We start from the raw sequence: 227375 nt of genomic DNA, 5'->3' as shown, positions 1-227375 counted from the left end.
CGCCGAAGGCGGCCTTGGCGATCGGGCTGTTCTCCCAGAGCTCGGCGGCCTCGCGCAGGGTCGTGGGGACGTGCTCGAAGCCGGCGGTGTAGGCGTTGCCGGGGCAGGGCTCGGGCAGCTCCAGCTTCTGCTCGATGCCGTACAGCCCTGCGGCGACCAGTCCGGCGACGGCGAGGTGCGGGTTGACGTCGCCGCCCGGGAGCCGGTTCTCGAAGCGCATGGAGCGGCCGTGGCCGACGACGCGCAGCGCGCAGGTGCGGTTGTCGTGACCCCAGGCGACGGCGGTCGGGGCGAAGGAGCCCGGCTGGAACCGCTTGTAGGAGTTGATGTGCGGGGCGTACAGCAGCGAGAAGTCCCGCAGCGCGGCCAGTTGCCCGGCGAGGAAGTGGCGCATGACGTCCGACATGCCGCCCTCGCCGTCCCCGGCCATGGCGTTGTCGCCCGCCGCGTCCGCGAGCGAGAGGTGGATGTGGCAGGAGTTGCCCTCCCGCTCGTTGTACTTGGCCATGAAGGTGATCGAGACGCCCTCCTGGGCGGCGATCTCCTTGGCGCCGGTCTTGTAGATGGCGTGCTGGTCGCAGGTGACCAGGGCCTCGTCGTACTTGAAGGCGATCTCGTGCTGTCCCGGGTTGCACTCGCCCTTGGCGGACTCGACGGTGAGCCCGGCGCCCGCCATCTCGTTGCGGATACGGCGCAGCAGGGGCTCGATCCGCCCGGTCCCGAGCACCGAGTAGTCGATGTTGTACTGGTTCGCCGGTGTGAGCCCTCGGTAGCCCGCGTCCCAGGCCTGCTCGTAGGTGTCCTTGAAGACGATGAACTCCAGCTCGGTGCCGACGTTCGCCGTGTACCCGAGCTCGGCCAGGCGCTCGAGCTGGCGGCGCAGGATCTGGCGGGGTGCGGCCACCACGGGCGAGCCGTCGCTCCAGGCGAGGTCGGCGACGAGCATGGCCGTGCCCGCGTTCCAGGGCACGCGGCGCAGCGTGGCGAGGTCGGGGTGCATGGCGAAGTCGCCGTAGCCGCGGTCCCAGGAGGACATGGCGTAGCCGTCGACGGTGTTCATCTCGGTGTCGACGGCGAGCAGGTAGTTGCAGCCCTCGGTGCCGTGGTGGAGGACCTCGTCGAGGAAGAAACGGGCGGCGAACCGCTTGCCCTGGAGCCGCCCTTGCATATCGGGGAAAGCCAGGACGACAGTGTCGATCTCACCGCCGGCGACGAGGGCGTGCAGCTCCTCGACGCTCAGCGGGGGTGTGCGGTCTGCCACGGGAGAGCCTCCTTCGGCTACTTCGGTCAGCCGGAAGCCATAAGGTATTGCTCAGGACCATTGATTGGGAAGGGGGTCCGACCACATGTCGCAGGCGGGTACGGAGCACGGGGCGCCCGAGGCCGATGACCGGCTGACCCCGGTGCTGCGGCCGGTGCGGGCCGGCAATGGTTTCGAGGAGGCCCTGGAGCAGATCCTCCAGGTCGTACGGCTCGGCCTGGTGCCGGGCGGCGAGCGGCTGCCCGCCGAGCGCGAGCTGGCGGACCGGCTGGGGATCAGCCGGGTGACGCTGCGCGAGGTGCTGAAGGTGCTCCAGGACCAGGGGCTGGTGGAGTCCCGGCGCGGCCGCTACGGCGGCACGTTCGTGCTGCCGCGCTCCGTGACGCCCGGCGAGGAGGAGCTGCGCCGCCGGCTGAAGGGCATCGACGTGGAGGACGCGCTGCGCTTCCGCGAGGTGCTGGAGGTGGGCGCGGCCGGGCTGTGCGCCGCGCACGGGATGGACGAGGAGCAGGCGGGCCGGCTGCGCGAGGCGCTGGCCCGCACCCACGACGCCCCGCTCTCGGAGTACCGCCGCCTGGACACGCTGCTGCACCTGACGCTGGCCGAGCTCTCCGGCTCCCCCACCCTCACCGCGCAGTACGCGGCCGTACGCGCGACGGTGAACGACCTGCTCGACTGCATCCCACTGCTCGTGCGCAACCTGGAGCACTCCCAGCGCCAGCACACCGCGCTGGTGGAGGCCGTGATCGAGGGCAACGCCGAGTGCGCGCGGGAGATCATGCGCGAGCACTGTGGAGGTACGGCGGCGCTCTTGCGGGGATTCCTGGGCTGAAGGCGGCCCGCGCACCGCGTGAGCGTGGATTTACGCCCGATTAACGCAAGGGTATTGCCTTGAGCGACCAACCCCGCAAAGGTATGGATCCATTCCATTGAGCCGGAGCTCGGTCGACCCCACCGTGCCCGGAAATGCCCGGAGTCCGCCGCCCGTGGGAGTTGGCCCATGTCCCTGGAATCCACAAGCTCATCCACCGCCGCGCAGGCGGACGACTATCTGGAGCGCAGAGCCCTGCGCCGCGGCAGCGCCGGCTGGGTGCTGCTGACCGGTCTCGGTGTCGCCTACGTCGTCTCCGGCGACTTCTCCGGCTGGAACTTCGGTCTGGCCGAGGGCGGCTTCGGCGGCCTGGCGATCGCCATGGTGCTGATGGGCGCGATGTACGCCTGCATGGTCTTCGCCCTCGCCGAGCTGTCCGCGATCCTGCCCACTGCGGGCGGCGGCTACGGCTTCGCACGCCGGGCGCTCGGCCCGTGGGGCGGCTTCCTCACCGGTACGGCGATCCTCATCGAGTACGTCCTCGCGCCCGCCGCGATCGTCATCTTCATCGGGGACTACGTCGAGTCCCTGGGCCTGTTCGGCCTGGAGTCCGGCTGGCCGATGTACCTGGTCTGCTTCGCGATCTTCCTCGGCATCCACCTCTGGGGCGTGGGCGAGGCGCTGCGCTTCAGCTTCGTGGTCACCGGCATCGCGGTGGCGGCCCTGATCGTGTTCGCGCTGACGGCGCTGCCGGACTTCTCCTTCGGATCGCTGGACGACATCCCGGTCGACACATCGGCGGCGGGATCGAGCTCCTGGCTGCCCTTCGGCCTGCTCGGCATCTGGGCGGCGTTCCCCTTCGGGATGTGGTTCTTCCTGGGAGTCGAAGGGGTGCCGCTGGCCGCCGAGGAGACCAAGGAACCGGCTCGTACCCTGCCGAAGGCGATCCGCTGGTCGATGGCCATCCTCGTGGTGCTGGCCGTGGTGACCTTCTTCGCGGCGGCGGGCGCACGCGGCTCGGCGGCGATCCAGGAGGCGGGCAACCCGCTGGTGGAGGCGCTGCAGCCGGACGGCGAGGCGACGACGCTGAGCCGCATCGTGAACTACGCGGGCCTGGCGGGCCTCGTGGCCTCCTTCTTCTCCCTGATCTACGCGGGCTCACGCCAGCTCTTCGCGCTCTCCCGGGCCGGCTACCTGCCCCGCTTCCTCTCCCTCACCAGCCGCCGCAAGGCGCCGTACCTGGGCCTGCTGGTGCCCGGCACGATCGGCTTCCTGCTGGCGGCGGTGACGGGCGACGGCGCGCGCATGCTGAACATCGCGGTCTTCGGCGCCACCATCTCCTACGCCCTGATGTCCCTCTCCCACATCGTGCTGCGCCGCCGCGAGCCGGAGCTGGCGCGGCCGTACCGCACGCCGGGCGGGGTGCTGACGTCGTCGGTCGCGCTGGTGCTTGCCTGTGCGGCGCTGGTGGCGACGTTCCTGGTGGACGTGACGGCGGCGTTCATCGCGCTGGTGGTGTACGTCGTGGCGATCGGGTACTTCGGCCTGTACAGCCGTAAGCGTCTGGTGGCGAAGGCTCCGGAGGAGGAGTTCGCGGCGCTGGCGGCGGCCGAGGCAGAGTTGGCACGGGACTGAGCCGTAGAGAGTGAGGGAGTCGCTGTGACCAGGCCGCTGATCGGGGTCAGCACCTATCTGGAGTCCGGTGCGCGCTGGGGCGTGTGGGAGCTGGACGCGGCGCTGCTGCCGGTCGGCTATCCGCGGCTGGTGCAGCGGGCCGGCGGCCTGGTGGCGATGCTCCCACCGGACGCCCCGCAGTACGCGGCGGCGGCCGTGGCCCGGTTGGACGGGCTGGTCATCGCGGGTGGGCCGGACGTGGAGCCGGTGCGCTACGGCGCTCAGCGCGAGCCTCGCACCGGGCCGCCGGCCCGGGAGCGGGACGCGTGGGAGCTGGCCCTGATCGACGCGGCGCTGGCGGCGGGGCTGCCGCTGCTGGGCATCTGCCGGGGCATGCAGCTTCTGAACGTCGCCCTCGGCGGCACGCTCACGCAGCACATCGACGGGCACGCGGAGGTGGTGGGCGTCTTCGGCAGCCATGCCGTGAAGCCGGTGCCGGGGAGTCTGTACGACGGGCTGGTGCCGGAGGAGACGTCCGTGCCGACGTACCACCACCAGGCCGTGGACCGGCTGGGCGAGGGTCTTGTGGCATCGGCGTATGCGGCGGACGGCACGGTGGAGGCGCTGGAACTGCCGTCCGGGGGGTGGGTGTTGGGCGTGCAGTGGCATCCGGAGATGGGGGACGATGTGCGGGTGATGCGGGAGTTGGTACGGGTCGCCGCCGGCGGCTGAACCAGAGTCTCGAGGTTTTCAGCCCGTCCGGCGTTTGAGGACGAGGCCCGTTCAGGGCCGACGCGGGGGTCCGGGGGCGGCAGCCCCCGGGGGCCGGGAATGGGTAGGGGCGGCGGGGGCGAGGAAACTACCCCCGCGTCAGCGACAGCAGGTCTCGTGCCGGGCCCACCGGGCGGTGCCCCGTCGGCCACACCGCCCGCAGGTCCCGCGCCAGCGACACGCCCGCCACCGGCACGCTCACCAGCCGCCGCATCGCCAGTTCCTCACCGACGGCCAGTTCGCTCAGCACCGCAGGACCCGCCCCGCTCACCGCCGCCGCCTTCACCGCGGTCGTCGACGACAGTTCGATCAGCGGGCGAGCCAGGCCGCCCAGCGCCGCGTCCAGGACCTGCCGCGTCCCCGAACCCGTCTCCCGCAGGATCAGCGGAGTCGCCGACAGCTCCGACGCCTCCAGCGGACGACGGCGACGCGACCACAGATGCCCCGGCGCGGTCACCACGATCAGGTTGTCGTGGGCGATGACGACCGAGTCCAGCCCCGTCGGCACGGTCAGCCCCTCCACGAACCCCAGGTCCGCCTCGTCCGCGAGCAGCCGCTCGGCGACCGCCGCCGAGTTCCCCGCCAGCAGCGACACCGCCGTGTCCGGCCGCTGTGCCCGCAGCGCGAGCAGCCACCCCGGCAGCAGATACTCCGCGATCGTCATGCTCGCCGCCACTCGCAACCGCGAGTCCCGCCGGTCCCTGAGCGCCTGCGCCCCCGCGTCGAACGCCTCCGCCGCCTCCACGACCCGCCGCGCCCAGTCCGTCACCAGCGCCCCGGCGTCCGTCAGCCGCGAGCCCCGCGGTGACCGGTCCACCAGCGCCACCCCGAGCTGGCGTTCCATCGACCGGATCCGGCTGCTCGCCGCAGGCTGAGTGATCCCCAGCTCACGCGCCGCCCCACCCAGACTCCCGAGCCGCGCCACCGCCAGCAGCAGTTCCAGCGCGCCGAGATCCGGGACGCGATGCGCCAAGGACCCCGCGCGAAACTGCCCCTCCGCCACCTCTGCCATAAGTGCAGTTTATGTCCTCATAGAGGCAAACTCCCTGGTGGGAGGCGAGCCCCGAAGATGACCCTCGGCACATGGTCACCGCCACCCGCCGCCTCGGCGTCCGTCACCTCGGACCCAACTGGTACGCCGCCGTCATGGGCACCGCCGCCGTCGCCACCGCCGGAGCCGGACTGCCGCTCCACGTACCCGGCCTGCGCACCGCCTGCACCACCGTGTGGGCCCTCTCCCTCGCCCTGCTCGTCACCCTGCTCGGCGCCCGCGCCCTGCACTGGGCCCACCATCGCGACCAGGCCCGCGCCCACCTCCTCGACCCGGCCATGGCGCCCTTCTACGGCTGTCTGTCCATGGCCCTGCTGGCCGTCGGCGGCGGCGCCGTCATCGTCGGCGAGGACTGGATCGGGGCCGGTACGGCGGTCGCCCTCGACGCCGTGCTGTTCACCGCCGGTACGGCCATCGGCCTTGCGGCCGCCCTCGCCGTGCCGTACCTCATGGCCGTACGCCATCGCATCGAGCCGTCGCAGGCCACGCCGGTATGGCTGCTGCCGCTCGTGGCGCCCATGGTGTCCGCCGCGCTCGGGCCGCCGCTGGTGCCGCATCTGCCGCCCGGGCAGGCCCGGGAGACGCTGCTGCTCGCCTGTGTCGCGATGTTCGGGCTCAGTCTGCTCGCCACGCTGCTGATGCTGCCGCTGGTCTTCGCCCGGCTGATCACCGGCGGGCCGCTGCCCCTCGCCCTCACCCCGTCGCTGTTTCTGGTGCTGGGGCCGCTCGGGCAGTCCACCACCGCCGTCGGCGCGTTCGCGGACATCGCCCCGGGCGTGGTCCCGGCGCCGTACAGCGAGGGCTTCGGGATGCTCGCGGTGCTGTACGGGGTGCCCGTCATGGGCTTCGCTCTGCTGTGGTTCGGGCTCGCCACCGCCCACGTCCTGCGGGCCCGCCGGCACGGCATGCGGTTCGCGATGACCTGGTGGGCGTTCACCTTCCCGGTCGGCACCTGTGTCACCGGCGCCGCGGCGCTGGCCCGGCACACCGGGCTCGTCGTGTACGACGCCCTCGCCGTCGGGCTGTATGCCGTGCTCGTCGGCGCCTGGGCTGTCGCGGCCGTCCACACCGCACTCGGGCTGTTCAGCGGCGCGCTGCTCGCAGGGCCCGTGTCAGCACCCGTGGCGCCTCGGCCAGTGACGGGCCGTACCACGTCAGGTGCCGTCCGCTGACGAGCGCGCAGGCCAGGCCGGGAAACGCCTCCGGGCCGTCGTCGGCGGCGAAGCGGTACGGCTCGTCGGGGAGGACCACGACGTCTGGGGACGCGGCTCGCAGCTCGTCCAGGGGGATGCGGGGGTAGCGGTCCTCGTGCGTGGCGTACAGGTGGTGCACGCCGAGGCGGGCCAGGACGTCGCCGGCGAAGGTGTCGCGGCCCAGCACCATCCAGGGGCGCCGCCAGATCGGGACCACGGCCGTCGTACGGCTCTGCGGGGACGGCAGCGACGACCAGGTCTCCTCCGCCTCGTCCAGCCACCGCGGGCGTGCCCTCACCCCGCAGGCGTCCAGCACCCGGGCCAGCTCGACGAAGGCCTGCGGTACGTCCCGTACCTCCGTCACCAGGACCTCGACGCCGGCCGCGCGCAGGGCGGCGAGGTCGGGCTCGCGGTTCTCCTCCTCGTTGGCGATGACGAGGTCGGGGGTCAGGGCGAGGATCTTCTCGACCTTCGGGTTCTTGGTGCCGCCGACGCGGGGGACGGCCAGCTCCGCCGGGTGGCCGCACCAGTCCGTGGCGCCGGCCAGGACGCCGGGGGCCGAGACGGCCACTGCCTCCGTCAGGGACGGCACCAGACAGACGACGCGCATCAGCGCCCCGGCCGGTCCCGGACCGCCTCGATGTGCTCCGCCACCGCGACGACGACCACGCGCGTGTCCGGCACGGTCGCCCGCCAGCGGTGGCGCACCCCGCCGGTGAGGTACAGGGTGTCGCCGCGGCCCAGGCGGTAGGCGCGGCCCTCCGCCTCGATCTCCACGGCGCCGTCGGCGACGTACATCAACTGGTCGTTGCGGTACTGGAATTCGCGGCGCGCGTCATGGTCGCCGGTGAACTCGGAGGCGTGCATCTGATGGTGACCGCGCACCAGGGACCGGGCCCGCGGCTCCGGCGCCAGTTCGGTGGTGTCGGCCCGTACCACGTCGACGCTGCACGCCGGGTCGGCGGCGGCGAGGAGTTCGACGGCGGTCGTGCGCAGCGCGTCGGCGACCTTCTCCAGGGAGCTTCGGCTCGGGCGTGCCCGGTCGTTCTCGACCTGGCTCAGGAAGGGCACCGACAGGCCGCTGCGTTCGGCCACGACGGCGAGGGTGAGGTCCAGCGCCCGGCGTCGCCGCCGCACGGCCGCGCCCACCCGAAGGGGCTGTTCTTTGTGGTCGCCCATCGCTCCGGCTCCCTCCTTCGCTCGTCGGTCCACTGTCCTCGCGCCCACCGTTCGGCGCACACCTTCTGTTGAGTTCTCTGCACCCTACGCATGTTCGGCAAACCGTTTCATGCGCCCGTCACATCGACGACACACAGGAGGGACCGCGACCCATCGGTTCGCGCCAGCGGATCGGCTCCCGTGACCCGCCCGGCGCCCTCGTGACGCCCCTGACCCCCGCTCAGCCCGCGAACGCCCCTGTTCTGTTCAATGCTCCGGCACTCCCCCGTGTTCCCGCCTCCGCCGCGACCGGCGGGCCTGGTCGGAGGGCGAGCGAGGACCGAGTACCCCGCCTGGAAGTCGGAGCCGGCCGTGGGGAGTTCGCGCGGCCCGGCTCGGGTGGTGGGATAGCGCTGTGTGGTTGGCCGGATCCTTTTCGTAGGCATGCCGGGTGACTATGCGGGCACGCAGGGAGGGTGGGCCACGCACCGCGACGGAACGCTTACCCGGGGGCCGCTGTCAGTGCGGTACGGCATGATGCGTGGCGTGACCGGACGACTGATGCTCCTCGACACCGCCTCGCTGTACTTCCGCGCCTATTTCGGCGTCCCGGACTCCGTGAAGGCCCCGGACGGCACGCCGGTGAACGCCGTGCGCGGGCTTCTCGACTTCATCGACCGCCTGGTCAAGGACCACCGGCCGGACGCGCTGGTGGCCTGCATGGACGCCGACTGGCGGCCGCACTGGCGGGTCGAGCTGATCCCCTCCTACAAGGCGCACCGGGTCGCCGAGGAGCACGCGGCGGGCCCGGACGAGGAGGAGGTGCCCGACACGCTGTCACCGCAGGTGCCGGTCATCGAGGCCGTCCTGGACGCGCTCGGCATCGCGCGCGTGGGCGTCGAGGGATACGAGGCGGACGACGTGATCGGCACGTTCACGGCGCGCGCGAAGGGCCCGGTCGACATCGTCACCGGGGACCGCGACCTGTACCAGCTCGTGGACGACGAGCGCGGGGTGCGGGTGCTGTACCCGCTCAAGGGCGTCGGCACCCTCCAGCTCACCGACGAGGCGTGGCTGCGGGAGAAGTACGGCGTCGACGGCCGGGGGTACGCGGATCTGGCGCTGCTGCGGGGCGACCCGAGCGACGGCCTGCCGGGCGTGCCCGGGATCGGGGAGAAGACGGCCGCGAAGCTGCTGGCCGAGTTCGGCGACCTGGCCGGGATCATGGCGGCGGTCGACGACCCGAAGGCGAAGCTCACGCCCTCGCAGCGCAAGCGACTGGACGAGTCGCGGCCGTATGTCGCCGTCGCGCCGAGGGTCGTGCGGGTCGCGCACGACGTTCCGCTGCCCGACGTGGACACCACGCTGCCGCGCGCGCCCCGGGATGCGGCGGGTCTGGATGAGCTGGCGGTGCGCTGGGGGCTGGGCAGGTCGCTGCATCGACTGCTCGTGACGCTGGGGGCGTGAGATCAACCGGGGCGTGAGCCGCGTCACGATCGCGTGCATGGGACTCGTGACGTGGGGGAATTCGTTCCGTGCGTGCGCGACATGCGCCTTTTCATGAACGTTCATAGCGGCATTCGCCGGACGGAGGTGCTAACTTAGGTAAACCTAAGCTTGGAACGAGGGAGGCCAGTGATGGCGCTACGCCCTGCCCGCAAGCCGCGCAGGCCCCACTCCGCGCAGGTCATCCGTACCGAACGGCTGACCCCGCACATGCAGCGTGTGGTGCTGGGCGGTGAGGGGCTCGCCGAGTTCGTGGCGGACACCTGCACGGATCATTACGTGAAGATGCTGTTCTCCCCCGCCGGTGTGAGCTACCCCGAGCCCTTCGACCTGGAGCGCATCCGCGAGGAGCTGCCGCGCGAGCAGTGGCCGGTGGTGCGGACGTACACCGTGCGGGCCTGGGATCCGGAGCATCGCGAGCTGACCCTGGACTTCGTGCTGCACGGCGACGAGGGGCTGGCCGGGCCGTGGGCGATGCGCGTCCGGCCGGGCGAGACCGTGCGCTTCATGGGCCCCGGCGGTGCCTACGCCCCCGACCCGGAGGCCGACTGGCATCTGCTGGTCGGTGACGAGAGCGCGCTGCCCGCCATCGCCCGCGCCCTGGAGTCGCTGCCGGACGGTGCCGTGGCGTACGCGTTCGTGGAGATCGCCGGCCCCGAGGAGGAGCAGAAGATCGACTCCGATGTGGAGGTGATCTGGCTGCACCGCGGCTCCCGTCCCGTCGGCGAGATGCTGGTCGAGGCCGTGCGTGCGCTGGACTTCCCCGAGGGCCGGGTGCATGCGTTCGTGCACGGTGAGGCGCATTTCGTGAAGGAGCTGCGCCATCTGCTGCGGGTCGAGCGGGCTGTGCCCCGCGAGGACCTGTCGATCTCCGGTTACTGGCGGCTCGGTCACGACGAGGACGGCTGGCAGGCCTCCAAGCGGGATTGGAACGCGCGCATCGAAGCGGAGCAGGAGGGGTCGGCGCCGGCGGCGTAGCCCGGTGTCGATGCCCGCAGGGGCGGCGCCTTCGATGTGCCGCCCCTTTGCCGTGCCCGGACGCTCAGACCGACCGCTGGTAGGACCGGAAGGTCCGGATGGACAGCCACACCGCGGCCACCGCCAGCGCCAGCAGCCCGCCGCCCCGGGTGAGCACGTCACCCCAGTCGGGCCGGTCGGACATCGCCGAACGGCCCGCGACCATCGCCCAGTCGAGCGGGTTGAAGTCGGCGATGTGCCGCATCCAGCCCGGCATCTGCGAGGGCGCCATGAAGGCGGAGGACAGGAAGGTCAGCGGCAGCAGCAGGAAGGTGTTGATGCCGATGATGGACTCGCGTTCCCGCACGAGCATCCCCAGCGCGTTGGACAGCGCCCCGAAGATCGTCCCGAGCAGGACCGAGGCGAGGACCAGGACGGCCGTGCCGGTGATGCCACCCGGGTAGTCGGCGCCGCCCAGCAGGCCGAGCAGCACGATGACGACCGACTGCAGGGCGGTGACCAGGCCGTTGTTGACGACGTTGCCGTTCATCAGCGCGGCCCGGCTGACCGGGGTGATCAGGAACCGGTCCAGGGTGCCCCGCTGGATCTCGTCGAGGGTGCCCATCCCGGCCCACATGTTGGAGCTGAGGGCGCTCATCACGACGACGCCCGGCACCAGGTAGTCGAGGTAGGAGGTGGTGCCGAAGCCGCCGAGCTCGACGACCTTCTTGAACAGGCTGCCGAACAGGAACAGCCAGATCACCGGCTGGATCAGGGTGATGATCGCGTACGCGGGCTGCCGTACGAACGCCATGAGTTGACGCTGCGTCATGTACCAGGTCTGGGCGATCGCGGTGCTCATCGCGCACCCCCGGCCCCGGCGACGACAAGGTCCTCGGCATCGCAGGCGGCGGCTTCGGCCTCCGAGTAACGGCGGCCGACATAGCGGAGGTAGACGTCGTCGAGGGAGGGGCGGGCGACGGTCGCGGTGGCGACGCCGACCCCGGCGCGTTCGAGCGCGGCGAGGAGTGCGGGCATCGCGGCGGCGCCCTCGTCGGCGCGGACGCTGATACGGCGCCCGTCGACCAGGACCTCGTGTACGCCCTGCAGTCCGCGCAGGGCGCCCCTGAGCAGCGTACGGCCGGCTTCCCCGACCCGTTCGCGCAGTTCCACATGGACGGCGTCGCCGCGGAGTTCGCCCTTGAGGGCGCTCGGGGTGCCGGTGACGACGACCCGGCCGCGGTCCACGATCGCGATGCGCTCGGCGAGCCGGTCGGCCTCCTCCAGATAGTGCGTGGTGAGCAGGACCGTCATGCCGTCCTCGCCGGCCAGCCGCCCGATCTCGTCCCACATCGCGGCGCGGGTCTCGGGGTCGAGTCCGGTGGTGGGCTCGTCGAGGAAGAGCACCTCGGGCCGGTGCACGAGCCCGAGGGCGACGTCGAGTCGGCGGCGCATCCCGCCGGAGTAGCCCTTGACCGGGCGGTCCGCGGCGTCGGTGAGCCGGAAGCGGTCGAGCAGCGCGGCGACCCGACGGGTGAGGTCGGCGCGGTTCAAGCCGTGGAGCCGGCCCTGGAGCCCTAGGTTCTCGCGGCCGGTGGCGACCGGGTCGGCGCCGGAGTTCTGGGCGACCACGCCGATCGCGCGGCGCACCCGGTCCGGGTGGCGCAGCACGTCGTGGCCGGCGACGGTGGCCGCGCCCGAGTCGGGGCGGGCCAGGGTGGTGAGGATCTTGACGGTGGTGGACTTGCCGGCGCCGTTGGGGCCGAGGAGGCCGAAGACGGTGCCGGGTTCGACGGTGATGTCCATGCCGTTGAGGGCGGTGACATCGCCGTAGGTCTTGATCAGCCCGCGCGCCTCGACTGCGGGCGCACGGGTGACCGGGCTGGGACTGCTCATGACGACTGCTCTCCTGATGAGCGGTTGCGTGATCGTTCCGCGTGAGCAGCGCCGGGCTATCCTGGGTGTGCCGCACCTCGATGACCCGGCTGCGCCGCACGGCGGATCCGTTTCGGGGTTCGAAACCCCGGCGGAGCTGCTGCAACAGCCCCGCCGGGGTCTTTCTCAAGTCGTGAACTCGGCCGGCAGCTCCCCCGTTTCATGGAAGCGCCGCCACTCGTCGACGCCGGGCAGCGAGCCCTTCCTGACCTCGTCGAGGAAACCGCGGACCCACTGCGCCTGCGCCTCGACCATGTGGAGCTGGTACTCGACCTCGACGAGGAACAGCCTCGGCAGGGTCTCGTAGAGCTTCTCCAGCGCGCCCCGGCCGCTCGCCACCTGTACCTCCAGCGAGCTCAGCCGCATCTCCAGCAGCCGCTCCACCTCCTCGGGAGGCAGGGCCGCCATGAGGGAGAGGGCCGTCTCGAAGATCGGGTACTCCTTGGCCGGGATGGCGAGCAGGTCGGACAGCCACTCGGCCATCTCCTGACGTCCGGCCTCGGTGAGCCCGTAGACCGTGCGCTCGGGGCGGTTGCCCTGGCGTTCCACACCGGTCACCTCGACGAAGCCGTGCTTCTCGAGGTTCTGCACGACCGTGTACAGCGAGCCGTAGTTGGTCTTCGTGCTGGCGTCCTTGCCCTGGCTGCGCAGGGTCTGGGCGATCTCGTACGGATGCATCGGCTTCTGCCAGAGGGTCGTCATGACGGCGAGCGCCAACGGGTTGGTGAGCTTGCGGCGCTTTCTCGCCATGCCGATCACCTCGCTTCCGAATATCCGCGACCGAACATATCGCGACTCAGGGCGGATAGTCAATAGACACGATGTATCGCGTCTGAGCGAGCAGCGCAAGGGGGCGAGTTCAAGCCGACCCCCCTGGCGCCTCACCGACGCACAGCACCGAACACCCCGCCTCGACAGCGAACCGCCGCCCCAGCCGCCGCAAACCGGCCTGGTACGCGGGGAGCGCCGTCCAGAGGGGGCGTGAGACCGCGCGACGGACGGCCCCGGCGTCCGCTCCCTGCGCCGGGGTGCACACCCTTTCCGACGACCGGAAACCATCGCATGGTGCGAAGAGGTGGGCTGTCAGGGAGAGTTGACGACATGAGAGGGTGTCGCACCCGGGGCCCGTGGGGGTGGTGACCCGATGTCCGCGATGGTCGGCAATGGGATATCCGCCGATGCGGTCGGTTCGGTCGTTCGGCGACGCGAATCCCTCCAGGAACGGTCGCCTGCGAACAGCCGTAACCAGCCTCGAACAGTTGACTAAACCCGCGGGCGCACTGGAAGGTGGACGCGATCCACGACCGCGTCGCCGACGCCGCGGTCGTGGCGGTGGTGACCACCGCTCATCTGCGCCGACCGGCGGTCGCCTCGAAGGCCGCGACCGACGACACGTCCCGGCATGCGGTTGACGAGGCCCCGCTCGACCGGTTCAGTCGGCGGCCCCCATTCCCGCAGAAGTCAGCCACGCCGCAGTCGCAGCGTATGGAGCACAGCGCGTAGTTCATGGATTCGGTCGACTCCATCACCCGGAGGGCATCATGAAGGGCTCTGCTCCTGGCCGGTGCGTTTCACCCTGGCCGTCACACGCGCCCGCTCAGAGGACCCCGCCGACTGATCCACATCATTCCAGCAACGGAGTTGATCAGGAGGAGGTGCCCCGATGACTGTTGTGGACACTGCGCCCGCGCCGCCGGAGGGATTCCAGGTTCCTGCCCTCCACGGTCCGGTCGAGGTGCGGATGCATCCCGACGCCGACCGAGTACAGGAGAGTCTCCTGCACTGGGCGTCCTTCCATGGGCTGTTCCGGGACTTGCGACAGCGAGAGCGGTTCGCGCAGAGCGGGTTCGCCCGCTTCACCGCCTACGCCTATCCCCGGATGGCCGCTCTGGAGACGGTGGCGTGGTGGCAGGGTCACAATTGGCTGGCCGATGACGTCCTGGACGATCCACGCACCGACGACGCACAGGCAGAGGCACTGGCGGCCGATCTGCTGGCGCAGCTGCCGGTGGATCTCACCGACCGGAAGGAGCCCGTAGGGCCGCTCGCCACCGCTGCCGCGGACCTGTGGCGACGTACGGCACCGGCGCGCTCGCCGGCCTGGCGGAGCCGGTACCGTGCCCACTACCGCGACTGGCTGGCCCTTTCCCTGCGAACCCGACCGTACCGGCAGGGCCGCATCCCGCTGGTGAGCGTGCCTACTTACCTCCGCCGCCGGCGGCTGCAGTCGGGGGTTGAGATGTCCTTCGACCTCCTGGAAGTCGGTCACGACCGGGAGTTGCCCGAGACCGTGGCCGGAAGCGACCTGTACCGCATGGTGCGTTTTGCCGCGAACGACGCGATCAGCTGGACGAACGACCTGTACTCCCTGCACAAGGACCTCGCGGCAGGGGACACCGACAACCTTGCCGCCGTAGTCCGGCAGTCACGTGGCGGCAACTGGACCCAAGCCGCTCGCAAGGCCGCTCGCATGGTTCACGAGGCCACCGCCGACTTTCTGGCGGCGTGCGGCGACCTGCGTGCCATGCGGGGGCTCTACGAGGTCACCGACGCCCAGTGGGAAGTCGTCGAGGACTCGCTGGAGGACCTGGCCCTGTGGATCAGTGGCAGTCTTCACTGGCACCACCAAACCCCTCGCTATCGGCTCAGGCCTGAGGCCGCGCCGTTCGGTAGACACCTCGCGGGGCACGACGAGCACGCCCACCGACGTCAGCCCAGCTAGTGGGTGTGGGAGGTGCCCCCGCTCGCCGCGCCGGGCCATGGGCGCCGAAGAAGGCTGTCACCGCTGGGGAGTCATGAGCGTGACCCCCGCCCCGACGCACCCGCGTCGGCCCAGCACAGGTTCCGGCGCCGTACGCTTGATCACGATGCGACGTCGTACCCCGCCCCCGCCCTCTCCCCTGCCGCAGCGCGACGGGGTGGATCCGGTGCGGGTGCGCCTGCCGGCCGGGGACGCGTGGGCGACCGTGCGGGATCACCTCGTGGCGCGGCTCGCGGCCGGGCCCGGAGTGATCGACACCATGCTCGACGAGGGCCGGATCGTGGACGTCACCGGGCGTCCGGTGCCGCGGGACATGGCGTACGTGCCGGGCATGTTCGTGTGGTTCCACCGGGAGCTGCCCGATGAGGAACGGGTGCCGTTCGAGGTCGACGTGCTGTACCGGGACGAGCACCTCGTCGTGGCCGACAAGCCGCACTTCCTGGCCACCACCCCGCGCGGCAGCCATGTGGCCGAGACGGCCCTGGCGCGGCTGCGGCGACAGCTCGGCATCCCGGCACTGGGCGCGGCACACCGCCTGGACCGGTTGACGGCCGGGTTGGTGCTGTTCACCGTTCGGCCGGAGGAACGCGGGGCGTACCAGTCGCTGTTCCGCGACCGGCGGGTGGCGAAGGAGTACGAGGCGGTGGCCCCCTACGACCCGGCACTGCCCCTGCCGCGCACCGTGCGCAGCCGGATCGTCAAGGAGCGCGGTGTGATGGCGGCCCGTGAGGTCCCGGGCGAGCCCAATGCCGTCACCCTGGTCGAGTTGCTGGAGCACCGAGCCGGGCGTGCCAGGTACCGGCTGACACCGAGGACCGGGCAGACGCACCAGCTGAGGGTGCACATGAACGCCTTGGGGGTGCCGATCCTCGGCGACCCCCTCTACCCGGTGGTGACCGGCCCCGTGCCGACCGGCGACTTCCGGCGTCCGCTCCAACTGCTGGCGCAGGTACTGGAGTTCACCGATCCGGTCACGGGGCGCGAGCACCGGTTCGTCAGCCCGCGCGTGCTGCGGGCCTGGTCGTCGTACGGCGAGTGGGCCGGGTGACCCTGGCGCCGGGTCGGCTCATTCGCCGCGCCACCAGCGCAGGAAGCGCCGGAACAGCCCCGGCCGGCCGGCCGGTTCGGGCATCGGCGTCGGGGCCGCGCCGGTGGGCTCCGGGGCCGGTGTCTGCGGCTGAGGCGCGCCGAACTGCCGGTCGCCCATGCGCTGTTCCGGCACCGAATGCCAGGGGGCCATCCCGTCGTCCTGCTGGGGCTTGGGCGCGAAGTGCACCGGCAGGTCCACCAGATGGCGGTTCGAGATGGATGCCCGCCAGCGCAGCTCATCCTCCTCGCAGGCGAGTTCGACGTCGGGAAGGCGGGTCAGCAACGCGTCGACGCCGACGTCGGCGATGGCACGGCCGATGTCCTGGCCCGGGCACTCGTGGGGACCGCCGCTGAAGGCGAGATGAGAGCGGTTGCCCTGCATGTTGGCCTTGGCGTCGGGGCGGACCCGCGGGTCGACATTGCCCGGCGCGATACCCATGAGGAGTCCGTCGCCCTGGCGGATGCGCTGGCCCCCCAGTTCCGTCTCCCGCTTGGCGAAGTAGCCCAGGACGGTGCTGAACGGCGGCTCGTCCCACAGGGACTGCTCGACCGCCTGGGGCACCGTCATCTGGCCGCCGCTGAGCTGGGCGCGGAACCGCGGGTCGGTGAGCACCACGCGCAGTACGTTGGCGAGGAGGTTGGCGGTGCTTTCGTACGCGACGATCAGAATGAGGCGCAGGTGCTGGCTGACCTCCTCGTCGGTGAGCCGCGCCGGGTGGTCGATGAGACGGCTGGTGAAGTCTTCCTTGGGTTCGGCCCGGCGGCGGGCGGTGAGCCGCGTGAGGACGCCCATGATGTACTCGTTGCTCGCGATGGCGGTCTCGGTGCCCTTGGGCAGGTCGCGGGCCGCCTGCACGATCCGGTCGTTGTACTCCTCGGGCATGCCCAGGATCTCGCACATCACCGCCATCGGCAGGCGCTCGGCGAACTGGCTGACCAACTCGGCCCTGCCCTGTTCGCAGAACTGGTTGACGAGGTGCTGGGTCGCCCGGTTGATGTAGCGGCGGATCCCTCGGTGGTCGATGGTCGACATGGCGCCGATGACCGCGCCGCGCAGCCTGAGGTGTTCGTCGCCCTCGGCGTGGCTGCAGAAGGGCTGCCAGGCAAGATGCGGCATGAGCGGATGATCCGGCTTGACCGTGCCGTCCTGCAGGGGCACCCACAGCCGGGTGTCACGGCTGTACTGCGAGGGTGTGCGCACCATGTGCATGTTCTCCGTGTGGCCGAGCACCACCCAGATCGGCACGTCGTCGTGCAGCAGCGCAGGCGCCACGGGGCCGTGCTCGGCGCGGAGTTTTTCGTACACGGCTCCCAGGTCCTCCGCGTCGGGGCCGTACAGCCGGCGCAGCCCGCCGGGGCCGATGCCGTGCGCGGGGCAGCCGGGTGGCGGTGCGGCCGTGGGGTCGTCCGTACCGGTCGGGGAGAAGGATTCAGGCGTCACGATGGTCGCTCCGAAGCTGAGGTGAATCCGGTGTACAGAGGGTGAGATGTGGGGGTGCGTGGCCGGGTCAGGCGGGGGCTTTCGCCATCGCCAGCGCGTGCAGGAAGTGCATCAGCGTCATCAGTACGTCCCGGCTGGAGGCCCGGCGACGTACGTCGCACTCGACGATGGGGATCTCCTCGGGCAGGTCGAGCGCCGTACGGAGTTCCGCGATGGGGTAACGGGGCGCGTCCGGGAAGGTGTTGACGGCCACCACGAAGGGCACGCCGCGCTCCTCCAGCCGCCCCATGACGTCGAAGCTGACCTCCAGGCGGCGGGTGTCGATCAGCACCACCGCGCCCAGCGCACCGTCGAACAGCCCGTTCCACAGAAACCAGAAGCGCTCCTGGCCGGGTGTGCCGAACAGATACAGCACGAGCTGCTCGGTGATGCTGATGCGGCCGAAGTCCATGGCGACGGTGGTGGCCGTCTTGGAGTCCGAGCCGAAGTTGTCGTCGACGCCGATGCCCGCCTGCGTCATGGTCTCTTCGGTGGTCAGCGGCCTGATCTCGCTGACCGAGCCGACCATGGTCGTCTTTCCGACGCCGAAGCCGCCCACGATCACGATCTTGACCGCGGCTTCGGCCGTGTGCGGCAACTGGTCCTCGGTTCGCGGACCGGGGACGGTGTCAGAGCCTTTGAAGTCCATGCATCACCGCTTCGAGGATTGAACGGTCGGCGACGGTCTGACGCACGATCGGGTTGCGTGCCGTCACCAGTCCGGCCGTCAGCATGTCGGTGAGCAGCACCGTCATCACGCTGAACGGCAGGTTCAGATAGGCCGACAACTCGGCCACGGACAAGGGTGTGGAACACAGCCGGAGCAGCGCCGACTGCTCGGGCGTGGCGGAGGGCGGGGGGTCGGCGCGCGCCACGATTAACGTGACGAGGTCGAGGTCGCCGTCGCGCTCGCCACCGTCCGGTCCGGCGACCACGAAGAGCCGCTCCGGGTTCTTCTGCTTCCCGGACCCGGGGGGTGACCCCGGGGGCGGTGCGGGCGGTTGTTCCTTGGGGAGTCGCCGCTGGCGTTGCGGAGGAGTCATACGGTCTGCCCGTTGCGCCGGGGCGGACTGGTGAGATGGGGACCGATGCGGGCGACGAGGTCGGACATGCGGTTGCTCATCCGGCCGGGTTCGGCGAACGTGTCGGAGAGCACGGCGAGATAGGCGTTGGCGCCGGCGGCCATCAGATAGAAGTAGCCGCCGTTGATCTCGATGAGGACCATCTTCATCTTGCCGTCGCTGTTCGGGATCTCCGTGGCGACGGCGCTCGCCAGGCTCTGCAGCCCCGCGCACGCCGCGGCGACGCGGTCGGCGGTGTCCGGGTCGCCGCCGTAGCGGGCGATGCGCAGACCGTCGGCGGAGAGCACCACGATCATCTCGATGCCCGGTACGCCGTCGTGCAGCTCCTTGAGCATCCAGTCGAAGTTGGCGCGCTGCTGGATCACTTGGTGTCCCCCTCGTGGTCGGCCTCGGGGCGGGCCGGTTGGGTTCGCGGCTGGAGGGTGTAGGGGTCGGGCTTGTCCTTGAGGCCGTTCCAGAAGGCCTCGACCCACGCTCCGGGGGCGGGCTCGTCGTCCTTCTCCGGCTCGGGCTCGGGCTCGGGTTTGCGCGTCGACCAGATGGTCGGCCGGCCTTCCCGCTCGGCCTGCTCGATGGCCGCCTGCTCGGCGATGCGCTTGCTGAGCGGGGTCTTGACCCGGCTGCGGCGCTGGGGCAGCCCGCCCGCGGTCCATTCGGTGACCACGGGGACGTCGTCCTCCATGGAGACCGTGGCGGGGATCTTCGGGCTGGTGGGGCGCCGCTTCTTGGGGGCGCGCTTGGGGCCTTCGACCGCGTCGGGGGCGGCCTTGGGCGCCGATGCGGCGCCGATGCCGTGGGCGAGCCCCGGGGCGGGATCGTTGGTCATCATCTCGCGCGGCACGACGAGGATGGCGCGCACGCCGCCGTATGCGGAGGAGCGCAGCGAGACCTGCATGTTGAAGGCCGTGCACAGACGGCCGACGACGGCCAGGCCCAGGCGCGGGGCCTCGCCGATGTCCTGGAGGTCGGTGCCCTGCTTGGCGCGCTCGAGCATGCCCTCGACCCTGGCGCGGGCCTCCTCGCTGAGGCTGACGCCGGAGTCCTCGATCTCGATCGCGATCCCGGTCTGCACCTCGGTGGCGGTGACGTGCACCTTGGTCTGCGGCGGCGAGTAGCGCGTGGCGTTGTCGAGGAGTTCGGCCGCGGCGTGGATGATCGGCTCGACGGAGATGCCGGCGATGTTGACCTGGGTGATGGAGTCCAGGCTGATGCGGCGGTACTCCAGGATCCGGGACATGGCGCCGCGCAGCACGCTGTACAGCGGAACGGGTTCGGGCCACTGCCTGCCGGGCCGGCCGCCGCCGAGCACGGAGATGGAGTCGGCGAGGCGGCCGATCAGCATGGTGCCGTGGTCGATGCGCAGCAGGTCGTCGAAGACCTCGGGGTTACGGCCGTGGTCCTCCTCCATCTCCCTCAGTTCCACGGCCTGTTGGTGGACGATCGACTGGACGCGGCGGGCGATGTTGACGAAGGAGCGCTGGGCGGAGTCGCGGAGTGCTTCCTGGTGGTCGACGATGTCGAGCATCGACTCGACCAGCGACAGTTCCGCCCGGGAGAGTTGCCCGTAGGACGAGTTGCCCGTGCTGAGGTCGCGCATCACCTCATAGATGGAACTGCCGCGCTGCAGCCGGTGGATCGCGGCAGGCGTGATCTCGGTGGCGAGGCGGACCATCGCCTCGTCATGGGCGGCGATGCGCCCTTCCAGATACGCGGTGTGACGGGCGTGCTCGGCCCGCTGGGCCCGCAGGGCGCGGCCGCGGCGCACCGCTTCGGCCGCGGACGCCAGTACCAGCAGCATGGCCACGGCACCGCACACGCCGACGGCCGTCCGGGCCGGTTCCGCCACCACGGCGACGGCGGCTCCGGTCGCCGCGGCCATCACTATGGCCGGAAGCAACAGCACGCGCGCGTACGGAAGTTCACGGCGACTGGGTGGGGATTGAACGCTCACCATGTGGGCCCTCTGAAACGAATCGGCTGGGTGTAGGGGGAGCTTGCAGCTGGGTACGTCATGGGTATGTCGGAATCTTCTGCACGTTTGGGAACAAGCGCACGAATACGCCTCAACTCGGTGCGCCGCGGGCGAGCTTAGTCCGACCGGATCATCGCCGTGTCATATTCAGCAAGCACCTGAAATGGGGCGTGTGACAGGAGTACGCTCGACCCCATTTGCACGCACGGTATCTGTTCGAACACTGTTCGTTACCAGGTATAGATGTGCGAAAACTACTCACCGTGACGGGTGAAGATCTGCTTCCGGGCCCGTTCAGGGAGAAACCCCGAGGGAGAAGTCCAGCGGGAGAAGTCCGACCACCGCGGACGAGAAACGCGAGAAGCGCGCGACAAAAACAAATGGCAAGGAGTCACCTACTCCTTGCCACTCTCAACTTATAGCGCACCGGGGGGCTTGCGGCAAGGCCCCCGGTGTACCGCAGAATCTCCGGCCTAGGCCGAGGACCTGCGGAAACGGGAGTCGTAGAGGTGCATGTCCATCAGGAGCCACGCGGCCGTCTCCGCCACTCGACCAACCTCGGGAGCCACGCCGTGAATTCCCTCACCACCACTGTGTTCGACCTCCCCGAGCGCCTCTCCCCCAAGGCCGAGCCATCCCTGATCGCCGCCGACGAGCGGCACTTCGCGGCCGTCGCTCAATGCCTGGAGCAGACCGTCGCCGAACTGTCCGCCCGCCTCGCCGCCGCCCGCAGGGCGCCCGGCGGCCTGGGCCGGGAGGCGATGGACCGGGACAACGAGATCCATCGGCTCACCGCCCGGCTGCGCACCCTGCGCCGCTTCGGCCTGGACCTGTGTCTGGGCCGCATGGTCGGCGCGAACAGCTCCGAGCCGGTGTACGTCGGACGGCTCGGCCTGACCGACAGCACCGGCCGCCGGCTGCTGATCGACTGGCGCTCCCCCGCCGCCGAGCCGTTCTTCGGCGCCACCCACGCCAACCCGATGGGCCTGGCCAGCCGCCGCAGGTACCGCTGGACCGACGGCCGGATCAGCGACTACTGGGACGAGGTGTTCACCCCGGACGCGCTCACCGGGCACGCCGCGCTCGACGACCAGTCCGCGTTCATCGCCGGACTGGGCGGCACCCGCTCGCGCCGGATGCGCGACGTGCTCGCCACCATCCAGGCCGACCAGGACACCGTCATCCGCGCGGGATCGCGGGGCGCGCTCGTCGTCGACGGCGGACCCGGCACCGGCAAGACCGTCGTCGCCCTGCACCGCTCCGCCTATCTGCTCCACTCCGACCCGCGCGTCGACCACCGCCGGGGCGGCGTACTGTTCGTCGGCCCGCACCGGCCGTATCTGGCGTATGTCTCCGACGTCCTGCCCAGCCTCGGCGAGGAGGGCGTGCAGACCTGCGTCCTGCGGGACCTCGTCCCCGAGGGGGCCGGGGCCGAGGCCGACCCGGAGGTGGCCCGGCTGAAGTCGTCCGCGGACCTGGTCGAGGCGATCGAGAAGGCCGTCGCGTTCTACGAGGAACCGCCCGCCGAGGGCATGACGGTGACGACCCCTTGGTCCGACGTCTGGCTGAGCGCCGACGACTGGGCCGTGGCCTTCGAGGCGGCCGAGCCCGGCACCCCGCACAACGAGGCCCGCGACCAGGTCTGGGAGGAGCTGCTCACGATCCTGGTCGACAAGCACAAGGAGGACGCCTCGGGGGACGACGGCGAGATCCCCGCCGGGCCGCTGCGCAGGTCGCTGGCGCGCAACGGGGAGCTGCTGACGGCCTTCAACCGTGCGTGGCCGCTGCTCGAGGCGGCCGACCTCGTCTCGGACCTGTGGTCGGTCCCCGCGTATCTGCGGATGTGCGCGCCCTGGCTCGGCCGCGACGAGGTACGGCGGCTCCAGCGCGCGGACGCCCAGGCCTGGACGGTGTCCGACCTGCCGTTCCTGGACGCGGCACGGCAGCGGCTGGGCGATCCGGAGGCGGCCCGGCGCAGGCGCCGGCACCAGGGCATCCTCGCCGCCCAGCGTGAGCGCATGACGCAGGTCGTGGACAACCTGATCGAGGCCGCGTCGAACTCGGGCGCCGACACCGACGAAGGCGAGGGCCTGGTGACGATGTTGCGGGGCCAGGACGCCCAGGTCAGCCTGGTCGACGAATCCGAACTGACCGGCACCGCCCCGGACCGGCTGGCCGGGCCGTTCGCGCACATCGTCGTCGACGAGGCCCAGGAACTGACCGACGCCGAGTGGCAGATGCTGCTGCTGCGCTGTCCGTCCCGGAGCTTCACCATCGTCGGGGACCGCGCCCAGGCCCGGCACGGCTTCACGGAGTCGTGGCGCGAACGCCTCGAGCGGGTCGGCTTCGACCGGATCGACCTGGCCTCCCTGAACATCAACTACCGCACGCCGGAGGAGATCATGACGGAGGCCGAGCCGGTCATCCGCGCGGCGCTCCCGGACGCGAACGTGCCGACGTCGATCCGCAGCGGCGGGGTGCCCGTCGTGCACGGCTCCGTCTCGGACCTCGACTCGGTCCTCGCCACCTGGCTCGCCGCGCACGCCGAGGGCACCGCATGTGTCATCGGCGCCCCCATGTTCCGCGCGACGGACCGCGTCCGGTCACTGACCCCGCAGCTGTCGAAGGGCCTGGAGTTCGACCTGGTCGTCCTCGTGCACCCGGAGAGGTTCGGCGAGGGCGTCGAGGGGGCGGTGGACCGCTATGTGGCGATGACGCGGGCGACCCGGCAACTGATCACCCTGCGGTGATTGCACGCCCCCAGGGGCGCGGGGCTGTATCGATATGCGGCTCCGCCGCGCGGGCGCAACCAGCCACAGCGAACCCGGCACCCGCCCCGAAAGCCTCACCCCACCGACGAGTAGGCCACAACCCCCCGCAACAGCCCATCCACGGCCTTACGCGCACTCTTCGCCACGGTCGAGCCCTCCGCAGGAGAAGCCGCGGAGATCTGCCCCAGCACATCGATGACCTGCTTGCACCACCGCACGAAGTCCCCGGCCGGCATCTCCGCCTCCCGAAGCACCTCGTCCAGCCCCTTGCCACTGGCCCACATGTACGCGGCCCAGGCAAAGCCAAGATCGGGCTCACGCTGACCGACGCCCTCGGTCTGCGTGATCCGGAACTCCTCCTCCAGCGCATCCAGCCGACCCCAGATCCGCACCATCTCCCCCAGCGCGGCCTTGGCCTTCCCCGAGGGCAGCTTCGGCGCCATCGCGTCGTCCCCGACGCGTGCCTCGTACACCAACGCCGAGACACACGCGGCCAGTTCGGCGGGGCCGAGGCCCTCCCACACCCGCTCGCGCAGGCACTCGCTGGCCAGCAGGTCGAGTTCGCCGTACAGCCGCGCGAGCCGCTTGCCGTGCTCGGTGACCTCGTCGCCACGCAGATAGTCCAGCTCGGTGAGCAGCGCGACGATGCGGTCGAAGGTGCGCGCGATGGTGTTCGTGCGGCCTTCGATACGGCGCTCGAGCTGCGAGGTGTCGCGCAGCAGCCGATGGTAGCGCTCGGCCCAGCGGGCGTGGTCCTCACGGTCGTTGCAGCCATGGCAGGGGTGCGCGCGCAGCGCCTTGCGCAGCCGGTCGATCTCCCGGTCGTCCGCCGCCTGGGAGCGCCGCCCCCGGTGCCGCTCCGGCGCGATGTGCCCGGCCTTGCTGCGCAGCGCGGAGGCGAGGTCCCTACGGGACTGCGGGGAGCGCGGGTTGAAGGACTTGGGGATCCGCATCCGCTCCAGCGCCTCGACGGGCACCGGGAAGTCCATGGCCGCCAGCCGCTTGACCTGCCGCTCGGCGGTCAGGACCAGCGGGCGCGGCCCGTCGTGGTACTCGAAGCCGCGGTGGCCGTTGGACCGGCCGGCGGGCAGCCCCGGGTCCAGCACCAGCGCGAGACCGGCGTACTTGCCCGTCGGCACATGGATGACATCGCCCGGCTTGAGCTTCTCCAGCGCGACCGCGGCCTCCGCACGCCGCTGCGCCGCCCCCTGCCGGGCCAACTCGTTCTCGCGGTCCTTGAGTTCGCGGCGCAGTCGCGCGTACTCCTCGAAGTCCCCGAGATGACAGGTCATGGACTCCTTGTAGCCGGCGAGCCCTTCCTCGTTGCGCTGCACCTGCCGTGAGATCCCGACGACCGACTTGTCGGCCTGGAACTGCGCGAAGGACGTCTCGAGGAGTTCGCGCGAGCGGTGCCGGCCGAACTGCTCGACGAGGTTGACCGCCATGTTGTACGACGGCTTGAAGCTGGAGCGCAGCGGGTACGTACGCGTGCCCGCGAGCCCGGCCAGGTGCTCGGGGCTCATCCCGCGCTGCCACAGCACCACCGCATGGCCCTCGACGTCGATGCCGCGCCGCCCCGCACGCCCCGTCAGCTGCGTGTACTCACCCGGCGTGATGTCGGCGTGCTGCTCGCCGTTCCACTTGACGAGCTTCTCCAACACCACCGACCGGGCGGGCATGTTGATGCCCAGCGCCAGCGTCTCGGTGGCGAACACGGCCTTCACCAGGCCGCGCACGAACAACTCCTCGACGACCTCCTTGAAGGTCGGCAGCATGCCCGCGTGGTGGGCGGCTATGCCTCGCTCCAGGCCTTCCAGCCACTCGTAGTAGCCCAGGACGTGCAGGTCCTCGGTCGGGATGGACGCGGTGCGCTCCTCGACGAGGGCGCGGACCAGTTCCCGTGCCTCGTCGTCGTTGAGCCTGAGGCCCGCGTACAGGCACTGCTGGACGGCGGCCTCGCAGGCGGCGCGGCTGAAGATGAAGGTGATGGCGGGCAGCAGGCCCTCGGCGTCGAGGCGTTCGATGACCTCGGGCCGTCCGGGGGTCCACACCCGGGACCGCTGTCTGCGCTCCCGCTCGCGATCGGCCTCCCGCATCGCTCGGCCGCGTCTGCGGTCCTGGTACGACGGCCGGGTCGCCTCCATGCGGGCCAGCCGGGTGAGGTCGGGGTTGACGGCCTTCTTGTGGCCCTCGCCCTCCTCGAACAGGTCGTACATCCGCCGCCCGGCGAGCACATGCTGGAACAGCGGCACGGGGCGGTGCTCGGAGACGATCACCTCGGTGTCACCGCGGACGGTGTCGAGCCAGTCGCCGAACTCCTCGGCGTTGGAGACAGTCGCCGACAGGGAGACGAGGGTGACGGACTCGGGGAGGTGGATGATCACTTCCTCCCATACGGCGCCGCGGAAGCGGTCGGAGAGGTAGTGCACCTCGTCCATGACCACGTAGCCCAGGCCGAGGAGGGTCTGCGAACCGGCGTACAGCATGTTCCGCAGCACCTCGGTGGTCATCACGACCACGGCGGCGTCCGGGTTGATGCTGTTGTCGCCGGTGAGCAGACCGACCATGCCGTCGCCGTAACGGCGGCACAGGTCGGCGTACTTCTGGTTGGACAGCGCCTTGATGGGCGTGGTGTAGAAGCACTTCCTGCCCTGCATCAGGGCGAGGTGGACGGCGAATTCGCCGACGATCGTCTTGCCGGAGCCGGTGGGCGCGGCCACCAGCACGCCCTTCCCCGCCTCGAGCGCCTGGCAGGCCTCGATCTGGAAGGGGTCGAGGCCGAAGTCGTACATCTCGCGGAAGGAGGCGAGCGCGGTGGCCTGCTCGACAGCGCGCCTGCGTGCTGCCGCGTACCGCTCGGCCGGTGAGAGGTCCTCTGTCATCGTGCTTTCGAGCGTACCGGGCCCCACTGACAACAGGACGATCATTATCCGGATCGGGCCCGCGCGGGCCCGGAATCCGCGCAGCTCACGACCGCGAAGCGGAAGCGGCCGGGTGCGCCCCGTAGGCGCCCCGGCCGCTGTCTGCCAAGAGGTGTCTCTCAGGTGACGTCGTCGTAGCCGTTGACCCGCTCGGCGCTCGCCTGCTCCGGCAGGGCCCGGGGCGCGGGGACGGCCTCGACCTCGCCGATGTCCTCGGGAGTCAGGTCCAGGTCGGAGGCCTCGTCGTCGCTCAGCTCGGGCCCTTGGGCGCGGCCTCGACGACGGTCGTTGATCAGGGAGAAGATCACGGCGCCGAAATAGAGCGCTGTCATCGGCACCGCGAGAGCGATCATGGACATCGGATCGGTGGGCGTCACCACCGCCGAGAACACCGCGATGATCATCACCATGGGGCGCCACCAGCCCAGCATCCGCTGCCCGCTGAGGACACCGCCGATGTTGAGCAGGGCCAGCACGATCGGCAACTGGAAGGCCAGGCCGAAGGCGAGGGTCATCTTCACCGAGATGTCGATCATGTCGTCGACAGTGATGTAGTTGACCGAGCCGCTGATGCTGAAGCCCAGCAGGGTCTTCACGGCGAAGGGCAGGATCCAGTGCGCGAGATAGGCACCGAGGAGAAAGAGAGGCGTGCCGATGCCCACCACGCTCAGCGCGTACTTCTTCTCGTGCCTGTGCAGCCCCGGCGCCACGAACGCCCAGAGCTGGTACAGCCACACCGGCGCCGCCGCGACCAGTGCGGCCATGAGCGACACTTTCATGTACGTGCTGAACGGCGAGGTGAGCCCCACCTGGGACAGCACGGCGCAGCGGCCCGCCTGCGCGGCCGCTTCCGACTCACTCGCGCAGGTCGGCACCGGCGCGCTGATGAACTCCGCGATGTCCTTGGCAAAGAACAGTGCCAGGATCGTCAGCGGCACGATGGCGAGCAACGCCTTGACCAGCCTGTTGCGCAGCTCGCGCAGGTGCTCCACCAGGGGCATCCGCCCCTCTGGGTCCCTGGGCTTTTTGCGGGCGGACTTGAGCACCCCACGTCCTCGTCTCGGGGGGTGGCCGCCCTACGGCCCGGCCACCCATGTTTCTGCGATGGTTCTGTGGGGCTCAGCCCTGCGTGGTGTGCTTGGGCTCCTCGACGGGGCGGGCGGTGGTGACATCACCGGGAGCCGCCTGAATGGTCTTGGGCGCCGGAGCCTGCTCCGTCGTACCCGATTCGGTGTTGCTCTGGGCGGTGCCCTCGCTCTTCATCGCCGCGGCCTCGCTCTTGAGGATGCGGGCGGACTTGCCCAGGGAGCGAGCCATGTCCGGAAGCCGCTTCGCGCCGAACAGCAGCAGAAGCAGCCCGGCGATGATAGCGATCTGCCAGATACCGACCTGACCCATGATTTCCCACTCTCCCACCGAGGCCATGCGACTTGTGTGGTAGTGCGCTCGTCGGGCCCCAGTTCGAGACCCGCGTGAGCGGCAATCGTAACTCCGAGGAGTGAACACGAAGCAATGCCCGTGCGTCCTCGCCGTGCGATCCCAGGCCTCGTTCTCCGGGCCGCGATCAGCAGCGTACCTGCCGATGGTGTGACCGTGACAGGGAGAAATCGCGCAAATCACACACTGTGTGGGACTCATACCGAATCCCTAACGAGGCCGAGCAGCGCACACGGCCGGTATTGGGAACAGTCCGCGCCCTAAAGAGAATCCACGGCACGCGCCGTACTCACGGCCGCCCGCTCCAGGTCCTCGGCCGCTCTGCTGATCCGCCGCGCCGAGTCCGTGACCTGCCGGCCCAGGCGCTGTGCCTCCAGGAACACCCGCACGGCGAGCACGCCGAGGACGGCGAGACCCACGAAACCCACGGCTACCGCGAACATCGGCCAGAACATGCCGCCGAGCCTAGACCGTCCTACGGCGTGTGCAGCCGCAGGGTGCTGACCCCGCCTCCGGTCAGCAGCTCGACGATCCGCTCGCCGGCCGGCTTGCGCACGGACGCGCCGCACTCGGGGCAGGTGAACGAGTAGAACGTCGTACGGCTGCTCGCGCCGATGGCCAGCCGCAGGGCGCCGGCGGCGAGTTCGAAGCGGCCCCGGCAGTCCGGGCAGCCCGCCTTGAACACCACCGGCGCCACGCTTCTCATCCCGGCGAACGCCGACGCCACCGTCATCTCCCGCACCCCGGACCCAGCCCACTCGCTCAAAGCCCTCGCTCCTGCCTGTCGTCCTGCCGCTCCTGAACCACACCGGTCCCGTGGGACTCCTGCACCTCGACCCCGTCGTACGCCGCCAGGGCCTCGCGGGCCGCCTGCCGGGCGCTGTCGGCCAGCTCGGGCGGCGACACGATCCGCCCGTCCCGGCCCAGCCGCAGCGCCAGGCGCCGCAGCGACGCCGGGTCGGGGGTGCGCAAGGTGATACGCAGCCCGCCGTCCGCAAGCTCATCCGCGCTGTCGTGCGGGTAGTACTCGGCGACCCAGCGCCCGCCCGGGCCGACCTCGACGACGACCTCCGGGTCCTCCGCCGCGGGCTGCACCAGCCCCTCGGACAGGTCTCTGAGCTCGACCTCGGGCGGCGCGGACGGCTCGTCGAGGATCCTGATCTCGGCGACCCGGTCGAGCCGGAAGGTGCGGCGCGCCTCGGAGCGCCGGCACCAGGCCTCGACATAGGTGTGGCCGACGCTGACCAGGCGGATCGGGTCGATCTCGCGCTCGGTGACCTCGTCGCGGGCCGGCGAGTAGTAGCGGATCCACAGCCGGCGCCGCTCGGAGATCGCCCGGTCGACGTCGGCGAAGACACCGCCCTCGGACTCGAAGGTGACCGAGAGGCGGGAACTGGCCCCGGCCGCCTCCCCGGACGCGGCCTCCACCTTGGCGGTGGCCCGCAGCAGCGCCTGCCGGTCGCTCTCGCGCAGCCCGGGCAGCGTCGCCACGGCACGGGCGGCCACCAGCAGCGCGGTCGCCTCGTCGGCGGCGATCCGCAGCGGCTCGGCGACATCGTCGGGGTTGTGCCACCAGATGCGCTCGCCGTCGGTGTCGATGTCGAGCAGATCGCCGCCGCGGAAGCTGGTGCCGCACATGGGCAGCACGTCGAGGTCGGAGACCAGTTCGTCCTCGGAGATCCCGAAGGCGCGCGCCACGTCCTCGACGCGGGCACCGGGGCGCTCCTTCAGATACGTCACCAGGGACAGCATCCGCCGGGTCTGGTCGATGGCGCTCGCGGGCCTGACCGGTTTGCCTGCCACTGTCTTGCTCCGTTCCCCCTCAGCCCTTGGCCACGGCACGCAGCCGGTCCACCACGTCGGCCCGCAGCTCGGCGGGCTCCAGGACCACCACATCCGGCCCGAACTCCACCAGCCAGGCATCCAGCCCGTGGCCGTACGGAATCTCCAACTCGTCCCAGCCGTCCCCGAGTTCCCGCACCGCCGTGGCCTTCGCCCGAAGGGGGTACCCGGCGTCCGCGCGCAGCCGGATCAGCGCGGAGCGGTCGGCGGTCTCCCCCGCCCAACTCGCCACCGTCTCCCGCACCGTGACCACGTCGGGGACCTCGGCGGTGAAGCGGCCACCGCGGCTGCGCACCCTGCCGGTGATCCGCGACAGCCGGAACACCCGCTCGGCGCCGCGGTCGCGGTCCCAGCCCGCCAGATACCAGTGGCCGCGCCAGCACTCCAGCGCCCACGGCTCCACATGCCGCGGCTCGGGGCGGGCGGCGGTGGCCTTGCGGTAGTCGAAGACGACCGGTCGACGGTCCCGGCAGGCCAGCATCAGCGGCTCGAACGCGGCCTCGTGCACCGGGATACGGGGCTCGAGGGCGCCATGCGCCTCGTACGGGTCGACGTCCTCCGGCAGCCCGGCCGCGCGCAGCTTCTGCAGGGCGCCGCTGGCCGCGCCCGCGAGCCGCGCCTGCTGCCACACCTTGGCGGCCAGGCCAAGGGCGGCGGCCTCCTCGGCGTCGAGGGTGATGGGCGGCAGCCGGTTGCTGTCGCGGCGGGCCAGATAGCCGACCTCGCCGTCGAGGTTCTCGACGGTCTCGATGACCAGCCCGAGCTCGCGCAGATCGTCCTTGTCGCGCTCGAACATCCGGTTGAAGGAGTCGTCGGAGCCGGCTTCCAGATAGGCCTCGATGGACTCACGCAGCTCGCGCTTGCTCAGCGGCCGCCGCGTCCCGAGCAGACACAGCGCCAGGTTCATGAGCCGCTCGGCCTTGGCAATGGCCATCGACGCCCTTCGCCTTCCCTATGGTGCTTACGGACGATGACCGTACCGCCCCGCAGCGGCGTGGCAAAAGCCGAGGGCCCATGCCCGCACAGGCATGGGCCCCAGGTAGTCGGGTCCGGTCGCACGCCGATCAGTCGTTCGCCGATCGGGCGCGAGGATCAGACACCGAGCAGGTCGACCACGAAGATCAGGGTCTCACCGGGCTTGATCGCCGGGGTCGGGCTCTGGTTGCCGTAGGCGAGGTGCGCGGGGATGGTCAACTGGCGGCGGCCACCGACCTTCATCCCCTGCACGCCCAGGTCCCAGCCCTTGATGACCCGGCCGCCGCCCAGCGGGAAGCGGAACGGCGTACCGCGGTTCCAACTGGCGTCGAACTCCTCACCGGTGCTGAAGGCCACGCCCACGTAGTGCACGGTGACGGTCTGGCCCGCCTGCGCAACCTCGCCGTCGCCCTCCCAGATGTCCTTGATCTCGAGGTCCGCCGGGGGCTCGCCGCCGGGGAAGTCGATCTCGGGCTTCTCCATGCTCACTGCAGTGACTCCTCTGTGGTGCGTACGTCATGCGCGATGACTATGGGCAACCTGCCCAGTCTTACATCACGGCGAGGATGTCGACGGCGAAGACCAGCGTGGAGTTCTTCGGGATGCCCTGCTGCTCCTGGTCACCGAGAGCCTGGTCGGGCGGCAGGACCAGCAGCACCCGGCTGCCGGCCTTCTTGCCCACGAGACCGTTCTTCAGGCCCTTGATCGCCATCTGGTCCAGCGGGAACGTCGCCGTCTTGCCCGTGTCGTACGTGCTGTCGAACTTCTTGCCGCCCTCCCAGAGCAGCGCGACATAGTTCACGACCACGGTGTCGGTGTCCTTGACTGCGGCGCCGTCGCTCTCCAGGACGTAGTTGGAGACCAGCTTCTTCGGCGGGTCGGTGTCCTTCGGCACGGTCACCTCGGGCGCCCTGCCGTCCGTGTTCGTACCGACCTTCGGCAGATCGATGTTGTCCTGGGCGACCTCGGTGCCCTTCGCCGAGGCGGGGATGGACGTGCCCTTCACGATGTCCACGACGAACACCAGCGTCGCGTTGCCCTTGATGTCGCCCTGGCCCTGCGCGCCGTAGCCCTGGTCCGGCGGGATGACCAGCTCGACGCGGCTGCCGACCTTCTGCCCCTGAAGGCCGTTGTCCCAGCCCTTGATGACACCGCCCGCGCCGAGGGTGAGCGAGAACGGCTGGCCGCGGTCGAAGCTGTTGTCGAACGGCTTCGACTCGTCGTACTCCTGGCCGAGGTAGTTCACCTCGGCCGCATCGCCCTTCTTGAGCTTCGCGCCGTCCCCCTCCTTGATGACCTCGACCTTCAGCTCCTTCGGCGGATCCCCCTCCCCCTTGGCCAGGGTCGGCTTCTGCCCGAACTCGGCGCCCTTGGTGATCGCGGGCACTCCGTTCCGGGTCGCGGTGGAGTCGGAGCCCTTGTCGTCGTCGCTGCCGCACGCCGACGCGGAGAGCAGCAGCAGCGGCACGACAAGAAGGCCTGCAATTCGGCGCACGTGTTCCTCAGATCTCAGACAGCACTGTGGTCGCCCGCCACTCTAGGGTGCGCGACAGGCCCCGTACGAGAACGTACGGGGCCTGTGGCATGTTTCCTCAATCCCCAGGTCACATTCCGGCGATCAGTTTCTCCACGCGGTCGTCCACCGAACGGAACGGGTCCTTGCACAGCACGGTGCGCTGCGCCTGGTCATTGAGCTTGAGATGGACCCAGTCCACGGTGAAGTCGCGGCGCTGTTCCTGGGCCCTGCGGATGAAATCGCCGCGCAGCCGGGCCCGAGTGGTCTGCGGCGGAACGGACTTGCCTTCGAAGATCTTCAAGTCGTTGCAGATACGAGCTGCCTGCCCCTTCTTCTCCAGCAGGTAGTACAGGCCACGACGCCGGTGGATGTCGTGGTAGGCGAGGTCTATCTGCGCGACCCGCGGATGCGACATGGTCATGTTGTGCTTGGCCCGGTACCGCTCGATGAGCTTGTACTTCATCACCCAGTCGATCTCGGTGCCGATACGGTCGAGGTCCTCGGTCTCGATCGCGTCCAGGGTGCGGCCCCACAGCTCCAGGACCTGCTCCACCGTGCCCGTACGAATACCGCGGCGCTCGCAGAAGTCCACGGCCTTCTCGTAGTACTCGCGCTGCACCTCCAGCGCCGAGGCCTCCCGGCCACTGGCCAGCCGCACCTTGCGCCGGCCCGTGATGTCGTGGCTGACCTCGCGGATCGCCCGGATCGGGTTCTCCAGGGTCAGGTCCCGCATCACCGTGCCGGCCTCGATCATGCGCAGCACCAGGTCGGTGGCGCCGACCTTGAGCAGCATGGTCGTCTCGGACATGTTCGAGTCGCCCACGATGACGTGCAGCCGCCGGTAGCGCTCGGCGTCGGCGTGCGGCTCGTCGCGGGTGTTGATGATCGGCCGGGAACGCGTCGTCGCCGAGGAGACGCCCTCCCAGATGTGCTCGGCCCGCTGGCTGACGCAGTACACGGCACCACGCGGGGTCTGCAGCACCTTGCCGGCGCCGCACAGGAGCTGGCGCGTGACAAGGAACGGAATGAGGATGTCCGCGAGCCGGGAGAACTCCCCGTGCCGCGCCACGAGGTAGTTCTCGTGGCAACCGTAGGAGTTGCCCGCCGAGTCGGTGTTGTTCTTGAAGAGGTAGACGTCGCCCGCGATTCCCTCCTCGTGCAGGCGTCGTTCCGCGTCTACCAGGAGTCCTTCCAGAATGCGTTCGCCGGCCTTGTCGTGGGTGACCAGCTCGGTCACGTTGTCACACTCGGGTGTCGCGTATTCCGGATGCGAGCCCACGTCGAGATAGAGGCGGGCGCCGTTCCGCAGAAAGACATTGCTGCTGCGGCCCCATGACACGACACGGCGGAAGAGGTACCGCGCCACCTCGTCAGGCGACAGGCGGCGCTGTCCCCTGAACGTGCACGTGACGCCGTACTCGTTCTCCAGCCCGAAAATGCGGCGGTCCATGACTGAACATTACGCCCGATCCCCTGAGCTGAAACGGGGTTCGGCAGCATGGTTTGGATCATTTTCCGATGAAGCCGCAACCACCGCACCCCTGGCGGGAGCTGCGAGGACCCGCCCCGTCGCCAGCAGGACCAGCAACGACACCGCCCCCGCCGCACCCGGTACGGCGAACCCCCAGAAGGCCCCACCCGCCTCGACCACCGGCCCCGCAAGGCCCGTACCGACCGACGCGCCCACGGTGAACGTCGTCACCAGCCAGGAGAACGCCTCGGTGACCGTCCCCCGCGGCGCATGCCGGTCCACCAGCACGAACGCACACGCGATGCACGGCGCCAGGAACACCCCCGCGAGCACCGCCAACAGGGTCATGGCGACCGCACCCGGCATCAGCATCAGCGGCAGGTAACACACCGCCAGAAGCGCCACCAGCACCCGCAGTCGCCGCGCCGGCTCCCCGCCCCACTGCCGCGCCCCGTACACCGTGCCACCGACCAGCGCGCCAAGGCCCAGGCCCGCCATCAGCCAGCCGTACACCACGTCGCCGCCGTTGTCGTCCGCATACGACACCGCCGCCACCGCGATCGACCCCATCGCCACGCCGACGAACAGGAACGAGGCCAGCAGCACCAGCAGCCCCGCCGAGCGCAGCGCCCCGAGCCAGTGCGCCTCACGCGGCGCCGAACGCCACGCGCGCGAAGGCGGCGACACCACCACCGACAGCGCCCCCAGCACCCCGATCACGTTCAGCACCAGCAGCGCCGCCTGCGCCGACCACAGGGACGCGCACAGCGTCAGCAGCAACGGACCCACCGTGAACATGACTTCCTGCGCCACCGCGTCCATCGCGTACGCCGTGTGCACCTGGCCCTCCTTGTGCAGGACCGACGACCACAGCGCCCGCAGACCGCCCTCCAGCGGCGGCGTGAACAGCCCGGCGGCCACCACCGCCACGTAGGCCACCGGCAGCGCGCCGATGCCCACGAAGGCGAACACGGCCATCGCGAGCGCCGAGGCGGCCGCCGCCGGCAACTGCACCCGCGGCTGCCCGTACAGGTCCACCAGCCGCCCGAGCAGCGGCTGCCCCACCGCGTTGGCGACCCCGTACACCGCCGCCAGCGCCCCGGCCAGGCTGTACGAGCCGCCCTCCGCCCGCACGAACAGCACGATCGCGAGCGGGGCCACCGCGTTCGGCAACCGCCCTATGAGCGTGCCGACGAGCAGCCGGGCGGCATGCCTCGCCCTGAGGATCTCCACGTATGCGCCGGTCATCAGCCGCGCCGCCCTCCACCAAGTTTTACGTATAACGTCGTGCGTCATACGTACCATGAGCGCAGTTCACGAGTCCAGACGAAGGAGCAGGCGGACGGTGGCATCCGGCAGCACCCGCCCCACCAGCCGAGACGTCGCCCAGGCCGCGGGCGTCTCCCAGGCCGCGGTCTCCCTCGTCCTCGGCGACAAATGGCGCGGCCGCGTCTCCGAGACCACAGCCGAACGCGTACGCCAGGCGGCCCGCGAACTCGGCTACCGGCCCAACCTCGCCGCCCGCAACCTGCGCCTCGGCCGCACCCGCACCGTGCTCCTCGTGGTCCCCGCTCTCACCACCGAGTTCTTCGCCGGCGTCTACACCGGCGCCGCCCGCATCGCCGCCCAGCACGGCTTCGGCGTCGTCCTCTACCCCTCCCCCGAAGGCATCGGCCCCTCCCGCCCGTCGCCCACCACCACCCTCAAAGGAAGGCCCTTGCGGGCCGCCCCTATTCCTGACCCCTTCGCCTCCGCACAAGCCGCCCTCGACGGCGTCATCGCCTCCTCCATGGCCGCCGACGCCCTCACCGCCATCCGCGGCGACCAGCTCCCCCTCGTCATGCTCGACAGCGACCCCGAGGGCAGCCTCGGCGCCGCGACCGTGAACCTCGACATCGCCGACGGCGTCCGACAGGTCGCCGAACACCTGCTCGGCCTCGGCCACCGCCGCTTCCTGCACCTCGCGGCCGACGTGGCCTCCTGGACCTTCGACGTACGCGCGCGCGAGCTCGCCACACGCATCGGCCACGTACCCGGCACCTCACTGCTCACCGTCCAGGCACCCATCGCCATCGAAGGCGCCCTGGCCGCCGCCGGCACCGCCCTCTCCGCCAAAGGCCCCCGCCCCACGGCGATCATCTGCGACGACGACAAACTCGCCGCCGGCGCCTACAAGGCCGTACGACGCCTCGGCCTGCGCATCCCCGACGACATCTCCGTCACCGGCCTCGACGACCTCGCCCTCGCCACCGCCATCGACCCCGAACTGACCACCGTCCGACTCGACGCCGAACTGTTCGGAGAACGCGGCATGCAAGCCCTCCTGGCGGTCCTGGAAGGCCGCGAACCCGAGGAGGGCGACATTCCCGTCCAACTCGTCGTACGAGGCTCCACAGCACCCCCCAGCGTCCCCTGACAGCCCCCTGAACGCCCTGCGCCCCAGCCGAGCGGGCGGCCGGGGCACAATACGGGCGAAGCGAAGACCTGGCGAAGGTCGAAGGAACTACTCCTCGGAGGCGCCGGACTCCTCCGAGTCCTCACCATTCTCGGAACTCTCGGCCTCGGTAGCGGCACCCCCGGCCTCCAGCAACCGAGCCAACTGGCGGCCCACGATCCGCTTGAACTTCCGCGACTGCGGACGCGTACGGTCCAGCACCGCGACCTCGAGACGCTCGGCCGGGATCTCCCGCTGAGTACCGTTCGACTCACGGGACAACGCCTGCACCGCCAGCTTCAGCGCCTCGGCCAGACTCATACCGTCCTGATGACGCTGATCCAGATAATTACTGATCAACTCGGCATTGCCACCGACCGCGACCGAACCGTGCTCATCCACGATCGACCCGTCATGAGGCAGCCGATAGATCTGATCGCCCTCAGGGGTCTCCCCCACTTCGGCGACGACCAGCTCCACCTCATACGGCTTCTCGGCCGCGGACGAGAAGATCGTGCCCAGCGTCTGGGCGTAGACATTCGCGAGACCACGGGCGGTCACGTCATCACGGTCATATGTATAGCCACGAAGATCGGCATAGCGGACGCCACCGATCCGCAGATTCTCGTACTCGTTGTACTTGCCGGCGGCCGCGAAACCGATCCGGTCATAGATCTCGCTGAACTTGTGCAGCGCACGGGACGGGTTCTCGCCGACGAACACGATGCCGTCGGCATACTGCAGCACGACCAGGCTGCGACCACGGGCGATGCCCTTGCGGGCGTACTCCGCCCGGTCGGCCATGGCCTGCTGGGGTGAGACATAGAACGGCGTCGACACCGGTTATCCGTCCCTTTCTGTCGAAGTCACAGGATCACCTTGATAAGACCGAACCCGCCGCCTACAGCAGCGCGGCCCGCGGGCCGTCGGGCTGCTCCAGACGCCGCTCCAGAATGGAACGCGCGATCTCGGAGGACTCGTCGTCGCTGAGCCGACGGAAACCGTCCTCGGTGATCACGGTGACGATCGGGTAGATCCGGCGGGCGACATCGGGACCACCGGTCGCCGAGTCGTCGTCAGCCGCGTCGTACAGGGCCTGCACGACGAGTGTCGTGGCCTCGGCCTCGCTCAGATCATCACGGAAGAGCTTCTTCATCGCACCGCGCGCGAAGATCGACCCCGAGCCGGTGGCGGCGAACCCCTGCTCCTCCGAACGACCACCGGTCACGTCGTACGAGAAGATCCGCCCCTTCTCCCGGTCGACGTCGAACCCGGCGAAGAGCGGCACGACAGCCAGCCCCTGCATCGCCATGCCCAGATTGGACCGGATCATGGTCGACAGCCGGTTCGCCTTGCCCTCGAGCGACAGCTGAGCGCCCTCGACCTTCTCGAAGTGCTCCAGCTCCAGCTGGAAGAGCTTGACCATCTCGACGGCCAGACCGGCGGTGCCGGCGATACCGACGGCGGAGTACTCATCCGCCGGGAACACCTTCTCGATATCACGCTGGGCGATGACGTTACCCATGGTGGCGCGGCGGTCACCGGCGAGGACGACGCCTCCGGGGAAGGTCGCGGCCACGATCGTCGTGCCATGCGGCGCCTCGATCACGCCCTGCGTGGGCGGCAGTTGACGCTTACCGGGCAACATCTCCGGCTGGTGCTCGGAGAGAAAGTCCATGAACGAGGACGACCCAGGCGTCAGGAAGGCAGCTGGTAGACGCCCGGTGCTACGAGTGTTGGCTTCCACACGTTTCCTTCCAGGTAGTCGGCAGCTCGGTTGATCACGTCGGGGTCATCCCTCAACAGGCCGAGGCCGGAATTGCAGTTGAAGCACAGTACGCCACGGACCCTACCCGTCTTGTGGCAGTGATCCACATGAACGGCCGGGGCCTTCAGGCAGATCGCGCAGAGCCCCATCTGAGAGGCGATCAACTCGTCACGTTCAGCTTCAGTGAGGCCGAACTTGCGCTTGAAGTGGCTCGCCCGGTCGCGCTCCGCACGGCATGCGCGGCAATAGCTCGCCCAGCCGTCCGACGTGGACTTGCTCCGCCCCCAGTCGGAGTGCGGCTTCACTTGGCTGCATTGCGGGCACAGCTTGTGCCCTGGCGGGACGGGAACCTTCTCTCGCACCTTCTTCCCCTTGGCCTCCTGGCGCTGCCGGTAGTACTCAGCAGAGCACTCCCGGCAGTACGCCTGGAGACCGTCGGGCATCGACTTGTTGCTTGCGAACGCCGCCCTCGGCAAGTGTTGCTTGCACCGCGAGCAGCGCCTCAACTCCGGCTCTTCGACCACTCCAAGAGTCTCCGTTTCACCTTTGAAGCGAAGGTGAAATCACTCCCCGCCCTTCTGAACGAAGGATCGCACGAAGTCCTCGGCGTTCTCCTCAAGGACATCATCAATCTCGTCCAGAACCGAGTCGACGTCATCGCTCAGCTTCTCCTGGCGCTCCTTGAGGTCCTCAGAAGCCTGCGCTTCCGCAGCCTGCTCCTCGACCTCCTCAGTGGAACGCGTGGCCTTCTGCTGTCCGCCGCCGGTGTCCTTGGTTGCCATATCCCTCACCCCGCTCAGTTCGCCCGACATGGTCGACAGGTCGGCTTTCCTGCCGATCGGTGATGATCAGACCCTACAAGCCGGGTCTGACATCGGCCCCGCAGTTTCTCCAACGTACGGGGACCACCTCGATGATTCCCGTGCGCCGGGCTTTCCACCCCGCTCAGCCGATGTCCGGCCAGCATGACCCATGGGCCGCTCAGCCGCCCGACAGGACCCTGACCAGGTCTTCCGCGGTGCGGCAGCGGTCCAGGAGCTCCTTGACGTGATTTCGCGTTCCGCGAAGCGGTTCGAGGGTTGGGACGCGCTGGAGGGAGTCGCGGCCGGGCAGGTCGAAGATCACGGAGTCCCAGGAGGCGGCGGCGACGTCGTCGGCGTACTGCTCCAGGCAGCGGCCTCGGAAGTAGGCGCGGGTGTCCTCCGGCGGCTTCGCCTTCGCCCGTTCGACGGTGTCCTCGTCCATGAGGCGCTTCATGCGGCCACGGGCCGCCAGACGGTTGTAGAGGCCCTTCTCGGGGCGTACGTCGGCGTACTGGAGGTCGAGGAGGTGGAGCTTGGCGGCGTCCCAGTCGAGGTTGTCGCGGCGGCGGTAGCCCTCCATGAGCTCTCGTTTGGCGACCCAGTCCAGTTCGCCGGCGAGGCTCATGGGGTCGCGCTCGAGGCGGTTGAGGGTGTCCTCCCACCGGGACAGGATGTCCTTGGTCTGGTCGTCGGCGTCCGCGCCGAAGCGCTCCTCCACGTATTTGCGCGAGAGTTCGTAGTACTCCATCTGGAGCTGGACAGCGGTGAGTGTCCGGCCGCTGCGGAGTGTGATCAGGCGCTTGAGGGACGGGTCGTGCGAGACCTGGTGCAGCGTGCGAACCGGCTGGTCGACGGCCAGGTCCACCGCGATGAAGCCGTCCTCGATCATGGACAGGACCAGGGCGGTCGTGCCGAGCTTGAGGTAGGTCGAGATCTCCGAGAGGTTCGCGTCGCCGATGATCACGTGGAGGCGGCGGTATTTTTCGGCGTCGGCGTGGGGCTCGTCTCGTGTGTTGATGATCGGGCGCTTCAGGGTGGTTTCCAGGCCTACCTCGACTTCGAAGTAGTCGGCGCGCTGGCTGAGCTGGAAGCCGTGTTCGTGGCCGTCCTGGCCGATGCCGACGCGGCCGGCTCCGGCGAAGACCTGGCGGGAGACGAAGAAGGGGGTGAGGTGGCGCACGATGTCGGAGAAGGGGGTTTCCCGCTTCATCAGGTAGTTCTCGTGCGTGCCGTAGGAGGCGCCTTTGTTGTCGGTGTTGTTCTTGTAGAGGTGGATGGGCTGGGCGCCGGGCAACTGGGCGGCGCGTTCGGCGGCCTCCGCCATGATCCGCTCGCCGGCCTTGTCCCACAGCACGGCATCCCGCGGATTGGTGACCTCGGGGGCGCTGTATTCGGGGTGTGCGTGGTCGACGTAGAGCCGTGCGCCGTTGGTGAGGATCACGTTGGCGAGGCCGATGTCCTCGTCGGTGAGCTGGCTGGCGTCGGCGGCCTCGCGGGCGAGGTCGAAGCCTCGCGCGTCCCGCAGCGGGTTCTCCTCCTCGAAGTCCCAGCGGGCCCGGCGGGCCCGGTGCATCGCCGCCGCGTAGGCGTTGACGACCTGGGATGAGGTGAGCATGGCATTGGCGTTGGGGTGGCCGGGGACGGAGATCCCGTACTCCGTCTCGATGCCCATTACTCGCCGTACGGTCATGCGGCCCTCCTTGCCCGGCGGCACCCTCGGTCGTGGGCGCCGCACAAGTACCGCTGGCGCTCGGTTGCGTGTGCGGTGCCCGTCCCCGCACTGCGCGACTCGGCGGTACGGAAGAGCCTAGAGCGCCTTTGCCCTGGTGGGGAGATCATTTGCGTCATTGCCTCGCCTGCGAGCGTCCGCCTGAAAAGCAGTGGGCTGCGGGTACCCGGTTTGGGCACCCGCAGCCGCCCTGTCTTTTACAGGTACTGACCGGTGTTGGCCACCGTGTCGATGGAGCGTCCGGTGTCCGCGCCCTGCTTTCCGGTGATGAGGGTGCGGATGTAGACGATCCGTTCGCCCTTCTTTCCGGAGATTCGGGCCCAGTCGTCCGGGTTGGTGGTGTTGGGCAGGTCTTCGTTCTCCTTGAACTCGTCCACGCAGGCCTGGAGGAGGTGGGAGACGCGCAGGCCCTTCTGGTTGTGCTCGAGGAAGTCCTTGATCGCCATCTTCTTGGCGCGGCCCACGATGTTCTCGATCATGGCGCCGGAGTTGAAGTCCTTGAAGTAGAGGACTTCCTTGTCGCCGTTGGCGTAGGTGACCTCCAGGAAGCGGTTCTCCTCGGATTCGGCGTACATCTGCTCGACGGCGGTCTGGATCATGCTCTGGACCGTGGACGCCTTGCTGCCGCTGTGTTCGCCGAGGTCCTCGGAGTGCAGCGGGAGCCGTTCGGTGAGGTACTTGCCGAAGATGTCCTTGGCGGCCTCGGCGTCCGGACGCTCGATCTTGATCTTCACGTCCAGGCGGCCGGGGCGCAGGATGGCGGGGTCGATCATGTCCTCGCGGTTGGAGGCGCCGATCACGACCACGTTCTGCAGGCCTTCGACACCGTCGATCTCGGCGAGCAGCTGGGGGACGATGGTGTTCTCCACGTCCGAGCTGACGCCGGAGCCGCGGGTGCGGAAGAGGGATTCCATCTCGTCGAAGAAGACGATGACGGGGGTGCCCTCGCTGGCCTTCTCACGAGCACGCTGGAAGACGAGGCGGATCTGCCGCTCGGTCTCGCCGACGTACTTGTTCAGGAGCTCGGGGCCCTTGATGTTGAGGAAGAAGCTCTTGCCGGCGGCCTGGCCGGTGACCTCGGCGACCTTCTTGGCCAGCGAGTTGGCGACGGCCTTGGCGATGAGTGTCTTGCCGCATCCGGGGGGCCCGTACAGGAGGACGCCCTTGGGCGGCCGCAGTTCGTGCTCCTTGAACAGGTCGGGGTAGAGATAGGGCAGCTCGACGGCGTCGCGGATCATTTCGATCTGGTTGCCGAGGCCGCCGATGGATTCGTAGCCGATGTCCGGTACTTCTTCGAGGACGAGCTCCTCGACCTCGCTCTTGGGGACGATCTCGTAGACGTAGCCGGAGCGGGGTTCGAGCAGCAGGGCGTCGCCGGGTCGGATGGTGACGTCCAGCAGCGGCTCGGCGAGCCGTACCACCCGTTCCTCGTCGGTGTGCCCGAGCACCAGGGCGCGTTCGCCGTCCTCGAGGATCTCCTTGAGGGTGACGATGTCCCCGACGCGCTCGAATTCCATGGCTTCGACCACGTTGAGCGCTTCGTTGAGCATCAGTTCCTGGCCGCGCCGGAGGTCGTCGAGTTCGACGCTCGGGCTGACGTTCACGCGGAGTTTGCGGCCTCCGGTGAAGATGTCGGCGGTGCCGTCCTCGTTCGCGGCGAGGAAGACACCGAAGCCGGCCGGTGGCTGTGCGAGCCGGTCGACCTCTTCCTTGAGGGCCACGATCTGGTCGCGGGCCTCACGGAGCGTGTTGGCGAGTCGCTCGTTCTGTGCGGACACGCCGGCCAGGTTGGTCTGCAGCTCGACGATCCGCTCTTCGAGAATCCTCGTGTGCCGCGGAGAGTCGGCGAGCTTGCGTCGCAGGACGGCGATCTCCTGCTCAAGGTAGGCGATCTGCCCGGCCGGGTCCTCGGACCCTCGTCCCGGGCGGATGCCGCGGTTCATGTCGTCGTCGTGGGCTGCCACGGTCCTCACCTCCTCCAAGGGGAGCTGGACGCTTCCAGACCCTACCTGGGTGGGTGTCGATTGAAACCCCTAGATCACAAAGACGGTAGGGGTGTGTCCGATCTTCACCCTTGCGCTCTCCCTCACGCCAGGGGAATACCCACCGCACATGATTGGAACCCAGTCGAAGGTAGGGTCGAAGCGTTCAACACCCGTCAGAGCTGGCCGGATTCCCGTTCGGCTCGGCGCAGGAAGCGGTAGGAGAGATGAGCGTGGAGCAGGCGACCGGGGTCGAGGGTGAGGCGCTGGAGGTCTGGATCGATCAGGATCTCTGTACCGGGGACGGGATCTGCGCCCAGTACGCGCCCGAGGTGTTCGAGCTGGACATCGACGGTCTGGCTTACGTGAAGGGCGCCGGGGACGAGCTTTTGCAGGCCAGGGGGGCTACAACGCCCGTGCCGCTGCCGCTTCTCACCGATGTGGTGGACTCGGCGCGGGAGTGCCCGGGCGAGTGCATCCATGTGCGTCGGGTTTCGGACAGGGTGGAGGTGTTCGGTCCGGACGCCGAGTGACCAGTCCTGTACGAGGTGTTACGACTGTCTGATTTCTCACAGCGTTCGGTGGCGGGGGTCAGACGCTGCGGGCGGCGGAGGGTGCCGAGCGGGCGAACGCGCCGTTCTTCCACTGCCACTTCGCGTTGTCCTTCACGTCGGGGCAGCAGCGCGGAACGTCGTCGGACGAGTAGCCGAGCAGGTCGGCCTCGACGGCTCCGTCACGGACGGCGATGTCACTGACGGTGATGCTGTCCTTCGGGTCGACGAGGGTCGCCACGAGGCGGGGGGTGGCGGTGTCCTTGGCGCGGGTGAGGACGTAGACGCCGTCGGGCGGTGTGCCCATGGGCGAGTCGCAGTGCACGACGGCCACGGTTTCGGGGCTGCCGTCGCCGTCGAGGTCTCCGGCGGCCTTCTTCACCACGATCGCCTTCACCGGGCCGCATTCGAGGGGGAAGTCGACGTGCGCGGGGTCGGGGGGCGCGGCGGCCGCGGGGGCGTGCTGCGGCTCCGGTCCTGCTGTCTGGGCCGCTGTCGCCGGGTTGGGCTGGAGGACCGAGGAGAGCGCCACGACACCGGCGACCGCTGTGGCGGTGGCGAGCCAGTGGACGGGCCGGGTGTGGGTGTGTGCCAGTTCCGGGACGGCGGATTGCTGCACTAGGAGTGTCTCCTGTGAGGGCTGTGCCGGTGGGGGTGGGTGGCCAGCATCGTGCCACACGTCACAGTGCGGGGGAACGGCAGGGGTGTGGAGTTCCGGTGCCGGATGTCGGATGGCCGGTGGTGTGGGCGGGGTGTGCGGCTCGCGGAGTTGTCGGTTGTTGGCGGCGTGTCAACAAAGAGGCGCTGTGGTCGAGTTCCGGTGTCGTGCCGGGAACTCGACCACAGCGCTTGTACGTTGAATGCGGTGCGGGGTGCTTCAGCGGCCGCTGCCGCCGGCGGCGTTGGGGCCTTCGTAGTCCTCGCCGTAGGCGCCCTTGGCGGGGCGGCGTCGGCGCATGGGCGGCTCGACTCCGTCGGCGAGGCGGCGGGCGGTGAGCAGGAAGCCGGTGTGGCCGATCATCCGGTGGTCGGGGCGGACGGCGAGGCCCTCGATGTGCCAGTTGCGGATCATCGTCTCCCAGGCGGTCGGCTCGTTGAAGCAGCCGATCTCGCGGATGGACTCGACGGTCCGGGCGAGCTGGGTGGTGGTGGCGACGTAGCAGCAGAGGATGCCGCCGGGCACGAGTGCCTTGGAGACGGCTTCCAGGCATTCCCAGGGGGCGAGCATGTCGAGGATGACGCGGTCGACGTCGGTGTCGCTCAGGTTGTCCTGGAGGTCGCCGACGGTGAGCTGCCAGGCGGGGTGGGGGCCGCCGAAGTAGCGCTCCACGTTCTGCCTGGCGATGTCGGCGAAGTCCTCGCGGCGCTCGTAGCTGTGCAGCATGCCCTGGTCGCCGATGGCGCGCAGCAGGAAGCTGCTGAGCGAGCCCGAGCCGACGCCGGCCTCGACGACGCGGGCGCCGGGGAAGATGTCGGCGAAGGCGAGGATCTGCCCCGCGTCCTTGGGGTAGACCACGGCGGCGCCGCGGGGCATGGACAGGACGTAGTCGGGGAGCAGGGGGCGCAGCGCGAGGTAGGCGACGTTCCCGGTGGTGCGGACAACGCTGCCCTCGGGTGCGCCGATCAGTTCGTCGTGCGGGAAGGAACCCTTGTGGGTGTGGAAGTTCTTCCCGGCTTCGAGCGTGAACGTGTAGTGGCGGCCCTTGGGGTCGGTCAGCTGTACCTGGTCCCCGACCTTGAAGGGCCCGCGCCTGCGGGCGGCACCGGTCGGTTCGGACATGTGACCAGCCTACCGGGGTTTGCGGGGGCCGCCGACCACTGAGCCCGGCGCTAGGAGGGGCGGGCCATGGCCTTCACGAAGGCGCGCTCGACGTCGGCCGCGGACAGGACGCCGTAGATCTCGCCGGTCTCCTCGACGACGAGGTATTCGGTGGCGGGGGTGGCGCGCAGGGTGTCGAGGAGTTCCTCTCCGGCCAGCTCGGCGGAGACGCGCATGCCGTCGGTGAGGTCCTGGGCGAGGCCGCTGACGGCGACCCAGGGGCGGCGGTGTTCGGGTACGCCGACGATGGCGGCCTCGCGGACGAGGGAGACGGGGTTGCCGTCGGCGTCGACGACGACGAGGGCGCGGGCGCCGGCGGAGTTGGCGCGGCGCAGGGCCTCGGACAGGGGGGTGTCGGTCTCGACGGGGACGGCTCGGCGGGTGAGGGTGCGGGCGCGCAGTTCCGGGAGGTGTTCGCGCAGCCGTGCCATGCGCAGGCTGTTGCCGGCGCCGGTCCAGATGATCGCGGCGAGGATGGCGGCGAGCAGGGCGTCCATGACGGTGTCCATGCCGACGTTGTCGACGGCGTCGGCGCCGAGGGCGCCGGACTGGGTGAGCAGCGGGAGCCCGACGAGGACGGAGACGGCGAGGGCGCGGCCGACCCAGGCGGCGGCGATGGTGCCGGTCATGGGCTTGCCGGTGATCTTCCAGACGACGGCGCGGAGCATGCGGCCGCCGTCGAGGGGCAGGCCGGGGAGCAGGTTGAAGGCGGCGACGATGAGGTTGGAGAACATCAGGCCGGCGAGCAGGACGCCGGGGACGGTGCCGGGCTCGACGGTCTGCATGGCGCCGTAGAAGACGGCGGCGAGGACGAGGGAGAGCAGGGGGCCGACGAAGGCGAGCACGAATTCGCGGCCGGGTGTCTCGGCCTCCTTCTCGATCTCGGAGACGCCGCCGAAGAACTGGAGCTGGATGCGGCGCACGGGGAGCTTGAAGCGGAGGGCGGCGATGGTGTGGGCGAGTTCGTGGACGAGGACGGAGGCGTAGAAGGCGACCGCGAAGAAGAGGGAGACGAGGTAGCGGGCGGCGCCGAGCTCGGGCAGTACGCGGTCGAGCTGGCCGCCGAACACCCAGGTGATCAGCGCGGCGACGAGGAACCAGCTCGGGGCGACGTAGACGGGCACGCCGAAGGGCCGCCCCATCAGCAGTCCGCCTCGGGGGTCCCGGGGGCGCTGTGGCGGCGGGCCTTTGGTGCCGGAGTGGGCGAAGGCTCGGTCGTCGGCGGGGGCGTGCGGGGTGGGGTGGGCCTCGGTGCCGGGGGACGGTTGTGCGGGGGTGGGGGTGCTGTCGTCGGTGGGAGCGTGCAGGGTCGGGCGGGCCTCGGTGCCGTAGGGCGGTTGTGCGGGGGTGCTGTCGGCGGGGTGGTGTTCGGTGCCGGCTTCGGCGCGCGTGGCGTCCGTGGGTCCCTCCCCGGGCGTCCGGCTCGCGGTGGAGTCGTCCGGGGCCTGTGTACGGTGCTCGGGGGTCTCGGGCACGGCGTCGTCCCCGGTGCCGTCGAACCGCCGGTGGTCCATGGGCTGTTCGTCGGACGGGGTGGGGTCGGGGCGTGTGGGGTCGGTGGCCGGGGTCTTACGGTCCGGCCGGCGCTCGGTCGACTCGTCGGTGCCGGACCGCGGCTGCCCGCTCCCGCCGCTCTCGTCCACGGTGTCCCCTCGTTCGAAGCGTCTTCCGCGCCTGACGGGCGGAAGGGTCTCTGGTCGATGGTATGCGGCCGTCGTGGCGCGTTTCGCCCCGGCACCCCCCTGAGATTTCGCCGGTGTCCCGGCGGTGCCGGTCGGGGTGGGTCACTGTCAGTGGTGGGCCGTAAGGTCTGTGGTCATGGAGACGAGCACGGAGGGCGCCGCGGCGGGCTGCGGCAGTGACGTCGCGCCGGTGACAGGGCCGGTGCGGGACGAGGACCCCGCGGGGGCGGACAGTACGGCGGCGACGGCCGGGGCGGGTGAGGCCGCGGCGCCGGCCGCCGGCACCGCCGCGGCCCCGGAGGCGGCAGCGCCGGCCGGCACTCCCGTCCTCCCCGTGATACCGCCCACCTCTCTGTCCCCCTCCCGCGCCGGCGACTTCATGCAGTGCCCTCTGCTCTACCGGTTCCGGGTGATCGACCGGCTGCCCGAGAAGCCGAGTGCGGCGGCGACCAAGGGCACGCTCGTGCACGCGGTGCTGGAGCGGCTCTTCGACGCGCCCGCCGCCGAGCGGACCGCTCCGCGGGCCAAGTCGCTCATTCCCGGGCAGTGGGACCGGCTGCGGGAGAGCAGGCCGGAGGTCGGGGAGCTGTTCGCGGACGATCCCGAGGGCGAGCGGCTCGCGGCCTGGCTGAGTGAGGCGGAGCAGCTCGTCGAGCGGTGGTTCGGGCTGGAGGATCCGACGCGGCTGGAGCCCGCCGAGCGCGAGCTGTTCGTGGAGGCCGAGCTGGACTCGGGGCTGAGGCTGCGCGGGATCATCGACCGTGTCGACGTGGCGCCCACGGGTGAGGTGCGGATCGTCGACTACAAGACGGGCAAGGCGCCCCGGCCGGAGTACGCCGAGGGCGCGCTGTTCCAGATGAAGTTCTACGCCCTGGTCGTGTGGCGGCTGAAGAAGGTCGTCCCGCGTCGGCTTCAGCTCGTCTATCTGGGCAGTGGTGATGTGCTGACGTACGACCCGGTCCTGGCCGATCTGGAGCGGGTCGAGCGCAAGCTGCTCGCGCTGTGGGACGCGATCCGGGCGGCGACGGAGTCGGGTGACTGGCGGCCCCGGCCGACGAAGCTGTGCGGCTGGTGCGACCACCAGGCCCATTGCCCGGAATTCGGCGGCACTCCCCCGCCGTATCCGTTGCCCGTCAGGGCGGGCGAGTCCGAGGGTGGCGCGCAGGGCAGAATGGGGCCGGACTAGCGAAGGAGACTCACGTGGCCATCCGCGTCCTACTGGTCGACGACCAGCCCCTGCTGCGTACCGGCTTCCGGATGATCCTGGAGGCGGAGCAGGACATCGCGGTCGTGGGCGAGGCCGGTGACGGTCTGCAGGCCCTCGATCAGGTGCGGGCCCTGCAGCCCGACGTGGTCCTGATGGACATCCGTATGCCCCGCATGGACGGGGTGGAGGCGACGCGGCAGATCACCGGGCCCGGGCGGGACGGCCCGGCGAAGGTGCTGGTGCTGACCACCTTCGATCTCGACGAGTATGTGGTGGAGGCGCTGCGGGCGGGCGCCAGCGGCTTCCTGCTGAAGGACGCCCCGGCCAATGAGCTGGTGCAGGCGATCCGTGTGGTCGCCGCCGGTGAGGCGATGCTGGCGCCGAGCATCACGCGCCGACTGCTGGACAAGTACTCCGCGCATCTGCCGTCGGGCGACGAGCCGGTTCCGGACACGCTGCACACGCTCACCGAGCGTGAGGTGGAGGTGCTGAAGCTGGTGGCGCGGGGCCTGTCCAACGCTGAGATCGCCGCCGATCTGTTCGTCAGTGAGACCACGGTGAAGACCCATGTGGGCCATGTGCTCACGAAGCTGGGGCTGCGCGACCGGGTGCAGGCCGCGGTGTACGCGTACGAGAGCGGTCTGGTGCGCCCCGGCGCGCAGTAGGGATCCGGGTCGCTACGGCGAAGAGGGCGCCCCCTCCTCGGAAGGGGCGCCCTCTTCGTGTGTGCGGCCGCCGGGGCGGGCGCCTGTCAGCCCTTGCTCAGTTCCCAGAAGCGGAACACGGTGGAGGCGTCGAGGCAGTACTCCAGGCCGTAGACGTTGTCGCGGACGACCGCGTACTGCTTGGCCTGCCAGACCGGCAGGACGGGGAGTTCCTTGGCCACGATGTCCTGGAGCTGGCCGAAGTCGTCGTCCGTCGCGGCGCGGTCGCTCTCGGCCGCGGTGCGCGGGATGAGCGTGCCGGTGATCGCGTTGTTGCTGTAGTTGTTGCCGAGCACGTTGCCCTTGCCGAAGAAGGGGGCCGTGAAGTTGTCGGCGTCCGGGTAGTCCGGGATCCAGCCCTTGACGTAGACGCCGTACTTGCCGGCCTCGATGTCCTTCTCGTACTGGTCGAAGGCGACGGACTGCACGTCGGCGTCGAACAGGCCGCTGTCGTTGAGCTGCTTGGCGATGGCCTTCAACTCGTCGTCGGTGGCGGGGCCGTAGCGCGACGGGGTGGACCACAGGGTCAGCTTGACCTTGCCGTCGATGCCCTCGTCCCGCAGGGCGTCGGCGGCCTTGGACTTGGAGGGGCGGGCGCCGTAGGTGTCGAAGAAGGCCGTGTTGTGGCCGCTGATACCGGCCGGGATGATCGAGTACAGCGGGGTGGCCGTGCCCTGGTAGACGTCCTTGATGAGGGCGTCCCGGTCGATGAGGTAGGCGATGGCCTTGCGCACGCCGAGCTTTCCGGCGACGGGGTCGTCCATGTTGAAGACCAGGTGCTGGACTTCGGCGCTGCTGCCCTCGACGACCTCGGCGCCCGAGTCGCCGCCGGACTTCTCGACGTCGGCTATGTCGCCCGCGGTGAGGCCTCGGTAGGCAATGTCGATCTCGTTGTCGAGCAGTGACTTCTTCAGGGCGTCCTGGTCGCCGTGGAAGAACTTCAGGGTGACGCCGGAGTTCCGTACGTCGGCGGTGCCCTTGTAGTTCTCGTTGACCGAGAAGACGGCTTCCTTGTCGTCGAACCTGTCCAGCTTGTAGGGGCCGGAGCCGATCGCCTGGCCGTCCTTGCGCAGTGCGTCGGCTTCGTACTCGTTCGCGTTGACGATGGAGCCGGCGCCGGAGGCGATCTTGCTGGGGAAGGTGGCGTCGGGGGTGTTGAGCCGGAAGACGACCGTCTCGTCGTTCGGCGTCTCGACCTTGTCGAGGGTCGGGAACATGACGGCGGGGCCGTCGGGGTCGTTGATCTTCAGCATGCGGTCGAAGGAGAACTTGACGTCCTTCGAGGTGAGCGCGTCACCGTTGCTGAACTTCAGGCCGTCCTTGAGCGTGCACTGGTAGACCGTCGCCTTGGTGTCGGAGAAGGCGCACTCCCGGGCGGCCTCGGGCTGCGGTTCCACGGCGCCCTTGGGGAAGCTGAGCAGTGACTGGAAGACGTTGTTGAACAACAGCCATGAGCCGGGGTCGTAGCCGGAGGCGGGGTCGGTGGCCAGGACGTCGTCCGACATCCCCATGACCACCGAGGAGCCGGTCTCCCCGGAGTCCCCCGTCTCCGTGCCGCAGCCGGTCAGCAGGCCGGAGGCCAGTCCTGCCACGACGGGCAGGACCGGCCACTGGTTACGCATGTTCACGTACGAGTGCCTTGTCGTCGAATGTGAGGAACCCGGGTCGCGTCCCGGATCCCGGGCCGTGCCCGGCGCCTTGTCGTGCGCGCCGGGCATGGAGAGACGTCAGCCGCTCACGCCACGGCCGAGCTCCCACAACTGAAGGGTCGAGGAGGAGTTGAGCGCATACGCCGTCCCCGTGACGTCGTCGCCGGCGGCGACGAACTGGTTGCCCTGCCACAGCGGCAGCACCGGCACGTCGTTGGCGACGATGTCCTGAATGTCCGTCAGGCTGTCGGAGGCGGACAGCCGGTCGGCGACGCGGCGGGACTCCGGGATGAGGTTGGTGCGGATGGCGCTGTTGGCGTACGGCGAGCCGAGGAAGTTGTCCTTGTCGAGGAACGGGGCGAGGAAGTTGTCGGCGTCGGGGAAGTCGGGGAACCAGCCCATGCCGTAGACCTCGTACTCGCCCTTCTGCTCGGCGGGGCGGAAGGTCGCCCAGGGGGCGCCCTTGATGTCGACGTCGAACAGGCCGCTGCCGTTGAGCTGCTTCTGCAGCAGCTCGAACTCCTTCTTGGTGGCCGAGCCGTAGTGGTCGGTGGTGTAGTGCAGCGTCAGCTTCACCGGGGTGGTGACGCCGGCCTTCTCCAGGATCGACTTGGCCTTGCCGACGCTCGGGTCGCCGTACTTGTTGAAGAACGAGTTGGAGTGGCCGGTGACGCTGGCGGGAACCAGCGAGTACAGCGGCTCGGCCTGGGCGCCGTAGACCTTGGAGACCAGCTCGCCGCGGTCGATGAGCTGGGCCATCGCCTGACGGACGGCCTTGCTCTTGACGGTGGGGTCGTCGGTGTTGAAGGCCAGGTAGCGGATCTCCAGGCCGGGCATGTCGACGAGGTCGACCTTGTCGTCGGTGTCGGCGGACAGCTTCTGGATCTGCTCGGGCGACATGGTGCGGGTCATCAGGTCGATGTCGCCCTTGTCGAGGGCGGTGCCCATGTCGTCGGCGCCTTCGAAGTTGCGCAGCTCGACCTTGTCGTTGTTCACCTTCAGGCTCCCCTTGTAGTGGGAGTTCCTGGTGAACACGGCCGAGACCAGCTTGTCGTCGTCGACCTCGGCCTTGAGGGTGTACGGGCCGGAGCCGTCGACTTCGAAGCCGTCGCGCAGCTTGTCCTTGTCGTAGGTGTCCGGGTCGACGATGCCGGCGACCGGGGTGGACAGCTTGAACGGGAAGGTGGCGTCGGCGGTCTTGAGGTGGAAGATGACCTCGCGGTCGCCCTGGGTCTCGACGGTGTCGATGGTGGACAGCAGCGCGAAGACGCCGCTGTCGGCCTTCAGGGAGCGGGCGCGGTCGATGGAGTACTTGACGTCCTCGGCGGTGACGGCGTCGCCGTTCGCGAACTTCAGGTCCTTGCGCAGGGTGCAGGCGTAGCGCTCGTTGCCGCTGTCGGTGAAGGTGCAGTTCTCGGCGGCCTCGGGCACCGGCTCGCCCTCGCCACGGGGCTGGATCATCAGGGTCTGCACGGTCTGGCGCAGGATGTTCCAGGTGCCGACGTCGTATGCGTAGGCCGGGTCGAGCGGGGCGGGAGCGTCCTTCGAGGCAGTGAACGCGTCCGTGGTGCCGACGACGATCGCGTCGCCGCTGTCGCTGCCGCTGTCGGTTCCGCCGCAGGCGGCGAGAACCGGCGCGAGCAGGCCGATGACGGCCGGCAGCACCAAAGTCTTGCGGTTCATGCTCGGGTTTCTCCAGCGGTCGACTCCGTGTACCCGGCATGCAGGGGTGTCGCAGCGGATCACGGGGTAAGTGCGATGTTCTCGCGACGAGGTTAGTCCGCGCCCGCAGCAGGGTTCGATGCGACCGGAGTTGAGGCCCCATCACGGAGCGGAACCGGGCGCGGACACAAAGAAAGGCTGACGCCGGAAGGATTCGTGCACCCTCCCATCAATCGGGACACAAGGGTGCGCTCGAAGCTCTCTTCAGGGGGCGTGGGGCACTCGAGAGGGCTTCTGTCGACCCCCGATCGAGTGGCGAACATCACAAACTGAACAGTCTTCGAGGGCGCCGGAATTCAGCCATCCGGTGCCCTCGAATTTCCCTTCGGAATTCCCGCGTTATCGATGTTGCACGCTGGGTGAACAAGGGGTCGCATTTGTGTTGTCAGGCGGCCATCAGCCCACGCAGAAATGCCAGATCGACCTCTTCGAGAGAGTTCACCACGGTGCGCCGGGCGGCCGGGGTGATGGGCGCGATGGACGGTACGGCCACCACCTGGCAGCTGGCGGCCTCGGCGGCGGCGACGCCGGTCGCGGTGTCCTCGACGACCGCGCATCTGGCGGGTTCGGCGCCCAGGCCGGACGCGGCGAGCAGATACGGGTCCGGGTGCGGCTTGGTGCGCGGCACCTCGTCACCGGCAACGGTCAGCGCGAAGTGCTGGGGGCCGAGCGAGGTGAGCACACGGTCGATGATGCGCCGGTGCGAGGCGGAGACCAGGGCCGTGGGGACCTCGTACGCGGCGAGCTCGGCCAGCAGCCGGGCCGCGCCCGGCATCAGCGGCAGGGCCCGGTCGATGCGGTCCTCGAAGCCCTGGTTGAGCAGCGCCGTGAGCTCGGCGAGCGCGATGTCGGCGCCGGTGGCCTCGATCAGGAAGCCGGCGCTGCGGCTCATGGGGCCGCCGACCACCACATGGCGCCAGGAGTCGTCGAGGGTGTGACCGAGGCCGGCGAAGATCTCGACCTCGACATCCCACCAGAAGCCCTCCGTGTCCACCAGGGTGCCGTCCATGTCGAGGAGTACGGCCTGAAGGGCCGACCCGTCGGCCGTGCGGGTTACTGGCGCGGGGACCGTGCTGGTCATCCTGGCGCACCTCCTTGAGGGGCGGACAGGCCGGCTCCCACGAGGGGAACCGGCCTGCGGTGGACCGTCCAGTGTACGACGTGCGGTGGCGAAGCGCCTGGTTTGAAAGATGTGCGTCGGGGCACACCTTTAGGACCCCGGGGACCGCTGCGACCTGCGCCGACGCCTATCGGGCGTTGAAGTACTTCGCCTCCGGGTGGTGGATGACGATGGCGTCCGTGGACTGCTCGGGGTGCAGTTGGAACTCCTCGGACAGGTGGACGCCGATGCGCTCGGGCTGGAGCAGGTCGGCGATCTTGGACCGGTCCTCCAGGTTGGGGCAGGCGCCGTAGCCCAGCGAGAAGCGGGCGCCCCGGTAGCGCAGCGCGAACATGTCCTCGATGTCGGCCGGGTCCTCACCGGCGAAGCCCAGCTCGGAGCGCACGCGCGCGTGCCAGTACTCGGCGAGCGCCTCGGCCAACTGCACCGACAGGCCGTGCAGTTCGAGGTAGTCGCGGTAGGAGTTCGACTCGAAGAGCCGGGCGGTCTCCTCGCCGATGCGCGAGCCCACGGTGACGACCTGGAGGCCCACGACGTCGGTCTCGCCGGACTCCTGCGGGCGGAAGAAGTCCGCCAGGCACAGCCGGCGGCCGCGGCGCTGGCGCGGGAAGGTGAAACGGGTGCGTTCGTTGCCGTGCTCGTCCAGCAGGATCAGGTCGTCGTCCTTGGAGACACACGGGAAGTAGCCGTAGACCACGGCCGCTTCGAGGAGGTTCTCCGTCTGGAGCTTCTCGAGCAGTCCGCGCAGCCGCGGGCGGCCCTCGGTCTCGACGAGGTCCTGGTACGACGGTCCGTCGCCGCTGCGGGCCTCCTTCAGGCCCCACTGGCCCTTGAAGAGGGCGCCCTCGTCGAGCCAGGAGGCGTACTCCTTGAGCTGGATGCCCTTGATGACGCGGGTGCCCCAGAACGGCGGGGTGGGGACGGGGTTGTCGGTGGCGACGTCGGAGCGGACGTGGCCCTCTTCGGGGCGCTCGTCCTCGATGGTCACGGCACTGGCGCGCACCCGGCGCTGCTTGAGCTCGGGCAGCTTGGCGCCGGGCACGCCGCGCTTGACGCCGATGAGGGCGTCCATCAGGCGCAGGCCCTCGAACGCGTCGCGGGCGTAGCGGACTTCGCCCTCGTACAGCTCGTGCAGGTCCTGCTCGACGTAGGCGCGGGTGAGGGCGGCGCCGCCGAGGATGACGGGGAAGTTCGCCGCCAGGCCGCGCTGGTTGAGCTCCTCCAGGTTCTCCTTCATGATCACCGTGGACTTCACCAGCAGCCCGGACATGCCGATGACGTCGGCCCGGTGCTCCTCGGCGGCCTCCAGGATCGCGGAGACGGGCTGCTTGATGCCCAGGTTGACCACGTTGTAGCCGTTGTTGGACAGGATGATGTCCACGAGGTTCTTGCCGATGTCGTGCACGTCGCCGCGCACCGTGGCCAGCACGATGGTGCCCTTGCCCTCGGCGTCGGACTTCTCCATGTGCGGTTCGAGATAGGCGACGGCGGCCTTCATCACCTCGGCGGACTGCAGGACGAACGGCAACTGCATCTGGCCGGAGCCGAACAGCTCGCCGACGACCTTCATGCCGTCCAGCAGGGTGTTGTTGACGATGTCGAGAGCGGGCGTGTCCTTCAGCGCCTCGTCGAGGTCGGCCTCCAGGCCGTTGCGCTCGCCGTCGATGATGCGCCGCTTCAGGCGCTCCTCCAGCGGCAGGGCGGCCAGCTCCTCGGCCTTGCCTGCCTTCAGCGACTTGGCGGTGGCGCCCTCGAACAGGGCCATCAGCTTCTGCAGCGGGTCGTAGCCCTCGCGGCGGCGGTCGTAGATGAGGTCCAGGGCCGTGGTGACCTGCTCCTCGTCGAAGCGGGCGATCGGCAGGATCTTCGAGGCGTGCACGATCGCCGAGTCCAGGCCCGCCTTGACGCACTCGTCGAGGAAGACGGAGTTCAGCAGGATGCGGGCGGCCGGGTTGAGGCCGAAGGAGATGTTGGACAGGCCCAGGGTGGTCTGCACGTCGGGGTGGCGGCGCTTGAGCTCGCGGATCGCCTCGATGGTGGCGATGCCGTCCCTGCGGGACTCCTCCTGGCCGGTGCAGATGGTGAAGGTCAGGGCGTCGATGAGGATGTCGGACTCGAGGATGCCCCAGTTCGTCGTCAGGTCCTCGATCAGCCGTTCGGCGATCTCGACCTTCTTCTCGGGGGTGCGGGCCTGGCCCTCCTCGTCGATGGTCAGCGCGATGAGCGCGGCGCCGTGCTCGCGGGCGAGCCTGGTGACCTTCGCGAAGCGGGAGTCGGGGCCGTCGCCGTCCTCGTAGTTGACGGAGTTGATGACCGCGCGTCCGCCGAGCTTTTCCAGGCCGGCCTGGATGACGTCGACCTCGGTGGAGTCCAGCACGATCGGCAGCGTGGAGGCGGTGGCGAAGCGGCCGGCCAGTTCCTCCATGTCGGCGACGCCGTCGCGGCCGACGTAGTCCACGCACAGGTCGAGCATGTGCGCGCCCTCGCGGATCTGCTCGCGCGCCATCTCCACGCAGTCGTCCCAGCGGGCGTGCAGCATGGCCTCGCGGAACTTCTTGGAGCCGTTGGCGTTGGTGCGCTCGCCGATGGCCAGGTAGGAGGTGTCCTGGCGGAACGGGACCGTCTGGTAGAGGGAGGCGGCGCCCGGTTCGGGCTGCGGGCTGCGCTCGGTGGGCGCGGTGCCCCGGACCCGCTCCACGAGCTGCCTCAGATGCTCGGGGGTCGTGCCGCAGCAGCCGCCGATGAGGTTCAGCCCGTAGTCCCGTACGAAGGTGTCCTGGGCGTCGGCCAGGCCCTCGGGGTCGAGCGGGAAGTGGGCGCCGTCCTTGGTGAGGATCGGCAGACCGGCGTTCGGCATGCACAGCAGCGGGGTGCGCGAATGCCGGGCCAGGTAGCGCAGGTGCTCGCTCATCTCGGCGGGGCCGGTCGAGCAGTTCAGGCCGATCATGTCGATGCCGAGGGGCTCCAGCGCGGTCAGCGCGGCGCCGATCTCGGAGCCGAGCAGCATGGTGCCGGTGGTCTCGAAGGCCATGGAGACCAGCAGCGGCACCTCGGTGCCGGTCGCCTCCATGGCGCGGCGGGCGCCCAGGACGGAGGCCTTGGTCTGCAGCAGGTCCTGGGTGGTCTCGACGATCAGGGCGTCGGCGCCGCCGGCGAGCAGGCCCTCGGCGTTGGCCTGGTAGCCGTCGCGGATCGTGGTGTAGCCGACGTGGCCGAGGGTGGGCAGCTTGGTGCCGGGGCCGACCGATCCCAGGACCCAGCGCGGGCGGCCGTCGCCGGCGGCGTGCTCGTCGGCGACCTCGCGGGCGAGGCGCGCGCCGGCCTCGGACAGTTCGTGCACGCGGTCGGCGATCTCGTACTCGGCCGCGGCGGTGTGGTTGGCCCCGAAGGTGTTGGTCTCGACGCAGTCGACGCCCACCGCGAAGTACGCGTCGTGGACGGAGCGGACGATGTCGGGGCGGGTCAGGTTCAGGATCTCGTTGCAGCCCTCCAGATTCTCGAAGTCCTCGAGAGTGGGGTCCTGGGCCTGCAACATGGTGCCCATCGCTCCGTCGGCGACCACCACTCGGGTGGCGAGCGCCTCGCGGAGGGCGGACACGCGGGTCCGGCTGTCGGCGGAAGGGGTCGGTGGCAACGAGGCCATGAAAGGGCTCCCTGGAGTGCGACGGCTGTCGGCTTTGCGCCCCCCACGGGTCCGTCCGCAGCGGGCGCACGCCGCCAGCGTAGCCGGGACCGCGCCGAAGTGGTCAGGCAGTCCACGACGCGGGACGGAGATGACGTCCGGGGCGATCTCCGGCTAGGGGTGAGGCAACACGCGCGGGTGGATAGCGGCCGACCATTAGCGGGAGGTCGGCAACGACCGGTAGTGTTCGACATTGCCGAACGGCGGCAGCGACGTCGCGGGGTCGACGGTCGAACGGGACGGAGGCAGTACGGCGATGGCACGGAACATCCAGTCGCTCGAACGGGCGGCCGCGATGCTGCGGCTCCTCGCGGGCGGCGAGCGGCGCCTCGGCCTGTCGGACATCGCCTCCTCGCTGGGCCTCGCCAAGGGCACCGCCCACGGGATCCTGCGCACCCTGCAGCAGGAGGGCTTCGTCGAGCAGGACGACGCCTCCGGGCGCTATCAGCTCGGCGCCGAGCTGCTGCGCCTGGGCACGACCTACCTGGACGTGCACGAGCTGCGGGCGCGGGCCCTGGTGTGGACGGACGACCTGGCCCGCTCCAGCGGGGAGAGCGTGTATCTGGGTGTCCTGCACCAGCAGGGTGTGCTGATCGTCCACCACGTCTTCCGCCCGGACGACAGCCGGCAGGTGCTGGAGATCGGGGCCATGCAGCCGCTGCACTCCACGGCCCTGGGCAAGGTCCTGTCGGCGTACGACCCGGTCGCGCACAGCGAGGCGATCGACGCCGACCGCAAGGCGTTCACCGACCGGACCGTGTGTGATCTCGACGGTTTCGAGCACATCCTCGACATGACACGCGCGCGTGGCTATGCCGCCGACGTCGAGGAGACCTGGGAGGGCGTCGCCTCCGTGGCCGCCCCCATTCACGACCGGCGCCGTATGCCGGTGGGCTCGGTCGGCATCACCGGTGCCGTGGAGCGGCTGTGCCGGGACGGCGAACTGCGGCCCGAGCTGATCGCGGCGGTGCGGGACTGCGCCCGCGCGGTGTCGCGGGATCTGGGCGCCGGGCGGTTCTGAGCGCCCGTACGGGACGAAAGCGGTTGCCGGGACGTCGCGGGCGTTCCGGCCTTCACCATGCGTCGACCCGTTCATCGGCAAGTCGATAAATCAACACAACCGACAACGATCGCGCATTCAACGACAGAGCTCTTGACGCACGCCCGACGCCGGGGCAAGACTCCCGTCCATCGGTCGGCATTGTCGAACACCTACCGGCAATACGCGCTAGAGTGTGACAGTGCCAAGGGCCGGCATCGCTCTCACCCCCGAGGGCAACGCGAACCACCGGAGGGACCCGGGGTTCGGCTTCCCCTGGACGAAGGACAAAGGAGTCGCGGGTGTCCAGCTCCGACATCTTCATCGGCGAGACCATCGGTACCGCCCTACTCATCCTGCTCGGCGGCGGCGTCTGTGCCGCCGTGACGCTCAAGGCCTCCAAGGCCCGCAACGCCGGCTGGCTCGCCATCGCCTTCGGGTGGGGCTTCGCAGTGCTCACGGCGGTCTACACCTCGGCGCCGCTGTCCGGCGCCCACCTCAACCCGGCCGTGACCGTCGCGCTCGCGATCAAGGACAGCGACTGGAGCAACGTTCCGACGTACTTCGCCGGACAGCTCCTCGGTGCCATGATCGGCGCGGCCCTGGTCTGGGTCGCCTACTACGGCCAGTTCAACGCCCACCTCACCGACAGGGAGATCGTCGGCGGTCCGGGCGCGCAGGCCACGGCGGCCAAGGCCGTCGAGGCCCAGGAGAAGGGCGCCGGCCCGGTCCTGGGCATCTTCTCCACCGGTCCCGAGATCCGGCACACGGTGCAGAACCTGCTCACGGAGATCATCGGCACCGTCGTGCTGGTGCTCGCGGTCCTCACCCAGGGCCTGAACAACGACGGCAACGGCCTGGGCCCGCTGGGCGCCCTGATCACCGCGCTCGTCGTCGTCTCCATCGGTCTGTCCCTCGGCGGCCCGACCGGCTACGCGATCAACCCGGCCCGTGACCTCGGTCCGCGCATCGTGCACGCCCTTCTGCCCCTGCCCAACAAGGGCGGCTCCGACTGGGGCTACGCCTGGATCCCGGTGGTCGGTCCGCTCGTCGGCGGCGCCGTCGCGGCAGGCATCTACAACGTCGCGTTCGCCTAGAAACAGTTGGGAACAGTGAGGTTCACCCGTCCGGGTGAGAAAAGCCGAAACTCTCGGCGCGCGCCGTACGTAAAGCCCCATAACCACGGAACTTCCAGGAGCTAACAGTGACCGACGCCCACACCGCCGGCCCCTTCATCGCAGCCATCGACCAGGGCACGACCTCTTCCCGCTGCATCGTCTTCGACCGCGACGGCCGTATCGTCTCCGTCGACCAGAAGGAGCACGAGCAGATCTTCCCGAAGCCGGGCTGGGTCGAGCACAACGCCACCGAGATCTGGACCAACGTCCAGGAGGTCGTCGCCGGAGCCATCGACAAGGCCGGCATCACCCGCGACGACATCAAGGCCATCGGCATCACCAACCAGCGCGAGACCACCGTGCTGTGGGACAAGAACACCGGTGAGCCCGTCCACAACGCCATCGTCTGGCAGGACACCCGCACCGACGCCCTCTGCAAGGAGCTCGGCCGCAATGTCGGCCAGGACCGCTTCCGCCGTGAGACCGGCCTTCCGCTCGCCTCCTACTTCGCCGGTCCCAAGGCCCGCTGGCTGCTGGACAACGTCGAGGGCCTCAAGGAGCGCGCCGAGGCCGGCGACATCCTCTTCGGCACCATGGACACCTGGGTCATCTGGAACCTGACCGGCGGTGCCGACGGCGGCAAGCACGTCACCGACGTCACCAACGCCTCCCGCACCATGCTGATGAACCTGCACACCATGGAGTGGGACGAGAAGATCGCCGAGTCGATCGGCGTGCCGCTGCAGATCCTGCCCGATATCCGCTCCTCGGCCGAGGTCTACGGCGAGATCAAGGGCGGCAAGCTGGGCGACCTGCTCGGCGGCATCCCGGTCGCCTCCGCGCTCGGTGACCAGCAGGCGGCCCTGTTCGGCCAGACCTGCTTCGCCGAGGGCGAGACCAAGTCGACGTACGGCACCGGCACCTTCATGGTGATGAACACCGGTGACAAGATCATCAACTCCTACGCGGGCCTGCTGACCACCGTCGGCTACAAGATCGGCGACCAGAAGACGGTCTACGCGCTCGAGGGCTCGATCGCCGTCACCGGCTCGCTGGTGCAGTGGATGCGCGACCAGATGGGCCTGATCTCCACCGCCGCCGAGATCGAGACGCTGGCGCTCTCGGTCGAGGACAACGGCGGCGCCTACTTCGTGCCGGCCTTCTCCGGCCTGTTCGCCCCGCACTGGCGCTCCGACGCCCGCGGTGTGATAGCCGGCCTGACCCGGTACGTCACCAAGGCGCACCTCGCGCGCGCCGTCCTGGAGGCCACCGCCTGGCAGACCCGGGAGATCGCCGACGCCATGGTCAAGGACTCCGGCGACGAGCTGGTGGCCCTCAAGGTCGACGGCGGCATGACCTCCAACAACCTGCTGATGCAGACCCTCGCCGACGTCCTGGACGCCCCCGTGGTGCGCCCGATGGTCGCCGAGACCACCTGCCTCGGCGCCGCCTACGCCGCCGGTCTCGCCGTCGGCTTCTGGTCCAGCACCGACGAGCTGCGCGCCAACTGGCGCCGGGCCGCCGAGTGGACCCCCCAGATGGACGCGGAGACCCGCGACCGCGAGTACAAGAACTGGCTCAAGGCCGTCGACCGGACCATGGGCTGGATCGAGGACGACGAGAGCTGACAAGGGCCCACGAAAGCTCTGCCGCGAGCTCTGATGAGGAGTAAGAACCCGAAATGACCAGTCAGTCCACCCTGCAGTCCGTGCCTGCCCTGGGCACGCGCCCGGCCTCCGGCGTAGGCCCGAGCCGCGCCGAGACCCGGGAGCAGCTCGCCAAGGCGTCGTACGACCTTCTCGTGATCGGCGGCGGCATCCTGGGCATCTCCACCGCCTGGCACGCCGCGCAGTCCGGCCTCAGGGTGGCTCTGGTCGACGCCGGCGACTTCGCCGGCGCCACCTCGTCCGCCTCCTCCAAGCTGCTCCACGGCGGTCTGCGCTATCTGCAGACCGGCGCGGTGAAGCTGGTGGCGGAGAACCACTTCGAGCGCCGTGCGGTCTCCCGTCAGGTGGCTCCCCACCTGGCGAACCCGCTCACGTTCTACCTCCCCGTGTACAAGGGCGGGCCGCACGGCGCTGCGAAGCTCGGGGCGGGCGTCTTCGCCTACTCCGCGCTGTCCGCGTTCGGTGACGGCGTCGGTCACCTCCTGTCCCCCGCCAAGGCGGCGCAGGACGTGCCCGAGCTGCGCACCGACAACCTCAAGGCCGTGGCCGTGTACGGCGACGACCAGATGAACGACGCGCGCATGGCGCTGATGACGGTCCGCGCGGCCGTCGAGGCGGGCGCGGTCGTGCTCAACCACGCCGAGGTCACCGGCCTGCGCTTCACCAAGGGCCGGGTGACCGGAGCGGAGCTGAAGGACCGCCTGTCCGGTGACGAGTTCGGGGTGAGCGCCCGTCTGGTGCTGAACGCGACCGGGCCCTGGGTCGACCACCTGCGCAGGTTGGAGGACCCGAACGCCGCCCCGTCGATCCGGCTGTCCAAGGGCGCGCACCTGGTCCTGAAGCGGACCTCGCCGTGGAAGGCGGCGCTCGCCACCCCGATCGACAAGTACCGCATCACCTTCGCCCTGCCCTGGGAGGACATGCTCCTGCTGGGCACCACGGACGAGGAGTTCGAGGGCGACCCGGCGGACGTCGGGGTCAACGACAAGGACATAGCCCAGATCCTGGACGAGGCCGCGTTCTCCATCCGGGACCAGCAGCTCGACCGGGATCTGATCACGTACGCGTTCGCGGGTCTGCGGGTGCTGCCGGGCGGTCCCGGTGACACCGCGAAGGCCAAGCGCGAGACGGTCGTGACCGAGGGCCGGGGCGGGATGCTGTCCGTCGCGGGCGGCAAGTGGACGACCTTCCGGCACATCGGGCGCACGATCATGAAGAAGCTGGAGTCCCTGCCGGGCGCCCCGCTGGGCGACGACTTCGAGCCCATCGCCTCGCTGCCGAAGAAGCTGCCGCTGCCGGGCATCGCCAACCCGCGTGCGGTCGCCCACCGGCTGTTGACCGACCGCCCGGCGCCGGGTCCGCGCATGGCGGCCGACACGGCGAAGCACCTGGCGACCCACTACGGCTCCCTGGCCTTCGACATCGCCCGGATCGCCAACGAGAACCCGGAACTGGGCGAGCGCGTTCACCCGGACGCCCCGGAGATCTGGGCCCAGGTCGTCTACGCCCGGGACAACGAGTGGGCCGAGACGCAGGACGACGTGCTGCGCCGCCGTACGACGCTGACGATCCGGGGCCTGGCCACGGACGACGTGCGGGCGAAGGTGCAGGACCTGCTCGACAAGAAGTGACCTCGTAGCGCCGGATGAGGTTTTCGCCGGATGAGCCTCTGCCGGCGCCGGGTCCGGCCACCTCCCTGACCAGGCCGGACCGCACGAGGGCGGCCCCTTCCGCACCGGGGCCGGCCACGCCGGACGGGGCGGCTCCGCGCCGATGGAGCCGCCCCGTCCGCATGCCCGTTCTGCATGCCCCTTCCGCATGCCCTTTCACAGGCCTCGCTCCACAACGAGGTCACTCGCACATAATGGGTCCGAGTGATCGGATGTCTCGCCCGACATCCTGAACGACAGGGAGGCCGGCCATGGCAGTGACCGACGAGGCGATCGAGAAGATCAAGGGCATGATCGTCTCCGGCGCGCTGCGCCCCGGGGACCGACTCCCCAAGGAGAGCGAGCTGGCCGCCGAGCTCGGGCTGTCCCGCAACTCCCTGCGGGAGGCCGTGCGCGCCCTGTCGCTGATCCGGATCCTGGACGTACGGCAGGGCGACGGCACCTACGTCACGAGCCTGGATCCGCAACTGCTGCTGGAGGCGCTGAGCTTCGTCGTCGACTTCCACCGCGACGACACGGTGCTGGAGTTCCTCGCCGTGCGCCGCATCCTGGAGCCGGCGGCCACGGCGATGGCCGCGTCGCGGATCAGCGAGCAGCAACTGGACGCGCTGGCGAACCAGTTGGACAAGCTCGGCGACGACCCGTCGGTGGAGGAGCTCGTCGCCTGCGACCTGGAGTTCCACCGGGGCATCGTGCAGAGCTCCGGGAACTCCGTGCTGTGCTCGCTCCTGGACGGCCTGTCCGGGCCGACCACGCGGGCGCGCGTCTGGCGGGGGCTGACCCAGGAGGACGCGGTCAGCCGGACCCTGCACGAACACCGCGCGATCCTGGCGGCCCTGCGGGACCGGGACGCGGAGGCGGCGCGCTCGTGGGCGACGGTGCACATCGCGAGCGTGGAGCAATGGCTGCGCTCGACGCTGTGAGCGCAACCTTGCGGGGTGTTCCGGGGTGGCGAACGGGGCAGTGATCCGTTCACTCCCCCGTGCAAGGGGGCTGCGGGCGCCCCCGCCGCACGCCGTAAGGTTGGTTCGTCAGGCGAGGGCACGTCGGAAGGAGGCGCTGGGTGATCGAGCTCGAGGGGGTTCCCGAGCTGATCGACCCGGTCATGGTGGCCGCGTTCGAGGGCTGGAACGATGCCGGCGACGCCGCCTCCACCGCGGTCGCGCATCTGGACAAGGAGTGGAAGGGCGAGGTGTTCGCGGCGCTGGACGCCGAGGACTACTACGACTTCCAGGTAAACCGCCCCACGGTGTGGATGGACGCGGGCGTCCGCAAGATCACGTGGCCGACGACCCGCCTGTCGGTGGTCCGGGTCGGCGGTGAGAAGCCGCGCGATCTCGTACTCGTCCGAGGTATCGAGCCTTCCATGCGCTGGCGCTCGTTCTGCAACGAGCTCCTCGGCTTCGCGCACGAACTGGGTGTGGAGCTGGTGGTCATCCTGGGCGCCCTGCTCGGCGACACCCCGCACACGCGTCCGGTCCCGATCAGCGGCACCACGTCCGATGCGGACCTGGCCCGCCGCATGGATCTGGAGGAGACCAAGTACGAGGGCCCCACCGGCATCGTCGGCATCCTCCAGGAGGCCTGCACGCACGCGGGCGTGCCGGCGGTCAGCCTCTGGGCGGCCGTACCGCACTACGTGTCGCAGCCGCCCAACCCGAAGGCGACGCTGGCCCTGCTCAACCGGCTCGAGGACCTGATCGACGTACGCATCCCGCTGGGCGAGCTGCCCGAGGACGCGCGCGCCTGGCAGGTGGGCGTGGATCAGCTGGCCGCCGAGGACAGCGAGGTCGCCGAGTACGTGCAGTCGCTGGAGGAGGCCCGGGACACCGCGGAGCTTCCGGAGGCGTCCGGCGAGGCCATCGCCCGCGAGTTCGAGCGGTATCTGCGGCGCCGGGACGGCGGCCCCTCGGCCGGCGACCGCACCCGCCCGCCGATGCCGCCGAAGCCGGGCGCCAGGGACGACGACGAGGACTCGTCGGAGGACTGAGGCCGGAGAGCCGAAATGGGAGGGCGGTGCGCGGCGAGCGCACCGCCCTTCGCCGTCATGCGGGCACGGAGATCACGTCGTACGTCGTCTGAGGCGTCGGCGGCGTCGTGAAGCGCGCGTTGGGCAGGTAGAGCCGGCCCCTGTACGCGGCCACCGTGGTCGGCACGTCGAACAGCGGGTCGGTGATACGGCGCCGGAAGACGCCGCTGCGGCCGTCGGCGGCGAGCTTGAACACGTCGATCGCGTTCTGCCGGTTCTGCACGACGTACAGCGTCCGGCCGATCCGCAGCAGGCCGTCACCGTTGGTGAGCGGCGCCGCGTCGCCGAGGGCGACGAGCCGGGTGGCGCCGGTGCGCGGGTTCACCCGGTGCAGGCCGCCGACGCCGGACTGCACGACGAGCAGGGCCGATCCGTCGGGGGTGCTGGTGATGCCGTTGGCGTTGACGACCTCGCCGGCGACCTGGCTCCAGTCGCCGCTCAGGGGGATCGTCACCACCTCGTCCGCGTCCGGCAGCGCACCGTGCCGGCCGAGCGGCAGGGCGTACAGCGCGGGCTGGAAGGAGTCGGTGAACCAGGCCGTGTGCGGGGTCAGGAACACGTCGTTGGCGAAGGTCGGGGTCGCCGTCGTGAGCCGGTAGGAGGCGAGGACCTTTCCGCTGCGGGCGTCCACGACGCGGGCGCCCTCACCGCGTCCGGCGACGAACAGGCGTCCCCGGTGGTCGAGTTTGAGGCCGACCGAGGGTGTGCCGGGCCCGGTCGAGACGACGGTGCCCTCGCCGGTGCGCAGGTCGGCGCGGTAGATCGAGCCGTCGCCGAGGGAGCCGAGGTAGGCGTACGGTCCGCCGCCGATGGTGATGCCCTCCGGGCGGAAGCCGTTCGGGAGGTGGATCACGGCAGGCTGGGTCTTTCCCGTCGCCTGCCCCGTCTTTTCGGCCGCCGCGGCCGAGGTGCCGGCGGATCCGACGAGGAGGGCGCCGGTGGTGGCGGCGCCGGCCGTGAGGAGGCTGCGGCGGGTGAGCCGAGGTGCGAAGGAGCGGTGTTCGGGGGCCACGGTGCGTCCTTCCGCGGACAGGACCGGCCGAGAGCTGGTCCAACGGTGAACTGACTCGTCCACCCCATCACACGCCGGTCGCCTCCGCAGCACGAGACAGTCCCTCGACAGCGTCCGGACAGCATCTGGCCCGATTGTGTTGTGACATCTCTTTCAGGCCGGAATGCACACGTTGCCCAGTTCAACTTGTTTTCAAACCGAGTTGGCGAAATAAGTCTGGACGGACCGGTCCGGTCGTGCTTGGTTGTCCTGCGAAGGCGCGCCGCACCACCCGTACTTGGCAACCCCAGGACCGAAGGGAGCGGCAGACGATGACCGACCAGGCAGAGCCGGCGCAGGGCCCGGGAGCGTCCGGGCCGGGGCCCGACGGAGCGGGATTCACCTATCGAGGAGCCGAGCGGGAACTGATCGTCGTCGCCCGTCCCGAGGCCCGGCTGCGGGCCCAGGCCGAGGGCGTGCGGTCGGTGGCGGGCGCCGATGTGTCGGCCCTCAACATGTTCCTCAGCGACGAACAGCTCGTGCTGGAGCCGCTGTTCGGCAGCGAGGAGCGACTTCAGCAGGCCACGGACCTGGCCCAGGCACCCGACCTGGCGCTGTTCTACCGGGCACGCGGCGGCGAGCGCCGGGCCGAGGAACTGCGGGCCCGTATCGCCGCGCTGCCCGGGATCGACACGGCGTATGTGAAGCCCGGCGCGGTACCGGCCGCCCTCGGGCAGGTCGGCGAGGGCAGCGGGCGCCTGAAGGAGGGCGCGCCCGTCACGCCCGACTACAGCGGCCGGCAGGGCTATCTGCGGGCGGCGCCCGAGGGCGTCGACGCGCACTGGGCCTGGCAGCGGCCCGGCGGCGCGGGTCAGGGCGTGACCGTGATCGACGTCGAGGGCTCCTGGCAACTGGGGCACGAGGACCTGGCGCAGAAGCTGGCCGGGGTCGTCGTCGGCACCCCGCTGACCGATCTGGCCTGGCGCAACCACGGCACCGCCGTGCTCGGCGTGATCGGCGGCGACCGGGGCGAGTTCGGCGTCACCGGCGTCGTGCCGGAGACGGTGACCGCGGCCGCGTCGTTCCAGGGCATCGGCACGGCGGCCGCGATCCACGCGGCGGCCGAGCGGCTGGGCCCCGGCGACATCGTGCTGATCGAACTGCACCGCCCGGGGCCCCGGTTCGAGTACGCCGAGCGCGACGACCAGCGCGGCTACGTCCCGCTCGAATGGTGGCCGGACGACTACGCCGCCGTCCGCCATGCCACCGCCAAGGGCGTCCTCGTGGTGGCCGCCGCGGGCAACGGCGCCGAGTCGCTGGACGACGCCGTCTACGAGCGCCGGCCGGACGAATTCCCCGAGTCGTGGCGCAACCCGTTCAACCCGTCCAACCCGTCCTCCGGTGCGGTCCTGGTCGGCGCGGGCGCCCCGCCGCCCGGCACCCACGGCCGCGATCACGGCCCGGACCGCTCACGGCTGGCGTTCTCCAACTACGGCGCCCGGGTCGACGCGCAGGGCTGGGGGCGCGAGGTGACGACCACCGGCGGCTTCTGGGACCGGCCCGGCGATCTTCAGGGCGGGCCCGAGGAGATCGCCTGGTACACCGACACGTTCTCGGGGACGTCGTCCGCCTCGCCACTCGTGGTCGGCGCGCTGGCCGCGCTGCAGGGCATGCTCAAGGCGGCCGGCGCGCTGCCGATGTCCCCGGAGCGGGCGCGTACGGTCCTCAGGGCGACGGGTTCCCCGCAGCAGGACGCGCCGGGCCGGCCGGCCTCGCAGCGGATCGGCAACCGGCCCGACATCAAGGCGGCGGTGACCCATCTGGTGCCGCAGGCGGTCGGCTCCGGACCGGCCGAGCGGTACTGGGACGAGCTGCTGCCGTATCCACGCGAACTTCCGCCCAGGCTCCGGCTGTTCGTGGCCGGCGACTGGCGGAATCTGAACCATCCGTCCCCCGAAGTCCGCCAGGCGGTCCACACCGCCTTCGCGGGGGGACGGCCCGATGTCCGAGTGTGGTTCTCGGACGACGAGATCGTCGGCCTGGTGATCGCCGGCTGACGCAGCCCATCCCATCAAGGCAAGCCATCCCATCCAAGGCAAGCCCATCACATCAAGGGAAGGTGACACCCGCATGAGCACCACCCCGCAGATGAGTCACATGGGACAACAGCAGGGCCAGCAGTTCCCGAGCACGTCGCCGTACCAGCAACAGCAGCCGTACGGCATGAGCGGGTCGCTGGAGCAGCTCCAGCAGCTCGGTCAGCAGCAGCCGTACCAGCAGTTGCTGCAGCAGCTCGGCCAGCCTTACGGGGCGCAGCAGCAGGAGCAGCAGGTCGAGCAGCAGATGCAGCAGCAGCTCCAGCAGGTCGCGCTGTCGGCGGTTCAGCAGGTCGTCCAGCAGGTGCAGGCCCAGGCCCTCGCCTCCGGTGTGGCGAACGGCTTCATCGACATCGTCCACCCGCTCCAGGGCCAGCCGCACCAGGTCTTCCTGCGCATCAACAACCAGTTCCGGGTGCTCAACAACCCGAACCCGCAGATCCACCAGCAGATCCAGCAGGCGTTCGCGTTCGGCCACCAGGTGATCGGCATCTGGGACACCCAGTCGCCGAGCGTGCTGCGCAGCGTCCGGATCCAGCAGCTCTGACCGGCACCTGAACCGATCCGACCGGCACCTGAACCAAAGGGGCGCTTCCACCCGTGGGGTGGAAGCGCCCTTCCGTGTCGGAGGAGAGCGTTACAGGGCGACGCCCAGCAACGCGTCCACGGCCCGGGACACGACGCCGGGGGCGCCGGTGTCCGTGCCGCCCTCGGCGCTTTGGCGTGCGACCCAGCGGTCGACGGCGGCGAGCGCGGCCGGGGCGTCCAGGTCGTGGGAGAGGGCATCGCGGATCTCCTCGACGAGCGCCTCGGCCGGCGGCCCGTCGGGGCGGGAGACCGCGGCGCGCCAGCGGTCGAGGCGGGCCAGGGCGTCCTGGAGCACCTGGTCCGTCCACTCCCAGTCGGCCCGGTAGTGGTGGGCGAGGAGGGCGAGCCGGATGGCGGCGGGGTCGACGCCGTCGCGGCGCAGTCGGGACACGAAGACGAGGTTGCCCTTGGACTTCGACATCTTCTCGCCGTGCAGGGCGACCATGCCTGCGTGCACGTAGGCCTTGGCCATGGGGAACTCGCCGGTCAGCACCTGGGCGTGCGAGGCGCCCATCTCGTGGTGCGGGAAGGCGAGGTCGGAGCCGCCGCCCTGGACGTCGAAGGTCATGCCGAGGTGGTCGAGGGCGATGGCGACGCACTCGATGTGCCAGCCGGGCCGGCCGCGCCCGAGCGAGCCGCCGTCCCAGCTCGGCTCGCCGGGCCGGGCCGCCATCCACAGCATCGGGTCGAGGGGGTTCTTCTTGCCCGGGCGGTCCGGGTCGCCGCCGCGCTCGGCGGACAGCAGTCGCATGGCGGCGGCGTCGAGCCCGGAGACCTCGCCGAAGTTGGGGTCGGACTCGACGGAGAAGTAGATGTCGCCGTCGAGTTCGTAGGCGGCGCCGGCGTCGCGCAGTCGCTCGACGAGCGGGACGATGCCGGGTATCGCCTCGACCGCGCCGATGTAGTGCTGCGGGGGCAGCATGCGCAGGGCGGTCATGTCCTCGCGGAAGAGGGCGGTCTCCTTCTCCGCGAGGGCGGCCCAGTCGATGTCGTCGCGCTCGGCCCGCTCCAGCAGCGGATCGTCGATGTCGGTGACGTTCTGGACGTAGTGAACCTGCCGCTTGGTGTCGAGCCACACGCGCTGAACGAGGTCGAACGCGTTGTAGGTCGCCGCGTGCCCCAGGTGGGTGGCGTCGTACGGCGTGATGCCGCAGACGTAGATACGGGCGACGGGACCGGGGTTCAGGGTGACCAGACCGCCGGTCGCGGTGTCGTGGATCCTCAGGTCGCGGCCCTGACCGGGCAGGGCGGGGACCTCAGAAGCGGGCCAGGCATGCATGCCTTGAGCCTAACCGGACGGATGTTCCGTACACGAACCGGACCGGTCCGGATGGCCGGGAAGGCCTACTTGCCCGATAGCGGCCGTTGTGCTGCTAGACGGGGGGCCACGGAATGGCGGGCCACTCCCCGCCCGGCTCCGGATGCCTGCCCGAGGCGAGCAACGCGTCGACACGCGCGCGCGTGGCCGCCACTTCGGCGGCGGTGATCAGCTCCGCGAGCCGCACGGCCAGCGTGCCGCCCTCCTTCAGCGCCTCCCGCAGGCCGCCGAGCACCTCGACGGCCTCGCCGGTCAGCGCCTCGCCGGCCCAGCCCCACAGCAGCGTGCGCAGCTTGTTCTCGGCGTTGAAGGTCACGCCGTGGTCGATGCCGTACAGCCTGCCGTCCTCGGTGGGCAGCAGGTGGCCGCCCTTGCGGTCGGCGTTGTTGATCACAGCGTCCAGGACGGCCATGCGCCGCAGCCGCTCGTCGTCGGCGTGCACGAGCAGCGCGGTCTTCCCCTCGCCGACCTCGGCGAGGCCGATCGCCTTCCATCCGGGCCCGGGCTCCTCGCCGTCCACCAGGGCGAGCAGCTCGGCCTCGCCGGCCACGTCGATCCACAACTGGACCATGCCCTCGCCGTACGGCCCGTCGCGCAGCACGGTGGGCGGCACCAGCCCCCAGCCGGTCGCCTCGGAGACCTCGTACGCGGCGACCTCGCGCTCGGCGAGCGTCCCGTCGGGGAAGTCCCACAGCGGCCGCTCACCGGCGACCGGCTTGTAGACGCAGGACGCCTGCTGCCCGTCGTGCGCGACCGTGCAGAACAGTGCCGCGTTGGACGCGTCCCGGATGCGTCCGCGCACGGTCAGCTCGCCCTCGGTGAGCAGGTGCACCGAGGTCACGCTCCGCGGCGGTATCCGTTCTGGCGCGGACATACGTGTCCTTCCGGGTCGAGCGGGAGGCTGCACAGCGGACACGGCGGCCGCCCGGCGTTGACGACGTCCAGGGCGCGCTTGGCGAAGGCCCTCGCCTGGGCGCCGGTGAGCCGGACCCGCAGCATCGGGGGCCCGTTCTCCTCGTCCTGGAGCAGCCGCTCCTCGGCCTCGGCGAGGTCCTCCTCGGAGTCGGCGTCCAGCTCCACCAGGGCCTGGGCCTCGACGATCATGCGCTGTTCCTCGCCGTCCCAGGCCAGGGCCATGGTGCCGACGCGGAACTCCTCCTCGATGGGGGTGTCCAGCGGGCCGGAGTCGGCGATCTCGGTGGGCGCCACGGCGGGGACGGCGGCGCTGCCGCCACTACGCCGTACGACCTCGTCGAGCAGTTCGTCCATGCGCTCGGCGAGGGCGGCGACCTGGGTCTTCTCCAGGGCCACGCTGGTCACCCGGGAGCCTGCGGTGGCCTGGAGGAAGAACGTACGGCGCCCGGGCAGTCCGACCGTACCGGCCACGAAGCGGTCCGGAGGGTCGTAGAGGAACACCTGACGGGACACGTCCTGTCTCCTGGAGTCGTGGATGGGTGCGGCGCACTTGCGACCGCTTCACCCTACTGCGCCCGACGATCACGGTGCGCCCGCGCCGCCCCCGACCGTCGCGTCGCCGGCCGGCGGTTCCTCGCGCGGGGCGAGGGACGCGAAGTCACCGGTGTCCCCGAGGCGTACGAGGAACGGCCTCAGGCGTGTGTAGCGGATCGCGGTGATGGAACACGGTTCGACGGAAATCCTCTGGAAGAGGTCGAGATGAAGACCGAGTGCGTCCGCCACGAGCGACTTGATGACGTCGCCGTGCGAGCACATCAGGTACACGGCGTCGGCACCGTGATCGCGCTCCACGCGCGCGTTCCACTCGCGTACGGCCTCCGCGGCCCGGGTCTGCATCGCCCGCATCGACTCACCGCCGGGGAACGCGGCCGCCGACGGGTGGGCCTGGACGACCTCCATCAGCGGCTCGTCGCCCAGCTCGGCGAGCTTGCGGCCGGACCAGTCGCCGTAGTGGCACTCCCCGATCCGCTCGTCGGTGTGCGCGGTCAGTCCCCGCTCCTCGAGAAGCGGCCGGATCGTCTCCTGGCAGCGTTGGAGGGGGCTGGTGACGATCTCGGAGAGGGGCAGTTCGGCGAGCCGGGCGGGCAGTGCGGCGGCCTGCCGGGCCCCGCGCTCGTCGAGGGCGACGCCGGGCGTCCAGCCGGCGAGCAGGCCCTCGGTGTTGGCGGTGGAACGTCCGTGCCGGACCAGGATCAGCGTGGGCATGCCGCCCAGGGTAGGCGTACGACCGGGTGCGTCCGGGCGCTCGGGGCGGGAGAATACGCTCCGTGATCGTCGACTGCGCCATCTATCGGGACGGGCGCCGGACACAGGGGCCGCCGGACTTCTCCGACGCCCTGGATCAGTGCCGTCTGCAGGACGACGCGTTCGTGTGGATCGGCCTGTACGAGCCCACGGAGAAGGAGTTCGACCAGGTCGCGGAGGAGTTCGGGCTGCACCCGCTGGCCGTGGAGGACGCCCTGAACGCGCACCAGCGGCCGAAGCTGGAGGTGTACGACGACTCGCTGTTCATGGTCCTCAAGCCGGTCGGCTACGAGGCGAAGAGCGACATCGTCACCTCCGGGGAGGTCATGGTCTTCGTCGGCGACTCGTTCGTGGTGACCGTGCGGCACGGTGAACAGGCCCCGCTGGGGGTCGTGCGGCACCGTCTGGAGGACGAGCCGGAGATGCTGCGGCACGGTCCCACGGCGGTGCTGTACACGATCGCCGACGCGGTGGTGGACCACTATCTGGAGGTGGCGGGCGAGTTGGGCCGGGATCTGGAGGAGCTGGAGGCGGAGGTGTTCTCGCCGACCGGCGGCGGCTCCCGGCACACCGCGTCGCGCATCTACGCCTTCAAGCGGCAGATCCTGGAGTTCCGCAGGGCCACCGGCCCGCTCGCCCAGCCGTTGACCAAGCTCGCGGGCACGGGTCTGATCGGCGCGCGGGTGCCGTTCGTGCACGACAAGGCGCAGCCCTTCTTCCGCGATGTGAGCGACCACCTCACGCGCGTGAACGAGTCCGTCGAGGGCCTGGACCGGCTGGTCTCCGACGTCCTGTCTGCGCATCTGGCGCAGATGAGCGTCCGGCAGAACGACGACATGCGGAAGATCTCCGCGTGGGCGGCCATGGCCGCGGTCCCCACGATGATCGCGGGGATCTAAGGCATGAACTTCGAGCACATGCCGGAGCTGCACTGGCTCGCTTCGTATCCGGTGCTGATCCTGGGCATGGCCGCCCTGGAGGTACTGCTGTTCCGGCTGTTCAAGCGCCGGGGCTGGCTGTAGCCGTCGCCTCGGTCGTCGTTACCTCGGTCGTCGTCACGCGAACTCGGGTGCGGAGGTGGCGGGTCCGCCGAGGGCGTCGCGCCGCTGCGGCATCTTCAGGGACACCATGCGCCGCCAGCCCGCGACCCGCTCCCAGGCGTACACGGCGTGGATGCCCGCGGCGAGCACGGCCGCCTTCGCCCGCGGCCAGCCGAGGATGCGCCCCATGTGGTCCATGACGGCGAGGCTGACGTCCCGGTAGATGCGGATCTCGGCGAGGGCGCACTCACGCAGCGTGGCCTGGATCAGCCGGCCGTGCCCGGCGGCCGCGAAGCGCAGCAGTTCCTCGTGCGTGTAGGCGAGGTGGTTGTCCTCGTCGTTGGAGATCATCCGCACGCCCTTGCCGATCACGGGGTGGTCCGCGAAGTGCTTGCGGAGCATGATCATCTGTTCGGCGGCGCGCTGCTCGGTGACCCGGCTGTGCGCGAGGTAGGTGATGATGTCCTCGACCGTGAGCGGCTTGTCCGCCTTGAGCTTCTCGTGGGCGAGACCGATGCCGTGCTTCTCCAGGAGCATCGTGTAGTCGGTCTCGTGCGGGACGGGGACGGGTTGCAGGCCGCGCTTCTTCAGCAGGGCGTTGAAGATCCGCCCGTGCTTGTCCTCGTCCGCGCCGTGCCGGGTGATCTTGGGGGCCATGGCGCGCTCGCTGTCGGGTACGAGCGCGGCGATACGCGCGTTCTCCCAGCCGCCCTGGGACTCGCCGCTGGCCGCGATGGAGCAGAACAGGCGGAAGGACTCGTCGTTGTCGAGGATCTCCTGGAAAAGGCTCTTCGCCGAAAGCATCGTGGGGCACCTCTCTTAAGGACGCCGCAGGATTCCGCAAAGAACGAGTCAAATGCGACGCGAGGGGTGCCGCAACAGTTGCGACGGACAACTCCGCCAAAAGAATGACCATCGGGGTCACGACGGGGCGTAACCGCGTGGGCAGGCGCGCGTTGTATCGCGTGACGGCCGTGGCGGGGAAGACCCCCGAGCCCCCACCACGGCCGCTGAAATCCCCCGCCGTACGGCCCCCTCGCGTCACGCCAGCCCGGCGCGCTCCAGGGCCTCGCTGCCGGCGCGGAGCGAGGCGATCCGCTCCTCGAGCGTGAAGCCCGCGGGCGCCAGGGACAGGGTGGTGACCCCGGCCGCGGCATAGGCCTTCATGCGGTCGGCGATGCGGTCGACGGAGCCGAGCAGCGTGGTCTTGTCGATCAGGTCCTGCGGTACGGCGGCCGCGGCGCCCTGCTTGTCGCCGGAGAGGTACTTGGACTGGATCTCGGCGGCTTCCTTCTCGTAACCCATGCGCTGGGCCAGCTGGTTGTAGAAGTTCTGCTTGGGGCTGCCCATGCCGCCGACGTACAGCGCGGTGTAGGGGCGGAAGGTGTCGGCGAGCGTGGCCACGTCCTTGTCGTCACCGACCGCGAGCGGCAGCGTCGGGCACACGTCGAACCCGTCGAGGGTCTGGCCGGCCTTCTCCCGCCCGGCGCGCAGGTACTTGACGGTCGTGTCCTCCAGGTGGTCGGCGGAAGGGAAGATCAGCAGCGCGCCGTCGGCGATCTCCCCGGTCTGCTCGAGGTTCTTGGGGCCGATGGCGGCGATGTACAGCGGGATGTGCTCGCGCTGCGGGTGCACGGTCAGCTTGATCGGCTTGCCGGGGCCGCCGGGCAGCGGCAGCGTCCAGTGCTGCCCCTCGTAGGTCAGGCGCTCGCGCGTCATGGCCCTGCGGACGATCTCGACGTACTCACGCGTGCGTGCCAGCGGCTTGTCGAACTTGACGCCGTACCAGCCCTCGGAGACCTGCGGCCCGGAGACGCCGAGGCCGAGCCGGAAGCGGCCGCCGGAGAGCGAGTCCAGGGTCGCGGCGGTCATCGCGGTCATGGCCGGCTGCCGGGCCGGGATCTGGAAGATGGCGGAGCCGACGTCGATGCGCTCGGTCTGGGCGGCGACCCAACTGAGCACGGTGGCCGCGTCCGACCCATAGGCCTCGGCGGCCCAGCACACGGCGTAGCCCAGCCTGTCGGCCTCCTGTGCGACGGCGAGGTTGTCCGCGTCCATTCCGGCACCCCAGTAGCCGAGGTTGATCCCGAGCTGCATGGCCGATCCCCTTACCGATCAGTAACGTCCCTTGTGGACCAGACCTTAGCGCGGGCCGCGGCCGGCGGGGAGGCGGATGTGGCGGGCGTCGCGCGAGCGGCCTTCCGCATCCTCGGTGACGGTCCTGAAAACTGCTCATCCACAGGCCCCCACATGGCAGGTTCTGGCCAGTAATCTCGGCGTTCATGGAGCAGAGGCATCTCGGCCGCACCGGCCTGCGCGTGTCCAGGATCGGGCTCGGCACCCTCACCTGGGGCAGGGACACCGACGAGCACGACGCCGCGGACCTCTTGAAGACGTTCTGGGAGGCGGGCGGCACCCTCGTCGACACGGCGGACGTGTACGGCGACGGGGAGGCCGAGTACCTGCTGGGCCGGCTCATGGACGGGCTGGTCCCGCGCCGGGACCTGATCATCTCGACGAAGGCGGGCAGCGTCCCCGACCCGGACCGCCGCTTCGACGGCTCGCGCGGCCATCTGCTCTCCGCGCTGGACGCCTCGCTCACCCGGCTTGGCACCGAGTACGTCGACGTCTGGCACATCCACGCCTTCGACCCGTACACCCCGCTGGAGGAGACCCTCCAAGCCCTCGACCTGGCGGTCAGCAGCGGCCGTGCGCGCTACGCGGGCGTCTCCAACTTCTGTGGCTGGCAGCTCGCCAAGGCGGCGACCTGGCAGCTCGCGGCGCCCGGCATACGCACCCGGCTGGCCAGCACCCAGCTCGAGTACTCGCTGCTCCAGCGCGGTGTGGAACGCGAGGTGCTGCCGGCCGCGCTGGACCTGGGCATCGGCCTGCTGCCCTCCTCGCCGCTCGGCCGGGGCGTGCTGACGGGCAAGTACCGCGACGCGACACCGGCCGACTCGCGTGGCGCCTCGGAGCATCTGGCGCCGTTCGTCGCGCCGTACCTCGACGACACGGCGCGCCGCATCGTGGACGCCGTGCAGACGGCGGCCGACGGGCTGGCCGTCTCCCCGCTCCAGGTCGCCCTCGCCTGGGTCCGCGACCGGCCCGGAGTGACCGCGCCGGTCATAGGCGCGCGCAACGCACAGCAGCTCACGGCAGCGTTGTCAGTGGAGGCCCTTAGTCTTCCTGACGAGATCTGCCGGGCGCTCGACGACGTGTCGGCGCCCGTGCACCGCTATCCCGATCACGACTGGAGCATGCTGTGAGCACGGAGCCACCCGAGACCACGGAGGACACCGAGCCGGGGACGCCGGGGGCCGCGCCGCAGGGCGAGACCGCCACTTCGGTCCCGGAAGGTGAGAGCGCGGATCTTGCCGAGGACGCCGAGGGAGCGGCGCAGGAGTCGGAGGCCGAGGACGGCGACGGCGCGGCGCAACAGTCGGAACCCGACGACGGCAAGGGCGCGGCGCAGCCGTCGGAAGCCGACGACGGCGACGGCGCGGCGCAGCCGTCGGAGGCCGAGACCGAGCTTGCCGCGCAGCGGGTCGAGCGGGAGCGGATCGAGCGGCGCAAGGCCGAGCGGCGGGGGCCCATCGACAGCGGGGCCAAGCTCAGCGGGAAGGCGGCCGATCTGCTCGCGGCCGTACGGGCCGTGGAGAGCGGCGCGAAGCCCGCGGCCGCCGTCTTCAGCGAGCCGGAGCCACCGCGCCGCCCCGCCCCGGAGCCGGTACGCCGGCCGCAGCCGACGCCGGCGTCCGCCGCGCCGTCGGCCCCCGCGCCGGAGACCGTCGAGTCCGTACGGCGTGTGCTGGCCGACGGCGGTGCCCCCGAGGCGCTCGCCGCGCAGGCCGCCGCGGCGCTCGGCGAGGCGGCGGCCGACCGGCTCCGGGCGGACCCCTGGCAGTTGCTGCGGGTCGGCGGCGTACGGCCCGAGCAGGCCGACGGGTTCGCGCGGGCGCTGCTCGGCGCTCAGTGCGGGCCGGACGACGAGCGGCGCGGGCGGGCGGTCACCGGCTGGCTCCTGGAGCAGGCGGCGCTGGCCGGGCACACGGCCCTGGAGCTGCCGGCGCTCACCGCCGCGCTGGCGCAGCGGGGCGTGCCCGACGCCGATGGGGCCGTGCAGCACACCCTGGCCGAGGGCGAGGCCCTGGCCTTCCAGGACGCCCTGGACGAGCCCGGCGCCCCGGCGCAGGACGAGGAAGGCGACGAGGAGCGGCCCGTCAGGGTCCTCGTCGGTCTGGAGCGGTACGCGCTCGCGGAGGAGAGCCTCGCCGACGGACTGGCCCGTCTGATCAACTCGGTGCCGAAGCAGGACGGTTCGGCCGAGGAGTGGGAGCGGGCGGCGGCCGGCGCGGGCTCCGGCGCCGACCTGGTCCGCGCGGTCGCGGCGGGCGGCCTGGTCCTGCACACCGGCGGGGAGGCCTCCCGCGCCGAACCGGCGGCGCTGCTGGGCGCGGCGCGGGCCCTGGGGCTGCGGGCCTGGGCGGCGACGCACAGCCCGCTGGGCCGGGAGCGGTTCTCGGCGCTGCTCGCCCCGGAGTCGGCCCAGGCGCCCGGCGTCACCACCGTGGCCGGCCTGCTCTCCGGTGCCGAAGGGCCCGGGCGGGACGCGGAAGGGGCGTTCGACCTCGATCTGCTCGTGGTGCTGGACGCGCCGCAGTTGGACGTCGAGACGGCCGCGCTGCTCACCGAGTCGCTGCCGGACGGGGCCCGGCTAGTGCTGTCCGGGGATCCGGGGGTGCTGTGGTCGGCGGGGCCCGGGCGGGTGTTCGCCGATCTGCTGGCGGCGCGGGTCTGCCCGCAGATCGCCTCGCGGCGACCCGACCCCGGCCCGCTGGGCGAGCTGGTGTCCGGTATCGGCGTCGGTGAGCTGAACCAGGTCGAGGCGCCCGGCAAGGAGGTCGTGATCGTGCCCGTGCGGGACGCGGGCGAGGCCGTGCACCGCACCGTGCAGCTCGTCGCGGACTCGGTGCCGCGGGCGATCGGGGTGCCGGCCGAGGAGACGCAGGTGATCACGCCGGGCCACGGCGGCGCGGCGGGCACGCGTGCGCTCAACGCCGCGCTCAAGGAGCGGCTCAACCCCGGTCCCGGCCGCTTCGGGGGCTTCGACCCCGGTGACCGCGTCGCGTACTCCCCCGCGCCGGGCCGTACGGTCTGCGGCCAGGTGGTGAAGGCCGACGCCGAGGGACTGCACCTGTCCTGTGCGGGTGCGCGGGTGGTCGTGCCGAGGGAGCGGGTGGAGCAGTCCGTGCGGCACGGCTGGGCCCTGACCGCACACCAGGCGGCGGGCGGCCGGTGGGCGGCGGTGGTCGTGGTCCTGCCGGGCGACGCCGCGCAGGCGTTGAGCAGACCGTGGGTGTACACGGCGTTCGGGCGGGCGGAGCGGCACCTGTCCGTGGTGCACGGCGTGGAGCAGGCGCTGCCCCGGGCGGTCGCCGAGGTCCCGCCGAAGCCGCGCACGACCCGCCTGCCCGTCCTGCTCGGAACGCAGGTGCCGTCGACGGGTTGACCGGGCCGCACCGCATCACGCCCGCGCACGACAACGACGGCGGCCGTCACGCGACTCATCGTGACCGCCGCCGTCGTCGAACCGGCCGCGCCGTGTGTCAGCGATCCGCGTCCAGCGGTTCGAGATCGTCGTCCAGGTCCGTGCCGAGCTGGTCCTCGAGGTCGTCGGTGTCGTCGTCGGTGTCGTCTTCGATGTCCTCGTCGTCCAGGTCGTCGTCGAACACCGTGCTGACGTCGAAGCGGCACACCACCCGCTGCGGGTCGACCCCCTCGAAGGGCGTCTCCAGCCATTCACCGGGGTCGGCCTGGTCGTCCGCCGCGATCACCCAGAGCGTGGAGTCGCCCTCCTCCAGGCCGAACTCCTTGTGCCGGGAGGCGATCTCGTCCGGCTCGAACTCGCCGAACAGAAGGCCGAGCGCCCCGTGCACCGTGCCGGAGGCGTTCACGTCCGCGCCGTCGTCGTAGTCCGCCGCCTCGACCCGCTGGGCCTGCGCCAGCAGCCGCTGCGGCTCCGCCACCGCGTAGTCGCGGCGGATCAGCACGCTCAGCGCGTTCGGTTCCTCGGGGCCCGTGTACGGCGGCAGCGCGTCCTCCGTACCGGGGATCTCGAAGGGTGTGACCTCGTCGTAACGGTCGTAGAGCAGCTCGTCATAGGCCTCGGCGGCTGCGGCCAGCTCGTTGAACGCCTCGTAGACGGCCGGGTCGTCCTCACCCGACCGGCCTTCGACCGCGGCCAGGTGGCGGTCGAGTGCGGTCTTGACCGCCTCGGCGGCGGCGCGTACCTCGGCAGCGGTGGGCTGCACAGCATCAGACATAGTGCAGACGCTATCCGTACCGGGCCCCAGCCCGCACAATAGATGCGATGCCGGAATACGAATTTGTCGACGTGTACGTACCGCGCGGGGTCTCCCGCAAGGACGCCACACGCCTGCTGACGGACCATGCCGAGTACGGACACTGGGAATTGGACCGCCTGAGTCTGCTGCGCGACGGCAGCCGCAGGGTGCGGCTGCGCCGCAGGATCATCCGCCAGGTGCGGGCGACGTGGTGAGCTGAGGCGACGGACAGGAAGATGAAGATGCGGAGCGGGCCCCCGCCACGGCGGGGGCCCGCTCCGTTCGTACCGGAAGCCGGACCCGCGTCCCCTGCTCTACTGCGAGGGCCGTGCCTTGCGGTACAGCACGGCACCCGCCAGCAGCGCCCCCGCGCCGACCGGCAGCACGAGGCCCATCGGCAGGTCACTGCCGGTCCGGGCGAGCTGGGCCGCGCCCTCGGGCTGGGTGACGAAGTGGGTGCCCGGGTGGTTCGCGTGCGAGGCGCCGCCGCCCGGTGTCACGCCGCCCGTGCCGGGCGGCGTGCTCGGGGATCCGGGGTTGGCCGGCTCGACGGGGTTCTCCGGGCTGTCGGGGCCGCCGGGGTTACCGGGGTTACCGGGGTTTCCAGGGTCACCGGGGTGGCCCGGATTCCCCGGCTCCCCCGGGTTGCCGGGGTTCCCGGGGTTGCCCGGCTCCCCCGGCGGGGTCTGCTGGCCACCGCCCGGCGGAGTGTGCCCCCCGCCGTCGCCGCCGTTGGCGCAGTCGTTGCCCCTGCTGGAGTTCCCGATGCCGATGACGTCGACGCTGTTGCCGCAGACGTTGACCGGCACATGCACCGGCGCCTCGACGTGGTTGCCGGAGCCGATGCCGGGCGAGTCACTGGCGTGACCGTCGGACGACGCGCCGCCCCCGCCGTGGGAGCCGCCGCCCTGGTTGGCGCAGCTGTTGCCGATCGCCGGATTGAGCACCCCGACGACGTTGACGGTGTTGCCGCAGACGTTCGCGGAGACATCAACCGGCGCCTGCACCGTGTTGCCCGACAGCACGCCGGGCGAGTTCGAGCTGGAGCCGTGCGCCCCCGCGCCGGTCGCGTGGGCCGTGCCGCCCGCGGCGGCGATGACTCCGGTCGCGGCCGCCACGGTCATCAGGCCCTTGCGGGTGACCTGTCGCATTGCTGATTACCTGCCTTCGACCTTGTTCCGAAAGGACGACGTCGGACATTCGACCGACGTTCCGAAAAGGCCGGTCGGCCCCGGAGCGCATGGCACGCGCGCCGGGGCCGACGGGCTCAGCCCCTCTTCACGGGGCGAGGCACAACGTCACTTGTTGATGCAGGTGTTGCCGAAGGCGGGGTTCAGCAGACCGACCACGGAGACCGTGTTGCCGCAGACGTTCGCGGAGACATCAACCGGCGCCTGAACGACGTTGCCGGACAGGATGCCCGGGGAGTGCACCGCGGCACCCTGGGCACCGGAGTCGGCAACGGCCAGGCCCGCGCCCGCGAGAACCAGCCCACCGGTGGCAGCCGCAGCAGCGACGACCTTCTTGATCATTGTTCCTCCTTGTTGGCAATGCGATCACAAGTAGCTGATCGCATCACCTGTAACGAGGAGGAACTAATAGGGCTACGACCTGATGAGCGCGTTCACCCTCCCCGGCCACACCCCGTACAACTGGACGATTACAGGAGGGTCGTTTGAGCTATCCGTTCAGGACGCGTCGATGAAACGGTCGAGCACCCGCACGCCGAATTGCAGCCCGTCCACCGGCACCCGCTCGTCGACGCCGTGGAACATTCCGGCGAAGTCCAGCTCCGGCGGCAGCTTCAGCGGGGCGAAGCCGAACCCCCGGATGCCCAGGTCGTCGAAGGACTTGGCGTCCGTGCCGCCGGAGAGCATGTAGGGGACGGCCTTCGCGGCCGGGTCCTCGGCGACCAGCGCGGACTGCATGGCGTCCACCAGCGCCCCGTCGAAGCTGGTCTCGACGGCCTTGTCGGCGTGCACGTCCTCGCGCCTGACCTTGGGCCCGAGGATCTTGTCGAGGTCGGCGAGGAACTCCTCCTCGAACCCGGGCAGGAACCGGCCGTCGACATGGGCGGTGGCCTCGCCCGGGATGACGTTGACCTTGTAGCCGGCGCCGAGCTGGGTGGGGTTGGCGGTGTTGCTGAGGGTCGCGCCGATCAGCTTGGCGATGCCGCCGAGCCTGGCGAGGGTGCCCTCCATGTTCTCCGGGTCCAGCTCGGTGCCGAGGGCGTCGCCGAGCTCGTCCAGGAAGGCCCGGGTGGTCTTGGTGACCCGTACCGGGAACTTGTGCCGGCCGAGCCGCGCGACCGCCTCCGACAGCTCGGTGATCGCGTTGTCCCGGTGGATCATCGACCCGTGGCCCGCCGTGCCGGCCACGGTCAGCTTCATCCAGTGCATGCCCTTCTCGGCCGTCTGGATCAGATACAGCCGCCGCTGCTCGCTCACGGTGAACGAGAACCCGCCCACCTCGCTGATCGCCTCGGTGACGCCCTCGAAGAGGTCCGGGTGCTTGTCGACGAGGAACCGTGCGCCGAACTTGCCGCCGGCCTCCTCGTCGGCGAGGAACGCGAGCACGATGTCGCGCGGGGGCCTGCGGCCGCTGCGCAGCCGGTCGCGTACGACCGCCAGGGTCATCGCGTCCATGTCCTTCATGTCGACGGCCCCGCGCCCCCACACGCACCCGTCCGCGACCTCGCCGGAGAAGGGGTGGTGGGTCCAGTCGTCGGCGTTGGCCGGTACGACGTCGGTGTGGCCGTGGATGAGCAGCGCGGGCCTGGAGGGGTCCTCGCCCTCGATGCGCGCCACCGTGGAGGCGCGCCCGGGGTGCGACTCGAAGATCCGCGGTTCGAGGCCCACCTCGGCGAGCTTCTCGGCGACGTACTCGGCCGCCCCCCGTTCACCGGGCCCCGAGTGGTCGCCGTAGTTGCTGGTGTCGATCCGGATCAGCTCGCGGCAGAGGTCCACGACCTCGTCCTCGCCGGTGACGCCCCTGGTCGTGTCCGTCTCGCTCACGCTGCTTCCCTCCGCGCGGTCGATGCTGGTGTGCCCCCTCATCCTCCCCCCGACCACGGTCCGGCCCAAGAGCGGCCACGAGCCGTCACACGCCGTTCACGTCGCGACGGGGGGTGATCGGGGCCCCTCGAAAGCCTGGTAATGTTTCCTCTGTCGCCGCGGGGAAACCCCGCACGACAGACACCTTGTCCGGGTGGCGGAATGGCAGACGCGCTAGCTTGAGGTGCTAGTGCCCTTTATCGGGCGTGGGGGTTCAAGTCCCCCCTCGGACACTTAGTGAAACCCCTGTCAACCAGGGGTTTCTTGCTTTTCCGGGGCCGCCGGGGGCCTTCTGCGGCCGTCGGCCGCGAGCAGGGCGATCACCGCCAGTGCCGCGAGCAGGATGATCACCAGGGCCAGGACCGTCGCGGGTGTGGGGTTGTTCCACAGCGCGAACAGCAGGGTGATCAGCAGCAGGACGCCGATCGTGAGCGCGCCGCGGTGGGCCGCCGTCCAGGTCCCGACCGCTCCGGTGGTGATGCCGCGGGAGTCGGCCCACCGGGCGGTGCCGTCGGCGCCCTGTTCGACCCGGCCGCGCACCGCGCGCGGGAGGCGTCCGGGGCCGACGAGGTAGGCGCCGAGGGCGACGACCACGCCGAGCACGATCACGGTGCGCAGGGTGACCCGCAGGAAGCGCAGGAGGGTGTCGAAGACCGCGGCCGCCGCTGGCTCGGACAGGACGGTCCGCGACAGGTGGTGGAGGCAGGAGCGGCGGGCTACGAGGGGGCCGACGGCGACGATGAGACGGCCCAGGGCCGCCTTCGCCAAGGCGCGACGGCGACGGTGGGTCACCAAGACCCCCGCCGCCGACTCGGACAGAACGGTCTGCGGCAGGTGGTCGAGGTATTGACGTCCTCGTCCGCCTCAAGGCGGACGATTCCGGTCCGCACCGCTCTGCGGTACCACCACGGGTTCCTGCTTCACGGGCCCTTGCCGGTCTCCGGGGAGATCGGTCTTACATGGGCTTCCACAGGCGTCACTTTCCGCCCGTCCGGCGGTAGGTCCGTCAACTCCGTTGTCGGACAAGGCGACTTTAGCACCGCCGCTGCGACCCTTCGGGCCGTCTGGGCGAGGATGCCCTACACATCCACCCTGAAGGGGGGAGCACCGGGCATCAGTTCGGGAAGCGGGTCACCACCCGCTCCGCCGCGGCGTTCACGGTCGCCGTTCACCTGGGGGCCAGTGCCTTGACCGCCCCCGAGGCGCGGGGGCGGCAGTCCCTGCGACTGAAGCCAGGCCGCGATGTCGGCGGTCACCTGCTCGCCGTTGACACGTACGTCCACCGCGTCGACGAGCCGGTCGTGCACGGCGTCCTCGATGGCGGGGTCGGAGGCGAGCGGCTCCATGGTCCTGACGTAGCGGTCGGCGTCGAGGGCGATGTCGTGCACCCACACCGTGATCACGGTGACCGGGACCAGGACGCAGGCGAGGACGATCAGAACCGCCGACGCGGTGCGGCGCAGGACCCTGCCCGTACGGCCGCGCTGTGGTGGGTTCGACATCCGTCCTCCGGCATCGGGGCACCGCCGCGGCCACCCGCGGTCCGAGTCCATTCCCGCCGAACCCGAGGGCTCCGGCACCCCGGAGTGGGCCATCCGGACGCTGTGTCCACCGCCCCGTCACGCACTGTGTGGGGGATGTCTCGTCCATCGAAGATCACCAGGTCAGCGCCCGTGGGGCGGGCTCCACAGGGCCCCGGACAGCCGTCCCGGGTGGCCGGACCACGGCCCCGAACCTAGCGTCGTACTAAAATTTCCGGCTTGTTACGGAGCTGGAGCCGGACAACCCCAGGCAGACCTGCGGGCCCGCCAGCGCCCCGGAGGCATCCGGGATCGAGACGCGAGGACCGGATGGCAGCGATTCACGAGAGCGATGCTCTCGGCCTGCTCGACGAAGAGATCCGCGAGAAGTTCGGCGACAGGGCACGTTTCTCCGGAGGTCCGGCGGCCTCCCCCCGCACGCTGGTCGACATCTTCGACGCGTCCGTGCGGTCGTACCCGGGCGAGCCGGCGCTGGACGACGGCACGAGCACCCTGACCTACCGGGCGCTGGCCGTCGAGGTGGAGCGACTGCGGCGTGCGCTCGCCGCGGCCGGGGTCGGGCGCGGCGACCGGGTGGGCGTGCGGGTGCCGTCCGGCACCAATGACCTGTACGTCGCGATCCTGGCCGTGCTCGCGGCCGGTGCCGCCTATGTCCCCGTGGACGCCGAGGACCCGGACGAGCGGGCCGAGCTGGTGTTCGGGGAGGCGGACGTACGGGCCGTCGTCGGGGCCGGGCACGAGCTGACCGTGCACTCGCGCGGCGACGTTCCCGCCGCGCGTCCCGGCGTCGAGGACGACGCGTGGATCATCTTCACCTCCGGTTCGACGGGCAGACCGAAGGGCGTCGCCGTCTCGCACCGCAGTGCCGCCGCGTTCGTGGACGCCGAGGCCGCGCTGTTCCTCACCGAGGAGCCGATCGGGCCCGGGGACCGGGTGATGGCGGGTCTTTCGGTGGCGTTCGACGCGTCCTGCGAGGAGATGTGGCTGGCCTGGCGGTACGGCGCCTGTCTGGTGCCGGTGCCGCGCTCGCAGGTCAGGAGCGGTGCCGATCTCGGACCGTGGCTGGTGGAGCAGGAGATCACGGTCGTGTCGACCGTGCCCACGCTGGCCGCGCTCTGGGAGCCGGAGGCCCTGGGCGACGTACGGCTGCTGATCTTCGGCGGTGAGGCGTGCCCGCCCGAGCTGACGCAGCGGCTGGTGACCGAGGGGCGCGAGGTCTGGAACACGTACGGGCCGACCGAGGCGACCGTCGTGGCGTGTGCGTCGCTGATGGGCGGTGCGGAGCCGATCCGGATCGGGCTGCCGCTGAACGGCTGGGAGCTGGCCGTCGTCGACGAGGCCGGGGAGCCGGTGCCGATGGGCGGCAGTGGTCAGCTCGTCATCGGCGGGGTGGGGCTCGCGCGGTATCTCGACGCCGAGAAGGACGCGGAGAAGTACGCGCCGCTTCAGTCGCTGGGCTGGGAGCGGGCGTACCGCAGTGGTGACCTCGTCAGGGCGGAGCCGGAGGGGCTGGTCTTCCTCGGGCGGGCCGACGAGCAGATCAAGCTCGGCGGGCGGCGGATCGAGCTGGGTGAGGTGGATGCCGCGTTGCAGGCGCTGCCCGGGGTGGCCGGTGCGGCTGCTGCCGTGCGGACCGCGCGCAGTGGCAACCAGCTCCTCGTCGGGTACGTCGTCACGCAGGACGGCTGGGACCAGGCGGTGGCGGTGGAGAAGCTGCGGGCGGAGCTGCCCGCCGCGCTGGTGCCGCTGCTGGCGCCGGTCGAGGATCTGCCGACCCGCACGAGCGGCAAGGTGGACCGCGGCGCCCTGCCCTGGCCCCTGGAGGGCCTCGAGACGGGCGGTCGCGCCGAGCAGTTGTACGGCACCGAGGCCTGGCTCGCCGAGCAGTGGACCGCGGTGCTCGGCATCCCGGTCACCGGCGCCGGCGACGACTTCTTCGCGATCGGCGGCGGCAGCCTGGCCGCGGCGCAGCTCACGACGCGGCTGCGGACCCGGTATCCGAGCGCGGCGGTGCTGGACATCTATCAGCAGCCGGTGCTGCGCAAGCTGGCCCGGCGCCTTGAGGAGTCCGCGCAGGACGACGGGGCGCAGCGGATCGTCACGCCGGTGCCCCGGCGTGCGCAACTGGTCCAACTGCTGCTGCTCGCTCCGCTGTTCACGCTGCTCGGCCTGCGCTGGACGGTCGCGCTGGCCGCACTCGGCAATCTGCTGCCCGGCTACGGGTGGCTGCCGACGGCGCCCTGGTGGCTGCTCGCGGTCGGGGCCGTGGTGCTGTTCAGCCCGCCGGGACGGCTGGCGCTGGCCGCCGGGGGTGCGCGGCTGCTGCTCAGGGGCGTGAAGCCCGGCCGGTATCCACGCGGTGGCAGCGTCCATCTGCGGCTGTGGAGCGCCGAGCGGCTGTCCGAGTTCACCGGGGCGACCTCGCTGACCGGGGCCTGGCTGGAGCGGTACGCGCGGGCGCTGGGCGCCAGGGTCGGGCCCGAGGTCGACCTGCACTCGCTGCCGCCGGTCACCGGGCTGCTCAAGCTGGGGCGCGGGGCGGCGGTCGAGTCCGAGGTGGATCTGTCCGGGTACTGGCTGGACGGGGACCGGCTGGAGATCGGCGCCGTGAAGGTGGGCGCGCATGCCGTGGTCGGCACGCGCAGCATGCTCTTCCCGGGCGCCCGGGTGGGCAAGCGGGCCGAGGTGGCGCCGGGTTCGGCGGTCACCGGGCAGATTCCCACCGGTCAGCGGTGGGCGGGCGCGCCCGCCGTCAAGCTGGGCAAGGCCAAGCGCAACTGGCCCAAGGAGCGGCCGCGGCGGGGCACGTACTGGCGGGCGATGTACGGCCTGACGGGCTTCGCGCTCAGCGCGCTGCCGGTGCTGGCGGGGGCTGCCGCGTTCCTCGTGGCCCGGGTGTTCTTCACGCCGGACGCGCCGCTGACGGGCGCCGCGCTGGCCCTCGTACCGGCGACGCTCGCCTTCGGGGCGGCGTACGCGCTGCTGATCCTGATCGGCGTACGGCTGCTGAGCCTCGGCCTGCGGGAGGGCACGCATCCCACGCACAGCCGGGTCGGCTGGCAGGCCTGGACCGTCACCCAGTTGATGGACCGCTCGCGCGAGACCCTGTTCCCGCTGTACGCCGGGCTGGTCACGCCGGTGTGGCTGCGGCTGCTCGGGATGCGTATCGGGCGCGGTGCCGAGGTGTCGACGGTGCTGGCGCTGCCGAGCCTGACGACGGTCGGCGAGGGCGCGTTCCTGGCCGACGACACGCTGACCGCGCCGTACGAACTCGGCGGCGGCTGGATGCGGATCGGGCGGGCTCAGATCGGGCGGCGGGCCTTCCTCGGGAACTCGGGGATGACCGCGCCGGGCCGGAGCGTGCCGGACGGCGGGCTGGTCGGGGTGCTGTCGGCGACGCCGAAGAAGGCCAAGAAGGGCACGTCGTATCTGGGGCTGCCGCCGGTGAAGCTGCCGCGCAGCGCCGCCGACGGCGACCAGAGCCGGACGTACGACCCGCCGGCCCGGCTGCTGTGGGCGCGCGGGCTGGTGGAGCTGTGCCGGATCGTGCCGGTGTTCTGCTCGGCGGGGCTGGCGGTGCTGACCATCGCCGCGCTGTGTGCGCTGGGGGTCTGGGCGCCGCTGCTGTCGGGGCTCGTGCTGCTCGCGGCGGGTGCCGCGGCCGGGCTGGTGTCGATCGTGGCGAAGTGGCTGCTGGTGGGGCGGCATCACAGCGGCGAGCATCCGCTGTGGTCCTCCTTCGTGTGGCGCAACGAGCTGGCGGACACCTTCGTCGAGGTGCTCGCGGTGCCGTGGCTGGCGGGTTCGGTGCCGGGTACGCCGGTGATGACGGCGTGGCTTCGAGGGCTCGGCGCGCGTATCGGCAAGGGGGTGTGGGTCGAGAGCTACTGGCTGCCGGAGACGGATCTGGTGGCCCTTGAGGACGCGGCCACCGTCAATCGGGGCTGTGTGCTCCAGACCCACCTCTTCCACGACCGGATCTTGCGGACGGATACTGTGGTCCTCCGTGAGGGCGCGACGCTGGGTCCTGGCGGGATCGTCCTGCCCGGCAGCGCGATCGGGGCCCGTACGACGCTGGGTCCCGCGTCGCTGGTGATGGCGGCGGAGTCGGTCCCCGACGACACCCGTTGGCTCGGCAATCCGATCGAGGCATGGCGTCCCTGAGCGCGGCCCACGACGGGCCGGACAGCGGTGGGCCGGCACGGAGTGGCAGCAGCAACGCGCAGGGAGCACAGACAGCGGTGGCAGTTCAGCAGGCGGCGGGCGCGGACCCGTACTTCCCGGAGCACGGCGACCCGCGGTACCGGGTGCACCGGTACGAGCTGGCGCTGGACTACCGCCCCGGCCCGAACCGGCTGTCGGGGACGGCCCGCATCAACGCCATCGCGGGACGGGCGCCGCTGCCCGAGTTCGTGCTGAACCTGGCGGGCTTCCGGATCGGGCGGGTCCGGGTGGACGGACGGCAGCCGCACTACACCCACCGCGGCGGCAGGCTGCGCGTGCGCCCCGCCAAGCCGGTCCGCGCCGGGGCGGCCTTCACGGTCGAGGTGCACTGGTCGGGCAATCCCAAGCCGGTGAACAGCCCCTGGGGCGGGCTCGGCTGGGAGGAGCTGGAGGACGGGGCGCTGGTGGCGAGCCAGCCGATCGGGGCGCCGTCGTGGTACCCGTGCAACGACCGGCCCGCCGACAAGGCGTCGTACCAGATCTCGGTCACCACGCCGTCGGCGTACGCGGTGGTGGCGGGCGGGCGCCTGCTGACCCGGACGACGAAGGCCTCGACCACGACGTGGGTGTACGAGCAGTCGGCGCCGACGTCCAGCTATCTGGTCGGCCTGTCGATCGGCAAGTACCAGACGGTGCTGCTGGGCGACCCGGGCCTGGGCGGGGTGCCGCAGCACGGGCACATCCCGGCGCATCTGCTGGGTGACTTCTCGCGGGACTTCGCGCGTCAGCCGCAGATGATGGAGGTCTTCCAGGAGCTGTTCGGGCCCTACCCGTTCGACGAGTACGCGGTCGTGGTGACCGAGGAGGAGCTCGATGTGCCCGTCGAGGCACAGGGGTTGTCGCTGTTCGGCGCCAACCACGTGGACGGGGCGCGGGGTTCGGAGCGGCTGGTCGCGCACGAGCTGGCGCACCAGTGGTTCGGCAACAGCGTGTCCATCGCGGACTGGCGGCACATCTGGCTGAACGAGGGGTTCGCGAAGTACGCGGAGTGGCTGTGGTCGGAGCGCTCGGGCGGGCGTACCGCGCAGCAACTCGCCGCCGCCGCACACCGGTTGCTGGCGTCGCAGCCACAGGATCTGCGACTGCGGGATCCGGGCCGCAAGTCGATGTTCGACGACCGCCTCTACGAACGCGGCGGCCTCGTCCTGCACGCGGTGCGCTGCGCCCTGGGCGACATCGCCTTCTTCCGCATGCTGCGTGGCTGGGCCCAGCTGCACCGGGGCGGGTCGGTGACGACGGCCGCCCTGGTCGCGCATGTGGCCCGGTTCACGCCGGAGCCGGTGGAGGAGCTGTTCAAGCAGTGGGTGTACGGCACGGCGCTACCACCGCTGCCAGAGGCCCGGACACGGGCGGCGGGCTAGCAGCGGCCCCAAAGGGGCGCGGGGCGGTATCGACAAGCGGCTCCGCCGCGGGGCGCGACCAGCCACAACCGCGCCGCAGACGACCGACTACCATCGCGGCCGCTCCAGCGGAGCGCTTGGCACAATGGCGGCCATGACCACGCGTCCCTGCCCGTGCGGGCTGTCCAAGGCCTACGGCGAGTGCTGCGGCCGTTTCCACGCCGGTCAGGCCGCCGCGCCCACCGCCGAGGCGCTGATGCGGTCGCGGTACAGCGCGTTCGTCAAGGGCGATGCGGCGTACCTGCTGCGCACCTGGCATCCGCGGACGCGGCCCGCGCGGCTGGAGCTCGATCCGGGGATGCGGTGGACCGGGCTGGAGATCCTGGGGACGACGGACGGCTCGGCGTTCCACACCACGGGGACCGTGACCTTCCGGGCCTCGTACCGGGGTGGGTCACTGCATGAGCGCAGCCGGTTCGAGCGGGTCGACGGGGCGTGGGTGTACGTCGACGGGGAGTTCCTGAGCTAGGGCGCCAGGATGTCCAGTTCCTGAAGCGCCCCGACCGTGATCTCGCGGACCAGGTGCTCCGCTCGCACCGCGTCGCCGGCGCGGATCGCCTCCGCGACCTGGACGTGCAGGGTGACCGCCGCCGGGTCGGGGTCCTCGAACATGACCTCGTGGTGGGTGCGGCCCGCGAGGACCTCGGCGACCACGTCGCCCAGGCGCGCGAACATCTCGTTGCCGGAGGCGGTGAGGATGACGCGGTGGAAGGCGATGTCGTGGACGAGGTAGCCCTCCAGTTGGTGGCCGCGTGAGTGGGCGACCATCCCCAGGGCGCACTCGGTGAGTTCGGCGCACTGCTCGGCGGTGGCGTGCTTCGCCGCCAGGCCGGCGGCCACCGGTTCGATCGCCGAGCGCAGGACCGTGAGCGAGCGCAGTTGCCCGGGACGGTCGGCGCCGGCCAGACGCCAGCGGATGACCTGGGGATCGTAGACGTTCCACTCGGCCTTCGGGCGGACCGTCACGCCCACCCGGCGGCGGGACTCCACCAGGTGCATGGACTCCAGGACGCGGACCGCCTCGCGCATCACCGAGCGGGACACGTCGAAGCGCTGCGCCAGTTCGTCGGTGCGCAGCACGCTGCCGGGCGGGTACTCGCCGGCGGTGATCGCGGGGCCGAGTGTTTCCAGTACATGGCCGTGCAGACCCCGGCCCGTGGTGGTCATGTACTCAGCGTACGTGGTGGATCACGGATCCAAAAAGTCAGACTTATAAGTCACAGCCTCTTGAATTCGTCGTACCTAATGGGTTTCAGTGTCCGTCGACATCACGTGTCGACGGACACCTGCGCAGACAGTGAGGCAGCGATGAGTACCCCCCATGTCGTCGTGGTCATGGGCGTAGCGGGCACCGGAAAGACCACCATCGGTCCCCTGCTCGCGGCCCGGCTCGGCGTCCCCTACGCCGAGGGCGACGACTTCCACCCGCCGGCCAACATCGCCAAGATGTCGGCCGGCACCCCGCTCGACGACGACGACAGGTGGCCCTGGCTGGATGGCATCGGCACCTGGGCGCACGGGCGGGCCGGGCTCGGCGGGGTGGTCAGTTGCTCGGCGCTGAAGCGGTCGTACCGTGACCGGCTGCGGGCCGCCGCGCCGGGCCTGGTGTTCGTGCACCTCGCGGGGGACCGCGCGGTCATCGAGGACCGGATGTCGCACCGGCAGGGGCATTTCATGCCGACCGCGCTGCTCGACTCCCAGTTCGCCACGCTCCAGCCGCTCCAGGCGGACGAGGCCGGAGTCGTCGTGGATGTGTCGGGCAGCCCCGAGGAGATCGCCGAACGGGCCATGTCGGCCCTGACGACGCTCCCCGAGGCGAGCGCTTAGCCCCTCCCCCTCTCTCCGTCCTCCCCGTACTGCAAGGGAACCCCCGTGACCAGACTCAGCGTCGAGATGCTGGCAGCGGACACCGTCGAGCCCATCACCTCGGCCGGCCACGCCCAACTGGGCATCGCCGTGCTGGCGGGCATCGCCGTCATCGTGCTGCTCATCACCCAGTTCAAGCTCCACGCCTTCCTGTCGCTGACCCTCGGCTCGCTGGCGCTCGGCGCCATCGCCGGGGCGCCGCTCGACAAGGTCATCACCAGCTTCACCGCCGGGCTCGGCTCCACGGTCGCCGGCGTGGGCGTGCTGATCGCGCTCGGCGCGATGCTCGGCAAGATGCTCGCCGACTCCGGCGGCGCCGACCAGATCGTCGACACCATCCTCGCCAAGGCGGGCGGCCGTTCGATGCCGTGGGCGATGGTGCTCATCGCCTCGGTGATCGGGCTGCCGCTGTTCTTCGAGGTCGGCGTCGTGCTGCTGATCCCGGTCGTGCTGATGGTCGCCAAGCGCGGCAACTACTCGCTGATGCGCATCGGCATCCCGGCGCTCGCCGGTCTGTCCGTGATGCACGGCCTGGTGCCGCCGCACCCCGGCCCGCTGGTCGCCATCGACGCGGTGGACGCCAACCTCGGGGTCACGCTGGCGCTCGGCGTCCTGGTCGCCATACCGACGGTGATCATCGCCGGCCCGGTGTTCTCCCGGTACGCGGCCCGCTGGGTGGACGTCCCGGCCCCCGAGCGCATGCTGAGCTCAACTGGGGGTTCCCCCCAGACCCCCGCGCAGCGCGCCTCCGAGGACCTGGACCGGCGTCCCGGCTTCGGCGCGACGCTGGCCACCATCCTGCTCCCCGTCGTCCTGATGCTGTCCAAGGCACTGGTCGACATCGTCGTCGACGACCCCGAGAACACCGTCCAGCGGGTCTTCGACGTCATCGGCTCCCCGCTGATCGCCCTGCTGGCCTCCGTGCTCGTCGGCATCTTCACCCTGCTCAGGCCCGCCGGGTTCGGCAAGCGGCGCATCTCGCCGCTGGTCGAGAAGAGCCTCGCGCCCATCGCGGGCATCCTGCTGATCGTCGGCGCGGGCGGCGGCTTCAAGCAGACGCTGATCGACACCGGCGTGGGCCAGATGGTCCTCGACATCTCCGAGGACTGGTCGATCCCGGCGCTGCTGCTGGCCTGGCTGATCGCGGTGGCGATCCGGCTGGCGACGGGTTCGGCGACGGTGGCCACGGTCTCCGCGGCCGGTCTGGTCGCCCCGCTCGCGGCCGACATGTCGACGACCCACGCGGCCCTGCTCGTCCTGGCCATCGGAGCCGGCTCGCTGTTCTTCAGCCATGTCAACGACGCGGGCTTCTGGATGGTGAAGGAGTACTTCGGCCTCAGCGTCGGCCAGACCATCAAGACCTGGTCCGTCATGGAGACGATCATCTCGGTGGTCGCCGGTGGTGTGGTCCTGCTGCTCTCGCTGATCATTTAGCGCTACGACTCCTTCAGGGATACGACGATGACGGCTCACCCCCTCTTCGACATCAGCGGCCGCACCGCCCTGGTCACCGGCTCCAGCCGGGGCATCGGCCTCGCACTCGCCCGCGGCCTGGCGGAGGCCGGCTGCACGGTGGTCCTCAACGGGCGGGACGGCGAACGCCTCGCCAAGGCCGCCGCCGAGTTGCCCGGCGACCGGGTCCACACGGCCGTGTTCGACGTCACCGACGGCCCTTCGGTGGCGGCCGGGATCGCGGACGTCGAGGAGCGGGTGGGTCCGCTCGACATCCTGGTCAACAACGCGGGGATGCAACTGCGCGCGCCCTTGCTGGAGTTCACCGACGCGGACTGGCACCGCATCCTGGACACCAACCTCACCAGCGCGTTCCTGGTGGGCCGGGAGGCCGCCCGGCGGATGACGGAACGCGGCCACGGAAAGATCGTCAACATCTGCTCGCTGCAGAGCGAGGTGGTCCGCCCGGGCATCGCGCCCTACGCCGCCACCAAGGGCGCGCTGAAGATGCTCACCAAGGGCATGTGCGCCGACTGGGGTCCGTACGGCGTCCAGGTCAACGGCCTGGGCCCCGGCTACATCGAGACCGAGCTGACCGGGCCCCTGGTCCGGGACGAGGAGTTCAGCGCGTGGGTGCGCCGCCGCACCCCGGCCGGCCGCTGGGGCCGTACCGAGGACCTGGTGGGCGGGGTGCTGTTCCTCGCCTCGCCGGCCGCGGACTTCGTCAGCGGACAGGTGCTGTATGTCGACGGCGGCATGACCAGCGTGCTGTGAAGGAGCCTTCGGGAATGCTCGGTTGTGTGATCCACGGTCAGGGCGACCTGCGGGTCGAGGAACTGCCGGTGCCGGAGCCCGGCCCCGGACAGGCGCTGGTGGCCGTGCGCTACGGCGGGGTCTGCGGTTCCGATCTGCACTACTGGCGGCACGGCGGGGTCGGCGACTTCCGGCTGCGGGAGCCGATGCTGCTCGGGCACGAGGTGGTCGGGACGGTCGTGGCGTACGGCGACGGGGCCTCGGGTCCCCGCGTCGGTACGGCCGTCGCCGTGCACCCCGCCACTCCCTGCGACACCTGCCCGGAGTGCGCGGACGGGCGGCGCCAGGTGTGCCGGGACACCCGCTACCTCGGCAGTGCGGCGCGCTTTCCGCATGTGCAGGGCGCCTTCGCGGACCGAGTGACGGTCCCGGCGGGCCAGTTGCGGCCGCTCCCGGCCGGCCTGGCTCTGCGGCGGGCGGCGCTCGCCGAGCCGCTGTCGGTGGCGCTGCACGCGGTGCGCCGGGCCGGGGAGGTGGCGGGGAGGCATGTCCTGGTCACCGGTGCCGGGCCCATCGGGTGCCTGGTCGTCGCGGCGGTGAGGGCGGCGGGCGCCGCGCGGGTGACGGTGACGGACCTGCTGCCGACGGCCCTCGAGTACGCGCGGATCGCCGGCGCCGACACCGTCGTACGGGCGGACGATCCGGGCGACACCGGGTGGCCCTCCGAGGTGGACGCGGCGGTCGAGGCGTCGGGGGTGGCGGCCGGTCTTGACACTTGTCTGCGGCTGGTGCGGCGCGGTGGCGTCGTGGTGCAGCTCGGGATGCTGCCGCCGGGGCGGAGCCCGTTCGCGGGCAACCTCGTGGTGAGCCGGGAGATCGAGCTGCGCGGGGCGTTCCGCTTCGACGCCGAGTTCGACGCGGCGCTGGAACTGCTCGCCGCCGAGCCGTCGTTCGACGGGCTGGTCAGCGCGGTGCTGCCGGTGCGGGAGGCCGAGTCGGCATTCGCGCTGGCGGCCGACCGCGGCCGGTCGTGCAAGGTGCTGCTGGACTTCGGAGGCTGAGCGTCCGCGGTGCCGAGTGCCGGAACTCGCACCGACGTTCACCTGGAGTGGCTTCCCCGGGGGGCGTCTTCGGCCCGATGATGAGGTGACCCCCGAGGCCGTCGCCGCCCGGGGGCACGAACATCGGGGGGCGTCATGGCGATTTCTCTCGGGAGGCGTATCTCGGGGCTGTTCGTCGTAGGGGCGGTGGCGGTGGCCGCCGCGGCCTTCACCAGCGACGGGGGTGGTCCGGCGGACGGCAGGGGCCGCGGGGACACGACCGTGACCGCCGGCCCCACCTCCGGCCCTCCCGGCCTCCCCTCCGGCCTGCCGGGCGACGTCACCCCTCCGCTACGGCCACAGCCCGAGGGGCACATCGGTGCGCCCGCCGCCACGGGCACGCCGAGCGCGTCCGAGGACGGCGGCACGACGAGCGCGCCCGCGAGCCCCTCCCCCAGCCCGTCCGTCACCCGCAAGCTCCTCGAAGTCCCCGAATGGCTCCCGCCCGGCCCCGACTCACCCGACGCCGACGGCACCCCCGACCCGGCGAGCGTGTACGACCTGCTGCGCGACCCCGCCGAGTGCCGGAGCGCGCTGGACCTCGTCCCGCGGACGCCGGCCGACGGCGACTGGGCGCTGCTGCGCGGCCTGGCCACCGCCTGTCTGGCCGTACAGGGCGAGGGCGGCGGCTGGGAGGAGGCGGCTCGGGAGCATGCCGCGGCGGCGGGCCGGGCCGGCTCATGCAAGGGGCGTGCCGCCTACGACGTGCTGGGCGGGCTGCTCGACTTCCACCGGCGGCATCCGGGGGCCACCGTGCGGCTGGAGCCCTCGTCGAGCGGTGCCCCGGCGTGCGGCTACCGGATCGCCGGGGTGGACACCGGCGGCGACGGTGCGGCGAAACCCGGTGAGGTGATCGGGATCGAGCTGGCGGACGCCTACTTCGACCCTGCCGAGCTGCTGCGGGACGCGGCCGTGAGCATCGGTGGGCGGCAGGTGGCCGGGGTGCCCGTGCTGCGGCCGGAGCCGGGCGAGAGGGTGGTGCTGTCCGTGGCCGTACCGGAGCTGGAGCCGGGCCCCGTCGATGTGGCCGTACGGTACGGCGGCGCCGAGGTGCGGCTGCCCGGTGCCTTCACGGTCGCGGCCGCCGACGTGGTCCCGGATCCGAGCGCGGGCACTCAGACGCCCGGCGCCTCGGAGTCACCCGAGTCGGAGCCCGTCCCTCTCGCCGTGTCAGTGTCGCCACAACTGGTGCTCACGCTCGGCCCACTCACGGCTGACCACCCCGGTGCGCATGCCCCGGCGGACCTCCCGGTCGCCCAGGGCCATGCCGATGCCGCCCGCTAGAACCATGCCGACGATCAAGGCCGGCCACCAGGCCCGCTCACCCTCGCCGTGTCAGTGTCGCCACAACCGATGCTCACGCTCGGCCCACTCACGGCTGACCACCCCGGTGCGCATGCCCCGGCGGGCCTCCGGATCGCCCAGGGCCATGCCGATGCCGCCCGCTAGAACCATGCCGACGATCAAGGCCGGCCACCAGGCCCGCTCACCCTCGCCGTGTCAGTGTCGCCACAACCGATGCTCACGCTCGGCCCACTCACGGCTGACCACCCCGGTGCGCATGCCCCGGCGGGCCTCCGGGTCCCCCAGGGCCATGCCGATGTGGCCGGCGAGGACGATGCCGATGGTGAGGGCCAGCCAGTCGTGGACGAAGGTCGCGCTGGTGCGCCACTGAAGGGGCGTGAGGTGGGTGAACCACATGATGAGGCCGGTGCCGAGCATCACCAGCGTGGCGCCGGCGATCCAGGCCGCGTAGATCTTCTGCCCGGCGTTGAACTTGCCCGCGGGCCGGGATGAGCGCCGCTTGTCGCGATGCAGGGCGGCGCGCAGCCAGACGCGGTCGTGCGGCCCGAAGCGGTTGAGGAGGCCGAGGTCGGCGCGGAACAGCCGGGAGGCCAGGCCGGCCAGGACGGGCACGGGCAGGGCCAGTCCGGCCCATTCGTGGACGCGGACCACCAGCTCGCGGCGGCCGACCAGTTCGGCGAGCTGCGGGACGTAGAGGCAGGCCGCCGTCACCACGCACACGCCCATCAGCGCGGCCGTCGTGCGGTGCACCCAGCGGGTGGCCGGGCCGAAGCGGCGCACGCCGGTGGTGTCGCCGGGGGCGGCGTCCGGGGTGTCGACTCGTAGGCTCGTCATCAGCTCGTGGGCTTGTCGTCGCGGCCGTTGGAGCGGCCGACCCAGGCATCGACGTCGTAGCCCCGCTCCTCCCAGTAGCCCGGCTTCACGTCCTCGGTGACGGTGATGCCGGAGAGCCACTTGGCCGACTTGTAGAAGTACATGGGGGCCACGTAGAGGCGGACCGGGCCGCCGTGGGAGTGGCCCAGGTCCTTGTCCTGCATGCGCAGGGCGACCAGGACGTCCGCGCGGCGGGCCTGGTCGAGGGTCAGGCTCTCGCTGTACGCGCCGTCGAAGCAGGTGAAGCGCACCGCGCCGGCGCCCTTGCGCACCCCCGCGGCGTCGAGCAGCTCGGACAGGCGGACCCCCTCGAAGGGCGTGCTGGGCACCCGCCAGCCGGTGACGCACTGGACGTCGCGCACGATCCGGGTCTGCGGCAGGGCGCGCAGGTCGGCGAGCGTGTAGGTCCGGGGGCTGTCCACCAGGCCGTCGATCTTGAGGCGGTAGGTGGTGGCGTTCTTGCGGGGGACGGAGGAGGTCACCGAGTAGTAGCGGAAGCCACCGCCGTTGGGCAGCAGCTCGGTCAGGCCGGTGGGGTCCTTGTCGGAGGCGCTCGCGAGGAAGGCCTCCAGGCCGCGCTGGAGGGTGGGCGCGGCGGCCACGCCGAGGGCGCCCAGGCCGAGGGTGCCGAGCAGGACTCGGCGGCCGATCGGCCTGCCCTTCTCCTCGCCCTGTGCTGTGCCCTCGTTCTCGGGTTCTTCGGGGTTCACCCACTCATTCGAACACCCGCGACCCCGGGCGGACCAGGGATCGCGGGAGCTCGTCAGGGTTCCGTAATCACTTCTTACGCTGCCCTCATGGGCGGTCCGCCGCTACGACTCATCGGTCGCCGCCTTCTCCAACTGGAACGCCTCGTTGCCGAGCCCGATGCGGGCGTGCCGCTCGGGGGCGCGGGAGCGCAGCAGCAGGCCCTGGACCAGGCCGACGGCCAGGGCGAGGGCGATGACGGCGGGCAGCGCCCAGCTCAGGGTCGAGCCGGGGCCCGCGCCGATCAGCACGTCGAAGTCCTTGACGGTGTAGACGACGATGAAGGCCAGCGCGAGGACCGAGAGCCCGGAGGCGGCCAGCCGCCAGAACTGGGCGGCCGCGGCCCCGCGGCGGACGAAGAAGGCGATGACCGAGATCGACGCGGCGGCCATCAGCGTGGCGACGCCCAGCGCGCCGAGGCTGCCCATCCAGGTGAACAGGTGCAGGACCGGTGCGGTCGGGTCGCCGGTCGGCTTGTCGTCGGCGAGCGCGAAGGCGGCGACGACCACGAGGGCGACCACGGTCTGCAGCAGCGATCCGGTGCCGGGGGCGCCGCTCGCGCCGCTGGTGCGGCCGAAGGCGGACGGCAGCAGTCCCTCGCGGCCCATGGCGAAGGCGTAGCGCGCGACGACGTTGTGGAAGCTGAGCATCGCCGCGAACATGCCGGTCACGAACAGCACGTGCAGGACGTCGGTGAAGGTCTCGCCGAGCAGGTCGGTGGTGAGGAAGAACAGCAGGCCCGCGCTCTGCTTCTCGGCGGTGCCCACGATGGCCGAGGGCCCGGCGGCGACGGTGTACGCCCAGCAGGTGATCGTGTAGAACACCGCGATGCCGCCGATGGCCAGGAACATCACGCGGGGCACCAGGACGTGCGGGCGGCTGGTCTCCTCGGCGTAGACGGGGGCCTGCTCGAAGCCGAGGAAGGCGGCGACGGAGAAGCACAGCGCGGTGCCGAAGCCGGCGCCGGTGAGTGTGTCCGGGTTGAAGGCGTGCAGGGACAGGCCCTCCGTGCCGGGGTTGCCGATGGCCGCGACGTCGAAGATGACGACGAGGATCACCTCGATGAGCAGCAGCACGCCGAGCACGCGCGCGTTGAGGTCGATCTTCAGCCAGCCGAGCGCGCCGACCACGAGGGCGGCGAGCATGGCCGGTATCCACCAGGCGACGTCCATCTCGAGGTAGGTGGCGAACAGCCCGGAGACCTCGAAGCCGAAGATGCCGTAGATGCCGACCTGGAGGGAGTTGTAGGCGACGAGCGCGACCATCGCGGCGCCGGCGCCGGCCGTGCCGCCGAGGCCGCGGGAGATGTAGGCGTAGAAGGCGCCGGCGTTGTGCACGTGCCGGCTCATCTCGGCGTACCCGACGCTGAAGAGGGCGAGGACGAGGCCGAGGATCACGAAGAGCAGCGGCTGGCCGAGGATGCCCATCACCCCGAAGGTCGTGGGCATGACACCCGCGACGACCATGAGGGGTGCGGTGGCGGCGAGCACGGACAGCAGCAGGCCCGTGGTGCCCAGCCGGTCGGCGCGCAGGGCCCGGTCCTGCCCCTTGAAGGTGCTGATGCCGCCGCCGTCCGCGGTGGCTCTGCTGGTACTGGAACTGCCCGTGGTCATCGGGGACCGTCCTTGGGTCGACTGCGGTTGGGGGCGTTACGCCGTGCCGAGCGCGGTGTCGCGTGCGGCACGGAAGGCGGGGTACGGGTCGCGGTCCGGGTACGACCACGGGGACGGGGTGGCGTGTTCGCCGATGCGGTGGAACAGCGCGGCGGCCTCGGCGCCCCGGCCTTCGCAGACCTTGGCGTGGGCGAGGAAGTTCAGGTCGATCAGGCGGCGCGGGTGGCCCTCCTGCTCCCACTCCAGCCACCAGTCGAAGGCGGCCCGCATCACCTGCCGGGCCCGGCGGCCGGTCCAGTGCCCGGAGGCGGTGGCGTCCCGGGGTTCGTGTCCCGCCGCCGCGAGCACGCGGTAGCGCTCGGCGTGGGCGACGACCGGGAGGATGGCGAGCGGGGAGTCGGCCGGGGCCCGCTCGGCGGCCGCGTTGGCGAAGTCGTACACCTCGTGCAGCGGGTCGACACCGGTGCCGGAGCGATGCTCGGCGAGCCGGGCGGCCATCAGGTGGTGGGCGTGGTGGTGGTCGGGGTACCGGGCGCGGACCTCGGCGAAGAGGCGGCGCACCTCGGGCTCGGCGCCGAGGGAGCACTCCAGCATGAGCAGGCCGAGCCAGGGGGTGGGGTCGGCGGGCGCGAGCTCGGCGGCGGCGTGGCAGGACTCGCGGGCGCGGACCGGTTTCTCCTTGCCGCGTAAGGCGCGCCGGACCTGGGCGAGGGCGAGCAGGACGGCGGCGTCGGCGGAGTCGGGCTCGGCGAGCAGCCAGTCGCGGGTCCAGGGGGCGCAGTGCGGCTCCTGGGCGAGGACGGTGACGCGGTGCCCCCGGCGGTCCCAGTCGTCGCCGGTGCGGGCCAGCAGCGAGCGGGCGGTCTGCCAGCGGCCCTGGGTCAGGGCGGCGCGGGCGTCGGCCAGCTCGGCGTCGTCCAGGGCCTCGTCGAAGGCGTGGGCGGCGCGTTTTCGGCCACGGCCGAGGGGTGGCGGAGGTGGGGACACCGTTTTGGGACCTGTTGTGAGCAAATTGTGGACAGTCATCGAACGATCACTCGCAGCAAACCCCCAGCCAAGGGTTCACGTCAAGGGCCGACGAGCCGTTACACGCGTCAAGTCCCGTTACTGACGGGGCAGTTGTGACATTCAGGCCGTCCGCAATGCCCGATTTATTCGGTCTGTGTGGCGTACGTCATGGCATCCTCGTCCCGCTCACCGCACGATTGCAGGACGCGCACGCCGGGCTCGGGGCCGTTACAGTCGGCCCTTACGCATCCCGTCCGCCCGGCAGGATTCGAGGTACGCAGCGTGTCGCTCCAGATTCTGATACTCGCCGTGACCGCTGCGTGCTGCCTGGGCTTCGGCTTCGTGCTCCAGCAGAACGCGGCCCAGAAGGCGCCACTGAGCGACTTCCTCTCGCCGCGGATCCTGCTCGACCTGATGAAGGTGCCGCGCTGGCTCGGCGGCATCGGACTGATGGTGGTCGGCATGGCGCTGGGGGCGATGGCGCTGGGCCAGGGCGAGATCTCGCTGGTGGAACCCCTGCTCGCGACGAACCTGCTGTTCGCGCTGATGCTCTCCCGACGCCAGACCAAGCAGCCGCTGGGCCGCCAGGGCTGGATCGGCCTCGCACTGCTCGCGGGCGGCGTGACGGCGTTCATCGTCGCCGGCCAGCCGACCGGCGGCGCAGCCACCAGCGATCCACTCCGCCACTGGCTGATCATCGGCGTCATGATCGGAGCGGCCCTGCTGCTCACGGCATACGCCAAGCGCTCCCGGCTCAGCTCGGGCCCGGCGCTGCTGGCGACCGCCGCCGGCCTCCTCTACGGCGTGCAGGACGCCCTGACGCGGGTGACCGGACAGCGGTTCGCCGAGGGCGGCATCATGGAGGTCCTGACCGGCTGGCAGCCGTACGCCGTGGTGGCGCTCGGCCTGACCGGGCTGATCCTGGTCCAGAGCGCCTTCGAGACGGCGTCCCTGCGCATGTCCCTGCCCGCCCTGACCGCCGCCCAGCCGCTGGCCGGCATCCTCTGCGGGGTCGGCTTCCTCGGCGACCGCCTGCGCACCGACGCGGGCGCCCTGGCCTGGGAGTCGGCCGGCCTCGCCGGCATCGTGGTCGGCATCATCCTCCTCGGCACCCACTCGGCGATGCCGTGCGGCGCGCCCCAGCCCCGCCGGGCGGCGGCCGCCGTCCAGACGGCCTGACCGAGGCTTGGGCCGCCCTGCTTGGATGGCCCCATGAGTTCTGCTGACGAGATCCTCGACATCGTCGACGAGAACGACCGGGTCGTCGGACGGTCCCCGCGGGGCGAGGCCTACGCCAAGGGGCTGCGTCACCGCTGTGTCTTCATCGAGGCACGGGACGCACAGGGACGGCTCTTCGTGCATCGCCGTACGCCCACCAAGCTGGTGTTCCCTTCGCGGTACGACATGTTCGTCGGCGGGGTGGTCGGCGCGGGCGAGTCGTACGACGACGCCGCCCTGCGCGAGGCCGAGGAGGAACTCGGGGTGAGCGGGCTGCCGCGGCCGACGTATCTGTTCAAGTTCCTGTACGACGACGGCGCCGGGCAGAGCTGGTGGTCGGCGGTGTACGAGGTGCGCTGCGAGCTGCCGGTGAGCCCTCAGGTGGAGGAGGTCGCCTGGTACGACTTCCTGAGCGGGGCCGAGGTGGAGCGGCGACTGGCCGAGTGGGCGTGGGTGCCGGACGGGCTGGCGGCGTTCGAGCGGCTCCGGGCCCATCGGTCGGGTGGATCCGGCGCCGGATAGGGTCGGGCAGGTGAGCGAGTTCGTGCGAAACGTCCGGCTGTGGTTCGCGCCGCAGCAGATCCGGCGGGAGGGCGGCACCCCCGACTACCGGTTCTCGCTGGCCAACGAGCGCACCTTCCTGGCCTGGCTGCGCACCGCCCTCGCCCTGATCGGCGGCGGCTTCGCGGTCGACCAGTTCCTGCCGGACCTGCGCTGGGGCTGGCGGGTCGGGCTCGCGCTGGCGCTGCTCGCGGCGGGCGTGCTGTGCTCACTGCGGGCGGTCAATCACTGGGTGCGCTGCGAGCGGGCGATGCGGCGGGGCGAGGACCTGCCGGTGTCGCGGTTCCCGGCGGTGCTGAGCCTCGTGGTCGCGGTGGTGGCCCTCGCGATGGTCGTCGTCGTGCTCGTCGGGTGGGAGGGGTGAGCGCCGGGGCGGCCGCGGAGCCGGTGCGGGACCCGGGGCTCCAGCCCGAACGGACGCGGCTGGCATGGCGCCGTACGACGCTGTCCGGCACCGTGGTCGCCGTGCTCGCCGTGAAGACCGCGCTGCAGGGCGGCCTCTCGGCGACCGGGGTCATGGCCGGCGCCCTGGCCTGCCTCCTGTGGCTGGCCTTCCTCACCCTCGCCCACCACCGGATCCGCACCCTCACCGCATCACCCGAACCCCCGGCACTGGCCCCGCGACAGGCGACGGCCACGATCCTGATCACGGCGGCGTTGGCGGTGTGCGGCGCGGCGTTGCTCTTCTGAGGGCGGGGGTTTCCGGGGGGGGCCAAGCGGATGCCAGGGGCCAAGCGGCTGCCGGTGGGCCGAAGCGGATTCGGGGGGCCGGTAGGCTGCCGGAGCGGCTGCCCGGGGGCGGAAGCGACTGCTGCAGGGCCAAGTGGCTGCCGGGGGTCCAAAGCCACCGCCGCGGAGGGTCGAAGCGGATTCGGAGGGCCAAGAGGCTGCCGGAGCGGCTGCCGGGAGCGGAAGCGGCTGCCGGAGGGCAAAGTGGCTGCCGAGGGTCCCAAGCCACCGCCGGAGAGCCGAAGCAGATTCGGGGGGCCAAGAGGCTGCCGGAGTGGAATGACAGGGCGTACCAGGGAGTGGGCGCCAGCGCGGCCAACCGCCGCCGCTCGCCCGGCAGCCGGCGGCCGCCGCGACCGGTGACGTCCAGCCAGGCCCCGAAGTGCACCAGCCGTGCCTCCCGGCCCGCGTGCGGGGCGGGCCAGGGCCGCATGTGCTCACGGACCGCCCGGGTCGGCGCCGCGCACCGCGCCTCGGCCACGCCGTGCCCGGCGAGGAAGCGGTCGAGCGACGCGGCCGAACGGCCGGGGAATCCGCCCCGCACCCGGGCGCACCCCGACGTCGGCCCGGTGTCGTGGAACGCCGCCGCGACGAACAGCCCCGGCTGCCGGAGCGCCGAAGCGACTGCCGGAGGACCAAGCCGCGGCCGGGGATCGCCAGCCGCTGCCGGAGGCCGAAGCGACTCCCGGAGGCCCAAGCCACGGCCGGAGGCCGAAGCAACCCCCGGACACCCAAGCCACGACCGGACACCCAAGCAACCCCCAGACACCCAAGCCACGACCGGACACCCAAGCAACCCCCCGACGCCGAAGCCACGGCCGGACGCCCAGCGACCCCCCGACGCCCAAGCGGCTGCCAACAGTCGCCGTCCGCTACTCCGCCCCCTGCCACAGCCCTTCCAGCGCCACCGTCTCCTCCGTCTCCCAGTCCACGGTCACCACGATCTTGCCGCGCGTGCGGCCCTCCTGGTTCAGTCGGTGGGCGTCGGCCGTGCGGTCCAGTGGGAACGTTTCGCAGACATGCACCGTCACCACGCCCTGCTCCGCCAGCTCGGACAGCCGCAGCAGGTCCTCCGGGTCGGGGCGGACGAAGTAGTAGCGGCCGCCGTAGTCGAAGACGTCCGGGTCGGCGATCGACACCAGACGGCCTTCGGGGGCCAGGAGGTTGGCCGAGACCTTCAGCGCCTCCCCGCCGACCGTGTCGAACGCCGCGTCCACGCCTTCGGGCACCAGCCCGCGCACCCGTTCCGTCAGACCGTCGCCGTACTCCACGGGCTCGCCGCCCAGGTCGCGTACGAAGTCGTGGTTGTGCTCGCTCGCCGTGCCGATCACCCGGGCGCCCAGATGGCGGGCGAGCTGGACGGCGATCGAGCCGACCCCGCCCGCCGCGGCATGCACCAGGACGGTCTCGCCGTGCCCGATCCGCAGCACCTTGGTCAGCACCTGATACGCCGTCAGCCCCACCAGCGGCAGTCCGGCCGCCTGCTCCCAGGTGAGGTTGCGCGGCTTGCGCGCGAGGGTGCGCACGGGGGCGGCGACGTACTCCGCGAAGGTGCCGTGGGACAGGACGTCCTCGCGCACGTACCCGATGACCTCGTCGCCGACCGCGAACTCCGTGACGGACACGCCCGGCTGGACGACCACACCGGCGACGTCCCAGCCCGGGACCACCGGGAAGACCGGCTCCAGCAGCCGGTCCATATGACCCTCGCGGCACTTCCAGTCGACCGGGTTGACCGCCGCCGCCCGCACCTTGACCAGGACCGAGTCCGGGCCCACCCGCGGGTCGCGCACATCGCCGTATGCGAGCACCTCGGGCCCGCCGTAGCGTGAGTAGCTGATGCCCTTCATGGGTTCGACCCTCCGGGCCGACGCGGCGCCACGCAAGCCGAATGACCCGATATGCGGCGTTCGCGTGGCAGCCTGTGCTACGTCACAACCCACCCCCGAAGGTGAGCAGCATGACCACCCTTCATATGGAACACCCCTCCCACACGCACGCCCACGGCCCCGGCTGCGGCCACACCGCGGTGCCGCACGGCGACCACACCGACTACGCGCACGACGGCCATCTGCACCGCGAGCACGCCGGCCACTGGGACGAGTGCGAGGCGGAAGGGCACGTCGCACACGAAGGCCACACCCATCAGCACGGCGCCGACTGCGGACACGAGAGCGTTCTGCACGGCGACCACGTCGACTACCTCCACGACGGCCACCGGCACGCCCCGCACGAGGGCCACTGGGACGACCACTGAGCCCGGCCCACTGGCCGAGAAGGCACCACCGACAGCTCCCCGGCGCTTCGCCCGGGGAGCTGTCGGCCTATCGTGGCCCTGATCACGTTCGGCTCCTCCACTGGACGACATACCGACTGGTCGGCATCATGAGTCAGGTCGCGTTCACCCGACCCTCCGGTCCACCTGTCCTTAGGAGCGATGTATGAGCCCCGACCATCCGCCCGGACTCGATCTCGAACGGCTGCACGGCCTGCTCGAGCGCGAGCGGCCCGGTCTGGCGCACGGTCCGCTGACCGGCCGGCTGATCGAGGGCGGACGGTCGAACCTCACCTACGCGGTCTCCGACGGCACCTCGAAGTGGGTCGTACGCCGGCCCCCGCTCGGCCACGTGCTCGCCACGGCACACGACATGAAGCGCGAGCACCGGGTGATCAGCGCGCTGCACCCGACGGACGTACCGGTGCCGCGGCCGGTGCTGCTGTGCGAGGACGAAGACGTGCTCGGGGCCCCGTTCTACGTCATGGAGTTCGTCGAGGGCACCCCGTACCGCACCGCCGACCAGCTCGCCCCGCTCGGCCCGGCGCGCACCCGGGACGCGGTGCTGTCGCTGGTGGACACCCTCGTCGAACTGCACGCGGTGGACCCGGCGTCGGTGGGCCTGGCGGACTTCGGCCGCCCCGAGGGCTTCCTGGACCGGCAGTTGCGCCGCTGGGGCAAGCAGTTGGACGCCTCCCGCAACCGCGAGCTGACCGGCATCGACGAACTGCACGCGACGCTCGGCCGGCAGCTCCCCACCTCCCCCGCGCCCGCCGTGGTGCACGGCGACTACCGGCTCGACAACGTCCTGATCGGTGACGACGACCGGATCAAGGCGATCCTCGACTGGGAGATGTCCACGCTCGGCGACCCGCTCACCGACCTGGGCCTGCTGGTGATGTACAGCATGCCGCTGGGCATGGCGGACTCCCCGGTCTCCACGACCGCCGAGGCACCCGGGCATCCCGCGCCCGCCGAGCTGATCCGGCGCTACGCCGAACGCTCCGGGCGCGACGTCTCCGCGGTCTCCTGGTACACCGCGTTCGCCTGGTTCAAGCTCGCCGTGATCCTGGAGGGCATCCACTACCGCTACACGCTGGGCCAGACGGTCGGCCGCGGCTTCGACCGCATCGGCGACCTGGTCCCCGTCTTCATCGAGCACGGTCTGACCACTCTGCAAGAAGGCATCCAGGAAGGCTGACGGGACATGGACTTCGCGTTCGACGCACGCACCGAGGAGCTGCGCGCCAGGCTGCTGGCCTTCATGGACGAGTACGTCTATCCGGCCGAGGCGGTCGCGGAGGAGCAGCGGGCCGCGCTGGCGTCCCCGTGGGACACCCCGGCCGTGGTCGAGGAGCTCAAGGCCGAGGCGCGCAGGCAGGGCCTGTGGAACCTCTTCCTGCCCGACGCCGAGCACGGCGCGGGGCTCACCAACCTCCAGTACGCCCCGTTGGCCGAGATCACCGGCCGCTCCCCGCAGTTGGCGCCGACCGCGCTGAACTGCGCGGCCCCGGACACCGGGAACATGGAGGTGCTGGCGCAGTTCGGCGACGAGCGGCAGCAGAAGCAGTGGCTGGAGCCACTGCTGGCCGGTGAGATCCGCTCGGCGTTCGCGATGACCGAGCCGGAGGTGGCCTCCTCGGACGCCACCAACATCACCACGCACATCGAGCGGGACGGCGACGAGTACGTCATCACGGGCCGCAAGTGGTACATCTCCGGGGCGATGAACCCGGACTGCAAGATCTTCATCGTGATGGGCAAGACGGACCCGGACGGCGCGGACATCCGCCGTCAGCAGTCCATGGTTCTCGTCCCGCGCGACACCCCGGGCGTGACCGTCAAGCGCGCCATGCAGGTGTTCGGCTACGAGGACCACTACCACGGCGGCCACGCCGAGGTGATCTTCGACCACGCGCGCGTGCCGGTGTCCAGCCTGATCGGCGAGGAGGGCGGCGGCTTCGCCATCGCCCAGGCCCGGCTCGGACCCGGCCGGATCCACCACTGCATGCGGCTGATCGGCATGGCGGAGCGTGCGATCGAGCTGATGTGCCGCAGGGCCGTGTCCCGTACCGCGTTCGGCAAGGAACTGGCCCGGCAGGGCGTGGTGCACAACTGGATCGCCGACGCGCGCGTGACCGTCGAGCAACTGCGGCTGCTGGTCCTGAAGACCGCCTGGCTGATGGACACCGTCGGCAACAAGGGCGCCCACACCGAGATCCAGTCCATCAAGATCGCCACGCCGCGTGCCGTCGTCGACATCATCGACCGGGCGATCCAGTTGCACGGCGCGGGCGGCGTCAGCCAGGACTTCCCGCTGGCCGAGCTGTACGCCGGGGCGCGGACCCTGATGATCGCCGACGGGCCGGACGAGGTGCACCAACGGTCGCTGGCGCGGCGGGAGTTGAAGAAGTACCTGTAGGACGGCGCGCGAGGGCCGGTGCGGGCGTACGTGCCCGCACCGGCCCCGCTCCCCCGAGTGGTGTCGGTCAGTTACGGGTGGTCGCCGTCAGCGTCCAGCCCAGCGGGCACCTCAGGCCCTGCGCGGACTTGTAGCAGCCCTTGACACGGAACGTGTAGTCGCCGGTCGTGCGCTTCTTGACCCACATCCCGCCGGACGTCCCCCTGCCGACCTGGCGCTCCCGGCCCTGTGTCTCGGCGGGGCTGGTGTAGCGGACGACGAAGGTGTCGTAGTAGCGCGGGCTCGTCGTGCCCCAGTTGAAGAAGGCGTGGCCGTCGCGCTCCCACGCCGCGATGACCATCCTGCGTCCCTGGTAGTACGACCGGGTTATGTTGCCGTTCTCGAAGTACTGCCGCTGTCCCCTCCACACGCCGTTGACGGTGACGTTCTTCGTGCCGGTGCGCGGGCAGCCCAGGAAGCCGTCGCTGCCGCCGAGTTCGCTCCAGCGCTTGTAGATGTAGGCGTTGTCGACCGAGTACCGGCAGTGCCGCGCCTGAGCCTCGGCCGCCCCACCCTCCGCCGCCGCGGGCACGGCCGCCGCGCCGCCGAGCACGACTGCGGACGCCATGGCGAGGCCCACCAGACGCCGATTCACTGAAAGCATGTTCCACCCCCGAGTTCCAGACCGACGGCTCCTTCACCCGCCGGCTGCCATGAGCATCGCGTCGGCGGGGACCGGGAGTTGAGAGGGATCCGCCGGGCGGGCCCCGGAACCTCTCCCGGATGAACCGGGAACCGTTCCCATGACGCCCGGGTCATCGCACCGGGACGATGGGGCGCATGGAGGACCGGCACGGGCGGACCCGGCGGCGCACGATGGCGGCGTACGCCCTGCTGGGGCTGGCGCTGGCCCAGGTGACCGCGGGGAGCTGGGCGTTGGCGACGGCCGGGGTCCCGGCGCGGGACCTGCTGCGCTACGACATGCTCATCGACCTGGCGGTCGGCTTCGCCTACCCCGTGTGCGGCACGGTGATCGCGCTGCACCGGCCGCGCAACCCCACCGGGTGGCTGCTGGTCGCCTACGGCCTGGGCCACGCGTTCACCGGACTGTCGATCGGACTGGCGGCCGAGGGGCTGCGGGTGGGCTGGTCCCCGGAGTTGCTGAGCACGCTGACCACCGTCGGACGGCACACGTGGATCGCCGGCGCCGCGACGGCGTTCGTGCTGGTGTTCTTCCTGTTTCCCGACGGACGGCTGCCCGACCGCCGCCTGCGCTGGGCGCTGCTGGCCCAGGTGGTGTCCATGCCCCTCGACCTGGCCATCTGGGGGCGGGACGACTGGGGGCTGTTCCACGGCACCGCGGCCCAGCCGGCGTATCTGCCGGTGCCCGGCGGCTGGATGCCCTTCCTGCGGGACGTCGAGACCGCCAAGGCCTGCCTGGTGCTGACGGCCGTGTTCACGGTGCTGTGCCTGCGCTATCGGCGCGGTGGCGAGCAGGACCGGCGCCGGCTGCTGTGGCTGATCGCCGGCATGATGCCGCTGGGGCTGAGCGTGCTGCTGCAGCTCTTCGGGTTCCCGCCGGTCTACACGTCGTACTGCACGCTGTTCCTGCCGGTCGCCATCGTGATCGCCGTGGTTCGCCACGAACTGCTGGACATCCGTGTCGTCGTCTCCCGCAGCCTGCTGTACGGGGCGCTGACGGTCGGCCTGGTCGCCGCGTACGCCGGCCTCGTCACGTTCCTGCAGTGGCTGCTCGACCCGCGACCCGAACTCCTCGGCCCCGCCCTGGTCACCGTCGCCCTCGCCCTGGGCTTCGAGCCGGCCCGTCGGCTGCTGCAGCGCATGGTGGACCGGACCTTGTACGGCGACCGGCACGACCCGGTGCGCGCGGTCTCGCGGATCGGCGAGCGGCTGGCCGGGACCGGGATCGGCGCGGTGCCGGAGGCGGTGGGCGAGGCGCTGCGGCTGCCGTATGTGCGCGTGGCGTCGAAGTCGGGGGCGGGCGGCGCGAGTTGGGGCGCCCTGGCGGGGCCCACGCACACCGTGCCGCTGGGCTACGACAGCCGGACCGTCGGTGAGCTGGTGGTCGGGCTGCGCCCCGGCGAGCAGCAGCCGGCGCCGGCCGACCTGGCCGTCCTGGAACTGCTCGCCGTACCGCTGGCGGCCGCGCTGCACGCCACCGACCTGTCCCGCCAGTTGCAGCACTCCCGGGAGCGGATCGTCGCCGCGCGGGAGGAGGAGCGGCGGCGGATCCGCCGGGATCTGCACGACGGGCTCGGGCCGACGCTGGCCGGGGCCGCGTTCCAGGCGGACGCGGTGCGCAATCTGCTCGCCTTCGACCAGGAGCGGGCGGCCGGGCTGCTCACCGAGGTGCGGGCGGAGATCGGGGGCGCGGTCACGGAGGTACGGCGGCTGGTCGACGGACTGCGGCCGCCGGACCTGGACCAGCTCGGTCTGCTCGGCGCCCTGCGGGCGCGTGCCGCCCGGCTGTCCTGGCGTGCGGACGGTGCCCCGCTCCGGGTCCGGGTGCGGGCGCCGGACCGACTGCCGGCGCTGCCCGCCGCCGTGGAGGTCGCCGCGTACCGGATCGCGACCGAGGCCCTGACCAACGCGGCCCGGCACGCCCGCGCCTCGCAGGTGGACCTGAGCATCGAGATCGGCGACGGGCTGTGCCTGGAGGTGTGCGACGACGGGGCGCCGGTGGACGAGGAGACGCCGTGGCGGCCCGGTGTGGGCATCACGTCCATGCAGGAGCGGGCCGCCGAACTCGGCGGAAGCTGTGTGGCGGGGCGGGGACGGGTGGTGGCGCGGCTGCCCCTGGGAGGGACGGCATGAAGCGGGACGGTGCGCAGGGCCACGGCATCGCCGGGCGGGCGGGCGCCGGCTCCGCGGCGGCCGATGCGGACGGCGCGCTGCGCGTCGTACTCGCCGACGATCACCCGGTGGTGCGTACGGGGCTGGCCGCGCTGCTGGAGTCGGTGCGGGACGGGTCGCCGCCGGTCCGGGTCGTGGGCGTGGCGGCGAGCGGGCGGGAGGCGGTGCGGGAGGCGGTGACGCTGCGCCCGCAGGTGGTGGTGATGGACATCCGGATGCCCGATCTGAACGGGATCGAGGCCACCCGGGAGATCGGCCGGGTGGCGCCCTCGGTGGCCGTGCTGATGCTCACCATGGTCGAGGAGGACGACTCGGTGTTCGCGGCGATGCGCGCGGGGGCTCGCGGATACGTCCTCAAGGGCGCCGGACAGGAGGAGATCGTCCGGGCGATCAGGGCGGTCGCCGCCGGGGAGGCGATCTTCGGCCCCGGGGTGGCCCGCCGGGTGCTCGGGCAACTGAGCCGTCCGCTGCCCGAGCCCGATCCGTGTCCGGAGCTGACTCCACGGGAGCGGGACGTCCTCGCGCTGATCGCCGAGGGCCACCCCAACTCGGCGGTCGCCGCCCGTCTCGGCCTGTCCGCGAAGACGGTCAGCAACCACATGTCCGCGGTGCTGGCCAAACTCGGCGTGGCGGACCGCTCGGAGGCCGCCGCCTGGGCCCGGGAGGCGGGACTGGGCCCGGCACCGCCCGAGGCCTAGGCCCTGTCGTCAAATTCCCGTCGTCCGCCCGAAGGGCGGGCCGCGCGGCGTCAGGTGCGTGCTCTCGGCGTGCCGCGTGGAAGCCTACGTAGCGGAGCTACGTAGGCTTCCACGCGGTGCGGCGAGTGGGGGCACCTCCCACGCCCTTAAGGCAGTGGGGGAGCGTGCATGGCGCCGCGCGGCAGGCGGGAATTTGACGACAGGGCCTAGGGCCGCAGCGCCCTCAGCAGCAGGTCCGCCAGGTGGTCGGCGACCTGCTGCGGGCTGAGGGGGCCGTCGGGCCGGTACCAGGTCGACAGGTGGTGGACCGAGCCGAAGTGGTAGTCGACCACCAGGTCGGCCGGGGTCGCCTTGGAGAAGACGCCCGCCTCCTGGCCCTCCTCGATGAGCGCGCGGAAACGTTCGTGGTAGCGCCGGCGCTCGGCGCGCACCTGTTTGTTCTTCTCCGGGCTCAGGTGGTGCATGGACCGCCAGAAGATCATCGCGTCGTCGAGGTTGTCGATGGTCGTCACCACGACATCCGCCGCCGCGGCCCGCAGCCGCTTCTCGACCGGCTCGTCGGCCTGCGCGAGGGCGTCCAGGCGCTCCTGCTGGAGGCGCAGCACGCGCGCGTACACCTCGTGCAGGAGGTCGTCCTTGGAGCCGAAGTAGTGGTACAGCGCTCCCTTGGTGACGCCGGCCGCCTCGACGATCTCCTGCACCGAGGTGCGGTCGTAGCCCTGCTCGGCGAAGAGCCGGGTGGCGGCGGCGAGCAGCCGCTGCGGGACGGGCGTACCGTCTCCGTCCGTCGTCCTGGCCACTGTCCCGCCACCTGCCCTTCCGAGGTCTCTGCCTGCTGTCTAGCCGTCGTGCTCGCGGGAACGCAGTTCCCGACGGAGGATCTTCCCACTCGCCGTCTTGGGCAAGTCGGGCAGGATCTCCACCTGCCGCGGATATTTGTAGGCGGCCAGTCTCTCCTTGCAGTACGCGGCCAGTGCGCCGGGGTCGGCTTCGGCACCCGGACGGAGGCTGATGTACGCCTTGACGGTCTCCCCGCGGTACCCGTCGGGCACCCCGACGACGGCGGCCTCGCGCACCGCCGGGTGCGTGTAGAGCACGTCCTCGACCTCGCGCGGCCACACCTTGAAGCCGGACGCGTTGATCATGTCCTTCTTGCGGTCGACGACGTACAGCCAGCCGTCGGCGTCCATGAACCCGATGTCGCCGGTGCGCAGCTCGCCGCCGGGGAAGGTCTCGGCCGTGGCGTCGGGCCGCCGCCAATAACCGGGGACGACCTGCGGCCCCCGCACGACGATCTCGCCCTGCTCGCCGAACGGCACCTCCTCGCCCCGGTCGTCGACGATCCGTACGACCGTCTCGGGCCCCGGCACCCCCACGGCGAGCGTCCCGGAGACGGGGTCGACGGGGGCCTCCAGGGCGGGCGGGACGGAGGCGCAGGGGGCTGTGCACTCGGTCAGTCCGTAGCCGTTGCGGATGTAGGGCCCGAAACCGGCCCGGAACTTCTCCACCAGGGCAGGGGGCAGCGGGGCCCCGCCCGAGGAGATGTTGGCGAAGGACGCGAAGTGCTCCCGGCGGACGTCCGGGTGGGCGGCCAGCGCCATGAAGGCCGTCGAGGGGCCGACGGTGTAGTGCGGCCCGTGCTCGGCGAACGCGTCGAGCACGACACCCGCCTCGAAGCGGTACGCCAGCACGAGCAGGCCGGCGCTGTTGAGGCAGGCGCCGAGCTGGCACACCATCCCGGTGATGTGGAACAGCGGCGCCATCGCGAAGTAGACGGGCGCCTCGGGCAGCTCCAGGCCCGTGCGCTGCCGCTCGGCGTTGTACATGATGTTGCCGTGCGTGTTGGTGGCGCCCTTAGGGGCGCCGCTGGTGCCCGAGGTGTAGCTGATCAGCGCGATGTCGGACGGGCCGGGCTCGCGGCCGTCGGGCGCCTTGTGTCCGGCGCGGGCGACGGCGACCAGGTCGTCGGCGTCCTCGGCCGGCGCCAGTCGCTCGAAGGTCAGCACGCGCGCGTCGCCGCGGGTCTGGAAGTCCAGCTCGCACCCGGTGAGCACGATCCGCACCGGCGTATCGGCGGCCGTCTCGCGCAGATACGACTCCCAGCCCCGGTCGGAGCAGATCAGCGCGGCCACCTCGGCGTCCCGCAGGACGTGGGTGACCTCCCCCGACTTGTACATCGGGTTGACGGGCACGACGACCGCCCCCGCCTTCCACGCGCCGAGCACGGCGAGCACGAAGTGGGGCGAGTTCTGGAGCAGGACCGCCACCCGCTCGCCCCGCTCCAGGCCGCGCGCGGCGAGGTGTCCGGCGACGGAGTCGCTGAGCTCGTCGACCTCGCGGTAGGTCAGACGGCCGTCGAAGTAGGCGAGGAAGTCGCGCTCCGGGGTCTCGGCGGCGGCCCGGCGCAGGGCGTGCACGAGGGAGTCGGCGGGGTCTATGGGTGCGCGCTGGGCGTCCGTGAGCCGGGCCAGCCAGGGCTTGGCCGCATACCGGGAGCCGGTCACCGGCCCGCCTCCCACTTCTGCTGGAGGTGGTTCATATTCGCCAGCCAGCGATCGGGCTCACCGGCCCGCGCCTGGTAGTAGGCGGCGACCTCGGGATGCGGCAGGATCAGGAAGCGATCCTCCTCCATCCCCTTGAACAGCGCGTCGGCCACGTCCTCCGGCGCGATGGCGGTGGGCTTGAGCACCAGGTCGCCCGCGCTGCCGGTGGCGTCGAGCATGTCGGTGCGCACGCCCTGCGGGCAGATGGCGTGCACCTTGATCCCACGGTGGCGGTACGTCAGCGACAGATACTCGGCGAAGGCGTACGCCCCGTGCTTGGTGACGGCGTAGGGCGCGGCACCGATCATGGTGAGCAGCCCCGCGGCGGAGACGGTCGAGACGAACCGACCGCTGCCGCGCTCGAGCCAGCCGGGAAGCAGGGCGTGCGCCGCCCGGACGTGGGCCATGACGTTGACGTCCCAGGACAGCGACCAGGCCTTGTCGTCGCCGAGATCGTCGAGGTCCGGGCCACCGAAGGCGACACCGGCGTTGGCGCAGTAGACGTCGACGGTCCCGCCGAGCGCGTCCCGGGCGTCGCCGACGATGGCGGAGGCGTCACCGGGGACAGCGATACCACCGATCTCGCCGGCGACGGCTTCGGCTTTGTCTGAGTCGAGGTCATTGACGACGACGCGGGCTCCTGCGGCTGCGAACCGACGGGCCAGGGCGGCGCCGATACCGCCTCCCGCTCCGGTGACGACCACTCCGGCATCCTGCACGGCTTCCACCATGGGTCTCCTTCGACTGCGGCTCCCTTACGACGACCAGACTAACCGGTCGGTATGTATCAAGGAAGGGGTGCGGTGATGCCCTCAGGGGCGCGGGGAACTGCGCGACAAGCCACGAATCACCGGCACCTTCCCCACAACCTGCGGGAGCAATACCGTGCCCCCATGCGCCCATCCAGACGAGCACTCCTCGCAGCGACCACGGCAGCAGCAGCGTCCCTACCTTCCACAGCGGCAGCGTCCACCCGCCGCCGAAAACTGCGAACCGGCTTCGAGCGCCTCGCAGCCGACGGCTACTCGGTCCTCGAAGGCCAGAAGGTCGGAATCGTCACCAACCCCACCGGCGTCACCAGGAACGTCCGCCACATCGTAGACGTCATGCACGCCGACAAAAGGGCGAACCTGGGGGCCGTCTTCGGCCCCGAACACGGCTTCCGCGGCACCGCCCAGGCCGGCGGCTCCGAGGGCCGCTACGACGACCCGGCGACCGGCCTGCCCGTCTACGACACGTACCTCAAGAGCGGCCGGCCCCTGGCCGACATCTTCACCGCCTCCGGCGTCGACACGATCGTCTTCGACATCCAGGACGTCGGCGCCCGCTTCTACACCTACATCTGGACCCTCTACGACTGCATGGAGGCGGCCCAGCTCGCCGGCAAGCGCTTCGTCGTCCTGGACCGGCCGAACCCCGTGACCGGACGAGCGGCCCAAGGCCCGGTCCTGCACAAGGAGTTCGCCTCCTTCGTCGGCCGGCAGCCCATCTCCCAGGCCCACGGCATGACGGTCGCCGAGCTGGCGCGGCTGTTCAACGGGGAGTTCCTCACCACACCGGTCCCGCTGGAGACCGTACGGATGACGGGCTGGCGGCGGTCCGACTTCTACGACGCCTCGGGCCTGCCCTGGGTGCCGCCGAGCCCGAACATGCCCACTCCGGACACGGCCCTCGTCTACTCGGGCACCTGTCTCTTCGAGGGCACCAACCTCTCCGAGGGCCGCGGCACCACCCGCCCCTTCGAACTGCTCGGCGCCGAAGGCATCGACCGGCGCTGGGCCGAGGCCGCGGGCGAACTCGCCCTTCCCGGCGTGCACTTCAGGGAGGCGTACTTCACGCCCACGTTCTCGAAGTTCCAGGGCAAGACCGTCGGCGGGGTACAGATCCATGTGCACGACCGGGCCGCGTACGACCCCGTCCGCACCGGAATCGCCCTGCTCGTGACCGCCAAGAAGGTCTGGAGCGGCTTCGCCTGGCGCCCCGACCACTGGATCGACAAGCTCACCGGCTCCACCCGGGTCCGCACGATGATCGACGCGGGTGCGAGCGCCGACGAGGTCGTGGCGGGCTGGCGGCGCGAGCTGGCGGCGTTCCGGCGGATGCGCGAGGAGTACCTGCTGTACACATGAACGCCCCACGGATGGGTGACGACGTATGGCCTTTCCCGCCCGGTAGCAGGACGATGCGCCCGTATCGCATCACTTCGGGGGACGAGAGGGCCTGCGATGGCGGATCCGGCAGTGCGTGTGACTCCCTACTGGGAGCTGACCTTCGACGCGGACGGGGACGCGGACGCCGGGAGGCGGGACCGGCTGCTGGCTGGGGTGGTGCGACACCACGTCCGTGATCTGATCGTCTTTGCGCACGGCTGGAACAACGACCGCTCGGGAGCGACCAAGCTCTACGACGGCTTCTTCGAACCGATCCCGCGGCTCGTCCCGGCGGCGAAGATCGGGTACGTGGGCGTGGTCTGGCCGTCGATGCGGTTCTCCGACGAGCCGATCCCCGACTTCCCGGCCCTTCCGCGCGCCGTGGCGGCCGAGCTGCCGCGGCGGCCGGTGCTCGACAAGGACACGCGGCACGCGCTGCTGGAGACGTTCCCGGGGCGGGCGACCGTGATCGACCAGATCGCGCGGCTGCTGGACCAGCAGCCGCGCGAGGAGGCCGAGCTGGAGGAGTTCGGGCGGCTGGTGCGGATGCTGGTGGAGGTGGTGCCGCCCGGGCCGCAGGCGCTGTTCGCGGCGGACACGCTGTGCGAGGGGGTGCCGCAGGACTCGCCGGACATCTTCTCCGGCTCGACCGCGGCGGTGTGCGAGGAATTCGCGCGGGCGCTGGCCCATCTGGAGGCGCCGGACGGCACGGCGGCGTCGCTGTCGTTGCCGAACCCGTGGGAGGGCGCGCACGAGTTGCTGCGGCAGGCGACGTACTACGCGATGAAACGGCGCGCGGGGACGGTCGGTGAGCGCGGACTGGGGCGGGTGGTCGGGCAACTGGCCGCGCGGGCGCCCGAGGTGCGGGTGCATCTGGTCGGGCACAGCTTCGGCGCGCGGCTGGTGTCGTTCGCGTTGCGCGGGCTGCCGAAGGGGGTGCGGGCGGTGAAGTCCGTGACGCTGCTCCAAGGGGCCTTCTCGCACTACGCGTTCGCGTCCCGGCTGCCGCACGACACGCGGGCGGGCGGTGTGCTGGAGGGCCAGCACAACCGTGTCGACGGGCCGCTGGTGTGCTGCTACTCACGGCACGACTCGGCCCTGTCCACGATGTACCCGCTGGCCTCCCGCATGGCGGGGGACGCGCGCGGGATCGCGGCGCCGGTCATCGGGCGGATGCTGGGTGCCAAGTGGGGTGCGATGGGGCACGACGGGGTGCAGGCGGTGCCGGGGACGAAGTCCTACAAGCTGGCCGACGCGCTGAAGGCGAAGCTGCCGGCGTCGGGGTGCGTGAACGTCGACGCGGCCGCCGTCGTCAGGCGGGGCGGGCCGCCGGCCGGGGCGCACAGCGACATCGTGCACCGGGAGCTGGCGCAGGTGGTGCTGGCGGCGGGGCGTATCCACTGACCCGCCCCGCCGCCGGCCGTCCCCCCGTCACCTGTGTGAGGTGAACTCCACGACCTGCTGATACGTCGGACGGTTCTGCCAGCTGATCTTGCCGTGCTTGATGCCGCCCAGCGTGCGCTGGACGATCGAGTCGGCGCACCACTGGTCGCCCGCCGAGCACTGGTCGTCGCCGGGGTAGACCTGGGCCGCGGTCTTGCCGGCCGCCTCCTTCAGGGTGCTGATCAGGATGTCCCGGCAGGCGCTGAGGCTGCCGTCGCCGCAGTACTTCTGCGCCAGCGGGCCCTGCACCGGCTCACCCAGCACGGCCCGGATGTCCTTGTCGACGTAAGACCACCAGCCGTACTGGAAGGAGCTTCCGGCGTGCGATCCGGTCGGGCCGTGGTCGGCCGACGGGGACTCGTCGATGGGCAGGTTGTTCGTCATGGCGGCGTACAGCTCGCTGCCGAGGCCCGGCTCGAACTCGGCCTTCACCAGCAGCGGCCACCACGCGTCCAGGATGCGGATCGCGTCGGCGTCGGCGTACTTCTTCGAACCGGCCGATGTCTCGGTGCGCTTGCCGCCCGCCGACAGCCACGTCTGGAGCTTGCTCACCGCGGCCGCGGCCGTGGCGTCGGTCACGGGCGAGCTGTTGACGACCTTCAGCAGGTCCGGCAGGACGTCCTCCGCCCGCAGGTCGGCGAGGCCCGCGTCGGCCATCGCCTTCACCAGCGAGGCCCGGGTCACACCGCCCGCGGCGACCAGCTTCTTCACCCGGTTCTCCAGCAGATTGCCGCGGTGGACCGAGCCGTCGCCCCAGGGCGCGGTCGTGTAGTCCTTGGCCTGCTTGTTGTTCCAGGAGATGTAGTAGTCCTGGTCGATGGAGTTGGGGTGGGCCGACGGCGGGGTGTAGTCCGCCGTGTTGGTCGCCGGTTCCCAGCCCCGCCACTCGTACGCCGGCCGCGCCCAGACCGGGAACTCCGCGTCGACGCCGTTCGCGCGCACCGGGTTGTCGCCGCTGTTGTAGTACGCGGTGTGCTCGGAGTCGGCGTAGAACCAGTTGAAGGTGTAGTTGATGTGCTGCACCGCCTTCTGGAAGCTCTCCGGGCCCTTGACGTAGTCGGGGTCGTTCAGCATCTGGAAGCCGATGATCGAGTCGGCCTCGTGCATGAAGGAGGAGCGCAGGGTGGTGTAGGCGACCTTCTTGCCGCCGACGGTGGCGCGGTGCGTGACCGGACCGTACTTGGTGCGCCAGACCCGCATCGTGTACGAGCCCGCGGGGGTGCCGTCGGCGGTCGTCGGCTTCCAGGCGTTCTTCTGCTCGACCTTCTCCATCGCCGTGCAGGTGCCGCGGTACAGGTAGTGGTGGTCGTCCTGGCACAGCTCGACGGCGTAGGTGTCGATGATGTCCTGGCCGGAGGTCGTGGCGCTCCACGAGTAGTCCTGGCCGCGGCCCAGCTCGACGTACATGCTCAGGCCGGCGAAGGAGGCGCCGCGGGCGCTGATGCCCGGGCCCTGGATCTCCTGGAGCAGCAGGAGCTGAGGCGCGAAGTAGCCGGTCTGCGGGCCGAAGACGGCGACCGGATGGCCGCTGGCGGTGTGCTTGCCGCCGACCACGAGGGCGTTGGACATGCCCCGCTTGGCCGAGCTCATGGCGGTCCGGGCGGCAGTGGTGGAGGCGCCGGTCGCGGCGGAGCCTGCCGCGCTGCCCCTACGGTCGTGGACGAGCTGCTCCTCGGTCACCGAGCCGGTGTCGGGCAGGGCCTCGCCCTGCGGGTCGTCGGGGCGGGTGGCGTACGGGAAGCTCTTGTCGTGGACGGTGACGACCGCCTCGGGGTCGTTGCGCTCGCGGAACGACTCCCAGACCTCGGTGCCCTTGGCCACCCCGTACTTCTCCTGCGCGGCCAGCAGGGAGATCGCGTTGTTGACCTCGCCGCCGCCTCCGGAGCCGAACAGGGCGCCGATGACGGAGCCGAGTGCGACCAGGTCGGTCAGCTTGAAGTGCTCGATCTTGCCGGCGTTGGTGATGGAGTCCTTGTGGCCGGTCAGGACGTACTCGCCGGGGAAGTAGCGGCCCTTGTCAGAGGCGTCGATGTAGGCGTTGATGCCGTCGAGATAGGCCTTGGCGTCGTCGAGGGCGAGCTTCCCGCGTTCGCCGTTGGTGGCGACGGCGTTGTCGATCTGGGCCTGGAGATCGGCCTCGGTGTACGGGGCGTGGCGCCAGAACTGCTGCTCGAGGCCCTGGTTGGAGGGGTCGCCGCCCGCGAAGGAGGTGAGCTGACCGCGCCCCACGTGCCGGAAGACGTCCATCAGCCACAGCCGGTCCTGGGCGGCGGCATAGCCCGCGCCGAACTCCGTGCCGTATCGGGTGGTACCGGTGATGTGCGGCACACCCGTCTTCTTGTCACGGACGATCGTCACATCGCTGCGCCCGGCGGGCTTGACGGTGGAGGCGACCTGATCGGAGGGGACACCGAACGAGGCGTCGTTGAAGAATTTGTTGATCGTCGCGTTGGTGAGGCCGGAGTAGCCGGTGGCCAGGTCGGCATAGGGGCCGAGCTGGTCGGAGGCGTGCTCCGGCATGGCGCCGAAGGCCTGGTTGAGCAGGATCTGGGCGAGGGTGGCGTTGCCGTTCTGGCCCGGCGGCAGGATGTCGGAACACTGCCTGCCGCAGTGATCGTTCGAGGCCGTGACCTCGGCTGCCGCAGCCTGGGGCGCGGTGACCGCTGGGGAAAGAGGCGACAAAAGACCGGCCATCAGAGCGCATATCGATGCGGTCTTCAGGAACCCGGGGATTCTGCCGGGAGTTCTCAGTCTGACGAGGGCGTTGCGTGGGGTACGCCGTGGCATGGCCGCTCCTACCGACGAGGCTGAGCCGGGATGTTACCGGCGGTATCCCCGGGATTGAAGATGAACATGCGTCACTTTTTGAAGACGTCGGAACCGACTGTCGGAGGTCGTCGGAAATCGGATGGAGCCGAATCGCATATCGATACGTCTATTCGTCAACGCCGCGCGAAGTCCGTGCGGCGACGCCGAAGTGACCGAAGTACAGGTGCAGGTGTGACGGAGGTGCAGGGCGATGGCCGGTTTCCGGAGTCTGGCGAGACAGGTGCGCGACCCGAGGTGCGATCTGGCACTGCGGCGGTACTCGCTGCGCAAGTGCCTTGAGCGATTCGCCCCGTACGGGCACAGGGCGACCTGGGACCACTTGTGCTCCCGGGCAGGGTTCGGTCCGGAGGACCGGTCCCCCGATCCGGCGCGGCTCGTGGCCGCGTTGGACGAGCTGGAAGAGGCGCGTTCGGTCTGGCTGGCCTACGAGGTCGAGTTCGCCGAGCGACGCAAGAGGGAGAAGCACGACGGACTGCGCAGGCCGGGCAGCGTGGACGACTGGCACCGGCTGACCTGGGGCGGTTTCGGAGTCGCCTGGTGCGACAACCCCCGGGTCCACCCGCATGAACCCCTGGCCGAGGTGCTGCGCCGACTGATCGCCGCGCTGGAGCGCGAACCGGGCTCGCAGTGCCCGGTGTGTGGCGGGGAGCGGCTGATCTGGAAGTACGACCTGGCCCATGAACCGTCGTCGGGCCCGGTCTGCACGGAGTGCGGAATCGTGGTCCCGCGTCCGGTTCTCACGCCGGAGGCCCTGGCGACGGCCAGGCGCGGACAGCGGCTGCTCATGTCCGCCTAGTACGACGGGGGTGCGCCGGGGATGCCGCACCCCCCTTGCCGGTCCTCCCTTGCCGGTCCCCCCTTGCCGGCCCTTCCGTCTGCCGGCCTTTCCGGCGCGGGCCGTTGTCAGTGGTGACTGGCACCATCGAGACATGATCCAGGTGTGTCTGAACGGGCCCCGGGGAGCGGGCGACGGCGCGGTGGTGCCGCTCTCGCCCGAAGCGCTGGCCGATTCCGCGGCCGAAGCCGTCGCGGCCGGAGCCACGGACATCCATGTCCACCCCAAGTCCCCCTGCGGACAGGACAGTCTCTCGCCGCGCGTGCTCGCGCCGACACTGGAGGCGATACGGGCCAGGGTGCCGGTGCCGGTCGGCGTGACGACGGGCGCGTGGGCGGAGCCGGATCCCGCGGCGCGACTGGCGCGCGTCCGCGCCTGGACCGTGCTGCCGGACCACGCCTCGGTCAACTGGCACGAACCGGGCGCCGAGGAACTGGCGGCGGCCCTGCTGGAGCGGGGCGTGGGCGTGGAGGCGGGCATCTGGTCCGGCACCGACGGGGCGACGCGTTTCGCCGCCTCGCCGCTGGGGCCGAAGGTGCTGCGCGTGCTGGCGGAGGTGACGGACACCGCCCCGGAGACGGCCGAGGAGAGCGCGCGTGCGCTGCTCGCCGACCTGGGCCCGGCGTTCGGCCGCCCGGTGCTGCTGCACGGCGAGGACGGGGGTGCGTGGCCGGTGCTGCGGCTGGCCGGGTGGCTGGGGCTCGCGACGCGGATCGGGCTGGAGGACACGCTGGTCCTGCCGGACGGTGAACGGGCCGTGTCCAACGCGCAGTTGGTGGCGGAGGGGCTGGTCCAGTACGAGGCGGTCCAGCGACGGTCGTAAACAGGGCACCTGAGCGAAGATCGCGACGATAGCAGGCCCTAAATGGGTCGCTCCATCCCTTTCCCGTACGGACAGTTGGGGGCGATGAAACACACCTGGAACCACACCTGAGGAAGACCGAGGAGCCCCGATGTCGACGCTGCGCGTCACCGCCGAAGTGCTGACCGTCCATGAACACCCCAACGCCGACGCGCTGGAGCTGGCCCAAGTGGGCCTGTACCGGGCCGTCGTCGCCAAGGGCGCGTACCGCACCGGTGAGGCCGCCGTGTACATCCCCGAGCAGGCCGTGCTGCCGGGTGAGTTGATCGAGGAGCTGGGGCTGACCGGGCGGCTGGCGGGCAGCAGGTCCGACCGGGTCAGGGCGGTGCGGCTGCGCGGGGAACTGTCGCAGGGGATCGTCTGCCGGCCGAAGGCGCTGGCCGAAGTGGACCTGACGCGGGCAGCCGCAGAGGGGACGGACTTCGCCGAGCTGCTGGGGATCACCAAGTGGGTGCCGCCCGTCCCGCCGACGATGTCCGGCGAGGTGGAGTCGGCGCCGGATCTGCTGCCGTGGGTCGACATCGAGAACATCCAGCGGTATCCGGAGATCTTCACACCGGGCGAGCCGGTGGTGCTGACCGAGAAGCTGCACGGGTCGGCGTGCCTGCTGACGTATGTCGCCGGTGAGGACCGGGTGTACGTCTCCTCCAAGGGCTTCGGGGCGAAGTCGCTGGCGCTGCGGGAGGAGTCGCGGAACCTGTACTGGCGGGCGGTGCGGGGGCACGGTGTCGCCGAGGCCGCGGCCCGACTGGCCGAGCGGCTGGGGGCGCGGCGGGTCGGGATCTTCGGGGAGGTGTTCGGCGCGGGGGTGCAGGACCTGACGTACGGGGCCGACGGCCGGCGCGAGACGCTGGGGTACGCGGCGTTCGACGTGTCCGCCGAGATCGACGGCCGGGTGCGGTGGCTGGACGCGGCGCAGGCGCTGCAGGGGGAACTGCCTGTGGTGCCACGGCTGTTCGAGGGGCCGTACGACATCGAGCGGGTGCTGGAGGTCGCGAGCGGGCGGGAGACCGTGTCCGGGCGGGAGCTGCATCTGCGGGAGGGCGTGGTGATCCGGCCTGCCGTGGAGCGCTACAGCGCCGTGGTCGGCGGGCGGGCGATCGCGAAGGCGGTGAGCCCGGCGTATCTGACCCGGAAGGGCGGGACCGAGTACGAGTAGCGGCTCACCCGGCCGTCAGCACCGGCGGCCGGGCTCCCGTTTCGTCCGCTCGACCATCAGCCTCGAACCCGTGCCGCGCTCACCGAACGCGTCGTCCGGGTTCGAGAGCACACAACTGCTCAAGGACAGGCATCCGCACCCGATGCAGTCGGTCAGATGGTCCCGCAGCCGGTTGAGCTGGGTGATGCGCTCGTCCAGCTCCGAGCGCCACCGCTCGGAGAGGCGGGCCCAGTCCTCGCGCGTCGGCGTCCGCTCCTCGGGAAGCTCGGCCAGCGCCTCGCGGATCGTGGCGAGGGGGATGCCGACGCGCTGGGCGGCCCGTACGAAGGCCACCCGGCGCAGCATCTCGCGGGAGTAGCGCCGCTGGTTGCCCGTCGTGCGGCGGCTGCTTATCAGGCCCTTGGACTCGTAGAAGTGCAGGGCGGACACGGCGGCGCCGCTACGGGCGGAGAGCTGGCCGACCGTGAGCTCGTGGATCTTCTCGGGGATCTGGGGCACCCCTCCAACCCTACCTACCGCGGCACGGCCGCGGTCCGTTGACACAGGCTTCGCTCCCTAGCACGCTAAGCAGTTGCTTAGAGATGATGGCCCAGAGACAGCTTCTCCGGGATACGCGACATGGGAGGCCGGGACATGGCAGAGCCGAGGATCTTCACCTCCGCCGAGGACCTGAAGTCGGCGGTGGGCGAGCAGTTGGGGTACACCGACTGGCTGGAGGTCGACCAGAAGCGGATCGATCTGTTCGCGGAGGCCACCGGCGACCACCAGTGGATCCATGTCGACCCGGAGAAGGCCGCCGCCGGGCCGTTCGGGACCACCATCGCCCACGGCTATCTCACGCTCTCCCTGCTGCCGCTCTTCGGCCCTCAGCTCATCAAGGTCGAGGGCGTGAAGATGGGCGTCAACTACGGGACGAACAAGGTGCGCTTCCCCGCCCCGGTGCCCGTCGGCTCGCGGCTGCGCGCCACCGCCGCCATCACCGGCGTCGAGGATGTGACGGGCGGCGTCCAGGTCTCCGTCGCCTTCACCGTGGAGCGCGAGGGCGGGGACAAGCCCGTCTGCGTCGCCGAGTCCGTCTCGCGGTACTACCTGTAGCCGCCCGCGGCCGGGAAGCCGGCCGACGCTACTTCGCCCCCACCATCCGCAGCACGAGGTCGGCGTACAGCGCGCCGACCTCGTCGGGTGTCCAGGGGCCGTCGACGTTGAACCAGCGGGCCACGTCGATACAGAGCGAGAGGACGGCGAGGGTGGTCCCCTTCACGTCCAGCACATCGAACTCACCGGCCGCCACGCCGTCCTCGATGACCCCGCGCACCTCGGCGTCGACCTGCCGCCGCAGTTCGAGGATCTCGGCACGGGCGTCCGGTCCGAGCGAGTCCAGCTCGTACTGCACGACCCGCGCGGTGGTGCGCCCCCCGGCGTGCCACCGGACGAAGGAGCTCACGGCGTCCGCGAGCCGCTCGGCGGCCGTGCCCTCGCGCCGGGCCGCCGTCTGCAGGATCTCCAGCGCCTTCGCGTGGCCGATCCGGCTGATGCGGTGGAGCAGCTCTTCCTTGGTCTTGTAGTGGATGTAGAGCGCGGCCGGGCTCATGCCGGCGCGGCCCGCGATGTCACGGGTCGTGGTGGCGTGGTAGCCGCGCTCGGCGAAGGCCTCGACGGCGGCGATCAGCAGCCGCCGGGCCGCCTCGGGCGTGACCTCACCCCACCCCGACGTCTCGCCGCCGGCCGTCTCCTCCGCCGCACTCATCGCTCACTCGCCCCTCTCACTGGCAGAGGAACCACCATACCGCTGAAGCTGAGCGAGCGCTTAGCGCGGGCCCTCGGGGCCTCTCGGAAGGTCAGACCTTTTCGAAGGGGTCGTGCTCCGCGAGCAGCTTCTCCAGCCGCGCCTGGTCCACCCGGCTCACGATCTGCCCGGCCTCCTGGCGGTCACGGATCACCTTGGCGAGGGTGAACGCCGAGGTCACCAGGTACAGGACCGCGATGGCGAGGAAGCCGCGCACCCAGGCGTCGGCGTTGAGCCGGTAGATACCGATACCGGTGGCGGCCATGGCCACCGCGAAGGAGGCCACGGCCTGCCCGTAGAACGCCGCCGTACTCTGCTGCTTGACCGGTGTGTCACTCATGGGGAACAGGGTCGGCCGTTGTGGTCGCGGACACATCCGCTGAAGTACTCAGACGGCTGCTCAGAACGCCGAAACCCCCGTCAGCGCCCGCCCGATGAGCAGCTTCTGGATCTGGCTCGTGCCCTCGTAGAGGGTCATCACCCGGGCGTCGCGCAGCAGCTTGCCCGCCGGGTACTCGTCGATGTAGCCGTAGCCGCCGAAGACCTGGAGGGCGTTGTTGGCGGCGCGCACGGCGGCCTCCGAGGCGAACAGCTTGGCCTTGGAGGACTCGACGGCGAAGGGCCGCCCGCGGTCGATCAGGTCGGCGACCCGCCAGGTCAGCAGCCGGGCCGCGTCCACGTCGACGGCGATGTCGCTGATCAGCTCCTGGACGAGCTGGTGCCCCGCGATCGGCTTGCCGAACTGCTCGCGCTCACCGGCGTGGCGGACGGCGGCGTCCAGCGCGGCCTGGGCTATGCCGACGCACCCCGCGGCGACCGACATCCGCCCCTTGGCCAGGGCCGACATGGCGACCGAGAAGCCCTTGCCCTCCTCCCCCAGCATGGCCGTCGCGGGCACCCGTACGTCCTGAAGGACCAGCTCGGCGGTGGCCTGGCCGCGCAGGCCGAGCTTGCCGTGGACGGTGCGCCGGATCAGGCCGGGGGTGTCGGTGGGGACGAGGAAGGCGGAGACGCCCTTGTGGCCGGGCGCGTCGGTGGAGCGGGCGAAGAGCAGGACGACGTCGGCCCAGGTGCCGTTCGTGATGAACATCTTGGTGCCGTTGATGACGTACTCGTCCCCGTCGCGCACCGCCCGGGTGGTGAGGTTGCCGGCGTCGGAGCCGGTGCCGGGCTCGGTGAGGCCGAAGCAGCCGACCAGCTCACCGGCGGTGAGCCCCGGCAGCCAGCGGCGCCTGTGCTCCTCGCTCCCCCATCCGGCGATGGTCTTGGCGACCAGGCCGAGGGAGACCGACACGATCCCGCGCACCGAGGAGTCGCCCCGCCCCAGCTCCTCCGTGACCAGGCAGTACGCGAGGTGGTCGCCGCCCGAGCCGCCGTACTCCTCGTCGATGGTCAGCCCCAGGAAGCCGACCTCGCCGAGCTTCTTGACGATGGCACGGTCCACCTCCTCGGCGCGATCCCAGGCGACGACGTTGGGGGCGATCTCGCGCTCCACGAAGTCCCGGGCGAGCCGGCGGACGGCGGTCTGCTCCTCACTGAGCTCCAGGTTCACGCAAAGTCACCCCATTGAAAGCCGTACATTTAAATTAGCACTGCTAGTTTCCGCTCGGCAGCCCTACTATGTGCGCCATGGCCCGACCGCGCAAGCCCCTTCTCAGCTACGACCGGATCGTCGAGACGGCTCGCCAACTCGTGGACGCGGAGGGCCTGTCGGCCGTCTCCACGCGCCGGCTCGCCGCCGAGCTGGGGGTGAGCGGGCCGTCCCTGTACAACCACTTCCGCACCAAGGACGAGATCCTGGAGGCGGTCGCCGACTCGGTGAGCGCGCAGGTCGATCTGTCGATGTTCGAGGACGTCCGGGACTGGCGGACCGCGCTGCACGACTGGGCCGTGTCGTACCGGGCGGCCCTGCGCGACCACCCCAACATCGTCCCCGTGCTCGCCCGCGGCCCCGGCCGCCGCCCGGCCGCGCTGCGGCTCGCCGACGCCGTCTACGGCGCGATGGTCGAGGCCGGCTGGCTGGCGGCCCAGGCCACCTCCATCGGCGCCCTGATGCGGTACTTCATCATGGGCTCGGCGCTCGGCTCCTTCGCCGGCGGCTTCGTGGACGACGCGAGCGCGTACGACCCCGCCGACTACCCGCACCTCGGCCAGGCCCACCTCCTCGCCGACCAGCAGGAGAAGATCGACGAGCGGGCCTTCGAGACGGGGCTCACGGCACTGCTGGACGGGCTGGCCCGGCAGTACGAGCAGGTCGGGCGGGCCGGCTAGCCACACTTCGGCGTCCACCGAAGTGTCCGTGCCGCATGCTGGGACGCATGACCACCAGGGATCCACAGGCACCTCGGCTGGCCCGGCTCGCCGGACTGATCGCCGACGAGACCCGGGCCGCCTGTCTGCTGGCGCTGCTCGACGGACGGGCCTGGACCGCCGGCGAGCTGGCGCGGCATGCCGGGGTCGCGGCGTCGACGCTCAGCGAGCATCTGGGCAAGCTCGTCGCGGGCGGACTGCTCACCGAGGAGCGGCAGGGGCGGCACCGGTATGTGCGACTGGCCGACGCGCGCGTCGCACAGCTCGTGGAGGACCTGGTCGCACAGGTGGCACCGGGGACGGCCCAACGGCCCCGGAACCTACGGGAGTCCAGCGCGGGGTCCGCCATGGCACGGGGGCGCACCTGCTACGACCACCTGGCCGGGCGGCTCGGCATCGCGGTCACCGATGCACTGACCGCGCGTGGACTGCTGCGGCAGGACACGGGGTTCGCCCTGACGGATGCGGGGCTCGGCTGGTTCGACAGCGCCGGCATCTCCCTCGACCGGGCGAGTCGCCGCCCCTTGGCCCGGGCCTGCCTCGACTGGACCGAACGGCGACCTCACTTGGCGGGGGTCGCGGGGGCGGCGCTGTGCCGGCATGCGCTGGATGCGGGGTGGTGCGTACGGATCGGGTCGGAACGGGCGGTGAAAGTGAGTCCGTCGGGGCAGCGGGCCCTGCACGAGCTACTGGGCATTGATCAGGCAACGCTGCGCTGAGCGCCCCTTCAGGGGCGCGGGGCTGTATCGATATGCGGCTCCGCCGCGTGGGCGCGACCAGCCCCCACAAGCCCGCAGACGGCCATCCACGCGTCCAAAATCCGCGAGCTTCCGAACCCCATACATCCCTAGCCTCTGGAGCATGATGCACACCCCGTCCACCCGCCGCACCGAGCTACTCGCCGCCACAGCCGCCACCGTCACCGTCATCCTCTGGGCCTCCGCCTTCGTCTCGATCCGCAGCGCGGGTGCGGAGTACTCGCCGGGCGCACTCGCGCTGGGACGCCTGCTCGTCGGCTCCCTGGTGCTCGGCGGCATCTGCCTGGTCCGTCGGCAGGGACTGCCGCCCCGCGCGGCCTGGCCCGGGATCGCGATATCGGGCCTGCTTTGGTTCGGCTTCTACAGCGTCGTGCTGAACTGGGGCGAGCAGCAGGTGGACGCCGGTACCGCGGCGCTCGTCGTGAACATCGGGCCCATCCTGATCGCTCTGCTGGGCGCCCGGCTGCTCGGCGACCCGATGCCGCCGCGGCTGCTTGCGGGGATGGCGGTGTCGTTCGCCGGTGCGGTGACCGTGGGCCTGTCGATGTCGGGCGAGGGCGGGTCCTCGGTGCTCGGGGTGGTGCTGTGCCTGCTCGCCGCCGTGGGATACGCGGGCGGTGTCGTGGCGCAGAAGCCGGCGCTCGGCCATGCGAGCGCGCTCCAGGTGACGACGTACGGGTGTCTGGTCGGCGCGCTGCTGTGCCTGCCCTTCGCCGGGCAGCTGATCGGCGAGGTGGCCGACGCGCCCCTCTCCGCCACCCTCAACATGGTCTACCTGGGCGTCTTCTCGCTGGCGCTCGCCTTCACGACATGGGCGTACGCCCTGGCCCGTACGACCGCCAGCCGGATGGGCGCGACGACGTACGCGGTGCCCGCGCTGGTGGTGCTGATGTCGTGGCTGGCGCTGGGCGAGGTGCCGGGGCTGCTCACGCTGGCGGGCGGGGCGCTGTGTCTGGCCGGGGTCGCCGTGTCGCGGTCCCGGACGGGGTCCGCCCGGGTCGTGGCGGGCTCGCCGCGACCCGAGCAGACCCGGGAGTCAGCGTGAGCGCGCCCGGTCCGCCAGGACCTTGATGGACAGCAGGGCGACCACCGCGAGGGCGATGATGTAGCCCGAGACCGCCATCGAGGTGCCGGAGGCCTCCAGCAGCAGCACCATGATGAACGGCGCGAGGCCGCCGCCGAGCACGGCCGCGATCTGGTAGCCGAGGGAGGCTCCCGTGTAGCGCATCTCCGGCGTGAACAGCTCGGCGAACAGGGCCGCCTGAGGGCCGTACATGATGCTGAGGAAGCAGCTCGCGACGAAGGTGCCGACCGCCAGCCACAGCAGCGAGCCGGTGTCGATCAGCAGGAACAGCGGTACGGCCCACAGGCCGATGCCGGTCGCGCCGAGGGCGTAGATGCGGATGCGGCCGATCTTGTCGGACAGTGCCGCGGCGGCCGGGATCAGCACGAGCTGGGTGAGGCTGATGCACAGCGAGACCGTGAGGACGGCGCTCTTCTTCATGCCGAGTTCGCGGGTCGTGTAGTCGAGGACGCCGGTGATGATGATGTAGAAGGTGGCGGTGTTCACGGCGAAGGAGCCGCCGGCGAGGAGCACCGTGCCGAGGTGGCCCTTGAGGATCGTGCGCAGCGGCGAGGACTGCTCGGCCTTCTCCTTCTCGGCCAGCTTCCGCTCCGCCTCGCGGAATTCGGGGGTCTCCTCGACGCGCGTGTGGATGTACCAGGCGAGCCCGAGGACGAACAGGCCGACGAGGAACGGCACCCGCCAGCCCCAGGCCGCGAACTGGGGGTCGGTCGTGAAGGCTCCGGCCAGCAGGAACACCGTGTTGGCGGTCACCACGCCGATGGGGACGCCGAGTTGGACGAAGCTGCCGTAGACGCCGCGCTTGCCCTCGGGGGCGTACTCGGTGGCCATCAGCATCGCGCCGCCCCACTGGGCGCCGACGGCGACGCCCTGCAGTACCCGGAAGGTGACCAGCAGGATCGGGGCGGCGACGCCGATCGTCTCGTACGTCGGGAGCAGGCCGATGCCGGTGGTGGCCAGGCCCATGAGGGTGAGGGCGAGGACGAGCATCGGCTTGCGGCCCCGCTTGTCGCCGAGTTGACCGGCGACGATGCCGCCGAGGGGGCGGGCGAGGAAGCCGACGGCGAAGGTGGCGAAGGAGGCCAGCACTCCGGCGGTGGGGCTGCCCGCCGGGAAGTACAGGTCGCCGAGCACGAGGGCGGCGGCGATGCCGAAGACGAAGTAGTCGTACCACTCGACGGCCGAGGCGAGGGCTGCCGCGGTGGCTACGCGACGCCGGTTGACCGCGGGGACGGCGGTCGTGGCGACGGGGTGAGCGGAGGGGGCCATGTCCATGCGTGCACACTCCGATGGGTGCGGGTGGGGACGTTGGCGGCGAACGTACTGACCGGACGGTATGTCGTCAACGGTTGTGCGGGAAGATTGCCCGGGGCACCCGAGCACCCCGGGCGACTTCAGAACCTCAGAACACCGCCAGGCCTCAGAACACCTTCAGGCCTCAGAACACCACCAGCGCCCTGCCGCCCTTCCCCGCCAGCATGTTCTCGAACGCCGCCGGAATCCCCTCCAGCGCGATCCGTTCCGTCACCAGTGCGCCCAGGTCCAGGCGGCCCGCCCGGACGTGCTCGGCCAGGACCGGCACATCGCGCGCCGGGTCGGTGTTGCCGTAGACGCAGCCGGCCAGGGTGCGGCCCCAGTGGAAGATCTCCAGGGCGTTGAAGGTGACCTGCTGGTCCTTGCCGCCGATGCCGACGACCGTGGTGCGTCCGCCGCGGCGGGTGGCGTCCCAGGCCGTACGGATCGTCGTCGCGCGGCCCACGCACTCGACGGCCACGTCGACGCCCTGCCTGCCGGTCAGGCCGCGGATCTCGCGGGCGGTGTTCTCGGAGGCGATCACATAGTCGGTGGCCCCGGCCGCCCGTGCCAGCTCCTCCTTCTGCGGGGAGACGTCGACGGCGACGATCTTCGCCGCGCCCGCGATCCGGGCCGACTGCAGGGCGGCCAGGCCCACGCCGCCGACGCCGAACACCGCGACCGTCTCCCCCTCGCGGACCCGCGCCGAGTGGTGCACGGCGCCGTAGCCGGTGAGGACGGCGCAGCCCAGCAGGGCGGCGTCGGTGAGCGGGATGCCGTCCGGGAGCGGCAGCACGCAGGACGCGGGGACGACCGTCTCCTCGGCGAACGCGGCGACGTTCAGGCCGGGGTGCAGGTCGGTGCCCGCCGCGGTGCGGGCGTAGACGTCGGCGGCGCCGTTCAGGGCGTTGGCGCACAGCCAGACCTCGCCGAGCCCGCAGGCGTGGCAACCGCCGCACGACGGGGCCCAGTTGAGGACGACGCCGTCGCCCGGCGCGACCTGCGTGACCCCCTCCCCCACGGCCACCACCGTGCCCGCGCCCTCGTGCCCCAGGACCGCGGGGACGGGGACGCGCATGGTGCCGTTGGACAGGGACAGGTCGGAATGGCAGACGCCAGCGGCGGCGAGGCGGACGCGGACCCGGCCAGGGCCGGGGTCGGGGAGTTCGACGTCCGTGACCTCCAGCGGGGCGCCCACGGCGGTCAGGACAGCAGCGCGAACCACGTGCGGGCTCCTCAGAACTGGAGGGACTTGGTCTGGAGGTACTCGGTCAGGCCGTGCGAGCCCAGCTCGCGGCCCACACCCGACTGCTTGTAGCCGCCGAAGGGGGCCAGCGGGTTGAAGCGGCCGCCGTTGATGTCGACCTGTCCGGTGTCCATACGGCGCGCGAAGGCCACCGCCTCCGCGTCGTCGCCCGCCCAGACCGCGCCCGCGAGGCCGTAGACGGTGCCGTTGGCGATGCGCAGGGCGTCCTCCTCGTCCTCGTACTTCAGGATCGACAGGACCGGGCCGAAGATCTCCTCCTGGGCGATGGTCATCTCGGGGGTGACGTCGGCGAAGACGGTCGGGCTGACGAAGTAGCCCTGCTCGCGGGGCGGTTCGGTGCCGCCCGCGACCAGCCGGGCCCCTTCGGCGACGCCCTTCTCGATGTAGCCGAGCACCCGCGCCTGCTGCTTGGCGCTGACCACCGGTCCGATGCGCTCGCCGTACTTCGCGGCGGCGCCGGCGGCCAGCTCCACGGCCTCGTCGTACTGGTCGCGGTGGACCAGCATCCGCGTCCAGGCGCTACAGGTCTGGCCCGAGTTGGACATCACATTGGCGACGCCGACGTTGACCGCCTTGGCCAGGTCGGCGCTCGGCAGGATGACGTTGGCGGACTTGCCGCCCAGCTCCAGGGCGACCTTCTTGACCGCAGCGCCGGCCACCGCGCCGATCTGCCGGCCGACGGCCGTGGAGCCGGTGAAGGAGACCAGGTCGACGCCCGGGTGCTCGGCGATCGCCTGGCCCGCGACCGGGCCGCGGCCGGTGACCAGGTTGAAGACGCCGGCGGGGAGGCCCGCCTCGTGGACCGCCTCGGCGAAGAGCTGGGCGACCAGCGGGGTGTCCTCGGCGGGCTTCAGTACGACCGTGCAGCCCGCCGCGAGCGCCGGGGCGACCTTGGCCACGATCTGGTGGAGCGGGTAGTTCCAGGGCGTGATCGCGCCGACCACGCCGATGGGCTCGAGGTACACGGTCGAGTTGCCGGCCTTCTCCTCGAAGGAGTACGTCGCCGCCAGTTCGGCGTACGAGCCGCAGACCGCGATCGGCACACCCGCGTGCACCCCCTCGGAGAACTTCGGCGGCGAGCCCAGCTCGGCGGTGACCGTCTCGGCGATCTCGCCCTTGCGGGCCACCAGCACGTCCCGGAGGGCGGCCAGCCGCGCGGCCCGGTCGGCGGGCGGGGTCGCGGCCCAGCCCGGGAGGGCGGCGCGGGCGGCGCGTACGGCGGTGTCGACGTCCGCCGTGGTGCCGGCCGGGACGCGGCCGATGACCTGCTCGTCGGCCGGGTTCACCACCTCGATCACGTCCGGGCCCGCGGCGGGGCGCCAGGCGCCGTCGATGTACATGCCGTCGTGTGCCTTCATCACGCTTCCTCCGGGGCGGGGCCGTCTCGTCGTCCGACACACAAACTAGCGGCGATAGTTTTTGCGCACCAGACGCCCCCCATGAGATCAGACGTCGACCCGCGCCCGGCCGTCCACCCGAACTGCCGGTGGGTGACGGTACAGACTCGGCGTACGGTTCGGCGGCGGCGCCGCACCCGAAGGACAACCCGTCGCGGCACTCCCGGCGAAGCGTCCGTCACTCCTCCAGATCCGGCAGCCGCTCCGGCGCCGGGCAGATGCGTTCCCCGTGCTGGTCGAAGACGAACAGGTGGGCGATGTCGACGAGGAGGGGGATCTGCATACCGTGCCGGAGTTCGAAGTCGGGCGTGGTGCGGACGATGAGGTCGCCGGGGAGGCTGCCCTCGGGCGGCGCCGGGTCGGGGGTGGTGTCGGCCGGGTGCTCCAGCGTCACCACCGGCCCGGCGCGCAGCGCGCCCGCGCGGGTGCGCAGCCGGTCGAGGACGGTGCCGGGGTCACGGCGGCGGCGCCGTACCGGCGGGACGGGGCGCGGCGCCTCCAGGTCGGGCACGACGGCGGGCCGGGAGCCGGTGTTGAAGTGGACGAGGATCTCGTGGCCCTGGAACTCCACGTGCTCGACCAGGCCGGTGATGTGCACCTCGCCGGGGCGGGCGGCGGCGGGCTCGGCGATGCGGACCGCCTCCGAGCGCAGGCCCACGATGACCTCGCGCCCCTGCTGCACCCGCAGCAACTGGTGGTCCAGGCACAGCGGTTCGGGCAGCCGGAGGTACTGCTTGCCGAGGCTGATGGTCATCGCGCCGTCGAGCGGGGCGCGGACGAGGCCGCGCAGCAGGTTGATGCGCGGGGTGCCGATGAAGGCGGCGACGAAGACGTTGCTGGGCAGCGCGTAGACCGTGCGGGGCGCGCCGACCTGCTGGAGGACGCCGCCGCGCAGGACGGCCACCCGGTCGCCGAGGGACATCGCCTCGGCCTGGTCATGGGTGACGTAGACCGTGGTGACGCCCAGCTTGCGGGTGAGGGCGGAGATCTCGGCGCGCAGATGGCCCCGGAGCTTGGCGTCGAGGTTGGACAGCGGCTCGTCCATCAGGAACGCGGTGGGGTGGCGGGCGATGGCCCGGCCCATGGCGACTCGCTGGCGTTCGCCGCCGGAGAGTTGGGCGGGGAAGCGGTCGAGGAGGTCCTCGATGCCCAGCATGCGGGCGGTGGTGTCCACCCGCGGGCGCGGGTCCTCGCCGGGTGCCTCGATGCGCAGCGGGAAGCCGATGTTGTCGCGGCCGGTCATGTTCGGATAGAGGGCGAAGTTCTGGAAGACCATCGCGATGCGCCGGTCGGCTGGCTGCAGGTCGTTGGCGTACTCGCCGTCCAGCAGCAGTTCGCCCTCGTCGATCTCCTCCAGGCCGGCGATCATTCTGAGCACGGTGGACTTGCCGCAGCCGGAGGGCCCGAGGAGGACGAGGAACTCGCCGGGCTCGATGTCCAGCGAGAGCCGGTCCACGACACGGGTTCCTCGGGTGTATGTCTTGCTCACGTCGTGCAGGGAGATGGCGCGTGTCATGACGGATGCCCCCGGAGGGTCATTCAGGCGCCGTGGCCCGTCCGGCATGCCGGGTACGCAGGGTCCGGCACGCGCGTGAGCCGGACGGATCCCGGTGCTCCGCGGTCGAACGCCTCGCGCGGGTCGCACGGGGCGTGTGAGTCACGGAAGTTAACGGAATGTGTGCGGCCTGCGGAAGGGATCGGGCCGAATCGGGCGTCGCTGTCCATGAGGCGGACAAGCGGACGGTCGGATTCAGCGTCGGCCGGCGCCCTTCGGCTCCCGGGTCGCGGTGAGATGGGCGTAGACGACGACGTTGCCGGTGTAGCCGGTCTTGCGGTTGTAGTTGCCACCGCAGGTGATCAGCCGCAGCTCCGGACGGGACCGGGCGCCGTACACCTCGCGGTTGGGGAACTTGTCCTTCTCGTACGTCTTGATGCGGTCGACCGAGTAGACGGCGGTCCAGCCGTCGGCGCGCCGGACCTCGATGCGTTTGCCGCGCTTGAGTTCGCCGAGGCCGCCGAAGACGGCGGGGCCGGTGTCGGTGTCGAGGTGGCCCACGGCGATGGCGGTGCCCTGCTCACCGGGAGAGGGCCCGTCGGCGAACCAGCCGACCAGGTTGGGCTCGTCCTCCGGGGGCGCGGGCAGGCGGCGCTCGCTGTCGAGGCGCAGGTCCATCATCGGGGCGTCGATGCTGACGTAGGGGATGACGAGGCGGGTCGCCCGGGAGCGGGGCAGCGGACTGGGGCCGCCGGGGCGCTTGGCGGCCTTGCCGGTGGGGGCGGGCTTCGGCGAGGGGGAGGGAGAGGGCGGGGCGGGGGTGCTCGCGGGGACGGTGGTCACGGCCGTGCCGTCGGGTGTCGCGGGGGGTTCGGGCGTCGCCTCGGGCGGGTCGGCGGGCGGTGCGCCCGTGCCGGGGCGGGAGTCGGCGCCCGCCCCGCCGGCACCGGAGTCGGTGCCGGCGGCTCGGACCTCGGAGGCCTCCGCGGGGCCCGGAGCGGCCGTACCGGCTCCGGGCGCCGCGTGGTTGCACCGGACGCCGACCGCCACCAGCGAGACGGTCAGTACGGCCGTCCTCGCCAGGCGGTAGGCGCGCCTGCGGTACCAGGGCCTGCGCCTTCTACGCGCCATGCGAGCGACGACGGAGCCGGAACCACAGCACCCCGCCCACCGCGGCCAGACCCACCACGCCCGCGCCGGCGACCGTGGTGAAGGCCTCGCCGCGGGCGATGCCGCCGCCACCCGCCGGCGGGCCGCCCTGCGGGGTGGGCGGGGGCGTCCTCATCGCGTGCCGGCAGTTGACCGTGAAGGTCTTCTGCCGCTCGGGGCCCGTGGCGCCCGGGTACGTCCAGGTGAGCCGGTACTGCCCATCGGGCAGCGTCAGGTCCGCGGAGTGCCCGGCGCCACCCGAGAGAGTGATGGTCCCGCTGAGCCCGGCGCCTCCCGCAACCGGGGGTTCGGTCGCGATGTTCCAGGTGGCGCTCGTGACCGTCTCGAAGTTGGTGGCGTCGAGGTAGAAGCGGCAGACCTCCGGCTCGTCGATCGCATCGCCGTAGGGTGTGCGGGGGACCCCGTCGAACGGCGCCGTGTGGATCTTGATGGTGGCGTTCTCCTGTGCGCCCGCCGTCGGCACCCCCGTGAGCGGAGTCAGCGCGGCGGTGAGCGCCGTGACGGCGGCGATGCGCGCGGCGCGGCGTGGAAGAGGTGTGGTGGGCATGCGAGTCCTCCGAGTCAGACGATTTTCGTACAAATCGCTCTTCGTCTGACTCTCTTTCACATGCGCACGGAGAATCGTGGAAGCGGGGCCTTACGGCCCATCAGATACCACTCTTTCGACGCAAGATCGGCTTGGATCGGCCCCGCCTGTCAGCATCCTCCCCCGCCGTCCGCTTCGGCGCCCGCAGCGCGATGCCCGCCGACAGCAGCAACAGCGCGCCCAGCATCACGAACGGCGCCGCCACCCCCGCGAGTCCCGCGACCAGGCCCGCCGACGCCGGCGCGGCGACCTGGCCGAGCCGGTTGCCGGTCAGCCGCAGGGCGAGGGCGGTGGAGCGGGCGCCGTCGGGGGCCGCCTGGACGACCGTCGTCATGGACAGCGGCTGGCCGACGCCGAGGCAGAACCCGAGCACCGCCAGCATCACGGCGAGCAACCACACCGGCACCGGCAGCGCGATGCCCGCGCACAGCAGGGCGGCCAGCACACAGGTCACCGTCAGCAGCAGGGTGCGGCCGAGCAGCCGCAGCAGCGGCGTCAGGACCAGCCGGCACGCGATGGTGGCCGCGGCGCGCAGGCTGAGCAGGAGGCCGATCACGGCCGGCGCGATGCCCCGGTGCTCGCCGACCACCGGGAGATAGGCGGTGAGGATGTCGGTCGCGGACAGCACCGCGAGGCTGATGAAGATGCCGGCGGGCACGCCCCGGGTGCGCAGTATGCGCTGGACGGGGACGCGGTCACCTCGCTTCTCGCGGGACTTGGCCGTCGTACGGCTCTCTATGCGCCACAGCGACGTCAGCGCGACCGCGCCGCCCGCGCCGGCCACCAGCAGGGCCAGTGCGCTGCTCCCCGCCATGTCCCGGCCGCCGATCAGGCCGCCGGCCGCGATCGGGCCGACCAGTTGGCCGAGGGAGGCGCCGATGGTGAAGTGGCCGAAGTTGCGGTCCTGTTCGTGCGGGGCGGACTGGCGGGCGACCAGCGACTGGGCGCCGATGACGAAGCAGAGGTGGCCGAGGCCCATCACCCCGCTCCAGATCGCCATCGCCCAGAGGGTGTTCGCGAGGCCGCTCAGCGCGCAGCCGCCGGAGATGAGGACGACTCCGACGGGCAGCAGCGGCGCACAGCGGCCGTGGTCGGTGCGGCGGCCCAGCGGGACGGCGACGAACAGCGGGAGCAGGGCGTACACACCCGCGATCACGCCGATCGCCCGCTCGTCCGCACCCAGCGCCAGCGCCCGGTAGGACACGGCGGGCCGGGCCATCGACACCGCCCCCTGCGCGAAGCTGAAGGCGATGACGAGGCGGAGCAGCCAGCCGCGGTTCCCACCGGGCGCCATGTGCGAATCCTCCGTTGAAAAGTCAGATGATTCCGAAGAGCATCCCTGCCCCGAGGATGATGAGGCATGTGAGCGCGGCCCACTTCACCACGAACTTCGTGTGGTCGCCGAACTCCACCTTGGCCATGCCGACCAGGACGTACACGGCCGGGACGAGCGGGCTCGACATGTGCAGCGGCTGGCCCACCAGGGAGGCGCGGGCCATCTCCAGCGGGGAGACGCCGTGCGCCGCGCCCGCCTCGGCGAGGACCGGCAGGACGCCGAAGTAGAAGCCGTCGTTGGACATGAAGTAGGTGAGCGGCAGGCTCAGCAGACCGGTGACCAGGGCCATGTGCGGGCCCATGCCCTCGGGGATGACGTCCACCATCCACCTGGCCATGTGGTCGACCATGCCGGTGCCCTGGAGGACCCCGGTGAAGACGGCGGCGGCGAAGACCATGCCGGAGACGTTCAGGACGTTGTCGGCGTGGGCGGCGAGGCGGGCCTTCTGATCCGGGATGTGGGGGAAGTTCACGGTGAGCGCGAGCGCGGCGCCGAGCAGGAACAGCACCGGGATCGGCAGCCACTCCATGATCATGGCGGTGAGCAGTGCGACCGTGAGCAGCGCGTTGAACCAGTAGAGCTTGGGGCGCAGGGTGGGCCGGTTCGGGTCGAGGGCCTGGAAGCGCTCGTCCTCCTCCTCGTCCTCGGCGTCGGTACCGGATCCGGCGCCGCCGGTGGCCTTGCGCTCACCGGAGTCGCCGTCACCGGATGCGGCGCCCACCAGGACCGTCTCGGTCTCCTTCTCCTCCACCAGGACCTCGTCCAGCGTGAGCACACCCAGGCGCCTGCGCTCGCGCAGGCCGAGGAAGTACGAGAGGACGAAGACGCCCAGCAGGCCGACGAGCAGGGCCGGGATCATCGGCACGAAGATGTCGCTGGCGTCGAGCTTGAGCGCGGTGGCGGCACGGGCGGTCGGGCCGCCCCACGGCAGGGTGTTCATCACGCCGTTGGCCATGGCGGCGACGCCGGTCATCACGACCAGGCTCATCTTCAGGCGCTTGTACAGCGGGTACATCGCCGAGACGGTGATCATGAAGGTGGTGGAGCCGTCGCCGTCGAGGGAGACGATCGCGGCGAGGATCGCCGTGCCGACGACGATCCGCATCGGGTCGGCCTTGCAGAACTTCAGGATGCCCCGGACGATCGGGTCGAAGAGGCCGACATCGATCATCACACCGAAGTAGACGATCGCGAACATGAGCATCGCCGCGGTGGGCGCGAGGCTCGTCACGCCGTCGATGACGTAGTCACCGAGCTTGGCGCCCTTCCCGACGAAGACGCAGAACAGTGCCGGGATCAGCACGAGCGCCGCGATCGGCGACATCTTCTTCATCATGATCAGGACCAGGAAGGTCGCGATCATGGCGAAGCCAAGGATGGTCAGCATGAGTGGATACCTAACGTTCGCCCTTGAACGACCCACCAGGGCCGGCGGTGGGATGACGTTAGGTCCGCTCAGACAGCGTTAACAAGACGTTGACATGCGAGCAATAAGCGCAAAACTGCTGGTCACAGCTTTGCACTGCTCACAGCGTCGATCCGGTGGCCATGGAGGTCCGGGGGCTATCCCCCGGGAAAAAGCAGTACCGGTACGCCGTTGAGGACCGCGTTGCCCGACAGCGGGTCGAGCAGGCTGCCGTCGAGGAGCTGGTTGACGTTGACGCCGGGCTCTTTCAGCGCATGGTTCAGCCGGGTGCCGGGCCGGTCGTGCCCCCAGCCGTGCGGCAGGCTGACGACGCCCGGACGCACACCGTCGGTGACCTCCGCGGGGGCGGTGACCTCTCCGCCCGCGCCCTTGACCCGTACGGGCGCCCCGTCGCCGATGCCGAGCCGCTCGGCGTCCTCCGGGTGGATGTGCAGGGTACAGCGGTTGGTGCCGCCGGTGAGGGCGGGCACGTTGTGCATCCAGCTGTTGTTGGAGCGCAGATGGCGGCGGCCGACGAGGACCAGACCGTCGGGGCGGTGCTCCAGGGCCTCCCGCAGCCGGGGCAGATCGTCGGCGATGGGCCGCGGCAGCAGCTCGACCTTGCCGCTGACGGTCTTCAGCGGCTGGGGCAGCCGGGACCTGAGCGGCCCGAGGTCGATGCCGTGCGGATGCGCCAGCAGCTTCTCGAGGGTCAGCCCGTCCGGTCGTACGCCGAAGCCGTCGCCGTAGGGGCCCAGGCGCAGCATCATGTCGAGCCGGCGCTCGGGGCCGCTGTCGCCGGTGAGCCGTGCCGCGAGTTCCTGGGGGTCACGGCCGTGGACGGGCGAGTGGGGCTCCTTGACGGCCTTGCCGAGTGTCTGGCCGATGACCAGGTCGTCGACCGCCGACGGGTCGGCGCCGTGCATGCCGGTGGCGGCCAGGATCAGCCGGGCCAGGATCTCGGACTCGGCCATGCGGCCCGGCTCCAGCGGGACGGCGGGGCGGGTGTAGCGGACCTGGTTGCGCACGGCGAGGGTGTTGAAGGCGAAGTCGTGGTGCGGGCTCTGCGAGGGCGGGGGCGGCGGCAGCACGACGTGGGCGTGGCGCGAGGTCTCGTTGAGGTACGGGTCGACGCTGACCATGAAGTCGAGGGAGCCGAGGGCCTTGTCGAGCCGGTCGCCGTCGGGCGCCGACAGCACGGGGTTGGCGGCGACCGCGATGAGCGCCCGGATCGGCTCGCCCTGCTCGGTGGCGGTGTCGATCTCCTCAGCGAGCGCGGAGAGCGGCAACTCGCCCTTGGCCTCGGGGTGTTCGCTCACCCGCGAGCGCCAGCGCCCGAGCGCGAAGCCGTGGCCGGGCCCGGCGGGGCGGGGCGTCTTGTCGGTGGCGGCCTGCGGGAAGAGGGCGCCGCCGGGGCGGTCGAGGTTGCCGGTGAGGATATTGAGGACGTCGACGAGCCAGCTCGCGAGCGTGCCGTGCGGGACGGTGCAGCTCCCGATGCGGCCGTAGACGGCGGCGGTGGGGGCGGCGGCGAGTTCGCGGGCGAGGGCGCGGATGGTGCCGGCGGCCACGTCGCAGGCGTCGGCTACGGCTTCGGGGGTGAAGTCCCGTACGGCGTCGGGCAGTTCGTCGAGCCCCTGCAGATGCGGGGTCAGCTCACCCGGATCCACGAGTCCCTCCTCGAAGAGGACGTACGCCATCGCCGCGAGGAGCAGGGCGTCCGTGCCGGGACGGATCGCGAGGTGGCGGTCGGCGAGCTTGGCGGTGCGGGTGCGGCGCGGGTCGATGACGGTGAGGGTGCCGCCGCGGGCCTTGAGCGCCTTGAGCTTGCCCGGGAAGTCGGGGGCGGTGCACAGGCTGCCGTTGGACTCCAGGGGGTTGGCACCGATCAGGAGGAGGTGGTCGGTGTTATCGAGGTCCGGCACGGGGATCGCGAGGGCGTCGCCGTAGAGCAGTCCGCTGGAGACGTGCTTGGGCATCTGGTCGACCGTGGAGGCGGTGAAGATGCTGCGGGTGCGCAGGCCGGCGATCAGGACCGGCGGGTACAGCGCGCCGGCCACGGTGTGCACATTGGGGTTGCCGAGCACGATGCCCACCGAGTTCGGCCCGTACCGCTCGACGACGGGGCGGATACCGGCGGCGATCGCGTCGAAGGCGTCCTCCCAGGTGGCCTCGCGCAGCTCGCCGTCCTTGCGCACGAGGGGGCTGCGCAGCCGGTCGGGGTCGCCGTCGACGGCACCGAAGGAGGCGCCCTTGGGGCAGATGAACCCCTGGCTGAACACGTCGTCGCGGTCCCCTCGGGCACCGGTGACCTTGGTCCCCTCGATGGTGAGCGTCAGGCCGCAGGTGGCCTCGCACAGGGGGCAGATGCGCAGTGCGGTGCGGGACACGGGTTCCTCCCGAGGTGGCGGCGGTGGTGACGCGCTGACTCGAGGCTGAGCATACCGACCGGTATGCACAACGGGGAGCCCCTTCCGGGGGTGAGGTCGGAAATTCGCGCGCCGTCGGCCGTGCGGCAACCGGGGCGCCGGCTTTGTGACCGCGTACGGCCGCGCCGCCCGCAGCCACCGTGACGCCCCGGCTCCGCTCACACGGACTGTCAGGCCCGCGCGCAACCGCCGTCACATGCCTGGCCTGCCCGCACCGAGCGCCCCGCCCGCCGGGCGCGCACAGCCCTCACGCCGGAGCACCGCGGCCCGCCCGTCCGGCGTCGGCAGTGCGGCGGTGTCAGTCCAGCACCCGCGCCAGATACGCCCGCAGCATCTCCCGCGCCTCCTGAAGGATCCGGTCGTCGCCCTCGGGGGACACCCGGAAGGCCAGGTGGACCAGAGTGTCGGCGGTCTCGACGGCGACCAGGAAGATGCGGCGCAGGTCGTCGTCCGGTTCGCGGTCGAGATAGCCGGAGAGCAGGTCGGTGAGGCGGTCGGCGACGCGGTGGTTGGGTTCGCCGCGGGTGCCGACGGGGATCTGGTTGCCGAAGTCGACGAGGGAGAAGCCGGGCGCGGTGCGCTTCATGGCGATGTACTCCTCGAGCACGGCGTCCATCGCCTCCCGCCAGCCGCCCTCGCCGGTCTCGTCGAGCCGCTCGGTGACACGGGCGGTGTAGCGCTCCAGATTGCGCTGGGCGAGGGCGTCGGCCATCTGCCGCTTGTTGCCGAAGAAGCGGTAGACGGAGCCGATGGGGACGCCTGCCCGCTGGGCGACGGCCCGCGTGCTCAGGTCGTCGTAGCCGACCTCGTCGAGGAGGTCGGCACAGGCGTCGAGGATCCTGGTGAGCCGTTCGGCGCTGCGGCGCTGCACGGGCGCCCGGCGTAGCGATGCTGGATGGGGCACGGTCTTCATGATGCCTTTCCGGCTCGGTCCGGTGAACATCGGCCCCCGGTACGGAGACAGGCACCCGGCGCGCTCAGCGCCGCGGGGGACGCCGTCGGCGTCGCGGTCGTCTCCGCCTCCGATGCCGTGATGTCGGCGGTGCTCTCGACGGGGTCGCCGTCCACCGCCCACACCGTGCCGTCGTCGGCGTACAGCCGGACGGTGACCTGGTGGGTGCCGCGCGGGACGAGGTCGGCCGTCAGGCGGTGGTCGGGGGTGCGCAGCTCGGCGACGAGGCGGCCGTCCACGAAGAGACGGGCGACCCCGCGCCCGGCCACGGCCTGCGGCTTCGCGCCGACGGGCGAGAAGCGGAAGTCGCGCACCGTCAGCCGTACGTCCCAGCCTCCCGGGGTGCCGCCGTCCGTGTCCGGCTGCACCTCTATGGCGACCTGGGGAGCCTCGTCCTCGGCCACCTCGCGATAGTGCCGCCCGTCGTCGTCGGTGTCGTCGAGGACCTTGCCCACCGGGGAGGGCGAGACGCTGCCCTCCCCCGGATCCCGGGCAGTACCGGAGCCGCAGCCCGCGGATCCGGTCAGCAGGACACAGACCGCGAGCGCGGCGAGCAGGGTCCGCGTCCACGACATGCCCGGAGAGTAGAACACCGGTCCGACAGCCGGATCCCCCTTGAGTCGGGTTGGGGTCCGGTTCCGGTCGTACCCCCAGAGGAGGACCGGCGGATCTCTTGCGCCCGGGAAATCGCAATCCTATGGTGAGACATAGGAATCAGGATCCCAAGGGAGTGATCATGAACGGGGACGCGCGGAAGACCGCGGAAGGGCTGACCTACCTCTCCGGTTTCGGCAACGAGCACAGTTCGGAGGCGGTGCCGGGCGCCCTTCCCCAGGGGCGCAACTCGCCCCAGCGCGCCCCGCTGGGCCTCTACGCCGAGCAGCTCAGCGGTACGGCGTTCACCGAGCCGAGGGCGCACAACCGCCGCTCGTGGCTCTACCGCATCCGCCCGTCGGCCGCCCACCCGGCGTTCACGCGCACCGACAACGGCGCGATCCGTACGGCGCCCTTCACGGACTCGGTGCCGGACCCGAACCGCCTGCGCTGGAACCCGCTGCCCGAGCCCGCGCCCGGCACCGACTTCCTCGCCGGCCTGTGGACCCTGGGCGGCAACGGCGACGCGACCCGGCGCACCGGCATGGCCGTGCACCTGTATCACGCCAACTCCTCGATGGACCGCGTCTTCAGCGACGCCGACGGCGAGCTGCTGATCGTGCCCGAGCGCGGCGGGCTGCTGCTGCGCACGGAGTTCGGGCTGCTGCATGTGGAGCCGGCACAGGTGGCGCTGATCCCTCGTGGGGTGCGCTTCCGTGTGGAGCTGCTGGACGAGTCGGCGCGTGGCTATGTGTGCGAGAACTATGGGGCGCCCTTCCACCTCCCCGACCTCGGTCCCATCGGCGCCAACGGCCTCGCGAACGCCCGGGACTTCTTGGCGCCGGTCGCCGCGTACGAGGACGTCGAGGGCCCGGTGGAGGTGGTGAACAAGTACTGCGGCAACCTCTGGACGGCCACCTACGACCACACACCCCTCGACGTGGTCGCCTGGCACGGCAACCATGTGCCGTACATCTATGATCTGCGCCGTTTCAATGTGATCGGCACCATCTCCTACGACCACCCGGACCCGTCGATCTTCACCGTCCTGACGTCCCCGTCGGACACCCCGGGCCTCGCGGGCGTCGACTTCGTGGTCTTCGCGCCGCGCTGGCTGGTGGGCGAGGACACCTTCCGGCCGCCGTACTTCCACCGGAACGTGATGAGCGAGTACATGGGCCTCATCGAGGGCGCCTACGACGCGAAGACTGCCGGTCCTGGGGGCTTTGTGCCGGGCGGCGGCTCGCTGCACAACATGATGTCGGCGCACGGCCCGGACCGGGAGACGTTCGACAGGGCGAGCGCCGCCGAGCTCAAGCCGCAGAAGATCGACGACGGTCTGGCGTTCATGTTCGAGACCCGCTGGCCGGTGACGCTGACCCCGCAGTCGGCCGGCGCCGACCATCTGCAGCAGCGCTACGACGACGTCTGGCGGGGCATGGAGCGCCACTTTCGCCCCTTGCCCTGAAGATCCCCAACCGGTACGGATGGCCCCGTGACCTCCTTCGCCCCGGACTCGATCGTCCTGAACCGCAAGCTGCCGCTCTGGTACCAGGTGTCGCAGTCGCTGCGCGCCTCCATACTGGGCCGCCGCCCGCAGGACCCGCTGCGGCTGCCCACCGAGGAGCAGTTGGCGGAGCACTACGGCGTGAGCGTGCTGACCATGCGGCAGGCGCTGAAGGAGCTGGAGGACGAGGGCCTGATCACGCGGCACCGCAGACGCGGCACGTTCATCGAGCCGGACGCCCGCCGGGGCGCCCCCGTGCGGCTGCTCGGCTCGGTGGACGCGATCGTGGCCCAGCAGTCCGGCATGACGACCGAGCTGCTGGACCACGGCCGGGGGCCGGTGCCGGCCGAACTCGCCGAGTACTTCCCGGACCTCGACGAGGTGGCGACGTACCACCGCCTGCGCAGCGACGAGAAGACGGGCGAGCCGACCAACCACGCCCGCAACTACGTCCGCCCCGAACTGGCCGCGCACATCGACCTGGGCGACCTGGTCCGCTGGCCGATGACCAAGGTCCTGCGGGACGTCGTCGGGGCGGACATCAGCCGCATCACGGACACGGTGGAGGCGCGGCTGGCCGACCCCGAGACGGCGAAGCTGCTCCAAGTCCCGCTGCTGAGCCCGATCCTGCACTACACGGGCGTGACGTACGACGCGGACGGGCGTGTGCTGGACGCGGCGGTCATCCACTACCGGGGCGACCGCTTCTCCTTCACGGTGACCTTGGAGGCGACCTGACCCCGCTGTCGCAGCCAAGTCGTACGATGCCCAGCGTGACGCACGACGACGCTCCGCCGCTGGCGGACCTCATGCCGTGGTCCGTCGCACCGCCGCGGCTCGGCCGGGGGTGGCCGACGGGCCCCGACGCGGCGTCCCTGAAGGCCCGCTGGGACGCCTTCGTGAAGGCCGAGGGACCGGACCGGGAGGCCCTGCTGGAGCCGACGCGCTCGCGCACGCTGCACTCGGCGGTCGGACAGCTGCCGGGCCGGTCCACCGGCACCGAGAAGCTGATCCGCGCCTCGGGCCCCTGCCCGGAGCCGGTACGCGTCCTGCACGGGCCCTTCGACGAGCAGTGGCTGATCCCCGACCACCGGCTGATCGACGCGGCCCGCCCCGAACTGTGGCGCGTGGCGGACGAGCAGCAGATCTTCGTCCTGGAGACCCCTCAGTCCCGCCTGCTGGCGACCTCGCTCCTCCCGCTGCTCCGCCCGGGCCGCGTCCGGCCGCTGTACCGCCGCCCGGGCGGCACGGAACCCAATCTGGCGCCGGGCCTCCTGGAGCACCTCAGCGACCGGCTCGGCGGACCGGTCGAGCCGGTGGACGTCCTGGCCTGGACGCTGGCCGCCGTACGCCCCGACCTCACCGTCCCCCTCACCGGCGACCCCGAACTGTGGGCCCACGGCGTGGAGTCGGGCCGGCGCGCCCTGTGGCTGATGCGCCGCGACGGTGACCGCCCGAAGCTGCCCGGCGGCCGCCGTCCGTACGTCCGCGCGCCGCTCCCGGCCCGTCCGCCGGCCCTCGAGTACGACCGCGAGGAGGAGGCCCTGCTGCTGGGCGAGGGCCGTATCTCACCGGTGCCGCCTCAGGCCTGGGACTTCGAGGTGTCCGGCGTGAAGGTGCTGGAGCAGTGGTTCACCGCCCGCGTCATGGAGCCCGAGCCGGGCACCCTGGCGGCGATCCGCCCGGCGACCTGGCCGCAGGCCTGGACATCGGAGCTGCTGGAGCTGATCACGGTCCTGGCCCTGCTGGCGGAACTCCAGCCGCTCGACCCCGAGTCGACGTCTCCCGTCACCGCGACCGACCTCCGCAAGGCGGGAGTCCTGCCGGTCCCGGAACCGGCCCGCAGGCCGGCGTCGGTGCTGGACGGGCACGAGGAGGGCCCGGAGGGTCAGCTCGCGTTGATCTAACGCAGGCTCGGGTCGAAGGCGTCCAGCACCCGTTCCAGCGCCCGCCGGAACACCGCCTCCAGATCGATCGGCCCGCGGTCCTCCATGAAGGACGCCGCCAGCCGCGGATACTTGCCGGTGGCGACCTGGCTGCCGAGGTAGGCCATGCGGACCGCGTTCTCCTCCTCCTCGGACCAGGGGACGGAACGCGTGCGCTCGGCGGTGGCGATCTCGTTCGCGGTGTACGTCGTCACGACGCCGTTGAGCAGTGCGACCAGTTCCATCTTCACGCTGTACGGGACGTCGAGCGGTTCCAGACAGGCCAGGCAGTGCTCCAGGTAGCGCAGGGTGTTGGGGCTGAAGCCGTACACCCCTGACATCAGACGCGGTACCCAGGTGTGGCGGTGCATGATCGCGCGGGTCTCCTGAGCGTTGCGGATCATGTCCGCGCGCCAGTCGCCCGTCGGCTCCCGGATCTCGTGCTCGGCGCCCACCGCGTCGACCATCAGCTCGTACAGGTCCTCCTTGCGCGGGAGGTAGTTGTACAGCGACATCGTCCCGCAGCCCAGCTCGGCCGCGACATGCCGCATGGACACGCCATCCAGCCCATCGGCGTCGGCGATCCGCACCGCCGCGGCCGCGATGTCCGCGCGCGTGAACGCGGGCCTGGGACCGCGCCCGGTCCGCTCGGGACGCGCCCAGATCACTTGGGGTTCGGCCGCCTTGCCCGCCATCGGTCATCACCTCGGCCACCATCCTAGTTACGTACAACGTACGTAGTGCGCTATGGTCGACCCATGACTTCTACGTACGCTGTACTTAGTGAAGGTTTGGAGAAGCGGTTCGGCGAGGTCCACGCCCTGCGCGGACTCGATCTGGCCGTCGCGCAGGGCACCGTCTGCGGCCTCCTCGGCCCGAACGGCGCGGGCAAGACGACGGCCGTACGGCTCCTGACGACGCTGCTGCGCCCGGACGCAGGCTCGGCCCGGGTCGCCGGGCACGACCTGCTGCGGGACCCGGCGGCCGTACGGCGCGGCATCGGCGTCACCGGGCAGTACGCGTCGGTCGACGGCGATCTGACCGGCCGCGAGAACCTCCGGCTGTTCGCCCGGCTGCACCGGGTGCGCGGCCCGGCCGAGCGGGCCGGTGAGCTCCTTGACCGCTTCGGGCTGACCGAGGCGGCCGACCGGCCGGTGTCCACGTACTCGGGCGGGATGCGCCGCCGCCTCGACCTCGCGGCGAGCCTCGTGCGCCGTCCCGACGTGCTGTTCCTCGACGAGCCCACGACCGGACTCGACCCGGCCAGCCGCAACCGGATCTGGGAGGCGGTGAGGGAGTTGACCGCCGACGGCACCACCGTGCTGCTGACCACGCAGTATCTGGAGGAGGCCGACCAACTCGCCGACACCATCGCCCTGATGGACCGGGGACAGGTCGCGCACACGGGTTCGCCGAGCCAGTTCAAGGCGGCGATCGGCGCGCACGTCGAGGTCGTCGTCACCGACGCCGACGTCATGGCGAAGGCGGCGGCCGTGCTGGATCAACTCACCGGCGCCGAGCCGTCGTTCGACCACGAGCGGCGCGCGGTCGGCGCGGTCACCCGGGACGCCACGCTCACCCTCCCCCGCCTGGTGCGTGAACTGGACGCGGCGGGCGTGCCGTTGCTCGACGCGCGCATCGAACCGCCGACACTCGACGACGTCTTCCTGCGACTCACCGAGGAGCGTGCCGCATGACCACCCTGGCCTACGACGGCGGCGCGATGCTGGGCCGGCAGTTGCGGCGGCTGCGCAACAACCCGGGCCTGCTGATCCTGACCCAGACCATGCCGATCACCATGCTGCTGTTCTTCGGCTATGTCTTCGGCAGCGCGCTGGCGATGCCCGGCGAGCAGTACCGCTCCTTCCTGGTGCCGGGGCTGCTGGTGGCGACCGCGGCGAACGGGATCATGACCGGGATGTTCCAGGCCGCCCAGGACACCCACCGGGGCGTGATGGACCGTCTGAGGACGCTGCCGATGAGCCGGGCCGCCGTACCGCTCGGACAGGCGGCCGCGGATCTCGTCGTCACGGCCGCGGGGACGGTGCCGTTCCTGCTGGTCGGGCTCGCGGTGGGCTGGCGGATCGAGGGGTCGGCGCCCGCAGCGGTGGGCGCGGTGGGGCTATTGCTGCTGTTCCGGTTCGCGACGACGTGGGTCGGGATCTTCCTGGGGCTGCTCACCAGGAACGAGGAGGCCGCCGGTCAGCTCGGCGGGGCGACCTTCGTCCTGCCGCTGCTGTCCAACGCGTACATCCCGACCGACGGACTGCCGGGCTGGCTGCGCGCACTCGCCGAGTGGAATCCGATCAGCGCGGTCACGACGGCCCTGCGGGACCTGTTCGGCAACGCTCCGGTGCCGGACGACGCCGCCTGGCCGGTCGCGCATCCCGTCGCCGGGTCACTCGCCTGGTGCGCGGCGCTGATCGTGGTGTTCGCGCCGCTCGCGGTACGCCGGTACGCGCGCGGCGAGCGCTGACGTACCGGATGCGGGGTGGGGAGAGCCGGGGGACGTGCCCGCGCCCGGGTGGTGCTCCGGGGGCGCCGACGCGTGCCGTTGGGGATGACGGCGGCGGCAGCGCGGTACGGCGCCGGGACGTGTGGTGCGCCGGGCGCGGGCCTGGAGGTCGTTCGGGGGACGCCGGGTGCGAGTCAGCGCCCGCCGAACAGCGAACGCCGGAGCCGACGCAGCGGGGCGAACAGCGAGACGCGACGGACGCGTGCACCCCGGTCGCTGCGCTCGTGCGCGACGTCACGCGTGGTCAGCTCGCGCATCAGTGACGTCGCCTCGGCCGCCTCCCCCTGCGGCACGGCGGGTCCCGCCAGTACCGAGAGATGGCGGTCGAGACGCGAACTGGTCGCGTTGCTCCCGCAGGTGATCGCAGGGACCCTGGCCCTGCTGCGCACTGTTATCTGATCCATGTCACTCCCCACCCGTACGAGTCCACCCGGCCCGGGCAGGTTAACCCTATCGCCCCAGTGCGGCACTCGTGTATCGCGGTCACAGGATTCACCTTCCCCGTAAGGGTGTTGACGACCCGTCCTTGATTACTCTCCGAATCCAACCGATTTCAGGGCGAGTTGGACAACGGGCTGGCTGGTGGGCTGTGGTGATCCGCCGTCGGGCTCGACGGTCACAGCCAGTGATGTCGCCGACTTGTCGAGACCGGATGCGAGCAAGGGCGTGTCGCCGTCGAAAAGGCCCAAGGAGCGTGGTTGCACATCGGGGCGCATGAGCCAGAGCTGGTGCACCCGGCCGCTGGGCAACTCGCCGTATCCGCTCAGAGTGACGACCGCGCGCCCCTCCGATGCGGAGGCGACCACTCCGATGGTGCGGCCCTGAGCGTCCTCGCCGGCGGTCGCCCGGGCGTCGGGTGCGCCGAGAACGTTAGCGATCTCACTCGCCCGGGCGCGCTGGGCGTCCAGCTCGTCCTGTGTCCGGTCGGCCTGGACGGCGAAGAGGGAGGCGACGACGAGCGCCGCGGCGGCGGTGACCGTGGCGAACGGCACGAGCAAGGGGCGCGCCCTGGGCGCACGGGTGCGCGGCGGTGGCCGGGTGCCCCACACATGCGGCGGCAACTGGGTGGCACGCGCGGGTGCCTGCTCCCGCCCGGCGGGCTCCTGGGGAGTGGCGCGTACGGCGGCCAGGACCCGGTCGCGCATCGCGGCCGGCGGCGCGGCGGCCGTCGACCAGGCGAGGCGGACGGCGTCCTCGGACAGGGCGCGCACCTCGGCGGCGCAGACGACGCAGTTCTTCAGGTGCTTCTCGAAGCGGAGCCGTTCGCCGGGCTCCAGTGCGTCGAGGGCGTAGGGGGCGGCGAGGGAGTGCAGGTCCTCGCGCCGCAGGAGGCGGCCGACGAAGCTCATGCGACACCTCCCAGGCACTTGCGCAACTGGATGAGTCCGTCGCGCATCCGGGTCTTGACCGTGCCCAGCGGCAGGGAGAGCCGCTCGGCCACTTCACGGTAGGTGTAGCCGTCGTAGTAGGCGAGGGTGACGGACTGGCGCTGGAGGGCGGTCAGCCGGTCGAGGCAGCGGCGCACCCACTCGCGTTCCAGGCCCGCCTCGACCTCCTCGGCGACGTGGTCGAAGGCCGGGTGGTTGGCGCGCAGCGCCTCCCGCTGCTCGCGTTCGCCGGCCGCGCGGGCGCTGCGCACCCGGTCGACGGCGCGGCGGTGGGCGAGGGTGAGGATCCAGGACAGGGCGCTGCCCCGGCCGGGGTCGAACTTCGCCGCCGACCGCCACAGTTCCAGCAGCACCTCCTGGGCCACCTCCTCCGACTGGGCCGGGTCGCGCACCACGCGCCGCACCAGCCCGAACACCGGCCCGGAGACCAGTCCGTACAGGTCCTCGAACGCCTTCTGGTCACCGCCCGCCACGAGCACGAGCAGCTCGTCCGCGTCCAACTCGTCTCCCCCTCCAGCCAGTCCGCATGTCGGCCTCCTCGCCCCACGAGGTATTCGCAACGAACCCACCTCCGGATGGGGTTACGGATCAGCGGGCCGAAAACGCGGGTGGTCCGCCGATGAAACAAGTTTTCAGTTCGCCCGTAAGAACGCTTGAGATTTCGACCAATCCACTCGGGCGACGGCTCCGAATCGGGTTCGTCAGGCAAGTTGGCACTGAGGACGGACGGCATGACACCTATTTCCAGGAGCGGAGCGGGACGCAGGAGCCTCGCGACCCTTGTGTGTGGTGCGCTGGCCGCCGGCGGGCTCGCAGCCGCCGGCGTGACCGCGCTGGAACCGGGGGCGGCCTCCGCCTCCAGCCACCGGGAGGCCCCGCTGATCTCGGGGACGCCGCAGTACGACAACACGGACGTGTACGCGTTCGTCAGCCCGGACAAGCCGGACACGACGACGATCGTCGCCAACTGGATCCCCTTCGAGGAGCCGGCCGGCGGACCGAACTTCTTCACGTTCGCCGAGGACGCCCAGTACGACCTCCACATCGACAACGACGGTGACGCGCAGGGCGACCTGCTCTACCGCTTCACCTTCGACACGCATGTCAAGAACGAGAAGACGTTCCTGTACAACACCGGTCCGGTCGAGAGCCTGGACGATCCCGACCTCAACATCACGCAGACGTACGACATCGAGCTGATCAAGCTCAAGAAGCAGAAGCTGGTGTCGAAGACGAAGATCGCGAACGATGTGCCGGTGGCGCCCTCGAACGTCGGCAGGGCGTCGATGCCGGACTACGCCAAGCTGCGCGAGCAGGCCGTCCACGAGCTCCACGGCGGCACGACGACGTTCGCCGGGCAGGCCGACGACCCCTTCTTCCTCGACCTGCGGGTCTTCGACCTGCTGTACGGCGGGAACCTCTCCGAGGTCGGCAACGACACGCTCAAGGGCTACAACGTCAACTCGATAGCCCTGCAGGTCCCCAACCACATGATCGCCGAGTCGGCGGACCAGCCGATCGTCGGCATCTGGTCGACGACGCAGCGCCAGAACGCCAAGGGCTACTACGAGCAGGTCTCGCGGCTGGGCAACCCGCTGGTCAACGAGGTCGTCAACCCGCTGAAGGACAAGGACAAGTTCAACGCGTCCGCGCCGTGGGACGACGCGCAGTTCCTGAAGAACGTCACCAACCCCGAGCTGCCGAAGCTCATCGAGGCGATCTACAAGATCCCGGCGCCGGACGAGCCGCGCGAGGACCTGGTCGACGTCTTCCTCAAGGGCGTCAAGGACCTCAACCAGCCGCCGCACGTCACCCCGTCGGAGATGCTGCGCCTGAACACCTCGATCAAGCCCACGGACGAGCCCAAGCGGCTCGGCGTCCTCGACGGCGACAACGCGGGCTTCCCGAACGGCCGCCGCCTCACCGACGACGTGATCGACGCCTCCCTCCAGGTCGTCGAGGGTGAACTCCTCGGCGCCAAGAACGACTTGGGCGACGCGGTCGACAAGAACGACAAGGAGTTCGAGAAGGCCTTCCCGTACGTCGCCCTGCCGACCGAGGGTTCGCGCGGCCCGCTCGCCAAGGGCACCGACGGCGAGACCGACGTGCGCAGCCAGCTCGGCGACGCGCTCCAGCCGGCGGGCGCCGCGGGCGACAAGGCCAACATGACCCTGATCGCCGGGTCGGCAGGGGCCGGCGCACTGGGTGTCCTGCTGATCGGCATGGCCCTGCTGTGGTGGCGCCGGATGCGGGACCGGGCGTACTGAGCCCCGTTCCCCCCCCAAGAAAGCTGGCGCGGCCCGCGAAGTACTCATCCCCCACGGCGCGGGCCGCGCCGCCGCACGCAACGACGGTTCCTGAGCACCCGATCGAGGAGAGGGCATGGCCCCGCGCACGAACGACACCCCGCCGGAGAACGAGGGGAACGACGGGAACGACAAGCGCGTCGCCGCCGTACGCCGCGTGCGTGCTCTCCAGCCCGTCCGGCGTTTGAGGACGAGGCCCGTTCAGGGCCGAAGCGGGGGTCTGGGGGCGCAGCCCCCAGAAGGGCCCGGGGTCGAAGGGGCGGAGCCCTTTCAGGATGGGACGGGTAGGGGCGGCGGGGGCGAGAAAAAGAACGGCCAGCGCATCACCGCCGTACGCCGCGCCGCCGCAGCCGCCCGAGGCCACCGCACCCTGCACCTCGCAAGCTGCGCGGCCCTGCTGGCCATAGCCCTCACCGCCGGCGCCATCGCCCTCGGCGCCGCACGCGACAACGACGACCGCAGCATCGCCCCCGCCTCCGCCGCCCTCTCCCCGGGCCTCCTCTCCGGCGGCGACCTCGACGCCGGCATCGCCTCCCTCCAGTCCCACCTGCGCGACCAGCCGAGGGACTTCAGCAGTTGGGCGACCCTGGGCCTGGCGTACGTGGAACAGGCCCGCACCAAGGGCGACCCCTCCCGCTACCCCCAGGCCGAACGGGCCTTCAAGCGATCGCTCGCGCTGAAGTCCGACAACGACCAGGCCCTGGCCGGCCGCGCCGCCCTCGCCGCGGCCCGGCACGACTTCGAGGACGCCCTGAACCACGCCGACCGGGCCCTGGAGGTGAACCCCTACAGCGAACGCGCCCTGTGCAGCCGCGTGGACGCCCTCGTCGAACTCGGCCGCTACGAAGACGCCGCCAAGGCCGCCGACACCGCCGACGACCGCCGCCCCGGCATCCCGGTCTTCACGCGGTACGCGTATGTGCACGAGCTGCGCGGCGACGTCCGCACGGCCGAGCGCGTGCTGGAGCAGGCCCTCTCCTCCGCGATCGCCCCGGGTGACATCGCCTACGTCGCCGCCCAGCTCGGCCAACTCGCCTGGAACCAGGGCGACTACGAAGCGGCCCTCACCCACTACGCCCGCGCCCTCGCCGCCGACGAGAGCCACCTCCCCGCCCTGGAGGGCCGCGCCCGCGCCCAGTCGGCGAGCGGCGACAGGGAAGGTGCGCTCAAGAGCCTGCGGGACGTGGTCTCCCGCTACCCCCTCCCCGGCCCCCTCGTCGAGCTCGGCGAGCTGTACGAGGCGGCCGGCGACCAGGCCAAGGCCGAGGACCATTACGCCCTGGTCGACGCCTGGACGGCCCTCGCCCGCGCCAACGGCGTCAACGCCGACCTGGACACTGCCCTCGCGGCCGCCGACCACGGCGACAAGGCCTCCGCGCTGCGCGCCGCCCGCGCCGAGTGGGACCGCCGCCGCACCGTGCACACCGCGGACGCCCTCGCCTGGGCGCTGCACGTCAACGGCAAGGACGAGGAAGCCCTCCGCTACGCCCGCGAGGCCACGGCGACCGGCTACCGCAACGCCGCGTTCCGCTACCACCGCGGCATCATCGAGCGCGCCGCGGGCAACGCCGACGACGCCCGCGAGCACCTCCGCGCCGCGCTGAAGCTCAACCCGGGCTTCTCGCCGCTGGGCGCCCAGGAGGCCCGTAAGGCGCTCAAGGACCTGGAGGCGGCCAAGTGACCCCTCGTCGGCTGTTCGCCTCCGGCGCCGCCGTCCTCACGGCGGCCTGCGCGCTCACGCTGCTGCCCGTCACCGACGCGAGCGCGCACCCTCTCGGCAACTTCACCGTCAACCGCTACGACGGCCTGGTCGCCGCCCCCGGCGAGCTGCGCGTCCACCATGTCGAGGACCTCGCCGAGATCCCGGCGACCCAGGCCGAGCCCGACATCGAGAAGGCGGGCATGGCCGAGTGGGCCCGGCAGCGGTGCGCGAACGCCGCGCGGGACAGCGAGGTCACCGTGGACGGCCGTACCGTCGAGCTGGCGCTGCACAGCAGCCACGCGCGCGTGCGGCCCGGTCAGGCGGGGCTCGACACGCTCCGGGTGGAGTGCCGGCTGACGGCACCGCTCCCCGAGGACGCGACGGTCACCCTCGGCTTCCGTGGCGCGGGCGCGCGGTCCGGCCCCGGCTGGCGGGAGGTCACGGCACGCGGCGACCGGATGACGCTCACCGCCTCGGACGTGCCGAAGGAGTCGGTCTCCGGCGAACTGACCGAGTACCCCGAGGAGTTGCTCTCCTCCCCCGCCGACACCAGGACGGCCTCCCTGCGCGTCCGCCCCGGCGGCCCCGCCCTGGCCGAGTCCGCGCAGGACGCCCCCGGCGCCTCCGTGCTGCCGCGCGGCGCCGACCGCTGGACGCGTGCCCTGGACGGCCTGGTCTCCCGCCACGACCTCACCGTCGGCTTCGCCGCGCTCGCCCTGCTGATCGCGGTCTTCCTGGGCGCGATGCACGCGCTCGCCCCGGGCCACGGCAAGACCATCATGGCCGCGGTGGCGACGGCACGCGGCGGCCGGGCGCGTCTGAAGGACGTCATGCCCCTGGCCGCCTCGGTGACGGTCACCCACACCCTGGGCGTGGTCGCCCTGGGCCTGCTGATCACGGCCGGTTCGGCGGCGGCGCCGTCGGTGATCACCTGGCTGGGCATGGCGAGCGGCGCCCTGGTGATCGCGGCGGGCGCGACCCTCGTACGCCGGGCCTGGCACCTCCGCAAACACGGGTACGGGCACGGACACGACCACACGCACGATCACGACCACGACCACAACGACCACCCGCACCCCCACGAACGTCAACCGGTCCTGGTCGCCGCACACACCCACACCGCGACGGAATCCACCGCACCCGCACCGGGCCACGTTCACTCCCCCGAACCCGCACCCGCACACCACCACGAGCACGCCCACTCACACCCCCACAAACACGGCCTGCTCACCCACACCCACGGCGGCCACACCCACACCCACTCCACCGCCCCCACCCTGCGCGGCACGATCCTCCTCGGCTTCGCCGGCGGGCTCGTGCCCAGCCCCTCCGCGGTCGTGGTGCTCGTCGGCGCCGCGGCGCTCGGCAAGGCGTGGTTCGGGCTGCTGCTGGTCGTGGCGTACGGCGTCGGACTCGCCCTCACCCTCACGGCGGCCGGGTTCGCCGTGGTCAAGCTGGGTGGCGGGGTCACCCGCCTCCTGGACCGGCGCCCCCGCTGGACCAGGCACCCGCTCACGGTCTTCCTGCGCAGGACGGCCCCGCTGGCGTCCGCGCTCCTCGTCGTGCTGCTCGGGGCCGGATTGGTGTTCCAGGGGGCGGCATCCGTACTCGGCTGAGCTACTTTTGGGAAGAAAACGCACGGAGTGGAGATTTCGCACGGATGCGAATGGGGGACACCCGTGTCCGAAGAACACGGCAGTGAACGGGTGATCGCGGGCCGCTACCGGCTCCTGTCCCCGCTCGGCGAGGGCGGCATGGGCACCGTGTGGCGGGCCCGTGACGAGGTGCTGCACCGCGAGGTGGCCGTCAAGGAGGTGCGCGCGCCGGCCGGGCTGCCCGCGCCGGAGGTCGAGCGGATGTACGCCCGCCTTGAGCGCGAGGCGTGGGCGGCGGCGCGGGTCGCCAACCGCAATGTCGTCACGGTCTACGACGTGGCCACGCAGGACGGCCGGCCCTGGATCGTGATGGAGCTGGTCCGCGGCGTCTCGCTGGCCGAGCTGCTGGACGCCGAGGGCCCGCTGAGCCCGCGGCGCGCCGCGCACATCGGCGCCGAGGTGCTGGCGGCGCTGCGGGCCGCGTTCGAGGCCGGGGTGCTGCACCGGGACGTGAAACCGGCCAACGTGCTGCTGTCGAACGACGGCCGGGTCGTCCTGACCGACTTCGGTATCGCGATGGTCGAGGGCAGCTCCGCCCTGACGATGACCGGCGAGGTCATCGGCTCCCCCGAGTTCCTGGCCCCGGAGCGGGCGCTCGGGCGCACGCCCGGCCCGGAGTCCGACCTGTGGTCCCTCGGCGTACTGCTGTACGCGGCGGTGGAGGGCAATTCCCCGTTCCGCCAGAGCACCCCGCTCAGCACCCTGCGCGCGATCGTCGACGACGAGCTGCCCCCGCCGCGCCGGGCCGGGCCGCTCGCCCCCGTCATCGAGGGGCTGCTGCGCAAGGACCCGGCCCAGCGGCTGTCGGCCGAGCAGGCGGAGCAGGACCTGCGGATCATCGGCGCGGGTGGCACGCCGCGCGCGGACGCCGTGCGGGCGACCCCGTACTCCCCGACCGTGGCGGAGTTCCCGGCGCCGCCGCAGACCGCCCCGACCGCCCCGGTGCCACCGCCCACCCCGGCCCGGCCCGTCGGCGCCGCCCCTGCCTCGAGCACGGCCCCCGTCCGCCCCGGGCGCAATCGCCGCGCCGCCCTCACCCTGATCGCGGGCATCGCCGTCCTCGCCCTGGCCGTGGCGGGGTTGACGTACGGGCTCCTCAACCGTGGGGGCGACGGCGGCGACGCGGGCGGCAAGGGCACCACCGGCCAGGCGGGCGGCGGCACTTCGCCGCGGGAGACCGAGGGCGAGAGCGCCTCCGGTGGCCAGGAGAGCCCCGAGCCGACTCCGAGCGAGAGCCCTACGAGCGCTCCGGCTCCGCAGTCCGTGCGGGTGGCGCTGACGGGCGCGAACCTGGAGTACTCCGGGGCGTGTCCGCCGCCGAGCGGCCAGGCGCCCGCCTTCACGGCGACGTTCACGGTGGGGCGGCTGCCGGCGCAGGTCACCTATCGCTGGGTGTCCAGGGACGGCGACGTGATGGATCAGGGCTGGAAGACCCTGTCGTTCCCGCAGGGCGGGGGGCGGACCAAGCAGGACCGGGCGTTCGTGACGACGTACGACGACTCCGGGACCTTCGAGAACGAGATCAGTGTCGAGGTCAGTGATCCGGTGCAGACGAAGTCCAACTCGGTCCCGTTCTCGGTGACATGTGAGACGGAGACCCCGACGGGCGGGGTCTCGCCCACGCCTACCGAGTCACCGGACTCCTGAGGTTCACGCCGCGCTGTTCAGCACCGGCAGATATCCACCCGACTGGCCCGCGGCCGTCGGGTGGTACGACTCCGGGATGTTGAGCCAGTTGACGGCGTGCATCCACGAGCTGCCGGAGCAGATCTCGTGCCCGGTGAAGGTGGGCCGCACATCGCCGAAGGTGAACCCGTGGTCCAGGGCGCGTTTCTCGGTGGCGGCGTCGATGTAGTCGGCGGCGTCGTTGAGCGCCCGGCGCTTGGTCTCGGACAGGCCCAGGCATCCGGAGACGCCCAGCTTGTAGAAGCGTGGGTAGCCGAGCACGACCACATGGGCGAGCGGGGCCTTGGCGCGGATGGCCGAGTAGACGGCGTCGAGCCGGCCGGGCAGCGTCGAGTCGACGAACGCCTTGGCGGTGTTGATCCGGGAGACACAGGCGCTGTCGCCCTGCAGCACACAGGTCGTCATGATGTCGGCGAAACCGGCGTCGTTGCCGCCGATCGTGATGGACACCAGGGCGGTACTGGAGCTGAGCGGGCCGAGCTGGTGGGCGGTCACATCACCCGTTTGAGCGCCCGAGCAGGCCGTGAAGTCGAACGACGAGGGTGAATTCGCGGCGGCCCACAGGTAGGGGTACGCCTTCGTGCTGCGCTTGCAGTCGCCGCTGGAGCCGAGGTAGCCGCCCGCGCCGAGGCCCGAGGAGTAGGAGTCGCCGAGCGCCACATAGCCGCCGGTTGCGGCGGTGTCGGCGGCCTGCGCGGTGGCGGCCCCGGTGAGGGCGGTGCCGACGGCGAGGAGGAGTGAGGCGACGTATACGGAAAGTCGGGAACGTCTCATGGAACCTCCCTATAGCAGGATCACTGCCATAACCGTCGTACCAACTACGCGTGTTGACGGGAAGTGTCCATGCCAAGACTTTTCCGGGCATCGCGCACCCCATCCTGTGGGTTCGCCATGCGTTGGATTTCGTGCTCATGACAAGCTTGTTGACAGGCCGTCAACTCCCTTGTCCGTCACGACCGGACCACAGATCCTTTACGACGCATGCACCCCCACATGCACCCCCACATGTGCGCGCACCACATGCGCACCGCCTTGAGGAGGACTCCCTCGTAATGGCACAACTGCGCAGCAACAAACTCCGGTTCGCCGCGATATCCGGCCTGGCGACCGCCGCCCTCGTCGGCTCCCTCACCTCCCTCCCCGCCCACGCCGCCCCGGCCGAGGGCAAGGTCCTGGCCGCCGGCTCCCCCACCGCCGTCAAGGACAGCTACATCGTCACGCTGAAGCAGAACGCGGGCCTCAAGGCCGCCTCCGGCGCGGGCAAGAGCCTGATCAAGGAGTACGGCGGCGCGGTGGACAAGACGTTCGGCGCCGCCCTGAACGGCTACTCCGCCACCCTCTCCGCGACCGAGGCCAGAAGACTCGCCGCCGATCCGGCCGTGGCCTCCGTCGAGCAGAACCAGACGGTCCACCTGGCCGACACCACCCAGTCCAGCGCCCCCTGGGGCCTGGACCGCATCGACCAGACCTCGCTGCCGCTCTCGGGCACCTACACCTACCCGGACAGCGCGGGCAGCGGTGTGACGGTGTACGTCATCGACACCGGCGTCCGCATCAGCCACAGCGACTTCGGCGGCCGGGCCCGCAACGGCTACGACGCCGTCGACAACGACAACGTCGCGCAGGACGGCAACGGGCACGGCACCCACGTGGCCTCCACCGTCGCGGGTACCACCTACGGCGTCGCCAAGCGGGCGAACATCGTCGCGGTCCGGGTGCTCAACAACAGCGGCTCCGGCACCCTGGCGGGGGTGATCGCGGGCATCGACTGGGTGACGGCGAACCACTCCGGCCCCTCGGTCGCCAACATGTCGCTCGGCGGCGGCGCCTCCGCCTCGCTGGACACGGCCGTGCGCAACTCCATCGCCAGCGGCGTGACCTACGCGATCGCGGCCGGCAACAGCAGCGCCAACGCCTCCTCGTACTCCCCGGCCCGGGTCACCGAGGCCATCACCGTCGGTGCCACCACCAGCTCCGATGCCCGGGCGAGCTACTCCAACTACGGCTCGGTCCTGGACATCTTCGCGCCGGGCTCGTCGATCACGGCCGGCTGGCACACCAGCGACACCGCGACGAACACCATCTCCGGTACGTCGATGGCCACTCCGCACGTCGCGGGCGCGGCCGCGGTCTACCTGGCCGGCCACACCTCGGCCACTCCGGCCACGGTGGCCTCGGCGCTCACCGGCGGTGCCACCACCAATGCGGTCACCAGCCCCGGCAGTGGCTCCCCGAACAGGCTGCTGAAGCTCGTTCCGTGACCCACCCCCGCGCCATCTGAACCGCCGGTCCCCGCAGGCCCCACTCCTGCGGGGACCGCGTGTATGTGAACGGGATTCGAACAGTTGTCAAGGGGCCGTTCGCATCTTGACGGCCGGTGCGGCGCTGAGCCACATTGAAGCCCGGCATCCGGCGCTTCGGGGGGCAAAGTCGCCAATGCAGACCATACGTATCAAGGCACGTATCAAGACAGACTCGTCTCAGGACGCCGAGCGTGTGCGACCAGGACCGGGGAGGGACCTGACGCCGCTGCTCGCGGGCGCCGCGACGGCTGTGGGGGGAATCGGCGCGTACCTCGCGCTCGTCGACTCGGGCTCGCCGCTGCGCGGCCCCTTCACCCTGTTCTTCCTGCTCGCGGCTCCGGCCGGGGCCATCGCCGCCGCGCTGCGCGGGCTGGATCCCTTCGGCCGGACCGTGGCCGCGGTTGCGGGCGCGGTCGTCGTCAACATGCTGGTGACCCAGGGCATGCTGGCCGTGCACCGGTGGTCGGTGCCCGGCGGCGTCGTGGCCGTGACCACGATCAGCGCCCTCATTCTCCTGCTGGTCGCGCTGCGGCGGCTGCGCAGCCGTACGACGCGAAGGCGGACTGACTGACGTGGACATCAGCGTGTACCGCCCCGGGGAGCTCGGCTCCGCCGACCGGGCGGCGTGGACATCGATGCAGTCCAAGGCCCATCTGCACGGCTCGCCCGAGCTCGCCAACCCCTTCCTGTCGCCCGAGTTCGCGCTCGCCGTCGGCCGCTGCCGGCGCGGGGTGCGGATCGCGGTCGTACGGGAGGGCGGCGAGCCGGCCGCGTACTTCCCGTTCCACCGGACGGCGTCCGGCGTCGGGCGGGCCATCGGCCTCGGCGTCTCGGACGCGCAGGGGGTGGTGCACCGGCCCGGGTTCACCTGGGACGCCCGGGAGCTGCTGAAGGCGTGCGGACTCGCCGTGTGGGAGTTCGACCACCTGGTGGAGGGCCAGCCGGGGTTCGAGTCGGAGGCCTCCGGCAGCTACCCGTCCCCGGTCATGGACGTCGACCAGGGGTACGAGGCGTATCTGGCCCAACTGCGGGAGCGGTCACCGAAGTTCACGCGAACGACGCTCGCCAAGGAGCGCAAGCTGGGCCGGGATCACGACGGCGTGCGGTATGTGCACGACGAGCGGGATCCGGCCGCGCTGCGCACGCTGATGGCGTGGAAGTCCGCGCAGTACCGCAGGACCGGGCGCAGCGACCGCTTCGCGCACGAGTGGATCACCGGCCTTGTGGAGCGGCTCTTCCACACCCGCTCGGAGCCGTTCGCGGGGGTCCTGTCGGTGCTGTACGCGGGCGGCAAGCCGATCGCCGCGCACTTCGGGCTGCGCAGCGAGCGGGTGCTGGCCTGCTGGTTCCCGGCGTACGACCCGGCGTTCTCGAAGTACTCGCCGGGTCTGGTGCTGCATCTGCGGATGGCCGAGGCGGCCGCCGCCGACGGCATCGCCTACCTCGACCTGGGCCGGGGTCAGAAGGAGTACAAGGACTCCCTGAAGACACGCGAGCTGACGGTGTCGGAGGGGTGGGTGACCCGGCGTCACCCGGTCGCGTTCGGACACCGGGCACGCCGTGCCCCGGTCCGGGCGCTGCGCAACACCGTGCAGGCACGGCCGGAGCTGTTCGAACCGGCGGACCGGCTCCTCAAGCGCATGGGGAAGATCCGCTCGGGACACCGATAACTCCGGTCAAACCAACCAAAAATGTGAGGGCTCGTTCCAGCTCTTGCCATACAGACTCAATCATCAATACCGTCGTACATCTCACCCGCATCGGACTGTGGCAAGCGGCTCAAGGGGAGGGCTCAAGGCCGCGACAGTCCCGGCGCGGGGCGCGGTAGGGGGGTGCTCGGTGAAGGTGTTCGCACTTGCGACCGAGTCGTGCCGCGCGACCGGCTGCGCGTTGTGCCGCGGCCGGCCAGACATGCCAGCTCACCACACGCGTACGGGGATCCGTTCCGCCGTGCCGTGAGTGACACGAACCCCCCTTTCGAACCGGACACACAGCCGGGCCGCCCAGGGGCGGGCGGTCCACCGGACGAGAGGGACCTGACTCATGAGTTCTGTTCTGCGCCCGGCGGTCGCGGACCACGATCCGTCACCGGCCGGCAAGTACCGGCCCGTCTCCTCGCACCTGGCCATCGCGCCGCCGGTGAGCGTGGTGATCCCGGCCATGAACGAGGCGGAGAATCTGCCGTACGTCTTCAAGACCCTGCCGGACTGGATCCACGAAGTGGTCCTGGTGGACGGCAACTCCACCGACGACACCGTCGAAGTGGCGCGTGAACTGTGGCCCGGGGTGAAGGTGGTGCGGCAGCGCGGCAAGGGCAAGGGGGATGCCCTGATCACCGGGTTCGAGGCGGCCACCGGCGACATCATCGTGATGGTCGACGCGGACGGCTCGGCCGACGGCAACGAGATCCTGTCGTATGTCTCCGCCCTGGTCTCGGGCGCCGACTTCGCCAAGGGGTCCCGTTTCGCCAACGGCGGCGGCACCGACGACATGACGCCCATCCGCAAGCTGGGCAACTGGGCGCTGTGCACGGCCGTCAACCGCAAGTTCGGGGCCCGATACACCGATCTCTGCTACGGATACAACGCGTTCTGGCGGCACTGCCTGGACAAGATCGACCTCGACTGCACCGGCTTCGAGGTGGAGACCCTGATGAACATCCGGGTCGTCAAGGCGGGGCTGAAGGTACAGGAGATACCCAGCCACGAGTACCTCCGGATCCACGGCACCAGCAATCTGCGGGCCGTGCGGGACGGGCTGCGGGTACTGAAGGTGATCCTCAAGGAGCGCTCCAACCGGCGTGCCCTGCGCCGCAGCAGGAACCACTCACCGATGCTCGAATCGGTTCACTCGGTTCGGGGAGATGCGTCTTGAGCGGTCCCGACATCTCCGTCGTGATCTGCGTCTACACCGAGGACCGCTGGGAGGACATCCTCGCGGCGGTCTCCTCGGTGCGGGCGCAGGCGTATCCGGCCCTGGAGACGCTGCTGGTCGTCGACCACAACCGGGCGCTGATGGACCGGCTGGCCAAGGAGTACAAGGAAGCGACCGATGTACGGGTGCTCGCCAACGCGGGCCCCCGCGGCCTGTCCGCCGGCCGCAACACCGGTATCGCCGCCTCCTACGGCGAGGTCATCGCGTTCCTCGACGACGACGCCGTGGCCGAGCGCGACTGGCTCAGGCACTTCGCCGCGGGGTACGCCGACCCGCACGTGATGGCCGTCGGCGGGCGCACGGAGCCGATCTGGGCGTCGGGGAGGCGGCCGGAGTGGTTCCCGGAGGAGTTCGACTGGGTCGTCGGCTGCACCTACCGCGGCCTGCCGCGCGGGCAGGTGAAGGTGCGCAACGTCCTCGGCGGCAACGCCTCCTTCCGGCGCACGGCGTTCGACTTCGCGGGCGGCTTCGCCACCGGCATCGGGCGCGACGGCGACCGGCTGCCGCTGGGCTGCGAGGAGACGGAGCTGTGCATCCGGCTCACCCGGGCCCGGCCCGACGCGGTCCTGCTGATCGACGACCGCGCGGTGATCCACCACCGGGTGCCCGGACCGCGCGAGCACTTCCGGTACTTCCGTACCCGCACCTACGCCGAAGGCCTGTCGAAGGCCCTGGTGGCCCGGAGTGTGGGCGCCGGCAAGGGCCTGGAGTCCGAGCGCCGGTACACCACCCGGGTGCTGCCGGCCGGGGTGGCGCGCGGGCTGCGGGACGCGGTGCTGGCCCGGCCGGGTGGTGCGGGACGGGCGGGGGCGATCGTCGCGGGCGTCCTGACGGCGGCCGGTGGGTACGTCGTGGGCAGTGTCCGGGCGCGCCGGGGCGGCGTTACGTACTCGGTGGCCGGGATCGAGGGGGCACCCGGCATCGAGGGGGGACCGAGATGAGCGACCCGCGCGTGCCGATCCTCATGTACCACGCGGTCTCCACCGCGCCGAACGACGCCACCCGCGAGCTGTCGGTGGCGCCGGAGGCGTTCGCGCGGCAGATGGCGCTGATCGGCGACCTGGGTCTCACACCCGTGACGACGGCCGATCTCGCGGCACGTTGGCGCTCCGGCAGACCGCTGCCCGAGCGGCCGGTGCTGATCACCTTCGACGACGGCTACGAGGGCGTGCACCGGCACGCGCTGCCCGTGCTCGCCAAGCACGGCTTCGCGGCCACGGTGTTCGTCTCCACGGGCTGGCTGAAAGGCCCGCACGACATGGGCGGCGGCCTGGACACCATGCTCGACTGGGACCAGGTCCGTGAACTCGCCGAGGCGGGCGTCGAGATCGGCGGCCACAGCCACACGCATCCGCAGCTCGACCAGATCCCGGACGACAGGCTGCGCTCCGAGCTGATCCTGTGCAAGGAGATCATCAGCGACCTGCTCGGCACCGTCCCGGCCTCGTTCGCCTATCCGTACGGCTACTCCAGTCGCCGGGTGCGCGAGGCGGTGCTCGAGACCGGGTACGCCCAGGCGCTCGCCGTCAACAACGGCCTCGCACGGCGCCGGCAGGGCCCGTACGCCCTCACCCGCCTGACCGTGCGCCGCACCACCGGCATCGAGGAGTTCGGGCGGATGGTCGAGGGCCGTGCCATCGCCCGCACGTTCGCCCGGGACCGCGCCCTCACCAAGGGGTACGCCCTGGTCCGCAGAGCCCGACAGGTCCGCCGGAAGGCCAACCGTTCCCGTGTCTGACACGACGACCACGACCGAGCCCGCCTCGACCGACGCGACGGCGCCCGAGCAGTCGGGGCGCCGCCTTCGCCTGCCCGGCATGGGCAGGTCCTCCGGCGGCAGCCCGCTCTTCCGCAACGCCTACGCCCTGATGATCAACACCGGCGTCTCCGCCGTGCTGGGGCTCGGCTTCTGGCTGGCCGCCGCCCGCTACTACTCCGAGTCCGCGGTCGGTCAGGGGTCCGCCGCGATCGCCGCGATGAAGTTCCTCGCCGGGCTCACCGCGGTGGCGCTGACCGGCGCGCTGGCCCGCTTCATCCCGGTGGCCGGCCGCAGGAGCGGCCGGCTGATCTTCCGGACGTACGCGGGCAGTTGTGTGATCGTGGCGCTGGCCGCGGGCGTCTTCCTGCTGACGCTGGATCTGTGGGGGCCGTCGTACCGGTTCCTGAGCGGGCCGCTGAACGGGCTCTTCTTCCTCGTGGCCGTCATCGCCTGGAATCTGCTCACGCTCCAGGACGGCGTGCTGACCGGGCTGCGCAGCGCGGTGTGGGTGCCGGTCGGCAACACCGTGTTCTCGGCGGTGAAGCTGGGGCTGCTGGTGGCGTTCGCGGTGGCGATCCCCACCGCCGGGGTCTTCGTGTCGTGGGTCGCGGCGATCGCGGTGTCGGTGCTGCCGCTGGGCTGGCTGGTGTTCCGGCGCCTGGTGCCGCGGCATGTGAAGGCGACCGAGGACCACGCCGCCCCGCCGTCGCTGAAGGAGATCGGGAAGTTCCTGGCGGGCGACTACACCGGCTCGCTGTTCTCGCTGGCCGTGGTCTACCTGATCCCGGTGATCGTGGCCGCGCAGGTCTCCTCCGAGGACAACGCGTACTTCTACATCACGACCACCATCGGCGGCACGGTCAATCTGCTCGCCATCAACATGGGCGCCTCGCTCACGGTCGAGGGCTCGCACGACCCCGGGCGGCTGGCCGCCAACACCCGTGCGGCGCTCAGGCGCATGGCGCGGATCATGCTCCCGGTCTCCGCGGTGCTGTTCTTCGGGGCGCCCTGGATCCTGGGCGTCTTCGGCCCGGGCTACGCGGACGCGGCGACCCCGCTGCTGCGCTGGTTCGCCGTCGGCGCGCTGCTGCGGGTCGTCATGGAGACGTACTTCGCGGTCCTGCGCGCCCAGAGCCGCACCGCCGGACTGGCGTGGCTGCAGGGCCTGTTGTGCGTCCTGGTGCTCAGCCTGACGCTGCTGCTGCTCCCCCGTATGGGCCTGACCGGCGCCGGTGTCGCCGAGATAGCGTCCCTGTCGGTGATCGTCGCGATCGCCGCGCCCAAGCTGTACCGGACCGCGCGGGCGACCTCGGCCGAGGTCCCCGAGGACGCGGCTCCCGACGGCGACCTCGCCGACCTGGGGGCGCGCAAACGGGGATCCGCACGGGCGCTCGACACCGACACCCTCACCCTCGGCATCCACGTCGACTTCGACCACCTGGAGCGGCGGCCCGACGTCCGCCCCGGCCCGGGGACCCCGCCCACGGGCACCCCACGCATCCCTCCGGAACACCGGCCGGCCTGGGCACGCACCCCGGAGCTCGGGCTGCCGGTGGAGGAGCGGCAGGCGTCGACCGGGCCCGCCGAGGTGGACGCGCCGTTCGAGACGGACTTCGACGCGGGCGAGGGCGACGCGGAGCCCGTGGCTCCAGAGCGCGAGGAGGCCGTCGTACGGCCGGACAGTGCCGTACGGGAAGAGCCGCCCATGCCCGAAGAGCCCGTACGACAGCCCGAAGCGCCCGCGCTCACCCGGCGCGAGCGGCTGCTGCCCACCCGCCTCGGGGTGATCCTCGGCTGTCTGCTGACCGCCGCGCTGCTGCTGTACTGGGTGCCCGCGCTGCGGCTGGGCGAGAGCGACCTGGACGGCATGGGCGGGCTCGGGCTGATCTTGGTGCTGCCGCCGCCTACGCTGCTCGGTGCCGCGCTGCTGGCGGTGACGTTCGCCTCGCTGCTGTGGCTGGGCCGCGAGCACCGGGGGCTGCTGCTGGTCACGCTGCTGGCGACGGTCGTGTCCCTGCACGCCCTGCCCGCCCTGATCGAGACCGAGCCGCGGTTCGCGACGGCCTGGCAGCACCTCGGCTTCCTGGACTACGTCGACCGCACCGGCTCGGCCGTGCCCGACCTGGACGCGCGCTGGAGCTGGCCGGGCTTCTTCGCGGTGACCGCGTTCGCCGCGAAGGCGTGCGGGGTCGGCGACCTCACCGAGGTCATCCGCTGGTGGCCGCTGGCCATGCAACTGCTGTACCTGGTGCCGATGTTCCTGCTGGTACGGCACATGCGGGCGAGCTGGCGGGCCAAGTGGACCGGCATCTGGGTCTTCGTGCTCAGCGGCTGGGTCGGCCAGGACTACTTCTCCCCGCAGGGCTTCACCTATCTGCTGTACCTGACGTTCGCCGCGATCCTGCTGGTCTGGTTCCGCGCGCCACGCGTGATCTGGACCAAGCGGCGCCCCGGCGAGCTGGAGGTCGAGCCGACGGACCGGCGGCAGCGGACCGTCCTGCTGCTGGTCGTCACCGGACTGTTCGCGGCGAGCGTCCCCGCCCATCAGCTCACGCCGTTCGTGATGCTGGGCGTGCTGACGGCGCTGGTCCTGATCGGCAGGTCCGAACTGCGCGGCCTGCCCATCCTGTTCGGTGTCATGGTGACGGTGTGGATCGGTTTCATGGCCGAGCCGTACTGGTCCGGGCACTTCGACGAGCTGTTCGGCGGGGTCGGCGGCGTCGGCGGCAATGTGACGTCCTCCGTCTCCGGCCGTATCGAGGGCGGCAGCTCCACCCACAAGCTCGTGCTGTACACGCGGGTGCTGCTGGCCGGCGGTGTGATGGCCTTCGCCTGCTGGGGCTGGTGGCGCCGCCGCTTCCACCGCTACCGGGAGCGCTCGCTGCTCGTCCTCACCTTCGTGCCGTTCCTGGGCTTCGGCATGCAGTCGTACGGCGGTGAGATGGCGCTGCGGGTCTTCATGTTCGCCCTGCCGGGCGCGGCCCTGCTCACCGGTCTGGCGTTCTTCCCGCGCACCGGCGTCACCGCCAAGGAGCGCGACAAGGACAAGGTGAGCCTGGCCCCGCTGGCGGCGCTCATGGCGGGCCTGGTGCTGATGGGCGGCTTCCTGGTGGCCCGGTGGGGCAACGAGCCGTTCGAGCGGGTGCGGCCCGGCGAGGTCGCCGCCATGGAGTACGTGTACGCCCATGACGATCCGAGCCTCAGACTGCTGTGGCTGAGCAGCGACCCGGTCAACGACGTGACGCCGGCGATGCCGTGGGGCTCGCGGGACATGGAGAAGGTCTCGTATCTGCCGACGCAGGCGCCGGCCGACCCGGTGCTGGTGTCGGGCCTGGTGAAGGCGCTGAGGGACGCGGGCCCGAACTCGTATCTGATGATCAACGAAGGTCAGGTCACCTTCCTCCGGCTGGATGTGGGCTATTCGGCGACCTGGGAGGCGCGGCTGCTGCAGAACCTGGACAAGCGGCCGGAACTGAAGAAGGTCTTCGTCAACGCCGACGTGACGATGTACGCGCTGAAGAAGCAGCCGGCGGGTGAGGTGCCGAAGGCCGATCCCGGGCCGATCGGGCCGCAGGTGACCTGGACGCCGTGGTCGGTGGTCGGGGGCCTGGCGGCGCTGGCGCTGATCGTGCTGCTGATGGCCCGCGAGATCGTCCGGGTGGCGCTGGCACCGAGTGTGCGGCAGCTGCGGTGGCTGCAGAGCAGCTTCTGGTTCTCGCTGCCACTGCTGGCGGTGCTGCTGGCGTCGCTGGCGCAGCGGCTCCTGACGCTCAAGTAGCGGGGGTGGGGTGGCTCAGCGCTAGGGGGTGTTTTGGAAGTCCCGCACAGCACCCACGGCGCCCGGCACGCACCCTCGCCGCACCGGCCAAAGGCCCAAGTAGCTCCGCTACGAGGACCTTCGTCCGGCACGCCGAGGGCACGCACCGGACACCGCGGGCACCGCACGGGACTTCCAAAACACCCCCTAGAGCCACCTGACCTCGTAGGCCTGCAACTCGACCTCCTCGCCGTCGATCTTCGCGACGGTCTGCCGGTCGAGGGTGTTCACGGCCAGGATCACCTTGTCCGTGGCCAGGGCCCGGACGTCGGGTCGGTCCACGGACACCGACCGGTACGCGGTCCCCGGCCGGAACTCCTTGCCGAACCGCGAGAGCAGGTCGTACATCGGCAGCTTCGCGCCGCCGCCCGCGCTGTCGGTCGGCGTCCACAGACAGCCGGCGCACTCGGTGCCCTTCTCCTCCTGCGGGTTCCAGTAGAAGGCGGAGGTGGCGCCCCCCTTGGCCAACGCCATCATCCCGGCGGCCTGGACGGCGCCGCGGCGGGCCTCGGACCAGCCCTTGCGGTCGTCGTTGCCGTCGGCGGGCTCAACGTAGTACTCGGCCCACCACAGCGGCAGATCGCCGGTCTGCCCCCGCACCCAGCGGCTGACGGCCGTGAACTTGTCGGTGGCCGTGAACTCGTCCGGCAGCAGCTCGTCGTCGCGGGTGTAGCTGGAGCCGTCCACGACGACGAAGTCGGCGCCGGCCTTGTGCTCGTTCCAGTACTCGAAGGCCTCGACGGTGCGCCGGTCCATGGCGCCCCAAGGGCCGGTGAGGGCCGTCGAGGCCTCCTCCGCGCGCGGGTCGACGCTGTCCATCACGAGGTAGGGCCCGCCGACCATGATGTCCGGGTCGACCTTCTTCAGCGCCTTGTGGACGAGGTTGTAGAGCTCGGTGTAGCCCTCGTAGTCCCAGCGGGCCTCGGCGTCGTTCCAGAAGCCCTTGAACTCGTTCCACACGATGAAGTGGCGTACGTCCGGGTAGCGCTTGGCGACGGTCACGGCGAGCGCGGCGAAGTCCTCGAAGTGCTCGGGGTCGGGCGCGGTCTCCAGGGCGGCCTGGCTCCAGTCGGTGTTGCCGACGCCGGCCTTGCCGCCCTTCATCCAGTCGGGGGCGCAGCACAGGGTGACGACCGGGGTGCTGCCGGAGGCGCGGATGAAGTCGATCCGGCGGTCCATCGCCTCGAAGTCGTAACGCCCCTCGACCGGCTCGGGATTGTCGGCGCCCCAGCCCATGATGTGCTGGATCTGCGGCAGCCCGCCGGCGTCCGCGAGCCGTCCCTCGACGCGCTGGACGGCAGCCGAGGCGCCCTCGTCCGCACTGTGCTGGGTGTGGGTGAAGCCCCAGCCGACCTCCGGGTTCGCCGCGTCCGGCGTGGCGGTCGGCGTGCCGTGCGGCCGGTCGCCGTCCCGTGAGGTGCCGTCGGTGTTCACGCCGTTGCCGGGAAGCGTGTTGAGGAGGGTCACGACCAATGCCAGCGCCGCCGCGCCCACGCCGAGCAGCGCGGTGAGCCGCCACCGCCGTGCCCCCGAATTCCACCCATGACGTCCCATCAAGGACAACGGTAACGGGGGTGGCGCGGGCTGGGGTGGCTTTCGCCGTACACGGTCCTGCTGCATCTCCCGGGGGTCGCTGTATCCCATTGCCGCTGCGCGGCGGGCCGGACCCCCGGCCGGGGACGCGGTGGCCGCGTCGGGCACGGCTCGGGTATGCATCCTTGGCGGGACGTGCAGCGGAAACCGGGTGCACAGGGGCGTCGCGTGCCGGATCATGGCCGCATGTCTGCGAACCCACACGACGCTCTGCCGATCCGGCTCAACGTCGACGACAGCGACTCGCCGTCCGACGTCGTCGACGCGCTGTTCCTCGGCCGCTTCGCGACGGGCGAGCAGCCGTACTCGCACGCGGCGAACATCGACCGCGTACGGTCCGGGGCGACCCTCATGCCGCCCGGCGCCCGCGTGCTGCGCACCGCCCGCGACGACGACCGCAGCGCGACGCTGGCCGAGGGCGACGGCTGGACCCTGCTGATCTCCCGCTGGAACCGGGGCGCCGACGTCACCGTGACGGCGACCAGCGAGGAACTGGCGGCGCGGGTGCTGGGCGAGGCGACGGACGGCGCGGCGGACGAGCCCGAGCCGCAGCCGGAGAACGTGACCATGGGCTTCTGGTACGTCTCCCCCAGGCGCGGCCCGCACCGCACGACCCGGCAGATCTCGGCCGGCACCTGGGACGAGGTGCGCGCCAACTACACCGCGCCCGTGGCGGACGCGATGGACCACCTGATGAAGACGACCCCGCAGGACATCGCGGGCCGGCTGCTCCTGCTGCACGGCCCGCCGGGCACCGGCAAGACCTCGGCCCTGCGGACGCTGGCCCGCTCGTGGCGGGACTGGTGCCAGGTGGACTGCGTCCTGGACCCGGAGCGGCTGTTCAGCGACGTCGGCTACCTGATGGACATCGCGATCGGCGAGGACGACTCCACGGGCAAGGGCCGCTGGCGGCTGCTTCTGCTGGAGGACTGCGACGAGCTGATCCGGGGCGAGGCGAAGCACACCGCCGGCCAGGCGCTGTCGCGGCTGCTGAACCTGACGGACGGACTGCTGGGCCAGGGCCGCAACGTCCTGGTCGGCGTGACGACCAACGAGGACCTGGAACGCCTGCACCCGGCCGTGGTCCGCCCGGGCCGCTGCCTGGCCCGCATCGAGGTGGGGCCGCTCACCCGCCGGGAGGCGGTGGGCTGGCTGGGCACGGACGAGGGCGTGGGCCGGGAGGGCGCCACGCTGGCGGAGCTGTACGCGCTGAAGCGGGGCACGTCCCCGACATCGCTCCCGGAGCCTCGGGACGGGGCGGACGCGGGGCTGTACCTGTAGTGCTTTGATTGAGGTATGACCCTGTTCGTCGGGACATCGGGATGGCAGTACCGGGACTGGCGGGGTGCCCTCTACCCCACCGACGTGCCCATGCGACTGTGGCTGGAGGAGTACACGGGGCACTTCGCCACGGTGGAGATCAACAACGCGTTCTACCGGCTGCCGTCACGGGAGAACTTCGAGGCCTGGCGGGACCGGGTGCCGGGGGACTTCGTGGTCGCGGTGAAGGCCAGCCGCTACCTCACCCACATCAAGCGCCTGAAGGATCCCGAGGAGCCGGTCCACCGTCTGATGTCCCACGCGGCGGGCCTGGGCGACCGCCTGGGGCCGGTACTCCTCCAACTCCCGCCGACTCTGCGGGCCGACCCCGGCCTCCTCGATGCCTGCCTGGCCTGCTTCCCGTCCGGTACGCGCGTCGCGGTCGAGCCCCGCCACGAGTCCTGGTGGGCATCCGAGACCCGCGAGGTGCTGGAGTCCCGCGGCGCCGCCCTGTGCTGGGCCGACGTCCAGGCCCGTCCGATGACGCCCTTGTGGCGCACCACGGACTGGGGCTACGTCCGCTTCCACGAGGGCCGCGCCCACCCCTGGCCCCGCTACGGCCGGCGCTCCCTGGAGACCTGGGTCGACCGCATCGCGACCACCTGGTCCGACGCCGAGGACACATACGCGTACTTCAACAACGACCCCGGCGGGGCGGCGGTGGAGGACGCGGTGGCCTTCGGGAGGGCGGCGACGCGAGCGGGCCTCACGGTGAGCCGCACACCGGAGTCCGCCGCACGCCGCTGACTACTCCCCGTAGGCCGCCCGCAGGGCATCGCGCACGGCCGCCAGCGCCTCGGCCTCCGTGAGCCCCAGCCGCCGGGCCCGCTCCGCGTACTCCTGCGCGGCCGCCGCCGACTGACGCTCCGCGGCCGAGCCCGCGGCGGCCACGAACGTGCCGTTGCGCCCCCGCGTCTCGATCACCCCGTCGCTCTCCAGCGCCCGGTACGCCTTGGCGACAGTGTTCGCCGCCAGCCCCAGCGACTCCGCCAGCCCCCGCACGGTCGGCAGCCGGTACCCCACCGGCAGCACGCCCGACCGCGCCTGCTCGGAGATCTGCGCCCGCACCTGTTCGTAGGGGGCGGCGCTGTCGTCGATGTGGATCTTCAAGGTCACAGGCCGATTGTCCCGCACCCGCCGGAAAATGAGAGGCATCCGGGCCTGTCTCCCCCGTACCGTGCGCCCACATGACAGTGATCGTGCGCGACCTGCGTCCCGACGACCGAGCCGACGTCGAGGGCTTTGCCCATGCCCGCCATCTCGCGCTCCCGTACATCCTGTGGACCCCGGAAGGCATCCTCCACAACCTCAACCGCACCCACCCCGACGCCCACTACCGCTCCCTCGTGGCGGAGGAGGACGGCGAGATCATCGGCACCGCCCAGGTCCGCCTCGCGTACGACAGCCCGGAGCCCGGTCAGGGCGACCTCAACATCTATGTACGGCCGGACCGGACCCGCCGCGGCGCCGGCCGGCTCCTGGTCCGCGCCGCCGAGGAGCATCTCGCCGCCCACGGAGCGACCAAGCTGTTCGCCTGGGTCCTCGACGAGCCGGACAACCGGGCGTACGCCGAGCGGCACGGCTATCGCGCGAGCCGCTCCGCCCACTTCCTCCGTCTGGACCTGGCCAACGGCGAGCTCCCGCCGCTCCCGGACCTCCCGCCGGGCGTCGAGCTGCGCAGGGCCGCGGACTTCGCGGACGACCCGCGCCCGATGTTCGAGCTGGACGCGGAGACCACGTCGGACGAACCGAGCGACATCGACGCCGAGCTCACCGACTACGACGCCTGGATCGAGGAGACCTGGAAGCACCCGCTCCTCGACCTGGACCTGACCTCGGTCGCGGTTGTCGACGGCCGCCCCGCCGCCTTCACCGCCGCCTACACGGACCGCGCCACCCGCTACTCCACGGCGATGACCGGCACCGCCCGCGCCCACCGCGGCCGTGGCCTGGCCAAGCTGGCCAAGAACGACTCCCTGCACCGCGCCCGCGCGGCCGGCTACAAGGAGGCGTTCACCGGCAACGACACCGACAACGAACCGATGCTGGCGATCAACCGCTGGTTCGGGTACGAGATCTGCGCGACGGAGGTCCGCCATGTCCGCGAACTCGGCTGACCCGACCCGCCCCTTGGACGTCGTCCTCGTCAAGGCGGGTCGGACGAAGATCCGTTACCCGGCCGAACTGCTCACCGACGACGGCACCCGCATCGCCGTCCGCGCCCTCTGGTCCGGGGCCGGCGTCCGCGACTTCGGCTTCGTCCGATTCGAGCCGGGCGATGTCTTCACCGAGTACTACTGGCGCGACCGCTGGTACGCCGTGAAGGAGGTCCGCGACGCCGCGGGCGCCCTCAAGGGCTGGTACTGCGACATCACCCGCCCGGCCACGCTGTCCGGCACCGAGCTGGTCGTCGAGGACCTCGACCTGGACCTGTGGCGCTCGGCCGACGGCACGGACGTACGGCGGCTGGACGAGGACGAGTTCGCCGGGAGCGGCCTGGCGGAGTCGGACCCCGAGGCGGCTTCGGCGGCGCTGGCGGCTCTCGACGAGCTGGAAGGGCTCGCCGTCGCCGAGGGCGGCCTGGAGTCCTTGCTGGCCTAGACCCACGCCACCACGGCATACCGCTCGTCGTCCACGGCCTTGCCCCACAGCAGCGCGTCGTCCGACAGCCGCTCCAGGCGCACCTGCCCGGCGAGCGGGGCGAGGAGGCCGGTGAGCCGGTCCGCCGGTATGCCGACCGGACTGACCGTCCCCCAGACGCCCTCGACCAGCACGAGCCGACCGCCGGGCCGCAGGAGCCCACGCCAGTGCCGCAGGACTCGCGCGGGGTCCGGCAGCGTCCACAGCAGATGCCGAGCGAGCACCACGTCGAACCGCTCCTCCCCCACCGGAGGCCCCGCCGCGTCACCGACGAGGAACGCCGCGTCACGCCCGGCCAGCTTGGCGCGGGCGAGGTCCACCATCGCCGGGGACAGGTCCACCCCCATGACCCGGTGTCCTTGTTCGGCCGCGAGGAGCGACAGACTGCCGGTGCCGCAGCCGAGGTCGAGGATGTCGGACGCGCGCTCGGGCAGCCAGGTGCGCAGCCTGGAAGCCCAGGCCTGACGCACCTCGGGGTCGCGCAGGCCGTGGTCGGGCTCGTCGTCGAAGGTGGGGGCGGCCGCGTCCCAGTCCAGGTCGGCCCCAGTGATGGCGTGTTCACCGTTCGTCATGGGGCCAAGAGTGACACCCACCACTGACAGTCCGAATCGTGACAGCGGCCACTGACAGGGCCGGCACCGATGAGGAACTCTCCCCGAACGGGTCTACCCCGGTGACAACGCGGAACTCGGTGGACCCTGAAGGAGGCAGCCATGCGCCGTGTAACCGTGCAGAAGCCCCTGAAGAGGCAGTCCAACGCCCGCCGGGTCCGGGAGGAGGCCGACGAGCGCCCCTCGGGACGACCCGAGGTCCGCAAGGACATCGCCCGGACCTGGTGGCCGGACGGCTGAAAAACCCTGCCGGTCGCGTGAGACGCGTCAGTCGAGCCGCTTGACGTAGTGGACGCGGTCATAGACGCCGTCCACCCGGCGCTCGACGACGTCGTAGCCGTACTTCGGGTAGATCTTCTGGTTCTCCCACATCAGCGCGTTCGTGTAGAGCCGGACCTCGGCCAGGCCCAGCGCACGCGCGCGTACGTCCACGAAGCGCAGCAGCCGCCTTCCGACGCCCTGGCCATGGGCGTCGGGGTGGACGGCGATGCTGTCGAGGAACAGGTGGTCCTCGTGCGCTTCCAGTACGACGAGCCCGATCACGGGGTCGCCCGTCACGAACACCTTCCCCGCGGCCACGTCCGCCGCGTGGTCCGCGTGCATGGGCACGGGCGTCTGCCCGATCCGCTCGACATAGGGCGTGTAGGCCGCGTCGGTCACGTGCTTGACGGCCGGTACGTCGGCGGCCCTGGCGGGCCGGATCTCCTCGCTCGTCATGGTGTGCACGCTACCTACCTGATCTCAGTCTGAGCACTCCCTTAAGGCGACCCTAAAGATCGCCGCGAGCCCCCCTGCGGCGGGCGGTTTCGCGGTTTCTTGGATCCGGCACTCATCAGTATCGGTTCCGAGGAGATCCCCCATGCCCGCACGCCGCAAGGCCGCCACCGTCGCCGCCCTCGGCCTGGCCCCGCTCGCCCTGACCGCCCTCGCCGGCGCGCCCGCGTCGGCGCACGGCTCGATGGGCGACCCGGTCAGCCGGGTCTCGCAGTGCTACGCGGAGGGCCCGGAGAGCCCGAAGTCCGACGCGTGCGCGGCGGCGGTCGCGGCGGGCGGCACCCAGGCCCTCTACGACTGGAACGGCGTACGCATCGGCGACGCGGCCGGCCGCCACCGTGAGCTGATCCCGGACGGCAAGCTGTGCAGCGCGAACAGCGAGGCGTTCAAGGGCCTCGACCTGGCCCGCGCCGACTGGCCGGCGACGAGCGTGAGCAGCGGGTCGTACACCTTCAAGTACCGTGTGACCGCCCCGCACAAGGGCACCTTCAAGGTCTACATCACCAAGGCGGGTTACGACCCCGCGAAGCCGCTGGCCTGGGACGACCTGGATCTGGCGAACCCGGTGGCGACGGTCACGGACCCGGCGGCCTCGGGCGGCTTCTACACGTTCTCCGGCACGCTCCCCGAGCGCTCCGGCAAGCAGCTTCTGTACGCGGTCTGGCAGCGCTCGGACAGTCCGGAGGCGTTCTACTCGTGTTCGGACGTCACGTTCGGCGGCGACAGCGGCGGCGCCGGCACGGACGGCTCCGGGGGCGCGGCGGCGCCCGCCCCGAGCGCCTCGGCGCCCTCCGAGGAGCAGATCGAGGACGGCGCCGACAAGTCGACGATCGAGCACGACGGCCACGGCGACCAGGACGCCGCCACGTCGGCGGAGCCGGCCGCCGGGGCCGAGGAGGACCGGTCCGCCGCACCGGCCGTCAACCGGCCGAAGGCGGCCGGTGCCGGCGAGAACCTCGCCGAGACCGGCGGGGACAGCGGCACGGCGTATCTCGCGATGGGCGGTGCGGCGGCCCTGGCGCTGGGTTCGGCGGTCCTGTTCGCGTCGGTGCGCAGGCGCGCGGCCGGCGGCGCCCGCCTCGGCCGCTGACGAAAGGCTCCGGGGCCTGAGCGGCGGCTCAGGTCGGTCAGGCCCCGGCGACGTGTTCCGCGATCGCCTGCTCGGTGGCTCAGCCGATCACGGACGCACAGGTGGTGGGGGTGGCGCGGGCCGGGTCGAGCGCGTTGGCCACCTCGTGGAAGGCGATCCGGTCGGTCAGCCCCAGGAACGCGTGCTCGGATATGTCGACCGCGCACAGGTCCTGGATCAGGACGTTCTTGACGCCGGGCCCGTTCAGGAACTGGCTCCGGTACGGCGTGACCACCTCGTCGTACCTGGTGGCGATGACCGTGTAGCGGACACCGGGGACGGTGTCGCCGCCCGCGTTGAGCTTGGTCATGAAGTCGGATCCGACGACCTGCTGGGCGAGGGCGGGGGTGGCGGTGCTGAGCAGGTCCTCGGCGCCGGGGAAGTACGGCAGCAGGCTGGTGAGCCCCGCCAGCGTGGTGCCGTGGTTGTTGGGCGCGATGCCGACGAGGGCGTTCACCTTGGCGGCACCGCCGAGGAACTTGACGTAGTAGCGGGGCATCATGCCGCCCTGCGAGTGGCCGACGAGGTCGGCCTCGGCGGCGCCGGTCGCGGCGAGGACCTTGTCGACGTAGGCGGACAGTTGCTCGGCCGACTTCTCGATGGGGCCGAGGGCGTGGAAGAACGGCACGCCGGGCAACTGGCCGTAGTCGAGGGAGAAGACGCAGTAGCCGCGGTGCTTCAAGTAGGGCGCGAGTCCCAGCCAGTTGTCGACGGAGTTCGCGAAGGTGCCGTGCACGAGGACGACGGGGCGGGGATGGGCGGCGGACGGCTTGCAGGAGTAGTCGTTCCAGCCACTGCTCGACGTCGCCGTCGCCTCGGCCGCGTGGGCGGTGGTGGCGGCGGTGGCGGCGGGGACGACGGCGACCGCGGCGGTCAGCAGCAGCGCGGCCAGCGATCTGAGCACTCGTTTCCAGGGCAGCATCGGGTGATCTCCTTGCGGCTCAAGGGAGGTGCGACGGCCTTACGCCCTGTGATCCGGATCACGAGGATGCTGTTCACTTGTCAAGTTACGGGCGAGTAGTAGACGTGTGAAGTTACGCGTCAGTAAAAACTTCCAGTGATAGTTGGTCACCAGGAGGGGCGCAGCGGGCCATTGGGCGCGAGACGCAGCAACTGGCGGCACAGATCGCGGACTTCACCCTCCCCCACCAGCGCACTCCACTCGCGCACGACGTCCGCAGCCGCCTCTTCCGCGGCCCGCGCACAGGCCCACCCGCGCTCGGTCAGCACCAGCAGCCGAGCACGCGCATCCTGCGGATGCGGCCGCCGCTCGACGTATCCCTTGCGCACGAGCTCGTCCACGAGCTGGCTGGCGGCCTGCTTGGTGACCCCCAGGTGAGCCGCGAGGTCGGTCACCGTCGCGCCTTCCGGGGCGAGCCGGGTGAAGGCGAACCCGTGCGCGGGCCGCAGCCCCTCGAAGCCACGGGCGACGACACCGTCGTTGATGCGCCTGGTCAGATCGCCCGCGGCGGCGAGCAGGGCGGCGGTCAGGGCCAGGGCCTCGGAGTTCTGCACGCCTGCATTGAAACACCCTTGACGAAGTGGTCAAACAGCTTGACCATATAGTCAAGGAGCTTGACTACGCCCCGGAGGCCACTCATGCCCGTCATCCGCTCGTCCGACGCCGTGACCCACGAGATCCACGGCGCCCGTTTCATCTCGTACGCCACCCCAGCCACCGGCAGCAAAGAGCTCTGCGCCTGGCGCGGCGAGGTCCCTGCCGGGACCAAGGCGCCCGCGCACACCGTCAACCGGGAGGAGATCCTTCACCTCCTCGACGGCGAGCTGCTGATCACCCTCGACGGCCGCACCGACCGGATCACGGCCGGCGACACCCTGATCATCAACCCCGGCGCGACCCTGGCCGTCGAGAACCCGACCGACCGGACCGCGACCACCTGGGTCACCACGTCCATCGGCCTCACCGCGGAGCTGGCCGACGGCACGTTCATCACGCCGCCGTGGGCGGACTGAGCCCTAAACCGCGAGCCAGCGCCCCCGGCATCACCGCACGCGGCCCGAACTTCGCTCGCGCGCGGTCCGCGACCTCCTCGATGCGGCGGGCCTTCTCGTCGAGCGGGTCGAAGGTGAGCTGGTAGGAGGCCTGCTCGGCGGGGTCGAGCCCCTCGGCGCGCAGGGCCAGGGCGCGCACGCGGGCGCGCTGGAGACCGAGGGCCTCGTACATGCCGTACGCCGCCCTGGTCAGCGCCGCCGAGTGGGCCGTCGGCTCCTTCAGGGCGCGGCTGCGGGTCGTCGAAGAGCGGTCGGCGTAGCGGACGGTGAGGGTCAGGGTGCGGCAGACCTTGTCCAGGGCGCGCAGCCGGGCGCCCAGTTCCTCGGCGGCCGAGAGCAGGGCGCGGCGGTGCCGGTCCGAGTCCAACTCGTCGCGTGTGAAGGGCCGTTCGGTGGCCAGCGAGCGTGACACGCCGTTCGGGACGACCCGGCCCCGGTCGATTCCGTTCGCCTTCTCGCGTAGCTCGCGGCCGGCCTTCGCGCCGATCAGCCGCTGGAGCGTGGACAGCGGTGCGGCGGCGACCAGGCCGAGGGTGTCGAGGCCGTACTCGCCCAGGGTGCGGGCGGTCGCGGCGCCGACGCCGGGCAGCGCGGCCACCGGCTTGTCGGCGAGGAAGTCCGCGACGGCGTCCGGCTCCTCCGGCACGGCACAGGTCACCCCGGGCCGCGCGTCCCCCAGCGCCACGCGGGCCAGCATCGGCCCCGGCCCGGCGCCGATCGCACAGTCGACCCCGTGATGGGCGAGGGCACGCACCCGGATCACCGACGCCAGCTCGATCGCGTCCCGCCCGAAGTACCGCTCGGCGCCCCGCAGATCGGCCAGCGCCCCGTCCGGCGGCAGCGCCTGGACCACCGGCGTGAAGTCCTCCAGCAGTCCGAGCAGCCCCGGCAGGGCCGCCTCGTCCATCGGCGGCGGCTGGAAACGTACGCAGAGGATGGTCATCCCGCACTCCCCGGACTCTGGTGCCACAACTTCCGTACCTGTGAAGGCGCTTGACCCGCAGGTCGCAGATCGGCCCACGGGTTCAGTTCGTATCCGGTGGGCATTTGGATTCGCCGGCCGCGCGCCGGATCCGCGCCGTCCCCCGCCGGTTCCGGCACCGGCTCCGCCAGCCGCGCCGCCACCACGTCAAGGCCGCCCTCGGCGCGCAGCTCGATCAGCTCGGCGAGGTTCCAGGCGGCGGAGCCCACCACACTCAGACTGCGCGGACCGCGCCGCTGCACGACTCCCCGCACCAGCAGCAGCCAGGAGTGGAAGACGGTGTGGGCACAGGCGTCGTGCGAGTCGTCGAAGAACGCGAGATCCACCAGCCCCGTCCCGTCGTCCAGCGTGCTGAAGATGACCCGCTTGCCGGACCGGATCGGCGGCGTCTGGGTGGCCGCCTTGGCCCCCGCGACCAGCACGCTCTCGCCGTGCCGGGCATCGCGCAGCCGCCGCGCCGAGACGACGCCCAACTCGTCGAGGAACGCCCGGTGGTCGTCCATCAGATTGCGCGAGGCGTCCATGGACAGCACACCCAGCTCGGCACTCAGCCGCTCCGCCGAGGTGAGGTCGGGCAGCCCGGCCGCGGCCGTCTTCCGCCCACCGGCCAGCGGGAGTTGGCCTCCGCCACCGCCCCGGGCGCCCCGGTGCAGTTCCGTCAGATGCAGTTGCAGATCACGCCGGTTGGCCCCGAAGGCGTCCAACGCACCCACCTGCGCGAGCCTTTGGGCCAGCGGCCGGCTCGGCCTCCCCCGCTCCCAGAAGTCGAGCAGCGAGGCATACGGCTGCCCGTCCGCGATCCGAGCCGCCTCGGCCTCGCTGATGCCGTGCACGTCGGAGAGGGCGAGCCGCAGCCCCCAAGTCCCCTTCGAGCCCTCTGATTCAGACACCAGTTCGATACGGTGTGCGACTCCCGACGCGTTCACGTCCAACGGCAGGATCGGCACCCCACGCCGCCGCGCGTCCGCCAGCAGCAGCCGCTTCGGATACATCCCGGGGTCATGGGTGAGCAGCCCCGCGTAGAAGGCGGCCGGATGATGGGCCTTCAGCCAGGCCGACTGATAGGTCGGCACGGCGAAGGCGACCGCGTGCGCCTTGCAGAAGCCGTACGACCCGAAGGCCTCGACGATCTCCCAGGTCCGCCGGATGGTCTCCGCGTCGTACCCCTTCTTGGCCGCGTGCTGCGCGAACCACACCCGGATCCGCCCCTGCGACTCCGGGTCGGACAACCCGCGCCGCACCCGGTCGGCCTCGTCCCGCCCGCAGCCGGTCATGATGTGCACGATGTCGATGATCTGCTCGTGGAAGACGACGACCCCGTACGTCTCCCGCAGCGGCTCCTGAAGGTCCTCGTGCGGATACCGCACCGGCGCCCGCCCGTGCCGCGCCTCGATGAACGGCCGCACCATGTCGGCGGCGACCGGCCCGGGCCGGAAGAGCGAGATGTCGACGACGAGATCATGGAAGGTGGCCGGCTGAAGCCGCCCGACCAGGTCCCGCTGCCCGGGCGACTCGATCTGGAAGCACCCCAACGTCTCGGTGGACCGGATGAGCCGATACGTAGCCGGATCCCCGTCCTGCAGCGCATCCAGATCGACCCGCTCCCCCGTGACCCGCGCCACCTCCGCGACCGCGTGCGCCATCGCCGACTGCATCCGCACGCCCAGCACGTCGAGTTTGAGCAGCCCGAGGTCCTCGACGTCGTCCTTGTCGAACTGCGACATGGGAAAGCCCTCGCCGCTGGTCGGCATGACCGGCGTACGGGACAGCAGGGAGGCGTCGGACAGGAGCACCCCGCACGGGTGCATGGCAATGCCACGCGGCAGCGCGTCCAGCGCCTCGACCAGTTCCCACAACCTGCCGTACCGCTCCCGCTCCCCGGCCAGTCGCCGCAGTTCGGGCAGTTCCGCCAGCGCCGCCCGGGCGTCCCGGGCGCGGATGTGCGGGAAGGACTTGGCGATCCGGTCGATGTCGGCGGGGTCCATGGACAGGGCCGCGCCCACGTCCCGGACGGCGTGCCGCACCCGATACGTCTCCGGCATCGAGACGGTGGCGACCCGCTCCCTCCCGAACCGTTCGATGATCGCGCGATAGACCTCCAGCCGCCGCGCGGACTCCACGTCGATGTCGATGTCCGGCAGCACCAGCCGGCGCTTGGACAGGAAGCGCTCCATCAGCAGCCCGTGCGCCACGGGGTCGGCGTGCGCGATGCCGAGCAGATGGTTGACGAGCGACCCGGCGCCGGAACCCCGCGCGGCCACCCGGATCCCCATCCTCCTTACGTCATCCACCACTTGAGCGACCGTCAGGAAGTAGGAGGCGAACCCGTGGTGGGCGATGATGTCCAGCTCGTGGTGCATCCGCTCCCAGTACGCCCGCCGCCCGTCGTAGCCGCGCAGCACCATGCCCGCCACCGCCCGCGAGGCGAGCGCCCGCTGGGCGGTGCGCCGCTCGGCGCCGACGAGGTACGGCTCGGGAAAGTGGACGCTGCCGATCCCGAGGTCGTCCTCGGGATCGACGAGGCACTCGGCGGCCGTCGCCCCGGTCTGCTCCAGCAGCCGGTGGGCGGTGTCGCGCCGGAAGCCCGCGGCCTCGACGACCCGCTCGGCGACCCGCGTCATCTCGCCCGCGCCCTTGAGCCAGGCCTCCCCGGAGTCCAGTTCCCCGGTGGAGCCGATGGGCACGAGCCGCCGCGCGGCGTCCAGCACATCGGCGACGGGCCCCAGCCCCGGGTCGGCGTACCGGACGGCGTTGCTCAGCACGGGCCGCACCCGCTGCTCGGCGGCGAAGCCGACGGTACGGGCGGCCAGCCGCAGCGAGCCCGGACCGGTGCCCTTGCGCCCGTGCCAGACGGCCTCCAGGCGCAGCGAGTCGCCGTAGACCTCCCGCCAGGGCACCAGCAGCCGGGCCGCCCGGTCGGGACGACCGGCGGCGAGCGCCCGCCCGACGTCGGAGTCGGGCCCGAGCAGCACGATCAGGCCATCCCCCTGGTTGTCCCCCCGGGGCAGCATCGGCGGCCCCTCCCCACCATGCGCAGCAGAAACGATTCGGCACAGCTCGCCCCACCCCCGGGCCCCATCCCGCCCGAGAAAGGTGACCCGAGGCGCCGATTCATCGACAAAGGCACCCCCACGCACCGGAACCCGCCGCCGCGCCGAGGGCCCGTCCACCCCCGAAACCCCAAGCTCCTCCACGGCCAGCTCCACCCCGAACAACGGCCGCACCCCGACCCCCGCACAGGCCTTGGCGAACCGGACCGCACCCCCGAGCGAGTCACGATCGGTCAGCGCCAGCGAGTCCATACCCCGCTCGGAGGCGCGCTCGGCCAGCCGCTCCGGATGCGAGGCGCCGTACCGCAGGGAGAACCCGGAGACGGTGTGCAGATGCGCGAAGCCGGACACACGCACCTCCCGCACTAGTGAGCCCGAGGCCGACCGCTCCTCGAACATCAGTTCCCAACTCTCCCACCCCCACCATAGACCATTTCCACCCCGTTCTCGAACACTAGTACGACATCCGTTCGGACGCCTCCCACCTGCGCAAACACCCCCACCCCTCGACCGTGGGGGCATGACACAGACCACCGGCGCCGGCACTCCCCGCAGCCCTTTCCTCGCCGAAGTGAAGGACGCCGTCACTCCACGAGCCACCCTGCTCGTGACCGGCGTGGTGGTCCTCCACCTGCTCTTCATCGCGTCCTATGTGGGCGCACTCCATGACCCCAAGCCCAAGGACGTCCCCTTCGGAGTCGTGGCCCCTCAGGCAGCCGCCCAGCAAGCAGTCACCCGGCTGCAAAACCTGCCCGGCGACCCCCTGGACCCACGCGCCCTGCCGGACCCGGCAACGGCCCGCGCCCAGATCCTCAACCGCGAGATCGACGGCGCCCTGCTGATCGACCCGACAGCCACCACCGACACCCTCCTGCTCGCCACGGGAGGCGGAAAGGCACTGGCCAGCGTCCTGGAGAACCTCCTCACCACCCTGGAGAGATCCGAGGCCCGCACCCTGCGCACCGTCGACGTGGCCCCCGCCGACCCCCATGACGCCAACGGGCTCACGTCCTTCTACGTGACCGTGGGCTGGTCCGTGGGCGGCTACCTCTGCGCATCGATCATGACGATCAGCTCGGGCGCCCACCGCCCCACCCCGAGACGCTCGGTGATCCGCCTCATCGCCATGGCCCTGGTGGCCCTCGTCGGCGGCCTCGGCGGTGCCCTGATCGTCGGCCCGATCCTGGGCGCACTACCCGGCAGCATCGCCGCGCTCTGGGGCACGGGCGCCCTGATCATCTTCGCGGTGGGCGCGGCCACCCTCGCCTTCCAGGCCATCTTCGGCCTGGCCGGAATCGGCTTGATGATCCTGATCGTCGTCATCCTGGGCAACCCCAGCGCGGGCGGCGCCCTCCCACCCCCACTGCTCCCCCCGTTCTGGCGGGACATCGGCCCGGCCCTGCCCCCGGGCGCCGGCACCTGGGCAACCCGCTCGATCGCCTACTTCAAGGGCAACGACGTGACCGGCTCCCTCCTGGTCCTCTCGGTCTGGGCTGCCGCGGGCATCGCGATCACTCTCCTGGCGGCAACGCTACGAGGCAGGGAGCCCAGAACGCAGTAGCACCCGCGTACGGCGGGAAGGGGACGGGCCGGGGGGTGTCCGCCCGCAGCGGCGGGCGTCAACGCAGAGCACCCATGTAAGCCACCGAGCCGCCCGACCGAGGACGGACACCCCCCGGCGCAGCCCCGACCCACAACCCACCGCAGGCGCTACGCGAACCCCCACCGCACCCGCACAGGCGCCGCAGGCATCCCAGCCGAACACCCACACCCGAACGCGAAAGTCCCGCCCCCGACAACCCAGGGGCGGGACTCCGCAAAGCTACGACCGTCAGCCGATCTCGGTACCCGTGGCCGACAGCGCCTCGGTCACCGGCTGGAAGAACGTCTCCCCACCGGAGGTGCAGTCGCCGCTGCCACCGGAGGTGAGCCCGATCGCCTTGTCACCGGAGAACAGCGACCCACCACTGTCACCCGGCTCGGCGCAGACGTCGGTCTGGATCAGCCCGTTGACGATGTCACCGTTGCCGTAGTTCACGGTGGCGTCGAGCCCGGTCACCTGGCCGTCGTGCACCTGCGTGGTCGACCCGCTACGGGTGACCTCCATACCGACGGTCGCCTCCGCGGCCCCGCTGATGGCCTGCGAGGAACCGTTGTAGAGGTTCACCTCGCTCGGGTGCTCGACATCCGCGGTGTACTTGACCAGCCCGTAGTCGTCGTCCGGGAAGCTGGAGACCTCATTGGTGCCGATCTCGTTGCCGTCCGCGTCCGACCAGTCCGTGATGCCCTCGGTGCAGTGCCCCGCGGTCAGGAAGAACGGCTCCCCGCCCTTGACGACGTTGAAGCCGAGCGAGCAGCGCCCGCTGCCGCCGGTGATGGCGTCACCACCCGCAATGAAGGGCTTGAACTCCCCCTTCGTCCGCTTCAGTTCCGCCGTGGCGCCCAGCCCGTCGACCACCTTGCCGAGCTTGGCCCACTCGGCGTCGGACACCGTACGGTCCGCGGTGACGACGACCTTGTTCGTCGCCGGGTCGGTCACCCAGGAGGTGCCGGGGATGGTCGCGTCCTTCTTGAGCGTCGTACGCGCGCTCTTCAGCTCGGCGAGCGAGTTCTCGACGACCCGCGCCTTGGCGCCGGCGGCCTCGACCGCATCGGCGGCGGCGTCGTCAAGGACGTTCACCACGAGGTTCTTGGTCTTCGCGTCGTAGTACGTACCCGCGGCGTCCCCGCCGAGGTCCTTCGCCAGCGTCGAGGCGAGCTTTCCGGCCGCGCTGATCGACAGCGTCTTCGGCGCGGACGCCTCCGGCGTCTCACTGGCGTTCGCAGTCTGCAAGGTAACGCCCGCGGCCACCAGCGCGGCGATACCCGCACCTGCCACGGCTGCACGCCGCTTGGGTATGCGTCGGTGCTTCAACTCACGTCCTCCTGTGGGGGGTCGGCCCGAGAGGTTGTGGGGACCTCGTCGGACCGGAAGGCGTACGGCCACGGGGGCGGTGCACAACAAAAGCCGCACCCGCGCCGGTTGAACAACGCTCACTATTCCTAGAGACACAGGGGGCGCACAAGGTCGACTTCAGGACGCGCGTAGAAGACGGTTGCACACCCCCCTTGACTTGACCGTGCACAGTCACGCCGGGTCTCTTCGCACAGCAAACACCGCGGGCAAGCGAATCATAAGCAGCGCGTAAGGTCTACTCCTGTCTTGAATTCGCCCCTTGGGGGCCCGAATCCAAGCGCGCCTCCGGAGGCGGCAGTTCCTGCCCACTCCCACCCATCCCCTGCGCCCCTTTCTCAAGAAACCGCAACAATTCCACCGGAATCGGCAGCACCAGCGTGGAGTTCTTCTCGGCCGCCACCGCCATCACCGTCTGCAGCAACCGCAATTGCAGAGCCGCAGGCGTATCGGCCATCTGATGAGCGGCCTCCGCCAGCTTCTTCGAGGCCTGGAGCTCCGCGTCGGCGTTGATCAGCCGCGCCCGCCGCTCCCGGTCGGCCTCGGCCTGCCGGGCCATGGACCGCTTCATGGTCTCGGGAAGGGAGACGTCCTTGATCTCCACCCGGTCGATCGTCACGCCCCACTCGACGGCCGGGCTGTCGATCATCAACTCCAGCCCTTGGTTGAGCCGTTCGCGGTTGGACAGCAGATCATCGAGCTCGCTCTTGCCGATGATCGACCGCAGCGAGGTCTGCGCCATCTGCGAGACCGCGAACCGGTAGTCCTCCACGCGCACGACCGCGTCGGCCGGCGAGGTCACCTTGAAGTAGACGACGGCGTCGACCCGGACGGTGACGTTGTCGCGCGTGATGCCCTCCTGCGCCGGCACGGGCATCGTCACGATCTGCATGTTCACCTTGCGCAGCTTGTCGACGCCCGGAACGATCATCGTGAACCCGGGCCCGCGCACCTGGGAGCGCAGCCTGCCGAGGCGGAAGACCACGCCCCGTTCGTACTGCTTGACGACTCGCGCGGCCGCCGCCACATACACCACCGCGGCGGACGCGAGCGTCACTCCCGCCGCCACCAGTTCCTCGACCATCACCGACCCCCGGGGTCCGACGTGGGCGCATCACAGGGGGAGTACTGCCCGTACGTCGACGGTAGCCCCGCCGCACACCAAGGGCGAGCCCCCGCACGCCAGTTGCGTGCGGGGGCTCACATTGCTGCCGGCTGTGGGCCGCCGGCCAGGCCGGACAGCGATGTCAGTAGACGCTGACGCCGTACGCGCTGAGGGCCTCGGTGACCGGCTGGAAGAAGGTCGTGCCGCCGGAGGAGCAGTTGCCGCTGCCGCCGGAGGTCAGACCGTACGCGGTTCCGTTGCTGCCGTAGAGCGGGCCGCCGGAGTCGCCGGGCTCGGCGCAGACCGTCGTCTGGATCAGACCGCGGACGATGTCGCCGCCGCCGTAGTTGACGGTCGCGTTGAGGGCGGTGACCCGGCCGCTGTGGGTACCGGTGGTGGAGCCGTCGCGGATGACGGTGGTGCCCACACTCGGCGTGGCCGCGCGGGTGATGTCCACGCCGTTCGCGGTGCCGGGCCGGCTGACGGAACCGGAGTAGCGCACGATGCCGTAGTCGTTGCCCGGGAAGCTGGAGCCGGCGGTGGAGCCGATGACCTGGGTGCGGCCGGAGTTGGAGTACCAGGTGCCCGCGCCGTCGGTGCAGTGGCCGGCGGTCAGGAAGTACTCGGCGCCGCTGCTGCTGCGCACGTTGAAGCCGAGGGAACAGCGCCAGCTGCTCGCATAGATGGCGTCGCCGCCCTGGATCAGCTTGCTGAACTTGCCGGGGACGCTCTTGATGGTGAGCGCGCCGGCGTTGGCCCCGGCCTGTTCCTTGATCTGCGCGATCTCCGCCTTGGAGACCGTGGAGTCGACGGTCACCATGACGCGGTTGGTCTTGCTGTCGACGGCCCAGGCGGTGCCCGGGATGTCGGCCTTCAGCACGGCGCCGCCGGCGCTCTTGAGCTGGGCGGCGCTGAAGGTGGTGGGAGTGTCCGCCGCGGTCGCGTTGGGGATCGCGATCGCGGCTGCGGCCACGAGTCCGGTGGATACGGCGATCAGCCGGGTCCGTCTCGTAACGCCACTGCGGGGGGTAGTGCGCTTGATCCTCACTTTTCGTTCCCTCCAAGGGAAGTCGGGGGCCCGCGTGGGGTCGGGGCCCGTGAGGCGCAGTCAGAGGGGCATGAGTCCGGATTCCGAACATGCCGTGCCCCTGACAAGCGCTGAGGGGAGTATTCGGTCGAACGACCGGTCGGCACAAGGGCGCCTTTCGGCCGTCAACCCTTGAACGATCGGCGCGAATTGACCGGCCCTCGCGGTTCGGCAGCCCCCGGCGGGGCACCTGTCAGCCGTCGCAGGGGCAGCAGCAGTCGCAGCCGTCACAGTCGCAATCCCGGCAGCACCCCTCACGCTTCTTGCGCGACCAGGGGCCTTCGTACTCCTTCGCACAGCACAGCTTGCAGGTGCAGCACAGCAGCCAGAACATCCCGCAGCCGGCCCAGAACCCACGCCGCCCCTTCGGCGGCTGCGGCGCCGGCCCACCGCCGAACCCACCGAAGTCACCACCGCCGCCACTGGCACCGCCGCCGGGCGCTCCCCCGCCACCGGCGTACGGGTTCTGGCCCGCGTACGAGTTCCCGCCGGCATACGGATTCTGCGGCGCCCCGTACGGCCCCTGCTGCGGCGGCTGCCCGTAGGGCCCCGGCTGCTGGGACGCATGGGACGAACAGGTCGGCACCGTGCCGAACGCCCGGTCCACCGAGCGCCGCAGCTCGTGCACCAGCAGCAGATGCGCCAGCCTGGTATCGGTGAACTCGACCTCGCGCAGCGCCAGCCGCACCCCGTGCACCGCGTCGTCGGCGAGCCGGCGCGCCTCCGCCGGCGAGGTCCCGGTCGCGGTGAGCGGGTTCCACACCCCGGCCCGCGCGTCGGCCGCCCGGTCCTCCACGGCGTCCAGGAGGTGCGCCAGCCGCCCGAACAGGCGCCCTGCCTCGGCGAGCGGCCCAGCGTTGCGCGGCCGTCCGGCCAGGATCGCGGTGTGTGCGAAGGCGGCGGCGGTCGCCGTCTCGGTCGGTTCGGTCACGGCGAGGATCGGCGTCCCGAGCCCGGCGAGCGCCTCGATGCCGACCTGCCGGTCCACAGCGTCGACGAGTACGGCGGTGTCGAACCCGACGGCCGAGCCGCTGCGGGCACCGGCCGCGCCCCAGCCCGCGGCCACCCGGCGCGCGGCGAACGCCAACGGCCTGCGGGCCAGCAGCCCGTCGCCGTCGGCGACATGGTCACGCACCTTGGCCGAGGCGAGCACCAGCGAGACGGCGGCGGCGAGCCGGGCGCCCTCGCCCTGAGCGACGGACGCGGTGCGCATCCCGCGGCAACGGGCACGGTCCGGCCGTACGCCGAAGTCCGTTGTCCCGCTGCGCCTGAGCCTCGGTCAGGACGGAGATGAGGAGCCCGTCGTAGTTCGTCACGATCCGCGCGAACTGGCCGTGGTCCCCGCGCAACGAGAGGCACAGTCCGCACAAATGCGCCAACCATTGCCCTGCGAGGTTCTCCCCGAGGCGATGACGACAGGGCCTGACGATTCCGAACACGACGCTCCCCCGTGGTTCTTACGACGTTCCTGCGACGCTGAGCTGGCGCATCGTACCGATCGCGGCCCCGAGAGCCCCGCCCGCGGCGTTCACCCGTACGCACCCCACATCACCCATACGCCGTGAAGAATCATATTTCACTCCCAGTCAGCAGCCGTACGTGGCATGCCCCTTGGGGGACACGGGCTCTCGACGTATTCGCTGTGCACCAGTACCGTCACAAACCCCCCGCGCGGCGTCTATCCACTTGGCACGACGTCCGCATCATGGATGACCATAGGGATGCGGCAGACGAGAAAGAACGCTGTGAGAGGAGGCGTCCATGGGATCGGTGCGCAAGGCGAGTGCCTGGCTGGGCCTCGTCGACGACAACGATGACGAGCGTTACTACGACGACGACTACTCCGAAGGGACCGAGCCCGGGGATGCCTGGGTCACCGACCCGAGGGTCAAGGTGGCCACGGATGTCGCCGAGGAGAAGGGCCGCCGGATCGGCACGGTCACTCCGGACAGCTTCCGGGACGCCCGCGCCATCGGCGAGCTGTTCCGGGACGGGGTCCCCGTCATCATGAACCTCACGGCCATGGAGCCCGCCGACGCCAAGCGCGTCGTGGACTTCGCGGCGGGGCTCATCTTCGGTCTGCGCGGTTCGATCGACCGCGTGTCCAACCGGGTGTTCCTGCTGAGCCCGGCCGACACGGAGATCGTCAGCGGCGAGCGGGCACCGCACCGCGAGGACGGCTTCTACAACCAGAGCTGAGGCAGGGCCGCTCGCCGGCCCTGCCCCCTGGTGGGGATCAGCGGAAGGCGTCGAGCCCGGTGAGCGCCTTGCCCAGCACGAGCTGGTGCATCTCGACGGTGCCCTCGTAGGTGAGCACCGATTCGAGGTTGGTCGCGTGCCGCATCACGGGGTATTCGAGCGAGATCCCGTTGGCACCGAGAATCGTCCGCGCCGTACGGCAGATGTCGATGGCCTCGCGGACATTGTTGAGCTTGCCGAAGCTGACCTGCTCGGGACGCAGGCGGCCGGCGTCCATGCGCCGCCCCAGATGGTGGGCGAGCAGAATCCCCTTGTGCAGTTCGAGCGCCATGTCGGCGAGTTTGGCCTGGGTGAGCTGGAAGCCCCCGATCGGCCGGCCGAACTGCTCCCGCGTCTTCGCGTAGTCGACGGCGGCCTCGAAGCAGGACCGCGCCGCACCCATCGCGCCCCACACGATCCCGTACCGGGCGTGCGAGAGACAGCTCAGCGGCCCCTTGAGCCCGACGACCTCGGGCAGCACGGCATCGGCGGGCAACCGTACGTCGTCGAGAACGAGCTCACTGGTGACGGAGGCGCGCAGCGACAGCTTGTGCTTGATCTCGGGCGCGGAGAACCCGGCACTGCCGGCCGGCACGACAAACCCGCGGATCCCCTCCTCGGTCTGCGCCCACACCACGGCGACCCCGGCGACCGACCCATTGGTGATCCACATCTTCCGCCCGTTGAGCACCCAGTCCGAGCCGTCCCGCTTGGCGTACGTCCGCATGGAGCCCGGGTCGGACCCGTGGTCGGGCTCGGTCAGCCCGAAGCACCCGATCACCTCACCGGAGGCCATACGAGGAAGCCATCCCTGCTTCTGCTCCTCACTCCCGAACCGGTGAATGGCGTACATGGCGAGCGACCCCTGCACGGACACCAGGGACCGGATCCCGGAGTCGGCGGCCTCCAGCTCCAGACAGGCGAGCCCGTACTGCACGGCGGAGGCCCCGGCGCACCCGTATCCGCTGAGCGACATCCCGAGGGCACCGATCTCCCCGAGCTCCCGGGCGAGCTCGCGGATCCCCGGCAGCTCGCCCTGCTCGTACCACTCGGCGACATACGGCACGACCCGATCCGCGGCCCACTCCCGCACGGTGCCCCGAATCGCCAGGTCCTCGGCGTCGAGGAGGTCGTCGATGCCGAGGGGGTCGGCGGGGTCGAACGGGGGCAGCTTCGAGGACGCGGACATGGGGACCCTCCGGCAACGACTTAAACTAGCGCCGCTAGTTACGACTCTGGGCCCAGACGCTACGACGCAGTGTCCCGCACGTCCAGTACGCACGCACCCACACACGGCAGGCCGCCGACGGCGAGGAACCCCCACAGGAGAGGTCAACCGCTCAACGAACTGGAAACGGGTGGTGCGTGGGTGGGAGAAGGCCCGGTCAAGCGGAGACGCGTGACTCGGCGACTTCCCGAGGCTTGGGCAACTCCACAGCAGCCGCCTCACACTGCATCGCCCGCGGCAACCGCAACGCCATCACGGCCCCCAGCAACAACAACCCCGCACTCACCAGCAACGTCACATGCAGCCCGTGCACAAACGAATCCCGGGCCGCATGCCGCAGGGCAACCCCCGCAGGCCCGCCGAGCTGCGCGGCAACCTCGTACGCCTCCCCCAGCGAGTGCGAAGCCGCCGTGGAGGCGTGCGCCGGCACCCCTGGCACGGTCGCCAGCCCGGGGGCGTACGCCGCGTTCATCACGCTGCCCAGCAACGCGATGCCGATCCCCGCGCCGAGTTGGTACGACGTCTCCCCGATCGCCGCCGCCCCGCCGGCCTGCTCCTGCGGAGCCTCGCTCAGCATCGACTCGTACGCCCCGAAGAGCGTGGTCTCGAGTCCGAAGCCGAGCAGTACGAACCCGGACACCATGAGCCCGCAGTTGTCCGCCCGCCCCATCAGCGTCAGCAGGACCACCGCGGCGGCCGTCAGGCAGAACCCGAAGCACACCATGCTCCGCGGCCCGAACCGCCGCAGCATCCGGGCGCCCGCGAGCCCCGCAGCCATCGCCGCGAACGTCAGCGGCAGCAGCCGCAGCCCCGTCTCCAGCGGCGACAGCCCGAGCACGAGCTGCAGGTACTGCGCCGCGATCAGCTCGAGACCGACCAGCGCGAGCATGGCCAGCACGATGCACCCGACGGACGTACTGAACGCCGGGCGGGCGAACATCTTGAGGTCCACCAGCGGATACGCCCGCCGCTTCTGCCGTCGCACGAAGAGGACCAGCAGCCCGGCGCCGGCCACCAGGGGCACCAGGGTGAGCAGGCTGGCCACCGGCTCTCCGCCGCCGAGCCGCTTCACGCCCAGGACGACGCCGAAGAGGCCGGCCGCCGCCAGCAGCGCGCCGACGACGTCCCAGGGCCCCTTATCGTCGCCCTTGGACTCGGGCAGCAGCAGCCGTCCCACCGGGAGGCTGACCAGCATCAGCGGGATGTTGACGAGGAAGACCGAGCCCCACCAGAAGTGCTCGAGGAGGAAGCCGCCGAGCAGCGGCCCGACCGCCGCGCCCACCGCGGCCACCGCGCTCCAGATGCCGATGGCGAGAGCCCGCTCGCGCCGGTCGGGGAAGACCTGGCGCAGGATCGACAGCGTCGCGGGCATGATCATCGCGCCGCCCACGCCGAGCAGGGCGCGGGCCAGGATCAGCACCTGTGGGTCGTGCGCGAGGGCCGCGAGGCCGGAGGCGAGGCCGAAGAGGCCGTATCCGAGGAGCAGGACCCGTCTGCGGCCCACCCGGTCGCCGAGCGTGCCGAAGAGGATCAGCAGCGAGGCGCAGACGAGCGGATAGATGTCGACGATCCAGAGCAGTTCTATCGCGCCGGGGCGGAGGTCCTCGGTGACGGCGGGCACCGCCACGTGCAGCACGGTCGCGTCGACGGCGACGAGCAGCAGGCTGACGCAGAGGACGACGAGGACGACCCAGCGGTTGGCACCGGCCCCGGCCGCCCGACGGCGCAGCGCAGCGGCGGCCGTGGTCGTCCCGGACATGTACGTACCTCCCAGATGTTCCCTCGCCCTCGGCGGGCACGCGGGGTGGGGACTTCCCCGCGACTCGGCCGGAGAGGAGCGGTGGTCTCCGGCCCGCGCAACAACGGCGAGTGACTCGTCAGGGTACGCGAGTCCGCGTCCGGGCCGAGTGGCGGACCTCTCAGACTCCACACGATCGCGTGTGGCGTACGCCACAGGACCCGACTCCAGCCAGTGAGCGGCAGGAGAAATCCGCCCCATGATTCGGTGAACGAATTAATAAGCAGTGAAAAACTAACGAACAGGATGATCAAAGGAATTGAAGGATGCCGCCCCACACGATTACGGATTCCTTGGAAATAGAGCTCCCGCCGAGAGGAATCCCACATCACATCGTCATCACAAAGCCGTGGAATCGCCGTTGAACTGCGCTCACTCGCTGTAACGTCGATTGAGTGCGTACCGAACGAAAGCTGACCCGTCTGGACCGGGTCTTCGCCAGGCTGGACCGGGAACCGGAACGTCCGGCCCACATCGATGTGCCGCGGATGACCCGGCACAGGATCGTGCTCTTCGCCTCGACCCTGGCCTTCTATGGCGCCATCGTGTGGGCCGTCGTCATCACCTCGTGGCTGGTCCGGCTCGACTGGCAGGTCATGTTCTTCCGGCCGTACCAGCAGTGGGCGGAGATCCACGCGTTCGTCGACTACTACGTGGTGGTCGGCCAGCGCGGCCCGACCGCCGTGATGGTCGCGGCCTGGCTGGGCTGGCGCTCCTGGCGGCAGCACACGCTGCGGCCGCTGCTCGCGCTCGGCGTCTCGCTGCTGCTGCTGAACATCACCGTGGGTGCCGCCAAGCTCGGCATGGGCCGCCTCGGTCCGCACTACGCGACCAGCATCGGCTCGAACGAGATGTGGCTGGGCGGCGATATATTTCCCAGCGGCCACACCGCCAACGCCGTGGTGACCTGGGGAATCCTGGCCTATCTGGCCTCGACCCCGAGAGCGCGCCGCTGGCTGTCGGCCCTGTCGGCGGTGACCTCGCTCGGCGTGGGCATGTCCACCGTCTACCTCGGTACGCACTGGCTGAGCGACGTGCTCCTCGGCTGGGCCGCCGGCCTGCTGATCCTGCTCGCCCTGCCGTGGTTCGAGCCGTTGATCGCCCGCTCCGAGGCCCGGATCTTCGAGGTGCGCGAACGCTGGCGCGAGCGCCGGGCCGGCACCGTCGCCGTCCCGACCGCCCCGGTCGAGGCCCCGGTGCCGCTCAAGCCGCGTCCCACGCCGGCCGACAACGAGGCCGCGGCGCGCGACACGTCCCCCGCGGCCCGCGACACGACCGCTGCGGCCCGTTCCACCCGGGGAACACCCGGCTACATGGCGCCCGGCCCGCACACGACCCGCGCGGAGCGCACCCCGGTCACCCCGGCCGGCAGCCGCCGCCCGCCGCACACGGACCGCATCACCCGCGGCGGCGCCCCCTCGGCCCGCCCCCTCACCGGCGGCTGACCTCCCCCGAACGGCGGGTTCGGTACGCACAGCCACCCGCTCACGGCGACGGCCCCGGTTCCGCTCGGGAACCGGGGCCGTCGCCGTCGTGTATCAGCCGTATGTCAGCCCTTCCAGGCCCGCGCCACCTGGCCGTCCTTCACCTCGAAGTTCAGCCGGCCACTGCGGTATTCCATGGTGATGATCGCCCCCGGCGGCAGCGAACGCACCGTCGACCACCCACGGTCACGGGCGAGCCGCTCGGCCCGGTCGGCATCGAGACCGACATACCCGTCCGGGTTGTCCTCGGGTTCTGCGGGGGGTTTCGGAATGGGTGCCATGCGACCCACGCTAGGGCACACGTACGTCCCGGGTCACGCTTTTGTCACAGAATCACGACACGCGTTTCGGCCGATTGGCCATCACCCGGCCGTCACACGGACGAGGGATTTTCCGGGCCTTCCGCAGGCATTCGATGGTAATTCCCGCGTGTCATGGAGACCCACCCACCGTCCGGCGCAAAAGTGCCCGGGGAACCGCCCCCGGGCTCCTTTATCCCCCGATTCGGCGCGGGCCACGGGAGCCGGTGCGGCACAGGAAGTACATGGCTCCACCACAGAACCTCCGTACGCCCTCTGTCGGAGCGCTGCCGACGCGAGCATCATGGCGTGAGCTCGCGCCGGCGCGTGCGACGCGGGCTTCAGCGGGCCCGGGACGCGACGAGCGAAGGGGCGGAGCGAGCGATGGGGACGCAGACCGTACGGGCGACGGCACCCATGCGAAGCAGGCAGCCCGGCGGCCGGGTGATCGTCGACTGGCTGACCACCACCGATCACAAGAAGATCGGCCATCTCTACCTGATCACATCGTTCGTGTTCTTCCTGGCCGGCGGCGTCATGGCCATGCTGATGCGGGCCGAACTGGCCCGGCCCGGGATGCAGTTGCTGAGCAACGAGCAGTTCAACCAGTTGTTCACCATGCACGGCACGATCATGCTGCTGCTGTTCGCGACCCCGACCTTCGCGGGCTTCGCCAACGAGCTGATGCCGCTCCAGATCGGCGCCCCGGATGTCGCCTTCCCCCGGCTGAACATGCTCTCGTACTGGCTGTTCCTGTTCGGCGGCCTGATCGTGATGGGCTCACTGATCGTGCCGGACGGACCGGCCGCCTTCGGCTGGTTCGCCTACGCACCGCTGAACAGCCTGGAACGCTCCCCCGGCATCGGCCCCGATCTGTGGATCATGGGCCTGGCACTGGCCGGCTTCGGCACGATCCTCGGCGCGGTCAACTTCATCACCACCATCATCGGGATGCGCGCCCCCGGCATGACGATGTTCCGGATGCCGATCTTCACCTGGAACACGCTGTTCACGTCGATCCTGATCCTGATGGCGTTCCCGGTGCTGGCCGCGGCCCTGCTGGTGCTGGAGGCGGACCGCCGGTTCGGCTCGGTGGTGTTCGACGCGGGCAACGGCGGGGCGCTGCTGTGGCAGCACCTGTTCTGGTTCTTCGGGCATCCCGAGGTGTACATCATCGCGCTGCCGTTCTTCGGCATCATCAGCGAGATCATCCCGGTCTTCGCACGCAAGCCGATGTTCGGCTACCTCACGCTGGTCGCGGCGACGATGGCGATCACCGGTCTGTCGATCGTGGTGTGGGCGCACCACATGTTCGTCACGGGCGCGGTGCTGCTGCCGTTCTTCTCCTTCATGAGCTTCCTGATCGCCGTGCCCACGGGCGTGAAGTTCTTCAACTGGACCGGGACCATGCTCAAGGGCTCACTGTCCTTCGAGACGCCCATGCTGTGGGCGACGGGCTTCCTGGTGACGTTCCTGTTCGGCGGTCTGACGGGGGTGATCCTGGCGTCTCCGCCGCTGGACTTCCACGTCTCCGACACGTACTTCGTGGTCGCCCACTTCCACTACGTCGTCTTCGGCACGGTCGTCTTCGCGATCTTCGCCGGGTTCCACTTCTGGTGGCCCAAGTTCACCGGGAAGATGCTCGACGAACGGCTGGGCAAGATCCACTTCTGGACGCTGTTCGTCGGCTTCCACACCACGTTCCTGGTGCAGCACTGGCTGGGCGCGGAGGGCATGCCCCGCCGGTACGCCGACTACCTGGCGGCCGACGGCTTCACTGCGCTGAACACGGTCTCGACGATCGGCGCGTTCCTGCTCGGCCTGTCGACGCTGCCGTTCCTCTACAACGTCTGGAAGACCGCCAGGTACGGCCGGCGGGTCGACGTCGACGACCCCTGGGGCTACGGCCGCTCCCTGGAGTGGGCGACCTCCTGCCCGCCCCCGCGGCACAACTTCACGACGCTGCCGCGGATCCGCTCGGAGTCCCCGGCGTTCGATCTGCACCACCCCGCGCACGCGGAGCCCGACCGGTCCCCCGCTCCAGCGACCGGGACAGCAGATCCCGAGCGTCCCTGATCGCCTCGATGAACTCGACGGGCTCCAGCACCTCGAACTCGAAGCCGATCATCATGATGTGCAGCACCATCACATCGAGGCTCGCGGCCCCGGTGCGCAGGACGCAGGCGGCGTCCCCGTCGGCCTCCAGGGTGCCCGCGGAGGGCGAGATGCGCTCGGCCGCCTCGTGCAGGGGCACCAGCAGCCGGATCACGGCGTGCGAGGCGTACGCGCGCGTGGAGACGCCCTGGGAGACATACGCGGCGAGGTCCTCGGCGGGCGGGGTGCGCGGCGTGAAGCGCGGGCCGTGCGGCGGCCTGGGGGTGATGCGGTCGACGCGGAACGTACGCCAGTCCTCGCGGTCGAGGTCCCAGGCGACCAGGTACCAGCGGCGCTCGCTGCACACCAGGCGGTGCGGCTCGACCGTCCGGCGGGTGGCGGCGTTGTCGTGGTCGCGGTACTCGAAGCGCAGGCGCTCCGCGTCCCGGCAGAGGTTCGCGAGCTCGGTCAGGACGGCGGGGTCGACGCCGGAGGGCCGGGGGCTGCGCAGCATCGGCACGGTGAAGGCGTTCAGCGCGGCCACGCGGCGGCGCAGCCGGTTCGGCAGGACCTGCTCCAGTTTGGCGAGGGCCCGTACGGAGGTCTCGCCGATGCCCTCGATGCCCTGGCCTGCGGCGGTGCGCAGGCCTACGGCTACGGCGACGGCCTCGTCGTCGTCCAGGAGGAGGGGTGGTAGCTCGGCGCCGGCACCGAGCTGGTAGCCGCCGCCGGTGCCGGGGCTGGCGTTGACCGGGTAGCCGAGTTCGCGTAGGCGGTCGATGTCGCGGCGGACGGTACGGGGCGTGACGCCGAGGCGTTCGGCCAGGTCGGCACCTGACCATTCGCGGTGGGCCTGGAGGAGGGAGAGCAGCCGCAGGAGTCTTGCGGAGGTGTCGAGCATGGGCGCCTAATGGTTCGGGGGTACGGGTTCGCGGGCGAGTGCGGGTCTATTGTGGCTGGTCGCGCAGTTCCCCGCGCCCCTCAAGGGCGTTGCAGCTAAGCGGCATTCGACACTCAGGTTCCCTTGTCGGGTTTCGTACGGGACTCGAGAAGCCAGGGAGTGCACCTTCATCGCGCCCGGCATCAGGCGGTGCGGTTCGCCCTCCGTCACGCGTGCGAACGCGTCCCAGTGGCCCTCCGGCAGCGCCACGCTGCTCGGCAGGGCGGCGCGCAGGCGGCCGGCGGTGGCCGGGGTCAGCGGCAGGGTGACCTCCTCGCGGCCCTCGCGGTGGCGCAGTACGAGATGGGCGGGCCCACTCGCCCCGGCCGCCGCCGTGACGTCGAAGGTCAGCCCGCCCGCCGAATCCGCGATGCAGTCGGCGCGCAGTGGTGCGGCCTGCGGCACGGGCGTCATGCGCTGCGGTTCCTCCCTCCGCGCTGTGTGCTCTGTCGGTTGGACCGGCGAGGCGGCCCTTTGGTTGCCTGTCACGGCTCGTACGAGAGCTGCGGCACCTCGAAGCACGTGGTGTTCATGTCGCCCTGGGAGACCCAGCCCCGGCCGTCCTCCCAGCGGGCGACCGACAGACAGGTCCGGCGGCTCTCGGGCGGCTCGGGCAGCCGCTCGAACCGGACCGGGATCAGCAGGCCGTCGGCGGTGTATCCCTGGCCGCGGTTCACGTAGTCGTCGACGCACGCGCGCGTGACGCCGGTGTCCGACCGCGCGCACGACCTGGCCGCGTCCGTGAACCACATCGCCGCCGCCCAGCCCTCGAGCTGCCACTGGGAGTGCGTCTTCAGCCCCTTCGTGGCGTCCCGGAACGCGCGTACGGCGTCGTGGTCCGTGTCCTCGAAGTTGCGGGACGATCCGGTCGCCCACAGGGCGTTGCGGCAGCGCGGGGAGTCCTTGTAGTCCTCGGCGACGGCGGACGTCCAGTTCTGTACGTTCGTGACCTTGGCGGTGACCTCGGCGCCGACGTCGTCCATCGCCTCGCACAGTCGGGCGTTGCCGTGGCTGTCGATGGCGTCGAAGACGAGGTCGGCGCCCTGGTCCTTGAGGTCGGCCGCGATCGCGCGGAAGTTGGGCAGCGCGAAGTCGACCTGCTCGGTGACCACCTTGTAGCCCTCGGCCTTCAGGCCCCGCTCGACGAGCCGGGCGTAGGCGGCGGACGCGGGCTGGTTGTAGGAGACCACGGCGGCCGTGCGGGCGCCGTGCTCGCGCTTGAAGTAGCGGTAGACCTCGGTGCCGCCGTACTGCTTGCCGTCCCAGCCGGTGGTGCCGTCGCGGGGCGCGAGGCTGCCGTAGATGCTGTACAGGTGCGGGTAGGTGTCGTAGGCGGCCCCGATGGGCTGGCCGCCGATGTCGGGCACGCGCGCGCGTGAGACGCGCGAGGCGCCCGCGTAGTCCAGGGCGGTGGTGGCGACCAGGGCGACGACCTTGTCCTCGTCGATCAGCTCGTGCACGCACTCGTTGTTGCCGACGCCGCTGCCGCCGTCGTCGCACAGCCGCACCTCGACACGGCGGCCGTCGATGCCGCCGCGCGCGTTGAGCCGGTCGAAGTAGGCCTTGGCGCCGTCACGCGGGCCGATGAAGGCGTCGCCGCCGACCGGGCTGGTGGCGCTGGTGATGACGCCGACCCGGATCGGGGTGCGGTCGTCGGCCGGCGCGGGGGCCGTGCCCCGGTCGCGGTGCTCGAAGTCGCTCTCCGGCAGCCGGCTGCCGCACGCCGTACTCAGAGCCAGCACCAGCACGGCGATCGCCGCCTCAGCACCCCGGAATCGGCGACGCATTGCCGCTCATCTGGACCAGCGCGCACAGGGTCTTCGCGGACACCTTCCAGGTGCCGTCCTGTTCGACGGCGGTTCCGGCGGCGTTCGGCAGGGCGGTGGCGCCCTTCAGCGTCAGGTCGTACGTCACGTTCGCCTCGGTCGGCGCGGTGAACTCGATCTTGGAGACCTTCGCCTGGACCTGCCCGCCGCGCTCGTCACCGCTGAACGCCTGCAGGACGGGCGCCATCTGCTCGCCGTTCTCCAGGACGGTCTGCTTGTCCTCCAGGGAGGTCTTCGGGTCGAAGAACTTCTGCCAGTTCTGCTTGATCTCCGTCTCGGCGGCCGCCACGTCGGCGGGCGCCGATGCGGCCGGTGAGGTCCGCTCGACGGTCGGTGTCGGCGGGGTCTCGTTGCCGCCGCCGCCCTCGTCGTCGGTGCACGCGGCGAGGGCCGGGGCGAGGATGAGGAGCAGGGCGGCCGCCAGCGCCGTCCCCCGTCCCCTGCGTGCGCCGTTCCGCCTGAGGTCGCTCCCGAGAACCATCTGGCTCACCACCGGGTGTCGATCCGGGCGGGCTGCGCCCGGTGCTTTCAGGGTCAGCTTGCACGAGGCATAGTGCAAGTCCATTGGCGGACATGGAAGACGGCCAGGCACATGCGCACACATCCGATGTGCGGGCTGTGCGGGCACACAGACCGACATGTGGGAGCCAGCGATGCGGACAGCCCGACTGCGGACCGTGCACCCCGTCCTGTGGGCCGGCTGGGCCGCGCTCGCGGCCGGCGCGGTGCTGTGCGTCATCGGCTGGTACGGCATCTCCGGCGAGCGGTTCGCCGAGCGGCAGTTGCCGTATCTGGCGTCCTGCACGGTGCCCGGGGCCGCGCTGATCATCGCCGGGTCGGTGCTGCTGACCCATGGCCGGGGCGCGCTCGCCGCCGCGCGCGTGGAGGAGCTGTACGGCCTTCTGGTGGCCGCCGAGCCCGCCGACGCCGAGGAGTCCGGGCAGTCGGCCGCGGCGCCGCTCGCGGTCAGCGGGGACCTGCTGATGGTGCCCGGCGGCACCCTCTGGCACCGGGCGGACTGTCCGCTGGTCGCCGGCAAGGTGGAGGCCGTCCCCGTCGATGCGAAGCTGGTCAGGAGCGGCGAACTGGGCCCGTGCCCGATCTGTGAGCCCGCCGAAGCGGATGACTGATGTCCTCCCTGACGTACGACCTCACCCTGGCCGGTCTGTCGGTCGGCAGCGCCGCCGCGCTCACCGGCATCGGCCTGGTGGTCACGTACCGCGCGACGGGCGTGCTGAACTTCGCGCACGGGGCGATCGCGATGGTGTGCGCGTATGTGCTGCGCCAGTGCGTCGTGGAGTGGGGCTGGCCGCTGTGGGCGGGCGCGACGGTGACGCTGCTGGTCCTGGCGCCCGCCATCGGGATGGCGCTGGAACGGTTCGTCTTCCGTCCGCTGTCGGTCCTGGGCGGCGACCCGGCGCAGACCCTGGTGGCCTCCATCGGCGTGTTCGTGCTGCTGGTGGGCGGTGCGGCGCTGCTGTGGGGCCAGGGGGCCCGGGACGACGCCCCCGAGCTGGTGTCGGCGGATCCGTGGGGCCAGCTCGCGGTGGCGCTGCTGCTGGCGGCCGGGGTCGGCGCGGTCATCCGCTGGACGCGCTTCGGCCGGGAGCTGCGTGCCGTGGTGGACGACCGGCAGCTCGCCGTCCTCGGCGGCATCGACGCGGACCGGGTGGCGGCGGCGGGCTGGGCGTTCGGCTCGTTCACGGCGGGACTGACGGGCGTGCTGCTCGCGCCGTACCTGCGTCTCGACCCGTACGGCATGCCGCTGCTGGTGATGGAGGTGGTCGCGGTCGCGGTGGCCGCGCGGATGCGCAGCCTGCCGGTCGCGGTGGTGGCGGCGCTGGCCATCGGCGTGGCGCAGAGCCAGCTCACCCGTCTGCACCCGTCGGGCTGGGGCGCCCCGCTGCTCCAGGCGGTCGGCACCAACCTCTTCGTGGTGGCCCTGCTGATCGCGGCCCTGGCCCTGCCCGGCGTCGGCACCCGCGACGCCCTGCCCCGCACGGCCACCGCGCGCGTGCCGACCCCGCCGGGCGCCTGGATCGTGGCGGCCGTCCTCTTCCTGCTCCCCCTGGGCTTCGCGGGCTCGGACCTGCATACGTCGGTGCAGGTCCCGGCGCTGGCCGTGGTGCTGCTGTCCCTCGTGGTCGTCACCGGCCGCGGCGGCCAGATCTCCCTCGGCCAGGCGGCGTACGCGGGACTGGGCGCCCTGTTCACGGCCCTGCTGGCGGCGGGCCGCTTCCCGGGCCTGCCCCGGCTGCCGGAGCTGGCTGCACTGGCGCTGGCGGTCGTCCTGGTGGCGCCCCTGGGCCTCCTCACGGGCTGGCCGGCGATCAACCGCCGGGGTCTGGCCCTGGCGCTGGCCACCTTCGCGGTGGGCGTCGGCGTGAGCCGCTTCGTCTTCGACCAGCCGTACGCCATCGCGGGCCTTTCCCTGGGCCGCCCGGCGGGCTTCGAGGGCGACCGCGTGTACTACGTCCTGGAGCTCGGCCTCCTGGCCGCCGCCCTGCTGACGACCTGGCTGCTGCGCCGGGGCCGTACGGGACGGGCCCTGGCGGCGATGCGGGACCACGAGTCCGGCGCGTCGGCGGCGGGCGTCCAGGTGCCCTCCCTCAAGCTCCTGGCCTTCGTCTCGGGCGCCGCCCTGGCCGCCCTCGGCGGCGGCATGCTCGGCATGGGCCTGCGCGCCTTCGACCCGGCCGCCTACGACCCGGTCCGCGGCCTGCTCTGGTTCGCCGCGGTGGTGGTCCTCGGCGCCGACAGCACCCTGGGCGCCCTGACCGCGGCGGCCCTCCTGGTCGGCCTGGACGCGGGCGCCCGGGGCGGGGTGGCGGCGGCGCTGATCGGGGTGCTTGCGGTGCTGGTGGGACGGTTCCCGGGGGGACCGTACGAGGCACTGCGGACGGCGGCGGGGAGGCTGCGCCCGCGGCGCGGGGCACGGCTCACGGCGCTGGGCGCCCAGGTACGTCAACACCTGCACCCACCCGAGCGAGAACGAGCCCCCCGCCCGGCGCTGACCGGCGTGACGGCGTTGAGCACGGCGGGAACGCCACCGCGCACCGACCGACCAGCCGCCGACGGCGTAGAACCCCCACAGGGGCCACCCGCACCCGACGACGAAAGCCGCACGGGCGGTGCGGGTCGGAACCCGAACGCGGCCGAAGGCCGCGTGCACCCCCGCACACCCGCACTGACAACGCACCACCTCCAGGCCCGCTACGACAACTTCACCGCCGTCGACGACATCACCCTCACCGTCCCCCCGGGCAAGGTCACCGCGATCATCGGCCCCAACGGCGCAGGCAAGACCACCCTGTTCCACTGCCTCGCCGGCACCCACCGCCCCACCCACGGCCAAGTCCGGTTCGGCACCCGCGACATCACCCACCTGCCCGCCCACGCCCGCACCCGCCTGGGCATCGCCCGCACCTTCCAGCAACTGGCCGTGTTCCCCTCCCTCACCGTGGCCGAGAACGTCCGTGTGGGCGCCGAACAGGGCCGCCTGAAGGACCCGTCGGCCGTGGAGCGGTCCCTGCGGCTGATGGGCCTGGACGGCCCGGTACGCTCGCTGCCCGCCGCCGGTCTGCCCACCGGCACGCTCCGGCGTGTCGAACTCGCCCGGGCCCTCGCCGGCGGCCCGCGCGTCCTGCTGCTGGACGAGCCCGCCGCCGGCCTCGACACGGCGGAAGTCACCGCACTCGCCCGGGTCCTGAGGGCCCTCGCCGCGGACGGCACGGCCCTCCTCGTCGTCGAGCACGACCTCGACCTGGTCGCCGACCTCGCCGACACCGTGCACGTGATGACGGCCGGCCGCATCGTCGCCTCCGGCCCACCCGACCGCGTGCTCGACGCGGCAGGCAGCCAGGAGGCCCCCGCATGACGACCACCATCTCGCTGCGCCACGCGCGCGTGCGCTACGGCCCTCTGGAAGCCCTCCACGGCGTCACGATCGCCGCTCACGGCCCCGGCCTCACCGTCCTGCTGGGCCGGAACGGATCCGGCCGTACGACGGCCCTGCGCGCCCTGGCCGGAACGGTGCGGCTGTCGGGCGGCGCGGTGGTGTGGGACGGCGTCGACGTGACCCGGGTGCCCGCGTACGAGCGGGCCCGCCGCGGACTGTGCCTGGTCCCCGAGCGGCAGGCGGTGTTCGGCTCCCTCAGCGTGCGCGAGAACCTCGAACTCGCGGGCGCGCCGTACGACATCGCCCTCGACGCCTACCCCCGGCTGAGGACCCTCCTCGCCCGCCGCGCCGGCACCCTGTCCGGCGGCGAGCAGCGCATGCTCGCGCTGTCCCGCGCTCTGCTGGCACGCGCGCGTGTCGTGCTCGTGGACGAGCCCGCGCAGGGCATGTCGCCCACGGTCGCCGCCCATACGTACGAGTTGCTGAGCGGTCTCGACGCGTGTGTGGTCGTCGCCGAGCAACGACTGCCGCCCGCGCTGCGGGCCCGGGCGGCAGTCGTCCACGAACTGCGGCGCGGCGCGGTCGTGTTCAGCGGAGAGGCGTGTGAATTCGCAGGCCGGGCAGGGAGGCGGCCCACCGGTTCGAGTCCTTCGGCCTGAGCGGCGTCGCGCCGCGGTTCAGCCGGTGCTGGGCGGCGCTGGGTCCGTCCCACTTCATACGGCCCTTGAGCCCGTACCGCCGGGAACAGTGCGGCCAGGCCCCCCAGCCCTGCACGGCCACCACCTTGCGGGCGATGGTGATCTGCTCCTTGCGGCTGGCGAGATCCGCGCGCGGGGCGTACTTCAGCCCGCCGAAGCCCTCCCAGGTCCGCTGCGAGAACTGGAGTCCGCCGTAGTGGCCGTTGCCGGTGTTGATGTGCCAATTGCCGCCGCTCTCGCACTGGGCGACACAGCCCCAGGGCCAATGGCTCCTGGCGCAGGCCAGTGACGAGGGTTTGGGAGGTGGTCCGGACGCCGGTAGTGGTGGCGCCACCTGGGGCGCGTGCGTGGCGTGCGACGTCGCTGGGGTGGCGGCGGTCAACAGGGCGGCGGCTAGGGCGATCGTGAGCGGTGCGTATTTCATATCAGCACGCTAGGCAGCTTATTGCCACCAACCGGTGCGGCGCGTCCGATGGACGCAAGGCCCCACCCGGTCGGCGGACCGGGCGGGGCCAGTGGGCCGCGCTCAGAGTTCGAGGCGCTGCCCGGGCACGATCAGGTCGGGATCACCGCCGATGACGGACCTGTTGGCGGCATGGAGCTGCTGCCAGGTGGTCCCGTGCCGGGCGGCGATGCCACTCAGCGTGTCGCCCTCGCGGACGGTGTAGTCACCGCGGGACGAGTCGCGGGTCGTGTGTCCCGACGAACGCTCCGGCGTCTGCGACGGAGTCGACGGGGCCGCCTTGGTGGTCGATGGAGCCGCCTTGGCGGAGGGCTGAGAGCCGGCCGCGGGAGCCCCGGCTGCGCTCCCGTACGCTCCGGCCCGGGCCGAACAGGTGGGCCACGCGCCCCATCCCTGGGCGCGCTGGACCTTGGTGGCCACGGCGATCTGCTGGGCCTTGCTGGCCTGGTCCGCCGTCGGCGCGTAGGCCGTGCCGCCGAAGCCGCGCCAGGTGGAGGCGGAGAACTGCAGCCCGCCGTAGTAGCCGTTGCCGGTGTTGATGTGCCAGTTGCCGCCGCTCTCGCACTGGGCGATGCGGTCCCACACTCCGCTGTCCGCCGCTGCGGCGTTGCCGGTGGCGGCCAGCAGTCCGAGCGGGGCGAGCAGTGCCGCCCCGGCGAGGACCGCTGTCGTACGAGTCCGGCTTCCGTTCGAAGCCTTCGGCGTCTTCCGAGCGTTGTCGTGAGTGTTATCGGCACATTCGGACATGTAGTTCCCTCTCGAAGGACTCGGGGTCCCCCAAGGCGGAACGCCACCGACCACGCCATGGGGCGCGTCGTCGGCGCTCGCCCCGTCCGCCGGAAGGTGGTGCTGCATGCTGGCTGGTGCGGTCGGCGGACGTACCCGAGCGGTGCTCGTTGCACACGGCCGAGGAATGTAGGGACATGGGTCGCCCGGTATCAACCAACTCCTTGTCATTCCAGGCCAGTTCGCCGTTACCCCCGGTATCGTCGATTTCCGGCCACCCACTTCATTCGCGCATTTCGTGATTTGTCGACCAGCGAACCCGACGATCTGTGACACACCCCACGTAACCAACTTCCTTGGATTCCCTAGCACTTGACGGTGAGTGGGCAATCCGCACGCAGGGTGACCCTGCGCGCTGGATGGTTCGATTCCGTTCGCCGTGGTGCGTGACTCCCGCCACAGATCGTCCGTTGTCTTCTTCATGAGCCCGGGACCCGCCCGGTTCACGGGCCGGGAGCCACCCGGCCCCACCCGCACCACATCCCGAGGAGCCACCCCGTGCCACGCATGCTCGACGTCAGCGACGAGGTACGTGCCGAGATCGGCGACGAGGAAGCCGACCGGCTGCTCGCCGGAGACAACGCCCCCGGCAGTTACGACTGCACGTCCTGCCGCACCCCGGGCGATCTGGAACAGGAGCGCACCAGCACCGTCCTGTTCATCGGGGACGAGACCGCCGTCCTCGCCTTCGCCCACGCCACCTGCCTGCCGTCGCAGGTCGTCCAGGTCACCGAGGAGCAGTTGCAGGGCGCCGTGAAGTCCATCACCGGCGACACGGTCGACCTGGAGCCCGACAAGATCGTGCCGGAGCAGGCCGTGCTCGGCGTGACCAGCGGACTGGTGCTGATCGCCGGGGAGTTGCACCCCGCGCTCGTCGTCGAGCCGACCGGGCCCATCGTGCGCCCCGGCGCGACCGGCGCCGGTGACGACTTCCTGCCGCTGCTCATCGAACAGGGGTTCATGCCGGTGACGGAGCTGGCCGATGTGCCGCCGGTGCTGCACGGGTGGTCGGTGCTGCTGGCGATGGGGCAGCTGCACGCGGTGCTTCAGCCGGGGACCAACGGGGGCCAGCCGGTCGCCTGGTGGCAGGCGCACCAGCCGCTGCTGGTGACCGACGGCTGGCGGGCCGCCGCGAACAAGCACCAGCAGGTGCTGATGTTCGCGGCCCCGGTGGGCTCCATCGGACGCCAGCCCAGGGAGGACCTGCTGCGGGAGGCCCTGGACAAGGCCGCGGCGAACGGGAAGTTGGTCGGGGCGGCGCTGCCTCTTGCCGGGACGTGAGTGCCGCACACCCCTAAAGGGCGGCTCCCGACCGCATCCCTGAAGACTCAGGGTCGTTTGGACATACGTGCATGCATACGACGTTCCCCGCCTTCAGGGCGGTCCATCGCCCACGCCGATCTACGACGCGCTGTACGCCGAGTACGTCAAGTCCTTCCGTTCGCTGCCGGGTGATCGCAGTGGGGAGGAGGACCTGGGGTTCGTCGCGTTCGGGAGCATCCAGCGCGGTACGGGCACGTACGGCGGCCATCGTCCGGGGTCGTTCAGCAGCTCGTACAGCGCCTACAGCGCGGGGGCGCACAGCGCCCGGCACGGCAACAACGGCAACGGCGGTCAGCAGCCGCAGTGGCAGCGCGTCGGGCACATCGGACAGCAGGGCTCGGGGATGCACCATGTCCCGGCCGCGCTGCCCCCGGCGCGCAGAGGCTGAGCAGACGTAAGGGCGGCCCTTCGCCGGGCCGCCCTTCGTCGTGTCCGTACTTCTCTTCCCGCCGTTACTCACTCCCGCCGTTACTTCTTCTTGCCGCGCTTCTCGCGCACCCGCACCGAGATGTGGATCGGCGTGCCCTCGAAGCCGAACTCCTCGCGCAGCCGGCGCTCGATGAAGCGGCGGTAGCCGGCCTCGATGAAGCCGGAGGCGAAGAGCACGAACCGCGGGGGCTTGGTGCCGGCCTGGGTGCCGAACAGGATGCGGGGCTGCTTGCCGCCGCGGATCGGGTGGGGGTGGGCGGCGACCAGCTCACCGAGGAAGGCGTTCAGCCGGCCGGTCGGAACCCGGGTCTCCCAGCCCGCGAGGGCCGTCTCGATGGCCGGGACCAGCTTCTCCATGTGCCGTCCGGTGTGCGCCGAGACATTGACCCGGGGCGCCCAGGCGACCTGGCCGAACTCGGTCTCGATCTCCCGCTCCAGGTAGTAGCGGCGCTCCTCGTCCAGGGTGTCCCACTTGTTGTAGGCGATGACCATCGCGCGGCCCGCCTCTACGGCCATGGTCACGATGCGCTGGTCCTGGACCGAGATGGACTCGGAGGCGTCGATCAGGATGACCGCCACCTCGGCCTTCTCCACCGCGGCCGCGGTGCGCAGCGAGGCGTAGTAGTCGGCGCCCTGCTGGAGGTGGACGCGCTTGCGGATGCCCGCCGTGTCGACGAACTTCCAGGTCACACCGCCCAGTTCGATCAGCTCGTCGACCGGGTCCCGGGTGGTGCCGGCCAGTTCGTTGACGACGACGCGCTCCTCGCCCGCCACCTTGTTCAGCAGGGAGGACTTGCCGACGTTCGGGCGGCCGATCAGGGCGATACGGCGCGGGCCGCCGATGCCGCCCCCGCCGAACGACTCGCGCGGCGCGTCCGGCAGCGCCTCCAGTACGGCGTCCAGCATGTCGCCGGTGCCCCGGCCGTGCAGGGCCGAGACGGGGTGCGGCTCACCGAGACCGAGGGACCACAGGTACGCGGCGTCCGCCTCGCCACTGGGGCCGTCGACCTTGTTGGCGCACAGCACCACGGGCTTGCCGGCCTTGCGCAGCAGTCGTACGACCGCCTCGTCGGTGTCGGTGGCGCCCACCTTGGCGTCGACGACGAACACGACGGCGTCGGCGGCCTCGATCGCGAACTCGGCCTGCGCGGCGACAGAGGCGTCGATGCCGAAGACGTCCTGCTCCCAGCCGCCGGTGTCGACGACCTTGAAGCGGCGGCCCGCCCATTCGGCCTCGTAGGTCACGCGGTCGCGGGTGACGCCGGGCTTGTCCTCGACGACGGCTTCACGCCGCCCGATGATCCGGTTGACGAGTGTCGACTTGCCGACATTCGGCCTCCCGACGACGGCGAGGACGGGCAGCGGCCCGTGCCCGGCGGCCTCGATGGCCCCCTCGACGTCCTCGAGGTCGAAGCCCTCTTCCGCGGCGAGCTCCATGAACTCCGCGTACTCGGCGTCGCCAAGCTCTCCGTGGTCGTGCTCCTCGCCCGAGCCCTCGGAGTGGATGTGGTCGTTCATGAAGTCCGTACCTCGTAGTTCATCGTGGTGATCGGTGGAACGACCGGGTTTCTCCCGGCTGATCCACTACTCAGTGTCGCCCAGACGGCCGGTCAGCCGCCTGGCGTTTTCCAGGTGCTCGGTGAGCTGCTTCTGGATGCGCTCGGTCGCCTCGTCCAGCGCCCTGCGCGTACGCCGCCCGCTGCCGTCGCCCGCGTCGAACGGGTCGCCGAAGACGACGTCGACGCGGTGCCGCAGCGGAGGCAGCCCTTTGACCAACCGTCCCCGCTTCTCCGAACTTCCCAGCACCGCGACCGGGACGATCGGGGCGCCGCCGCGCACCGCGAAGTAGGCGAGCCCGGCGCGCAGCGCGGCGAAGTCGCCCTCGCCACGGGTGCCCTCGGGGAATATCCCCAGGACACCGCCGTGCGCCAACACGTCGAGGGCCTGCGTGATGGCCGTGCGGTCGGCGGCGTGCCGGTCCACTTTCAGCTGACCGATGCCGGTCAGGAAGGGGTCCAGCGGGCCGACGAACGCCTCCTTCTTGATCAGGAAGTGCACCGGCCGGGGCGCCACGCCCATCACCATCGGGCCGTCGATGTTGTGGCTGTGGTTGACCGCCAGGATCACCGGCCCGGTCGCGGGCACTCTCCAGGAGCCCAGGACACGGGGCCGCCACAGCCCGTACATCAGGCCGACGCCGATGCGCCGCCCGACGTCGGCACCCCGCTCGGATGGCACACTCACTTCGCTGCTCGCTTCTCCTCGACGAGCGTGACGACGCACTCGATGACCTGCGGCAGCGTGAGGTCGGTGGTGTCCACCTCGACCGCGTCGTCCGCCTTGGCGAGCGGCGAGGCCTTGCGGCTGGAGTCGGCCGCGTCACGCTTCATCAGCGCCTCGCGGGTCGTGTGCACGTCGGCACCCTTCAGCTCACCGCTGCGGCGGGCGGCACGCGCCTCCGGCGAGGCGGTGAGGAAGATCTTCAGGTCGGCGTCGGGCAGCACGGTCGTGCCGATGTCACGCCCCTCGACGACGATGCCGACCTCCGCGGAGGTCGCCAGCGAGCGCTGCAGCTCGGTGATCCGGGCACGCACCTCCGGCACCGCGCTCACCGCACTGACCTTGGAGGTGACCTCCTGGGTGCGGATCGGACCGGCGACGTCGGTGCCGTCGACGGTGATCGTCGGGTTGGCCGGGTCGGTGCCGGAGACGATCTCGGGCTTGCCGGCCACGGCGGCGATCGCGGAGGGGTCCTCGATGTCGATGCCGTTGGTCACCATCCACCAGGTGATCGCCCGGTACTGGGCGCCGGTGTCGAGGTAGCTCAGCCCGAGCTGCGCGGCGACGGCCTTCGACGTGCTCGACTTGCCCGTGCCGGAGGGGCCGTCGATGGCGACAATCACGGGCTTGGCGGCACCGTTTTCCACGGGGGGACACCTTCCTGGTGCGGTGTGGCGGGAGTGTGGGGACGCGAGAGCGCCCCGCACAAGGTTACTGGGTTCGCGTCACTCGTCCGGCCGGGCCGGGTCGCCCCGGCTACTGCCGGATCGCCCATCCTCGCTCCCGCAGCGCGGCGCTGAGCACCGGTGCCGCCTTCGGTTCCACCATCAGCTGCACCAGACCGGCCTGCTGTCCCGTCGCGTGCTCGATGCGCACGTCCTCGATGTTGACCCCGGCCCGCCCGGCGTCCGCGAAGATCCGCGCGAGCTGTCCCGGCTGGTCGTCGATGAGCACGGCGACGACCTCGTAGACCCGCGGAGCGGCCCCGTGCTTGCCGGGCACCCGCACCTGTCCGGCGTTGCCGCGCCGCAGCACGTCCTCGATCCCGGCCGTGCCCTCGACCCGTTTGGCCTCGTCGGACGACTGCAGCGCCCGCAGCGCCCGCACCGTCTCCTCCAGATCCCCGGCGACGTCGGTGAGCAGGTCGGCGACCGGTCCGGGGTTCGCGGAGAGGATGTCGATCCACATCCGGGGGTCGGAGGCGGCGATCCGGGTCACATCCCGGATGCCCTGTCCGCACAGCCGTACGGCCGCCTCCTCGGCGCTCTCCAGCCGCGCGGCGACCATGCTGGACACCAGGTGGGGCATGTGGGAGACGAGGGCGACCGCGCGGTCGTGGGCGTCGGCCTCCATCACCACCGGCACGGCGCGGCAGTGCGAGACCAGTTCCAGGGCGAGGTTCAGCACCTCGGTGTCGGTGTCGCGGGTGGGTGTGAGCACCCAGGGCCGGCCCTCGAAGAGGTCGCCGCTCGCGGCCAGCGGGCCGGACTTCTCCCGCCCCGACATGGGATGGGTCCCGATGTACGACGACAGATCGAGCCCGAGCGCCTCCAGCTCCCGCCGCGGCCCGCCCTTGACGCTGGCCACGTCGAGGTAGCCGCGGGCCACGCCCCGGCGCATGGCGTCGGCGAGCACCCCGGCCACGTGCGCGGGCGGGGCGGCGATGATCGCGAGGTCGACGGGCCCGTCGGGGGCCTCGTCCGTTCCGGCGCCGAGCGCGGCGGCCGTACGGGCCTGCTCCGGGTCGTGGTCGGCGAGGTGGACGACGACACCGCGCCCGGCGAGCGCCAGTGCGGCGGACGTGCCGATGAGGCCGGTGCCGATGACGAGTGCGGTTCTCACTGGGCGATGTCCTTGCGCAGAGCGGCGGCGGCACCGAGGTAGACGTGCGCGATGTCGGCGCGGGGCCGGTCGGACTCGATGTGGGCGAGGACGCGGACGACCCGGGGCATGGCGCCGTCGATGTCCAGTTCCTGGGCGCAGATCAGCGGGACGTCGACGATGCCGAGCTTGCGGGCGGCGGCCGCCGGGAAGTCGCTGTGCAGGTCGGGAGTGGCCGTGAACCAGATGCTGATCAGGTCGTCCGCGGCCAGGCCGTTCCGCTCCAGGATCGCGGTGAGGAGGGCCCCGACCTGCTCGTCCATGTGGCCGGACTCGTCCCGCTCCAGTTGGACGGCCCCCCGGACCGCTCGTACCGCCACGGCGCTGCTCCTTGCTGATGTACGGATCGGCTCTAGGCCTGTTCTACGACTGTCCAGCCTAGTCAGCCCGGCTCCGGCGGACGCGGCTCGCCCGCCCGCTGAGACACCCCGCCCTCGGGACCCCCGGCTCCGCACCATTACGATTCGCACGCTTTCTTGCATTCCATCCCGGTTGCTTCTTCTTCGGTGCTTTCGGTGCGAGGATGCTCGAACGGCTCCCACCGCCCTCTGGCTCTTCCGCACCTTCGGAGTGACGACATGACCTACCGTCCGACCCGGCGCACCCTTCTCATCGCGACCGGCGCAACGGGTGCGGCCGCGCTCCTCGCGGGCTGCGGCGATTCCGGCGACGGGGGCGACACGGCCTCGAGCGCCTCCCCCGGCCAGGAACTGACCACCACGGCCGACGTCCCGGTGGGCGGCGGCACGATCCTCAAGGCCGAGCAGGTGGTGGTGACCCAGCCGGAGTCCGGCGAGTTCAAGGCATTCTCGGCCATCTGCACACATCAGCGGTGCATGGTCGCCACCGTCGCGGGCGGCACGATCAACTGCACCTGCCACGGCAGCAAGTTCAACATCACGGACGGTTCGGTGGCCAGCCCTCCGGCGACGAGGCCGCTGCCGGAGAAGAAGATCACCGTGGACGGAAATTCGATCCGCCTGGCGTGATCCGCCGCGTACGCTCCCGGGCATGCACCGCGAGAGCCTGGTACGCGACCACACGATCTACGCCTGCGTGATGGGCTCGCGCGCCTTCGGCCTGGCGACGGACGACAGCGACACCGACCGCCGGGGCGTGTTCCTCGCCCCCACGCCCCTCTTCTGGCGCTTCGAGAAGCCGCCGACGCACATCGACGGCCCGCTGGCCGAGCAGTTCAGTTGGGAGCTGGAACGCTTCTGCGAGCTGGCCCTGCGCGCCAATCCGAACATCCTGGAGTGCCTGCACTCCCCGCTCGTGGAGTACGTCGACGACACCGGCCGCGAGTTGCTCGCCCTGCGCGAGGCGTTCCTGTCCCGCCGGGCCCACGAGACGTTCACGCGTTACGCGCTGGGCCAGCGCAAGAAGCTCGAAGCCGACCTCCGCGCCCATGGCGCCCCGCGCTGGAAGCACGCGATGCACCTCCTGCGCCTCCTGACGAGCGCCCGTGACCTGCTGCGCACCGGCCGCCTGACGATCGACGTGGGTGACGCGCGCGAGCCCCTGCTGGCGGTCAAGCGCGGCGAGGTGCCCTGGCCGGAGGTGGAGTCCCGGATGACCCGCCTGGCGGGCGAGGCCGAGGAGGCCGTCCACGGCAGCCCGCTCCCGGCCGAGCCGGACCGGCGCCGCGTGGAGGACTTCCTCATCCGGGTGCGCCGCGCCTCAGCCCTCCAGCCGGGTCCGTACGACGAAGGCGTGCAGGGCGTCGTAGGCACCGGGGGCGTCGGGCAGGGCTGAGGCCGCCTGTGCCTCGTCCAGCACGCCGTGCAGCTTCTCCACGTCGGCCGCCACGCGCGCGGGAGCGATGTCGGCGGCCCCGTGCTCCCGCTCCGCCTTCGCCGCGATCAGCTCCGGCAGATAGCCGGGCGCGTCGACCTCCCCGAGCAACGTGGGCAGATGCGCCTGCACCTCACCGCTGCGCATCAGGTGGACGCCGGTGAGCAGCACCCGGAAGGTGTAGAGCAGCGGCTTGAGCTCGCCGGTCTTCTCGAACAGCCGCCATTGCGTGTTCGCGAACCCGCGGTAATGGTGGGCGTGGTGGCTGGTGAGCACGCCGGGCGCGAGTTCGGCCAGTTCCCGGTGGGCGTCGGTGGTGTGCACGACGAGCGGCGACAGCAACTGCTCCAGCACATAGCCGTTGCGGCGCAGCATCAGCCGTACGAACTTGCGCAGGTCGTGCGTGACCAGGTCCATCTCGACGCCGTCCCGGTCCCACATCCGCGACCTCGTCTCGTCCGGCTCCCGCAGCCCGACGAGGTCGGCGGCCGGCAGCAGGTGGACGCCGCGCAGGTCGACGTCCGAGTCGCGCGACGGGAAGCCGTACAGGTGCGCGCCGGAGACCGTGGCGAACAGCACCGGGTCGGGCTGCTCGGCGACGACGGGCGTGAGGTCGATGTCCAAGGCGTCGATCATCCGTCAAGCGTCCCAGAGCGCGCCGAGGGTCAGCAGGTCCCCCCGGTACTCGATCCGGTCCGCCCACTGCGTGGGCCAGGCGTCCGCGCCCAGGTAGGCCCCGGCGAACGCCCCGGTCAGGCAGGCGATCGAGTCCGAGTCCCCGGACGTACAGGCCGCCCGGCGCAGGGCCGTCAGCGGCTCGTCGACGAACCACAGGAAGCACAGCAGCCCCGTGGCCATGGCCTCCTCCGCGATCCAGCCCTCGCCCGTCGCCCGGCAGGGGTCGGTCTCGGGCGAGGCGGTGCGCACGGCCTGCTGGAGCCGGTCCAGGATCGCCAGGCACTCGTCCCAGCCGCGCGCGATGAAGTGCTCGGCGGTGGGGTCCTGGCCGCGCGTCCACAGGTCGCCGAGCCAGCGCTCGTGGTAGTGGCTGCGGTTCTCGTAGGCGTACGACCGCAGCAGCCCGACCAGCCCGGTCGGCTCGGCGCCCTGGGCGAGCAGCCGTACGGCGTGCGCGGTCAGGTCGGACGCGGCGAGCGCCGTCGGGTGTCCGTGGGTGAGCGCGGACTGCAACTGGGCGGCGCCGGCGCGCTGTTCGTCGCTGAGTCCGGGGACGAGTCCGATGGGCGCGACGCGCATGTTGGCGCCGCAGCCCTTGGAGCCGGTCTGGCTCGCGTCCTGCCAGGGCAGGTCGGTGCGCTCCAGCAGGTCGCAGGCCCTGAGGCAGGTGTTGCCCGGGGCCCGGTTGTTCTCGGGTGAGCGGTTCCAGGCGATGAACTGCGCCCGCACCGGCTCCACCATCGCCTCGGGCCCGAGCACCCCGAGGTCCATCGCCGTCCGCAGCCCCTTGCCCAGGGCCAGCGTCATCTGCGTGTCGTCGGTGACGATCGCCGGCGTCGGCAGTTCCATCTCGCGCCATGGCCCGCACTTGGCGAGGATCGACGGCACGTCGTTGAACTCGGTCGGGAAGCCGAGCGCGTCCCCGAGGGCGAGGCCGAGCAGGGAGCCGGTGGCGGCGCGCTTGCGGACGGTGGTCGTGGTCATGCGGGGCGTCCTTCCGGGGTGGGCCGCAGCAGGGGCGGGTGGAGGGCGGTGGCGGCGCCGGCGCGGTACAGCGCGGCCGGTTTGCCGCGGCCGCCGGTGAGCCGGGCGGCGCCGGGCACGGGTTCGACGAAGCCCGGCGTGGCGAGCACTTTGCGGCGGAAGTTGGGCCGGTCGAGGGCGGTGCCCCACACCACCTCGTAGACGTGCTGCAGCTCGCCGAGCGTGAACTCGGCCGGGCAGAACGCGGTGGCGAGACTGGAGTACTCGAGCTTGGCGCCGACCCGGCCATGGGCGTCGGCCAGGATCCGGTCGTGGTCGAAGGCGAGCGGCCCCGCCTCGTCGTACGGCACCCAGCGCGCCTGCGCGGCGTCGCTGCCGCCGTGCGGTTCGGGCGGATGGGGCAGCAGCGCGGTGAAGGCGACGGTCACGACCCGCATCCGGGGGTCGCGGTCGGGCTCGCTGTAGGTGCGCAGCTGCTCCAGATGCAGCCCCGACACATCCGACAGGCCGGTCTCCTCGGTGAGTTCACGCCGGGCGGCCGTCTCCGCCGACTCGTCGGGCTGAACGAAGCCGCCGGGCAGCGCCCAGCGCCCCTTGAACGGCTCCTGTCCGCGCTCGACGAGCAGGACGTGCAGGACGCCGTCGAGGATGGTGAGGACGGCGAGGTCGGCGGTGACGGCGAAGGGTTCGTGCGCGTACTTGTCGTACTCGGTCTTTCCATCCTTTTCGCCCTGTTCGTTCTTTTTGACGCCCATGCGAACCCACCTCCTTAATGGTCAGTGCGACTATAAAGAAGGTGGGTCCCCTGCCACAACCCCCTAGGCCCGGCGCGGTGCGAACGCCGCCACCGCCGCCCCCACGGCCGCGGCGCCCGCGCTGACCCACAGCGCGGCGCCGGCGCCGTCGATGAAGGTCTCCGGTGAGCCGTAGCCGCCGTACGTCGTGAACACGGCCGCGGCGACCGCGACCCCGAAGACGCCGCCCAGTTCGCGCAGCGCGTTGTTGACGCCGGCCGCGACACCCGCGTCGCCCAGCGGGACGGACGAGGTCACGGCGTTGGCCACGCTCGGGAACACCATGGAGATGCCGACGCCCGCGACGATCAGCGGGACGACGAGGCGGCCGTATCCGACGCCGGGCTCCAACTGCCAGGCCAGCAGCGCGAGGCCGGTCGCCTGCAGGGCCAGGCCGCCCAGCATGAACGGCCGGTTCCCGAACCGGTCGGCGAGCGCCCCGGCCATCGGCGCGACCAGCAGCGGCATGGCGTTCCAGACCAGGATCCGCACGCCCGCCTCCAGCGGGGAGAGGCCGAGGCCGATCTGGAAGAGCTGCGTGATCATGAACAGGGCGCCGAGCAGCGAGGCGAAGAGGAGGAAGCCGCAGGCGTTGGCGGTGGAGAAGCCGCGTCGCCGGAAGTGGGACAGCGGCAGCATCGGATACCGGGCGCCGCTTCGCTCCCAGCCCAGGAAGGCCGTGACGAACACGACTCCGACGGCCAGCGCGGTCAGCACCTCGGCGCTCCCCCACCCGGCCTCGGGCGCGCGTACGGGCGCCCAGGCCAGGCCCGTCAGGCCCACGGCGGCCAGCACCAGCCCGACCAGGTCGAGCTGGGGGCGCGTGCCGTAGCTCTCGCGCAGCCTGGTGGCGGCCAGGGGCAGCATGGCGAGCCCGAGGGGCACGTTGAGCCAGAAGATCCACTGCCAGGACAGCCCTTCGGTGACGGCCCCGCCCAGCACCGGCCCGGCGGCCACGCCGAGTCCGGTCACCCCGCCCCACATCCCGATGGCGACGCCCCGCTTCTCGGCCGGGAACGCCTCGCTGATCAGCGTCAGTGTGAGCGGCAGCAGTACGGCGGCCCCGGCGCCCTGCAGCACGCGCGCGCCGATGAGCTGGCCGGGGCCCTGGGCGAGAGCCGCGGCGGCCGAGGCGAGGGTGAAGACGGCGAGGCCCACGACGTACATCCGCCGCCGCCCGAACCGGTCGCCGAGCGCGGCGCCCGTCAGGGTGAGGCAGGCGAAGACCAGGTTGTAGGCGTTGATCGTCCACTCCAGCTCGGACAGGCTCGCCCCGAAGTCGGCCCGCAGCGCGGGCAGCGCGGTCGCGACGACCACGACGTCGAGGGAGCACAGCAGCGCGCCGAGCCCGGCGAGGGCGACGGTCCACACCCGGTGTGCCGGTTCGGCGGGTGGGGTGCGCAGAGGTGGGGCCTTGAGGGACTCGGTCATGGCGATGCCTTCCGTGAGATCGCTAGGGGGTCACTCACGGAAGGCAGACCAGGCTCACCGCGGAAAGGAATCGCGGCGGCCCAGGAAGCCCAGCAGCCGGACGTCGGCACGCGCGCGTGGCGGCACCACGACCGGCGCGGCGAAGCGCACCCCGCGGTCCTCCTCCGCGACCACGCACCGGGCGACGCTCAGCAGCTCGGCCGCGAGCGCGACCGGGATGGGCCTGGGCCGGCCGCAGGCCTGGGCGACGTCCCACCCGTGCACGGCGATCTCCACGGCCCCCACGGCGCCCATCACCCGCACGTCCAGCGGCCGTTCCCCCACCAGCGCCGACCGGGGCGGCCCGGCGGCCCAGGCGCCGAGCACCGCGCACGCGCGCGTACGGAACCCGCAGAGCCGGTCGGCACGCGGGAACAGCCCGACGCGCCCGCCCGTCAGACCCTCGTACAGCGCGTCCAGCGAGTCGTCGAGGTGCTCGAGCAGCTCCGCGAGGTCCCATTCGGCGCAGGGCGTCTCCCGCCCCAGGCCGGCGGGCCCGACCTCGGCGACGCTGCCCAGCGCATAGGCGAGCGAACGCTCCAGCAACTCCCCGGAGTTCACGGCGTCTCCTTCGGCAGCCCGAACCGGACCAGCACGTCCGGATCGAGGAAGGCGGTGATCCGGGCCACCGAGCCCGCCGCCACGGTCAGCACCTGCACGGAGTGGCCGCGGAAGACCCCGTCCGCGTCGCGTACGTACATCGCCACGGCCGGCTGCCCGTTCGCGCGCGTGCGCACCATCCGCAGGGTGCCCTTCTCGTGCACCCTCGCGCGCAGGAACCGCAGCACGTCCTTGCTGCCGCTGTACCACTCGAGGTAGGGCGGCATCTCCAGCTCGACGCCGTCCCGGAGGAGGCCGATCAGCGTGTCCAGGTCGGCGTTCTCGAAGGCGGCCACGTAGCGGTCGAGCACCTCGCGGTCGGCGGTGCCCTCGGGCTCCTCGACCAGGTCCTCGTCGGGCACCACCTCGTCGAGGCGGGCACGCGCGCGTTGGAGGCTGCTCTTCACGGCCGCCGTGGAGGTGCCGAGCAGCGCGGCCACCTCGGGCGCCCGCCAGGCCAGCACGTCCCGCAGGATCAGCACGGCCCGCTGCCGTGCGGGCAGGTGCTGCAGCGCCGCGACCAGCGCCAGGCGCAGACTCCCGCGCGCGGCGACGACGCTCGCGGGGTCGAGCAGCGCGTCGGGCAGCGGCTGGAGCCACGGAATGTCCGTCACGGAGGCCGTCAGCGGCTCCTCAGGCGCCTGGGAGGGCCCGCCGAGCCCCGAGGGCAGCGGGCGTCGCGCGCGGCCCTCCAGCGCCGTCAGACACGTGTTGGTGGCGATCCGGTGCAGCCAGGTCCGCAGGGAGGCCCGGCCCTCGTAGCCGCCGTAGGACCGCCAGGCCCGCAGATACGTCTCCTGCACCAGGTCCTCGGCCTCGTCGACCGAGCCCAGCATCCGGTAGCAGTGCGCGAGCAGCTCCCGCCGGTACGGATCCGTCAGCCGTACGAACTCGTCGCGGTCCGCAGTGGTCGTACTCATCCCCGCTCCCTCCGTCACCCATACAGACCGGCGGAGCGGCGAAAACGAATCGGCCGGCCCCGGAGAGATTCCGGGACCGGCCGACGCACCGGGCTTCAGGCTTCGGGCTTCGGGCTTCCTAGAGGTCGACTTCCTGCATCAGCATCCCGACCTCGGTGTTCGACAGGCGGCGCAGCCAGCCCGACTTCTGGTCGCCCAGAGTGATCGGCCCGAAGGCGGTGCGCACCAGCTTGTCGACGGGGAAGCCGGCCTCCGCGAGCATGCGGCGCACGATGTGCTTGCGGCCCTCGTGCAGGGTGACCTCGACCAGGTAGTTCTTGCCGGTCTGCTCGACGACCCGGAAGTGGTCCGCGCGCGCGTAGCCGTCCTCGAGCTGGATGCCGTCCTTCAGGCGCTTGCCCAGGTCGCGCGGGATCGGGCCCACGATGTGCGCGAGGTAGGTCTTCTTCACGCCGTACTTGGGGTGGGTCAGGCGGTGCGCCAGCTCGCCGTGGTTGGTGAGCAGGATGACGCCCTCGGTCTCGGTGTCGAGCCGGCCGACGTGGAAGAGGCGGGTCTCGCGGTTGGTGACGTAGTCGCCGAGGCACTGCCGGCCCTCGGGGTCCTCCATGGTGGAGACGACACCGGCGGGCTTGTTGAGCGAGAAGAACTGGTACGACTGCGTGGCGACGGTCAGCCCGTCGACCTTGATCTCGTCCTTCTCGGGGTCGACGCGCAGCCCCTGCTCGGTGACGATCTCGCCGTTGACCTCGACCCGCGCCTCGTCGATCAGCTCCTCGCAGGCGCGCCGGGAGCCGTAACCGGCCCGTGCGAGCACCTTCTGCAGCCGCTCGCCCTCCTGCTCGGCGCCCGGGAAGGTCTTGGGCAGCTTGAGATCCTTCTTCCCCGCGTACCGCTCCCGGTTGCGCTCCTCGGCCCGCGCCTCGTACTCACGGGAGCGCGAGGGCGCCGTACGGCCGCGTCCGCCGTCGCGCTGCTGGGACTGCTTGGGCCCGCCCTTGGCGCCGCCGCGCGCGGAGGCCCCGCGCCCGGACTTCGGGCCGTCCTTGGTCGCCCCGGGGCCCACGTCGTAGCGGCGCTCCTCGGGACGGGGCTTGCGGGGACGGCCGCCCTGGCCGCCCTGCTTCTGGTCCCTGTTGTTGCCGGCACCGCGGTAGTTACCGCGCCCGCCGCTCTTGCCGCTGCCGCTGCTTCGCATCAAAGTTCCGTCTGGTCGTCTACGTCGTCGGTACCCCGGCCGACCGGGGTGTCCGGACCGTCATCGGGAGCGTCCGGGTCGAACGACGGCACCCCCTCCTGGGTCTCGGCCTCGATCGCCTCCGCCTCCGGGAGGAAGGGCGCGAGCTCCGGGAGCTCGTCCAGACCGCGCAGGCCCATCCGCTCCAGGAAGTAGTTCGTCGTCCTGTACAGGATCGCACCTGTTTCGGGTTCCGTGCCCGCCTCCTCGATCAGCCCGCGCTGCAGGAGGGTGCGCATGACACCGTCGCAGTTCACTCCGCGCACGGCCGAGACCCTGCTGCGGCTGACCGGCTGCCGGTACGCGACCACGGCCAGCGTCTCCAGGGCGGCCTGGGTGAGCCGGGCGGTCTGCCCCTCCAGGACGAGGCGCTCCACGGCCGCGGCGTACTCGGGGCGGGTGTAGAAGCGCCAGCCGCCCGCGACGAACCGCAGCTCGAAGCCGCGGCCCTGCGTGACGTACTCGTCGGCGAGCTCCCGCAGGGCGCCGGCGATCTGCCGCCTGGGCCGCTGGAGGAGCTTCGCGAGGTGCTCCTCGGTCGCGGGCTCGTCCACGACCATGAGCATCGCCTCCAGGGCGGGCTTGAGGTCGAGGTCCGCGACGTCGCGCAGCCCGGCCGGAAGCTCGGTGGTCTCCTCACTCACGTCTTCTTCTCCTCCTTTGGCTGCTCGGGCGGCCGGTCGAACTCGTCCGTCACCAGCGGCGCCTCGTCCCCGTCCCCACCGGTCCAGCGCACGAGAAGTTCACCCAGCGCGGTCTCCTGGTCGAGCGCCACGGCCTTCTCGCGGTACAGCTCCAGCAGTGCCAGGAATCGCGCTACGACGGTGAGGGTGTCGTCGGTGTCCCGGACGAGGTCCCGGAAACTGGCCTCCCCCAGCTCCTTCAACCTGGCGACGACGATCCCGGCCTGCTCCTGCACGCTCACCAGCGGCGCGTGGATGTGATCGACGTAGACCTGCGGCTTCGGCTTGGGCTGCATCGCCTTCACCGCGAGCTTGGCGAATCCTTCCGCCCCGATGCTGATGACGACCTCGGGCAACAGCTCGGCATGGTGCGGTTCGAGCCCGACGGTCCGCGGATAGCGCCGGGCCTCGTCGTCCAGCCGCCGGCTGAAGATGTCGGCGATCTGCTTGTACGCCCGGTACTGCAGCAGCCGCGCGAACAACAGGTCCCGGGCCTCGAGCAGGGCCAGGTCGGCCTCGTCCTCCACCTCGGCGGACGGCAGCAGCCGGGCCGCCTTGAGATCGAGCAGGGTCGCCGCGACGACGAGAAACTCGGTCGTCTCGTCCAGATCCCAGTCCGGCCCCATCGCCCTGATGTACGCCATGAACTCGTCGGTCACCTTGGACAACGCGACCTCGGTGACGTCGAGCTTGTGCTTGGAGATCAGTTGGAGGAGGAGATCGAAGGGCCCCTCAAAGTTGGAGAGCCGAACCTTGAAGACACCGTCGTCGGGTTCTTGGGGGGCGTCGGGTTGTTGGAGGGCGTCGGGCTCTTGGGGGCCGCCGGGTTGTTGGGGGCCGCCGGGCTCTTGAGGGCCACCGGATTGTTGGAGGGCGTCGGGCTCTTGGATGCCGCCTGGCTCTTGAAGGCCGGCAGGCTCTTGGATGCCGCCAGGCTCTTGAAGGCCGGCAGGCTCTTGGATGCCGCCAGGCTCTTGAGGGCCGCCGGTTTGTTGGAGGCCGCCGGGCTCTTGGAGACCGTCGCTCTCCGGCTGGCCGGCCGTCGGCTCTTCCGGTTCGGCAGCGGGCGGCACATCGTCATCGCCGCCGCCGTAGTGGGCAGGCGTTCCGCACGGCGGAACGGGTGGGCACAACGGCCCACCGGCCTCAGCCGGAGACTCGACCTCAGCGACCGACGAGCTTTCGCCCTCAGCCGGCGGAGGCACAGGTGCCGCCCCCGGCCCGCGCCCCAGCACACGCCGACGACCGCCGGAGGCAGAGGCACCGGCACCGCGCGCGGGAGGAACGTCGTTCGAGGTCATGGCCCCCGCAGGCTACCGCTACCGCCCGCGAAGCCGTCGTACGAGGATGCTGGCGTCTCCCCGGGTCTCCAGATCCGCGAGCACCACGGCCACCGCTTCCCGGACAATCCGCCCACGGTCGACGGCCAGACCATGCTCACCGCGCAGCACCAGACGCGCGTGCTCAAGATCCATGAGCTCCTCGGCGGAGACATACACGGTGATCTTCTCGTCGTGCCGCTCGCGCCCACTGGGCCGACGCGTGGCACCCCGCCCCCGCTTGCGCGGCGCCGCGGCAGACGCGGCCGAGGCGGCGGCCCCGGACGCGGCACCACCGCCGGAGGCATTCGCGGCAGAACCTTCCTGCGCCCCCTGACGCCGCGCGGAACGCTCCGCCGCAGCCGACCGGCTGCGCGACTCCCCGGCGTCGGCCGACTCCGCGTCGGCCGCCACATGTTCCACGCCGTCGCCGTCACCGCCCTGCACGGGCACCGACTGCGGCGCGTCCTCCGCGGCCGCGGCGGCGTCGCTCTCCCCCGCCGGAGCCGGCACCCGGGCCTCGCCGTTGGCCGGGCGCCGGGGAGTGGACGGCTGGAGCGCCATACCCCCTGTCGTACGGAACAGTTCGTCGGCCCCCGGCAGACTCACTCGGCGTGACACCGGGCGAGCACCTCCCTGGCGAGCTGGCGATAGGCGGCGGCACCGACGGAGTTGGAGGCGTAGGTGGTGATCGGCTCACCGGCGACCGTGGTCTCCGGGAAGCGGACCGTACGCCCGATGACCGTGTGGTAGACGTGATCGTCGAACGCCTCGACGACGCGCGCGAGCACCTCACGGCTGTGCACGGTGCGCGAGTCGTACATCGTGGCGAGGATGCCGTCGAGCTCCAGCTCCGGGTTGAGCCGCTCCTGGACCTTCTCGATGGTCTCGGTCAGCAGCGCCACACCGCGCAACGCGAAGAACTCGCACTCCAGCGGCACGATCACCTTGTGGGCGGCCGTCAGCGCGTTCACCGTGAGCAGGCCGAGCGAGGGCTGGCAGTCGATCACGATGAAGTCGTAGTCGTCCAGCAGCGGCTTCAGGGCGCGCTGCAGCGTCGACTCGCGCGCGACCTCGCTGACGAGCTGGACCTCGGCGGCCGACAGGTCGATGTTGCTCGGCAGCAGGTCCATGTTGGGCACCGCCGTCTTCAGGAGCACCTCGTCCGCCGACATGCCCCGCTCCATGAGCAGGTTGTAGACGGTGAGGTCGAGCTCCATCGGATTCACGCCGAGACCGACCGAGAGCGCGCCCTGGGGGTCGAAGTCGACGAGCAGGACCCGGCGTCCGTATTCCGCGAGCGCGGCACCCAGGTTGATGGTCGACGTCGTCTTGCCGACGCCGCCCTTCTGGTTGCACATCGCGATGATCTTCGCGGGGCCGTGGTCCGTCAGCGGGCCCGGAATCGGGAAGTACGGCAGCGGGCGCCCGGTCGGGCCGATGCGCTCGCGGCGCTGGCGGGCAGCGTCGGGCGCGAGCGTGGCCGCGTACTCGGGGTCCGGCTCGTACTCCGCGTCGGGGTCGTAGAAGTGCCCGTCGGGCAGTTCGTCGTAGTCGGCGAAGTGGTTGTGGGGCGCGCCACTTCCGTCGCCGGCCATGGCGTTCACGTGATGGCCATCCATGCTCATGTGTGCTCGCTGGGTCACCGCTTGGGGGGTCGGGTGACTCTGGTGGGATGCGAAGGTGCGCACCGCGACGGAGCCGACAGCCTCGAACCCCGTGGGGCCCTGGGCCCGTACCGGCATTCCTGGTTGACCACCCCCGGGAGAAAATGTCGACTCATTCACAAGTCGTCTTACCTCCTTGGTGACCAGGAAACTTCTAGACAGGTCAGCGTGGCACCATGCCGACGGTTGGCGACTCTATGGCGTGTCGGCGGTCCGCAGCAACACAATCCGCCGGACCGGGCAGATGTGTCGACAATGAAACATCGCGCTGTCAAGGGCGTACGGCCGTCGCACAGCAGGTTTCACCGGTGTACGAATCGCCCGAAGGGTTGCGTTCGAGGCGAGTTGACCGAGAGTCGCAAAGTGACCATACACACATCCGGCCGGACCTTTTCGGGCAAGGTCCGGCCGGGTGGGTACGGTTGACGACCCGTGTTGACGTATCGCCTTTACCAGAAAGTGACTTAGTCGAACGGCTCAGCCGAGCAGCGATTCGAGCTCCACGTGCTCCAGGCCGTGCGCCTGGGCGACCTCCCGGTAAACCACCTTGCCGTCATGCGTGTTGAGGCCCTTGGCCAGCGCCGGGTCATGGCGCAGCGCCTCGACCCAGCCCTTGTTCGCGAGCTCGACGATGTAGGGCAGCGTGGCGTTGGTGAGCGCGTAGGTGGAGGTGTTGGGCACTGCGCCGGGCATGTTGGCGACGCAGTAGAAGACCGAGTTGTGGACCGGGAAGGTCGGCTCGGCGTGGGTCGTCGGGCGGGAGTCCTCGAAGCAGCCGCCCTGGTCGATCGCGATGTCGACAAGGACACTCCCCGGCTTCATCCGGGAGACCAGCTCGTTGGTGACCAGCTTCGGGGCCTTGGCGCCCGGGATCAGCACGGCGCCGATGACGAGGTCGGCCTCGAGGCAGGCCTTCTCCAGCTCGAAGGCGTTGGAGACGACGGTCTGGATCTTCGTGCCGAAGACCTTGTCCGCCTCCTTGAGCTTGTTGATGTCCTTGTCGAGCAGGGTGACGTGGAAGCCCATGCCGATGGCGATCTGGGCGGCGTTCCAGCCGGAGACGCCACCGCCGATGACGACGGCCCGGCCGGCCACCACGCCCGGGACACCGCCGGGCAGCACCCCGCGGCCACCGTTGGCGGCCATCAGGTGATAGGCGCCGACCTGCGGGGCCAGGCGGCCGGCGACCTCGGACATCGGGGCGAGCAGCGGCAGGGCCCGGGAGGGCAGCTCGACGGTCTCGTAGGCGATGGCCGTGGTGCCGGACTCGATGAGGGCGTCCGTGCACTCCTTGGAGGCGGCCAGGTGCAGATAGGTGAAGAGCGTCTGGTCCTTGCGGAGGCGGTGGTACTCCTCGGCGATGGGCTCCTTGACCTTCAGCAGCAGGTCGGCGGTGGCCCACACCTCGTCGGCGGTGCCGAGGATCCGGGCGCCCGCGGCGACGTACTCCTCGTCCGGGATCGACGAGCCGAGACCGGCGCCCTGCTCGATGACTACCTGGTGGCCGTGGCGCACCAGCTCGTGCACGCCGGCAGGGGTGATGGCCACCCGGAACTCGTTGTTCTTGACCTCGCGGGGGATGCCGACCTTCACGTCGATCACGGTCCTTGGCTCAGAGGGTGTGGGGCATTACAAGACATACCCAGGCATGCGCGGGCACACCGGGAGACACCGCAGGAGAAGGTGCGGCAGAGCCAGTCTAATGAAGGTGTTCCCGCTGTCTAGCCTTTCATTACATCAATCTTCGACGGATGCACTACGGATTTCGCAGGCATCAGGTTCCGGTTCCGGCTCGAAAACCTCTTGCTGGGGCCCGGCCCCGGCCTCCTCGGGGCCCTCGGGCTCCTCCCCCAGCATCCGCTCGGCCGCGCCCCGGTGCAGCTCCGCCGCCGCGGGATCGCCGAGGCGGTCCAGGGTGTCGGCGAGCCGCAGATACAGGGCGCCCTGCAGCCGTGGCTCCTCGGCGCGGCGCGCCCAGTCCACCGCCTCCTGGCAGGTGCGCAGCGACTCCTCGGGCCGCCCGGCGTACTCCTGGACCCGGGCCAGCTCGCTCAACGCCCGTGCGTGGCCCGCGACATCGCCGTTCTTGCGGTGTCCGGCGACGGCGGCCCGCCAATTGCGCTGCGCCTCGCCGTACCGGCCCGCGTAGGTGTGCGCCTCGGCGATGCGGCCGTACAGCCGGGCGGCGTCCGCCCGCTCGGCCCGGGCCAGCCGCTGGGCGAGCGCGCGCCCGAACCAGTCGGCGGCCCGGTCGTAGTCCCCGAGCTCCAGATGGGCGCCGCCTACGGATTCCATCGCGCGCCCGGCCGCGTACGGGTCGTTCCCTTCCCGTCCGGCGTCCAGCGCGGCCCGGAAGCGCACCAGCGCCTCCCGGGTGCGCCCGGTCCGGGCGTCGAGGTCGCCGAGGTTCAGCAGGGCCGCGGCCTTCTCGCGGGGCAGGTTCCGGCGCTCGGCCACATCGAGGACCAGGCTGTGGATGTCGTACAGCTCGGGGGCGGCGGCCCGGGTGCCGAAGTGTGTGACCAGGGCCCTGACAAGCTGGGACATCAGGCGTCTGGCGAGGGTGTCCAGCTCCCCGTCGGCGACCGCGGCACGGGCCGAGGCCAGCAGGGCGGGCTTGCGGATGCCGAGCCAGTCCGCGGCGGCCCGGGGGTTGGGAAAGCGCAGGGCGCGCGGCATGCCGAGGAGCTTCTGCCGGGTCTCGGGGCTGTCGGTCTCGGTGATCGCCCGGCAGGACTGCAGCAGCCGTACGGTCCGCTCCAGCATCCGGGCCCGGGCGAGCTGCAGCTCGGAGGGGCGGTCCTGGGTCTCGGTGAGGGACGTCAGGAGCGGGTGCAGACAGGCCGGGACCTCGTACTGGGGCAAAGGTGAGTCGACGGCGTGCAGCAGGCCGAGGGCGACGAAGTCGTCCAGGGTGCCGTGGGCGCCGTCCACCGAGCAGCCGGCCAGCGCGGAGGCGGTGTGCGGGTCGACGAGTCCGCCGGGGGCGAGGGAGAGCAGCCGCAGTGTGCGGGCGGCAGGGGTCGGCAGGCCGGCGTAGGCGAGGCGGAAGACCCGGCTGAGCGGTGTGCCCTCATCGCCCTCGGCGCGCAGGTGCTTGGCGAGGTCGGCGACGGCGGCCTTGGGCCGGGCGGCGAGCCAGCCGCCGGCCAGCATCAGCGCGGCGGGCTGGCCCTGGCACACCTCGACCAGGCCCTCGGCAGCCCTCGGGTCGACGGTGATGCGGACCGAGCCGGCGTGCCGGGCCAGCAGCTCCACGGCCGATTTGGTGTCGAGGCCGCCGAGCGTGCAGGGCCGGACGTCCGAGATCCCGGTCAGCGGGCCGCCGGAGACGGCGACGGCCAGGCACTCCGGGGTGTCCGGCAGCAGGGCGTCGACCTGGCCGGCCTCGGCCGCGTCGTCGAGCAGCAGCAGGACCCGGCGGTCGGCGAGGGCCTCGCGCAGCGCCGCGGTGAGGTCGTCCTCGGCGGCACCGGGCGGGGTCGGCCGGTCCAGGGCGACGAGCAGTTCGCGGGCGGTGCGTTCGACGGGGACGGGGGTGCCGTCGGGGTCGGTGAGACGGGCGCGCAGGAGGCCGTCCGGGTAGCGGTCCGCCACCTGGCGGGCCAGCTCCTCGGCGAGCGCGGTGCGGCCCGAGCCGGGGCGGCCCGCGATGAGCAGCACGCGCGCGCGTGGCGCCTTGCGGCCGGAGAGGGTGTCCAGGCCCGCCCGCTCGATGTCGGCGCGCAGCTCCTTCAATTCGCGGGTGCGGCCGAGGAATTGGCTCGCGTCGGAGGTCCGTGCCGACACCTGCACGCCGCCTGTGTCCACCACCTGATCCGCCACGGGCCACACTCCCGTCCCACACACGCAAGCCCGCCGGGACTCCGGTCAGGGCGTTTCCAGAGCCTAGTTCACGCTCTGGGACGATCCGGGCGCAGCACGGCGGATACGTCCCCCGACCGGATCAGCAGATGGTAGGACCGGGGACCGCGCCCCAAAGGGGCGCGGGGAACTGCGCGCCCAGCCACAACGAACCCGCAGCCGAACGACAACCCGCCGGCCCCCAATACGGAGCGCTCACACCTCGAACGGCCGCGCCGGCCACTCCACATCCGCCGACCGCAACCCCCCAAGACCGCCGGAGGCCCGCGCGGCGACCAGCGACAGCACCCCGACGACAAGGCAGTTGTTGTGCAGCTCGCCCGCGAGCACGCCTCGGACCAGCTCGTCGACCGGCACGCGCGCGTGTTCCAGGTCGGCCTCCTCGTCCTCCACCTCGAAGCGCTCGCCGTCGGCCTCGGACAGATCACGGGCTAGGAAGATCCGTACGGCCTCGTCGCAGCCGCCGGGGGTGGTGTAGACGTCGGTCAGCACCCGCCAGTCCTCGGCCTTGACGTGGGCCTCCTCGTACAGCTCGCGCTGGGCGGCGTGCAGCGGGTTCTCACCGGGGATGTCGAGCAGGCCGGCCGGGATCTCCCACAGCTTCTGCCGCACCGGGTGGCGGTACTGCTTGATGAGCAGGACGCGGTCCTCGTCGTCGAGCGCGAGGACGGCCACCGAGCCGGGGTGGACCTGGTAGTCGCGCCGTACGACCGACCCGTCGGGCATGACCACGTCGTCCGTGCGGACGGAGGTCTTGTTGCCCACGAAGGGGGTGTCCGTCGCCCGGATCTCCCACTCCTCGGGGGTGTCCTTGATCGTCATGCCCTGCCCTTCCACACACTTTCAAAAAAAGAACCCGGCAAAGAAAACCGGGGCGCCAACCTTTGAAGGTTTGCACCCCGGCCACCGTACAACTGACGTGTCACTTCGAATTCTTACGCTCGACCGAGGCCTTCACGAGGCCGGCGAACAGCGGGTGCGGGCGGGTCGGGCGCGAGCGCAGCTCGGGGTGGGCCTGCGTGGCCA

At 71.3% G+C, this 227375-nt stretch carries 203 protein-coding genes, 1 tRNA gene and 4 pseudogenes (1 of these 208 running past the window's edge); 87 read left to right on the top strand and 121 right to left on the bottom strand.

Annotated features, from left to right (window positions below; translation table 11 throughout):
* Window positions 1–1261 carry the 5' portion of a glutamine synthetase family protein gene (locus tag ACP4J3_RS14055; RefSeq protein ID WP_426534033.1) on the bottom strand. Its footprint begins 104 nt before the window's first position, so the window shows 1261 of its 1365 coding nt (coding positions 1–1261); the start codon lies at window positions 1259–1261; its stop codon lies beyond the left edge, outside the window.
* An 85-nt stretch (window positions 1262–1346) separates the two neighbouring features.
* On the opposite strand from ACP4J3_RS14055, the gene ACP4J3_RS14050 reads away from it, so the two are divergent.
* From ACP4J3_RS14050 to ACP4J3_RS14040, 3 genes are all read left to right on the top strand, one after another.
* Entirely contained in the window at window positions 1347–2093 is a 747-nt protein-coding gene (locus tag ACP4J3_RS14050) for a FadR/GntR family transcriptional regulator (protein ID WP_426534032.1), read from the top strand.
* A gap of 168 nt (window positions 2094–2261) precedes the next feature.
* Window positions 2262–3707 (top strand): ethanolamine permease, encoded by a 1446-nt coding sequence (gene eat / locus ACP4J3_RS14045; protein ID WP_426534030.1) that lies wholly within the window; start codon window positions 2262–2264, stop codon window positions 3705–3707.
* A gap of 36 nt (window positions 3708–3743) precedes the next feature.
* Window positions 3744–4418, top strand: coding sequence for a gamma-glutamyl-gamma-aminobutyrate hydrolase family protein (locus ACP4J3_RS14040; protein ID WP_426534051.1), 675 nt, complete (start codon window positions 3744–3746; stop codon window positions 4416–4418).
* 127 nt (window positions 4419–4545) lie between these two features.
* Here the strand turns inward: ACP4J3_RS14040 and ACP4J3_RS14035 are convergent, their stop codons facing one another.
* Entirely contained in the window at window positions 4546–5469 is a 924-nt protein-coding gene (locus ACP4J3_RS14035) for a LysR family transcriptional regulator (protein ID WP_426534028.1), read from the bottom strand.
* Window positions 5470–5540: 71 nt separating this feature from the next.
* Between ACP4J3_RS14035 and ACP4J3_RS14030 the strand changes: the two genes are divergently transcribed.
* Window positions 5541–6680 carry a TDT family transporter gene (locus ACP4J3_RS14030; RefSeq protein ID WP_426534026.1) on the top strand — a complete coding sequence of 380 codons (1140 nt, stop codon included), beginning with the start codon at window positions 5541–5543 and terminating at the stop codon, window positions 6678–6680.
* Here ACP4J3_RS14030 and ACP4J3_RS14025 read toward each other — a convergent pair.
* Window positions 6592–7311 carry a helical backbone metal receptor gene (locus ACP4J3_RS14025; RefSeq protein WP_426534024.1) on the bottom strand — a complete coding sequence of 240 codons (720 nt, stop codon included), beginning with the start codon at window positions 7309–7311 and terminating at the stop codon, window positions 6592–6594. The two genes, ACP4J3_RS14030 and ACP4J3_RS14025, sit on opposite strands and share 89 nt — an antisense overlap.
* A complete protein-coding gene (locus ACP4J3_RS14020) occupies window positions 7311–7880 on the bottom strand; it encodes a helix-turn-helix domain-containing protein (protein ID WP_426534022.1) in 570 nt (189 codons plus the stop codon). Before ACP4J3_RS14020 ends, ACP4J3_RS14025 begins: the two co-directional genes overlap by 1 nt.
* 516 nt (window positions 7881–8396) lie before the next feature.
* Between ACP4J3_RS14020 and ACP4J3_RS14015 the strand changes: the two genes are divergently transcribed.
* Window positions 8397–9326 (top strand): 5'-3' exonuclease, encoded by a 930-nt coding sequence (locus tag ACP4J3_RS14015; protein WP_426534049.1) that lies wholly within the window; start codon window positions 8397–8399, stop codon window positions 9324–9326.
* Between the two features lie 171 nt (window positions 9327–9497).
* The gene (locus ACP4J3_RS14010; RefSeq protein ID WP_426534020.1) at window positions 9498–10343 is read left to right on the top strand and encodes a siderophore-interacting protein; all 846 of its coding nucleotides are present in this window, start codon (window positions 9498–9500) and stop codon (window positions 10341–10343) included.
* A gap of 64 nt (window positions 10344–10407) precedes the next feature.
* Here the strand turns inward: ACP4J3_RS14010 and ACP4J3_RS14005 are convergent, their stop codons facing one another.
* The 3 genes from ACP4J3_RS14005 to ACP4J3_RS13995 form a co-directional block, all read right to left on the bottom strand.
* Window positions 10408–11184 (bottom strand): ABC transporter permease, encoded by a 777-nt coding sequence (locus ACP4J3_RS14005; protein ID WP_426534018.1) that lies wholly within the window; start codon window positions 11182–11184, stop codon window positions 10408–10410.
* On the bottom strand, window positions 11181–12218 hold the full coding sequence (locus tag ACP4J3_RS14000) for an ABC transporter ATP-binding protein (protein ID WP_426534016.1): 1038 nt from the start codon (window positions 12216–12218) through the stop codon (window positions 11181–11183). Before ACP4J3_RS14000 ends, ACP4J3_RS14005 begins: the two co-directional genes overlap by 4 nt.
* A 165-nt stretch (window positions 12219–12383) precedes the next feature.
* Window positions 12384–13007 carry a PadR family transcriptional regulator gene (locus ACP4J3_RS13995; RefSeq protein WP_426534014.1) on the bottom strand — a complete coding sequence of 208 codons (624 nt, stop codon included), beginning with the start codon at window positions 13005–13007 and terminating at the stop codon, window positions 12384–12386.
* Between the two features lie 537 nt (window positions 13008–13544).
* Between ACP4J3_RS13995 and ACP4J3_RS13990 the strand changes: the two genes are divergently transcribed.
* From ACP4J3_RS13990 to ACP4J3_RS13980, 3 genes are all read left to right on the top strand, one after another.
* On the top strand, window positions 13545–13760 hold the full coding sequence (locus ACP4J3_RS13990; RefSeq protein WP_426534012.1) for a DUF6192 family protein: 216 nt from the start codon (window positions 13545–13547) through the stop codon (window positions 13758–13760).
* Between the two features lie 160 nt (window positions 13761–13920).
* On the top strand, window positions 13921–14979 hold the full coding sequence (locus tag ACP4J3_RS13985; RefSeq protein ID WP_426534010.1) for a terpene synthase family protein: 1059 nt from the start codon (window positions 13921–13923) through the stop codon (window positions 14977–14979).
* A 145-nt stretch (window positions 14980–15124) separates the two neighbouring features.
* Complete coding sequence (locus ACP4J3_RS13980) at window positions 15125–16066, top strand: RluA family pseudouridine synthase (protein WP_426534008.1); 942 nt, start codon at window positions 15125–15127, stop codon at window positions 16064–16066.
* Between the two features lie 18 nt (window positions 16067–16084).
* Here the strand turns inward: ACP4J3_RS13980 and ACP4J3_RS13975 are convergent, their stop codons facing one another.
* The 5 genes from ACP4J3_RS13975 to ACP4J3_RS13955 form a co-directional block, all read right to left on the bottom strand.
* A complete protein-coding gene (locus ACP4J3_RS13975; RefSeq protein ID WP_426534006.1) occupies window positions 16085–17548 on the bottom strand; it encodes a cytochrome P450 in 1464 nt (487 codons plus the stop codon).
* A 67-nt stretch (window positions 17549–17615) separates the two neighbouring features.
* Window positions 17616–18236: a GTP-binding protein gene (locus tag ACP4J3_RS13970; RefSeq protein ID WP_426534004.1), complete on the bottom strand. Its 621-nt coding sequence runs from the start codon at window positions 18234–18236 to the stop codon at window positions 17616–17618.
* Window positions 18217–18630 carry a DUF742 domain-containing protein gene (locus ACP4J3_RS13965; RefSeq protein ID WP_426534002.1) on the bottom strand — a complete coding sequence of 138 codons (414 nt, stop codon included), beginning with the start codon at window positions 18628–18630 and terminating at the stop codon, window positions 18217–18219. The genes ACP4J3_RS13970 and ACP4J3_RS13965 overlap by 20 nt, the downstream gene beginning before the upstream one ends.
* Window positions 18627–19034 (bottom strand): roadblock/LC7 domain-containing protein, encoded by a 408-nt coding sequence (locus ACP4J3_RS13960; protein ID WP_426534000.1) that lies wholly within the window; start codon window positions 19032–19034, stop codon window positions 18627–18629. The genes ACP4J3_RS13965 and ACP4J3_RS13960 overlap by 4 nt, the downstream gene beginning before the upstream one ends.
* Window positions 19031–20623, bottom strand: a complete 1593-nt coding sequence (locus tag ACP4J3_RS13955; RefSeq protein ID WP_426533998.1) for a sensor histidine kinase — start codon at window positions 20621–20623, stop codon at window positions 19031–19033. The genes ACP4J3_RS13960 and ACP4J3_RS13955 overlap by 4 nt, the downstream gene beginning before the upstream one ends.
* Window positions 20624–21213: 590 nt before the next feature.
* On the opposite strand from ACP4J3_RS13955, the gene helR reads away from it, so the two are divergent.
* Window positions 21214–23391 (top strand): RNA polymerase recycling motor ATPase HelR, encoded by a 2178-nt coding sequence (gene helR, locus ACP4J3_RS13950; protein WP_426533996.1) that lies wholly within the window; start codon window positions 21214–21216, stop codon window positions 23389–23391.
* A gap of 95 nt (window positions 23392–23486) precedes the next feature.
* On the opposite strand, the gene ACP4J3_RS13945 is transcribed toward helR, so the two are convergent.
* The 11 genes from ACP4J3_RS13945 to ACP4J3_RS13895 form a co-directional block, all read right to left on the bottom strand.
* Window positions 23487–26339 (bottom strand): DEAD/DEAH box helicase, encoded by a 2853-nt coding sequence (locus ACP4J3_RS13945; RefSeq protein ID WP_426533994.1) that lies wholly within the window; start codon window positions 26337–26339, stop codon window positions 23487–23489.
* Window positions 26340–26452: 113 nt separating this feature from the next.
* Window positions 26453–27379 (bottom strand): twin-arginine translocase subunit TatC, encoded by a 927-nt coding sequence (gene tatC, locus ACP4J3_RS13940; RefSeq protein WP_426533992.1) that lies wholly within the window; start codon window positions 27377–27379, stop codon window positions 26453–26455.
* A 73-nt stretch (window positions 27380–27452) separates the two neighbouring features.
* Complete coding sequence (tatA, locus tag ACP4J3_RS13935; RefSeq protein ID WP_426534047.1) at window positions 27453–27731, bottom strand: Sec-independent protein translocase subunit TatA; 279 nt, start codon at window positions 27729–27731, stop codon at window positions 27453–27455.
* Between the two features lie 299 nt (window positions 27732–28030).
* Window positions 28031–28225 carry a hypothetical protein gene (locus tag ACP4J3_RS13930; RefSeq protein WP_426533990.1) on the bottom strand — a complete coding sequence of 65 codons (195 nt, stop codon included), beginning with the start codon at window positions 28223–28225 and terminating at the stop codon, window positions 28031–28033.
* Between the two features lie 20 nt (window positions 28226–28245).
* The gene (locus ACP4J3_RS13925; protein ID WP_426533988.1) at window positions 28246–28536 is read right to left on the bottom strand and encodes a hypothetical protein; all 291 of its coding nucleotides are present in this window, start codon (window positions 28534–28536) and stop codon (window positions 28246–28248) included.
* Window positions 28533–29573, bottom strand: a complete 1041-nt coding sequence (locus tag ACP4J3_RS13920; protein ID WP_426533986.1) for a helix-turn-helix transcriptional regulator — start codon at window positions 29571–29573, stop codon at window positions 28533–28535. The genes ACP4J3_RS13925 and ACP4J3_RS13920 overlap by 4 nt, the downstream gene beginning before the upstream one ends.
* A gap of 19 nt (window positions 29574–29592) precedes the next feature.
* Window positions 29593–30546, bottom strand: a complete 954-nt coding sequence (locus tag ACP4J3_RS13915; protein ID WP_426533984.1) for a helix-turn-helix transcriptional regulator — start codon at window positions 30544–30546, stop codon at window positions 29593–29595.
* 158 nt (window positions 30547–30704) lie between these two features.
* On the bottom strand, window positions 30705–31076 hold the full coding sequence (locus ACP4J3_RS13910) for an FKBP-type peptidyl-prolyl cis-trans isomerase (RefSeq protein ID WP_426533982.1): 372 nt from the start codon (window positions 31074–31076) through the stop codon (window positions 30705–30707).
* Window positions 31077–31137: 61 nt separating this feature from the next.
* Complete coding sequence (locus ACP4J3_RS13905) at window positions 31138–32082, bottom strand: FKBP-type peptidyl-prolyl cis-trans isomerase (protein ID WP_426533980.1); 945 nt, start codon at window positions 32080–32082, stop codon at window positions 31138–31140.
* A 109-nt stretch (window positions 32083–32191) separates the two neighbouring features.
* Window positions 32192–33553 (bottom strand): Pup--protein ligase, encoded by a 1362-nt coding sequence (gene pafA, locus ACP4J3_RS13900; RefSeq protein WP_194048080.1) that lies wholly within the window; start codon window positions 33551–33553, stop codon window positions 32192–32194.
* A gap of 9 nt (window positions 33554–33562) precedes the next feature.
* Window positions 33563–34822 (bottom strand): MFS transporter, encoded by a 1260-nt coding sequence (locus ACP4J3_RS13895; protein ID WP_426533978.1) that lies wholly within the window; start codon window positions 34820–34822, stop codon window positions 33563–33565.
* Between the two features lie 97 nt (window positions 34823–34919).
* Between ACP4J3_RS13895 and ACP4J3_RS13890 the strand changes: the two genes are divergently transcribed.
* On the top strand, window positions 34920–35990 hold the full coding sequence (locus tag ACP4J3_RS13890) for a LacI family DNA-binding transcriptional regulator (protein ID WP_426533976.1): 1071 nt from the start codon (window positions 34920–34922) through the stop codon (window positions 35988–35990).
* An 87-nt stretch (window positions 35991–36077) separates the two neighbouring features.
* On the opposite strand, the gene prcA is transcribed toward ACP4J3_RS13890, so the two are convergent.
* The 6 genes from prcA to arc form a co-directional block, all read right to left on the bottom strand.
* On the bottom strand, window positions 36078–36848 hold the full coding sequence (gene prcA / locus ACP4J3_RS13885) for a proteasome subunit alpha (RefSeq protein WP_426533974.1): 771 nt from the start codon (window positions 36846–36848) through the stop codon (window positions 36078–36080).
* Window positions 36849–36909: 61 nt separating this feature from the next.
* A complete protein-coding gene (prcB, locus tag ACP4J3_RS13880; protein ID WP_426533972.1) occupies window positions 36910–37755 on the bottom strand; it encodes a proteasome subunit beta in 846 nt (281 codons plus the stop codon).
* Window positions 37707–38219 carry an endonuclease VII domain-containing protein gene (locus tag ACP4J3_RS13875; protein WP_426533970.1) on the bottom strand — a complete coding sequence of 171 codons (513 nt, stop codon included), beginning with the start codon at window positions 38217–38219 and terminating at the stop codon, window positions 37707–37709. The genes prcB and ACP4J3_RS13875 overlap by 49 nt, the downstream gene beginning before the upstream one ends.
* Window positions 38220–38339: 120 nt before the next feature.
* Entirely contained in the window at window positions 38340–38558 is a 219-nt protein-coding gene (locus ACP4J3_RS13870) for a ubiquitin-like protein Pup (protein WP_037760434.1), read from the bottom strand.
* Window positions 38559–38757: 199 nt separating this feature from the next.
* Window positions 38758–40269: a depupylase/deamidase Dop gene (gene dop / locus ACP4J3_RS13865; RefSeq protein ID WP_426533968.1), complete on the bottom strand. Its 1512-nt coding sequence runs from the start codon at window positions 40267–40269 to the stop codon at window positions 38758–38760.
* 236 nt (window positions 40270–40505) lie between these two features.
* Complete coding sequence (gene arc, locus ACP4J3_RS13860) at window positions 40506–42272, bottom strand: proteasome ATPase (protein WP_426533966.1); 1767 nt, start codon at window positions 42270–42272, stop codon at window positions 40506–40508.
* Between the two features lie 245 nt (window positions 42273–42517).
* Between arc and ACP4J3_RS13855 the strand changes: the two genes are divergently transcribed.
* Window positions 42518–42823: a ferredoxin gene (locus tag ACP4J3_RS13855; RefSeq protein ID WP_426533964.1), complete on the top strand. Its 306-nt coding sequence runs from the start codon at window positions 42518–42520 to the stop codon at window positions 42821–42823.
* Between the two features lie 58 nt (window positions 42824–42881).
* On the opposite strand, the gene ACP4J3_RS13850 is transcribed toward ACP4J3_RS13855, so the two are convergent.
* The 3 genes from ACP4J3_RS13850 to ACP4J3_RS13840 all read right to left on the bottom strand — a co-directional run bounded on the left by ACP4J3_RS13850 (window position 42882) and on the right by ACP4J3_RS13840 (window position 46303).
* Window positions 42882–43460, bottom strand: coding sequence for a hypothetical protein (locus ACP4J3_RS13850; RefSeq protein WP_426533962.1), 579 nt, complete (start codon window positions 43458–43460; stop codon window positions 42882–42884).
* Window positions 43461–43718: 258 nt separating this feature from the next.
* Window positions 43719–44621, bottom strand: coding sequence for a tRNA (adenine-N1)-methyltransferase (locus ACP4J3_RS13845; RefSeq protein ID WP_426533960.1), 903 nt, complete (start codon window positions 44619–44621; stop codon window positions 43719–43721).
* Window positions 44622–44671: 50 nt separating this feature from the next.
* Window positions 44672–46303, bottom strand: coding sequence for a site-2 protease family protein (locus ACP4J3_RS13840; RefSeq protein WP_426533958.1), 1632 nt, complete (start codon window positions 46301–46303; stop codon window positions 44672–44674).
* 175 nt (window positions 46304–46478) lie between these two features.
* Between ACP4J3_RS13840 and ACP4J3_RS13835 the strand changes: the two genes are divergently transcribed.
* Window positions 46479–47528 (top strand): RecB family exonuclease, encoded by a 1050-nt coding sequence (locus ACP4J3_RS13835; protein ID WP_426533956.1) that lies wholly within the window; start codon window positions 46479–46481, stop codon window positions 47526–47528.
* A 14-nt stretch (window positions 47529–47542) separates the two neighbouring features.
* The gene (locus tag ACP4J3_RS13830; protein ID WP_098241447.1) at window positions 47543–48214 is read left to right on the top strand and encodes a response regulator; all 672 of its coding nucleotides are present in this window, start codon (window positions 47543–47545) and stop codon (window positions 48212–48214) included.
* Window positions 48215–48300: 86 nt separating this feature from the next.
* On the opposite strand, the gene ACP4J3_RS13825 is transcribed toward ACP4J3_RS13830, so the two are convergent.
* The 4 genes from ACP4J3_RS13825 to metH all read right to left on the bottom strand — a co-directional run bounded on the left by ACP4J3_RS13825 (window position 48301) and on the right by metH (window position 56387).
* Complete coding sequence (locus tag ACP4J3_RS13825; RefSeq protein ID WP_426533954.1) at window positions 48301–49881, bottom strand: ABC transporter substrate-binding protein; 1581 nt, start codon at window positions 49879–49881, stop codon at window positions 48301–48303.
* A gap of 99 nt (window positions 49882–49980) precedes the next feature.
* Window positions 49981–51585 carry an ABC transporter substrate-binding protein gene (locus tag ACP4J3_RS13820; RefSeq protein WP_426533953.1) on the bottom strand — a complete coding sequence of 535 codons (1605 nt, stop codon included), beginning with the start codon at window positions 51583–51585 and terminating at the stop codon, window positions 49981–49983.
* A gap of 424 nt (window positions 51586–52009) precedes the next feature.
* The gene (locus ACP4J3_RS13815) at window positions 52010–52705 is read right to left on the bottom strand and encodes an HAD family hydrolase (RefSeq protein WP_426533951.1); all 696 of its coding nucleotides are present in this window, start codon (window positions 52703–52705) and stop codon (window positions 52010–52012) included.
* Between the two features lie 166 nt (window positions 52706–52871).
* On the bottom strand, window positions 52872–56387 hold the full coding sequence (gene metH, locus ACP4J3_RS13810; RefSeq protein ID WP_426533949.1) for a methionine synthase: 3516 nt from the start codon (window positions 56385–56387) through the stop codon (window positions 52872–52874).
* A 295-nt stretch (window positions 56388–56682) separates the two neighbouring features.
* Between metH and ACP4J3_RS13805 the strand changes: the two genes are divergently transcribed.
* From ACP4J3_RS13805 to ACP4J3_RS13780, 6 genes are all read left to right on the top strand, one after another.
* On the top strand, window positions 56683–57447 hold the full coding sequence (locus ACP4J3_RS13805) for an IclR family transcriptional regulator (protein ID WP_426533947.1): 765 nt from the start codon (window positions 56683–56685) through the stop codon (window positions 57445–57447).
* Window positions 57448–57767: 320 nt separating this feature from the next.
* Window positions 57768–58562 (top strand): MIP/aquaporin family protein, encoded by a 795-nt coding sequence (locus ACP4J3_RS13800; protein WP_426533945.1) that lies wholly within the window; start codon window positions 57768–57770, stop codon window positions 58560–58562.
* 107 nt (window positions 58563–58669) lie between these two features.
* The gene (gene glpK / locus ACP4J3_RS13795; protein ID WP_426533943.1) at window positions 58670–60211 is read left to right on the top strand and encodes a glycerol kinase GlpK; all 1542 of its coding nucleotides are present in this window, start codon (window positions 58670–58672) and stop codon (window positions 60209–60211) included.
* Between the two features lie 53 nt (window positions 60212–60264).
* Window positions 60265–61881, top strand: coding sequence for an FAD-dependent oxidoreductase (locus tag ACP4J3_RS13790; protein WP_426533941.1), 1617 nt, complete (start codon window positions 60265–60267; stop codon window positions 61879–61881).
* Window positions 61882–62171: 290 nt separating this feature from the next.
* Window positions 62172–62843 (top strand): FadR/GntR family transcriptional regulator, encoded by a 672-nt coding sequence (locus tag ACP4J3_RS13785; RefSeq protein ID WP_426533939.1) that lies wholly within the window; start codon window positions 62172–62174, stop codon window positions 62841–62843.
* Between the two features lie 140 nt (window positions 62844–62983).
* On the top strand, window positions 62984–63910 hold the full coding sequence (locus ACP4J3_RS13780) for a PAC2 family protein (protein WP_426533937.1): 927 nt from the start codon (window positions 62984–62986) through the stop codon (window positions 63908–63910).
* A gap of 55 nt (window positions 63911–63965) precedes the next feature.
* Here the strand turns inward: ACP4J3_RS13780 and ACP4J3_RS13775 are convergent, their stop codons facing one another.
* Entirely contained in the window at window positions 63966–64961 is a 996-nt protein-coding gene (locus tag ACP4J3_RS13775; protein WP_426533935.1) for an SMP-30/gluconolactonase/LRE family protein, read from the bottom strand.
* Window positions 64962–65272: 311 nt separating this feature from the next.
* Between ACP4J3_RS13775 and ACP4J3_RS13770 the strand changes: the two genes are divergently transcribed.
* The gene (locus ACP4J3_RS13770; protein WP_426533933.1) at window positions 65273–66997 is read left to right on the top strand and encodes a S8 family peptidase; all 1725 of its coding nucleotides are present in this window, start codon (window positions 65273–65275) and stop codon (window positions 66995–66997) included.
* A gap of 73 nt (window positions 66998–67070) precedes the next feature.
* Entirely contained in the window at window positions 67071–67583 is a 513-nt protein-coding gene (locus tag ACP4J3_RS13765) for a hypothetical protein (protein WP_426533931.1), read from the top strand.
* Window positions 67584–67673: 90 nt separating this feature from the next.
* Here ACP4J3_RS13765 and mshC read toward each other — a convergent pair whose 3' ends face one another.
* The 4 genes from mshC to ACP4J3_RS13745 form a co-directional block, all read right to left on the bottom strand.
* On the bottom strand, window positions 67674–68903 hold the full coding sequence (gene mshC, locus ACP4J3_RS13760; RefSeq protein ID WP_426533929.1) for a cysteine--1-D-myo-inosityl 2-amino-2-deoxy-alpha-D-glucopyranoside ligase: 1230 nt from the start codon (window positions 68901–68903) through the stop codon (window positions 67674–67676).
* A 94-nt stretch (window positions 68904–68997) separates the two neighbouring features.
* Complete coding sequence (locus ACP4J3_RS13755) at window positions 68998–69816, bottom strand: SCO1664 family protein (protein ID WP_426533927.1); 819 nt, start codon at window positions 69814–69816, stop codon at window positions 68998–69000.
* Window positions 69780–70370: a DUF3090 domain-containing protein gene (locus ACP4J3_RS13750; RefSeq protein WP_426533925.1), complete on the bottom strand. Its 591-nt coding sequence runs from the start codon at window positions 70368–70370 to the stop codon at window positions 69780–69782. Before ACP4J3_RS13750 ends, ACP4J3_RS13755 begins: the two co-directional genes overlap by 37 nt.
* A 69-nt stretch (window positions 70371–70439) precedes the next feature.
* Window positions 70440–71123, bottom strand: coding sequence for a histidine phosphatase family protein (locus ACP4J3_RS13745; RefSeq protein ID WP_426533923.1), 684 nt, complete (start codon window positions 71121–71123; stop codon window positions 70440–70442).
* Between the two features lie 62 nt (window positions 71124–71185).
* On the opposite strand from ACP4J3_RS13745, the pseudogene ACP4J3_RS13740 reads away from it, so the two are divergent.
* Window positions 71186–72184 (top strand): annotated as a pseudogene (locus tag ACP4J3_RS13740) (magnesium and cobalt transport protein CorA).
* A gap of 33 nt (window positions 72185–72217) precedes the next feature.
* On the opposite strand, the gene ACP4J3_RS13735 reads toward ACP4J3_RS13740, so the two are convergent.
* Window positions 72218–73006 carry a ferritin-like domain-containing protein gene (locus ACP4J3_RS13735; RefSeq protein ID WP_426533921.1) on the bottom strand — a complete coding sequence of 263 codons (789 nt, stop codon included), beginning with the start codon at window positions 73004–73006 and terminating at the stop codon, window positions 72218–72220.
* A 237-nt stretch (window positions 73007–73243) separates the two neighbouring features.
* A complete protein-coding gene (locus ACP4J3_RS13730) occupies window positions 73244–74299 on the bottom strand; it encodes an LLM class F420-dependent oxidoreductase (protein ID WP_426533919.1) in 1056 nt (351 codons plus the stop codon).
* A gap of 185 nt (window positions 74300–74484) precedes the next feature.
* Here ACP4J3_RS13730 and ACP4J3_RS13725 point away from each other — a divergent pair, with 185 nt between their 5' ends.
* Window positions 74485–75468 (top strand): aldo/keto reductase, encoded by a 984-nt coding sequence (locus ACP4J3_RS13725; RefSeq protein ID WP_426533917.1) that lies wholly within the window; start codon window positions 74485–74487, stop codon window positions 75466–75468.
* Window positions 75465–77711, top strand: a complete 2247-nt coding sequence (locus ACP4J3_RS13720) for a helix-hairpin-helix domain-containing protein (protein ID WP_426533915.1) — start codon at window positions 75465–75467, stop codon at window positions 77709–77711. Before ACP4J3_RS13725 ends, ACP4J3_RS13720 begins: the two co-directional genes overlap by 4 nt.
* A 97-nt stretch (window positions 77712–77808) precedes the next feature.
* On the opposite strand, the gene ACP4J3_RS13715 is transcribed toward ACP4J3_RS13720, so the two are convergent.
* Window positions 77809–78525: a hypothetical protein gene (locus ACP4J3_RS13715; protein WP_426533913.1), complete on the bottom strand. Its 717-nt coding sequence runs from the start codon at window positions 78523–78525 to the stop codon at window positions 77809–77811.
* 47 nt (window positions 78526–78572) lie between these two features.
* Between ACP4J3_RS13715 and ACP4J3_RS13710 the strand changes: the two genes are divergently transcribed.
* Entirely contained in the window at window positions 78573–78761 is a 189-nt protein-coding gene (locus ACP4J3_RS13710) for a DUF5703 family protein (protein ID WP_005485166.1), read from the top strand.
* A 99-nt stretch (window positions 78762–78860) separates the two neighbouring features.
* On the opposite strand, the gene ACP4J3_RS13705 is transcribed toward ACP4J3_RS13710, so the two are convergent.
* From ACP4J3_RS13705 to ACP4J3_RS13695, 3 genes are all read right to left on the bottom strand, one after another.
* Window positions 78861–79697, bottom strand: a complete 837-nt coding sequence (locus ACP4J3_RS13705; protein ID WP_426533910.1) for a chaplin — start codon at window positions 79695–79697, stop codon at window positions 78861–78863.
* 147 nt (window positions 79698–79844) lie between these two features.
* Window positions 79845–80078, bottom strand: a complete 234-nt coding sequence (gene chpH / locus ACP4J3_RS13700; RefSeq protein ID WP_426533908.1) for a chaplin ChpH — start codon at window positions 80076–80078, stop codon at window positions 79845–79847.
* A 156-nt stretch (window positions 80079–80234) separates the two neighbouring features.
* On the bottom strand, window positions 80235–81560 hold the full coding sequence (locus tag ACP4J3_RS13695; RefSeq protein WP_426533906.1) for a M20/M25/M40 family metallo-hydrolase: 1326 nt from the start codon (window positions 81558–81560) through the stop codon (window positions 80235–80237).
* A 187-nt stretch (window positions 81561–81747) separates the two neighbouring features.
* Here ACP4J3_RS13695 and ACP4J3_RS13690 point away from each other — a divergent pair.
* Window positions 81748–81832: transfer RNA gene (locus ACP4J3_RS13690), tRNA-Leu, on the top strand.
* Window positions 81833–81848: 16 nt separating this feature from the next.
* Here the strand turns inward: ACP4J3_RS13690 and ACP4J3_RS13685 are convergent.
* Together ACP4J3_RS13685 and ACP4J3_RS13680 are read right to left on the bottom strand one after the other, a co-directional pair.
* The gene (locus ACP4J3_RS13685; RefSeq protein ID WP_426533904.1) at window positions 81849–82367 is read right to left on the bottom strand and encodes a hypothetical protein; all 519 of its coding nucleotides are present in this window, start codon (window positions 82365–82367) and stop codon (window positions 81849–81851) included.
* A 311-nt stretch (window positions 82368–82678) separates the two neighbouring features.
* The gene (locus ACP4J3_RS13680; protein ID WP_426533902.1) at window positions 82679–83101 is read right to left on the bottom strand and encodes a hypothetical protein; all 423 of its coding nucleotides are present in this window, start codon (window positions 83099–83101) and stop codon (window positions 82679–82681) included.
* Window positions 83102–83449: 348 nt separating this feature from the next.
* On the opposite strand from ACP4J3_RS13680, the gene ACP4J3_RS13675 reads away from it, so the two are divergent.
* The 3 genes from ACP4J3_RS13675 (at window position 83450) to ACP4J3_RS13665 (ending at window position 89233) form a co-directional block, all read left to right on the top strand.
* Window positions 83450–87304 (top strand): Pls/PosA family non-ribosomal peptide synthetase, encoded by a 3855-nt coding sequence (locus ACP4J3_RS13675; protein WP_426533900.1) that lies wholly within the window; start codon window positions 83450–83452, stop codon window positions 87302–87304.
* Window positions 87305–87381: 77 nt separating this feature from the next.
* Window positions 87382–88725, top strand: a complete 1344-nt coding sequence (locus ACP4J3_RS13670; RefSeq protein WP_426533898.1) for a M1 family metallopeptidase — start codon at window positions 87382–87384, stop codon at window positions 88723–88725.
* A gap of 133 nt (window positions 88726–88858) precedes the next feature.
* Window positions 88859–89233: a YchJ family protein gene (locus ACP4J3_RS13665; protein WP_426533896.1), complete on the top strand. Its 375-nt coding sequence runs from the start codon at window positions 88859–88861 to the stop codon at window positions 89231–89233.
* On the opposite strand, the gene ACP4J3_RS13660 is transcribed toward ACP4J3_RS13665, so the two are convergent.
* The gene (locus ACP4J3_RS13660) at window positions 89230–89931 is read right to left on the bottom strand and encodes a FadR/GntR family transcriptional regulator (protein ID WP_426533894.1); all 702 of its coding nucleotides are present in this window, start codon (window positions 89929–89931) and stop codon (window positions 89230–89232) included. The two genes, ACP4J3_RS13665 and ACP4J3_RS13660, sit on opposite strands and share 4 nt — an antisense overlap.
* Window positions 89932–90072: 141 nt before the next feature.
* Here ACP4J3_RS13660 and ACP4J3_RS13655 point away from each other — a divergent pair, with 141 nt between their 5' ends.
* The 5 genes from ACP4J3_RS13655 to ACP4J3_RS13635 all read left to right on the top strand — a co-directional run bounded on the left by ACP4J3_RS13655 (window position 90073) and on the right by ACP4J3_RS13635 (window position 95219).
* Window positions 90073–90591: a gluconokinase gene (locus ACP4J3_RS13655; RefSeq protein WP_426533892.1), complete on the top strand. Its 519-nt coding sequence runs from the start codon at window positions 90073–90075 to the stop codon at window positions 90589–90591.
* Between the two features lie 45 nt (window positions 90592–90636).
* On the top strand, window positions 90637–92064 hold the full coding sequence (locus ACP4J3_RS13650) for a GntP family permease (protein WP_426533890.1): 1428 nt from the start codon (window positions 90637–90639) through the stop codon (window positions 92062–92064).
* Window positions 92065–92091: 27 nt separating this feature from the next.
* Window positions 92092–92856: an SDR family oxidoreductase gene (locus ACP4J3_RS13645; protein ID WP_426533888.1), complete on the top strand. Its 765-nt coding sequence runs from the start codon at window positions 92092–92094 to the stop codon at window positions 92854–92856.
* 14 nt (window positions 92857–92870) lie between these two features.
* Entirely contained in the window at window positions 92871–93896 is a 1026-nt protein-coding gene (locus tag ACP4J3_RS13640; RefSeq protein WP_426533886.1) for an L-idonate 5-dehydrogenase, read from the top strand.
* Window positions 93897–94031: 135 nt separating this feature from the next.
* Entirely contained in the window at window positions 94032–95219 is a 1188-nt protein-coding gene (locus ACP4J3_RS13635) for a hypothetical protein (protein WP_426533884.1), read from the top strand.
* Between the two features lie 51 nt (window positions 95220–95270).
* Here the strand turns inward: ACP4J3_RS13635 and ACP4J3_RS13630 are convergent.
* The 5 genes and pseudogenes from ACP4J3_RS13630 to ACP4J3_RS13610 all read right to left on the bottom strand — a co-directional run.
* A pseudogene (locus ACP4J3_RS13630) lies at window positions 95271–95411 on the bottom strand (cytochrome b/b6 domain-containing protein); the annotation flags it as partial.
* 24 nt (window positions 95412–95435) lie between these two features.
* On the bottom strand, window positions 95436–96074 hold the full coding sequence (locus ACP4J3_RS13625) for a cytochrome b/b6 domain-containing protein (RefSeq protein ID WP_426533882.1): 639 nt from the start codon (window positions 96072–96074) through the stop codon (window positions 95436–95438).
* On the bottom strand, window positions 96074–96823 hold the full coding sequence (locus ACP4J3_RS13620) for a molybdopterin-dependent oxidoreductase (RefSeq protein WP_426533880.1): 750 nt from the start codon (window positions 96821–96823) through the stop codon (window positions 96074–96076). Before ACP4J3_RS13620 ends, ACP4J3_RS13625 begins: the two co-directional genes overlap by 1 nt.
* 102 nt (window positions 96824–96925) lie before the next feature.
* The gene (locus tag ACP4J3_RS13615; RefSeq protein WP_426533878.1) at window positions 96926–98473 is read right to left on the bottom strand and encodes an APC family permease; all 1548 of its coding nucleotides are present in this window, start codon (window positions 98471–98473) and stop codon (window positions 96926–96928) included.
* A gap of 36 nt (window positions 98474–98509) precedes the next feature.
* Window positions 98510–99460: a hypothetical protein gene (locus ACP4J3_RS13610; protein ID WP_426533876.1), complete on the bottom strand. Its 951-nt coding sequence runs from the start codon at window positions 99458–99460 to the stop codon at window positions 98510–98512.
* Between the two features lie 303 nt (window positions 99461–99763).
* On the opposite strand from ACP4J3_RS13610, the gene ACP4J3_RS13605 reads away from it, so the two are divergent.
* The 4 genes from ACP4J3_RS13605 to ACP4J3_RS13590 are packed head-to-tail and all read left to right on the top strand — an operon-like array spanning window position 99764 to window position 101950.
* Complete coding sequence (locus ACP4J3_RS13605; protein ID WP_426533874.1) at window positions 99764–100660, top strand: DMT family transporter; 897 nt, start codon at window positions 99764–99766, stop codon at window positions 100658–100660.
* 33 nt (window positions 100661–100693) lie between these two features.
* Window positions 100694–101221 (top strand): NUDIX hydrolase, encoded by a 528-nt coding sequence (locus ACP4J3_RS13600; protein ID WP_426533872.1) that lies wholly within the window; start codon window positions 100694–100696, stop codon window positions 101219–101221.
* 10 nt (window positions 101222–101231) lie between these two features.
* Window positions 101232–101624, top strand: a complete 393-nt coding sequence (locus ACP4J3_RS13595; RefSeq protein WP_426533870.1) for a YidH family protein — start codon at window positions 101232–101234, stop codon at window positions 101622–101624.
* Window positions 101621–101950: a DUF202 domain-containing protein gene (locus ACP4J3_RS13590; RefSeq protein ID WP_426533869.1), complete on the top strand. Its 330-nt coding sequence runs from the start codon at window positions 101621–101623 to the stop codon at window positions 101948–101950. The genes ACP4J3_RS13595 and ACP4J3_RS13590 overlap by 4 nt, the downstream gene beginning before the upstream one ends.
* Before the next feature lie 911 nt (window positions 101951–102861).
* Here the strand turns inward: ACP4J3_RS13590 and ACP4J3_RS13585 are convergent.
* Window positions 102862–103839, bottom strand: a complete 978-nt coding sequence (locus ACP4J3_RS13585) for an NADP-dependent oxidoreductase (RefSeq protein ID WP_426533867.1) — start codon at window positions 103837–103839, stop codon at window positions 102862–102864.
* Between the two features lie 110 nt (window positions 103840–103949).
* On the opposite strand from ACP4J3_RS13585, the gene ACP4J3_RS13580 reads away from it, so the two are divergent.
* From ACP4J3_RS13580 to ACP4J3_RS13570, 3 genes are all read left to right on the top strand, one after another.
* Entirely contained in the window at window positions 103950–104246 is a 297-nt protein-coding gene (locus tag ACP4J3_RS13580; protein ID WP_426533865.1) for a hypothetical protein, read from the top strand.
* 184 nt (window positions 104247–104430) lie between these two features.
* The gene (locus tag ACP4J3_RS13575; RefSeq protein WP_426533863.1) at window positions 104431–105465 is read left to right on the top strand and encodes a phosphotransferase family protein; all 1035 of its coding nucleotides are present in this window, start codon (window positions 104431–104433) and stop codon (window positions 105463–105465) included.
* A gap of 6 nt (window positions 105466–105471) precedes the next feature.
* Window positions 105472–106686, top strand: a complete 1215-nt coding sequence (locus tag ACP4J3_RS13570; RefSeq protein ID WP_426533861.1) for an acyl-CoA dehydrogenase family protein — start codon at window positions 105472–105474, stop codon at window positions 106684–106686.
* 67 nt (window positions 106687–106753) lie between these two features.
* Here ACP4J3_RS13570 and ACP4J3_RS13565 read toward each other — a convergent pair whose 3' ends face one another.
* A complete protein-coding gene (locus ACP4J3_RS13565) occupies window positions 106754–107329 on the bottom strand; it encodes a hypothetical protein (protein WP_426533859.1) in 576 nt (191 codons plus the stop codon).
* Window positions 107330–107505: 176 nt separating this feature from the next.
* On the opposite strand from ACP4J3_RS13565, the gene ACP4J3_RS13560 reads away from it, so the two are divergent.
* The gene (locus ACP4J3_RS13560) at window positions 107506–109500 is read left to right on the top strand and encodes a sensor histidine kinase (RefSeq protein ID WP_426533857.1); all 1995 of its coding nucleotides are present in this window, start codon (window positions 107506–107508) and stop codon (window positions 109498–109500) included.
* A complete protein-coding gene (locus ACP4J3_RS13555; RefSeq protein ID WP_426533855.1) occupies window positions 109497–110237 on the top strand; it encodes a response regulator in 741 nt (246 codons plus the stop codon). The genes ACP4J3_RS13560 and ACP4J3_RS13555 overlap by 4 nt, the downstream gene beginning before the upstream one ends.
* A 206-nt stretch (window positions 110238–110443) precedes the next feature.
* Here the strand turns inward: ACP4J3_RS13555 and ACP4J3_RS13550 are convergent, their stop codons facing one another.
* From ACP4J3_RS13550 to ACP4J3_RS13540, 3 genes are read right to left on the bottom strand one after another with little or no spacing between them, the layout of a single operon-like run.
* Entirely contained in the window at window positions 110444–111037 is a 594-nt protein-coding gene (locus tag ACP4J3_RS13550; protein ID WP_426533853.1) for a TetR/AcrR family transcriptional regulator, read from the bottom strand.
* Between the two features lie 39 nt (window positions 111038–111076).
* Window positions 111077–112741, bottom strand: a complete 1665-nt coding sequence (locus ACP4J3_RS13545; protein WP_426533851.1) for a class I adenylate-forming enzyme family protein — start codon at window positions 112739–112741, stop codon at window positions 111077–111079.
* Entirely contained in the window at window positions 112738–113511 is a 774-nt protein-coding gene (locus ACP4J3_RS13540) for an SDR family oxidoreductase (RefSeq protein WP_426533849.1), read from the bottom strand. Before ACP4J3_RS13540 ends, ACP4J3_RS13545 begins: the two co-directional genes overlap by 4 nt.
* Before the next feature lie 162 nt (window positions 113512–113673).
* Here ACP4J3_RS13540 and ACP4J3_RS13535 point away from each other — a divergent pair, with 162 nt between their 5' ends.
* Together ACP4J3_RS13535 and ACP4J3_RS13530 are read left to right on the top strand one after the other, a co-directional pair.
* Window positions 113674–114909, top strand: a complete 1236-nt coding sequence (locus ACP4J3_RS13535; RefSeq protein ID WP_426533847.1) for an exo-beta-N-acetylmuramidase NamZ family protein — start codon at window positions 113674–113676, stop codon at window positions 114907–114909.
* Window positions 114910–115005: 96 nt separating this feature from the next.
* The gene (locus tag ACP4J3_RS13530) at window positions 115006–116334 is read left to right on the top strand and encodes a serine-threonine protein kinase (protein ID WP_426533845.1); all 1329 of its coding nucleotides are present in this window, start codon (window positions 115006–115008) and stop codon (window positions 116332–116334) included.
* A gap of 27 nt (window positions 116335–116361) precedes the next feature.
* Here the strand turns inward: ACP4J3_RS13530 and ACP4J3_RS13525 are convergent, their stop codons facing one another.
* Window positions 116362–119160 carry a penicillin acylase family protein gene (locus ACP4J3_RS13525; RefSeq protein WP_426533843.1) on the bottom strand — a complete coding sequence of 933 codons (2799 nt, stop codon included), beginning with the start codon at window positions 119158–119160 and terminating at the stop codon, window positions 116362–116364.
* Between the two features lie 232 nt (window positions 119161–119392).
* Here ACP4J3_RS13525 and ACP4J3_RS13520 point away from each other — a divergent pair, with 232 nt between their 5' ends.
* The 3 genes from ACP4J3_RS13520 (at window position 119393) to ACP4J3_RS13510 (ending at window position 122058) form a co-directional block, all read left to right on the top strand.
* Complete coding sequence (locus ACP4J3_RS13520) at window positions 119393–119998, top strand: hypothetical protein (RefSeq protein ID WP_426533841.1); 606 nt, start codon at window positions 119393–119395, stop codon at window positions 119996–119998.
* 133 nt (window positions 119999–120131) lie between these two features.
* Window positions 120132–120860 carry a 3-keto-5-aminohexanoate cleavage protein gene (locus ACP4J3_RS13515; protein WP_426533839.1) on the top strand — a complete coding sequence of 243 codons (729 nt, stop codon included), beginning with the start codon at window positions 120132–120134 and terminating at the stop codon, window positions 120858–120860.
* Between the two features lie 130 nt (window positions 120861–120990).
* Entirely contained in the window at window positions 120991–122058 is a 1068-nt protein-coding gene (locus ACP4J3_RS13510; protein WP_426533837.1) for an RNA ligase (ATP), read from the top strand.
* Window positions 122059–122073: 15 nt separating this feature from the next.
* On the opposite strand, the gene soxR is transcribed toward ACP4J3_RS13510, so the two are convergent.
* Window positions 122074–122556 (bottom strand): redox-sensitive transcriptional activator SoxR, encoded by a 483-nt coding sequence (gene soxR / locus ACP4J3_RS13505; RefSeq protein ID WP_426533835.1) that lies wholly within the window; start codon window positions 122554–122556, stop codon window positions 122074–122076.
* A gap of 135 nt (window positions 122557–122691) precedes the next feature.
* Here soxR and ACP4J3_RS13500 point away from each other — a divergent pair, with 135 nt between their 5' ends.
* Window positions 122692–123153 (top strand): MaoC family dehydratase, encoded by a 462-nt coding sequence (locus tag ACP4J3_RS13500; RefSeq protein WP_426533833.1) that lies wholly within the window; start codon window positions 122692–122694, stop codon window positions 123151–123153.
* A 28-nt stretch (window positions 123154–123181) separates the two neighbouring features.
* On the opposite strand, the gene ACP4J3_RS13495 is transcribed toward ACP4J3_RS13500, so the two are convergent.
* The 3 genes from ACP4J3_RS13495 to ACP4J3_RS13485 form a co-directional block, all read right to left on the bottom strand.
* Window positions 123182–123805 carry a TetR/AcrR family transcriptional regulator gene (locus tag ACP4J3_RS13495; RefSeq protein WP_426533831.1) on the bottom strand — a complete coding sequence of 208 codons (624 nt, stop codon included), beginning with the start codon at window positions 123803–123805 and terminating at the stop codon, window positions 123182–123184.
* 91 nt (window positions 123806–123896) lie between these two features.
* The gene (locus ACP4J3_RS13490; protein WP_426533829.1) at window positions 123897–124184 is read right to left on the bottom strand and encodes a YiaA/YiaB family inner membrane protein; all 288 of its coding nucleotides are present in this window, start codon (window positions 124182–124184) and stop codon (window positions 123897–123899) included.
* A gap of 60 nt (window positions 124185–124244) precedes the next feature.
* Entirely contained in the window at window positions 124245–125396 is a 1152-nt protein-coding gene (locus tag ACP4J3_RS13485; protein ID WP_426533827.1) for an acyl-CoA dehydrogenase family protein, read from the bottom strand.
* A 77-nt stretch (window positions 125397–125473) separates the two neighbouring features.
* Here ACP4J3_RS13485 and ACP4J3_RS13480 point away from each other — a divergent pair, with 77 nt between their 5' ends.
* From ACP4J3_RS13480 to ACP4J3_RS13470, 3 genes are all read left to right on the top strand, one after another.
* Window positions 125474–126115 (top strand): TetR/AcrR family transcriptional regulator, encoded by a 642-nt coding sequence (locus ACP4J3_RS13480; protein ID WP_426533825.1) that lies wholly within the window; start codon window positions 125474–125476, stop codon window positions 126113–126115.
* Window positions 126116–126162: 47 nt separating this feature from the next.
* On the top strand, window positions 126163–126873 hold the full coding sequence (locus ACP4J3_RS13475) for an ArsR/SmtB family transcription factor (RefSeq protein ID WP_426533823.1): 711 nt from the start codon (window positions 126163–126165) through the stop codon (window positions 126871–126873).
* A 142-nt stretch (window positions 126874–127015) separates the two neighbouring features.
* The gene (locus ACP4J3_RS13470) at window positions 127016–127957 is read left to right on the top strand and encodes a DMT family transporter (protein WP_426533821.1); all 942 of its coding nucleotides are present in this window, start codon (window positions 127016–127018) and stop codon (window positions 127955–127957) included.
* Here the strand turns inward: ACP4J3_RS13470 and ACP4J3_RS13465 are convergent.
* From ACP4J3_RS13465 to ACP4J3_RS13415, 11 genes are all read right to left on the bottom strand, one after another.
* A complete protein-coding gene (locus tag ACP4J3_RS13465) occupies window positions 127949–129271 on the bottom strand; it encodes an MFS transporter (RefSeq protein WP_426533819.1) in 1323 nt (440 codons plus the stop codon). The genes ACP4J3_RS13470 and ACP4J3_RS13465 overlap by 9 nt on opposite strands.
* Before the next feature lie 163 nt (window positions 129272–129434).
* Entirely contained in the window at window positions 129435–130514 is a 1080-nt protein-coding gene (locus tag ACP4J3_RS13460; RefSeq protein ID WP_426533817.1) for a Zn-dependent alcohol dehydrogenase, read from the bottom strand.
* Window positions 130515–130525: 11 nt separating this feature from the next.
* Window positions 130526–131914 (bottom strand): aldehyde dehydrogenase family protein, encoded by a 1389-nt coding sequence (locus tag ACP4J3_RS13455; protein WP_426533815.1) that lies wholly within the window; start codon window positions 131912–131914, stop codon window positions 130526–130528.
* Between the two features lie 217 nt (window positions 131915–132131).
* Window positions 132132–133469, bottom strand: a complete 1338-nt coding sequence (locus tag ACP4J3_RS13450; protein ID WP_426533813.1) for an ABC transporter ATP-binding protein — start codon at window positions 133467–133469, stop codon at window positions 132132–132134.
* Window positions 133470–133703: 234 nt separating this feature from the next.
* On the bottom strand, window positions 133704–134579 hold the full coding sequence (locus ACP4J3_RS13445; RefSeq protein WP_426533811.1) for a class F sortase: 876 nt from the start codon (window positions 134577–134579) through the stop codon (window positions 133704–133706).
* Entirely contained in the window at window positions 134569–135165 is a 597-nt protein-coding gene (locus ACP4J3_RS13440; protein WP_426533809.1) for a hypothetical protein, read from the bottom strand. Before ACP4J3_RS13440 ends, ACP4J3_RS13445 begins: the two co-directional genes overlap by 11 nt.
* A 100-nt stretch (window positions 135166–135265) precedes the next feature.
* Window positions 135266–136498 (bottom strand): MFS transporter, encoded by a 1233-nt coding sequence (locus tag ACP4J3_RS13435; RefSeq protein ID WP_426533807.1) that lies wholly within the window; start codon window positions 136496–136498, stop codon window positions 135266–135268.
* 22 nt (window positions 136499–136520) lie between these two features.
* Window positions 136521–137927 (bottom strand): CitMHS family transporter, encoded by a 1407-nt coding sequence (locus tag ACP4J3_RS13430; RefSeq protein ID WP_426533805.1) that lies wholly within the window; start codon window positions 137925–137927, stop codon window positions 136521–136523.
* A gap of 176 nt (window positions 137928–138103) precedes the next feature.
* Window positions 138104–140335 (bottom strand): molybdopterin oxidoreductase family protein, encoded by a 2232-nt coding sequence (locus ACP4J3_RS13425; protein ID WP_426533803.1) that lies wholly within the window; start codon window positions 140333–140335, stop codon window positions 138104–138106.
* Window positions 140336–140672: 337 nt separating this feature from the next.
* The gene (locus ACP4J3_RS13420) at window positions 140673–141287 is read right to left on the bottom strand and encodes a TetR family transcriptional regulator (protein ID WP_426533801.1); all 615 of its coding nucleotides are present in this window, start codon (window positions 141285–141287) and stop codon (window positions 140673–140675) included.
* Window positions 141284–141901 (bottom strand): hypothetical protein, encoded by a 618-nt coding sequence (locus ACP4J3_RS13415; protein ID WP_426533799.1) that lies wholly within the window; start codon window positions 141899–141901, stop codon window positions 141284–141286. Before ACP4J3_RS13415 ends, ACP4J3_RS13420 begins: the two co-directional genes overlap by 4 nt.
* 161 nt (window positions 141902–142062) lie before the next feature.
* On the opposite strand from ACP4J3_RS13415, the gene hmgA reads away from it, so the two are divergent.
* The 3 genes from hmgA to ACP4J3_RS13400 are packed head-to-tail and all read left to right on the top strand — an operon-like array spanning window position 142063 to window position 145334.
* Window positions 142063–143388, top strand: a complete 1326-nt coding sequence (hmgA, locus tag ACP4J3_RS13410; protein WP_426533797.1) for a homogentisate 1,2-dioxygenase — start codon at window positions 142063–142065, stop codon at window positions 143386–143388.
* A gap of 27 nt (window positions 143389–143415) precedes the next feature.
* A complete protein-coding gene (locus ACP4J3_RS13405; protein ID WP_426533795.1) occupies window positions 143416–144165 on the top strand; it encodes a GntR family transcriptional regulator in 750 nt (249 codons plus the stop codon).
* Window positions 144166–144191: 26 nt separating this feature from the next.
* A complete protein-coding gene (locus ACP4J3_RS13400) occupies window positions 144192–145334 on the top strand; it encodes a type ISP restriction/modification enzyme (RefSeq protein WP_426533793.1) in 1143 nt (380 codons plus the stop codon).
* On the opposite strand, the gene ACP4J3_RS13395 is transcribed toward ACP4J3_RS13400, so the two are convergent.
* The gene (locus ACP4J3_RS13395; protein WP_426533791.1) at window positions 145331–146047 is read right to left on the bottom strand and encodes a TetR/AcrR family transcriptional regulator; all 717 of its coding nucleotides are present in this window, start codon (window positions 146045–146047) and stop codon (window positions 145331–145333) included. The genes ACP4J3_RS13400 and ACP4J3_RS13395 overlap by 4 nt on opposite strands.
* Window positions 146048–146110: 63 nt before the next feature.
* On the opposite strand from ACP4J3_RS13395, the gene ACP4J3_RS13390 reads away from it, so the two are divergent.
* On the top strand, window positions 146111–147049 hold the full coding sequence (locus ACP4J3_RS13390; protein WP_426533789.1) for an ATP-binding cassette domain-containing protein: 939 nt from the start codon (window positions 146111–146113) through the stop codon (window positions 147047–147049).
* Window positions 147046–147828, top strand: a complete 783-nt coding sequence (locus ACP4J3_RS13385; protein ID WP_426533787.1) for an ABC transporter permease — start codon at window positions 147046–147048, stop codon at window positions 147826–147828. Before ACP4J3_RS13390 ends, ACP4J3_RS13385 begins: the two co-directional genes overlap by 4 nt.
* A gap of 173 nt (window positions 147829–148001) precedes the next feature.
* Here ACP4J3_RS13385 and ACP4J3_RS13380 read toward each other — a convergent pair whose 3' ends face one another.
* From ACP4J3_RS13380 to ACP4J3_RS13370, 3 genes are all read right to left on the bottom strand, one after another.
* Window positions 148002–148271: a hypothetical protein gene (locus ACP4J3_RS13380; RefSeq protein ID WP_194047985.1), complete on the bottom strand. Its 270-nt coding sequence runs from the start codon at window positions 148269–148271 to the stop codon at window positions 148002–148004.
* A gap of 126 nt (window positions 148272–148397) precedes the next feature.
* On the bottom strand, window positions 148398–149216 hold the full coding sequence (locus tag ACP4J3_RS13375; RefSeq protein ID WP_426533785.1) for an anti-sigma factor: 819 nt from the start codon (window positions 149214–149216) through the stop codon (window positions 148398–148400).
* On the bottom strand, window positions 149213–149755 hold the full coding sequence (locus tag ACP4J3_RS13370; RefSeq protein ID WP_426533783.1) for a sigma-70 family RNA polymerase sigma factor: 543 nt from the start codon (window positions 149753–149755) through the stop codon (window positions 149213–149215). Before ACP4J3_RS13370 ends, ACP4J3_RS13375 begins: the two co-directional genes overlap by 4 nt.
* A gap of 231 nt (window positions 149756–149986) precedes the next feature.
* On the opposite strand from ACP4J3_RS13370, the gene ACP4J3_RS13365 reads away from it, so the two are divergent.
* From ACP4J3_RS13365 to ACP4J3_RS13350, 4 genes are all read left to right on the top strand, one after another.
* Complete coding sequence (locus ACP4J3_RS13365; protein ID WP_426533781.1) at window positions 149987–151522, top strand: DUF4331 domain-containing protein; 1536 nt, start codon at window positions 149987–149989, stop codon at window positions 151520–151522.
* 115 nt (window positions 151523–151637) lie between these two features.
* Complete coding sequence (locus ACP4J3_RS13360; RefSeq protein ID WP_426533779.1) at window positions 151638–153242, top strand: tetratricopeptide repeat protein; 1605 nt, start codon at window positions 151638–151640, stop codon at window positions 153240–153242.
* A complete protein-coding gene (locus ACP4J3_RS13355; RefSeq protein WP_426533777.1) occupies window positions 153239–154879 on the top strand; it encodes a nickel transporter in 1641 nt (546 codons plus the stop codon). Before ACP4J3_RS13360 ends, ACP4J3_RS13355 begins: the two co-directional genes overlap by 4 nt.
* Before the next feature lie 63 nt (window positions 154880–154942).
* Complete coding sequence (locus ACP4J3_RS13350; RefSeq protein ID WP_426533775.1) at window positions 154943–156565, top strand: serine/threonine-protein kinase; 1623 nt, start codon at window positions 154943–154945, stop codon at window positions 156563–156565.
* A gap of 3 nt (window positions 156566–156568) precedes the next feature.
* Here ACP4J3_RS13350 and ACP4J3_RS13345 read toward each other — a convergent pair whose 3' ends face one another.
* Window positions 156569–157378 carry an SGNH/GDSL hydrolase family protein gene (locus ACP4J3_RS13345; RefSeq protein WP_426533773.1) on the bottom strand — a complete coding sequence of 270 codons (810 nt, stop codon included), beginning with the start codon at window positions 157376–157378 and terminating at the stop codon, window positions 156569–156571.
* A gap of 278 nt (window positions 157379–157656) precedes the next feature.
* Here ACP4J3_RS13345 and ACP4J3_RS13340 point away from each other — a divergent pair, with 278 nt between their 5' ends.
* The 7 genes from ACP4J3_RS13340 (at window position 157657) to ACP4J3_RS13310 (ending at window position 167378) form a co-directional block, all read left to right on the top strand.
* On the top strand, window positions 157657–158865 hold the full coding sequence (locus ACP4J3_RS13340; protein WP_426533771.1) for a S8 family peptidase: 1209 nt from the start codon (window positions 157657–157659) through the stop codon (window positions 158863–158865).
* Between the two features lie 175 nt (window positions 158866–159040).
* On the top strand, window positions 159041–159478 hold the full coding sequence (locus ACP4J3_RS13335) for a hypothetical protein (protein ID WP_426533769.1): 438 nt from the start codon (window positions 159041–159043) through the stop codon (window positions 159476–159478).
* A gap of 1 nt (window position 159479) precedes the next feature.
* Window positions 159480–160577, top strand: a complete 1098-nt coding sequence (locus ACP4J3_RS13330) for a GNAT family N-acetyltransferase (RefSeq protein ID WP_426533767.1) — start codon at window positions 159480–159482, stop codon at window positions 160575–160577.
* Window positions 160578–160950: 373 nt separating this feature from the next.
* Window positions 160951–161781 (top strand): glycosyltransferase family 2 protein, encoded by an 831-nt coding sequence (locus tag ACP4J3_RS13325; protein WP_426533765.1) that lies wholly within the window; start codon window positions 160951–160953, stop codon window positions 161779–161781.
* Entirely contained in the window at window positions 161778–162782 is a 1005-nt protein-coding gene (locus ACP4J3_RS13320) for a glycosyltransferase family 2 protein (RefSeq protein ID WP_426533763.1), read from the top strand. Before ACP4J3_RS13325 ends, ACP4J3_RS13320 begins: the two co-directional genes overlap by 4 nt.
* Window positions 162779–163579, top strand: a complete 801-nt coding sequence (locus tag ACP4J3_RS13315; RefSeq protein WP_426533761.1) for a polysaccharide deacetylase family protein — start codon at window positions 162779–162781, stop codon at window positions 163577–163579. Before ACP4J3_RS13320 ends, ACP4J3_RS13315 begins: the two co-directional genes overlap by 4 nt.
* Window positions 163572–167378: a lipopolysaccharide biosynthesis protein gene (locus tag ACP4J3_RS13310; protein WP_426533759.1), complete on the top strand. Its 3807-nt coding sequence runs from the start codon at window positions 163572–163574 to the stop codon at window positions 167376–167378. Before ACP4J3_RS13315 ends, ACP4J3_RS13310 begins: the two co-directional genes overlap by 8 nt.
* Before the next feature lie 186 nt (window positions 167379–167564).
* On the opposite strand, the gene ACP4J3_RS13305 is transcribed toward ACP4J3_RS13310, so the two are convergent.
* Complete coding sequence (locus tag ACP4J3_RS13305; RefSeq protein ID WP_426533757.1) at window positions 167565–168971, bottom strand: GH39 family glycosyl hydrolase; 1407 nt, start codon at window positions 168969–168971, stop codon at window positions 167565–167567.
* Window positions 168972–169196: 225 nt separating this feature from the next.
* Here ACP4J3_RS13305 and ACP4J3_RS13300 point away from each other — a divergent pair, with 225 nt between their 5' ends.
* Both ACP4J3_RS13300 and ACP4J3_RS13295 read left to right on the top strand, forming a co-directional pair.
* Window positions 169197–170291, top strand: coding sequence for a DUF5925 domain-containing protein (locus tag ACP4J3_RS13300; RefSeq protein ID WP_426533755.1), 1095 nt, complete (start codon window positions 169197–169199; stop codon window positions 170289–170291).
* A gap of 15 nt (window positions 170292–170306) precedes the next feature.
* On the top strand, window positions 170307–171077 hold the full coding sequence (locus tag ACP4J3_RS13295; RefSeq protein WP_426533753.1) for a DUF72 domain-containing protein: 771 nt from the start codon (window positions 170307–170309) through the stop codon (window positions 171075–171077).
* Here ACP4J3_RS13295 and ACP4J3_RS13290 read toward each other — a convergent pair whose 3' ends face one another.
* Complete coding sequence (locus ACP4J3_RS13290) at window positions 171078–171446, bottom strand: GntR family transcriptional regulator (protein ID WP_426533751.1); 369 nt, start codon at window positions 171444–171446, stop codon at window positions 171078–171080.
* Window positions 171447–171517: 71 nt separating this feature from the next.
* Here ACP4J3_RS13290 and ACP4J3_RS13285 point away from each other — a divergent pair, with 71 nt between their 5' ends.
* Entirely contained in the window at window positions 171518–172447 is a 930-nt protein-coding gene (locus tag ACP4J3_RS13285; RefSeq protein ID WP_426533749.1) for an N-acetyltransferase family protein, read from the top strand.
* On the top strand, window positions 172428–172931 hold the full coding sequence (locus ACP4J3_RS13280; protein ID WP_426533747.1) for a DUF402 domain-containing protein: 504 nt from the start codon (window positions 172428–172430) through the stop codon (window positions 172929–172931). Before ACP4J3_RS13285 ends, ACP4J3_RS13280 begins: the two co-directional genes overlap by 20 nt.
* Here ACP4J3_RS13280 and ACP4J3_RS13275 read toward each other — a convergent pair.
* Entirely contained in the window at window positions 172928–173542 is a 615-nt protein-coding gene (locus tag ACP4J3_RS13275; protein WP_426533745.1) for a class I SAM-dependent methyltransferase, read from the bottom strand. The genes ACP4J3_RS13280 and ACP4J3_RS13275 overlap by 4 nt on opposite strands.
* A gap of 141 nt (window positions 173543–173683) precedes the next feature.
* On the opposite strand from ACP4J3_RS13275, the gene ACP4J3_RS13270 reads away from it, so the two are divergent.
* Window positions 173684–173821: a hypothetical protein gene (locus ACP4J3_RS13270; RefSeq protein ID WP_426533743.1), complete on the top strand. Its 138-nt coding sequence runs from the start codon at window positions 173684–173686 to the stop codon at window positions 173819–173821.
* Window positions 173822–173848: 27 nt separating this feature from the next.
* Here the strand turns inward: ACP4J3_RS13270 and ACP4J3_RS13265 are convergent, their stop codons facing one another.
* Entirely contained in the window at window positions 173849–174298 is a 450-nt protein-coding gene (locus ACP4J3_RS13265; protein ID WP_426533741.1) for a GNAT family N-acetyltransferase, read from the bottom strand.
* A 142-nt stretch (window positions 174299–174440) separates the two neighbouring features.
* Here ACP4J3_RS13265 and ACP4J3_RS13260 point away from each other — a divergent pair, with 142 nt between their 5' ends.
* Window positions 174441–175445 (top strand): lytic polysaccharide monooxygenase, encoded by a 1005-nt coding sequence (locus tag ACP4J3_RS13260; protein WP_426533739.1) that lies wholly within the window; start codon window positions 174441–174443, stop codon window positions 175443–175445.
* 79 nt (window positions 175446–175524) lie between these two features.
* Here ACP4J3_RS13260 and ACP4J3_RS13255 read toward each other — a convergent pair whose 3' ends face one another.
* Together ACP4J3_RS13255 and ACP4J3_RS13250 are read right to left on the bottom strand one after the other, a co-directional pair.
* Window positions 175525–176406 (bottom strand): esterase/lipase family protein, encoded by an 882-nt coding sequence (locus ACP4J3_RS13255; RefSeq protein WP_426533737.1) that lies wholly within the window; start codon window positions 176404–176406, stop codon window positions 175525–175527.
* 146 nt (window positions 176407–176552) lie between these two features.
* Window positions 176553–176999, bottom strand: coding sequence for a MarR family winged helix-turn-helix transcriptional regulator (locus tag ACP4J3_RS13250; protein ID WP_426533735.1), 447 nt, complete (start codon window positions 176997–176999; stop codon window positions 176553–176555).
* Between the two features lie 84 nt (window positions 177000–177083).
* Between ACP4J3_RS13250 and ACP4J3_RS13245 the strand changes: the two genes are divergently transcribed.
* Window positions 177084–177458, top strand: coding sequence for a cupin domain-containing protein (locus ACP4J3_RS13245; protein WP_426533733.1), 375 nt, complete (start codon window positions 177084–177086; stop codon window positions 177456–177458).
* On the opposite strand, the gene ACP4J3_RS13240 is transcribed toward ACP4J3_RS13245, so the two are convergent.
* Together ACP4J3_RS13240 and ACP4J3_RS13235 are read right to left on the bottom strand one after the other, a co-directional pair.
* Window positions 177436–178440 carry a DNA polymerase Y family protein gene (locus ACP4J3_RS13240; protein WP_426533731.1) on the bottom strand — a complete coding sequence of 335 codons (1005 nt, stop codon included), beginning with the start codon at window positions 178438–178440 and terminating at the stop codon, window positions 177436–177438. The two genes, ACP4J3_RS13245 and ACP4J3_RS13240, sit on opposite strands and share 23 nt — an antisense overlap.
* The gene (locus ACP4J3_RS13235; protein WP_426533729.1) at window positions 178437–181880 is read right to left on the bottom strand and encodes a DNA polymerase III subunit alpha; all 3444 of its coding nucleotides are present in this window, start codon (window positions 181878–181880) and stop codon (window positions 178437–178439) included. Before ACP4J3_RS13235 ends, ACP4J3_RS13240 begins: the two co-directional genes overlap by 4 nt.
* A gap of 169 nt (window positions 181881–182049) precedes the next feature.
* Here ACP4J3_RS13235 and ACP4J3_RS13230 point away from each other — a divergent pair, with 169 nt between their 5' ends.
* The gene (locus tag ACP4J3_RS13230; RefSeq protein ID WP_426533727.1) at window positions 182050–183090 is read left to right on the top strand and encodes a DUF3533 domain-containing protein; all 1041 of its coding nucleotides are present in this window, start codon (window positions 182050–182052) and stop codon (window positions 183088–183090) included.
* A 270-nt stretch (window positions 183091–183360) separates the two neighbouring features.
* Here the strand turns inward: ACP4J3_RS13230 and ACP4J3_RS13225 are convergent, their stop codons facing one another.
* The 4 genes and pseudogenes from ACP4J3_RS13225 to ACP4J3_RS13210 all read right to left on the bottom strand — a co-directional run bounded on the left by ACP4J3_RS13225 (window position 183361) and on the right by ACP4J3_RS13210 (window position 188113).
* Window positions 183361–184443 (bottom strand): S1 family peptidase, encoded by a 1083-nt coding sequence (locus tag ACP4J3_RS13225; protein ID WP_426533725.1) that lies wholly within the window; start codon window positions 184441–184443, stop codon window positions 183361–183363.
* A gap of 277 nt (window positions 184444–184720) precedes the next feature.
* Window positions 184721–185566: a slipin family protein gene (locus ACP4J3_RS13220; protein WP_426533723.1), complete on the bottom strand. Its 846-nt coding sequence runs from the start codon at window positions 185564–185566 to the stop codon at window positions 184721–184723.
* 163 nt (window positions 185567–185729) lie between these two features.
* Window positions 185730–186635: a S1 family peptidase gene (locus ACP4J3_RS13215; RefSeq protein ID WP_426533721.1), complete on the bottom strand. Its 906-nt coding sequence runs from the start codon at window positions 186633–186635 to the stop codon at window positions 185730–185732.
* 232 nt (window positions 186636–186867) lie between these two features.
* Window positions 186868–188113 (bottom strand): annotated as a pseudogene (locus ACP4J3_RS13210) (DUF5685 family protein).
* 322 nt (window positions 188114–188435) lie between these two features.
* Between ACP4J3_RS13210 and ACP4J3_RS13205 the strand changes: the two are divergent.
* The gene (locus ACP4J3_RS13205) at window positions 188436–188873 is read left to right on the top strand and encodes a cell division protein SepF (protein ID WP_194047952.1); all 438 of its coding nucleotides are present in this window, start codon (window positions 188436–188438) and stop codon (window positions 188871–188873) included.
* A gap of 37 nt (window positions 188874–188910) precedes the next feature.
* Here the strand turns inward: ACP4J3_RS13205 and ACP4J3_RS13200 are convergent, their stop codons facing one another.
* Together ACP4J3_RS13200 and ACP4J3_RS13195 are read right to left on the bottom strand one after the other, a co-directional pair.
* On the bottom strand, window positions 188911–190101 hold the full coding sequence (locus ACP4J3_RS13200) for an acyl-CoA dehydrogenase family protein (protein WP_426533718.1): 1191 nt from the start codon (window positions 190099–190101) through the stop codon (window positions 188911–188913).
* Between the two features lie 196 nt (window positions 190102–190297).
* The gene (locus ACP4J3_RS13195; RefSeq protein WP_426533716.1) at window positions 190298–191899 is read right to left on the bottom strand and encodes an MFS transporter; all 1602 of its coding nucleotides are present in this window, start codon (window positions 191897–191899) and stop codon (window positions 190298–190300) included.
* Between the two features lie 434 nt (window positions 191900–192333).
* Here ACP4J3_RS13195 and ACP4J3_RS13190 point away from each other — a divergent pair, with 434 nt between their 5' ends.
* On the top strand, window positions 192334–193383 hold the full coding sequence (locus ACP4J3_RS13190) for a phosphatase PAP2 family protein (RefSeq protein WP_426533714.1): 1050 nt from the start codon (window positions 192334–192336) through the stop codon (window positions 193381–193383).
* 104 nt (window positions 193384–193487) lie between these two features.
* Here the strand turns inward: ACP4J3_RS13190 and ACP4J3_RS13185 are convergent, their stop codons facing one another.
* Window positions 193488–193703 (bottom strand): I78 family peptidase inhibitor, encoded by a 216-nt coding sequence (locus ACP4J3_RS13185; RefSeq protein ID WP_194047948.1) that lies wholly within the window; start codon window positions 193701–193703, stop codon window positions 193488–193490.
* Window positions 193704–194105: 402 nt separating this feature from the next.
* Between ACP4J3_RS13185 and ctaD the strand changes: the two are divergent.
* Window positions 194106–195788 (top strand): annotated as a pseudogene (gene ctaD, locus ACP4J3_RS13180) (cytochrome c oxidase subunit I); the annotation flags it as partial.
* On the opposite strand, the gene ACP4J3_RS13175 reads toward ctaD, so the two are convergent.
* From ACP4J3_RS13175 to ACP4J3_RS13160, 4 genes are all read right to left on the bottom strand, one after another.
* Window positions 195676–196716: a helix-turn-helix transcriptional regulator gene (locus tag ACP4J3_RS13175; protein ID WP_426533712.1), complete on the bottom strand. Its 1041-nt coding sequence runs from the start codon at window positions 196714–196716 to the stop codon at window positions 195676–195678. The pseudogene ctaD and the gene ACP4J3_RS13175 sit on opposite strands and share 113 nt — an antisense overlap.
* A 6-nt stretch (window positions 196717–196722) precedes the next feature.
* The gene (locus ACP4J3_RS13170) at window positions 196723–197169 is read right to left on the bottom strand and encodes a hypothetical protein (RefSeq protein ID WP_426533710.1); all 447 of its coding nucleotides are present in this window, start codon (window positions 197167–197169) and stop codon (window positions 196723–196725) included.
* A gap of 71 nt (window positions 197170–197240) precedes the next feature.
* On the bottom strand, window positions 197241–198542 hold the full coding sequence (locus ACP4J3_RS13165) for an ABC transporter substrate-binding protein (RefSeq protein WP_426533708.1): 1302 nt from the start codon (window positions 198540–198542) through the stop codon (window positions 197241–197243).
* A complete protein-coding gene (locus ACP4J3_RS13160) occupies window positions 198517–199062 on the bottom strand; it encodes a hypothetical protein (RefSeq protein ID WP_426533706.1) in 546 nt (181 codons plus the stop codon). Before ACP4J3_RS13160 ends, ACP4J3_RS13165 begins: the two co-directional genes overlap by 26 nt.
* A 172-nt stretch (window positions 199063–199234) precedes the next feature.
* On the opposite strand from ACP4J3_RS13160, the gene ACP4J3_RS13155 reads away from it, so the two are divergent.
* The 3 genes from ACP4J3_RS13155 to ACP4J3_RS13145 are packed head-to-tail and all read left to right on the top strand — an operon-like array spanning window position 199235 to window position 203138.
* Window positions 199235–199711, top strand: coding sequence for a hypothetical protein (locus tag ACP4J3_RS13155; protein WP_426533704.1), 477 nt, complete (start codon window positions 199235–199237; stop codon window positions 199709–199711).
* Window positions 199711–202458 carry an ABC transporter permease subunit gene (locus tag ACP4J3_RS13150; RefSeq protein WP_426533702.1) on the top strand — a complete coding sequence of 916 codons (2748 nt, stop codon included), beginning with the start codon at window positions 199711–199713 and terminating at the stop codon, window positions 202456–202458. Before ACP4J3_RS13155 ends, ACP4J3_RS13150 begins: the two co-directional genes overlap by 1 nt.
* Window positions 202455–203138 carry an ATP-binding cassette domain-containing protein gene (locus ACP4J3_RS13145; RefSeq protein ID WP_426533700.1) on the top strand — a complete coding sequence of 228 codons (684 nt, stop codon included), beginning with the start codon at window positions 202455–202457 and terminating at the stop codon, window positions 203136–203138. The genes ACP4J3_RS13150 and ACP4J3_RS13145 overlap by 4 nt, the downstream gene beginning before the upstream one ends.
* Here ACP4J3_RS13145 and ACP4J3_RS13140 read toward each other — a convergent pair.
* Together ACP4J3_RS13140 and ACP4J3_RS13135 are read right to left on the bottom strand one after the other, a co-directional pair.
* A complete protein-coding gene (locus ACP4J3_RS13140; protein WP_426533698.1) occupies window positions 203068–203601 on the bottom strand; it encodes a transglycosylase family protein in 534 nt (177 codons plus the stop codon). The genes ACP4J3_RS13145 and ACP4J3_RS13140 overlap by 71 nt on opposite strands.
* Window positions 203602–203703: 102 nt before the next feature.
* Window positions 203704–204387: a transglycosylase family protein gene (locus ACP4J3_RS13135; protein WP_426533696.1), complete on the bottom strand. Its 684-nt coding sequence runs from the start codon at window positions 204385–204387 to the stop codon at window positions 203704–203706.
* Window positions 204388–204924: 537 nt separating this feature from the next.
* Here ACP4J3_RS13135 and ACP4J3_RS13130 point away from each other — a divergent pair.
* On the top strand, window positions 204925–205707 hold the full coding sequence (locus ACP4J3_RS13130) for a hypothetical protein (RefSeq protein WP_426533694.1): 783 nt from the start codon (window positions 204925–204927) through the stop codon (window positions 205705–205707).
* A 67-nt stretch (window positions 205708–205774) separates the two neighbouring features.
* A complete protein-coding gene (locus ACP4J3_RS13125) occupies window positions 205775–206137 on the top strand; it encodes a hypothetical protein (RefSeq protein WP_426533692.1) in 363 nt (120 codons plus the stop codon).
* Between the two features lie 80 nt (window positions 206138–206217).
* On the opposite strand, the gene der is transcribed toward ACP4J3_RS13125, so the two are convergent.
* From der to aroH, 5 genes are all read right to left on the bottom strand, one after another.
* Complete coding sequence (gene der / locus ACP4J3_RS13120; protein WP_426533690.1) at window positions 206218–207696, bottom strand: ribosome biogenesis GTPase Der; 1479 nt, start codon at window positions 207694–207696, stop codon at window positions 206218–206220.
* Between the two features lie 66 nt (window positions 207697–207762).
* Window positions 207763–208365 (bottom strand): lysophospholipid acyltransferase family protein, encoded by a 603-nt coding sequence (locus ACP4J3_RS13115; RefSeq protein ID WP_426534045.1) that lies wholly within the window; start codon window positions 208363–208365, stop codon window positions 207763–207765.
* Window positions 208366–208418: 53 nt separating this feature from the next.
* Window positions 208419–209105, bottom strand: a complete 687-nt coding sequence (gene cmk, locus ACP4J3_RS13110) for a (d)CMP kinase (RefSeq protein ID WP_426533688.1) — start codon at window positions 209103–209105, stop codon at window positions 208419–208421.
* Between the two features lie 109 nt (window positions 209106–209214).
* Complete coding sequence (locus ACP4J3_RS13105; protein ID WP_426533686.1) at window positions 209215–210300, bottom strand: prephenate dehydrogenase; 1086 nt, start codon at window positions 210298–210300, stop codon at window positions 209215–209217.
* Window positions 210297–210659: a chorismate mutase gene (aroH, locus tag ACP4J3_RS13100; RefSeq protein ID WP_426533684.1), complete on the bottom strand. Its 363-nt coding sequence runs from the start codon at window positions 210657–210659 to the stop codon at window positions 210297–210299. The genes ACP4J3_RS13105 and aroH overlap by 4 nt, the downstream gene beginning before the upstream one ends.
* Window positions 210660–210917: 258 nt before the next feature.
* Here aroH and ACP4J3_RS13095 point away from each other — a divergent pair, with 258 nt between their 5' ends.
* Entirely contained in the window at window positions 210918–211328 is a 411-nt protein-coding gene (locus tag ACP4J3_RS13095; protein WP_426533682.1) for a Rieske (2Fe-2S) protein, read from the top strand.
* 22 nt (window positions 211329–211350) lie between these two features.
* Window positions 211351–212094: a nucleotidyltransferase domain-containing protein gene (locus tag ACP4J3_RS13090; protein WP_426533680.1), complete on the top strand. Its 744-nt coding sequence runs from the start codon at window positions 211351–211353 to the stop codon at window positions 212092–212094.
* Here ACP4J3_RS13090 and ACP4J3_RS13085 read toward each other — a convergent pair.
* The 14 genes from ACP4J3_RS13085 to ACP4J3_RS13020 form a co-directional block, all read right to left on the bottom strand.
* Complete coding sequence (locus ACP4J3_RS13085) at window positions 212020–212769, bottom strand: nucleotidyltransferase domain-containing protein (RefSeq protein ID WP_426533678.1); 750 nt, start codon at window positions 212767–212769, stop codon at window positions 212020–212022. The genes ACP4J3_RS13090 and ACP4J3_RS13085 overlap by 75 nt on opposite strands.
* A gap of 3 nt (window positions 212770–212772) precedes the next feature.
* Window positions 212773–213795 carry an ADP-ribosylglycohydrolase family protein gene (locus tag ACP4J3_RS13080; protein ID WP_426533676.1) on the bottom strand — a complete coding sequence of 341 codons (1023 nt, stop codon included), beginning with the start codon at window positions 213793–213795 and terminating at the stop codon, window positions 212773–212775.
* The gene (locus ACP4J3_RS13075) at window positions 213792–214550 is read right to left on the bottom strand and encodes an NUDIX hydrolase (protein ID WP_426533674.1); all 759 of its coding nucleotides are present in this window, start codon (window positions 214548–214550) and stop codon (window positions 213792–213794) included. Before ACP4J3_RS13075 ends, ACP4J3_RS13080 begins: the two co-directional genes overlap by 4 nt.
* A 63-nt stretch (window positions 214551–214613) precedes the next feature.
* Window positions 214614–216020: a DHA2 family efflux MFS transporter permease subunit gene (locus tag ACP4J3_RS13070; protein ID WP_426533672.1), complete on the bottom strand. Its 1407-nt coding sequence runs from the start codon at window positions 216018–216020 to the stop codon at window positions 214614–214616.
* A 54-nt stretch (window positions 216021–216074) separates the two neighbouring features.
* Entirely contained in the window at window positions 216075–216620 is a 546-nt protein-coding gene (locus ACP4J3_RS13065; protein ID WP_426533670.1) for a maleylpyruvate isomerase family mycothiol-dependent enzyme, read from the bottom strand.
* A complete protein-coding gene (locus ACP4J3_RS13060; RefSeq protein WP_426533668.1) occupies window positions 216617–217579 on the bottom strand; it encodes a sigma-70 family RNA polymerase sigma factor in 963 nt (320 codons plus the stop codon). Before ACP4J3_RS13060 ends, ACP4J3_RS13065 begins: the two co-directional genes overlap by 4 nt.
* Before the next feature lie 118 nt (window positions 217580–217697).
* On the bottom strand, window positions 217698–218777 hold the full coding sequence (locus ACP4J3_RS13055; RefSeq protein WP_426533666.1) for a pseudouridine synthase: 1080 nt from the start codon (window positions 218775–218777) through the stop codon (window positions 217698–217700).
* A complete protein-coding gene (gene scpB, locus ACP4J3_RS13050) occupies window positions 218777–219460 on the bottom strand; it encodes an SMC-Scp complex subunit ScpB (RefSeq protein ID WP_426533664.1) in 684 nt (227 codons plus the stop codon). The genes ACP4J3_RS13055 and scpB overlap by 1 nt, the downstream gene beginning before the upstream one ends.
* On the bottom strand, window positions 219457–220389 hold the full coding sequence (locus ACP4J3_RS13045) for a segregation and condensation protein A (protein WP_426534043.1): 933 nt from the start codon (window positions 220387–220389) through the stop codon (window positions 219457–219459). Before ACP4J3_RS13045 ends, scpB begins: the two co-directional genes overlap by 4 nt.
* Window positions 220390–220818: 429 nt before the next feature.
* Complete coding sequence (locus ACP4J3_RS13040; RefSeq protein ID WP_426533662.1) at window positions 220819–221439, bottom strand: hypothetical protein; 621 nt, start codon at window positions 221437–221439, stop codon at window positions 220819–220821.
* Entirely contained in the window at window positions 221424–222563 is a 1140-nt protein-coding gene (locus ACP4J3_RS13035; RefSeq protein WP_426533660.1) for a ParA family protein, read from the bottom strand. The genes ACP4J3_RS13040 and ACP4J3_RS13035 overlap by 16 nt, the downstream gene beginning before the upstream one ends.
* A gap of 399 nt (window positions 222564–222962) precedes the next feature.
* Window positions 222963–224087, bottom strand: coding sequence for an alanine dehydrogenase (gene ald / locus ACP4J3_RS13030; protein ID WP_426533658.1), 1125 nt, complete (start codon window positions 224085–224087; stop codon window positions 222963–222965).
* Window positions 224088–224222: 135 nt separating this feature from the next.
* Window positions 224223–226310, bottom strand: a complete 2088-nt coding sequence (locus ACP4J3_RS13025; protein ID WP_426533656.1) for a tetratricopeptide repeat protein — start codon at window positions 226308–226310, stop codon at window positions 224223–224225.
* Between the two features lie 234 nt (window positions 226311–226544).
* Window positions 226545–227171, bottom strand: coding sequence for an NUDIX domain-containing protein (locus ACP4J3_RS13020; protein ID WP_426533654.1), 627 nt, complete (start codon window positions 227169–227171; stop codon window positions 226545–226547).
* Window positions 227172–227375 lie beyond the last annotated feature (204 nt).

Source organism: Streptomyces sp. UG1, from assembly GCF_049974585.1.
Classification (GTDB): domain Bacteria; phylum Actinomycetota; class Actinomycetes; order Streptomycetales; family Streptomycetaceae; genus Streptomyces.
Note: the sequence above shows the minus strand (reverse complement) of the source record. Positions and strands in the feature narration are given on the sequence as shown.

Bases quoted from the DNA above. Each gene is read 5' to 3' on its own strand.
- ACP4J3_RS14050 (WP_426534032.1), top strand. From the start codon at position 1,347: ATGTCGCAGGCGGGTACGGAGCACGGGGCGCCCGAGGCCGATGACCGG.
- eat (WP_426534030.1), top strand. From the start codon at position 2,262: ATGTCCCTGGAATCCACAAGCTCATCCACCGCCGCGCAGGCGGACGAC.
- ACP4J3_RS14035 (WP_426534028.1), bottom strand. From the start codon at position 5,469: ATGGCAGAGGTGGCGGAGGGGCAGTTTCGCGCGGGGTCCTTGGCGCAT.
- ACP4J3_RS14030 (WP_426534026.1), top strand. From the start codon at position 5,541: ATGGTCACCGCCACCCGCCGCCTCGGCGTCCGTCACCTCGGACCCAAC.
- ACP4J3_RS14025 (WP_426534024.1), bottom strand. From the start codon at position 7,311: ATGCGCGTCGTCTGTCTGGTGCCGTCCCTGACGGAGGCAGTGGCCGTC.
- ACP4J3_RS14020 (WP_426534022.1), bottom strand. From the start codon at position 7,880: ATGGGCGACCACAAAGAACAGCCCCTTCGGGTGGGCGCGGCCGTGCGG.
- ACP4J3_RS14015 (WP_426534049.1), top strand. From the start codon at position 8,397: ATGCGTGGCGTGACCGGACGACTGATGCTCCTCGACACCGCCTCGCTG.
- ACP4J3_RS14010 (WP_426534020.1), top strand. From the start codon at position 9,498: ATGGCGCTACGCCCTGCCCGCAAGCCGCGCAGGCCCCACTCCGCGCAG.
- ACP4J3_RS14005 (WP_426534018.1), bottom strand. From the start codon at position 11,184: ATGAGCACCGCGATCGCCCAGACCTGGTACATGACGCAGCGTCAACTC.
- ACP4J3_RS14000 (WP_426534016.1), bottom strand. From the start codon at position 12,218: ATGAGCAGTCCCAGCCCGGTCACCCGTGCGCCCGCAGTCGAGGCGCGC.
- ACP4J3_RS13995 (WP_426534014.1), bottom strand. From the start codon at position 13,007: ATGGCGAGAAAGCGCCGCAAGCTCACCAACCCGTTGGCGCTCGCCGTC.
- ACP4J3_RS13985 (WP_426534010.1), top strand. From the start codon at position 13,921: ATGACTGTTGTGGACACTGCGCCCGCGCCGCCGGAGGGATTCCAGGTT.
- ACP4J3_RS13980 (WP_426534008.1), top strand. From the start codon at position 15,125: ATGCGACGTCGTACCCCGCCCCCGCCCTCTCCCCTGCCGCAGCGCGAC.
- ACP4J3_RS13970 (WP_426534004.1), bottom strand. From the start codon at position 18,236: ATGGACTTCAAAGGCTCTGACACCGTCCCCGGTCCGCGAACCGAGGAC.
- ACP4J3_RS13965 (WP_426534002.1), bottom strand. From the start codon at position 18,630: ATGACTCCTCCGCAACGCCAGCGGCGACTCCCCAAGGAACAACCGCCC.
- ACP4J3_RS13955 (WP_426533998.1), bottom strand. From the start codon at position 20,623: ATGGTGAGCGTTCAATCCCCACCCAGTCGCCGTGAACTTCCGTACGCG.
- ACP4J3_RS13945 (WP_426533994.1), bottom strand. From the start codon at position 26,339: ATGATCGTCCTGTTGTCAGTGGGGCCCGGTACGCTCGAAAGCACGATG.
- tatA (WP_426534047.1), bottom strand. From the start codon at position 27,731: ATGGGTCAGGTCGGTATCTGGCAGATCGCTATCATCGCCGGGCTGCTT.
- ACP4J3_RS13930 (WP_426533990.1), bottom strand. From the start codon at position 28,225: ATGTTCTGGCCGATGTTCGCGGTAGCCGTGGGTTTCGTGGGTCTCGCC.
- ACP4J3_RS13915 (WP_426533984.1), bottom strand. From the start codon at position 30,546: ATGGCCATTGCCAAGGCCGAGCGGCTCATGAACCTGGCGCTGTGTCTG.
- pafA (WP_194048080.1), bottom strand. From the start codon at position 33,553: ATGGACCGCCGCATTTTCGGGCTGGAGAACGAGTACGGCGTCACGTGC.
- ACP4J3_RS13895 (WP_426533978.1), bottom strand. From the start codon at position 34,822: ATGACCGGCGCATACGTGGAGATCCTCAGGGCGAGGCATGCCGCCCGG.
- ACP4J3_RS13875 (WP_426533970.1), bottom strand. From the start codon at position 38,219: ATGCCCGACGGTCTCCAGGCGTACTGCCGGGAGTGCTCTGCTGAGTAC.
- ACP4J3_RS13870 (WP_037760434.1), bottom strand. From the start codon at position 38,558: ATGGCAACCAAGGACACCGGCGGCGGACAGCAGAAGGCCACGCGTTCC.
- dop (WP_426533968.1), bottom strand. From the start codon at position 40,269: ATGACCGTACGGCGAGTAATGGGCATCGAGACGGAGTACGGGATCTCC.
- ACP4J3_RS13855 (WP_426533964.1), top strand. From the start codon at position 42,518: ATGAGCGTGGAGCAGGCGACCGGGGTCGAGGGTGAGGCGCTGGAGGTC.
- ACP4J3_RS13845 (WP_426533960.1), bottom strand. From the start codon at position 44,621: ATGTCCGAACCGACCGGTGCCGCCCGCAGGCGCGGGCCCTTCAAGGTC.
- ACP4J3_RS13835 (WP_426533956.1), top strand. From the start codon at position 46,479: ATGGAGACGAGCACGGAGGGCGCCGCGGCGGGCTGCGGCAGTGACGTC.
- ACP4J3_RS13820 (WP_426533953.1), bottom strand. From the start codon at position 51,585: ATGAACCGCAAGACTTTGGTGCTGCCGGCCGTCATCGGCCTGCTCGCG.
- ACP4J3_RS13815 (WP_426533951.1), bottom strand. From the start codon at position 52,705: ATGACCAGCACGGTCCCCGCGCCAGTAACCCGCACGGCCGACGGGTCG.
- metH (WP_426533949.1), bottom strand. From the start codon at position 56,387: ATGGCCTCGTTGCCACCGACCCCTTCCGCCGACAGCCGGACCCGCGTG.
- ACP4J3_RS13805 (WP_426533947.1), top strand. From the start codon at position 56,683: ATGGCACGGAACATCCAGTCGCTCGAACGGGCGGCCGCGATGCTGCGG.
- ACP4J3_RS13790 (WP_426533941.1), top strand. From the start codon at position 60,265: ATGACCAGTCAGTCCACCCTGCAGTCCGTGCCTGCCCTGGGCACGCGC.
- ACP4J3_RS13785 (WP_426533939.1), top strand. From the start codon at position 62,172: ATGGCAGTGACCGACGAGGCGATCGAGAAGATCAAGGGCATGATCGTC.
- ACP4J3_RS13770 (WP_426533933.1), top strand. From the start codon at position 65,273: ATGACCGACCAGGCAGAGCCGGCGCAGGGCCCGGGAGCGTCCGGGCCG.
- ACP4J3_RS13765 (WP_426533931.1), top strand. From the start codon at position 67,071: ATGAGCACCACCCCGCAGATGAGTCACATGGGACAACAGCAGGGCCAG.
- mshC (WP_426533929.1), bottom strand. From the start codon at position 68,903: ATGCATGCCTGGCCCGCTTCTGAGGTCCCCGCCCTGCCCGGTCAGGGC.
- ACP4J3_RS13755 (WP_426533927.1), bottom strand. From the start codon at position 69,816: ATGTCCGCGCCAGAACGGATACCGCCGCGGAGCGTGACCTCGGTGCAC.
- ACP4J3_RS13745 (WP_426533923.1), bottom strand. From the start codon at position 71,123: ATGCCCACGCTGATCCTGGTCCGGCACGGACGTTCCACCGCCAACACC.
- ACP4J3_RS13735 (WP_426533921.1), bottom strand. From the start codon at position 73,006: ATGCTTTCGGCGAAGAGCCTTTTCCAGGAGATCCTCGACAACGACGAG.
- ACP4J3_RS13730 (WP_426533919.1), bottom strand. From the start codon at position 74,299: ATGCAGCTCGGGATCAACCTCGGCTACTGGGGTGCCGGAATGGACGCG.
- ACP4J3_RS13725 (WP_426533917.1), top strand. From the start codon at position 74,485: ATGGAGCAGAGGCATCTCGGCCGCACCGGCCTGCGCGTGTCCAGGATC.
- ACP4J3_RS13715 (WP_426533913.1), bottom strand. From the start codon at position 78,525: ATGTCTGATGCTGTGCAGCCCACCGCTGCCGAGGTACGCGCCGCCGCC.
- ACP4J3_RS13710 (WP_005485166.1), top strand. From the start codon at position 78,573: ATGCCGGAATACGAATTTGTCGACGTGTACGTACCGCGCGGGGTCTCC.
- ACP4J3_RS13705 (WP_426533910.1), bottom strand. From the start codon at position 79,697: ATGCGACAGGTCACCCGCAAGGGCCTGATGACCGTGGCGGCCGCGACC.
- chpH (WP_426533908.1), bottom strand. From the start codon at position 80,078: ATGATCAAGAAGGTCGTCGCTGCTGCGGCTGCCACCGGTGGGCTGGTT.
- ACP4J3_RS13680 (WP_426533902.1), bottom strand. From the start codon at position 83,101: ATGTCGAACCCACCACAGCGCGGCCGTACGGGCAGGGTCCTGCGCCGC.
- ACP4J3_RS13675 (WP_426533900.1), top strand. From the start codon at position 83,450: ATGGCAGCGATTCACGAGAGCGATGCTCTCGGCCTGCTCGACGAAGAG.
- ACP4J3_RS13665 (WP_426533896.1), top strand. From the start codon at position 88,859: ATGACCACGCGTCCCTGCCCGTGCGGGCTGTCCAAGGCCTACGGCGAG.
- ACP4J3_RS13660 (WP_426533894.1), bottom strand. From the start codon at position 89,931: ATGACCACCACGGGCCGGGGTCTGCACGGCCATGTACTGGAAACACTC.
- ACP4J3_RS13655 (WP_426533892.1), top strand. From the start codon at position 90,073: ATGAGTACCCCCCATGTCGTCGTGGTCATGGGCGTAGCGGGCACCGGA.
- ACP4J3_RS13645 (WP_426533888.1), top strand. From the start codon at position 92,092: ATGACGGCTCACCCCCTCTTCGACATCAGCGGCCGCACCGCCCTGGTC.
- ACP4J3_RS13640 (WP_426533886.1), top strand. From the start codon at position 92,871: ATGCTCGGTTGTGTGATCCACGGTCAGGGCGACCTGCGGGTCGAGGAA.
- ACP4J3_RS13635 (WP_426533884.1), top strand. From the start codon at position 94,032: ATGGCGATTTCTCTCGGGAGGCGTATCTCGGGGCTGTTCGTCGTAGGG.
- ACP4J3_RS13625 (WP_426533882.1), bottom strand. From the start codon at position 96,074: ATGACGAGCCTACGAGTCGACACCCCGGACGCCGCCCCCGGCGACACC.
- ACP4J3_RS13615 (WP_426533878.1), bottom strand. From the start codon at position 98,473: ATGACCACGGGCAGTTCCAGTACCAGCAGAGCCACCGCGGACGGCGGC.
- ACP4J3_RS13600 (WP_426533872.1), top strand. From the start codon at position 100,694: ATGAGTTCTGCTGACGAGATCCTCGACATCGTCGACGAGAACGACCGG.
- ACP4J3_RS13585 (WP_426533867.1), bottom strand. From the start codon at position 103,839: ATGAAGGGCATCAGCTACTCACGCTACGGCGGGCCCGAGGTGCTCGCA.
- ACP4J3_RS13580 (WP_426533865.1), top strand. From the start codon at position 103,950: ATGACCACCCTTCATATGGAACACCCCTCCCACACGCACGCCCACGGC.
- ACP4J3_RS13575 (WP_426533863.1), top strand. From the start codon at position 104,431: ATGAGCCCCGACCATCCGCCCGGACTCGATCTCGAACGGCTGCACGGC.
- ACP4J3_RS13570 (WP_426533861.1), top strand. From the start codon at position 105,472: ATGGACTTCGCGTTCGACGCACGCACCGAGGAGCTGCGCGCCAGGCTG.
- ACP4J3_RS13565 (WP_426533859.1), bottom strand. From the start codon at position 107,329: ATGCTTTCAGTGAATCGGCGTCTGGTGGGCCTCGCCATGGCGTCCGCA.
- ACP4J3_RS13560 (WP_426533857.1), top strand. From the start codon at position 107,506: ATGGAGGACCGGCACGGGCGGACCCGGCGGCGCACGATGGCGGCGTAC.
- ACP4J3_RS13555 (WP_426533855.1), top strand. From the start codon at position 109,497: ATGAAGCGGGACGGTGCGCAGGGCCACGGCATCGCCGGGCGGGCGGGC.
- ACP4J3_RS13540 (WP_426533849.1), bottom strand. From the start codon at position 113,511: ATGGTGGAAGCCGTGCAGGATGCCGGAGTGGTCGTCACCGGAGCGGGA.
- ACP4J3_RS13535 (WP_426533847.1), top strand. From the start codon at position 113,674: ATGCGCCCATCCAGACGAGCACTCCTCGCAGCGACCACGGCAGCAGCA.
- ACP4J3_RS13530 (WP_426533845.1), top strand. From the start codon at position 115,006: ATGGCGGATCCGGCAGTGCGTGTGACTCCCTACTGGGAGCTGACCTTC.
- ACP4J3_RS13525 (WP_426533843.1), bottom strand. From the start codon at position 119,160: ATGCCACGGCGTACCCCACGCAACGCCCTCGTCAGACTGAGAACTCCC.
- ACP4J3_RS13520 (WP_426533841.1), top strand. From the start codon at position 119,393: ATGGCCGGTTTCCGGAGTCTGGCGAGACAGGTGCGCGACCCGAGGTGC.
- ACP4J3_RS13515 (WP_426533839.1), top strand. From the start codon at position 120,132: ATGATCCAGGTGTGTCTGAACGGGCCCCGGGGAGCGGGCGACGGCGCG.
- ACP4J3_RS13510 (WP_426533837.1), top strand. From the start codon at position 120,991: ATGTCGACGCTGCGCGTCACCGCCGAAGTGCTGACCGTCCATGAACAC.
- ACP4J3_RS13500 (WP_426533833.1), top strand. From the start codon at position 122,692: ATGGCAGAGCCGAGGATCTTCACCTCCGCCGAGGACCTGAAGTCGGCG.
- ACP4J3_RS13495 (WP_426533831.1), bottom strand. From the start codon at position 123,805: ATGAGTGCGGCGGAGGAGACGGCCGGCGGCGAGACGTCGGGGTGGGGT.
- ACP4J3_RS13490 (WP_426533829.1), bottom strand. From the start codon at position 124,184: ATGAGTGACACACCGGTCAAGCAGCAGAGTACGGCGGCGTTCTACGGG.
- ACP4J3_RS13480 (WP_426533825.1), top strand. From the start codon at position 125,474: ATGGCCCGACCGCGCAAGCCCCTTCTCAGCTACGACCGGATCGTCGAG.
- ACP4J3_RS13475 (WP_426533823.1), top strand. From the start codon at position 126,163: ATGACCACCAGGGATCCACAGGCACCTCGGCTGGCCCGGCTCGCCGGA.
- ACP4J3_RS13470 (WP_426533821.1), top strand. From the start codon at position 127,016: ATGATGCACACCCCGTCCACCCGCCGCACCGAGCTACTCGCCGCCACA.
- ACP4J3_RS13465 (WP_426533819.1), bottom strand. From the start codon at position 129,271: ATGGACATGGCCCCCTCCGCTCACCCCGTCGCCACGACCGCCGTCCCC.
- ACP4J3_RS13455 (WP_426533815.1), bottom strand. From the start codon at position 131,914: ATGAAGGCACACGACGGCATGTACATCGACGGCGCCTGGCGCCCCGCC.
- ACP4J3_RS13450 (WP_426533813.1), bottom strand. From the start codon at position 133,469: ATGACACGCGCCATCTCCCTGCACGACGTGAGCAAGACATACACCCGA.
- ACP4J3_RS13445 (WP_426533811.1), bottom strand. From the start codon at position 134,579: ATGGCGCGTAGAAGGCGCAGGCCCTGGTACCGCAGGCGCGCCTACCGC.
- ACP4J3_RS13440 (WP_426533809.1), bottom strand. From the start codon at position 135,165: ATGCCCACCACACCTCTTCCACGCCGCGCCGCGCGCATCGCCGCCGTC.
- ACP4J3_RS13435 (WP_426533807.1), bottom strand. From the start codon at position 136,498: ATGGCGCCCGGTGGGAACCGCGGCTGGCTGCTCCGCCTCGTCATCGCC.
- ACP4J3_RS13430 (WP_426533805.1), bottom strand. From the start codon at position 137,927: ATGCTGACCATCCTTGGCTTCGCCATGATCGCGACCTTCCTGGTCCTG.
- ACP4J3_RS13420 (WP_426533801.1), bottom strand. From the start codon at position 141,287: ATGAAGACCGTGCCCCATCCAGCATCGCTACGCCGGGCGCCCGTGCAG.
- ACP4J3_RS13415 (WP_426533799.1), bottom strand. From the start codon at position 141,901: ATGTCGTGGACGCGGACCCTGCTCGCCGCGCTCGCGGTCTGTGTCCTG.
- hmgA (WP_426533797.1), top strand. From the start codon at position 142,063: ATGAACGGGGACGCGCGGAAGACCGCGGAAGGGCTGACCTACCTCTCC.
- ACP4J3_RS13400 (WP_426533793.1), top strand. From the start codon at position 144,192: ATGCCCAGCGTGACGCACGACGACGCTCCGCCGCTGGCGGACCTCATG.
- ACP4J3_RS13395 (WP_426533791.1), bottom strand. From the start codon at position 146,047: ATGGCGGGCAAGGCGGCCGAACCCCAAGTGATCTGGGCGCGTCCCGAG.
- ACP4J3_RS13390 (WP_426533789.1), top strand. From the start codon at position 146,111: ATGACTTCTACGTACGCTGTACTTAGTGAAGGTTTGGAGAAGCGGTTC.
- ACP4J3_RS13385 (WP_426533787.1), top strand. From the start codon at position 147,046: ATGACCACCCTGGCCTACGACGGCGGCGCGATGCTGGGCCGGCAGTTG.
- ACP4J3_RS13380 (WP_194047985.1), bottom strand. From the start codon at position 148,271: ATGGATCAGATAACAGTGCGCAGCAGGGCCAGGGTCCCTGCGATCACC.
- ACP4J3_RS13375 (WP_426533785.1), bottom strand. From the start codon at position 149,216: ATGAGCTTCGTCGGCCGCCTCCTGCGGCGCGAGGACCTGCACTCCCTC.
- ACP4J3_RS13365 (WP_426533781.1), top strand. From the start codon at position 149,987: ATGACACCTATTTCCAGGAGCGGAGCGGGACGCAGGAGCCTCGCGACC.
- ACP4J3_RS13360 (WP_426533779.1), top strand. From the start codon at position 151,638: ATGGCCCCGCGCACGAACGACACCCCGCCGGAGAACGAGGGGAACGAC.
- ACP4J3_RS13345 (WP_426533773.1), bottom strand. From the start codon at position 157,378: ATGAGACGTTCCCGACTTTCCGTATACGTCGCCTCACTCCTCCTCGCC.
- ACP4J3_RS13340 (WP_426533771.1), top strand. From the start codon at position 157,657: ATGGCACAACTGCGCAGCAACAAACTCCGGTTCGCCGCGATATCCGGC.
- ACP4J3_RS13335 (WP_426533769.1), top strand. From the start codon at position 159,041: ATGCAGACCATACGTATCAAGGCACGTATCAAGACAGACTCGTCTCAG.
- ACP4J3_RS13325 (WP_426533765.1), top strand. From the start codon at position 160,951: ATGAGTTCTGTTCTGCGCCCGGCGGTCGCGGACCACGATCCGTCACCG.
- ACP4J3_RS13315 (WP_426533761.1), top strand. From the start codon at position 162,779: ATGAGCGACCCGCGCGTGCCGATCCTCATGTACCACGCGGTCTCCACC.
- ACP4J3_RS13305 (WP_426533757.1), bottom strand. From the start codon at position 168,971: ATGGGACGTCATGGGTGGAATTCGGGGGCACGGCGGTGGCGGCTCACC.
- ACP4J3_RS13300 (WP_426533755.1), top strand. From the start codon at position 169,197: ATGTCTGCGAACCCACACGACGCTCTGCCGATCCGGCTCAACGTCGAC.
- ACP4J3_RS13295 (WP_426533753.1), top strand. From the start codon at position 170,307: ATGACCCTGTTCGTCGGGACATCGGGATGGCAGTACCGGGACTGGCGG.
- ACP4J3_RS13285 (WP_426533749.1), top strand. From the start codon at position 171,518: ATGACAGTGATCGTGCGCGACCTGCGTCCCGACGACCGAGCCGACGTC.
- ACP4J3_RS13280 (WP_426533747.1), top strand. From the start codon at position 172,428: ATGTCCGCGAACTCGGCTGACCCGACCCGCCCCTTGGACGTCGTCCTC.
- ACP4J3_RS13275 (WP_426533745.1), bottom strand. From the start codon at position 173,542: ATGACGAACGGTGAACACGCCATCACTGGGGCCGACCTGGACTGGGAC.
- ACP4J3_RS13270 (WP_426533743.1), top strand. From the start codon at position 173,684: ATGCGCCGTGTAACCGTGCAGAAGCCCCTGAAGAGGCAGTCCAACGCC.
- ACP4J3_RS13265 (WP_426533741.1), bottom strand. From the start codon at position 174,298: ATGACGAGCGAGGAGATCCGGCCCGCCAGGGCCGCCGACGTACCGGCC.
- ACP4J3_RS13260 (WP_426533739.1), top strand. From the start codon at position 174,441: ATGCCCGCACGCCGCAAGGCCGCCACCGTCGCCGCCCTCGGCCTGGCC.
- ACP4J3_RS13255 (WP_426533737.1), bottom strand. From the start codon at position 176,406: ATGCTGCCCTGGAAACGAGTGCTCAGATCGCTGGCCGCGCTGCTGCTG.
- ACP4J3_RS13245 (WP_426533733.1), top strand. From the start codon at position 177,084: ATGCCCGTCATCCGCTCGTCCGACGCCGTGACCCACGAGATCCACGGC.
- ACP4J3_RS13240 (WP_426533731.1), bottom strand. From the start codon at position 178,440: ATGACCATCCTCTGCGTACGTTTCCAGCCGCCGCCGATGGACGAGGCG.
- ACP4J3_RS13230 (WP_426533727.1), top strand. From the start codon at position 182,050: ATGACACAGACCACCGGCGCCGGCACTCCCCGCAGCCCTTTCCTCGCC.
- ACP4J3_RS13220 (WP_426533723.1), bottom strand. From the start codon at position 185,566: ATGGTCGAGGAACTGGTGGCGGCGGGAGTGACGCTCGCGTCCGCCGCG.
- ACP4J3_RS13205 (WP_194047952.1), top strand. From the start codon at position 188,436: ATGGGATCGGTGCGCAAGGCGAGTGCCTGGCTGGGCCTCGTCGACGAC.
- ACP4J3_RS13200 (WP_426533718.1), bottom strand. From the start codon at position 190,101: ATGTCCGCGTCCTCGAAGCTGCCCCCGTTCGACCCCGCCGACCCCCTC.
- ACP4J3_RS13195 (WP_426533716.1), bottom strand. From the start codon at position 191,899: ATGTCCGGGACGACCACGGCCGCCGCTGCGCTGCGCCGTCGGGCGGCC.
- ACP4J3_RS13185 (WP_194047948.1), bottom strand. From the start codon at position 193,703: ATGGCACCCATTCCGAAACCCCCCGCAGAACCCGAGGACAACCCGGAC.
- ACP4J3_RS13175 (WP_426533712.1), bottom strand. From the start codon at position 196,716: ATGCTCGACACCTCCGCAAGACTCCTGCGGCTGCTCTCCCTCCTCCAG.
- ACP4J3_RS13170 (WP_426533710.1), bottom strand. From the start codon at position 197,169: ATGACGCCCGTGCCGCAGGCCGCACCACTGCGCGCCGACTGCATCGCG.
- ACP4J3_RS13165 (WP_426533708.1), bottom strand. From the start codon at position 198,542: ATGCGTCGCCGATTCCGGGGTGCTGAGGCGGCGATCGCCGTGCTGGTG.
- ACP4J3_RS13160 (WP_426533706.1), bottom strand. From the start codon at position 199,062: ATGGTTCTCGGGAGCGACCTCAGGCGGAACGGCGCACGCAGGGGACGG.
- ACP4J3_RS13155 (WP_426533704.1), top strand. From the start codon at position 199,235: ATGCGGACAGCCCGACTGCGGACCGTGCACCCCGTCCTGTGGGCCGGC.
- ACP4J3_RS13150 (WP_426533702.1), top strand. From the start codon at position 199,711: ATGTCCTCCCTGACGTACGACCTCACCCTGGCCGGTCTGTCGGTCGGC.
- ACP4J3_RS13145 (WP_426533700.1), top strand. From the start codon at position 202,455: ATGACGACCACCATCTCGCTGCGCCACGCGCGCGTGCGCTACGGCCCT.
- ACP4J3_RS13140 (WP_426533698.1), bottom strand. From the start codon at position 203,601: ATGAAATACGCACCGCTCACGATCGCCCTAGCCGCCGCCCTGTTGACC.
- ACP4J3_RS13135 (WP_426533696.1), bottom strand. From the start codon at position 204,387: ATGTCCGAATGTGCCGATAACACTCACGACAACGCTCGGAAGACGCCG.
- der (WP_426533690.1), bottom strand. From the start codon at position 207,696: ATGAACGACCACATCCACTCCGAGGGCTCGGGCGAGGAGCACGACCAC.
- ACP4J3_RS13115 (WP_426534045.1), bottom strand. From the start codon at position 208,365: ATGTACGGGCTGTGGCGGCCCCGTGTCCTGGGCTCCTGGAGAGTGCCC.
- ACP4J3_RS13095 (WP_426533682.1), top strand. From the start codon at position 210,918: ATGACCTACCGTCCGACCCGGCGCACCCTTCTCATCGCGACCGGCGCA.
- ACP4J3_RS13090 (WP_426533680.1), top strand. From the start codon at position 211,351: ATGCACCGCGAGAGCCTGGTACGCGACCACACGATCTACGCCTGCGTG.
- ACP4J3_RS13085 (WP_426533678.1), bottom strand. From the start codon at position 212,769: ATGATCGACGCCTTGGACATCGACCTCACGCCCGTCGTCGCCGAGCAG.
- ACP4J3_RS13080 (WP_426533676.1), bottom strand. From the start codon at position 213,795: ATGACCACGACCACCGTCCGCAAGCGCGCCGCCACCGGCTCCCTGCTC.
- ACP4J3_RS13075 (WP_426533674.1), bottom strand. From the start codon at position 214,550: ATGGGCGTCAAAAAGAACGAACAGGGCGAAAAGGATGGAAAGACCGAG.
- ACP4J3_RS13070 (WP_426533672.1), bottom strand. From the start codon at position 216,020: ATGACCGAGTCCCTCAAGGCCCCACCTCTGCGCACCCCACCCGCCGAA.
- ACP4J3_RS13060 (WP_426533668.1), bottom strand. From the start codon at position 217,579: ATGAGTACGACCACTGCGGACCGCGACGAGTTCGTACGGCTGACGGAT.
- ACP4J3_RS13055 (WP_426533666.1), bottom strand. From the start codon at position 218,777: ATGCGAAGCAGCGGCAGCGGCAAGAGCGGCGGGCGCGGTAACTACCGC.
- ACP4J3_RS13035 (WP_426533660.1), bottom strand. From the start codon at position 222,563: ATGCCGGTACGGGCCCAGGGCCCCACGGGGTTCGAGGCTGTCGGCTCC.
- ACP4J3_RS13020 (WP_426533654.1), bottom strand. From the start codon at position 227,171: ATGACGATCAAGGACACCCCCGAGGAGTGGGAGATCCGGGCGACGGAC.